General features: G+C 67.0%; 198 protein-coding genes, 4 tRNA genes and 1 pseudogene (1 of these 203 only partly in view). 101 read left to right on the top strand and 102 right to left on the bottom strand.

Features of this window, described 5'->3' with window-relative positions:
• Positions 1-17: 17 nt before the first annotated feature.
• From pstC to rnt, 10 genes are all read left to right on the top strand, one after another.
• Positions 18-986, top strand: a complete 969-nt coding sequence (pstC, locus tag C1932_RS06780) for a phosphate ABC transporter permease subunit PstC (RefSeq protein ID WP_108761638.1) — start codon at positions 18-20, stop codon at positions 984-986.
• The gene (gene pstA / locus C1932_RS06775) at positions 986-1,849 is read left to right on the top strand and encodes a phosphate ABC transporter permease PstA (RefSeq protein WP_108755802.1); all 864 of its coding nucleotides are present in this window, start codon (positions 986-988) and stop codon (positions 1,847-1,849) included. Before pstC ends, pstA begins: the two co-directional genes overlap by 1 nt.
• 19 nt (positions 1,850-1,868) lie before the next feature.
• Positions 1,869-2,699, top strand: coding sequence for a phosphate ABC transporter ATP-binding protein PstB (gene pstB / locus C1932_RS06770; RefSeq protein WP_108757682.1), 831 nt, complete (start codon positions 1,869-1,871; stop codon positions 2,697-2,699).
• Between the two features lie 64 nt (positions 2,700-2,763).
• Positions 2,764-3,471: a phosphate signaling complex protein PhoU gene (phoU, locus tag C1932_RS06765; protein WP_108752631.1), complete on the top strand. Its 708-nt coding sequence runs from the start codon at positions 2,764-2,766 to the stop codon at positions 3,469-3,471.
• Between the two features lie 276 nt (positions 3,472-3,747).
• Positions 3,748-4,104, top strand: a complete 357-nt coding sequence (locus C1932_RS06760) for a hypothetical protein (RefSeq protein ID WP_108761637.1) — start codon at positions 3,748-3,750, stop codon at positions 4,102-4,104.
• On the top strand, positions 4,091-4,966 hold the full coding sequence (locus C1932_RS06755) for a DUF692 domain-containing protein (protein WP_108761636.1): 876 nt from the start codon (positions 4,091-4,093) through the stop codon (positions 4,964-4,966). Before C1932_RS06760 ends, C1932_RS06755 begins: the two co-directional genes overlap by 14 nt.
• Complete coding sequence (locus C1932_RS06750; protein WP_108763371.1) at positions 4,959-5,714, top strand: putative DNA-binding domain-containing protein; 756 nt, start codon at positions 4,959-4,961, stop codon at positions 5,712-5,714. The genes C1932_RS06755 and C1932_RS06750 overlap by 8 nt, the downstream gene beginning before the upstream one ends.
• A gap of 20 nt (positions 5,715-5,734) precedes the next feature.
• Positions 5,735-6,235 carry a DoxX family protein gene (locus tag C1932_RS06745; protein ID WP_108761635.1) on the top strand — a complete coding sequence of 167 codons (501 nt, stop codon included), beginning with the start codon at positions 5,735-5,737 and terminating at the stop codon, positions 6,233-6,235.
• Positions 6,236-6,402: 167 nt separating this feature from the next.
• Positions 6,403-6,720 carry an RcnB family protein gene (locus C1932_RS06740; protein ID WP_108761634.1) on the top strand — a complete coding sequence of 106 codons (318 nt, stop codon included), beginning with the start codon at positions 6,403-6,405 and terminating at the stop codon, positions 6,718-6,720.
• A gap of 135 nt (positions 6,721-6,855) precedes the next feature.
• Positions 6,856-7,440 carry a ribonuclease T gene (gene rnt, locus C1932_RS06735; RefSeq protein ID WP_108761633.1) on the top strand — a complete coding sequence of 195 codons (585 nt, stop codon included), beginning with the start codon at positions 6,856-6,858 and terminating at the stop codon, positions 7,438-7,440.
• 119 nt (positions 7,441-7,559) lie between these two features.
• On the opposite strand, the gene C1932_RS06730 is transcribed toward rnt, so the two are convergent.
• From C1932_RS06730 to C1932_RS06720, 3 genes are all read right to left on the bottom strand, one after another.
• A complete protein-coding gene (locus tag C1932_RS06730; RefSeq protein WP_108761632.1) occupies positions 7,560-10,586 on the bottom strand; it encodes a ligand-binding sensor domain-containing diguanylate cyclase in 3,027 nt (1,008 codons plus the stop codon).
• Between the two features lie 212 nt (positions 10,587-10,798).
• Entirely contained in the window at positions 10,799-12,199 is a 1,401-nt protein-coding gene (locus C1932_RS06725; protein WP_108761631.1) for an ATP-binding protein, read from the bottom strand.
• A gap of 5 nt (positions 12,200-12,204) precedes the next feature.
• Positions 12,205-12,933, bottom strand: a complete 729-nt coding sequence (locus C1932_RS06720; protein ID WP_108752624.1) for a response regulator — start codon at positions 12,931-12,933, stop codon at positions 12,205-12,207.
• 204 nt (positions 12,934-13,137) lie between these two features.
• Here C1932_RS06720 and C1932_RS06715 point away from each other — a divergent pair, with 204 nt between their 5' ends.
• Genes C1932_RS06715 through C1932_RS06705 form a run of 3 tightly spaced genes read left to right on the top strand, consistent with a single transcriptional unit; the run spans position 13,138 to position 17,776 of the window.
• Positions 13,138-14,382 carry an efflux RND transporter periplasmic adaptor subunit gene (locus C1932_RS06715; protein WP_108761630.1) on the top strand — a complete coding sequence of 415 codons (1,245 nt, stop codon included), beginning with the start codon at positions 13,138-13,140 and terminating at the stop codon, positions 14,380-14,382.
• A complete protein-coding gene (locus C1932_RS06710; protein WP_108761629.1) occupies positions 14,379-16,337 on the top strand; it encodes a MacB family efflux pump subunit in 1,959 nt (652 codons plus the stop codon). The genes C1932_RS06715 and C1932_RS06710 overlap by 4 nt, the downstream gene beginning before the upstream one ends.
• Positions 16,334-17,776 (top strand): TolC family protein, encoded by a 1,443-nt coding sequence (locus C1932_RS06705; protein ID WP_108761628.1) that lies wholly within the window; start codon positions 16,334-16,336, stop codon positions 17,774-17,776. The genes C1932_RS06710 and C1932_RS06705 overlap by 4 nt, the downstream gene beginning before the upstream one ends.
• A gap of 117 nt (positions 17,777-17,893) precedes the next feature.
• Here the strand turns inward: C1932_RS06705 and rlmB are convergent, their stop codons facing one another.
• The 3 genes from rlmB to rnr all read right to left on the bottom strand — a co-directional run bounded on the left by rlmB (position 17,894) and on the right by rnr (position 21,850).
• Positions 17,894-18,637 (bottom strand): 23S rRNA (guanosine(2251)-2'-O)-methyltransferase RlmB, encoded by a 744-nt coding sequence (gene rlmB, locus C1932_RS06700; protein ID WP_107230358.1) that lies wholly within the window; start codon positions 18,635-18,637, stop codon positions 17,894-17,896.
• Positions 18,638-18,730: 93 nt separating this feature from the next.
• A complete protein-coding gene (locus C1932_RS06695) occupies positions 18,731-19,225 on the bottom strand; it encodes a GFA family protein (RefSeq protein WP_108752620.1) in 495 nt (164 codons plus the stop codon).
• Between the two features lie 159 nt (positions 19,226-19,384).
• Complete coding sequence (gene rnr, locus C1932_RS06690) at positions 19,385-21,850, bottom strand: ribonuclease R (protein WP_108761627.1); 2,466 nt, start codon at positions 21,848-21,850, stop codon at positions 19,385-19,387.
• Between the two features lie 128 nt (positions 21,851-21,978).
• Between rnr and C1932_RS06685 the strand changes: the two genes are divergently transcribed.
• Both C1932_RS06685 and C1932_RS06680 read left to right on the top strand, forming a co-directional pair.
• Positions 21,979-22,063, top strand: a tRNA-Leu gene (locus tag C1932_RS06685).
• A gap of 206 nt (positions 22,064-22,269) precedes the next feature.
• Positions 22,270-22,354, top strand: a tRNA-Leu gene (locus C1932_RS06680).
• A 172-nt stretch (positions 22,355-22,526) separates the two neighbouring features.
• Here C1932_RS06680 and C1932_RS06675 read toward each other — a convergent pair.
• Positions 22,527-23,273 (bottom strand): sulfite exporter TauE/SafE family protein, encoded by a 747-nt coding sequence (locus tag C1932_RS06675; RefSeq protein WP_108761626.1) that lies wholly within the window; start codon positions 23,271-23,273, stop codon positions 22,527-22,529.
• Between the two features lie 98 nt (positions 23,274-23,371).
• Here C1932_RS06675 and C1932_RS06670 point away from each other — a divergent pair, with 98 nt between their 5' ends.
• Both C1932_RS06670 and C1932_RS06665 read left to right on the top strand, forming a co-directional pair.
• On the top strand, positions 23,372-24,265 hold the full coding sequence (locus tag C1932_RS06670; protein ID WP_108761625.1) for a LysR family transcriptional regulator: 894 nt from the start codon (positions 23,372-23,374) through the stop codon (positions 24,263-24,265).
• Between the two features lie 56 nt (positions 24,266-24,321).
• Positions 24,322-24,406, top strand: a tRNA-Leu gene (locus C1932_RS06665).
• Positions 24,407-24,477: 71 nt separating this feature from the next.
• On the opposite strand, the gene C1932_RS06660 is transcribed toward C1932_RS06665, so the two are convergent.
• The 8 genes from C1932_RS06660 to C1932_RS20105 form a co-directional block, all read right to left on the bottom strand.
• Positions 24,478-25,983, bottom strand: a complete 1,506-nt coding sequence (locus tag C1932_RS06660) for a hypothetical protein (RefSeq protein WP_159094507.1) — start codon at positions 25,981-25,983, stop codon at positions 24,478-24,480.
• Positions 25,984-25,988: 5 nt separating this feature from the next.
• On the bottom strand, positions 25,989-26,639 hold the full coding sequence (locus C1932_RS06655) for an ABC transporter ATP-binding protein (protein ID WP_159094506.1): 651 nt from the start codon (positions 26,637-26,639) through the stop codon (positions 25,989-25,991).
• Positions 26,639-28,312, bottom strand: a complete 1,674-nt coding sequence (locus C1932_RS06650) for an ABC transporter ATP-binding protein (protein ID WP_108761622.1) — start codon at positions 28,310-28,312, stop codon at positions 26,639-26,641. The genes C1932_RS06655 and C1932_RS06650 overlap by 1 nt, the downstream gene beginning before the upstream one ends.
• A complete protein-coding gene (locus C1932_RS06645) occupies positions 28,309-29,145 on the bottom strand; it encodes a hypothetical protein (RefSeq protein ID WP_108761621.1) in 837 nt (278 codons plus the stop codon). The genes C1932_RS06650 and C1932_RS06645 overlap by 4 nt, the downstream gene beginning before the upstream one ends.
• Positions 29,142-29,993: a hypothetical protein gene (locus tag C1932_RS06640; protein ID WP_108761620.1), complete on the bottom strand. Its 852-nt coding sequence runs from the start codon at positions 29,991-29,993 to the stop codon at positions 29,142-29,144. The genes C1932_RS06645 and C1932_RS06640 overlap by 4 nt, the downstream gene beginning before the upstream one ends.
• A gap of 2 nt (positions 29,994-29,995) precedes the next feature.
• On the bottom strand, positions 29,996-30,922 hold the full coding sequence (locus C1932_RS06635; RefSeq protein ID WP_108752611.1) for a hypothetical protein: 927 nt from the start codon (positions 30,920-30,922) through the stop codon (positions 29,996-29,998).
• Between the two features lie 65 nt (positions 30,923-30,987).
• Positions 30,988-31,116, bottom strand: coding sequence for a hypothetical protein (locus C1932_RS20110; RefSeq protein ID WP_267895883.1), 129 nt, complete (start codon positions 31,114-31,116; stop codon positions 30,988-30,990).
• Positions 31,117-31,174: 58 nt separating this feature from the next.
• Complete coding sequence (locus C1932_RS20105; RefSeq protein ID WP_267895882.1) at positions 31,175-31,309, bottom strand: hypothetical protein; 135 nt, start codon at positions 31,307-31,309, stop codon at positions 31,175-31,177.
• A 512-nt stretch (positions 31,310-31,821) separates the two neighbouring features.
• On the opposite strand from C1932_RS20105, the gene C1932_RS06630 reads away from it, so the two are divergent.
• The gene (locus tag C1932_RS06630) at positions 31,822-32,193 is read left to right on the top strand and encodes a helix-turn-helix transcriptional regulator (protein ID WP_108761619.1); all 372 of its coding nucleotides are present in this window, start codon (positions 31,822-31,824) and stop codon (positions 32,191-32,193) included.
• 137 nt (positions 32,194-32,330) lie between these two features.
• Here C1932_RS06630 and emrB read toward each other — a convergent pair whose 3' ends face one another.
• From emrB to C1932_RS06610, 4 genes are read right to left on the bottom strand one after another with little or no spacing between them, the layout of a single operon-like run.
• Positions 32,331-33,917 (bottom strand): multidrug efflux MFS transporter permease subunit EmrB, encoded by a 1,587-nt coding sequence (emrB, locus tag C1932_RS06625; protein WP_108761618.1) that lies wholly within the window; start codon positions 33,915-33,917, stop codon positions 32,331-32,333.
• A gap of 8 nt (positions 33,918-33,925) precedes the next feature.
• Positions 33,926-35,104, bottom strand: a complete 1,179-nt coding sequence (emrA, locus tag C1932_RS06620; protein ID WP_108749086.1) for a multidrug efflux MFS transporter periplasmic adaptor subunit EmrA — start codon at positions 35,102-35,104, stop codon at positions 33,926-33,928.
• Positions 35,105-35,115: 11 nt separating this feature from the next.
• Positions 35,116-36,609, bottom strand: a complete 1,494-nt coding sequence (gene emrC, locus C1932_RS06615) for a multidrug efflux transporter outer membrane subunit EmrC (RefSeq protein ID WP_108761617.1) — start codon at positions 36,607-36,609, stop codon at positions 35,116-35,118.
• On the bottom strand, positions 36,606-37,064 hold the full coding sequence (locus C1932_RS06610; RefSeq protein WP_108752608.1) for a MarR family transcriptional regulator: 459 nt from the start codon (positions 37,062-37,064) through the stop codon (positions 36,606-36,608). The genes emrC and C1932_RS06610 overlap by 4 nt, the downstream gene beginning before the upstream one ends.
• A 146-nt stretch (positions 37,065-37,210) precedes the next feature.
• Here C1932_RS06610 and C1932_RS06605 point away from each other — a divergent pair, with 146 nt between their 5' ends.
• Together C1932_RS06605 and parC are read left to right on the top strand one after the other, a co-directional pair.
• On the top strand, positions 37,211-38,119 hold the full coding sequence (locus tag C1932_RS06605) for a helix-turn-helix transcriptional regulator (protein ID WP_108761616.1): 909 nt from the start codon (positions 37,211-37,213) through the stop codon (positions 38,117-38,119).
• Positions 38,120-38,178: 59 nt separating this feature from the next.
• A complete protein-coding gene (parC, locus tag C1932_RS06600) occupies positions 38,179-40,422 on the top strand; it encodes a DNA topoisomerase IV subunit A (protein WP_108761615.1) in 2,244 nt (747 codons plus the stop codon).
• Between the two features lie 428 nt (positions 40,423-40,850).
• Here the strand turns inward: parC and C1932_RS06595 are convergent, their stop codons facing one another.
• Positions 40,851-42,167 carry a hypothetical protein gene (locus C1932_RS06595; protein WP_159094505.1) on the bottom strand — a complete coding sequence of 439 codons (1,317 nt, stop codon included), beginning with the start codon at positions 42,165-42,167 and terminating at the stop codon, positions 40,851-40,853.
• A gap of 486 nt (positions 42,168-42,653) precedes the next feature.
• Positions 42,654-43,142 carry a bacterioferritin gene (bfr, locus tag C1932_RS06590; RefSeq protein ID WP_108749081.1) on the bottom strand — a complete coding sequence of 163 codons (489 nt, stop codon included), beginning with the start codon at positions 43,140-43,142 and terminating at the stop codon, positions 42,654-42,656.
• Between the two features lie 148 nt (positions 43,143-43,290).
• Between bfr and C1932_RS06585 the strand changes: the two genes are divergently transcribed.
• Positions 43,291-45,621: a penicillin acylase family protein gene (locus tag C1932_RS06585; RefSeq protein ID WP_108761613.1), complete on the top strand. Its 2,331-nt coding sequence runs from the start codon at positions 43,291-43,293 to the stop codon at positions 45,619-45,621.
• A 157-nt stretch (positions 45,622-45,778) separates the two neighbouring features.
• Here C1932_RS06585 and C1932_RS06580 read toward each other — a convergent pair whose 3' ends face one another.
• Positions 45,779-47,173: a cation:proton antiporter gene (locus C1932_RS06580; protein ID WP_108761612.1), complete on the bottom strand. Its 1,395-nt coding sequence runs from the start codon at positions 47,171-47,173 to the stop codon at positions 45,779-45,781.
• 105 nt (positions 47,174-47,278) lie between these two features.
• Positions 47,279-48,970 carry an asparagine synthase B gene (gene asnB, locus C1932_RS06575; RefSeq protein ID WP_108761611.1) on the bottom strand — a complete coding sequence of 564 codons (1,692 nt, stop codon included), beginning with the start codon at positions 48,968-48,970 and terminating at the stop codon, positions 47,279-47,281.
• Between the two features lie 354 nt (positions 48,971-49,324).
• On the opposite strand from asnB, the gene C1932_RS06570 reads away from it, so the two are divergent.
• Together C1932_RS06570 and C1932_RS06565 are read left to right on the top strand one after the other, a co-directional pair.
• Positions 49,325-50,203 carry a tetratricopeptide repeat protein gene (locus C1932_RS06570; protein WP_108761610.1) on the top strand — a complete coding sequence of 293 codons (879 nt, stop codon included), beginning with the start codon at positions 49,325-49,327 and terminating at the stop codon, positions 50,201-50,203.
• A 97-nt stretch (positions 50,204-50,300) separates the two neighbouring features.
• Positions 50,301-50,984 (top strand): pentapeptide repeat-containing protein, encoded by a 684-nt coding sequence (locus C1932_RS06565; protein ID WP_108761609.1) that lies wholly within the window; start codon positions 50,301-50,303, stop codon positions 50,982-50,984.
• A gap of 64 nt (positions 50,985-51,048) precedes the next feature.
• On the opposite strand, the gene dapE is transcribed toward C1932_RS06565, so the two are convergent.
• From dapE to map, 5 genes are read right to left on the bottom strand one after another with little or no spacing between them, the layout of a single operon-like run.
• Positions 51,049-52,176, bottom strand: coding sequence for a succinyl-diaminopimelate desuccinylase (gene dapE / locus C1932_RS06560; protein WP_108761608.1), 1,128 nt, complete (start codon positions 52,174-52,176; stop codon positions 51,049-51,051).
• Complete coding sequence (locus C1932_RS06555) at positions 52,173-52,538, bottom strand: arsenate reductase (RefSeq protein WP_108761607.1); 366 nt, start codon at positions 52,536-52,538, stop codon at positions 52,173-52,175. The genes dapE and C1932_RS06555 overlap by 4 nt, the downstream gene beginning before the upstream one ends.
• Before the next feature lie 13 nt (positions 52,539-52,551).
• The gene (gene dapD / locus C1932_RS06550) at positions 52,552-53,616 is read right to left on the bottom strand and encodes a 2,3,4,5-tetrahydropyridine-2,6-dicarboxylate N-succinyltransferase (protein WP_108761606.1); all 1,065 of its coding nucleotides are present in this window, start codon (positions 53,614-53,616) and stop codon (positions 52,552-52,554) included.
• Positions 53,616-56,243 (bottom strand): [protein-PII] uridylyltransferase, encoded by a 2,628-nt coding sequence (locus tag C1932_RS06545; RefSeq protein WP_108761605.1) that lies wholly within the window; start codon positions 56,241-56,243, stop codon positions 53,616-53,618. Before C1932_RS06545 ends, dapD begins: the two co-directional genes overlap by 1 nt.
• A 2-nt stretch (positions 56,244-56,245) precedes the next feature.
• A complete protein-coding gene (gene map / locus C1932_RS06540) occupies positions 56,246-57,031 on the bottom strand; it encodes a type I methionyl aminopeptidase (protein ID WP_159091882.1) in 786 nt (261 codons plus the stop codon).
• Positions 57,032-57,260: 229 nt separating this feature from the next.
• On the opposite strand from map, the gene C1932_RS06535 reads away from it, so the two are divergent.
• The 22 genes from C1932_RS06535 to C1932_RS06430 all read left to right on the top strand — a co-directional run bounded on the left by C1932_RS06535 (position 57,261) and on the right by C1932_RS06430 (position 84,441).
• The gene (locus C1932_RS06535; RefSeq protein ID WP_108761604.1) at positions 57,261-57,788 is read left to right on the top strand and encodes a spore coat U domain-containing protein; all 528 of its coding nucleotides are present in this window, start codon (positions 57,261-57,263) and stop codon (positions 57,786-57,788) included.
• A gap of 13 nt (positions 57,789-57,801) precedes the next feature.
• Positions 57,802-58,539 (top strand): molecular chaperone, encoded by a 738-nt coding sequence (locus C1932_RS06530; protein WP_108763370.1) that lies wholly within the window; start codon positions 57,802-57,804, stop codon positions 58,537-58,539.
• Between the two features lie 25 nt (positions 58,540-58,564).
• Complete coding sequence (locus C1932_RS06525) at positions 58,565-60,895, top strand: fimbria/pilus outer membrane usher protein (RefSeq protein WP_108763369.1); 2,331 nt, start codon at positions 58,565-58,567, stop codon at positions 60,893-60,895.
• Positions 60,892-61,929 (top strand): spore coat U domain-containing protein, encoded by a 1,038-nt coding sequence (locus C1932_RS06520; RefSeq protein WP_108761603.1) that lies wholly within the window; start codon positions 60,892-60,894, stop codon positions 61,927-61,929. Before C1932_RS06525 ends, C1932_RS06520 begins: the two co-directional genes overlap by 4 nt.
• Before the next feature lie 279 nt (positions 61,930-62,208).
• Positions 62,209-63,018 (top strand): 30S ribosomal protein S2, encoded by an 810-nt coding sequence (gene rpsB / locus C1932_RS06515; protein ID WP_108749069.1) that lies wholly within the window; start codon positions 62,209-62,211, stop codon positions 63,016-63,018.
• A gap of 126 nt (positions 63,019-63,144) precedes the next feature.
• Complete coding sequence (tsf, locus tag C1932_RS06510) at positions 63,145-64,020, top strand: translation elongation factor Ts (protein WP_108761602.1); 876 nt, start codon at positions 63,145-63,147, stop codon at positions 64,018-64,020.
• A 252-nt stretch (positions 64,021-64,272) separates the two neighbouring features.
• Positions 64,273-65,811 (top strand): GGDEF domain-containing protein, encoded by a 1,539-nt coding sequence (locus C1932_RS06505; RefSeq protein WP_108761601.1) that lies wholly within the window; start codon positions 64,273-64,275, stop codon positions 65,809-65,811.
• Between the two features lie 120 nt (positions 65,812-65,931).
• Positions 65,932-66,660, top strand: coding sequence for a UMP kinase (gene pyrH / locus C1932_RS06500; RefSeq protein ID WP_108749066.1), 729 nt, complete (start codon positions 65,932-65,934; stop codon positions 66,658-66,660).
• Between the two features lie 97 nt (positions 66,661-66,757).
• The gene (frr, locus tag C1932_RS06495; RefSeq protein WP_108749065.1) at positions 66,758-67,312 is read left to right on the top strand and encodes a ribosome recycling factor; all 555 of its coding nucleotides are present in this window, start codon (positions 66,758-66,760) and stop codon (positions 67,310-67,312) included.
• A 5-nt stretch (positions 67,313-67,317) separates the two neighbouring features.
• Complete coding sequence (gene uppS / locus C1932_RS06490) at positions 67,318-68,085, top strand: polyprenyl diphosphate synthase (protein ID WP_108752593.1); 768 nt, start codon at positions 67,318-67,320, stop codon at positions 68,083-68,085.
• Positions 68,082-68,927 (top strand): phosphatidate cytidylyltransferase, encoded by an 846-nt coding sequence (locus C1932_RS06485; protein WP_108761600.1) that lies wholly within the window; start codon positions 68,082-68,084, stop codon positions 68,925-68,927. The genes uppS and C1932_RS06485 overlap by 4 nt, the downstream gene beginning before the upstream one ends.
• Before the next feature lie 2 nt (positions 68,928-68,929).
• Positions 68,930-70,120 (top strand): 1-deoxy-D-xylulose-5-phosphate reductoisomerase, encoded by a 1,191-nt coding sequence (gene dxr, locus C1932_RS06480; RefSeq protein WP_108761599.1) that lies wholly within the window; start codon positions 68,930-68,932, stop codon positions 70,118-70,120.
• A gap of 54 nt (positions 70,121-70,174) precedes the next feature.
• A complete protein-coding gene (gene rseP, locus C1932_RS06475) occupies positions 70,175-71,533 on the top strand; it encodes an RIP metalloprotease RseP (RefSeq protein ID WP_108752590.1) in 1,359 nt (452 codons plus the stop codon).
• A gap of 74 nt (positions 71,534-71,607) precedes the next feature.
• Complete coding sequence (gene bamA / locus C1932_RS06470; protein WP_108761598.1) at positions 71,608-73,971, top strand: outer membrane protein assembly factor BamA; 2,364 nt, start codon at positions 71,608-71,610, stop codon at positions 73,969-73,971.
• 393 nt (positions 73,972-74,364) lie between these two features.
• Complete coding sequence (gene lpxD / locus C1932_RS06465) at positions 74,365-75,387, top strand: UDP-3-O-(3-hydroxymyristoyl)glucosamine N-acyltransferase (protein ID WP_108761597.1); 1,023 nt, start codon at positions 74,365-74,367, stop codon at positions 75,385-75,387.
• Complete coding sequence (fabZ, locus tag C1932_RS06460; RefSeq protein ID WP_108749058.1) at positions 75,384-75,839, top strand: 3-hydroxyacyl-ACP dehydratase FabZ; 456 nt, start codon at positions 75,384-75,386, stop codon at positions 75,837-75,839. Before lpxD ends, fabZ begins: the two co-directional genes overlap by 4 nt.
• A gap of 19 nt (positions 75,840-75,858) precedes the next feature.
• A complete protein-coding gene (gene lpxA, locus C1932_RS06455; RefSeq protein WP_108749057.1) occupies positions 75,859-76,650 on the top strand; it encodes an acyl-ACP--UDP-N-acetylglucosamine O-acyltransferase in 792 nt (263 codons plus the stop codon).
• Positions 76,647-77,906: a lipid-A-disaccharide synthase gene (gene lpxB / locus C1932_RS06450; protein WP_108761596.1), complete on the top strand. Its 1,260-nt coding sequence runs from the start codon at positions 76,647-76,649 to the stop codon at positions 77,904-77,906. The genes lpxA and lpxB overlap by 4 nt, the downstream gene beginning before the upstream one ends.
• Positions 77,903-78,568: a ribonuclease HII gene (locus C1932_RS06445; RefSeq protein ID WP_108761595.1), complete on the top strand. Its 666-nt coding sequence runs from the start codon at positions 77,903-77,905 to the stop codon at positions 78,566-78,568. The genes lpxB and C1932_RS06445 overlap by 4 nt, the downstream gene beginning before the upstream one ends.
• A 265-nt stretch (positions 78,569-78,833) precedes the next feature.
• The gene (gene dnaE / locus C1932_RS06440; RefSeq protein ID WP_108761594.1) at positions 78,834-82,427 is read left to right on the top strand and encodes a DNA polymerase III subunit alpha; all 3,594 of its coding nucleotides are present in this window, start codon (positions 78,834-78,836) and stop codon (positions 82,425-82,427) included.
• A 53-nt stretch (positions 82,428-82,480) separates the two neighbouring features.
• Entirely contained in the window at positions 82,481-83,347 is an 867-nt protein-coding gene (locus tag C1932_RS06435) for a hypothetical protein (RefSeq protein ID WP_108761593.1), read from the top strand.
• A gap of 134 nt (positions 83,348-83,481) precedes the next feature.
• On the top strand, positions 83,482-84,441 hold the full coding sequence (locus C1932_RS06430) for an acetyl-CoA carboxylase carboxyltransferase subunit alpha (protein WP_108761592.1): 960 nt from the start codon (positions 83,482-83,484) through the stop codon (positions 84,439-84,441).
• Positions 84,442-84,647: 206 nt separating this feature from the next.
• Here the strand turns inward: C1932_RS06430 and C1932_RS06425 are convergent, their stop codons facing one another.
• Entirely contained in the window at positions 84,648-85,103 is a 456-nt protein-coding gene (locus tag C1932_RS06425) for a CopD family protein (RefSeq protein ID WP_108755768.1), read from the bottom strand.
• A 140-nt stretch (positions 85,104-85,243) separates the two neighbouring features.
• Here C1932_RS06425 and C1932_RS06420 point away from each other — a divergent pair, with 140 nt between their 5' ends.
• Both C1932_RS06420 and phaZ read left to right on the top strand, forming a co-directional pair.
• Positions 85,244-85,834 (top strand): class I SAM-dependent methyltransferase, encoded by a 591-nt coding sequence (locus C1932_RS06420; protein WP_108761591.1) that lies wholly within the window; start codon positions 85,244-85,246, stop codon positions 85,832-85,834.
• A gap of 93 nt (positions 85,835-85,927) precedes the next feature.
• Entirely contained in the window at positions 85,928-87,235 is a 1,308-nt protein-coding gene (gene phaZ, locus C1932_RS06415) for a polyhydroxyalkanoate depolymerase (RefSeq protein ID WP_108755767.1), read from the top strand.
• Between the two features lie 176 nt (positions 87,236-87,411).
• Here the strand turns inward: phaZ and C1932_RS06410 are convergent, their stop codons facing one another.
• From C1932_RS06410 to C1932_RS06400, 3 genes are all read right to left on the bottom strand, one after another.
• Positions 87,412-88,389, bottom strand: coding sequence for a sensor domain-containing protein (locus C1932_RS06410; RefSeq protein ID WP_108761590.1), 978 nt, complete (start codon positions 88,387-88,389; stop codon positions 87,412-87,414).
• Complete coding sequence (locus C1932_RS06405) at positions 88,386-88,751, bottom strand: PadR family transcriptional regulator (RefSeq protein ID WP_108749047.1); 366 nt, start codon at positions 88,749-88,751, stop codon at positions 88,386-88,388. The genes C1932_RS06410 and C1932_RS06405 overlap by 4 nt, the downstream gene beginning before the upstream one ends.
• Before the next feature lie 92 nt (positions 88,752-88,843).
• A complete protein-coding gene (locus C1932_RS06400; RefSeq protein WP_159094504.1) occupies positions 88,844-90,292 on the bottom strand; it encodes a HEAT repeat domain-containing protein in 1,449 nt (482 codons plus the stop codon).
• Between the two features lie 158 nt (positions 90,293-90,450).
• Between C1932_RS06400 and C1932_RS06395 the strand changes: the two genes are divergently transcribed.
• The gene (locus C1932_RS06395; RefSeq protein WP_108761588.1) at positions 90,451-91,353 is read left to right on the top strand and encodes a peptidylprolyl isomerase; all 903 of its coding nucleotides are present in this window, start codon (positions 90,451-90,453) and stop codon (positions 91,351-91,353) included.
• 99 nt (positions 91,354-91,452) lie between these two features.
• Here C1932_RS06395 and C1932_RS06390 read toward each other — a convergent pair whose 3' ends face one another.
• Positions 91,453-92,325, bottom strand: a complete 873-nt coding sequence (locus tag C1932_RS06390) for a DMT family transporter (protein WP_108749044.1) — start codon at positions 92,323-92,325, stop codon at positions 91,453-91,455.
• A 115-nt stretch (positions 92,326-92,440) separates the two neighbouring features.
• Between C1932_RS06390 and C1932_RS06385 the strand changes: the two genes are divergently transcribed.
• Positions 92,441-93,385 (top strand): LysR substrate-binding domain-containing protein, encoded by a 945-nt coding sequence (locus C1932_RS06385; RefSeq protein ID WP_108761587.1) that lies wholly within the window; start codon positions 92,441-92,443, stop codon positions 93,383-93,385.
• A 69-nt stretch (positions 93,386-93,454) separates the two neighbouring features.
• A complete protein-coding gene (locus C1932_RS06380) occupies positions 93,455-93,748 on the top strand; it encodes a hypothetical protein (RefSeq protein WP_108749042.1) in 294 nt (97 codons plus the stop codon).
• A 45-nt stretch (positions 93,749-93,793) separates the two neighbouring features.
• Here the strand turns inward: C1932_RS06380 and C1932_RS06375 are convergent, their stop codons facing one another.
• Positions 93,794-94,567: a DUF4349 domain-containing protein gene (locus tag C1932_RS06375; RefSeq protein WP_108763368.1), complete on the bottom strand. Its 774-nt coding sequence runs from the start codon at positions 94,565-94,567 to the stop codon at positions 93,794-93,796.
• Between the two features lie 154 nt (positions 94,568-94,721).
• Here C1932_RS06375 and C1932_RS06370 point away from each other — a divergent pair, with 154 nt between their 5' ends.
• Complete coding sequence (locus C1932_RS06370) at positions 94,722-96,530, top strand: DUF885 domain-containing protein (protein ID WP_108761586.1); 1,809 nt, start codon at positions 94,722-94,724, stop codon at positions 96,528-96,530.
• Positions 96,531-96,641: 111 nt separating this feature from the next.
• On the opposite strand, the gene C1932_RS06365 is transcribed toward C1932_RS06370, so the two are convergent.
• The 3 genes from C1932_RS06365 to C1932_RS06355 all read right to left on the bottom strand — a co-directional run bounded on the left by C1932_RS06365 (position 96,642) and on the right by C1932_RS06355 (position 100,801).
• Positions 96,642-97,229, bottom strand: a complete 588-nt coding sequence (locus tag C1932_RS06365) for a hypothetical protein (protein ID WP_159094503.1) — start codon at positions 97,227-97,229, stop codon at positions 96,642-96,644.
• A gap of 88 nt (positions 97,230-97,317) precedes the next feature.
• On the bottom strand, positions 97,318-99,150 hold the full coding sequence (gene smrA / locus C1932_RS06360; RefSeq protein ID WP_108761584.1) for a multidrug efflux ABC transporter SmrA: 1,833 nt from the start codon (positions 99,148-99,150) through the stop codon (positions 97,318-97,320).
• An 88-nt stretch (positions 99,151-99,238) separates the two neighbouring features.
• Positions 99,239-100,801 carry a serine hydrolase gene (locus C1932_RS06355; protein WP_108761583.1) on the bottom strand — a complete coding sequence of 521 codons (1,563 nt, stop codon included), beginning with the start codon at positions 100,799-100,801 and terminating at the stop codon, positions 99,239-99,241.
• Positions 100,802-100,911: 110 nt separating this feature from the next.
• Here C1932_RS06355 and C1932_RS06350 point away from each other — a divergent pair, with 110 nt between their 5' ends.
• Positions 100,912-101,355 carry a VOC family protein gene (locus C1932_RS06350; RefSeq protein WP_108761582.1) on the top strand — a complete coding sequence of 148 codons (444 nt, stop codon included), beginning with the start codon at positions 100,912-100,914 and terminating at the stop codon, positions 101,353-101,355.
• 197 nt (positions 101,356-101,552) lie between these two features.
• Positions 101,553-102,500 carry a DMT family transporter gene (locus C1932_RS06345; protein WP_108763367.1) on the top strand — a complete coding sequence of 316 codons (948 nt, stop codon included), beginning with the start codon at positions 101,553-101,555 and terminating at the stop codon, positions 102,498-102,500.
• 80 nt (positions 102,501-102,580) lie between these two features.
• Here the strand turns inward: C1932_RS06345 and C1932_RS20140 are convergent.
• The 5 genes and pseudogenes from C1932_RS20140 to C1932_RS06325 form a co-directional block, all read right to left on the bottom strand.
• A pseudogene (locus tag C1932_RS20140) lies at positions 102,581-102,727 on the bottom strand (diguanylate cyclase); the annotation flags it as partial.
• 32 nt (positions 102,728-102,759) lie between these two features.
• The gene (locus C1932_RS06340; protein WP_108749033.1) at positions 102,760-103,482 is read right to left on the bottom strand and encodes a pseudouridine synthase; all 723 of its coding nucleotides are present in this window, start codon (positions 103,480-103,482) and stop codon (positions 102,760-102,762) included.
• A 34-nt stretch (positions 103,483-103,516) separates the two neighbouring features.
• Positions 103,517-105,181 (bottom strand): diguanylate cyclase, encoded by a 1,665-nt coding sequence (locus C1932_RS06335; RefSeq protein WP_108761581.1) that lies wholly within the window; start codon positions 105,179-105,181, stop codon positions 103,517-103,519.
• A 118-nt stretch (positions 105,182-105,299) separates the two neighbouring features.
• Positions 105,300-107,717 (bottom strand): EAL domain-containing protein, encoded by a 2,418-nt coding sequence (locus tag C1932_RS06330; protein WP_108761580.1) that lies wholly within the window; start codon positions 107,715-107,717, stop codon positions 105,300-105,302.
• Positions 107,718-107,882: 165 nt separating this feature from the next.
• Complete coding sequence (locus tag C1932_RS06325) at positions 107,883-109,799, bottom strand: DEAD/DEAH box helicase (protein WP_108763366.1); 1,917 nt, start codon at positions 109,797-109,799, stop codon at positions 107,883-107,885.
• A 258-nt stretch (positions 109,800-110,057) separates the two neighbouring features.
• On the opposite strand from C1932_RS06325, the gene C1932_RS06320 reads away from it, so the two are divergent.
• Positions 110,058-110,279: an RNA-binding S4 domain-containing protein gene (locus tag C1932_RS06320; protein ID WP_108752563.1), complete on the top strand. Its 222-nt coding sequence runs from the start codon at positions 110,058-110,060 to the stop codon at positions 110,277-110,279.
• A gap of 20 nt (positions 110,280-110,299) precedes the next feature.
• Here C1932_RS06320 and ubiM read toward each other — a convergent pair whose 3' ends face one another.
• From ubiM to C1932_RS06300, 4 genes are all read right to left on the bottom strand, one after another.
• Positions 110,300-111,478, bottom strand: a complete 1,179-nt coding sequence (ubiM, locus tag C1932_RS06315) for a 5-demethoxyubiquinol-8 5-hydroxylase UbiM (RefSeq protein ID WP_108761579.1) — start codon at positions 111,476-111,478, stop codon at positions 110,300-110,302.
• Between the two features lie 104 nt (positions 111,479-111,582).
• The gene (locus C1932_RS06310) at positions 111,583-111,972 is read right to left on the bottom strand and encodes an MAPEG family protein (RefSeq protein ID WP_108761578.1); all 390 of its coding nucleotides are present in this window, start codon (positions 111,970-111,972) and stop codon (positions 111,583-111,585) included.
• 12 nt (positions 111,973-111,984) lie between these two features.
• Complete coding sequence (locus C1932_RS06305) at positions 111,985-112,530, bottom strand: DUF4019 domain-containing protein (protein ID WP_108752561.1); 546 nt, start codon at positions 112,528-112,530, stop codon at positions 111,985-111,987.
• A 58-nt stretch (positions 112,531-112,588) separates the two neighbouring features.
• A complete protein-coding gene (locus tag C1932_RS06300; protein WP_108761577.1) occupies positions 112,589-113,752 on the bottom strand; it encodes a hypothetical protein in 1,164 nt (387 codons plus the stop codon).
• A gap of 456 nt (positions 113,753-114,208) precedes the next feature.
• Between C1932_RS06300 and C1932_RS06295 the strand changes: the two genes are divergently transcribed.
• The 3 genes from C1932_RS06295 to C1932_RS06285 all read left to right on the top strand — a co-directional run bounded on the left by C1932_RS06295 (position 114,209) and on the right by C1932_RS06285 (position 117,639).
• On the top strand, positions 114,209-115,687 hold the full coding sequence (locus C1932_RS06295) for an AlkA N-terminal domain-containing protein (RefSeq protein ID WP_108761576.1): 1,479 nt from the start codon (positions 114,209-114,211) through the stop codon (positions 115,685-115,687).
• Positions 115,684-116,175: a methylated-DNA--[protein]-cysteine S-methyltransferase gene (locus C1932_RS06290; RefSeq protein ID WP_108761575.1), complete on the top strand. Its 492-nt coding sequence runs from the start codon at positions 115,684-115,686 to the stop codon at positions 116,173-116,175. The genes C1932_RS06295 and C1932_RS06290 overlap by 4 nt, the downstream gene beginning before the upstream one ends.
• A 219-nt stretch (positions 116,176-116,394) precedes the next feature.
• Positions 116,395-117,639, top strand: a complete 1,245-nt coding sequence (locus tag C1932_RS06285) for an ectonucleotide pyrophosphatase/phosphodiesterase (protein ID WP_108761574.1) — start codon at positions 116,395-116,397, stop codon at positions 117,637-117,639.
• A gap of 108 nt (positions 117,640-117,747) precedes the next feature.
• Here the strand turns inward: C1932_RS06285 and C1932_RS06280 are convergent, their stop codons facing one another.
• Entirely contained in the window at positions 117,748-117,927 is a 180-nt protein-coding gene (locus C1932_RS06280) for a 30S ribosomal protein THX (RefSeq protein WP_108749022.1), read from the bottom strand.
• Positions 117,928-118,037: 110 nt separating this feature from the next.
• On the bottom strand, positions 118,038-118,451 hold the full coding sequence (locus tag C1932_RS06275) for a MerC domain-containing protein (RefSeq protein WP_108761573.1): 414 nt from the start codon (positions 118,449-118,451) through the stop codon (positions 118,038-118,040).
• A 134-nt stretch (positions 118,452-118,585) separates the two neighbouring features.
• On the opposite strand from C1932_RS06275, the gene C1932_RS06270 reads away from it, so the two are divergent.
• The 5 genes from C1932_RS06270 (at position 118,586) to C1932_RS06250 (ending at position 125,562) form a co-directional block, all read left to right on the top strand.
• Positions 118,586-120,790: a TonB-dependent receptor gene (locus C1932_RS06270; protein ID WP_108761572.1), complete on the top strand. Its 2,205-nt coding sequence runs from the start codon at positions 118,586-118,588 to the stop codon at positions 120,788-120,790.
• A gap of 232 nt (positions 120,791-121,022) precedes the next feature.
• Entirely contained in the window at positions 121,023-121,589 is a 567-nt protein-coding gene (locus C1932_RS06265) for a TetR/AcrR family transcriptional regulator (protein ID WP_108752554.1), read from the top strand.
• Positions 121,589-123,259, top strand: coding sequence for an MFS transporter (locus C1932_RS06260; RefSeq protein WP_108761571.1), 1,671 nt, complete (start codon positions 121,589-121,591; stop codon positions 123,257-123,259). The genes C1932_RS06265 and C1932_RS06260 overlap by 1 nt, the downstream gene beginning before the upstream one ends.
• 10 nt (positions 123,260-123,269) lie before the next feature.
• On the top strand, positions 123,270-124,454 hold the full coding sequence (locus C1932_RS06255) for an HlyD family secretion protein (RefSeq protein WP_108763365.1): 1,185 nt from the start codon (positions 123,270-123,272) through the stop codon (positions 124,452-124,454).
• 442 nt (positions 124,455-124,896) lie between these two features.
• Positions 124,897-125,562, top strand: coding sequence for a hypothetical protein (locus C1932_RS06250; RefSeq protein WP_108761570.1), 666 nt, complete (start codon positions 124,897-124,899; stop codon positions 125,560-125,562).
• A gap of 59 nt (positions 125,563-125,621) precedes the next feature.
• Here the strand turns inward: C1932_RS06250 and C1932_RS06245 are convergent, their stop codons facing one another.
• The 7 genes from C1932_RS06245 to creB form a co-directional block, all read right to left on the bottom strand.
• On the bottom strand, positions 125,622-126,113 hold the full coding sequence (locus tag C1932_RS06245) for a Fur family transcriptional regulator (RefSeq protein ID WP_108749015.1): 492 nt from the start codon (positions 126,111-126,113) through the stop codon (positions 125,622-125,624).
• Positions 126,114-126,147: 34 nt separating this feature from the next.
• Positions 126,148-127,551: a glutamate--tRNA ligase gene (gltX, locus tag C1932_RS06240; protein WP_108752550.1), complete on the bottom strand. Its 1,404-nt coding sequence runs from the start codon at positions 127,549-127,551 to the stop codon at positions 126,148-126,150.
• A gap of 93 nt (positions 127,552-127,644) precedes the next feature.
• Complete coding sequence (locus C1932_RS06235; RefSeq protein WP_108763364.1) at positions 127,645-129,201, bottom strand: M20/M25/M40 family metallo-hydrolase; 1,557 nt, start codon at positions 129,199-129,201, stop codon at positions 127,645-127,647.
• A gap of 261 nt (positions 129,202-129,462) precedes the next feature.
• The gene (locus C1932_RS06230) at positions 129,463-129,873 is read right to left on the bottom strand and encodes a hypothetical protein (RefSeq protein WP_108761569.1); all 411 of its coding nucleotides are present in this window, start codon (positions 129,871-129,873) and stop codon (positions 129,463-129,465) included.
• Positions 129,874-129,883: 10 nt separating this feature from the next.
• Positions 129,884-131,203, bottom strand: coding sequence for a cell envelope integrity protein CreD (creD, locus tag C1932_RS06225; protein WP_108761568.1), 1,320 nt, complete (start codon positions 131,201-131,203; stop codon positions 129,884-129,886).
• A gap of 81 nt (positions 131,204-131,284) precedes the next feature.
• Entirely contained in the window at positions 131,285-132,745 is a 1,461-nt protein-coding gene (creC, locus tag C1932_RS06220; RefSeq protein WP_108761567.1) for a two-component system sensor histidine kinase CreC, read from the bottom strand.
• A gap of 2 nt (positions 132,746-132,747) precedes the next feature.
• Positions 132,748-133,482, bottom strand: a complete 735-nt coding sequence (creB, locus tag C1932_RS06215; RefSeq protein ID WP_108761566.1) for a two-component system response regulator CreB — start codon at positions 133,480-133,482, stop codon at positions 132,748-132,750.
• A gap of 35 nt (positions 133,483-133,517) precedes the next feature.
• On the opposite strand from creB, the gene rlmJ reads away from it, so the two are divergent.
• The 5 genes from rlmJ (at position 133,518) to C1932_RS06190 (ending at position 139,941) form a co-directional block, all read left to right on the top strand.
• Complete coding sequence (gene rlmJ / locus C1932_RS06210) at positions 133,518-134,375, top strand: 23S rRNA (adenine(2030)-N(6))-methyltransferase RlmJ (protein WP_108761565.1); 858 nt, start codon at positions 133,518-133,520, stop codon at positions 134,373-134,375.
• Positions 134,376-134,481: 106 nt separating this feature from the next.
• Complete coding sequence (locus C1932_RS06205) at positions 134,482-135,027, top strand: GNAT family N-acetyltransferase (protein WP_019659177.1); 546 nt, start codon at positions 134,482-134,484, stop codon at positions 135,025-135,027.
• Between the two features lie 121 nt (positions 135,028-135,148).
• On the top strand, positions 135,149-138,613 hold the full coding sequence (gene mfd, locus C1932_RS06200; RefSeq protein WP_108761564.1) for a transcription-repair coupling factor: 3,465 nt from the start codon (positions 135,149-135,151) through the stop codon (positions 138,611-138,613).
• 82 nt (positions 138,614-138,695) lie between these two features.
• Positions 138,696-139,211: a hypothetical protein gene (locus tag C1932_RS06195; RefSeq protein ID WP_108761563.1), complete on the top strand. Its 516-nt coding sequence runs from the start codon at positions 138,696-138,698 to the stop codon at positions 139,209-139,211.
• 124 nt (positions 139,212-139,335) lie between these two features.
• The gene (locus tag C1932_RS06190; protein WP_108761562.1) at positions 139,336-139,941 is read left to right on the top strand and encodes an HD domain-containing phosphohydrolase; all 606 of its coding nucleotides are present in this window, start codon (positions 139,336-139,338) and stop codon (positions 139,939-139,941) included.
• Between the two features lie 345 nt (positions 139,942-140,286).
• On the opposite strand, the gene C1932_RS06185 is transcribed toward C1932_RS06190, so the two are convergent.
• Positions 140,287-142,380 (bottom strand): M13 family metallopeptidase, encoded by a 2,094-nt coding sequence (locus C1932_RS06185; RefSeq protein ID WP_108761561.1) that lies wholly within the window; start codon positions 142,378-142,380, stop codon positions 140,287-140,289.
• Positions 142,381-142,484: 104 nt separating this feature from the next.
• Here C1932_RS06185 and C1932_RS06180 point away from each other — a divergent pair, with 104 nt between their 5' ends.
• Positions 142,485-142,907, top strand: coding sequence for a hypothetical protein (locus C1932_RS06180; protein WP_108761560.1), 423 nt, complete (start codon positions 142,485-142,487; stop codon positions 142,905-142,907).
• A gap of 126 nt (positions 142,908-143,033) precedes the next feature.
• Here C1932_RS06180 and gpmA read toward each other — a convergent pair whose 3' ends face one another.
• Entirely contained in the window at positions 143,034-143,783 is a 750-nt protein-coding gene (gene gpmA, locus C1932_RS06175) for a 2,3-diphosphoglycerate-dependent phosphoglycerate mutase (protein ID WP_108749003.1), read from the bottom strand.
• Between the two features lie 207 nt (positions 143,784-143,990).
• Positions 143,991-144,944, bottom strand: a complete 954-nt coding sequence (locus C1932_RS06170) for a cation diffusion facilitator family transporter (protein WP_108761559.1) — start codon at positions 144,942-144,944, stop codon at positions 143,991-143,993.
• A gap of 201 nt (positions 144,945-145,145) precedes the next feature.
• Here C1932_RS06170 and C1932_RS06165 point away from each other — a divergent pair, with 201 nt between their 5' ends.
• On the top strand, positions 145,146-146,561 hold the full coding sequence (locus C1932_RS06165; RefSeq protein WP_108761558.1) for a diguanylate cyclase: 1,416 nt from the start codon (positions 145,146-145,148) through the stop codon (positions 146,559-146,561).
• 24 nt (positions 146,562-146,585) lie between these two features.
• Here the strand turns inward: C1932_RS06165 and C1932_RS06160 are convergent, their stop codons facing one another.
• Positions 146,586-147,773 carry an MFS transporter gene (locus C1932_RS06160; protein WP_108761557.1) on the bottom strand — a complete coding sequence of 396 codons (1,188 nt, stop codon included), beginning with the start codon at positions 147,771-147,773 and terminating at the stop codon, positions 146,586-146,588.
• A gap of 77 nt (positions 147,774-147,850) precedes the next feature.
• On the opposite strand from C1932_RS06160, the gene C1932_RS06155 reads away from it, so the two are divergent.
• The 6 genes from C1932_RS06155 to C1932_RS06130 all read left to right on the top strand — a co-directional run bounded on the left by C1932_RS06155 (position 147,851) and on the right by C1932_RS06130 (position 154,013).
• Entirely contained in the window at positions 147,851-148,279 is a 429-nt protein-coding gene (locus tag C1932_RS06155) for a helix-turn-helix domain-containing protein (RefSeq protein WP_108761556.1), read from the top strand.
• Positions 148,280-148,372: 93 nt separating this feature from the next.
• Positions 148,373-148,708 (top strand): DUF3649 domain-containing protein, encoded by a 336-nt coding sequence (locus C1932_RS06150; RefSeq protein WP_199912010.1) that lies wholly within the window; start codon positions 148,373-148,375, stop codon positions 148,706-148,708.
• Positions 148,705-150,294 carry a PepSY-associated TM helix domain-containing protein gene (locus C1932_RS06145; RefSeq protein WP_108761555.1) on the top strand — a complete coding sequence of 530 codons (1,590 nt, stop codon included), beginning with the start codon at positions 148,705-148,707 and terminating at the stop codon, positions 150,292-150,294. Before C1932_RS06150 ends, C1932_RS06145 begins: the two co-directional genes overlap by 4 nt.
• The gene (locus C1932_RS06140) at positions 150,291-150,590 is read left to right on the top strand and encodes a DUF3325 domain-containing protein (protein ID WP_108761554.1); all 300 of its coding nucleotides are present in this window, start codon (positions 150,291-150,293) and stop codon (positions 150,588-150,590) included. The genes C1932_RS06145 and C1932_RS06140 overlap by 4 nt, the downstream gene beginning before the upstream one ends.
• 17 nt (positions 150,591-150,607) lie before the next feature.
• Entirely contained in the window at positions 150,608-152,815 is a 2,208-nt protein-coding gene (locus C1932_RS06135; RefSeq protein ID WP_108761553.1) for a TonB-dependent siderophore receptor, read from the top strand.
• Between the two features lie 67 nt (positions 152,816-152,882).
• The gene (locus C1932_RS06130; protein WP_108761552.1) at positions 152,883-154,013 is read left to right on the top strand and encodes a metallophosphoesterase; all 1,131 of its coding nucleotides are present in this window, start codon (positions 152,883-152,885) and stop codon (positions 154,011-154,013) included.
• A gap of 122 nt (positions 154,014-154,135) precedes the next feature.
• Here the strand turns inward: C1932_RS06130 and C1932_RS06125 are convergent, their stop codons facing one another.
• Entirely contained in the window at positions 154,136-154,804 is a 669-nt protein-coding gene (locus C1932_RS06125; RefSeq protein WP_108761551.1) for a hypothetical protein, read from the bottom strand.
• Between the two features lie 177 nt (positions 154,805-154,981).
• Positions 154,982-155,533, bottom strand: coding sequence for a hypothetical protein (locus C1932_RS06120; RefSeq protein ID WP_108761550.1), 552 nt, complete (start codon positions 155,531-155,533; stop codon positions 154,982-154,984).
• A gap of 154 nt (positions 155,534-155,687) precedes the next feature.
• Here C1932_RS06120 and C1932_RS06115 point away from each other — a divergent pair, with 154 nt between their 5' ends.
• The 4 genes from C1932_RS06115 to C1932_RS06100 are packed head-to-tail and all read left to right on the top strand — an operon-like array spanning position 155,688 to position 160,333.
• Entirely contained in the window at positions 155,688-157,037 is a 1,350-nt protein-coding gene (locus C1932_RS06115) for a TolC family protein (RefSeq protein WP_234412369.1), read from the top strand.
• A complete protein-coding gene (locus C1932_RS06110) occupies positions 157,030-158,043 on the top strand; it encodes an efflux RND transporter periplasmic adaptor subunit (protein ID WP_108761549.1) in 1,014 nt (337 codons plus the stop codon). Before C1932_RS06115 ends, C1932_RS06110 begins: the two co-directional genes overlap by 8 nt.
• The gene (locus C1932_RS06105; protein WP_108761548.1) at positions 158,028-159,215 is read left to right on the top strand and encodes an ABC transporter permease; all 1,188 of its coding nucleotides are present in this window, start codon (positions 158,028-158,030) and stop codon (positions 159,213-159,215) included. Before C1932_RS06110 ends, C1932_RS06105 begins: the two co-directional genes overlap by 16 nt.
• Complete coding sequence (locus tag C1932_RS06100; protein ID WP_108761547.1) at positions 159,212-160,333, top strand: ABC transporter permease; 1,122 nt, start codon at positions 159,212-159,214, stop codon at positions 160,331-160,333. Before C1932_RS06105 ends, C1932_RS06100 begins: the two co-directional genes overlap by 4 nt.
• Here C1932_RS06100 and C1932_RS06095 read toward each other — a convergent pair.
• Positions 160,330-161,715, bottom strand: coding sequence for a hypothetical protein (locus tag C1932_RS06095; RefSeq protein WP_108761546.1), 1,386 nt, complete (start codon positions 161,713-161,715; stop codon positions 160,330-160,332). The two genes, C1932_RS06100 and C1932_RS06095, sit on opposite strands and share 4 nt — an antisense overlap.
• Positions 161,716-161,844: 129 nt before the next feature.
• The gene (locus tag C1932_RS06090; RefSeq protein WP_108752523.1) at positions 161,845-162,207 is read right to left on the bottom strand and encodes a glycine zipper 2TM domain-containing protein; all 363 of its coding nucleotides are present in this window, start codon (positions 162,205-162,207) and stop codon (positions 161,845-161,847) included.
• Positions 162,208-162,361: 154 nt separating this feature from the next.
• On the opposite strand from C1932_RS06090, the gene C1932_RS06085 reads away from it, so the two are divergent.
• From C1932_RS06085 to katG, 4 genes are all read left to right on the top strand, one after another.
• On the top strand, positions 162,362-162,766 hold the full coding sequence (locus tag C1932_RS06085) for a barstar family protein (RefSeq protein WP_108763362.1): 405 nt from the start codon (positions 162,362-162,364) through the stop codon (positions 162,764-162,766).
• A 112-nt stretch (positions 162,767-162,878) separates the two neighbouring features.
• On the top strand, positions 162,879-165,470 hold the full coding sequence (mutS, locus tag C1932_RS06080) for a DNA mismatch repair protein MutS (RefSeq protein ID WP_108761545.1): 2,592 nt from the start codon (positions 162,879-162,881) through the stop codon (positions 165,468-165,470).
• A 126-nt stretch (positions 165,471-165,596) separates the two neighbouring features.
• Positions 165,597-166,196 carry a DUF937 domain-containing protein gene (locus tag C1932_RS06075; RefSeq protein ID WP_108761544.1) on the top strand — a complete coding sequence of 200 codons (600 nt, stop codon included), beginning with the start codon at positions 165,597-165,599 and terminating at the stop codon, positions 166,194-166,196.
• A 143-nt stretch (positions 166,197-166,339) separates the two neighbouring features.
• Positions 166,340-168,580: a catalase/peroxidase HPI gene (katG, locus tag C1932_RS06070; RefSeq protein ID WP_108761543.1), complete on the top strand. Its 2,241-nt coding sequence runs from the start codon at positions 166,340-166,342 to the stop codon at positions 168,578-168,580.
• A gap of 135 nt (positions 168,581-168,715) precedes the next feature.
• Here the strand turns inward: katG and C1932_RS06065 are convergent, their stop codons facing one another.
• Both C1932_RS06065 and C1932_RS06060 read right to left on the bottom strand, forming a co-directional pair.
• Positions 168,716-169,123 (bottom strand): RNA-binding S4 domain-containing protein, encoded by a 408-nt coding sequence (locus C1932_RS06065; RefSeq protein WP_108752517.1) that lies wholly within the window; start codon positions 169,121-169,123, stop codon positions 168,716-168,718.
• Between the two features lie 9 nt (positions 169,124-169,132).
• The gene (locus C1932_RS06060; RefSeq protein WP_108761542.1) at positions 169,133-169,372 is read right to left on the bottom strand and encodes a hypothetical protein; all 240 of its coding nucleotides are present in this window, start codon (positions 169,370-169,372) and stop codon (positions 169,133-169,135) included.
• Positions 169,373-169,434: 62 nt separating this feature from the next.
• On the opposite strand from C1932_RS06060, the gene C1932_RS06055 reads away from it, so the two are divergent.
• The gene (locus tag C1932_RS06055) at positions 169,435-170,892 is read left to right on the top strand and encodes an MATE family efflux transporter (RefSeq protein ID WP_108761541.1); all 1,458 of its coding nucleotides are present in this window, start codon (positions 169,435-169,437) and stop codon (positions 170,890-170,892) included.
• 16 nt (positions 170,893-170,908) lie between these two features.
• On the opposite strand, the gene C1932_RS06050 is transcribed toward C1932_RS06055, so the two are convergent.
• The 10 genes from C1932_RS06050 to ffh form a co-directional block, all read right to left on the bottom strand.
• Positions 170,909-171,307, bottom strand: coding sequence for a DUF1801 domain-containing protein (locus C1932_RS06050; protein WP_108761540.1), 399 nt, complete (start codon positions 171,305-171,307; stop codon positions 170,909-170,911).
• 34 nt (positions 171,308-171,341) lie between these two features.
• Complete coding sequence (locus tag C1932_RS06045; RefSeq protein ID WP_108761539.1) at positions 171,342-171,773, bottom strand: DUF1801 domain-containing protein; 432 nt, start codon at positions 171,771-171,773, stop codon at positions 171,342-171,344.
• A gap of 24 nt (positions 171,774-171,797) precedes the next feature.
• Positions 171,798-172,169 (bottom strand): DUF6404 family protein, encoded by a 372-nt coding sequence (locus C1932_RS06040; protein ID WP_108761538.1) that lies wholly within the window; start codon positions 172,167-172,169, stop codon positions 171,798-171,800.
• 82 nt (positions 172,170-172,251) lie between these two features.
• The gene (gene rplS, locus C1932_RS06035) at positions 172,252-172,653 is read right to left on the bottom strand and encodes a 50S ribosomal protein L19 (protein ID WP_005408597.1); all 402 of its coding nucleotides are present in this window, start codon (positions 172,651-172,653) and stop codon (positions 172,252-172,254) included.
• Between the two features lie 154 nt (positions 172,654-172,807).
• On the bottom strand, positions 172,808-173,566 hold the full coding sequence (trmD, locus tag C1932_RS06030; protein WP_108754753.1) for a tRNA (guanosine(37)-N1)-methyltransferase TrmD: 759 nt from the start codon (positions 173,564-173,566) through the stop codon (positions 172,808-172,810).
• Positions 173,567-173,574: 8 nt separating this feature from the next.
• Positions 173,575-174,087 (bottom strand): ribosome maturation factor RimM, encoded by a 513-nt coding sequence (gene rimM / locus C1932_RS06025; protein WP_108748976.1) that lies wholly within the window; start codon positions 174,085-174,087, stop codon positions 173,575-173,577.
• A gap of 45 nt (positions 174,088-174,132) precedes the next feature.
• The gene (gene rpsP / locus C1932_RS06020; protein ID WP_108748975.1) at positions 174,133-174,393 is read right to left on the bottom strand and encodes a 30S ribosomal protein S16; all 261 of its coding nucleotides are present in this window, start codon (positions 174,391-174,393) and stop codon (positions 174,133-174,135) included.
• Positions 174,394-174,490: 97 nt separating this feature from the next.
• Complete coding sequence (locus tag C1932_RS06015; protein WP_108761537.1) at positions 174,491-175,303, bottom strand: aminotransferase class IV family protein; 813 nt, start codon at positions 175,301-175,303, stop codon at positions 174,491-174,493.
• Positions 175,300-176,370: a nitronate monooxygenase gene (locus C1932_RS06010; protein WP_108761536.1), complete on the bottom strand. Its 1,071-nt coding sequence runs from the start codon at positions 176,368-176,370 to the stop codon at positions 175,300-175,302. Before C1932_RS06010 ends, C1932_RS06015 begins: the two co-directional genes overlap by 4 nt.
• 171 nt (positions 176,371-176,541) lie before the next feature.
• Positions 176,542-177,918: a signal recognition particle protein gene (gene ffh, locus C1932_RS06005; protein ID WP_108761535.1), complete on the bottom strand. Its 1,377-nt coding sequence runs from the start codon at positions 177,916-177,918 to the stop codon at positions 176,542-176,544.
• A 122-nt stretch (positions 177,919-178,040) separates the two neighbouring features.
• Between ffh and ccsA the strand changes: the two genes are divergently transcribed.
• The gene (ccsA, locus tag C1932_RS06000; protein WP_108748971.1) at positions 178,041-178,835 is read left to right on the top strand and encodes a cytochrome c biogenesis protein CcsA; all 795 of its coding nucleotides are present in this window, start codon (positions 178,041-178,043) and stop codon (positions 178,833-178,835) included.
• 271 nt (positions 178,836-179,106) lie between these two features.
• Here ccsA and C1932_RS05995 read toward each other — a convergent pair whose 3' ends face one another.
• The 3 genes from C1932_RS05995 to radA all read right to left on the bottom strand — a co-directional run bounded on the left by C1932_RS05995 (position 179,107) and on the right by radA (position 185,074).
• Positions 179,107-181,413 carry a tetratricopeptide repeat protein gene (locus tag C1932_RS05995; RefSeq protein WP_108763361.1) on the bottom strand — a complete coding sequence of 769 codons (2,307 nt, stop codon included), beginning with the start codon at positions 181,411-181,413 and terminating at the stop codon, positions 179,107-179,109.
• Between the two features lie 51 nt (positions 181,414-181,464).
• The gene (locus C1932_RS05990) at positions 181,465-183,321 is read right to left on the bottom strand and encodes an ATP-binding protein (protein ID WP_108761534.1); all 1,857 of its coding nucleotides are present in this window, start codon (positions 183,319-183,321) and stop codon (positions 181,465-181,467) included.
• Between the two features lie 376 nt (positions 183,322-183,697).
• Positions 183,698-185,074 (bottom strand): DNA repair protein RadA, encoded by a 1,377-nt coding sequence (gene radA, locus C1932_RS05985; RefSeq protein ID WP_108761533.1) that lies wholly within the window; start codon positions 185,072-185,074, stop codon positions 183,698-183,700.
• A 205-nt stretch (positions 185,075-185,279) separates the two neighbouring features.
• On the opposite strand from radA, the gene C1932_RS05980 reads away from it, so the two are divergent.
• Entirely contained in the window at positions 185,280-187,337 is a 2,058-nt protein-coding gene (locus tag C1932_RS05980; protein ID WP_108761532.1) for an EAL domain-containing protein, read from the top strand.
• A 332-nt stretch (positions 187,338-187,669) separates the two neighbouring features.
• Here C1932_RS05980 and cyoD read toward each other — a convergent pair whose 3' ends face one another.
• Genes cyoD through cyoA form a run of 4 tightly spaced genes read right to left on the bottom strand, consistent with a single transcriptional unit; the run spans position 187,670 to position 191,686 of the window.
• On the bottom strand, positions 187,670-188,011 hold the full coding sequence (gene cyoD / locus C1932_RS05975; RefSeq protein ID WP_108748966.1) for a cytochrome o ubiquinol oxidase subunit IV: 342 nt from the start codon (positions 188,009-188,011) through the stop codon (positions 187,670-187,672).
• Positions 188,011-188,649: a cytochrome o ubiquinol oxidase subunit III gene (gene cyoC, locus C1932_RS05970; protein WP_108748965.1), complete on the bottom strand. Its 639-nt coding sequence runs from the start codon at positions 188,647-188,649 to the stop codon at positions 188,011-188,013. The genes cyoD and cyoC overlap by 1 nt, the downstream gene beginning before the upstream one ends.
• A complete protein-coding gene (cyoB, locus tag C1932_RS05965; protein ID WP_108761531.1) occupies positions 188,646-190,643 on the bottom strand; it encodes a cytochrome o ubiquinol oxidase subunit I in 1,998 nt (665 codons plus the stop codon). The genes cyoC and cyoB overlap by 4 nt, the downstream gene beginning before the upstream one ends.
• Positions 190,644-190,645: 2 nt before the next feature.
• On the bottom strand, positions 190,646-191,686 hold the full coding sequence (gene cyoA, locus C1932_RS05960) for a ubiquinol oxidase subunit II (RefSeq protein WP_108752504.1): 1,041 nt from the start codon (positions 191,684-191,686) through the stop codon (positions 190,646-190,648).
• Positions 191,687-192,024: 338 nt separating this feature from the next.
• Here cyoA and C1932_RS05955 point away from each other — a divergent pair, with 338 nt between their 5' ends.
• The 3 genes from C1932_RS05955 (at position 192,025) to C1932_RS05945 (ending at position 193,536) form a co-directional block, all read left to right on the top strand.
• Entirely contained in the window at positions 192,025-192,363 is a 339-nt protein-coding gene (locus C1932_RS05955) for a hypothetical protein (protein WP_108761530.1), read from the top strand.
• A 418-nt stretch (positions 192,364-192,781) separates the two neighbouring features.
• The gene (locus C1932_RS05950; protein ID WP_108761529.1) at positions 192,782-193,138 is read left to right on the top strand and encodes a hypothetical protein; all 357 of its coding nucleotides are present in this window, start codon (positions 192,782-192,784) and stop codon (positions 193,136-193,138) included.
• Between the two features lie 38 nt (positions 193,139-193,176).
• The gene (locus C1932_RS05945) at positions 193,177-193,536 is read left to right on the top strand and encodes a hypothetical protein (protein WP_108761528.1); all 360 of its coding nucleotides are present in this window, start codon (positions 193,177-193,179) and stop codon (positions 193,534-193,536) included.
• On the opposite strand, the gene C1932_RS05940 is transcribed toward C1932_RS05945, so the two are convergent.
• The 9 genes from C1932_RS05940 to C1932_RS05895 all read right to left on the bottom strand — a co-directional run bounded on the left by C1932_RS05940 (position 193,506) and on the right by C1932_RS05895 (position 201,422).
• Positions 193,506-193,973: a hypothetical protein gene (locus C1932_RS05940; RefSeq protein WP_108761527.1), complete on the bottom strand. Its 468-nt coding sequence runs from the start codon at positions 193,971-193,973 to the stop codon at positions 193,506-193,508. The genes C1932_RS05945 and C1932_RS05940 overlap by 31 nt on opposite strands.
• Positions 193,974-194,021: 48 nt before the next feature.
• Entirely contained in the window at positions 194,022-195,287 is a 1,266-nt protein-coding gene (locus C1932_RS05935) for a hypothetical protein (RefSeq protein WP_159094502.1), read from the bottom strand.
• A gap of 670 nt (positions 195,288-195,957) precedes the next feature.
• Entirely contained in the window at positions 195,958-196,386 is a 429-nt protein-coding gene (locus tag C1932_RS05930) for a hypothetical protein (protein WP_108761525.1), read from the bottom strand.
• Positions 196,387-196,548: 162 nt separating this feature from the next.
• Positions 196,549-197,004, bottom strand: coding sequence for a hypothetical protein (locus tag C1932_RS05925; protein WP_159094501.1), 456 nt, complete (start codon positions 197,002-197,004; stop codon positions 196,549-196,551).
• Between the two features lie 114 nt (positions 197,005-197,118).
• Complete coding sequence (locus C1932_RS05920) at positions 197,119-197,550, bottom strand: hypothetical protein (protein WP_108761523.1); 432 nt, start codon at positions 197,548-197,550, stop codon at positions 197,119-197,121.
• A gap of 1,691 nt (positions 197,551-199,241) precedes the next feature.
• Positions 199,242-199,475, bottom strand: coding sequence for an Imm8 family immunity protein (locus tag C1932_RS05910; RefSeq protein WP_108761521.1), 234 nt, complete (start codon positions 199,473-199,475; stop codon positions 199,242-199,244).
• A 513-nt stretch (positions 199,476-199,988) separates the two neighbouring features.
• Positions 199,989-200,064: transfer RNA gene (locus tag C1932_RS05905), tRNA-Thr, on the bottom strand.
• Positions 200,065-200,099: 35 nt separating this feature from the next.
• Complete coding sequence (locus C1932_RS05900) at positions 200,100-200,330, bottom strand: hypothetical protein (RefSeq protein WP_108761520.1); 231 nt, start codon at positions 200,328-200,330, stop codon at positions 200,100-200,102.
• A gap of 87 nt (positions 200,331-200,417) precedes the next feature.
• Complete coding sequence (locus tag C1932_RS05895; protein ID WP_108761519.1) at positions 200,418-201,422, bottom strand: 2-hydroxyacid dehydrogenase; 1,005 nt, start codon at positions 201,420-201,422, stop codon at positions 200,418-200,420.
• Positions 201,423-201,616: 194 nt separating this feature from the next.
• Between C1932_RS05895 and C1932_RS05890 the strand changes: the two genes are divergently transcribed.
• The 4 genes from C1932_RS05890 to C1932_RS05875 all read left to right on the top strand — a co-directional run bounded on the left by C1932_RS05890 (position 201,617) and on the right by C1932_RS05875 (position 207,103).
• A complete protein-coding gene (locus tag C1932_RS05890; RefSeq protein ID WP_234412310.1) occupies positions 201,617-202,438 on the top strand; it encodes a FecR domain-containing protein in 822 nt (273 codons plus the stop codon).
• An 11-nt stretch (positions 202,439-202,449) separates the two neighbouring features.
• On the top strand, positions 202,450-205,236 hold the full coding sequence (locus C1932_RS05885) for a TonB-dependent receptor (RefSeq protein WP_108761517.1): 2,787 nt from the start codon (positions 202,450-202,452) through the stop codon (positions 205,234-205,236).
• Between the two features lie 203 nt (positions 205,237-205,439).
• Positions 205,440-206,396 carry a hypothetical protein gene (locus C1932_RS05880; protein ID WP_108761516.1) on the top strand — a complete coding sequence of 319 codons (957 nt, stop codon included), beginning with the start codon at positions 205,440-205,442 and terminating at the stop codon, positions 206,394-206,396.
• On the top strand, positions 206,393-207,103 hold the full coding sequence (locus tag C1932_RS05875; protein WP_108761515.1) for a hypothetical protein: 711 nt from the start codon (positions 206,393-206,395) through the stop codon (positions 207,101-207,103). The genes C1932_RS05880 and C1932_RS05875 overlap by 4 nt, the downstream gene beginning before the upstream one ends.
• 54 nt (positions 207,104-207,157) lie before the next feature.
• On the opposite strand, the gene C1932_RS05870 is transcribed toward C1932_RS05875, so the two are convergent.
• From C1932_RS05870 to murJ, 7 genes are all read right to left on the bottom strand, one after another.
• Positions 207,158-207,829 carry a lysoplasmalogenase gene (locus tag C1932_RS05870; protein ID WP_108761514.1) on the bottom strand — a complete coding sequence of 224 codons (672 nt, stop codon included), beginning with the start codon at positions 207,827-207,829 and terminating at the stop codon, positions 207,158-207,160.
• Complete coding sequence (locus C1932_RS05865) at positions 207,826-209,709, bottom strand: M61 family metallopeptidase (RefSeq protein ID WP_108761513.1); 1,884 nt, start codon at positions 209,707-209,709, stop codon at positions 207,826-207,828. Before C1932_RS05865 ends, C1932_RS05870 begins: the two co-directional genes overlap by 4 nt.
• 260 nt (positions 209,710-209,969) lie before the next feature.
• Positions 209,970-210,920, bottom strand: a complete 951-nt coding sequence (ispH, locus tag C1932_RS05860) for a 4-hydroxy-3-methylbut-2-enyl diphosphate reductase (RefSeq protein ID WP_108761512.1) — start codon at positions 210,918-210,920, stop codon at positions 209,970-209,972.
• Positions 210,921-210,947: 27 nt separating this feature from the next.
• The gene (gene lspA, locus C1932_RS05855) at positions 210,948-211,472 is read right to left on the bottom strand and encodes a signal peptidase II (RefSeq protein ID WP_108761511.1); all 525 of its coding nucleotides are present in this window, start codon (positions 211,470-211,472) and stop codon (positions 210,948-210,950) included.
• Positions 211,472-214,303 (bottom strand): isoleucine--tRNA ligase, encoded by a 2,832-nt coding sequence (gene ileS / locus C1932_RS05850; RefSeq protein ID WP_108761510.1) that lies wholly within the window; start codon positions 214,301-214,303, stop codon positions 211,472-211,474. Before ileS ends, lspA begins: the two co-directional genes overlap by 1 nt.
• Entirely contained in the window at positions 214,300-215,247 is a 948-nt protein-coding gene (locus C1932_RS05845; protein WP_108752489.1) for a bifunctional riboflavin kinase/FAD synthetase, read from the bottom strand. Before C1932_RS05845 ends, ileS begins: the two co-directional genes overlap by 4 nt.
• Before the next feature lie 75 nt (positions 215,248-215,322).
• Positions 215,323-216,927, bottom strand: coding sequence for a murein biosynthesis integral membrane protein MurJ (gene murJ / locus C1932_RS05840; RefSeq protein ID WP_108752488.1), 1,605 nt, complete (start codon positions 216,925-216,927; stop codon positions 215,323-215,325).
• Between the two features lie 117 nt (positions 216,928-217,044).
• On the opposite strand from murJ, the gene rpsT reads away from it, so the two are divergent.
• On the top strand, positions 217,045-217,314 hold the full coding sequence (gene rpsT, locus C1932_RS05835) for a 30S ribosomal protein S20 (RefSeq protein ID WP_005408560.1): 270 nt from the start codon (positions 217,045-217,047) through the stop codon (positions 217,312-217,314).
• A 343-nt stretch (positions 217,315-217,657) separates the two neighbouring features.
• Here the strand turns inward: rpsT and cgtA are convergent, their stop codons facing one another.
• From cgtA to rplU, 3 genes are all read right to left on the bottom strand, one after another.
• Entirely contained in the window at positions 217,658-218,710 is a 1,053-nt protein-coding gene (gene cgtA / locus C1932_RS05830; protein WP_108751495.1) for an Obg family GTPase CgtA, read from the bottom strand.
• 194 nt (positions 218,711-218,904) lie between these two features.
• On the bottom strand, positions 218,905-219,168 hold the full coding sequence (gene rpmA / locus C1932_RS05825) for a 50S ribosomal protein L27 (RefSeq protein ID WP_049467623.1): 264 nt from the start codon (positions 219,166-219,168) through the stop codon (positions 218,905-218,907).
• Positions 219,169-219,186: 18 nt separating this feature from the next.
• Positions 219,187-219,495: a 50S ribosomal protein L21 gene (gene rplU, locus C1932_RS05820; protein WP_108748943.1), complete on the bottom strand. Its 309-nt coding sequence runs from the start codon at positions 219,493-219,495 to the stop codon at positions 219,187-219,189.
• A gap of 304 nt (positions 219,496-219,799) precedes the next feature.
• Here rplU and uvrA point away from each other — a divergent pair, with 304 nt between their 5' ends.
• The 3 genes from uvrA to C1932_RS05800 all read left to right on the top strand — a co-directional run bounded on the left by uvrA (position 219,800) and on the right by C1932_RS05800 (position 224,197).
• A complete protein-coding gene (gene uvrA / locus C1932_RS05815; RefSeq protein ID WP_108748942.1) occupies positions 219,800-222,793 on the top strand; it encodes an excinuclease ABC subunit UvrA in 2,994 nt (997 codons plus the stop codon).
• A complete protein-coding gene (locus tag C1932_RS05810; RefSeq protein WP_108748941.1) occupies positions 222,793-223,200 on the top strand; it encodes a thioesterase family protein in 408 nt (135 codons plus the stop codon). Before uvrA ends, C1932_RS05810 begins: the two co-directional genes overlap by 1 nt.
• A gap of 271 nt (positions 223,201-223,471) precedes the next feature.
• Positions 223,472-224,197, top strand: a complete 726-nt coding sequence (locus C1932_RS05800) for an enolase (RefSeq protein ID WP_108761508.1) — start codon at positions 223,472-223,474, stop codon at positions 224,195-224,197.
• Between the two features lie 281 nt (positions 224,198-224,478).
• Here the strand turns inward: C1932_RS05800 and C1932_RS05795 are convergent, their stop codons facing one another.
• On the bottom strand, positions 224,479-224,913 hold the full coding sequence (locus C1932_RS05795) for a copper chaperone PCu(A)C (RefSeq protein WP_108761507.1): 435 nt from the start codon (positions 224,911-224,913) through the stop codon (positions 224,479-224,481).
• Positions 224,914-224,947: 34 nt separating this feature from the next.
• On the opposite strand from C1932_RS05795, the gene C1932_RS05790 reads away from it, so the two are divergent.
• The 4 genes from C1932_RS05790 to C1932_RS05775 form a co-directional block, all read left to right on the top strand.
• A complete protein-coding gene (locus C1932_RS05790; protein ID WP_108748937.1) occupies positions 224,948-225,724 on the top strand; it encodes an enoyl-CoA hydratase/isomerase family protein in 777 nt (258 codons plus the stop codon).
• 113 nt (positions 225,725-225,837) lie between these two features.
• Complete coding sequence (tesB, locus tag C1932_RS05785; protein ID WP_108748936.1) at positions 225,838-226,746, top strand: acyl-CoA thioesterase II; 909 nt, start codon at positions 225,838-225,840, stop codon at positions 226,744-226,746.
• A gap of 4 nt (positions 226,747-226,750) precedes the next feature.
• The gene (locus C1932_RS05780) at positions 226,751-227,257 is read left to right on the top strand and encodes a pathogenicity-like protein (RefSeq protein ID WP_108761506.1); all 507 of its coding nucleotides are present in this window, start codon (positions 226,751-226,753) and stop codon (positions 227,255-227,257) included.
• 101 nt (positions 227,258-227,358) lie between these two features.
• A protein-coding gene (locus C1932_RS05775; protein WP_108761505.1) for a sigma-70 family RNA polymerase sigma factor crosses the window boundary here: on the top strand, positions 227,359-228,275 show its 5' portion. The gene runs 301 nt beyond the window's last position; the window shows 917 of its 1,218 coding nt (coding positions 1-917); its start codon is at positions 227,359-227,361; its stop codon lies off the right edge, out of view.

The following is a 228,275-nucleotide window of genomic DNA, read 5'->3' as shown; positions in this document are numbered from 1 at the left end:
CTGGCCCTGCCGTCCCCATGAATGCCATCGCCCAGCCTGTAGCCGCCCCGTCCACGCGTGACACGCGTGATGCCCGCAACGACAAACTGTTCCGATGGGTGCTGGTCGGCACCGTCATCTTCGTCCTGATCGCCCTGGCCTGCGCCGCGCTGTCGATGCTGTGGGGTGGTCGCCACGCCCTGCAGATGCAGGGCCTGAGCTTCTTCTTCTCTTCCGACTGGAACCCGGTCGAAAACAAGTTCGGTGCGCTGGCCCCGATCTACGGCACCCTGGTCACCGCGCTCATCGCGATGGTCATCGCCGTACCGGTCAGCTTCGGCATCGCCTTCTTCCTCACCGAGGTCGCCCCGCGCTGGCTGCGCGGCCCGGTCGGCACCGCCATCGAACTGCTGGCGGGCATTCCCTCGATCATCTACGGCATGTGGGGCCTGTTCGTGCTGGTGCCGATGATGACCGAGTACGTGACCCCGTTCCTCAATGAAACCCTGGGCGAGTGGCCGATCATCGGGCCGGTGTTCCAGGGCCCGCCGCTGGGCATCGGCATGCTCACCGCCGGGTTCGTGCTGGCGATCATGGTCATTCCCTTCATCTCGTCGGTGATGCGCGAAGTGTTCCTGACCGTGCCCACCCGCCTGAAGGAATCGGCCTATGCGCTGGGTTCTACCAAGTGGGAAGTGAGCTGGGACATCGTGCTGCCCTATACCCGCTCGGCGGTGATCGGCGGCATCTTCCTGGGCTTGGGCCGTGCGCTGGGGGAAACGATGGCCGTGGCCTTCGTGATCGGCAACAGCGTGCGCCTGTCGCCGTCGCTGCTGGAACCGGGCACCACCATCGCCGCGCTGATCGCCAATGACTTCGGCGAAGCCACTGAAACCTACCGCTCGGCGCTGCTGCTGCTCGGCTTCGTCCTGTTCATCGTCACCTTCGTGGTGCTGGCCATCGCCCGCCTGATGCTGATGCGCCTGTCCCGCAAGGAGGGCAACTGATGTCCACCACCGCTGATTCGCTGTACCTGCGCCGCCGCGTCGGCAACGTCGTTGCCATCGCGCTGTCCTGCGCCACTGCGCTGTTCGGCCTGTTCTTCCTGGGCTGGATCCTGTTCACCCTGGCCGCCAAGGGCCTGGCCGGCATCAACTGGGATCTGTTCACCAAGATGACCCCGCCGCCGATGCAGGAAGGCGGCCTGGCCAATGCCTTCTTCGGCAGCGCGGTGATGTGTGCGCTGGCGATCGGCATCGGCACCCCGCTGGGCGTGCTGGCCGGCACCTGGCTGGCCGAGTACGGCAACGCCCGCAAGGCCGGTACCGTGGTCCGCTTCGTCAATGACATCCTGTTGTCGGCACCGTCCATCGTGCTGGGCCTGTTCGTCTACACCCTGTACGTGATGCAGACCGGCGGCAGCTTCTCCGCCTTCGCCGGTGCGCTGTCGCTGGCCTTCATCGTGCTGCCGGTGGTAGTGCGCACCACCGACGAAATGCTGCGCCTGGTGCCTTCGCAGATGCGTGAAGCGGCGCTGTCGCTGGGCATCCCGCAGTGGAAGGTGATCGTGCAGGTGCTGTACCGCAGTGCATCGGCCGGCATCATCACCGGCATCCTGCTGGCCCTTGCCCGCATTTCCGGCGAAACCGCGCCGCTGCTGTTCACCGCCTTCGGCAACCAGTACTGGAACAGCAACGTGTTCCAGCCGATGGCCTCGGTGCCGGTGGTGATGAACCAGTTCGCCGGCAGCCCGTATGAATCCTGGCAGGTGCTGGCCTGGGCCGGCGCCCTGGTGCTGACTGTCTTCGTGTTGCTGGTCAGCCTTGCCGCCCGCGGCATCCTGCTGCGCAACCGTATCTCCCATGACTGACCTTTCCGTGGATACCGCCATGAACGACCTTTCCAACGCCGTGCCGATGCAGCGCATCGCCGTGCCGTCCTCGCACGAGAGCCTGCACACGCCGGCTCCGGTCAAGCTTGCCGCGCGCGGACTGGACTTCTACTACGACAAGTTCCATGCCCTGAAGGGCATCAACCTGGAAATTCCGGAAAAGCGCGTGACCGCGCTGATCGGTCCTTCCGGCTGCGGCAAGTCGACCCTGCTGCGCATCTTCAACCGCATCTACGCGCTGTACCCGAAGCTGGAAGCGCGCGGTGAAGTGCTGCTGGACGGCGAGAACATCCTGTCGCCGAAGTACCCGATGAACCGCCTGCGCAGCAAGGTCGGCATGGTGTTCCAGAAGCCGGTGCCGTTCCCGATGACCATCTTCGAGAACGTGGCCTACGGCATCCGCCACCACGAAAAGCTGAGCAAGGCCGACATGGCCGACCGCGTGGAACAGGCCCTGCGCCAGGGCGCACTGTGGGACGAAGTGAAGGACAAGCTGAACCAGAGCGCGCTGGGCCTGTCCGGCGGCCAGCAGCAGCGTCTGTGCATCGCCCGTGCCGTGGCCCTGCGCCCGTCGGTGCTGCTGCTGGACGAACCGACCTCGGCGCTGGACCCGATCTCCACCAGCCGCATCGAACAGCTGGTCGAAGAACTCAAGCACGAGTACACCATCGTCATCGTCACCCACAACATGCAGCAGGCTGCGCGCGTGTCCGACTACACCGCCTTCATGTACCTGGGCGACCTGATCGAACACGACCGCACCGAAGTGATCTTCTCGCAGCCGTCGCAGCGGCAGACCGAGGATTACATCACCGGTCGTTTTGGCTGAATCGTCGATCGAATCACAGACAACGTCAGTCGAGCATGGCTCGACTCTACCGAGCGGAACAACCATGAATCTTCCCAACGACCATATCGTCAAAAGCTACGACGAAGAGCAGCAGCGCCTGGTGGCCGAAATCGTGCGCATGGGCGAAATGGCCGTCGCCCAGCTCGAAGCGTCGATGGACGTGATCGAGAAGCGCGATGAGAACGCCGCCCATCGCATCATCGCCAACGATGAAGCCATCGATGCACTGGAACAGCAGATCAGCCACGACGTGATGCGCCTGGCCCTGCGTGGCCCGATGGCCCGCGACCTGCGCGAGATCCTGGCTGGCCTGCGCATTCCGGCCGACATCGAGCGCATTGGCGATTACGCCGCCAACGTGGCCAAGCGTTCCATCGCCCTGGGCAAGGTGCCGCCGCTGCCGCAGATCCAGGGCCTGCGTGCCCTGGGCCGACTGGCCGCGCAGCAGGTGCGCCGCGCCATCGCCGCCTACCGCGACAACGATGCCGACGCCGCGCTGGAGCTGCGCCAGGACGACGCCCGCCTGGACGCGCAGTACACCGCGCTGTTCCGCGAGCTGCTGACCTACATGATGGAAGACCCGCGCAACATCACCCCGTGCACCCACCTGCTGTTCATGGCCAAGAACCTGGAACGCGTGGGCGACCACGCCACCAACATCGCCGAGAACGTGTGGTTCCTGGTGCATGGCGAACAGCCGCTGCCGCCGCGTGAAAAGCGCGACGAGACCTCCAGCACCGACGCAATCTGATCCCGCACTGCAACACTGAAGTGGGGTCCAGGGGGCCGCTGTCGATGTGACAGCGGCTTTTTCTTTGGGGATTTCTCCGGGCGGCCATCCACACATGGCGTGGATCAGGGGTCAGAGCCCTTTCCTGCGGAAAGGGATCCGACCCCGGCCTCCCGCACGGGTGGACCGACGCCACTCCTCACGAAAATTTTAGCTTTCGGCGAAGATTCCTTGAGTAGGATCGCTGCACCATCGTTTCACCCCGGGCAGCCGCCCACCACCCAAGGAGTACGACCGATGAGCAGTTCCAACAAGACCCTGTCCCTGCTGACCGCCACCGCACTGGCCGCGGGCCTGGGCGTGACTGCCAGCGCTTCGGCCCTGAGCATGACCGACCTTGCCCAGGGCTATCTGGTGGCCGGCCAGGCGGCCAAGTCCGGCGATGCCAAGGCCACCGACGCCAAGGCCGCCGATGCCGCCAAGCACGCCGAGGGCAAGTGCGGCGCGGACGGCAAGAGCGCCGAAGGCAAGTGCGGCGGTGACAAGGGCAAGGCCGCTGCCGGTACCGCTGCCGACAGCAAGGCCAAGACCGAGGCCGGGAAGAAGGCAGCTGAAGGCAAGTGCGGCGAAGGCAAGTGCGGTGGCAAGCACTGACGCTGCGGCCAGCGTCGTCCACCCCCGGTTGCCGCTGCCCGCGGCAGCCGTCGGGTTGGGCCTGCGGCGGGCGCTGCTGCAGGACCTGCGCGATGCCCCGGCCGGCGATTTCGATTTCCTGGAGTGCGCACCGGAAAACTGGATCAACGTCGGTGGCCCTGCGGGCGAGGCGTTGGATGAACTGGTCCAGCGCCATCCACTGAGCTGCCACGGCCTGTCCTTGTCGCTGGGTGGCAGTGCTGCGCTGGACACCCAGCTGCTGCAGCAGGTCGGCCGTTTCCTCGAGCGCCACCGCGTGCCGCTGTACAGCGAGCACTTGAGCTACTGCAGCGACGAGGGCCAGTTGTACGACCTGCTGCCGATCCCCTTCACCGATGAAGCGGTACGCCATACCGCCGCCCGCATTGCCCGCGTGCAGGACATCCTGGGCCGCCGCATCGCGGTGGAAAACGTGTCCTATTACCTGGCTCCGCAGCCGGCGATGGATGAGCTGGCCTTCACCAACGCCGTGCTGGCCGAGGCCGACTGCGACCTGCTGCTGGACGTCAACAACGTGTACGTCAATGCCTGCAACCATGGCTACGATGCCGACGCGTTCATTGCAGGCCTGCCGGCGCAGCGCATCGTCTGCCTGCACGTGGCCGGTCATCTGGACGAGGCTCCGGACCTGAAGATCGATACCCACGGCAGCGCGGTGATCGACCCGGTGTGGGCGCTGCTGGAACGCAGCTACGCCCGCTTCGGCCCGCGCCCCACCCTGCTGGAGCGCGACTTCAACTTCCCGCCCTATACCGAACTGCAGGGCGAACTGCACACCATCCGCCGCCTGCAGGCCCGCCATGCGGGAGCTGCACATGGCTGACGCTGCAACCACTCTGCGCGCGCAGCAGCACGCGCTCACCGCGCACCTGCGCGACCCGCAGCACGTGCCCGCGCCCACCGATCTGGATCCGCGACGGGTAGCGGTATACCAGCGGTTGCTGTTCAACAACCTGCTGGGCCTGCTCGGCAATGGCTTCCCGGTCTGCGTGCGCCTGCTCGGCGAACCGGCCTGGGCCGATCTGGTGCGGCACTACTTCGCCCACCATCACGCGCGCACACCGCTGTTCACCGCGGTGGCGGCCGAGTTCGTGCAATGGCTGCAGGCGCAACCGCAGCTGCCCCACCCCGCGCTGGCCGAGCTGGCGCACTACGAATGGGTGGAAACCGAGCTTTACCAGCGCACGGCCGAGCCGCTGCCACCGGCCACCGGCATTGACCCGATGCAGGTGCCGCTGCGCTGCTCCGCGCTGGCCTGGCCGCTGCTGTACGCCTGGCCGGTACACCGGCTGGGTAGCGATGATGCCCCTGCCGAAGTGCCCGCCGAACCCACCGGGCTGCTGGTCCGCCGCGATGCCGACGGCGTGGTGCGCTTTGCCCAGCTCAGCCCGTTGGCCGCGCACCTGCTGATGCTGATCGCCGAGGCGCCAGGCGCCACCGGCCAGCAGCACCTGCAGCAGCTGGCCGGCGTGCACCAACTCGACGCCGATGCATTGATCGAATCTGGCACCCACCTGCTGCAGCAGTTCCTGCAGGCAGGCGTGATCGGCCCGCTGCCCACCGTGGCCTGACCCGCCCAAGGAGATTCCCGATGAAGACCTCGCCCCTGGCCGCCCTGCGTGGCCAGCTGGACCGCTGCGGCCCGTGGTTGGCCCCGCTGGGCCTGCGCCTGCTGCTGGCCTGGGAGTATTTCGAATCCGGCCGCGAGAAGCTGCAGGGCCAGAACTGGTTCGCCGAACTGCAGCACGCTTTTCCGTTTCCGTTCGACCAGCTGCCGGCCAGCGTGAACTGGCAGCTGGCGACCTGGTTCGAACTGGTCGGCGCGGCCTGCCTGCTGTTCGGCCTTGGCACCCGCTTCGCCGCGGCCAGCCTGCTGGTGCTGACCGCGGTCGCCACCTACGCCGTGCACTGGCCCATGCACTGGAATTCCCTGGCAGACCTGGCCATGGGCTATGCCATCAGCGATCAGGGCTTTGGCAACTTCAAACTGCCGGTGCTGTTCATGGCCATGCTGCTGCCGCTGCTGTTCAGCGGTGCAGGACGATTGAGCCTGGATGCGCGGATGGCGCGCTGGTGCGCCACGGACCGGTAGGTGCCAACCTTGGTTGGCACGCGTTGCGCGGGGCCACGAGCGCCGCCCCGTTACACGCCGATACGCGCCGAAACCGCAGAAACGGCCGATTTAATCGCCTATTCATGAAAAAAATCCGATGCTGGATCCGTGGCCTCGACGACCACGTCCTTCCCCCGGAGTTGCCCATGAAGCGCCTGATTGCCGCCACCCTTTCGCTGACCCTGCTGGCCACCGCCGTTTCGCCCGCCATGGCCGCCCCCTACGGCGCCGGTGGCCGCGACGACCACCATGGCCACAAGGATCACCACGACGAGCGTCGCGATCCGCCGCGTCGCGGCCACAAGCTCGCCCACGACCATCGTGGTGAGTACGTGCGCGATTACCGCCACCATGGCCTGCGTGCCCCGGCCCGCGGCCAGGAATGGCGCAAGGTGGACGGCCGCTACGTGCTGATTGCCGTGGCCACCGGCGTCATCGCCGACGTGGTGCTGGCACGCCGCTGACCTCTCTACAGCGTCCCGGTCACGCACTGCGTGGCCGGGCGCTCAGGGTCGCTCTGCTAGAATCCGCGCATGAATGACCCCACCCCCGCACCTGACGCCGCCCCCGTTTCCGTAGCACCGCCGGCGCAGCGCGCGATGTCGCAACGCTTCCGCGGCTTCCTGCCGGTGGTGGTGGACGTGGAAACCGGCGGCTTCGACAGCCAGCGCAATGCGCTGCTGGAAATCGCTGCCGTGCCGATCGAGATGGACGAGAACGGCCTGCTCTACCCCGGCCAGACCGCCAGCGCGCACGTGGTTCCGGCCGAAGGCCTGGAGATCGATCCGAAGTCGCTGGAAGTGACCGGCATCATCCTGGACCACCCGTTCCGCCTGGCCAAGGAAGAAAAGGCCGCGCTGGACCACATCTTCACCCCGGTGCGCGCAGCGATGAAGAAGTACGGTTGCCAGCGCGCGATCCTGGTGGGCCACAACGCGCATTTCGACCTCGGCTTCGTCAACGCCGCGGTGGCCCGCACCGGCCACAAGCGCAACCCGTTCCATACCTTCAGCGTGTTCGACACCGTTACCCTGGCCGGCATCGCCTACGGGCAGACCGTGCTGGCACGCGCGGCCAATGCCGCCGGGCTGGGCTGGGATGCCAACGAAGCGCACAGCGCGGTGTATGACACCGAACAGACCGCACGGCTGTTCTGCACCATCGCCAACGCTTGGCCGCGGTAAACAGCCAACGGCGCAACCGCATCATTACCCCACCGTAGATCCACGCCATGCGTGGATGAATGCATCGGTCGTGCGGACCAACGGTCCGCACCCACCGCCCACCGGGCTGTGGATGGGCATCAACCGATGCTGGTGCGGTCGCGACCGTCGCTCTTGGCGCGGTAGAGCGCGCGGTCGGCGCGCTGGTACAGCAGGGCCGGCGTGCGGTCGTCCGCCGCCAGTTCCACCAGGCCGGCACTGAAGGTCACCCGCAGCGCGGGCACGCCGGCCCAGTCGGCATGGTCGTGGAACAGGCCGCGCAGGCGCGCGCACAGCTGCGCGGCTTCTTCCAGGCGGGTGTCGTTGAGCAGCAGCGCAAACTCTTCACCACCGGTACGTGCCGGCAGGTCGGAATCGCGGCTGGCGGCGGCAATCAACTGCGCCACTTCCACCAGCACGGCATCGCCGATGCTGTGGCTGTAGGTGTCATTCACGTCCTTGAAGTGGTCGATGTCCAGCACCACCAGGCACATCGGGTGGCCGCTGCGTTGCGCACGGGCAAAGTCACGCGCGAGCGTTTCATCGAAACCACGACGGTTGGCCAGGCCGGTCAGCGCATCTTCGCGCGCCTGCCGTTCGAATGCTTCGGCCTGCCGCGCCAGGCGCTCGGCCAGCTCGGTCTTTTCCTGGTTCAGCGCCTGCAGGTGCACGGTCTGCGCCTGCAGGTCGAAGGTGGCCTCATCCACGCGCTGGGCCAGGCGCAGGTTGCTGGAGCGGTAGCGCTGCAGCAGGAACCGGTACAGGGCCACCAGCCCGGCAATCAACAGCAGCGCGATCAATGCCTGCACGCTGTGCCGCTGCCACCAGAACGGCTGCACGCTGAAACTCCAGACCGCTTCCTGCTGGCCCCAGGCGCCGCCGGGATGCGCGGCCGACACATGCAGGGTGTAATCCCCCGGCGGCAGGCCGATGAATTCGACGCTGCGCTGGGCGCCGCGTTCCACCCAGCCATGGTCCAGCCCTTCCAGCCGCGTGCGGTAGCGGATGCGGTCGGACATCAGGTAACTCAGGCCAACGAAGCTGACCGCCAGCCGGCGCCCGCCCGGAATGGAATTGTGGTCGGTGCCTTCCCAGTGCACCGGCACGCCATCCACCTGCACGCTCTCGATGGCGGCAGGCGGCGCCGGGCGCTCGCGGAAGCGCTGTAGGCGCTGCGGGTCGACCGTGCTCAGGCCGCCGGCAGTCACCACCCAGAAGGTGCCGTCCTGGCGCAGGATCGCCGACGGACCGGAACTACCATTGGCCTGCGCGTTGGCCATGCCATCGATCTCGTTGTAACGCTCCACCGACACCCGCGGCGCGCGACCATCGGCCACCGCGTTGAGCGTGGCCATGTCGGTCCGCAGCACGCCGCGGTTGCTGCTTACCCAGACATTGCCCAGGCGGTCGGGCACCAGCTGGAACACCGTATCCACCGGCATGCCCTGTTCCAGCCCCACGCGCGACAGGCGCCCGCCCTGCCAGCGGTACAGGCCACGGTCGCTGCTGATCCACATGGCTTCGCCGATCTGGCGGAAGCCGAACACACTGCGGCCGCCGCCCAGCGCGGTCAGGTCGATGCGCTGCACCTTGCCGCCGCGCAGTACATGGATGCCCTCGATCGTGCCGATCCACAGATTGCCCTGGTGGTCGTGCTCCAGCGCCGTGATCAGGCCGCTGGGCATGCCCGGCACGCGTGACACCTGCACACGGCTGCCCTCGATGGAGACCACGCCCTTCTGCGTGCCGGCCCACACCACGCCGTCGGCGCCTACGCTGATCGCGCGGATGTTGCCGCCGGGCATGCCGTCGGCCGCATCGTAGTTGTGCCGCAGCTGGCCCTGCGCATCCAGCCGGTACACGCCGTCGCCAAAGGTTCCCACCCACAGGTCGCCGTCCGGCCCCTGCGCCAGACTGAGCACCGACGGCGCCTTGCCGCCGCGGTTGTGCAGCGGCATGGCACGGAAGTGCCCATCATCGGTCTGCACGTCCAGGCCACTGGCACTGCCCACCCACAGGCGGCGGTCGCGGTCCTCGAACACCGTGCGCACGTAATCGCCGCTCAGGCCATCGCGTTCGGTGTAGCTGCTGAACAACGTTTCGCGCAGGCGGTACAGGCCGCCATTGGCGCCCACCCAGATGCTGCCTTCGGCATCCTCGCGCAGGCTGACCACGCGCCCGCCCGGCAGGTTCAGGCCGGCCGGCAGGCGCTCCATGCCGTGCGCGGAAATGCGCAGCAGCCCCTGGTTCTCGGTGCCCAGCCAGATATCGCCGTGGCGGTCCTGCAGCATGGCGGTCATGTGCAGCTGTCCGGGCAGGCGGTGCACCAGCACCAGGCGGTCATCTTCCACCCGGTACAGGCGCTCACCGGCCACGATCCACAGCGCACCATCGGGCGCCCGGTACGGCCAGGACAGGCCACTGCCCACGCCCCAGCCCGGCGGCGCGCGCTTCATGTCGCCGTCGGTGTCGCGCAGCAGCAGGCCGTCCAGGGTGCCGATCCACACCCGGTCCTGGGCGTCCACCACCAGCTTGGTGAAGCTCATCGCCACCGGCAGGCCCGGCGGCGGGGTCTCGAACACCATGCCGCCGTCGGGGGTCAGGTACCCCAGGCCCTTGCCTTCGTACAGCAGCCACAGGCGGCCCTGGCTGTCCATCTGCATGGCCTGGATCAGCACCTGCGGGCTGCTCGGCCCGTGCTCCCAGACCCGCCAGCGGCCATCGCCGGAGCGGTAGCTGACGTTGCCGCGCGAATCGCTGATCCACAGGCCGCCCTGCCGATCGACGTAGAGCGCGCCGATGCCATTGTCCGGCAGCCCCGGTCGAGTGCTGCGGTCGAAGACGGTGAAATCCAGTCCGTTGTAGCGCACCAGCCCTTCCCAGGTGGCGAACCACAGGTGCCCTTCCGGGGTCTGCGCGATGTCGCGCAGCGAGTTGTGCGGCAGCCCGTTGCGCGAGGTCCACACGTCGATGGCGTAATCGCGCAGCGGCGGCGCGCCCTCCTGGGCTGCGGCCAGTGGCGGCGCCAGGGCCAGCAACAGGCACAGCAGCGCCCACCGCAGCAGCGGTGCGATCCAGGTTCCCGGGTGGCGCCCCGCCAGGCGCCTGCCAGCCCCCTTTCCGCCCATTACCGCAGGGGCAAGGGCCAGGTGCGGTTACCCGGGCGGGCAACGGGCAGCAACGGGGTCAGCTGGGCGGCACGGGGCCGCACGCCGGCACGAACGGGCTGGGTCATCGGTCAAGCGCTGGGAAGTTGACGCGAATGATAGGGCAAACACCCCCTTCGGCGTCACCGCAGCCCCGGCGCCCGGCCGTAATGTCATCCACGCATGGCGTGGATCTACGGGCGCGCCTGGGTGCTGGCCGGCCAGTGCACCACGGCCTCCAGGCCGCCGGCCGGCCGGTTGCGCAGCCACAGCCGGCCGCCATCCTTTTCGGCCAGGGCCCGGGCGATGGTCAGGCCCAGCCCGGCGCCGCCGGTCTCGCGCGAACGCGACGTCTCCACCCGCACGAACGGGTCGAACACCGCTTCCAGCTGGTCGTCGGCCAGGCCGGGGCCATCGTCGGCCACCACCACGGTGATGCCCTCCTGATCGCGCTCCACCCGTACCCGCACCCGTTGCGCGTACATCACCGCGTTGTCCACCAGGTTGGAGAACAGCCGGTGCATGGCCAGCGGGCGCAGCATCAGCACCGCCCCGCTGCGGCCTTGGAAGGCCACGTCGGCACCGCCCTCGGCGGTATCCTCGACAATGCTTTCCAGCAGCGAATCCAGGTCCAGGGCGGCGCGCTGCTCGGAACTCTCGGCGCTGCGTGCCAGTTCCAGGCCTTCGCGCACCAGCGCCTGCATGGCGGCCAGGTCACCGATCAGGCGTTCGCGCAGGGCTTCGTCGCTCACGTTTTCCAGGCGCAGGCGCAGCCGGGTCAGCGGCGTCTGCAGGTCGTGGGTGATCGCCGCCAGCATCTGCGTGCGCTCGGCCAGGTGCCGCTGCAGGCGTTGCTGCATGGCGTTGAAGGCCTCGGCGGCGCGCTGCACCTCGCGCGGGCCGCGCAACGGCAGCGGTGCACGCTGCAGATCGTCGCCCAGTTCTTCGGCCGCCGACGCCAGTTCCTGCAGCGGCTTGCTGGACATGCGCGCCACGATATAGGCCAGCACGCCGATGGCCAGCACCAGCAGGGTCAGGAACAACGGATCGACCGCCAGGATGCCGTTGTGCGCCACCGCCGGCGAATCCAGCGCCAGTTTCAGCAGGGTGCCGTCGCTCAGCGTGACATCCACGGCCCGGCACTTGGGCGGAATGAAGGACGGATCGCGCTCGCGCGGCGGGCGTCGATGGCCATTCGGTGGCGGCGGCGGCGGCAGGAATTCCTGCAGGCGGGGAATGCAGGAACGGAACGAGGTGAAATGCACATGCGCGCGCGCCACCGGTCCGGCGCGGTCATCCAGCACCTGCATCAACGCGGTGTCCTGCCGGCCCAGGCGCGCATCCGGCGGCAACGAACGCACGCTGGGCCCGCCGGTTTCCAGCAGCCGCTCACGCAGCTCCGGGTTGCCGTCGAGCATGTTCACGTAGCCCTGCAGGCGATCGGCCACGCGGTTCAGGTTCTGCCGCTCGAATTCCTGCTGGCGCTTCGAAGAGGCCAGCATGGTCGCACCGATGGCGGCCACGGCCATGCCCACCAGCAGGATCACGAACAGCCGTCCCACCATCGAGGACAGGAAGTGGCGCAGGCGCTGCATCGGGGTTATTCCATCTGCACCGACGAGGCCAGCACGTAGCCTTCGTTGCGCACGGTCTTGATCAGGCCATCCGGGCCGCCATCATCGGCCAGCTTGTTGCGCAGGCGGCTGACCTGCAGGTCGATCGCACGGTCCTGCGCTTCATAGTTGCGGCCACTGCTCAGCGCCACCAGCTGCTCGCGCGACAGCACCTTGTTGGCATGGGCGATGAACACACGCAGCAGACGGAATTCGGCGCCGGACAGCACCACCACCCGGCCATCGGGGTCCACCAGGTGGCGGTGCTCCAGATCGAACACCCAGCGCGAGAAACGCGCGCGGCGCACCGCCAGCGGCTCCAGGTTGGCCGGCAATGCTTCGGTCCGGCGCAGCACGTTGCGGATGCGCGCCAGCAGCTCGCGCGGTTCGAAGGGCTTGGCCAGGTAATCGTCGGCGCCCATTTCCAAGCCGAGCACGCGGTCGATCGGCTCGGCACGCGCGGTCAACATGATCACCGGCGTGTTGGACCGTGCGCGCAGGTCGCGGCACAGGGTCAGCCCGTCTTCGCGCGGCAGGTTCAGGTCCAGCACGATCAGGTCCACGTGCTCGCGGTCCAGCAGCTGGCGCATGCTGGTGCCGTCGGCGGCCGTGCTGACCAGATAGCCGGCCTTGCCCAGCTGCTCGGCCAGCAGGGTGCGGATGTCGTTGTCGTCGTCGACGATCAGCAGTCGATGCATCGGGGTTTCGGTCTCCATGTGGCGATTTTCCCGTGTCGGGAGCTGAACCGCATCCTGGTCATTGCGTAGCACTGTATCCACGGCGGGGCCGGATACCTGTGGTTACGCACTTTGCCCGACAGTGTTACATACAGACACACCCCGAGGATTGAGCGCGGCCTCGTCGGCTCTTCACAATGCCTGCCAACGCCGCCCTGCGGCCCCCAGAGTGAAGCCCCCGACGTGATCTCCCGCCTGTTGCCCGCGACCCGGAAAGGTCGCCTGATGCTGATCGCCGTGCTTGTCCTGGTCGCTGCCGTGGCCGCCTGGTGGCTGCTGCGCAAGCCAGCCGCACCGGCCCTGGCCACCACCGCGGTCAGCCGTGGCGATATCGAACAGACCGTGGAAGCCACCGGGGTGATCGATGCCTACAAGCTGGTCAGCGTGGGTGCCCAGGCCTCGGGCCAGATCAAATCGCTGAAGGTGCAGCTGGGCGACACGGTGAAGGAAGGTGACCTGATTGCCGAGATCGATGCCACCACCCAGCAGAACCAGGTGCTCAATGCCCAGGCATCACTGGACCAGGTGATCGCCCAGCGCGCCGTGCAGCAGGCCACCCTGCGCCAGGCCGAGCTGGATTTCGCCCGGCAGAAGCAGATGCTGGCCGCCGAAGCCACCTCGCGCCAGGAATACGATGCCGCCGAAGCCACGCTTAAGACGGCCCGCGCGCAGCTGCAATCCTACGAGGCGCAGATCAAGGGCCGCGAAACCGAGCTGGGCACCGCCCGCGCCAACCTGGCCTACACCCGCATCACCGCGCCGATGGATGGCACCGTGGTGGCCGTGGTGGCCGAAGAAGGCCGCACGGTGAACGCCAACCAGACCGCGCCGACCATCGTGATGCTGGCGCGGCTGGACGTGGTGACCGTGAACGCCGAAGTGTCCGAGGCCGATGTGGTGAAGATCAAGGCCGGCATGCCGGTGTACTTCACCACCCTGGGCGACCCGGACCGCAAGTACCACGCCACGCTGCGGCAGATCAATCCGGCGCCGTCATCCATCGCCAATGAAAGCTCGTCCAGTTCCAGCAGTTCGTCCAGTTCCAGTTCCAGCAGCGCGGTGTACTACAACGCCCTGTTCGACGTGGAAAACCCCGACGGCACCTTGCGCATCGACATGACCGCGCAGGTCTCGGTGCTGTTGAACCAGGCCAAGGGCGCCCTGCTGGTTCCGGCCGTGGCGCTGGGCCCGAAGACCCGCGATGGCCAGCGCATGGTGCGCGTGGTGGGCGAAAACGGCCAGCCGCAACCGCGCAAGGTGAAGGTGGGCATCAGCAATGGCGCCAGCGCGCAGATCCTGTCCGGGCTGGAAGAAGGCGAACGTGTGGTGGTGGGTGAAGCCAGCGCCGCGGCGGCCAGCAGCGGCAACAGCAACCGCAGCGGCGGCATGCGCATGGGCCCGCCCGGTGGCATGGGGCCGCGCCGATGAGCCACGGCGCCCCCCTGCTGCGCCTGCGCGATCTGCGACGCGAGTTTCCCGCCGGCGACGATATGATCGCCGTGCTGCGCGATGTCAACGTGGATATCCATGCTGGTGAAATGGTGGCCATCGTTGGCCAGTCCGGCTCGGGCAAGTCCACCCTGATGAACATCCTGGGCTGCCTGGACCGTCCCACCCGCGGCAGCTACCAGGTGGCTGGCCGCGAGACCGGCAACATGGAACCGGACGCGCTGGCCGAACTGCGCCGCGAACATTTCGGCTTCATCTTCCAGCGCTACCACCTGCTGGGCGACCTGGACGCGCGCGGCAACGTGGAAGTGCCGGCCGTCTATGCCGGCAGCCCCGGCCCGGTGCGCAACGCCCGTGCGGAACAGCTGCTGCAGCGCCTGGGCCTGGGCGACCGCATGCACCACAAGCCCGGCCAGCTTTCCGGTGGCCAGCAGCAGCGCGTGTCGATCGCCCGCGCCCTGATGAACGGTGGCGAGGTGATCCTGGCCGACGAACCGACCGGCGCGCTGGACACGAAATCCGGCGAAGAAGTGATGGCCATCCTCGGCGAGCTGCACGCCGAAGGCCACACCATCATCATCGTCACCCACGACATGAGCGTGGCCGAGCACGCCCAGCGCATCATCGAGATCCGCGACGGTGAAATCATCGCCGACCTCGCCAACCCGAAGGCGCCCAGCCATCGGGCGCAGCGCGAAGCGAGCATCGGTGTGGCCCACGGCAGCAACTGGCGCGCCGCACGCGACCGCTTCACCGAAGCCTTCCGCATGGCCCTGCTGGCCATGAACGCGCACCGCCTGCGCACCTTCCTGACCATGCTCGGCATCATCATCGGCATTGCCTCGGTGGTCTCGGTGGTGGCCCTGGGCAACGGTTCGCAGCAGCAGATCCTGCAGAACATCAGCGCGCTGGGCACCAACACCATCGACGTCTACCCCGGTCGCGGGTTTGGTGACATGCGCTCGGCGCGGGTGCAGACCCTGAAGGCCACCGACGCCGACGCACTGGCCACCCAGAGCTACGTGGACAGCGCCACGCCCAGCGTGTCGACCTCGGTTACCGCGCGCTACCGCAACCAGTCGGCCACCGCGCAGATCAGTGGCGTGGGCGACCAGTACTTCCGGGTGAAGGGCATCACCCTGCTCAGCGGCAGCTTCTTCGACACCGATGCGGTGAAGGGCCTGGCGCAGGAAGCGGTGATCGACGAGAACACCAAGACCCAGTTCTTCCCCGACAGCGACCCGGTCGGCCAGGTGATCCTGCTCGGCAACGTGCCGGTTCGCGTGGTGGGCGTGGCCAAGAAGCAGAGTTTCGGCTTTGGCGGCAGCACCAGCCTGGGCGTGTTCGTGCCCTACACCACGGTGATGTCGCGCATGCTGGGGCAGAGCCACGTGTCCAGCATCACCGTGCGGGTGAATGACGAAACGCCGATGGATGCCGCGCAGGAGGCCATCACCCGCCTGCTGACGCTGCGCCATGGCACCGAGGATTTCTTCCTGAGCAACAGCGCGGAAATCCGCGAGACCATCGAGCAGACCACCCGCACCATGACCCTGCTGATCGGCGCCATCGCCGCCATCGCGCTGCTGGTGGGCGGCATCGGGGTGATGAACATCATGCTGGTGTCGGTGACCGAGCGCACCCGCGAGATCGGCGTGCGCATGGCCGTGGGCGCGCGGCAGAGCGACATCCGCCAGCAGTTCCTGATCGAAGCGGTACTGGTCTGCCTGCTCGGCGGCCTGCTCGGCGTGGGCCTGGCACTGTTGCTGGGTGCGCTGATCGGACGCTTCTCCAGTGATTTCCAGGTGCTGTTCTCCACCGCATCGATCGTGGCCGCGTTCGCCTGCTCCACCCTGATCGGCGTGGCCTTTGGATTCCTGCCGGCACGCAGTGCCGCCCAGCTCGACCCGGTGGAGGCACTGGCCCGCGAATGAAGATGATGATGACCCGACTGCCCTTCCCTGCCCCCACCCGCCTGCTGCTGGCTGGCGCCGTGCTGCTGGCCCTGTCCGGCTGCGCATCGGTGGGCCGCTACCCCACCCAGGATCCCGAAGTGGCTGCCACTTGGGGCCGCGGCGATGCCACCCTCAACGCACCCGCCGACGACCCGCGCAGCAGCCTGGATACGCCCAGCCGCGATATCCGCCAGGACACCTGGTGGCAGGGGTTCGGCGATGAACGCCTGGACCGGCTGGTGGCACGCGCACTGCAGGCCAACAGTGACCTGGGCGCCGCCGGGCTGGCCGTGCAGCGCGCGCGCCTGCAGGCCGGGCTGGCCAGCAATGCGCTGTGGCCGCAGCCGTCCTCGTCGGGCGTAAGTGGCAGCGGCAGCCGCGCCACCGACCAGGCCGACGACTGGAGCCGCAGCTATTCCACCGGCGTGTCGCTGGGCTGGGAAATCGACCTGTGGGGACGCCTGCGCACCCAGCGCGACATCGCCCGCTGGGAAGCCCAGGCCAGCGAGGAAGACCGGCAGAACACCGCACTGCTGGTGATCGGCGACACCATCACCCAGTACTGGACCCTGGCCTATCTGAACCAGTCCATCGGCAGCGGCCAGGCCAACCTGGAGCGCCTGCAGCGCACCCGCGACCTGGTGCAGGCGCGCTTCGACGCCGGTGCGGTATCGCGGCTGGAAGTGCGCCAGGCAGAGCAGAACCTGCAGTCGCAGCGCTCGGCGCAGAGCGCGCTGGAACAGCAGCGGGTGGAAGTACGCAATGCGCTGACCGTGCTGCTGGATGGCACGCCGTGGCCGCAGCAGGACGAACCGCAGAACCTGGACGATGCACGCAGCCCGGCCATTGCCGAGGGCCTGCCGGCCGATCTGCTGGGCCGTCGCCCCGACCTGCGCGCGGCCGAGCTGCGCCTGCGCAACAGCCTGAAGACCATCAAGGTCACGGCCACCCAGTACTACCCCGCGCTCAGCTTGACCGGCAGCGTGGGTTCCAGCGCCACGTCACTGGGTGATGTGCTGCGCAACCCGGTGGCCACGCTGGGCGCGGGCCTGTCGCTGCCGTTCCTGAACCTGCAGCGGGCGCAGCTGGATACCGACATTGCCGGCACCGCCTACCAGATCGACGCCACCAACTTCCGCAAGACGCTGTACACGGCACTGTCTGAAGTGGACAACGCGCTGTCGGCACGCGAACAGCTGGCACGCCAGGTCGAAGCCTCGCAGGCCTCGTACGACCAGGCGGTGGAAGTGGAACGCGCGCAGGAAGTGCGCTACCGGGTGGGTGCCACCGATCTGCGCACCTGGCTGGAAGCGCAGCAGAGCCGGCGCGATGCCGAACTGTCGCTGGCGCGCGTGCGGCAGAGCCAGTTGAACAACGATGTCACCCTGTTCAAGGCACTGGGCGGCAGCGCGGGGTGAGGCCGCGAGAGCGCCAACCACGGTTGGCGACTACCCGGTAGGTGTCGACCTTGGTCGACACAGCACATGAGAACGGGTCAGAGCCCTTGTCCAGGGAAAAGGGATCAGACCCCGCGCTCAACCGCGCTGGCGCACGGCCTCGAACAGGCTGACGCCGGCGGCCACCGACACGTTCAGGCTCTCGATCTCGCCCGGCATCGGAATCTTCACCAGGCCATCGCAGTTCTCGCGGGTCAGGCGGCGCAGGCCGTCGGCCTCACCGCCCAGCACCAGCGCGATGTTGCCCTTCAGGTCCAGGTCGTACAGCGAAGCGGTGGCTTCGCCGGCCAGGCCGTAGATCCACACGCCCTGCTTCTGCAGGTCCTTCAGGCAGCGCGACAGGTTGGTCACCGCCACCACCGGAATGCGGTCGGCGGCGCCGGCCGAGGTCTTGCGCACGGTGGCGTTCACCGTGGCCGACTTGTCCTTGGGAATGATGACCGCCGTGGCACCGGACGCTGCAGCCGAGCGCAGGCAGGCGCCCAGGTTGTGCGGGTCCTGCACCTCGTCCAGCACCAGCAGCAGGGCCTTGCCCTCGGCAGCGGTCACCAGGCCTTCCAGCTCGTTCTCACTGTAGGTGCGGGCAGCGGCGTAGCGCGCGGCCACGCCCTGGTGGCGCACCGAACCGCCCACGCCATCCAGCGCCTGGCTGTTGACCTTGCGCACGTCGATGCCCTTGCGGCGGGCGTTCTCTTCGATTTCGGTCAGGCGCGGGTTCTTCGCACCGGCCTCGACCAGCACTTCGCGGACGTTGTCGGCGTCGTTCTCGATGGAGGAGGCGACGGCGTTGACGCCGACAATCCACTGGCTGTTCTTGCTCATGCGGGCGGGGACGGGAAAGGGGGTGGCTATGGTAGAGCATCGGCGGCGGCCGCGCTGCGTGCCCGCCGGGCATGGCCCGGCGTTACCCGCCGTTCATCCTTCGGCTGAACGGCTGCGCGCGGGCCAGTGCGGGGTATCGTGGTCGGGGTGCTGGTGGGACACGATCGTGGCCAGGAACTCCAGCGCGGCCACGTCCTCCTCGGTGCGCCGCGCCGGCAACCGGGCCAGATCATCCACGAAGGGCAGCTTGCGCTCGGCCCCGTACTGGATGGTCGGTGGCAACCGCTCGGGCTGGTCGAACGCCCCGGCCGCCACCGCCATGCCATCGGGCGCTTCGTAGGTGAGCGGCGTGCCGCAGTCGGCGCAGAACCCGCGCTGCACCACGTTGGAGGACTGGAAATGGCGCGGCTGTCCGCGGGTCCAGGCGAACTGTGCGCCGCGTACCGAGACCAGCGGCGCGTAGTAGGCACCGAAGGCTTTCTGGCACATGCGGCAATGGCAGATCGAGCTGTCGGTCAGTTGGCCGCGCACCTGGAAGCGGATCGCGCCGCATTGGCAGCCGCCGCTGTATTCGGGATGGCCCTGCATGGTGGGTTCCTCGGAAACGTCGTGCCAACCAAGGTTGGCACCTACCGGGTGAGGGATGTGCCAACCAAGGTTGGCACCTACCGGGTGAGGGATGTGCCAACCAAGGTTGGCACCTACCGGGCGGGGTGGGTGCCGACCGTTGGTCGGCACACCTTGCCTTCAATATTTCTCTTTCTTGCGCTTGGCCGGCTTGCCACGCTCGGGCAACGGCGGCAGGCCGTCACCTTCGTCCTCGCCCTTGTGCTCGACCAGGCGGAAGTCGATCTTGCGCTCTTCCATGCTGGCCTTCAGCACCAGGATGCGCACGCGGTCACCCAGCCGGTAGCTGGCACCACGGCGCTCGCCGCTCAGCGTTTTCCGGGTCGCATCGAACTTGTAATAGTCCTGCGGCAGCTGGGTCACGTGGACCAGGCCCTGCACCTTGGAATCGTCCAGTTCCACGAACAGGCCGAAGCTGGTCACGCCGCTGATCACACCGTCGAACTGGCCGCCCACGTGCTTTTCCATCCACGCCGCGCGGTAACGCTCGTCCACTTCGCGCTCGGCTTCGTCGGCACGGCGCTCGCGTTCGGAGCACTGCAGGGCCAGCGCAGCCATCTCGCGGGCGTTGTAGGTGAAGGTGTCCAGCGGCTTGCCGGACAGCGCGTGCTTGATCGCACGGTGTACCAGCAGATCGGGGTAGCGGCGGATCGGCGAGGTGAAGTGCGCGTACGCCTCCAGCGCCAGGCCGAAGTGACCGTGGTTGTCCGGGCTGTAGATGGCCAGGCTCTGGCTGCGCAACAGCACCGATTCCAGCAGCGTGGCATCGGGACGGTCGCGGATCTTCTTCAGCAGCTTGGTGTAGTCGCCTGGGCGCACCTTCGACCACGGCGGCAGGCTCAGCTTGAACTCCTTGAGGAATTCCAGCAGGTCGGCGTACTTGGTTTCCGGCGGCTTTTCGTGGATGCGGTACGGCGCCGGCACGTGGCGCGACAACAGGTATTTGGCCGCCTCCACATTGGCGGCGATCATGCATTCTTCGATCAGCTTGTGCGCATCGTTGCGCACCAGCATGCCGGCCTGGGTCACTTCGCCGCGATTGTCCAGCACGAAGCGCACTTCGCTGCTTTCGAACTCGATGGCACCGCGCTTGGCACGCGCCTTGGCCAGCACCTTGTACAGCTGGTGCAGGCGCTGCACGTGCGGCAGCAGTTCGCCCATCCAGGCCTTGGTATCGGCATCATCCTCGCCCACCGCCTTCCACACCTGGGTGTAGGTCAGGCGCGCGTGCGAGTTCATCACTGCTTCGTAGAAGCGCGAGTGGCTGACCACGCCGTCACGGTCGATCTGCATGTCGCAGACGAAGCACATGCGGTCGACCTTGGGCATCAGCGAGCAGATGCCGTTGGACAACGTCTCCGGCAGCATCGGCACCACGAAGCCCGGGAAATACACCGAGGTGGCGCGCTTCTGCGCTTCCTCGTCCAGCGGCGTGCCGGGGCGCACGTAGTTGGACACATCGGCGATGGCCACCACCAGGCGGAATCCGTCGGCATTCGGTTCGCAGTACACCGCGTCGTCGAAGTCCTTGGCGTCCTCGCCGTCGATGGTGACCAGCGGCGTGCTGCGCAGATCGACGCGGTTGCCGATCATCGCCGGCTCGACCACCAGCGGCACCGAGGCGGCTTCGTCCAGCACTTCCTGCGGGAACTCGAACGGCAGTTCATGGCCGTGGATGGCCGTTTCCACCACCAGCGAGGCGGTCAGCTTGTCGCCCAGCACGGCAATGATGCGGCCGATCGGCGGGCGGCGGCTGTCCGGTGCCTGGGTCAGTTCGCAGACCACCAGTTGGCCATCGCGCGCGCCACCGGTCTGGTCCGGCGGCACCTGCACGTTGCGCTGGATGCGCTTGTCATCGGGCACCACGTAGTTGATGCCCATTTCAATGCTGAAGCGACCGATCAGGCGGGTCATGCCGCGCTCAAGCACGCGGGCGATGCTGCCTTCGCGGCGGCCGCGGTGGTCGATGCCGGTCACCCGCGCCAGCACCTTGTCACCGTGCATGACCTTGCGCATTTCATAGGGCGGCAGGAACAGATCGTCGCCACCCTCGACCGGGCGCAGGAAGCCGAACCCTTCCGGGTTGGCGATCACCACGCCGGTGACCAGGTTCAGCGTCTGGATCGGCGCGAAGCCACCGCGGCGGTTCTGCACCAGCTGGCCATCGCGCACCATCGCGCCCAGCCGGCGCGACAGCGCCTCGGCACGATCGGCGGCGGTCAGACCCAGGCGTGCGCCCAGTTCCTCGGCGGTCTGCGGCCCTTCGCAACGCTCCAGCAGTGCCAGGATGGCCTCGCGGCTGGCAATGGGTTGTTCGTATTTTTCTGCTTCGCGGGCCGCATAGGGATCGTCGATCACCTTGCCGGCCGGCGGCAGCTTGCGGCCTGGGGCCGGGCCCGGGGCGGCGGCATCGGCGCTGCGGCCCTTGCGGCCGCGCGGCGGTGCACCGCCTTCATTCAATTCCGGGAACCAGCCCGGCAACGGCTTGCCCGGCCTGGCGGTGCGGGCTGCGCCCGCCTTGGCACCCTTGGTCGAGGCCTGGCTGCGGGACTTGCTCCCGCCCTTGCTTGGTTTTTTGGTAGTCATCGCCCTACATGGTAGCCGTTGCAGGCGTGCACAGCGGGTCAGCGGCCACCTTTGCAGGCGGCCGTGAAATTTTTGCGCGAAAGCGTTGACAGCCTGCCGATTCATCTTCACAATTGCGCCTCTGGAACGCCCAGGTGGCGGAATTGGTAGACGCACTAGTTTCAGGTACTAGCGGGTAAAACCGTGGAGGTTCGAGTCCTCTCCTGGGCACCAACGAAAAAACTCCTCGCTTCGGCGGGGATTTTTTTTTGCCTGCGATCCGGCAATGGGGTCGGATCCCTTTCCAAAGGAAAGGGATCCGACCCCGACATCTGGCCCCAGGGTCAGAGCCCGCTTCGCAAGCGAAACGGGATCCGACCCCGGCGCTGCAAAAGGTGTTGACACCCCCGTAACAACACCCCATAATCTCGCTCCTCGACGCCCAGGTGGCGGAATTGGTAGACGCACTAGTTTCAGGTACTAGCGGGTAAAACCGTGGAGGTTCGAGTCCTCTCCTGGGCACCACGTCGAGAATGAAAAAGACCCGCGAAAGCGGGTTTTTTCATGTCCGCGATCCGGGCCACGCCGACCCGTAGAGTCGAGCTTGCTCGACTGCACCGACCTGTAGAGTCGAGCCATGCTCGACTGATTCCATGTAGGGCAGTCGAGCATGGCTCGACTCTACAAAAACGGACCGTCAGAACAACGGCCGCAGCACCAGCTCCAGCCCCAGCAGCAACAGGAACCCCAGGAAGCACGCGCGGAACACCCGTGCGCTGATGCGCTGCCGGATCACCTGCCCCAGCCACATGCCCGCCAGCGCCGGCAGCACCGCCAACGCACTCATGCCCAGCTGCTGTACGCCAAAGGCGCCATGCAGCACCAGGCCCGTGGTCAGCGAAATCGTCGATACGGTGAACGCCAGGCCCAGCGCCTGCACCAGCTCGTCGCGCTGCAGGCCCAGCGACTGCAGGTAAGGCACCGCCGGCATCACGAATACGCCGGTGGCACCGGTCACCACGCCGGAAATCGCCCCGACCAGCGGCCCCAGCCAGCGCTCGCGCCGCTGCGGCACATGGAACACCGGCGCGACCAGGGCGTACAGCGCATAGACCACCAGCGCCACGCCCAGCGCCATGCGCGAAAGATCGCGGTCCACCCGCACCAGCAGCGCCGCCGAGCCCAGCGTCATCACCACCACCGCCAGCATCATCGGCCACAGCCGCCGCACGGTATGGCCCAGCGATGGGCCGGACAACAACTGCCAGGCATTGGTCACGAAGGTGGGAATGAACAGCATCGATGCGGCCGCCACCGGCGACAGCGCGCCGCCCAACAAGCCCATCGCCACCGTCGGCAGCCCCATGCCGGTCACGCCCTTGACCACGCCGGCCAGCACGAACACCACCACCAGCAACCCATAGAAGTACATCGTCTCGTTCATGCCGCCATTGGAGCGGCCGCGGCAACGGCGCACAATGCGGCTTTGCGGCCCCACCCTTCGGACCAGCCGAAGGCAGCCGCCCTGCCGAGGTCATTGCCATGCGACTGGACATTGCCGATCTGCGCCTGTTCCTGGCCGTCGCCGACGCCGGCAGCATCACCGCCGGTGCGGCGCAGGCCAACCTGGCGCTGGCATCGGCCAGCGAACGCCTGCGCGCCATCGAAGCCGATGCCGGCAGCACGCTGCTGGACCGGCACCCGCGCGGGGTGAGCCTGACCGAAGCCGGTGCAGCCCTCGCCCACCATGCGCGACTGATCCTGCAGCAGCAGGCGCAGCTGCGCGGCGAGCTGCAGGCATTCGCACAGGGCGCGCGCGGCACCCTGCACCTGTATGCCAACACCGCTGCGCTGACCAACTACCTGCCCTCGCGCCTGGCACCGTGGCTGGCCCAGCGGCCACGGCTGCGGGTGGAACTGCACGAGCGCACCAGCAACGAAGTCGTGCGCGCACTGCGCGCCGGGCAGGCCGAGGCCGGCATCATCAGCGACGCCGTGCCGGCCGAGGGACTGCAGCGCCATGTGGTGGCCGAAGATCCGCTGGTGATGCTGTTGCCGGGCCACCACCGTTTCGCCCAGCGCCGCAGCGTGCCCTTCGCCGATGTGCTGGGTGAAACTTTCGTCGCGCTGGCCGACGGCAATGCCCTGCAGACCTACATCGAAGAACTGGCCGCTGCCGCCGGTCGCGTGCTGGATGTGCGCATCCGCATGAAAACCTTCGAGGGCCTGTGCACGATGGTCGGCCACGGCATCGGCGTGGGCATCATGCCGCGCACGCTGGCCCGGCAGCACCGGCGCAGCACCGGCACCGTTGCCGTTCCACTGGAAGATGGCTGGGCGCAGCGCCGTCTCTGCGTGTGCATTGCCGATGCGCAGGCATTGTCGGCACCGATGCGCAGCCTGCTGCAGCACCTGGGCGTTCGCACTGAAAAATAAGTGTGAAATTGTGTTGACACATCGGCGTGCTTACCGCACAATTTCTCTCCTGAGTTGCCCAGGTGGCGGAATTGGTAGACGCACTAGTTTCAGGTACTAGCGGGTAAAACCGTGGAGGTTCGAGTCCTCTCCTGGGCACCATGACTCAAGATGATCAAACCCGCGAAAGCGGGTTTTTTCGTTTCAGCAGCTTGAGGATGCCGACGTTGCCGTCAGCGCCGGCAAGCGCCTTGCTGCTGCATCCGCAGTCGGATCAGTTCTATCGCGCAGAGCCCCACTGACAGCCCGAGAGCGGTCGCCAGTGAAGGCAGCCCTGCGCCTCGGAACCCGATGAAGTCCAGCGCAGGAGAAATGGCCTCGGCGACGACGGCGTAGACCGCAAGCAGGCAACTCGCGAAGCCCAGCGCTGGCCTTTGCGCCCGGCGCCCGCACAGGACCAGGCACAAGGCAACACAGAGCAGACCCGCCTCCACGGTAAGCAAGCGCAATGCACCTGCCTGAATGACCGGAAGCACCGCCACCGCGGCGGGCAACATCAGTCCGAGCGCGGGAACGAACAGACCGCGCAAGCCATACAATGCGGGCTGACAGGCATCCAGCGCATCCAAGGCACGGATCTCACGCCCTCCATCCTTGGCAGCGCCTGCCAGCACCGATGCCAAGGCGAGCAGAACGGCCATGGGTGTACCTGCGCTGTCCACGCAGCTCAACAGCGCAGCCGCCGCCAACAGCCAACCCCAGGACGACCGGCGCCGGTACCAATGGGCAAACTGCCAGACAACCCGCCACAGACGAACGTTCCCAGCTGCCAGCACCGGCGCCACCGGCTGTTCGGGTGCGACGGTCTGATGGCGTGCATGCACATACCGGCGCGGGCGCCCCCTTGCCTGCACCTGCACCCGCATCCACCGCCAACACGACAGGAACAGTGCTCCGGCAAGACCCAGCATTGCGCCAAGCATGCTGAGCCGGGCACAGGCCAAGTCCGAGATGCCTGAGAGCTGATGCCATTGCAACGTGCCAACGCCAAGCCGCGTGGTGAACCCCAATGTCATCGGCCCCGTCGCGGACACGGCACCGTTGATCAATCCGATGCCGAAGGCGTCGAAAATGTGCAGCATCGTAAGCTGCAGGAGAAGCAACCACGCGCAGATCACAACCAGCACCCGCCCCAGCGAATTCATCGGCACCAGCGCGTCCAGCACGATCACCACCACCAGCGCCACCGACACAACCACGGCGCCGAGCAGCAGCGACATGCCCACTACCGGCCAAGCGGGAAACTGGTCGTACTTGAAGTACGCCAACACTCCCATGCACAGGCACGACAGGAGCAAGAAGCACACCGCAATGCCAGTGCCTCCAAGCAGATTGCCCGCCACACCCAGTACCGGCCTGAGGGGGGCACAGTAAAGAACCCGGTACGCACCTTGGGCACGCTCGATCGCGGGGGCTCCGCCGATCATGAATATCAGGAACGGAAACAGGAACACGCCCCACAGCACGGTGGCCAGCACCATCGCGGTGTCGGCTGTCATGACTACCGCTTGATTGCCGACGAGCAGCAGCGAATATCCCGCCCCGTGGCCGGGCACCAGTGCCGCACAGAACACCAGAACGAGGCCCGCACTCAGTAGACTGCGATGGTCCCTGTAACGCGCACGGAACGTGCCGCAACTCCATACCCAAAGCGAGACCCATTGAGATCGCAACGCCATAGCGCTCATATCCCCTGAATCACAAGCCGATCGCCTTCCAGACGCAACCGTGCCGAGAGCCTGGCGGCGCAACTGGAAGGGAAGTCATGATCGGTGAAGACAATGATGCGCTCAGCGGCCTCTGCAACGAGAATCGAGTACATGGTCTGACGTGAGACGGCATCCACACCCGCGGTCGGCTCATCCAGGATGCAGGCACGCGTTGGCGCCTGCAACGCATACGCGAACCCAAGCCGTTGCAGCATACCCACACTGTACTGCTCGCAGCGGCGGTAGGCGTCCCCCATCAGTCCAACCCGGGCCAGCCAGAACTGCGCACTCTGCTCCGCGTCGTGTCGGTCGATGCCGCGCAACCGCAGGAAATGCACCAGCAGCTCGGAACCCGTCATGTGCCCATAGCAGGGAAAACTCTGGGGCATATAGGATGCCATCGATAGAAACTGGCGTCGTTTGGAAATGGAGTTGATGCCATCAAGTGACACAGCCCCGGACATAGAGCGGCGCAAACCGAACATGCAGTCAAACAGCGTCGATTTGCCTGCACCGTTGGCCCCTTCCAGCAGATAGAGTCCGGCACCCAAGGCCAGGGTACCGGTGCGGACCACACGACCACCGGCGTCAAACGCCATCTCCTCGAAAATGAGTTCGCCCTTCATCACGCAACTGCCTCGACATCGAACGTCGGCGACAGGCCCCGGGATCGTTCCACGCGGGCAGCCCCCAACTCGATGACCACCACTTGATCGGCACATCTGGCCATCGCCTCGGAGTGGGTGACCGCCACGATGGTGACCCGTCCCTTCATCGCTTCCAGCAATGCCAGTACACCAGACTCCGACTCGGCATCAAGCGAAGCCGTTGCCTCGTCCAGCAACAATACCGACGGGTTGCGCGCCAAGGCCCTGGCAAGCGCGATCCGCTGCTGCTGGCCACGTGACAGGTTCCGTGCGCCTTCCGAAACTTCGTACTCAAGGGTGTTTGCGGGTGCGATGAACTCACTCAGGTGCGCTCGCGCTGCTGCATCCCGCACCTCGTCATCTGTGAGATCCAGCTGCCCGAAGCGTATGTTGTCAGCGATGGTTCCGGCAATGACGCAAGGATGCTGCGGCACGATCACCATCCCGCCGGCACCGGGGCGCGCACCGACAGACACGACCCCCATCGTCGGCTGGGTAACCCCGGCCAGCAACGAAGCCAGCGTGCTCTTGCCCACTCCACTCTTGCCGATGATCGCGGTAAAAGAGCCCGGAGCAACTGAAAACGAGAGGTTCCGCAACACCGGGATCGCACTTCCAGGGAACTGGAAACCGACCCCGACCACGTTGATCGCACCCTCCACCACATCATTTCGGGCGTCTGCACCAATTGCCGGGGCGATGCTTGTGTCCGACAGCAACGGATTGGCTTTGAGGACCGCTGCAGCCCGCCTCAGCTTTCCCGCATTCCCGTTGAGACGACCGGCTGCCGTGATGGCGATGTACATGAAGGCAAGAAGTGAGATCAGACTGGCACTGCTGATTGAGCCTGCAACGACCTTGCGCGCGCCCAGCCAGACAATCACACCCAACGACAGCGTAAACGCCACCTGCGCCACAGGTGTCGCCAACGCCATCAGACGCAGGTTTCGACCAACCGCCCGATTGGCCACCGCCAGCGATGCAGTGAAACGGCCAAGGAAGAAGTCCTGCGCCGCAAAGGCCTGAATGGCAAACAACCCCGAGGACGCCTCGGTGAAAACCGCGGTGTAGCGCGAACGCAACTCCTGAATCTGCAGCCCACCTGCGGTCACCCGCCCATAAAGCGCCCACATGATCCAGGCATTGATGCCCATGCACGCCACGCAGACCAGCGCCATGGTGATGTCAATCACCGCTATCGCACATAGAGCACCTGCAAAAAGCAGGCTGTTCCGCAGTGACACGGTCAGGTTGGTGGATAGCCCTGCCTGGATCACCGACACGTCTGAAATCAGGCGCGACACGCTTCGTTCGTGCGAACTCAACGAATCAATCGGGCGCCGCATCAGAGCCTCGAAGAAGCGGCGGCGTAGCGAAAAGGCGATCCGTTCAGAAGCTACCATCGAGGTATAGGTGAAGATGGATGCCACTACACCTTGTACTACCAACAGTACACCCAACATGGCGATAGATGGCCAGACCGCATCGATGGAAGCTCCGACATTGGAAGTGTCGATGCGCGCTGCCACGTCGCCGAGAAGCTTTGGTGCTACCAGGATCAGTGCGCTCGCCAACAGAATCAGCAGGATCGACAGGGCGTACAACCGCCATTGTTGGCTGGCCAGTCGCACCAGCGCGAGATGCGCGTTCATGCAGCACCCCGCAGGGGCAGCGGTCGCAGGCCCGCATCCTGGACGGCGAGTGCGTGCACCGTGAATGGGAGGTGGAACTGGAGATCCAGATCATCCGGGATGATGTTCTTCTTGTTCAGCATGTTCACATGGCCGTAGCTGCCATTGGACCGCCGCTGTAGCCGGATGAACTCCATGCCGATATCCAAATAGTCGGAGCGGCAACCGCAGTGAAGAAGCGCACACAGCAGTGTGCAGGCGGTATCGAATCGATACTTCCGCAGATCAGACAGGGCAATCAACGCCAGGCAGTTGGCAAGGTCCGGATCAAGCCGATGCGGTTGGGCCATCAGCTCGTACGCATAGGCAACAAGCTGAGGAGGGGCCCATTGCAGAACCTCAACCGTATCCGGAGACAGGGGTAGCTGCGCTGACACCTCGACGCGAGGCGCTGACAGCAGCGACTCGATATACCGCGCGCGCCCCGAGTGCGGCCCGGGCACTCGCGCGAACTGCGCCGCAATTTCGCCGCGCGCGCGCGCAATGCCCGCCCAATGTGACCGCACGGGAAGCGCAGCGGCTACACGCAGGACCATCGCCGGGTCCAGCGCATCCAGGATCGCGCCCTGGTCCGTGCACAGATAGTGATCGAGCGCTGCCAGCGCAGCACTGGAGAGCGCGCCCGCTCCGCCCCCAGTCGCAAGCGCCCTTCGTTCGAGATAGAGAAGCCCAAGCGTAGCCGAGAAGGACGATGCGACAAGCCGCGTATCCCGCGAAACTGCGGACGCGTGCTTGAGCAGATAGCGCACAGTGGCTTCTTCATCCGAAAGAGCGAAATCCTGAACCTGATTCATACCCGTTGCTCCGATTCCATGCACCTGATGCAGGCAATGCTTGCCTGTAGACGAAGACCAAGCTGTGCCATTGCGGCAAACTCTTCATCCTGCGGGCGCGCCTGCTGAAGGGGGACCAGCTCACCGGTCCTTGCCGAATGATTCACGCAGGCCACAACGGCAGCGTACGCTGCCGCGCGCAATGCTGGCGGCGCGCCCAGCATTCCGGCCAGCGATCGCAACGTAGCCACCCATGCGACAGCCCCTTCCCGCAGGGCCTCGTACAACATCACAGATCCCCACCGCACCGGGAAGCAGCCGGCATCAACCACCCGCTCCTGAACCAACGCGTCGAGCCTGACCAGCGTCAGGATGTCGCCCTCACCGTAGTAGCCGTGCAACAGACGGCTGTCCAGAACAGTGCTGGCCACCGCGCGCTTGCTCCATGGATCAGGTGGCTCGTCCAGCCCCAGTGGCGATGCCAGGTTCGCGTCCAATGACAGCCGCGCCAGCGGGCTCATTTCACATCGCGCAAGACAGCCGTGGAAGATGGCGTCCACGGCACGACGATCCAGCAGGCTGAAATCCGGCCGGGATGCAGCCAGCCGCACCATCGCCGAGAGTGACGATGAATGATCGCGCTTGGCTGATGCGTAGTCATGCAGCCGCCCATTACGCAACAGTATCAGTACGCGCGCGGCGAACAACTCGCGCAGCCGTACCAGCGCATCTGATCGCCCAGCCAGAATGAGATACTGAGCAACCACGCCGACGCTGGCCAAGACGGATTCACAGTGATGCTCCCCCAGGTCGTCAAGCAGCTCACGCGACTGCAGTTCGCAGAGGTCGACCAATGACAGGATGCCCATCCTTACTCCCCGCGCAAACCAAGCAGAATGGAGGCCACCAAAGTGGTGTGATAGACCTCAAGGAACTTGGCGCTACCACAGGCGGCGCGCTCGATCGATCGGGTGGAAGACGGAACACACCCGTCCGGCGCCATCCCCGCCAGGATCTTCGCCATTGCCGCAGTACACAGCCGCTGCTCGAAGCCGTTGAGTGAAAGGCGGCAGATTCGAACACAGATCAGAAGCTCACCCAGTACATCATTGTTGTCACCGCGCAGCAGCATGGCGACCAGGACCATCAAGGTCCGCCGCAGACGCCCATCGGCTACGCCTGACGTGAGCGGGTCCAGCTCGATCGCGCCCATGTCGGTAAGGTAGAAAAGCGCATGTGTCAGCGAGTAGATGTCATTGACCGTATAGCTGCATGGGTTCTTTCCCAGACCGAACGCGGTCAGCGCAAAACCTGCATCGAGCGCACCACGATCGCCATCCGACACGACCTTGGACATCATGTAGTGATAGTCCATGTCGCGAAAGGGAATGCGCAGAACGGAATGGAAATATCCGCTGGCGCGCGCGCGCAGGAACTGCGCGCGGAGACCGGGTATCGGCACCGCGTGCAGGTCAAGTAGATCCATGGCCATGGCAACGCAGACCGATGAGGACGGGTCTTCTGCCATCAGCGCCTCCCACTCGAACTCACGCGCCGCCCGCAGCGTACGCTGCTCCAACGCGATGAATTCAGGTGACGCGAGCCCCAGCCGGTGCAGGATCAGAACGAGGTATATCAGTTCACAGAGTGGCTTGGAACGCCACGCCAGCGTGTCCTTGTCCTCGCGGTAGTGGTGCGCGGGAAAGTACGGCTGATAGTTCTCTATGTGCTTCAGATGCCAGTCAAGTGTACGCGCCAGCCGGGTCGGCTCTACCTGCTCTACGATGATGCAGTTCACTTCACATCCCTGTTCAGCGTGTTGCGGATGCCGAGCGGGGGCGGCGCCCCCACTCGGCAGGGGTATTAATCGGGGTCGTGCACGATGAACGTGAAGTTCGAGTTGGTGATGATGGTGACGCTCGGGGTGGCGTCATCGATGTCCTCGATCTCCACGGCGGCCAGCGCATCGGATTCGTAGTTGAAATTGATCATGGTTCTTCCTTGTGATTTGAATGAAGAGACGGAAAGAAGGTCTTGCGACCTTGCCTTCTTACTCCGGGTCCCGGGTGATGAAGATGAGGTTCTCGCCTACGATGACGGCCTGGCTCGGCGCGGCGATGTCGGCTTCCATTGCTTCTGCGTCGGTGAAGGAAATGGCAGTACTGTCTTCCAGGAAATTCATCATTGAATGTATCTCTGTCCATGGTTCAATCCGGAACGGCTCCGGCAGCCAATCGTTGAATCAATGTGCTGATTCAAGCGAATTCTTCGCACCCCAGCCTGCATGCGGCCACGCATTGTCTGCTCCTGCGCTCAATGCGCGCTTGAAGGCGCGACCATCACTACAAACAGCCTTTGGCCAGTGATGGAATTCAGACTGTGCCCAGCTGCTTTTTGAAGCACGGCTTAACGTGTGTCAATACGATTTCAGATCGAGCGCATGGGCATTGGCTGCCCTTCAATAGGCTCAATCCATTGACTATCAGTAGCTTGCGTCAGCATGTGCGTAGTGCGAGACACAGATGGTCAGAGTTGCTCACCCAGCGGACGCCAAGGCGGGCGGGCGGATTGTTTGAACTGATCGCGGATTCTCGTCTCGGTGAGCTGGCTGAGGCACTCTTCCGCCTGCCGTCTTGACTAAGCTGCAGCGGAGCGATATTTCTGTTCACCTCGCTTTTCATGGATGGAAGGTAGGTCATGCATTTTTCAAGGAGGGTGCGGATAGCCCGCCTCAGCGCGGGAATGACGCAGCAGGCGCTGGCGCAGCGACTGTGCGTGACACGAACCGCGATCGCGAACTGGGAAGGCACTGCACGAGGGCGACCTGCAACGGACCGCATACTGCGTCTTGCAGTGGTTACCGGCGTGTCATTCGAATGGCTGGCCACTGGGCGTGGAGCCCCTGGAATGGTGGAGCCGGACGCAGCGCCTCCGGCCGAGGTCGAGATGATCCACGATCCACTGGAGATGCGCGTTCTGCATGCATTTCGATCGCTGCCTCAGCAGGAGCTGCTGCGAGCTGTCCATTGGATGGAACGTCGGTGCGGCCTGTCGAATGTGGGCACCTGAACAGCGCTCATGGCTGATGGCCGATGTGCGGCGAGTCCCGCACGCACGTGCCCGGCCCGTGCGCTACGCCACGCCCAAGAGAACGCCAAGAAAAAACCCGCCATGCGGCGGGTTCTTTCATGTTACGAATCGCACGATCAATGCCCGCCCGCCGACGCGGCACCGGCACCGGCGCCAAACGGCGGCTTGGCCAGCCACAGGAACGCGATGATCGCCAGGAACGTCCAGCCCAGCAGGTAGAAGATGTCGTTGAACGCCATCTGCGAGGCCTGGTGGTTGATCATGTTGTTGAGCACCGCGGCGCCATGCTGCAGGTCGCCCTGCCCCATCGCGGTCACCTGGTCCTGCATGCCCGGCTGGTAGGCCGAGATGTGTTCGGTCAGGTCGGCGTGGTGCACCTGGGTACGCCGCGCCCACAACCACGTGGTCAACGATGCGGCGAAGCTGCCACCCAAGGTACGCAGGAAGGTGGCCAGGCCAGAGCCCGCCGCGATCTCGCGACCGTCCAGGTCCGACAGCAGGATCTGCAGCACCGGCATGAAGAACAGCGCCACGCCAATACCCATGATCAGCTGCACGCCAGCCACATGCGTGTAGTCCACCTGCAGGTTGAAGTTGGACCGCATGAAGCTGGTGAAGGACAGGAACACGAACGCAAACGAAGCGATCATCCGCATGTCGAAGCGCGAGGCGTACTTGCCGACGAACGGGGTCATGATCACCGGCAGGATGCCGATCGGCGCCGTGGCCAGGCCCGCCCAGATGGCGGTGTAGCCCATGTCACGCTGCAGCCATTGCGGGATCAGCAGCGACACGCTGAAGAACGCCGCATAGGCCACCACCATCGCCAGCGTACCGGCGCGGAAGTTGCGGTGGCGGAACAGCTTCAGGTCGACGATCGGGTCCTTGTCGGTCAGTTCCCAGATCAGGAACACCGCCAGCGCCACCACCGCCACGCAGGCCAGCACCACGATCTTGGTCGACGCGAACCAGTCTTCGTCGTTGCCCAGATCCAGCACCAGCTGCAGCGCGCCCACACCGATCACCAGGGTGACCAGGCCGACGTAGTCCATCTTCGGCTTTTCAATATGCTCCGGGCGGCCCTTCAACTGATTGCCCACCACCAGCGCGGCGAAGATGCCCAGCGGAACGTTGATCAGGAAGATCCATTCCCAACTGTAGTTGTCGGTGATCCAGCCGCCCAGGATCGGGCCGCAGATCGGCGCCACCACGGTGATCATCGCCAGCAGGGCGAGCGCCTGCCCACGTTTCTCGCGTGGATAGATCGACACCAGCAGCGACTGGGTGATCGGGTACATCGGGCCGGCCACGAAACCCTGCAGGGCACGCGATACCACCAGCATGCCCATGCTCTGCGCCAGGCCACACAGCAGCGAGGTGATGACGAAGGCCAGCGTGGCCCAGATGAACAGCTTGCGCTCACCAAAGCGGCGGCTGAGCCAACCGGTCAGCGGCAGCGCGATGGCCGTGCTGACCGCGAACGAGGTGATGACCCAGGTGGCCTGCTGCGAACTGGCGCCCAGGTTACCGGCGATGGTGGGCAGCGAAACGTTGGCGATGGTGGTGTCGAGCACCTGCATGAACGAGGCCATCGCCAGGCCCACGGTGCACAGGGCCACGCTGGGCGGCAGGAATCCGGCGGCCGCACCCGGCGCCGCCGGTGCGCCCGGCGTTCCGGGCGCGGCTGGAGCTTGTGCGGACATGGCCGACCTCAGCTCGCCTTGGCCTGCTGCGGCAGGTTGCCCTGGATGATCGTGTGGATCACCTCGTCGGCATCGTGCAACTGCTTGGCATACACATCGGTGTCGAACACGGTGCCCTTGGCGGCAGCGGTCGGCAGCACTTCACCCTTCTGGTCGCGCAGGCTCACTTCGGCCTTCATCGACAGGCCAATGCGCAGCGGGTGTTCGGCCAGCTGCTTGGCATCGATGGCGATGCGCACCGGCACGCGCTGCACGATCTTGATCCAGTTGCCGCTGGCATTCTGCGCCGGCAGCAGCGAGAACGCCGAACCGGTGCCCAGGCCCAGGCTCTGGATGCGGCCGGTGTACTTCACATCACCGGCATACAGGTCCGACTTCAGCTCCACTTCCTGGCCCAGGCGCATGTGGCGCAGCTGGGTTTCCTTGAAGTTCGCTTCCACCCACATCTGTTCGGTCGGCACCACGGCCATCAGGGCATTGCCCGGCTGCACGCGCTGGCCCACCTGCACCGAACGACGGGCGACGTAGCCGGTCACCGGCGCAACGATGCCGGCGCGGGCGTTGTTGAGGAAGGCCTGGCGCAGCTGCGCGGCGGCGGCCTGCACGTCCGGCTGGGTGGCGATCACGGTGTCATCGACCAGCGCGCGGTTGCGCTCGACGGTCTCGCGCGAACCGGCCACGGCCGCTTCGGCGGCGGCCAGCTCGTCGCGGGCGTGGGCCAGTTCTTCGTTGGAGATGGCGCCGGTGGCGGCCAGGTCCTTGCGGCGGGCGAAGTCTTCGCGCACGCGCTTCAGGGTCACCTGGCGGGCGTTCAAGTCCGCCTGGGCACCTTCCACGCTGCGGTACAGGCCACGGGTCTGGCGCACGGTCTTGGCCAGGTTGGCTTCGGCCTGCTGCAGCGCCACCGAGGTGTCGGCCGGGTCCAGCTGCACCAGCAGCTGGCCGCGCTCCACGCGCATGCCGTCATCGGCATTGATGGCGACCACGGTGCCGGGCACCAGCGGGGTGATCTGCACCAGGTTGCCCTGCACGTAGGCGTCGTCGGTTTCTTCGAACCAGCGGCCGAACATGAAGTACCACAGCGCCAGTGCCGCAAGCAGCAGCACGACGATCACGAACAGGCCGCGCAGCAGGTTGCCGCGGCGGTTGGGGGCGGCGGGTGCCGCAGGAGTCTGGGTCTGGCTCATGGCAGGAATCTTCAGGAATGCGAGGAATCGGAATGGGAGGCGACCGGTGCGCGGTCGGCGTCGCTGGGCTGGAAACCACCACCCAGCGCCTTGCTCAGGCGCACCGAGGTCTGCACCTGCTGCGACTGCAGGCCGGCCAGCTGCTGCTGCGACTGCAGCAGGGTGGACTGCGCGCTCAGCACGTCCAGGTAGCTGCCGATGCCGGCGCGGTAGCGCTGCTGGGCGATATCAAAGGCGGCACGCGCGGTATCCACCGTCTGCTGCTGCGACTGCGCCTGCTGACCCAGCGAGCGCACCGCGTTGACCTGGTCGGCCACGTCGCGCAGCGCATCCAGCACGGCCTGGTTGTAGTTGGCCACGGCCAGGTCGTACTGCGCATCGGTGTTGGCCAGGTTCGCGCGCAGCTTGCCGCCTTCGAAGATCGGCATGCTCAGCGCCGGGCCGATGTAGGCGAAGGTGGAGCTGCTCTGCAGCAGGTCACCCACGTTCGGCGCCACCACGCCGGCCAGCGCGGTCAGGTTGAAGCTCGGGTAGAACTTGGTCTTGGCCACCTTGATCTGCTTGTCGGCCGCTTCCACGCGCCAGCGCGCGGCGACGATGTCCGGGCGACGGCCCAGCAGCTCGCTGGGCAGCACGCCCGGCAACTGCAGGGCGAGCGGGTTCAGCGGCTGCGGGCGTTCAATCGACAGGCCACGGTCCGGGCCCTTGCCGACCAGCGCGGCCAGTGCGGTGCGGCCGGCGTCGATACGCTGCTGGGCGGCCTGCAGCTGCTGCTGCGCGGCCGGCACGCGGGCCTCGGCCTGGCGCACCTGCAGGTCGCTGTCGATGCCGGCGCGGCGGCGCTGGCGGGTCAGCTCCAGCGACTTCTGCGAACGCGCCAGTTCTTCCTCGGCCACATCGTTGAGCTGCCACGCATAGGCCAGTTCGGCGTAGGCCTGGGCAATGCCGGTGGACAGGTTCAGGCGTGCCGCCTGCGCGTCGACGGTCGCGGCGTGTGCGCCATCCACCGCCGCTTCCCAGGCGGCGCGCTTGCCGCCCCACAGGTCGATGCCGTAGCTGAAATCGAAGGCGACCTGACCGCTGCCGCCGTAATGGCCGCCCACTTCATCGCCCACCATCGATTCGGGCAGGCGCACACCGGTGTAGCCACCGGACACCGACAGGCTGGGCAGGCGATCAGCACGTGCGGTGCCGACCTGCGACTGGGCCTGGCGCAGGCGCGCGTCGGCCGCGTCCAGACTGGGGTGGCTGGCCAGCCCTTCGGCAATCAGCGCATCCAGCTGCGCGTCACCGAAGGCCTTCCACCAGTCCTGGGCGGGGAAGCCGGCCGCGCTCAGGTCGCTGTCGGCCAGGGTGCGTTCGCTGTGCAGGCTGTCCACGTCCAGGACGTGGCCCTGCGGGGTCAGGCCGCGGCTGCTGGCGCAGGCGGCCAGGGCCAGGGCCAGCGCAGATACCAGCAGCGCACGCCCGGACCGGCGGAGAGTAAGGGACGGGATCGGGTTCATGGGGTCGTCAGGGAATCGCGGATACGGGTCAGGAGGGACAACAACAGCGCGCGTTCGTCAGCGGACAGATCGCGCAGGGCGAAATCCATCACCGCGTCGCCGCGCTTCTGCAGCCGTGCCCACAGGGCGCGGCCTTCATCGGTCAGCACGATCTGCAGCGCCCGGCGGTCCTGCGCATGCGGCTCGCGGCGCACGCAGCCCAGCGCTTCCAGCTTGTCCAGCAGGCGGGTCACCGCGCTGGGCACCTGGTCGATGGCCTGGGCCAGTTCGTTGGCCGTGCACGGGGCCATGCGCGCCAGCAGCTTCAGGCCGATGTAATGGGTGAAGCCGATGCCGAGGTCTTCTTCGGCCATGGACGCATCGAGCTGGCGAACCAGGCCGTCGCGCACCTGGCGCAGCAGCAGGCCAAAGCTGGGGGGGCCGAAGCCGGCCGGGGTCGTGGGAGGACAGATCATGGGAGAGCATTTTCTTCCAAAAAAAATATTTCTCAATGGAAATATTCGATCTGGCATCAAATGCTGTGTTGCAGCAATGGGCTGGATTCGATGAAGGCGCACACCTTAAGGGGCCTCTGGGCTGGCCCGGTAGTACAATCCAGCCAATGAATGTCACATTCCAGCCACCCCCGGCGCGCGTGAACGCCGGTGAACCGGGCCCATCCACCCTGCTGCGCGAGGTGGCGCTGGACTGGTTCGAGCGCAACGATGGCCCGCCGATCATCGCCTTCCGCTTCGACAGCCCACAGGGCCTGGCCCGTGAAGTGGACTGGCACCACCATGCGCGGGCGCAGCTGATCTGCGTGGAACGCGGCCTGCTGACCACCCGCACCTCGCACGGCACCTGGTCGCTGGCGCCGGGTTCGGCCGGCTGGATGCCGCCGCTGGAAGCCCACACGGTCAGCCTGGACGGGCCGATGCGCGGCTGGGGCATGGCCCTGGCCGCGCCCCTATGCAGCGACCTGCCCGCCGACCCCTGCGTGCTGGGCTTGTCACGGCTGGCCCAGGCGGTGGCCGAGCGCATCTGTGAGTGGCCGCTGGAATACGAAGGCAGCGAGGACCGCCGCCACATCATCCAGGTCATGCTGGATGAGATCCGCAACGCGCCCCGCCAGCGCATGCACCTGCCCATGCCGCGCGACCGGCGCCTGCTGAAGATCGCCTCGCAGCTGCTGGCCGAACCGTCCGACGAGCGCAGCCTGGCCGACTGGGCACACTGGGCCGGGCTGTCGCCGCGCAGCCTGACCCGGCACTTCCGCGACGAGACCACCCTCAGCTTCGCCCAGTGGCGGCAGCAGGCGCGGCTGGCCGAGGCCCTGCGCCGGCTGAGCGAGGGCCACAGCGTGGCCGACATCGCCCACGCACTGGGTTTCAGCAGCGCCAGCGCCTTCGTCACCGTGTTCCGCCGCCACTTCGGCCTGCCCCCCGGGCGCTACCTGGCCCGGGTCGGCAATGGCCTGGAATCGACCCTGGACCCCGCGCGCGGCTTGGCATCCCCCGCCGCATCCGGATAATCAGCGTATTGAGAGCGCCGACCGCCGTCTTCGCCTCCCGACATAGGTAACAACGCCGCATGACCGAACTTGCCCGCCCCGTGTTCCACGGTTTCGAACAACTGCCGCTGCGCGAGTACGCCGAACGCGCTTACCTCGACTACTCCATGTACGTGGTCCTGGACCGCGCCCTGCCGTTCATCGGCGATGGCCTGAAGCCGGTGCAGCGCCGCATCATCTATTCGATGAGCGAGCTGGGCCTGAACGCCGCGTCCAAGCCGAAGAAGTCCGCGCGTACCGTCGGTGACGTCATCGGTAAGTACCACCCGCACGGCGACAGCGCCTGCTACGAAGCACTGGTGCTGATGGCCCAGCCGTTCTCGTACCGCTACCCGCTGATCGAAGGCCAGGGCAACTTCGGTTCCAGCGACGACCCGAAGTCGTTCGCGGCCATGCGCTACACCGAATCCAAGCTGACCCCGATCGCCGAAGTGCTGCTGGGCGAGCTGGGCCAGGGCACCACCGACTGGGCGCCGAACTTCGACGGCACGCTGCAGGAACCGACCTGGATGCCGGCGCGGCTGCCGCACCTGCTGTTGAACGGCACCACCGGCATTGCCGTGGGCATGGCCACCGACGTGCCGCCGCACAACCTCAACGAGATCGTCAGCGCCCTGCTGCACCTGCTGGACGATCCCGACGCCAGCGTGCGCGACCTGTGCGAACACGTGAAGGGCCCGGACTATCCGTCCAACGCCGAGATCATCACCGCGGCCAACGACCTGCGCAACATGTACGAAACCGGCAACGGCAGCGTGCGTGCGCGTGCAACCTTCACCAAGGAAGCCAACAACATCGTGGTGACCGCGCTGCCGTTCCAGGTGTCGCCGTCGAAGGTGATCGAACAGATCGCCGCGCAGATGCGCGCCAAGAAGCTGCCGTGGCTGGAAGATATCCGCGATGAATCCGACCACGCCAACCCGGTGCGGGTGGTGCTGGTGCCGCGCTCGAACCGCGTGGACGCCGAACAGCTGATGGGCCACCTGTTCGCCACCACCGACATGGAGCGCAGCTACCGCGTCAACCTCAACGTGATCGGCCTGGACGGGCGTCCGCAGGTGAAGAACCTGAAGACCCTGCTGAGCGAGTGGCTGGCATTCCGCAGCAGCACCGTCACCCGCCGCCTGCAGCACCGCCTGCAGAAGGTCGACCGCCGCCTGCACCTGTTGGAAGGCCTGCTGGTGGCGTTCCTGAACCTGGACGAGGTGATCCACATCATCCGTACCGAGGACGAACCGAAGGCAGCGCTGATCGCGCGCTTCGGGCTGTCCGAAGACCAGGCCGAGTACATCCTGGAAACCAAGCTGAAGCAGCTGGCCCGCCTGGAAGAAATGAAGATCCGTGGCGAGCAGGACGAGCTGGCCAAGGAACGCGAGAAGATCCTCGGCATCCTGGACAGCAAGGCCAAGCTGAAGAAGCTGATCCGCGACGAGCTGCAGGCCGACGCCAAGAAGTTCGGCGATGCACGCCGTTCGCCGCTGGTGCAGCGTCAGGCCGCTCAGGCCATCGACGAAACCGAACTGGTGCCCAGCGAGCCGATGACCGTGGTGCTGTCGGAGAAGGGCTGGATCCGTGCCGCCAAGGGCCACGACGTCGATGCGTCCGCCCTGTCCTACCGCGATGGCGACGCCCTGCAGGGTGCCGTGCGCGCACGCAGCACCCAGCAGGTCGCGTTCCTGGACAGCGAAGGCCGCGCCTATTCCACGCCGGTGCATACCCTGCCCTCGGCGCGCGGCAATGGTGAACCGCTCACCGGCCGCTTCTCGCCGGCGCCGGGCACAAGCTTCGTCACGTTGGCCAGCGCCGAACCGGACACCCGCTTCGTGCTGGCGTCCACCCACGGCTATGGCTTTGTCACCCGCTTCGAGAACCTGATCGGCCGCAACAAGGCCGGCAAGGCCATGCTGAACCTGTCGGCCGGCTCGTCGGTGCTGACCCCGGCGGTGGTGGCCAACGTGGCCACCGACCGCATCGTGGCGGTCACCAGCTCGGGCAACCTGCTGGCGATCATCGCCAGCGACCTGCCGGAACTGGACAAGGGCAAGGGCAACAAGATCATCGAGATCCCCAAGGCCAAGCTCGCCACCGAGCGCGTGGTGGCCGTGGTGGCCATCAGCCCGGGGCAGACCCTGCAGGTGCGCAGTGGCCAGCGCACCATGGGCCTGAAGTTCAACGAACTGGAAGCCTACCTGGGCGCCCGCGCCACCCGCGGCCACCTGCTGCCGCGCGGCTGGCAGAAGGTCGAAGGCCTGTCGGTGGAGTGACGCGCATGGGGTCGGATCCCTTTCCCACGGAAAGGGCTCTGACCCCGGCCCCCGGCCACCGCCCCGCTTCGGTAGGTGTCAACCTTGGTTGACACGCCTTTGCTAGTTGATACCAGGCTTGGTCAGCGCCATCGACAAGGCGTAGGCAACAATTGCTGACCACTTGAACGCAAATAGCCGGGGAAACCCGGCTATTCGCATTTGGTGCGTAGGTTCCAGATAGTCCAAGCCACCACCAGCGAGCCGCCAAATGAGCTCAGCTTCGATCCGCGCCCCAGACCCGCGGAATTGAAAGTCACCAAGTCCCTTCGATGGGGCCCCAGCTCTCCCCTGGACGCCCATCTGATGGGGATGCCCTCTCTAATCGATCAAGGCATGAGGAACCGGGTTCCGCGCCCCATCCGGAGGAATTGAAGCCCACGGAACTGCTACTTCTGGGCCTTCTGCAAGTCCGTGAAAATCTTGAGCAATTTCTCAGCACTCTCGATCTCTCCTACACGATCGCTCGGCACCACTTTCTTCGCCTGCGCCCTCAGCGGATTGGTGTGAATTTCAGCCAACACCGTACGTATGTAATGCGAGTGATCGCTTTCACCATCATTTTCCTTAGACATTTGCCCAGAGAATCCGACGATCGATTTTGAGAGTACACTCTTGTAAGCGTACTCTTCGGCGATATTTGCAAGCTTGACGTACTGATGCGCACAGAACCAAGCACCACCGATAAGTATCGGAATCAAAGATACACGCCCCGCAACCACTGCAATGGTGACCTTGGTATCCCACGTTATCCAGATACCAAGCAGCACCGCCATGAACACGAGAACACCCGCGGCGATCAGCCAGAACTTTCGCTTGGAATCTTCACTCGTCTCTGTGTATCGCTCATTGAAAGCCGCGCTCAGGCCCTCTGCGGTTTTGTAAGAAAGAGCCGTCCTAGCAGATTCAATAATTCTCTCGGCTTCCCCTTCAATCTCGGACATCGCGGCTCGATGCTGTGCGAGCGCATCTGTGAACGCCACTGTCATTACCTGCTGGTCAACCAACTGAGTCTCTCGCATAGCAATCTTCTTAGAGAACTCATCGACTAGCTCCTTACTCGCGGCTGCACTCACCTGAGACTCTCCAGCACTCTGTGAAGCAGATGCTGCTGAGCTCTTGAGCTCATCAATCTCGTCCAATTTTTGCTGCGCTTCGGTGAGCGCATCACTCATCGTTGATCCGGAATCCTCTATCCCTTTGAGCAGGATCCCAGACTCTTCAAGCCTAGCTGATACTTCAGCAGAAAGCTCAAGCAGCTTTGCATGCTCTTCGGCAATCTTCTTTCGTTCATCTTTAATTGCAGCAACTTGTCGATGGAGCTCATCGACAGCAGTCTCCAACTGCTCTCTTGTCTCCGGCGACCCTCTCAACTGAAACGGCCGGAGCACTAATTTCAGCTCCTGCAATGTCTGCGCGACTGATTCGAACTGTTGTTGCTGCAAGGCAGTTCTTAGGACAGCAACTTTCGACGCAATTGATCGCCTTTCAGCAACTGTCGTAATTCTAAAAAACCTTTCCGGCTTCCGAAGCTGCCCGCGAATGTCTGCGACTATTGCACGGACACCGGCGACAAGAGACTTCGCACTGAACTCCTGTTCATCCCCAAAGGTCTGACCTTTGAATTTCGACGAATCCACTCCATCCACATCGTCATCAAGACCTTCAAGACTAGCCTTGATGTCCTCAATCGACTGCGCAACCATACCCCCTCCCTGAATATGAAGCCAGAAGCGTCTCAAAACCCTCATTACGGGTCAATCCTCACGAGCTCCGCTGCCAACCTGGATTTCAAGGGGATATCGGCATCCGACTCCAGATCTCCGCAAATCCGTCATCCGGTCGTCGTTTGGACCAGCACGCGCGGCAATTAAGGCTGTGGGAACTACCCACCCAGTTCAGATCACCGCTTTACATGCAGTCGGGTCAGAGCCGTTTTCGATGAAAACGGATCCGACCCAGTCCCTCTCCGCCGCCCCCGGCCCCCCGCTTCGGTAGGTGTCAACCTTGGTTGACACGCCCTGGCGGCCAGCCGACAAACGAAAAAGCCGGGGCATTCCCCGGCTTTTTCGTTTGTCGGCTGGCGGGCGGCGGAGCGGCTGGCTGGCGAAAGCGGGCGCGCGATGCTCCAGTGCTGGCGGGCGACGTTGCGTGGTCGGCGGTACCAGGCATGGCCCGGCGCCACCTGCGGATCAATGCGCCGGGGCGCCGCCGCTTTCGATCTTGCTCAGCTGGTACAGCTCCAGGCCGATGCGCTTGATCAGGCCCAGCTGCTGTTCCAGCCACCAGGCGTGGTCTTCTTCGGTGTCCTTCAGCTGTGCCAGCAGGATGTCGCGGCTGACGTAATCGCCGTTCTCCTCGCACAGCTTCATGCCGGCCGCCAGGTTGTTGCGCACGGCGTACTCGGTGTCCAGGTCCTTCTGCAGCATCTCTTCCACGGTCTTGCCCGGCTCGCTGGCGTGCGGGCGCATGTCCGGGTCGCCCCCCAGGAACAGGATGCGGCGCAGCAGGGCATCGGCGTGCTGGGTTTCCTCTTCCATCTCGTGGTTCAGGCGTTCGTACAGCGCGAACAGGCCCTGGTCCTCGTAGCGGCGGGAATGGATGAAGTACTGGTCGCGGGCAGCAAGTTCGCCGCGCAGCAGTTCCTTCAGGCAGGCGATGACGTCCGGATTGCCTTTCATGGGGGGAGCTCCTGTGAATCGATGGCGCCCATGGTGCCCCATCTGAAATCACGGTGATCTAATCAGAATCAGTCGCAGTTGCGCTCGCGATGCGGCCGGTCACCGGCTGTGGCTAGAATCGGGGTTCACCTGCTCACGGGCCCTGTCCATGCGTCGTTGGCTGCTGCGGTTGTTGTGGTGTGTGCTGGCCCTGGTGGTACTGGCCAGCCTGGCGATCTGGCTGCTGCTGCGCGGCAGCCTGGCCGAGCTGGACGGCGAACGCGCCCTGCCGGGCCTGTCCGCGGCCGTCAGCGTGGAGCGCGACGCGCTGGGCGTGGTCACCATCACCGCGGGCAACCAGGCCGACGCCATGCGCGCACTGGGCCGCGTGCACGCGCAGGAGCGTTACTTCGAAATGGACCTGATGCGGCGCAGTGCCGCCGGCGAGCTGTCCGCTTTGTTCGGGCCGGCGGCCATCGACGCCGACAAGCGCATGCGCGTGCATCGCCTGCGCGCGCGCACCGACGCCCATCTTGCGCAGGCGCTGGGCAGCCAGCCGGCCGTGGTGCAGGCCTACGTGGCCGGCGTGAACGAAGGGCTGGCCTCGCTGCCGGTGCGGCCGTGGGCCTACCTGCTGCTGCGCCAGGCGCCACAAGCCTGGCAGGCCAGCGACAGCGTGCTGGCCGGGCTGGCCATGTATGCCGACCTGCAGGACCCGGCCAACCAGAACGAACTGGCGCTGGCGCGCATCCGCGCGGTGGTGCCGCCGGCGCTGTACGCGCTGCTGGCCCACGATGGCAGCCAGTGGGACGCCCCGCTGCTGGGCGAACCGCGCGGCAACGCGACCCTGCCCGATGCCACCCAGCTGGACCTGCGCACGCTTGCCGCCGCGCCCGCCACCGGCGCGGCGGACGCCGATGCGGTGGGCAGCAACAACTTCGCCGTGGACGGCACGCTGACCCGCGACGGCCGCGCCATCGTGGCCGACGACATGCATCTGGGCCTGCGCGCGCCGGCACTCTGGTTCCGCGTGCGGCTGCGCTATCTCGATCCCGATGCACCGGGCGGCCGGGTCGACATCAGCGGTTTCTCGCTGCCGGGGGTGCCGGCGGTGATCGTAGGCAGCAACGGCCACGTGGCCTGGGGCTTCACCAACAGCTACATCGACACGGCCGACTTCCGCCGCGAACCGGCCGATGCGGCCGTGACCGTGCACGAGGAACGTATCGACGTGGCTGGGCAGGCGCCGGTCCGCTTCCCGGTGCGCGAAAGCGCCTGGGGGCCGATCGTGCACACCCATGCAGACGGCAGCGGCGACGCGCTGCGCTGGGTCGCGCAGCTGCCGGGTGCGGTGCGCATGGATTTCGCCGATATGGCCCGCGCCGGCACGCTGCAGCAGGCGCTGCAGGTGGCCGACCACGCCGGCATTCCGGCGCAGAACCTGGTCATTGCCGATCGCAGCGGGCGTATCGCCTGGCGGTTGGTGGGCGCGCGGCCCGACCGCGGCCTGGGCTGCCTGCCACAAGGATTCAACGACAACCTGGACACGCCCGACTGCGCCCCCTGGGGCATCCGCAGCGATGCCGCTCCGGCGCTGATCGACCCGCCTGCGCATCGGCTGTGGACCGCCAACAGCCGGGTGGTGGACGAACAACGACTGGCCACCGTCGGCAATGGCGGCTACGACCTGGGCGCACGCGGCCAGCAGATCCGCGACCTGCTGGTCGCGCGCGATCGCTTCGACGAACACGCGCTGCTGGCCATCCAGCTGGATGATCGCGCGGTGTTCCTGCAGCGCTGGTGGGCGCTGCTGCAGGAGGTGACCGCCGCCAGCAGCGACCCTGCGCTGCAGCGGCTGCATGCGGCCAACGCGCACTGGGACGGCCGCGCATCGGTGGATTCGGTCAGCTACCGCATCACCCGCGGCTTCCGCGGCAAGGTGCTCGATGCCGTGGAAGGCGCCCTGCTGGCACCGGCCAAGGCGCAGCTGGGCGATGACTTCCTGCCGCCACGGCTGGCGCAGCTGGAAGGCGTGGTCTGGCCGATGCTGGAACAGCGCCCGGCGAATCTGCTGCCGCCGGGCGTGGCCAGCTGGGATGACCTGCTGGCCACGGCCGCACGCGAACTGGAGGCCGACCTGTCGCAGCAAGGGCCGCTGCAGCAGCGCAACTGGGGCGAACGCAACACCGCCGCAATCTGCCAGCCGGTGGCACGTGCCCTGCCCGCCTTCGCCCAGCGCTGGCTGTGCATGCCCGCCGATCCGCTGCCCGGCGACCGTGACATGCCGCGTGTGCAGGGGCCGAACTTCGGCGCATCGCAGCGCATGGTGGTGTCGCCCGGCCACGAAGCCGACGGCATCGTGCACATGCCCGGCGGGCAGAGCGGGCACCCGCTGTCACCGTACTGGGGCGCCGGCCACGAAGACTGGGTACACGGTCGCCCGACCCCGTTCCTGCCAGGCCCCGCGCAGCACACCGTGACCCTGGTGCCAGCCAGGTAACCGTAGCGTCGAGCTTGCTCGACTGCTTTGAACGTAGAGTCGAGCTTGCTCGACTGCTTTTGTTGTAGAGCCGAGCCATGCTCGGCTGGTTCTGGTTCAGTCGAGCAAGCTCGACTCTACAAGAGCGGAAGTCGAGCATGGCTCGACTCTACAAAAGCTACCGCGCGGTGCGGCGGCGCTCGATCAGGTTCAGCAGCGGCCCGGTCATCGCGGTGGTCACCAGCGCCATGATCACCAGCACCGCGAACAGGCGATCGCCCAGCAGGCCTAGTTCGTAGCCCAGGTTCAGCACGATCAGCTCCATCAAGCCGCGGGTGTTCATCAGCGCGCCCAGGCGCCACGCCTCGCGGCTGGGCATGCCGGTACTGCGTGCGGCGCTGAAGGTGCCCAGCAGCTTGCCCGCCGTGGCCACCGCAATCACCACCACGCACAGCAGGATGTCCTGGGTCTGCAGCGCATCGGCGCGCATGCGCAGGCCGGTCATCGCGAAGAACAGCGGCAGCAGCAGGGTCACCGCGAACGGTTCCACCCGCGCCATCAGCAGGTGCCGCAGCTGCTCGTTGGACGACACCGCCACGCCGGCGGCGAACGCACCGAACAAGGCATGGATACCCAGCACTTCGGTCACCAGAGCGCTGGCCAGGGCCAGCAGCAGGATGCCCAGCAGCCAGCGCCCCTCGCGCCCGGCAACAATCTGCTGGCGCACGAACCAGGGCTTGACCACGCCCAGCATGATCGCCACGAACAGCACCACGCAGACCAGGTTCAGGCTGGCCGTCAGCCAGCCAGTGGCCTGCGCGGCGGCCACGATCAATGCCAGCAGGCACCACGCCGTGGCATCGCCTAGTGCAGCGCAGGCAATGGCGGTCTGCCCCAGCGGGCTGTGGGTGATGCCGCGGTCGGCCAGGATGCGCAGCAGCACCGGAAAGGCGGTGATGCTCATCGACACGCCCACGAACAGCGCGAACGCGGTGAAGCCCACGCCCTGCGGCCCATGCTGCGGATACAACCACACCGCCAGCAGCACGCCCAGCACGAATGGCACGGCAATGCCGGCGTGGCTGACGGTGAACGCGAACCGGCGGCGCCCGCGCAGTGCGCCCAGGTCCAGTTCGGCACCGGCCACCAGCAGGAACATCAACACGCCCAACTGGCTGAGCATGCCCAGCGGCCCCAGCGACGCGGCCGGGAACAGCAGGCCATGGACCTGCGGCAGCAGACTGCCCAGCAGCAGCGGTCCCATCATCAGGCCAGCTGCCATTTCGCCGATCACCGCCGGTTGCCCCAGGCGCTTGAGCAGCGCGCCGGCCGCCTTGGCCACCAGCAGCAGCACCAGCAGCTGCACCAGGAACAGCCCCAGCGGCGAGGTCAGGTGATGGGCCCAATCGGCGCCGACCACGGCTTCGGCCTTGGCCGCCGCCACAGGCACGCCCGGGCCGGCATAGCGGGCCAGCAACAGGCCGGCCAGCAGCGGAAGACCGGCCCAGGCCAGGTAGCGCCACCCCCATTTCATCGGCGGCGCGTGGCCTCCGTTCTGTACGTCCATGAACATTCCCCAATGCGCAGGGGGCCGATGATACTTGCTTGCGCCGGGCATGGCCCGGCATTACCCATCCGCTGCGCTCGCCGGGCATGGCCCGGCGCTACCGGTCATCGATCAGGCCAGGGCCTGTTCGTGCACGCCGGCGATGGCGCGGCCGGACGGATCGGCGGCCGCGGCGAAGCTGGCATCCCAGGCGATGGCCGCCGGCGACGAACAGGCAATCGACTTGCCGCCCGGCACGGTTTCCGCGGCTGCATGGCTGGGGAAGAACTGCTCGAACAGGTGGCGGTAGTAGTACGCCTCCTTGGTCTGCGGCGGGTTGTGCGGGAAGCGCTTGTCGGCGGCCGCCAGCACGCGGTCGCTCACCTGCGCTTCGGCATGTGCCTTCAGCCCGTCGATCCAGCCGTAACCCACGCCATCGCTGAACTGCTCCTTCTGCCGCCACAGGATGCTGTCGGGCAGGTAGCCATCGAAGGCCTCGCGCAGTACCGCCTTCTCGATGCGGCGGCCACCGAAACCGGCGCCGACCATCTTGTGGGCGGCATCGAAGCGCATCGCCACGTCCAGGAACTGGCGGTCCAGGAACGGCACGCGCGGCTCCACGCCCCAGGCCATCATCGACTTGTTGGCACGCAGGCAGTCGTAGTTGTGCAGGGCATCGAGCTTGCGCACCAGTTCCTGGTGGAATTCGCGCGCATCGGGTGCCTTGTGGAAGTACAGGTAGCCGCCGAAGATCTCGTCGCTGCCTTCGCCGGACAGCACCATCTTCACCCCCATCGCCTTGATCCGCCGTGCCAGCAGGAACATCGGGGTGGAGGCGCGGATGGTGGTCACATCGTAGGTTTCGATGTGGCGGATCACTTCCGGCAGTACGTCCAGGCCTTCTTCGAAGGTGTATTCGAAGCCGTGGTGGACGGTGCCCAGCGCTTCGGCGGCCACCGCGGCGGCGGCTAGGTCGGGCGATCCCTGCAGGCCGATGGCGAAGGAGTGCAGGCGCGGCCACCAGGCTTCGCTCTGGCCGCCATCTTCGATGCGGCGGCGGGCAAAGCGTGCGGCCACGGCCGCCACCAGCGACGAATCCAGGCCACCGGACAACAGCACGCCGTAGGGCACATCGCTCATCAGCTGGCGTTCCACCGCCTGTTCGAAGGCCTGGCGCAGCTCGGCCAGGTCGGCCTGGCGCCCTTCCACATCAGCGTAGTCGCGCCACGGTTGCTGGTAATAGCGGATCAGTTCCCCGCTGGCACTGTCGTAGTAATGGCCCGGCGGGAACTGCGCCACGTCGGCGCAGGTGTCCACCAGCGCCTTCATTTCCGAGGCCACGCGCAAGCGGCCCTGGGCATCGTGGCCCCAGTACAGCGGCACCACGCCGATCGGATCGCGGGCGACCAGCACGCGGCCGGCATCGCGGTCCCACAGGGCAAAGGCAAAGATGCCATTGACCTGTTCCAGCCACTGCGCCGGCGCGCCGCCCTGGCGGTACAGCGCGTTGATCACTTCGCAGTCCGAACCGGTCTGGAAGTCGTAGGGCTGGGTCAGGCCCGCCTTCAGCGCCTGGTGGTTGTAGATTTCGCCGTTCACCGCCAGCGCCAGCTGGCCGTCCGCCGACAGCAGCGGCTGCGAACCGCCGGCCGGATCGACGATGGCCAGGCGCTCGTGCACCAGCAGTGCGCCTTCGTCCAGGTACACCCCGCTCCAGTCCGGGCCACGGTGGCGCTGCCGCTGCGACAGTTCCAGCGCGTGGCGGCGCAGGGCGGGAAGATCGTCACCGGCCTGCAGGCCGAAGATGCCGAAGATCGAACACATGGGAGGGCTCCTGTTGTGGGGGATTACACGGGGGGAAGGTGTTCGACCGGCCAACCAGGCCCGGGCAGGCTGCGCCCGGGCACAAAAAAACCCGCATCGACCGATGCGGGTTTTCTGGTGTCCGGGCGTATGAAGCTGTCTATCTACCCAGGGCGCAGTCCCGCATCGGCCGCGCACGATTATTCGTGCGCAGATTATTGCGGTTGGTATTGACGGCGGTGGCCAGGCGGATCGACATGGGATTGAAGCTACCCCGCTTTCCGCGGCCGTGCAACAGTTGCGTCGGCAACCAGTGCAGGCCGCAGACAGCGCCGCAACGGCATACTGCGGCCCCGCCATTGATCGACCACTGGAATGCCACACCGCATTGGACGCCCCCTGCCCCACTTGTTCGCCCTGGCCTGCGCGCTGGCCCTGGGCGCCTGCAGCAGTCCAGCGCCGCGCACGCCGCCCGCACTGGCCGCGACCTGGGAACGTGAGGCCGCCGATGGCCGCTTCGAGAGCGCCTTCAGCGCCGCCGAGTACTTCGAGGTGCGCAATGACCGGCGTGCGCTGGATCTGTATGCCCGGGCGGCCGCCGCGCAGCCGTGGACGTTCCACAACACCCGGGCCGAAGCAGCGCTGGGGCGGATCTGGAGCGAGGGCACGCTGCGCCACGGCACGGCGCCCGACGTGGTCACCGCGCCGCCCATCCGCGCGTCGTGGCGACGTGGCGAGCGCTGGTATCTGGCCGCCGCCCAGCATGGCAATCCCTATGCATTCGCCGACCTGGCCCAGACCTACCGGCAGCGTGGCGACGCCGCGCAGGCGCTGCGCTGGGACCTGCGGCAGATGGTCTACAAGCGCCTGCCCTCACGCTCATCCGGACTGCCGGCCGCACTGGCAACGCAGGACGGCACGCAGCACCCGCAGCTGGTGAGGCTGCAGCGGCGCGCCGCCCGTGGCGATGCCGATGCCCAGGTGGACCTGGGTGCGGTGCTGGAACGCGGCGTGGGCCTGCCGCGTGATCCCGCGCGGGCGCTGCAGCTGTACCAGCAGGCCGGCGAGCATGGCCATGTCTTTGGCCAGTACTTCGCCGGCCTGCTGCTGGGCCGCGGCGCACCGGGCGTACCGCGCGACCGCGATGCCGCCGCGGCCTGGTTCGCGCGTGCCGAAGCACAGCGCTTCTACATGGCCGCACCGTCGCACTGGCAGCGCGCAGTGGAGCCGCCGATGTTCAACTTTTCGGAATAGAGACGGCGCTGTGCACGGCCAAGCCGGCATCACAAGACTGCCCCTGCGCCGCAGAGTTGGCGAGAATGCACCTTGGCTTGAAACAACGGCAGTACACATGGCCCAGGCTCGTTTCCACGGCGAAACCATCGACCGCGCGCGCATGCAGGCGATTGTCGCCGCTCATCCGCGCGCGGCACGCTTCGAGGAATGTTCGTTCGAGCACGGCGATTTTTCCCGCCTGGACATGGACGGGTTCCAGTTCGACCACTGTGCAGTGGCCGGGTCGCAGTGGCTGGCGGCCTCGCTGGAGGAAACGCAGTGGAGCCGCTGCCGTGGTGCAGGTGCGGATTACACCTCTGCCCAGCTGAGCGATTCGCGCTTTGAACACTGCGATCTGAACAACAGTCACTGGCGCCGCTCGACGCTGTCGTCGGTGCAGTTCCTGGGCTGCAAGCTGACCGGCGCGCAGCTGCAGGAAGCCGGTGGCTGGCTGCTGTCGTTCCGCGATTGCCTGCTGGTCAGCGCCGACCTGCGCGGGCTGTCATTCCGCAAGGCGCCGTTGTGCGGCAATGATTTTTCCGAAGCCGATGTCTCCGGCTGCGACTTCCGCGATGCAGTGTTCGAGGGCGGCAGCCTACGCAACGTGCAGGCGCGCTTGGCGCGCTTCGATGGCGCCGACCTGCGCGATACCGATATCAGCGGCCTGAACGTGATGGACGCCAAGCACTTCCGCAAGGCGCGCATCTCGCATGCGCAGGCGGCTACGGCGATGGCCGCGTTCGGCTTGATCGTGGGATGACTTGACCCATATGTGACACCGGGCCGGCGCCCACCGCCGGGCACCGGCCAGTGCAGGCGCTGGATCAGGCCAGCAGTCGTTCCAGCAGGCGCTGGTACAGCCCGGGCAACGCGTCCAGCTCGTCCACGCGCACGTTCTCGTCCACCTGGTGGATGCTGGCATTCACCGGCCCCACTTCGATGCACTGTGCGCCCAGCGGAGCGATGAAACGTGCATCCGACGTACCGCCACCGGTGCTTTCTTCCGGCGCCCGGCCGATATGCTCGGCCAGCACCGCGCGCGCGGTGGCGCGCAGGGTACCTTCGGGGGTGTAGAACGGCTCGCCGCTGCGGTGCCACTTCAGGCTGTACTGCAGGCCGTGGCGGCCCAGCAGCGCGCTGATCTCTGCTTCCAGCTTCGGCGCGTCCCAGTGCGGGTTGTAGCGGATGTTGAAATCCACCTCCAGCACGCCGGGAATCACGTTGTTGGCACCGGTACCGGCGTGGATGTTGGAGATCTGCAGGCTGGTTGGCGGGAAGCTCTCATAGCCCTCGTCCCAGCGCCGCGCACTCAGTTCGGCCAGCGCCGGCGCGGCCTGGTGGATCGGGTTGCGCGCCTTGTCCGGGTAGGCCACGTGGCCCTGCACGCCCTGCACCTGCAGCTTCGCCGACAGGCTGCCGCGCCGGCCGACACGCAGCAGGTCGCCCAGGGTGGCAGTGGACGACGGCTCGCCGGTGATGCACCAGTCGATGCGCTGCCCGCGTTCGGCGAACAGACGCGCAACGTGGCGCACGCCATCGATGGCATCGCCTTCCTCATCGCTGGTCAGCAGCACGGCCAGCGTGCCGGGATGGTCGAGGTGGGCGGCAACGAACTGCTCGGCAGCCACCACGAACGCGGCCACGCTGCCCTTCATGTCGGCCGCGCCGCGCCCGTACAGCACACCGTCGCGTATCTGCGGCACGAACGGATCGCTCTGCCAGGCCTCGCGCGGGCCCGGCGGCACCACGTCGGTGTGGCCCAGCAGCACCAGCACCGGCGCGCCGCTGCCGTGGGTGGCCCACAGATTGTCGACCTCGCCCAGGCGCAGGTGCTCGCAGTGGAAGCCGGCGGCGGCCAGGCGATCGCCCAGCAGCGCCTGGCAACCGGCATCGTCAGGGGTGACCGACGGCCGCGCGATCAGCTCGCAGGCCAGGTCCAGGACGGCGCTCACGCGCCGCCCACGCCGAAGCGCGCCTTGAAGCCGTTGTCACTGAAGCCCTGGCTGACCGTGCCGTCGGCGGTGACCACCAGCGGACGTTTGATCAGCTGTGGGTATTCGCGCAGCAGCAGCTTCCACTCGGCGTCGGATTCGGCCGCCTTGCGGTTGTCCGGCAACTGCCGCCAGGTGGTGGACGACTTGTTGACCATCGCGGCCAAGCAGCCCAGCTGCGCGGCCCATTCCAGCAGCGTTTCCGGGCTGGGCTTGTTGTCGCGGTAGTCAACGAAGGTGTACGCCACGCCGAAGCGGTCCAGCCACTTGGTGGCCTTCTTGCAGGTGTCGCAGTTCTTCAGACCGTAAACGGTGGTGGTCATGCAGGCGCCCCGCTCAGTCGGCCAGGCCGCGCAGCAGATCGTTCACGCTGGTCTTGCTGCGGGTCTTGGCGTCGACCTGCTTGACGATCACCGCGCAGTACAGCGAGTGGGTGCCGTCCTTGCTGGGCAGCGAACCGGACACCACCACGCTGTACGGCGGAATGTAGCCGTAGGTGATTTCGCCGGTGGCGCGGTTGTAGATGCGGGTGCTCTGGCTGAGGAACACGCCCATGCCGATCACGCTGTGGTGGCCGACCACCACGCCTTCCACCACTTCCGAACGCGCACCGATGAAGCAGTGGTCTTCGATGATGGTCGGGCTGGCCTGCAGCGGTTCCAGCACGCCGCCGATGCCGGCGCCGCCGGACAGGTGGCAGTGCTGGCCGATCTGCGCGCAGGAGCCTACGGTGGCCCAGGTATCGACCATGGTGCCTTCGCCCACGTAGGCGCCGATGTTGGTGAAGCTCGGCATCAGCACCACATCCTTGCCGAAGTAGGTGCCGCGGCGGGCAATCGCACCGGGCACCACGCGCACGCCGGCGCGGCGGAACTTCGCTTCGTCATAGCCGGCAAAGCGCGATTCCACCTTGTCCCAGAACGGCGCCGGGCGCGCATCGACCACGGCCATGTCGTTCACGCGGAAATACAGCAGCACGGCCTTCTTCAGCCATTCGTTGACCTTCCAGCCGCCCTGCCCGTCGGGCTCGGCCACGCGGAATTCGCCCGTTTCCAGGCCATCGATCACCCGGTTCACCAGCGGCCGGGTCGAGCCTTCCAGCTCGTGCAGGGTCAGCGTGGCGCGGCGCTCGAAGGCGCTCTCGATGCCGAACTTCAGTTCTTCCACGCCCGGCACCTGCGGCTTGCGCAGCGACTTGCGGGCGATGGTTTCGGCGCGTGCAACTTCGGCGCTCTTGGCCGGGGCCTTCTTCACCGCCGGCTTCTTTGCCGCCGGCGTTTTCACCGCCGCCTTCTTCGCCGGTGCAGCAGTTTTCCTGGCGGCCGTCGCGGCGGCAGCGGTTTTCTTCGGCGCTGCGCCCTTGGTGGTGGCGGCGGTCTTCTTGGCGGGCTTGGTGGCCATCAGGCGGTGTCTCCGGCGTTTCGATCAGGGTCCAGGCAGGCCAGCATTGCGTCATGCAGCTGCTGCCGGGCAGGTTCAGTCAGGGGGAGGTCGTGTTCGTCACTGATCACGAAGGTGTCTTCGGCGCGTTCGCCGAACGTGGCAATGCGTGCGTCATGCACACGCAGACCCTGGTTGCGCAGCACGAACGCCACGTCGGCCAGCAGGCCGGGGCGGTCGGGGGCAACCAGGGCGAAACGGGTGGCACCGGGTTCGTCGCGGAACTCGATGCGCGGGGCGAAACGGAAGTGGCGCAGCTGCCGCGGCACGGCCCGGCGCGAGGGCCGCAGGCGGGTCAGATCGCCGCCCAGCGCCTCGCGCAGTGCCACTTCCAGATTGGCGCTGCTGCCATCGGCAAAGCTGTCGGCCGGGCTGACTTCGAAGGTATCGAAGATGGTGTCGGACGGGCCGTCCAGCACGCGCGCGCGGTGGATGCCGTAGCCCTTGCGGTCCAGGGTCATCACGATGGCGGCGAACAGACCGTCGCGGTCGGGCGAGTGCACGAACACTTCCAGAGCGGGGTCATCGACGCTGATCCGGCGCACCTTCACCAGGGTGTGGCCCTGCTTGATCGGCACCAGTGCCGCCGCCTGCCAAGCCAGCTGTTCCGGGCGCAGGCGCATGAAGCCTTCATCCGGCATCACCGCGAACTGGCGGTCGATGGTGGCATCGTCGTAGCCGCGCTCGCGCACCAGCGCGCGCACGCTGTCGCGCGCTTCGGCCACGCGCTCGGCGGCCGGCATCGGGTGTTCCAGACCATCACGCAGCGCGCGCCGGGTGGCGAAGTAGAGATCGGCCAGCAGCCGGTCCTTCCACGCATTCCACAGCTTGGGGCTGGTGCCGGCAATGTCGGCGCAGGTCAGCAGGTACAGGTAATCCAGACGGTCGCGGCTGCCCACCAGGGTGGCGAAGCGATGGATCACCACCGGATCGGCGATGTCCTGCTTCTGCGCGGTCACCGACATGCGCAGGTGCTGTTCCACCAGCCAGGCCACCAGTTCGGTATCGCTGCCGCTCAGCGCATGGGCATGGCAGAACGCGCGCGCATCGACCGCGCCCAGTTCGGAATGGTCGCCGCCGCGGCCCTTGGCAATGTCGTGGAACAGGCCCGCCAGCAGCAGCAGTTCCGGCTTGCGCAGGCGCGGCCAGACTTCGTGGGCGATGGAAAAACGCTCGTCGGCGCGGCTGCTGGCAAACAGGCCGATGTTGCGCAGGACCATCAGCGTGTGCTGGTCGACGGTGTAGACATGGAACAGGTCGAACTGCATGCGCCCGCTGACCTGGGCGAAGGCCGGAATCCACTGCCCCAGCACGCCCAGCCGGGCCATGCGCGAAAGGGTTTCGACCGGCCGCTGGCCGCGCAGCAAGGCCATGAACTGCTCGCGCGCATCCGCGTCGGCCTGGTCGTAGGCCGGCAGCAGCGGCAGCGATTCGGCCAGCGCACGCGCGGTGAGCGAATGCAGGCCACGCACCTGCGGGTTGTTGGCCCACCCGGCAAACAGGGCGAACACCTGGCCGACATCACCGCACGGCCAGTCGGCGTCGTTCGCGGCCAGGTAGCCGCGGCGCAGGGAAAAACCAACGGTCAGCGGTTCCGGCTGCGCTTCGCCATCGAACTGTTCCTCGAAGCGCTGCAGCAGGCGGTCGCTGATACGCCGCACCACCGATGCGGCGCGGTAGAAGCCCTGCATCATCTTCTCGACGCCCAGGTTCTCGGCGTCGTCTTCGAAGCCCAGGCGCGCGGCCAGGGTCTTCTGGTAATCGAAGCGCAGGCGCTCTTCGGGGCGCCGTGCCACCAGGTGCAGGCCAAAGCGCAGGCGCGCCAGCACCGCACGTTCGCGCTTCAGCGCAGCGGCTTCATCGGCCCCCAGGTGCCCCAGGCCCACCAGCGCTTCCAGATCGCGCACGCCGAACGCGCGCAGCGCCATCCAGCCCAGCGTATTCAGATCGCGCAGGCCGCCGGGGCCATCCTTCAGGTCCGGCTCCAGGTTGTCGGCGGTATCGCCGAAGCGCTCGTGGCGGCCGCGCAGTTCGTCCAGCTTGGCCAGGAAGAAGGCCCGCGCCGGCCACAGCTCGCGGTCATCCACGGCTGCACGCAGCGCGCGGCGTGCACCGTCATCGGCCAGAATCGGGCGGGCCTCGATCAAGGCGGTCAGCACGGTCTGGTCGGCGGCGGCTTCGCGGCACTGGGCGGCCGAACGCACGGCGTGGCTGACCGCCAGGCCGCAATCCCACAACAGGGCGAACAGCCGCGACAGCGCCGCTTCGTGCGCCAGCTGCGCCGACGTTTCACCGAACACCAGCAGATCGATGTCCGAGCGCGGGAACAGTTCGCCGCGCCCGTAGCCGCCCACTGCAAAGAGGGACAGGCCGCTGTCGGCGGGCAGGCAGCGCTGCCAGGCCAGACGGATCAGGTGATCGGCCGCGCGCGCGCGCAGCGCGATCAGGCGCTCGATGTTGTCGCCCTGGTCGAAGCGCCGGTACAGCCGCGCATCGGGCTGCTGCAGCGCCTGCCGTGCGGCAGACGCCCATTCGGGATCGTCAAGCGAATCGGCCGGCGCGTCCAGCAGTGAACCCGCCGGCAGCATGGTCAGGAGACCTGCGATTCGCCGGGCGACAGGGTCAGCACGTCCACGCCGGTCTCGGTGACCGCGATCATGTGCTCCCACTGCGCCGACAGCTTGCGGTCCTTGGTCACCACGGTCCAGCCATCAGGCAGCACCTTGTTGTAGCGGGTGCCCTCGTTGATCATCGGCTCGATGGTGAAGGTCATGCCCGGCTGCAGCACCAGGCCCTGGCCCGGGCGGCCGTAATGCACCACCTGCGGTTCATCGTGGTAGACCTTGCCGATGCCATGGCCGCAGTACTCGCGCACCACGCTGAAACGCTCGCCTTCGGCATAGCTCTGGATGGCATGGCCGATATCGCCCAGGGTGGCACCCGGACGCACGGCGCGGATGCCGCGCCACATGGCTTCGTAGGTGGCTTCCACCAGGCGGCGGGCCATCACCGACGGCGTGCCGACGAAATACATGCGGCTGGTGTCGCCGTGCCAGCCATCCTTGATGACGGTCACGTCGATGTTGATGATGTCGCCGTCCTTTAGCACCTTCCCTTCGCTGGGGATGCCGTGGCAGATGACATTGTTGACCGAGGTGCACACGGTCTTGGGGAAGCCGCGGTAGCCGACGTTGGCCGGAGTGGCGCCCTGCACGTTCACGATGTGGTCGTGGCAGATGCGGTCCAGTTCCTCGGTGGTGACACCGGGCTTGACGTGGGGGGTGACGATGTCGAGCACTTCGCTGGCCAGGCGGCCGGCGATGCGCATCATCTCGATTTCCTGCGGGGTTTTCAGATTCACGCTCATGGCACCCATTATCGCCGATCCAGCCGCAATCTGAACGAACGCCACCCAACTGAGGGTCTGGCCAATGCACGGTTCCGGCAAGGAATGTGAAAGCGTGATGCGCTTGGCCTTTTTCCACGCATTTTTCTCACGAAATACAGACACTTAGTGCTTTACCTCTGGGGACACTGACGTCAGCGCGGTGCCCCCGCACCGCCCTCGCCCTGTTCAACAGACCTTCGGGTCAGGGAGGTTGTCCATGCGATCCGCAGCCCGTTCCACCCTGCCATGGCCCTTGGCTCTGCTTCTGGCCGGCCCCGCCGCCGCCGCCGATACCACCACCTTCAACGTGACCCTTATCGTCACCAAGGCCTGCACCATCACCGCCGCTGCCGCCACCAACGTGGACTTCGGCACCGCCGCCTCCACCACGGCCACGCCGACCAACGGCCAGGGCACGGTCACCGCCCAGTGTTCGGCCCTGACCCCGTACACCATCTCGCTCAATGCCGGTGCCAACGCAGGCACCGCCAACGACGTCACCACCCGGCGCATGAAGAACACCGACGCCACGGTGACGGCCAACAACTACGTGGGCTACCAGCTCTACCGCGATGCAGCGCACACCCTGGTCTGGGGTGCCACGTCCGGCACCAATACCCAGGCCGGCATCGGCACCGGCCTGGCCCAGCCGTACACGGTGTATGGCCAGATCGGCAACCTGAGCACCAACAACGCCTCCGCCGGTAACTACCTGGATACCGTCACCGCCACGATCACCTACTGACGGGGTGGTGCCGATGAACCCGATCCGCCCGTGGTGCGCCACCGGCGCGGCGCTGCTGCTCGCCCTTGCGCTGCTGGCGCCGGCCCGCGCCGCCACCAGCCTGCAGGTCGCCCCGACCACCCTGCAGCTGGATGCACGCCAACGCGCCGGCGAACTGTGGTTGACCAACAGTGGCACTGCGCCGGTGAAGCTGCAGGTGCGCGTGTTCCGCTGGGTACAGCAGGACGGCCAGGAACAGCTGCTGCCCACCGAGGACCTGCTGGCCACCCCGCCCATGCAGGAACTGGCCGCCGGCCAACAGCAGCTGGTGCGGGTGATGCGCCCGGACAACCTGCCGCCGGACGCGCCGCAGTACTTCCGCCTGATCGTGGACGAAGTGCCGGACCTGGCCCGTCGAGCCAGCGGCATGCAGTTCGTGCTGCGCTACTCCATTCCGGTGTTCATCCTGCCGCCTTCGCCCGGCCGCCTGAAGCCGCAGCTGCAGGCAAGGCTGGTGCGGCTGGACGACGGCCGCGACGGGGTGGAAGTGCGCAACAGCGGCACGGCCCATGCGCAGATCGCCGATCTTGCGCTGGGCAGCGCCGACCGTCCGCGCATCGTCCACCCGGGCCTGCTGGGCTATGTGCTGCCTGGCCAGGTGATGCGCTGGCCGCTGGAACGCACGGCGATCGACCGCGACAACGACCAGATTTCGGCCAAGCTCAATGGCGCGCCCAAGCAGACGCCCCTGCCCCCCACACCGGCTCGCTGAGGCGCTGGTGAGCGCGCTGCTGGGCATGGCACTGGTTCCCACGGCCGCCTCGGCGGCCGACGTCTCCGGTGTTGCCGCCGATGCCCTGCTGCCGCCGCCCACGCCGCTTACCGCGCAGCAGACCCTGTACCTGGCGGTGGTCCTGAACAGCACGCCGCGCGGCCTGCTGCCCTTCACCGAAACCGGCGGGCGCCTGCAGGCCAGCCCCGAGGTGCTGCGCCAGCTCGGCTTCAGTGCGCCCGGGCAGGCACCAGTCTTCCTGGACCAGATCAGCGGCGTGGTGGTGCGCTATGACGCCCAGCAGCAGACCCTGGCCCTGGACGTGCCGCTGGAACAGCTGACCCTGCCCACCACCGTGCTCAGCTGGCCGCAGGCGCGCCCCGAAGTCAGCGCGGCCGCGCCGGGCGTGCTGCTGAACTACGATCTGTATGGCAGCCACGTGGATGGGCGCGGCAACCTGACCTTGACCTCGGAATCCCGGGTCTTCGGCATTGGCCGCGGCACGTTCGAGAACACCGCGGTGACCCGCCGCTACCAGCGCAGCGAGGACCGCCGCTGGCACAGTGAAAGCGTGCGCCTGGACACCCGCTGGACCCTGGATTTCCCCGACCAGGCGCTCAGCCTGGAGGTAGGCGACTTCTACAGTGGCTTCGTTGACTGGTCCCGCCAGGTCCGCCTGGGCGGCCTGCAGATCGGCCGCAACTACGGCCTGCAACCCTACCGCGTGCTCACCCCCACGCCGTCGTTCCTGGGCCAGGCCGTGGTGCCGTCGAGCGTTGAGCTGTACGTGGATGGCCTGCGCCAGTACAGCGGGCAGGTGCCGGTAGGGCCGTTCCAGCTGGCGGCACAACCGGGCATCAGCGGCAACGGCAGCGCACAGGTGGTGCTGACCGATGCCTTCGGCCGCATGCAGACCCTGGATTTCAGCTTCTATGGCACCCAGCAGCTGCTGGCCAAGGGGCTGTCGGACTGGTCGCTGGGCGTGGGCCGGCTGCGCGAGAGCTTCGGCGAGGAATCCTTCGCCTATGACGACCGCACCGTGGCCAGTGCCAGCTGGCGCGGCGGCCTGAGCGACCGTTTCACCGGCGAGGCGCATGCCGAGGGCGGCGGCGGCCTGGCCCAGGCCGGCCTGGGCGGCTGGTGGCAGATCGGCAGCGTGGGCGTGGTCAATGCCGCCTATGCGCGCAGCCGCTACCAGGGCCTGCGCGGTGGCCAATGGGCGGTGGGCTACAGCTGGAACAACCGGCGCTTCAACCTGAACCTGCGCAGCGTGCGCAGCCACGGCGACTACCGCGACCTGGGCGCGCTGCAGGGCAGCCTGCCACCCAGCATCAGCGAGCAGGCCACCGCCGGCATCGACCTGGCCCGGCTGGGCACCCTGAGCGCCAGCTACCTGCGGCTGCGCTACCCCGACGGCGACGACAACCGCTACGCCAGCCTGTTCTGGTCGCGCAGCTGGAGCCCGCGCTGGTCGGCCTACCTGTCGCTGAACCAGAACCTGGACCGCAGCAACGACCGCAGCGTGTATCTGTCCCTGACCGCCACCCTGGGCAACAACCGCCAGGCCAGCCTGTCCACCCAGCGCAACGGGGGCGCACAGGCCTGGGTGGCCGACATCACCCAACCGGTGCCGGGCGACGGCAGCGCCGGCGGCATGGGCTGGCGCGCACAGCTGCGGCAGGGCGATGACGGCCTGGGCGGCCTGGCCGAAGTGGGCGTGCTCAACAACGTCGGCCGCTACGCGCTGGGCGCCTCGCGCCAGAGCGGGCTGAATTTCGCTTACGGCAGCGCCAGCGGCAGCGTGGTCTGGATGGATGGCCACAGCTTCGCCACCCGCGAGGTGGCCGACGCGTTTGCGGTGGTCAGCACCAATGGCGTGGGCGGGGTGCCGGTGCGGCTGGAAAACCGCCTGATCGGGGTGACCGACGACCGTGGCCTGCTGCTGGTCAGCCCGCTGCTGTCGTGGCAGCGCAACCGGGTGTCGATCGATACGCTGGATCTGCCGCAGGACATGCGCGCCGACCGCATAGAAGACTGGGTGACGCCGCCACAGGGTGCCGGCACCGGGGTCACCTTCAACCTGCGCGCGCGCCCCTCCCTGCGGCTGACCCTGCAGGACGCGGCCGGGCAGCCACTGGACGTGGGCAGCGAAGTGCAGCTGCCGGACGGGCGCCAGGCCACGGTCGGCTACGACGGCCTGCTGTACCTGGAAGACGTGGCCGCCGGCAGCGTGCTGCAGGTCACCACCAGCGAGGGCACGTGCAGCGTGCGGATACCCGATCCGCCCAACGTGCAGGCCGCCGGCGCCACGCCGCGCCCCACCCCGTTGCGCTGCCTGCCGGGCGCGACGCAATGAAGGGGCTGCTGGCGCTGCTGCTGATGGTCGCCAGCCTGGGCCTGGCCGGGCCGGCCTGGGCCACCGCCACCTGTACCGCCACGGCCAACCCCACCCTGCCCTTCAACAACGTCAACAGCGGCGCCGCCGCGCCCAGTACCGGCACCCTCAACATCACCGTGAACTGCACCACCGCCGCACTGAGCCTGCTCGCCACCACCGGGGTGCGGGTCTGCGTGGGCATCGGCGCCGGCAGTGGCGGCGGCACCCCGGCCAGCGGGCACACCATGACCACCAGCAGCGGCGACAGCCTGAACTTCCAGATCTACAACAACGCCAGCTACAGCCAGGCCACCGGCCTGCTGCCCCGTGGCACGCCGCCGGCGCAGGAACTGACCATGACCTACAACGTGCCCCTGCTGACCGGCGGCAGCGGCGCGCAGACCACCCAGCTGTTCGCACAGATTCCGGCCAACCAGACCCTGGCATCGGGCAACTACAGCAGCAGTTTCAGTGGCGCCAACGTGGTGCTGACCTGGGCCTGGAACGAAGTGCTGCTGGGCACCGCCACCGTGCCGGCCACCTGCAACGGCGGCGCCACCGGCACCAACAGTGCCAGCGCTGCGTTCAGCTTCACCGCTACCGCCACGGTGCTGCCGCAGTGCGGCAGCTATGTCACCACCGCCATGAACTTCGGCAACGTCAGCGGCAGCATCGCCGCCAACATCGACCAGACCGCGCGGCTGACCCTGACCTGCCTGAAGAACACCGCCTACCAGGTCAGCCTGGACAACGGCCAGAACAACCCCACCGGCACCAGTTCACGGCGCATGCGGACCACCGTGGCCGGCAGCAACTATTATCTGGGCTACGAGCTGTACCGCGATGTCGGCCGCAGCCAGCGCTGGGGCAACACCCTCACCGTGGATACCGTGGGCGGGGTCGGCACCGGCGCGGCCCAGCAGCTCACCATCTACGGGCGGGTGCCGCCGGTGGCGGGCCAGCCGCCGGCCGGTACCTACAGCGATGTGATCAACGTGACCATCACCTACTGATCGCCGCCCGATCCCCGCCCGGCCGGGCCATTTGCCCCGCGCCCCTGCATCTGGCTATAATCCTCCGGATGCCCTGCCGCCCCGTGCGCGGGACACCGTCCACACCGGACGTCACCGGTGAATCCACACCTGCTGCCCCCATCCGTGCCGGGGTGCTCCGCAAGGAGTTCGGCCACGGAGGCAACAGGGAAGCCCAACCCCGGAACCGATCGCGTTTCCACGCGTCCCGCACACTATTACCGCGGGCGGAAATGCAGGTTCCCCATCAGGAGTATTGCAATGCCCCAGGTCACCATGCGTCAGATGCTGGAAGCCGGCGTCCACTTCGGCCACCAGACCCGCTACTGGAACCCCAAGATGGCTCCGTACATCTTCGGCGCCCGCGGCAAGATCCACATCATCAACCTGGAAAAGACCGTCCCGCTGTTCAACGACGCGATGAACTTCATCTCGTCGGTGGCCCAGAAGCGCGGCACCGTCCTGTTCCTGGGCACCAAGCGCAGCGCCCGCGAAACCATCCGTGAAGAAGCCGAGCGTTGCGGCATGCCGTTCATGAACCAGCGTTGGCTGGGCGGCACCCTGACCAACTTCCGTACCGTCAAGCAGTCGGTTGCCCGCCTGAAGGAACTGGAAGCCGGTGAAACCGACGGCACCTTCGAGAAGCTGGTCAAGCACGAAGTGCTGGGCCTGCGTCGCGAGCGCGACAAGCTGGAAGCCTCGCTGGGCGGCATCAAGGACATGAACCGTCTGCCGGACGCCATCTTCGTGATCGACATCGGCCACGAAGACATCGCGATCAAGGAAGCCAAGAAGCTGGGCATCCCGGTCATCGCCGTGGTCGACACCAACTACAACCCGGAACTGGTGGACTACGCCATCCCGGGCAACGACGACGCCATCCGCGCTGTGCAGCTGTACGCCCGCGCCGCTGCTGACGCCGTGCTGGAAGGCAAGGCTGCTGCTCCGCACGCAGCTTCGGTGCGTGAAGAAGAGTTCGCCGACGCCGCTGCTGCCGAAGGCGAAGACAAGGCCGCCCGCCGCGCTCCGGCGAAGAAGGCTGCCAAGAAGGGCGACGACGCCCAGGCCTGATCCAGGCCCCGGGGTGGACGCCCGGCGTCCACCCTCCCTGCGCGCAGCCCTTGGCGCGTGACAGGACCGTGTCACACGGGCCGGCCACCATGCCGGCCCAACCCCTTTCTTTCGTGAGGAAATCCCGTGGAAATCACTGCTTCCCTGGTCAAGGAACTGCGCGAGCGCACCGGCGCCGGCATGATGGAATGCAAGAAGGCGCTGACCGAAGCCGGCGGCGACATCGACGCCGCTGCTGAAGCCCTGCGCAAGTCCGGTGCTGCCAAGGCCGACAAGAAGGCTGACCGCGTGGCTGCCGAAGGTCGTCTGGGCCTGGCCCAGGACGGCGGCAAGGCCGTGCTGGTCGAAGTCAACTCGGAAACCGACTTCGTCGCCAACGACATCAACTTCAAGAACTTCGTCGACTCCGTCGCCGCTGCCGCCCTGGCCGCTGGCGCCACCGACGTCGAAGCCGTGAAGGCTGCCAAGCTGGCCGACGGCCGCACCGTGGAAGAAGCCCGCGCCACCGCCGTGCAGACCCTGGGTGAAAACATCCAGATCCGCCGCATGGTGAAGGTCGACACCACCGGCAACATCGGTGCCTACGTGCACACCAACGGCAAGGTCGGCGTGCTGGTCGACCTGATCGGCGGCGACGTCGAGCTGGCCCGTGGCCTGGCCATGCACGTGGCTGCGCTGAAGCCGCCGCACAACAAGCCTGCCGACGTTCCGGCCGACTTCGTTGAGAAGGAAAAGGAAATCGAACTGGCGAAGATGTCCGAGAAGGACAAGTCCAAGCCGGCCGACATTCTGGAAAAGATCATCAGCGGCAAGATCAACAAGATCGTCAGCGAAGTGACCCTGTACGGCCAGACCTACGTGCTGGGCGAAACCACTGTCGAGCAGGTGGTCAAGGCCGCCGGCGCCGACGTGGCGGGCTTCCAGCTGCTGATCGTGGGCGAAGGCATCGAGAAGGTGGTGGAAGACTACGCCGCCGAAGTTGCCAAGGCCATGCAGGTCTGATTCCAGCCCACCGGCTGTGAGCTGACCAGAAGGAGCCGCGGGAAACCGCGGCTCTTTTTTTTGCCTGCGGCACCTGTGAAGCCGTGGCTGCACACCACGGGTGCGCACTCACGCGCCAGATACCTTTGCGTTGTTTGCGATTCAAGCCGATACTCGGCACAGGGGAATTCGCAGTCACATAGCAGGAACGAAAAACGCAAACTGTGATGCATTCCTAAGTATTCTTGTCCTAATGGAATTTGACGATCCGACATGCCTCCTGAGCTGACTGCTGCCCTGGCGCTGTGCCGCAACCTGCCCTCGCCCCCCGGTATTGCCCTGCGCATCATCGAACTGGCGCAGGACCCGGAAGCGGACATCGCCACCGCCGCCGACATCATCGCCATCGACATGGCGCTGAGTGCTCGCATGCTGCGCATTGCCAACTCGCCCTTGTACGCCAGCCGCCGCCGCATCGAGAACCTCGGACAGGCGCTGACCATGCTGGGGCTGAACGCCACCATCAGCCTTGCGCTGGGCTTCACCGTCACCCAGGGCCTGACCGCCGGCGGCGGCGCCGACCACGACCTGCGCCAGCGCGCGTGGAAGCGCAGCATCCTCAGCGCCCTGGCCGCCAGCCAGCTGGGCCAGGCCCGCGGCCTGCGCCGGCTGGAAGAGCTGATGCTGGCTGGGCTGCTGCAGGACATGGGCGTGCTGTGCCTGGCCCAGGCCGAATCCGAACGCTACCTGCCGCTGCTGCGCGAAGCGCAGGACAACCCCGACCTGGTCGCACGCGAGCGCCAGGCACTGGGCTGCAGCCATGCCGATGTGGGCGCGTGGGTGGCCGAGGAATGGGGCCTGCCGCGCTACCTGGTGGACAGCATCCGCCACAGCGAAGATGCCGAAGCGGCAAGCACCCCGTTCCAGGCCTGCGTGCAGCTGTCCGGTGCGGTAGCCGATATCTGGCTGGACAGCGATGCCGACGCCGCGCGCGAACGCGCCCTGCACCAGGTGCACGACCAGCTGCAGTTGGACAGCGCACGCTTCGACCAGGTACTGGCGCGCATCAGCGACGCCCTGCCCGACATCGCCAGCCTGTTTGAAACCGGCCTGAGCTCGCCGCAGCGCGTGCGTGAACTGATCGACCACGCACAGGAACTGACCACCCTGCGAAACCTGCGCGAAATGCAGGATGCCGAGCAGGCGCGCCGCCGCGCCGACGAATTCGAGGCCCGGGCCAAGCGCCTGGCCGACCAGGCCCACCGCGACGCGCTGACCGGCGTGCTCAACCGCCGCCAGCTGGAAGCCGTGCTCGAGCAGGAATTCCTGCGAGCCGGCCGCCACGGCTGGCCGCTGTCGGTGGCCTTCATCGACCTGGATGACTTCAAGAAGATCAACGACGCCCACGGCCACCTGACCGGCGACGAAGTGCTGCGCGCCTTCGCGGCCAAGCTGCAGGGCCAGCTGCGCAACAGCGACACGGTCGCCCGCTTCGGCGGCGAGGAGTTCGTGGCCCTGCTGCCCAACACCAGCGAAGCGATGGCCCTGGACGTGATCCGCCGGGTGCTGGCCAACATCGTGGCCACCCCGATGACCGAAGCCGAAAGCGGGCCCCTGTTCGTGACCTTCTCCGCCGGCGTGGCCACCCAGGGCGGCTACGAGCGCTTTGCCACCGTGCAGGACCTGCTGCGCGCGGCCGATGACGTGCTGTACCGCTCCAAGAACCTGGGCCGCAACCGGGTCATCGCCCGCTCGCCCGGCGAACTGGGGCATGATGAGCTGTCGGCGACTGCAGGCCTCGAGCTTGGCTGAATGGATCCCCTGGCCCGGGCCGGGGGATCACGCCAAATCGCGCCGCAGCGCACAAAACGCTTTGGCCGCGCGCTGCATGCGCGTAGAATCGCCCGCGATTTCCACGCACCCGAGGTCCTCATGTCCAAGCTCGCCTATCGCCGCATCCTTCTGAAACTGTCCGGGGAGGCGCTGATGGGAGATGAGGACTACGGCATCGACCCGAAGATCATCAACCGCCTGGCCCGTGAAGTGATCGAGGCCCAGCAGGCCGGTGCCGAAGTGGCCCTGGTGATCGGCGGCGGCAACATCTTCCGTGGCGCCGGCCTGGCCGCAGGCGGCATGGACCGGGTCACCGGTGACCAGATGGGCATGCTGGCCACGGTCATCAATGCCCTGGCCATGCAGGACGCGCTGGAAAAGCTGGGCGCCAAGGCCCGCGTGATGAGCGCCATCAAGATCAACGACGTGTGCGAGGACTACATCCGCCGCCGCGCCATCCGCCACCTGGAAAAGGGCCGTCTGGTGATCTTCGCCGCCGGCGTCGGCAGCCCGTTCTTCACCACCGATTCGGGTGCCGCCCTGCGCGCCATCGAGATCGGCGCCGACCTGCTGCTGAAGGCAACCAAGGTCGATGGCGTGTACGACAAGGACCCGAACAAGTACAGCGACGCGGTGCGCTTTGACAGCCTGAGCTACGACGAAGTGATCCGTCGCGGGCTGGAAGTGATGGATACCGCCGCCTTCGCCCTGGCCCGCGACAGCGACCTGCCGATGCGCGTGTTCGACATGGGCCAGCCGGGCGAACTGCTGAAGATCCTCAACGGCGCCAACATCGGCACCCTGGTGCAGGGCCGCGACCCGGCCTGAGCCTGAGCGGCAACCGGGCCCCGGGCCGATCCAGGCCCGGCAGCGTCCCGTATTCGCCTATAATCGCCCGATTCCAGTTACATCCAGGACCCGGGCGATGCTCAACGACATCAAGAACAACGCGCAGACGCGCATGGCCAAGAGCATCGACGCTCTGAAGCACACCCTCACCTCCATCCGCACCGGCCGCGCCACGCCGGCCCTGCTGGACCGCGTGACGGTCAACGCCTACGGCAATGCCAGCACCCCGCTGAACCAGGTCGCGTCCATTTCCAATGCCGACGCCCACTCCCTGCTGGTCACGCCCTTCGACAAGAGCATGATCAAGGAGATCGAGAAGGGCCTGTACAACGCCGAGTTCACCCCGAACACCCTGGGCACCGCGATCCGCATCAACATGCCGCCGCCGACCGAAGAGCGTCGCAAGGAACTGGCCAAGCAGGTGCAGAAGGAAGGCGAAGGCGCCAAGATCGCCATCCGCAACATCCGCCAGGATGCGAACAAGGAAATCGCCAAGCTGGTCAAGGACAAGGCGATCAGCGAAGACGAAAAGAAGCGCGGCGAAGACGACATCCAGAAGCTGACCGACAGCAACATCAAGGATGTCGACAAAGTCGTGGCCGACAAGGAAAAGGAACTGCTGTCGGTCTGAAGTCGATGCCTTCAGTCCCGCCACCTCTGCCGGCCGCCCTGCCCCGCCACGTTGCCATCATCATGGATGGCAACGGGCGCTGGGCACAGCAGCGCCGTCGTCCGCGCGTCATCGGCCACCGCGCCGGCGCCCGCGCGGTCAACCGCACCATTGAGCGTTGCCTTGAACTGGGCATTCCGGCGCTGACCCTGTTCGCGTTTTCCAGCGAGAACTGGGGCCGGCCGCAGGACGAAGTCGATGCCCTGATGAAGCTCTTCCTTGGCGCGCTCGATCGCGAAGTGGACGAGCTGCATCGGCGCGGCGTGCGCGTGCGCTTCATCGGCGAACGCGAGCGCTTCGGCGCCGGCCTGGTCAGCCGCATGCAGCTGGCCGAACAGCGCACCGCCGACAACACCACCCTGACCCTGTCCATCGCCGCCAGCTATGGCGGGCGCCAGGACATCGCCCGTGCCGCCCGCGCGCTGGCGGTTGAAGTGGCCGCCGGCCGCCTGTTGCCCGAGCAGATCGACGAATCGCTGCTGGGCCGCCAGGTCGCTCTGGCCGACCTGCCGCCGCCGGATCTGTTCATCCGTACCGGTGGCGATACCCGGATCAGCAATTTCCTGCTGTGGCAGCTGGCGTATACCGAGCTGTGGTTCACCGAAGCGCTGTGGCCGGATTTCGACGCCGCCCTGCTGCAACAGGCGCTGGACGCCTATGCCAGCCGTGAGCGCCGCTTCGGCCTGACCAGCGCCCAGATCGCCGCCATGGCCACCGAGACGTCGAACCCATGACCAAGACCCGAGTCCTCGCCGCGCTGATCATGGCGCCGGTCGCCATCGCCGCGATCCTGCTGCTGCCCACGCAGTGGCTGGCCGCCGCTGCGGCCGCTGTATTCCTTGTTGGCCTTTGGGAATGGCTGAAGCTGGCCGACGTGGAAGACACCCTGGCCCGTACCGTGCTGCTGGTGCTGAACCTGCTGCTGATGGTGCTGCTGGTCTGGGCCGATGCAGGCAGCCTGGTGCTGTACCAGATCGCCACCCTGGTGGGCGTGGGCTGGTGGCTGTGCGCCCTGCTGTGGCTGCGCTTCTACCAGTTCGGCGCGCAGCCGGGCAGCCCGGCCCGCATCCTGAAGCTGCTGGCCGGCACCCTGGCCATCGTGCCGTCGTGGGCGGCGCTGGTGCTCATCCACGCCGGCGGCGATGTCGAGGCCACGCGCAGCGGCAACGGCCACCTGTGGCTGTTCGCCGCGCTGGCCCTGGTCTGGGCCGCCGATTCCGGCGCGTACTTCGCCGGCCGCCGCTTCGGCAAGCACAAGCTGGCCCCGCGCATCAGCCCCAACAAGACCTGGGAAGGCCTGCTGGGCGGGCTGGTGGCCGGCGTGGCCGTGGCCGTCGGCCTGGGCCTGCTGGCCGGGGTCGACACCGCCCACCTGCCGGGCCTGCTGGTCACCGCCGTGGTGGCCGTGTTCGCCTCGGTGCTGGGCGATCTGTACGAAAGCCTGATCAAGCGCCACGCCGGTGCCAAGGATTCGGGCCACCTCATTCCGGGCCACGGCGGCGTGCTGGACCGCATCGACGGCGTGCTGGCCGCCCTGCCGGTGTTCGCGCTGGGCAAGGAAATCTTCGGGTTCTGACCATGGACGTTGCTGCACACCCCCGCCGGGTCGCCGTGTTCGGCGCCACCGGTTCCATCGGCGCCTCCACGCTGGACGTGATCGCCCGCCATCCGCAGCAGTACCAGGCCACCGTGCTGGCCGCCGGCCGCCAGGTAGAGGCGCTGCTGGCGCTGTGCCGGGTGCATCGCCCGGCGCACGCGGTCATTGCCGATGAGACCCTGTTCGCGCCGCTGCGCGACGGCCTGCGCGAGGCCGGCCTGGCCACCGAAGCGCACGCCGGTGCGGCTGCTCTGGACCAGCTGGCCGCCAGCGACGCCTGCGACACCGTGGTGGCCGCCATTGTCGGCGCCGCCGGGCTGTCCTCGACCCTAGCCGCTGCCGCGGCGGGCAAGCGCATCCTGCTGGCCAACAAGGAATCGCTGGTGCTGGCCGGCGAACTGCTGACCCGCACCGCCGACCGGGCCGGCGCCGAAATCATCCCCATCGACAGCGAACACAGCGCCATCTTCCAGTGCCTGCGCTCGCGCGATGCCAGCCTGGATGGCGCAGGTGTGCGCCGCATCCTGCTGACCGCCTCGGGCGGTCCGTTCCGCGGCCGCAGCCGCGCCGAGCTGGCCCAGGTCACCCCGGCCCAGGCCGTGGCGCACCCGAAGTGGTCGATGGGCCCGAAAATCTCGGTCGATTCGGCCACCTTGATGAACAAGGGCCTGGAAGTGATCGAGGCCCACCACCTGTTCGACGTACCCGGCGAGCGCATCGAGGTGCTGGTACACCCGCAGAGTCTGGTGCATTCGCTGGTCGAATTCGTCGACGGCTCCACCCTGGCCCAGCTGGGCCTGCCGGACATGCGCACCACCCTGGCGGTGGGCCTGGGCTGGCCGCAGCGCATCGAATCGGGCGTGGGCGGGCTGGATCTGCTGGCCCAGGGCCGTCTGGATTTCGAAGCCCCCGATACCGAGGCCTTCCCCTGCCTGGCCCTGGCCTGGCAGGCCATGCAGGCCGGCGGTACCGCCCCGGCGGTGCTGAACGCCGCCAACGAAGAGGCGGTTTCAGCGTTTCTTCAGGGCCGGATCGGTTTCCTGACCATTCCAGCGCTGGTTGCTAACGCTCTTTCAACACTGCCCAGCGAGCCAGCCGATACACTGGAGGGCCTGTTGTCCGCCGACCAGCGGGCACGCCACCTGACCCTGAACGCCATCGCCGCCGCCTGAACGCCTCGACGAACCGAATGACGCTTCCGAACCTGTCCGCCACTGTGAGCCTGCATGACTGACTTCATCGGATCGGTCTGGTGGATGATTGTCAGCCTGGGGCTGCTGGTCACCTTCCACGAGTTCGGCCACTACTGGGTGGGCCGGATGTGCGGGGTGAAGGTGCTGCGCTTCTCGGTCGGCTTCGGGCGGCCGCTGTGGTCGCGCCGCGACAAGCACGGCACCGAATTCGCCATCGCCGCCCTGCCGCTGGGCGGCTATGTGAAGTTCCTGGACGAGCGCGAGGTGGAAGTACATCCCCACGAGCGCGGCCAGGCCTTCAACCACAAGACCGTGTGGCAGCGCATCGCCATCGTCGCCGCCGGCCCCGCCGCCAACCTGCTGCTGTGCATCCTGCTGCTGTGGGCGATGTTCGTGATCGGCAAGCAGGACTATTCGGCCACCCTGGGCCGCGCCACCGGCATGGCCGCCACCGCCGGCCTGGTCAGCGGCGACCGCCTGCTGCGCGTGGATGACCGCAGCGTGGTCACCCTCGGCGAGGCCAGCATGGCGCTGACCGCCGCCGCGATGGACCGCCGCGACGTGACGCTGGAGGTGGTCGACCTGGCCGACCAGGTACAGACCCGCACCCTGCCGCTGTCGCAGCTGCCAGCCGGTTTCGACGAACGCCGCGTGCCGCTGCTGGCCGGCCTGCACTGGCAGGCGTGGATGCAGCCGGCGCTGGTGGACAGCCTGACCGCCGATTCGGCCGTGGCCGGGCAGCTGCAGGCTGGCGACCTGATCGTGGCCATCGACGGCCAGCGCATCGACAGCGCCGAACAGGTCAGTCCCGAAATCCAGGCACTGGGCCGCCATGGCGGGCCGGGCATGATTGAAGTCCTGCGCGGCGGCGAGCGCCTGGCGCTGGAAGTCACCCCGCGCCAGGGCAAGGACGGCAAGGGCCAGCCGCAGTGGCAGATCGGCGTGGGCTTCGCCAGCACCTACAGCCCGCCCTACGACACCCTGATGCGCTACGGCCCGCTGGATGCGGTCACTGCCGCAGTGCGCGAGACCGGCCGCCTGGGCGCCGATTCGCTGGCCATGATGGCCCGCATCGTCACCGGCAAGGCCTCGCTGCAGAACGTTTCCGGGCCGGTCACCATCGCCCGCGTGGCCAACATCTCGGCCAAGCGTGGCTTCGACTGGTTCCTGCAGTTCCTGGCGCTGCTGTCGCTCAGCCTGTGCATCATCAACCTGCTGCCCATTCCCATCTTGGACGGCGGGCACCTGCTGTATTACCTTATTGAGTTGGTCAAGGGCAGCCCGCTGAGCGAGCGTGCCATCGCCGCCGGACAGTACATCGGTCTGGCGCTGCTGGCCGGGCTGATGGGGTTGGCGTTCTACAACGACATCCTCGGCCTGGTCCCGCGATGAACTTTTCCACGTTGTTGCCGTCTACAGCGTCGGCATCCCGCACCAATGAAATCGACCTTCCTACCGGACGTGACATGACGCGACTCCCCAATCGCCGCCTGCTGGCCCTCGCCCTCGCCGCCGTCACCGGCGCCCCCGTGCTGGCCCAGGCTGCCGAGCCCTTCACTGTCAGCGACATCCGCGTCGACGGCCTGCAGCGCATCAGCTCGGGCACGGTGTTCACCTACCTGCCGGTGGAACGCGGCGAGACCGTGACCGACAGCAAGATCGGCGACACCATCCGCGCCCTGTACAAGACCGGCTTCTTCGAAGACGTGCAGCTGGACCGCCAGGGCAGCATCCTGGTGGTGACCGTGAAGGAACGTCCGGCGATCAACAAGCTGACCGTCACCGGCAACAAGGACATCAAGAGCGACCAGCTGTTGAAGGGCCTGTCCGACATCGGCCTGACCGAAGGCGGCACCTTCGACCGCCTGAGCCTGGACCGCGTGACCCAGGAACTTCGTCGCCAGTACAACGACCGCGGCAAGTACAACGTGGAAATCACCCCGACGGTGAGCCCGCTGGACCGCAACCGCGTGGACATCGCCATCGCCATCAAGGAAGGCAAGGCGGCCAAGATCCGCCACGTCAACCTGGTCGGCACCGAAAAGTACGATGCCCGCGACATCCTGGAAATCTGGGAGTCGAAGGAGCACAACTGGGCTTCGTGGTACCGCCGCGATGACCAGTACTCCAAGGAAAAGCTGTCCGGCGACCTGGAAAAGCTCAATTCCTGGTACCTGGACCGTGGCTACGTCGATTTCAGCATCGACTCCACCCAGGTCTCGATCAGCCCGGACAAGCGCGACATGTTCGTGACGGCCGGCGTGACCGAGGGCAACCAGTACAAGATCTCCGACATCAAGGTCAGCGGCGACACCATCCTGCCGCAGGAAGATGTCGAGCGCATGGTCGTGCAGAAGGCTGGCGATACGTTCTCGCGCGCCCTGCTGGAGTTCAGCTCCGACTCGATCACCAACTCGCTGTCCAACATCGGTTACGCGTTCGCCAAGGTGAACCCGATCCCGACCACCAACCGCGCCGAGCAGACCGTGGCGGTGAACATGCAGGTCGTGCCGGGCCCGCGCGTGTCGGTGCGCCGCATCATCTTCAAGGGCAACACGCGCACCTCCGACGAAGTGATGCGTCGCGAAATGCGCCAGTTCGAGAACACCTGGTATTCGCAGGCGGCCATCGACCGTTCCAAGATCCGCCTGCAGCGCCTGGGCTACTTTGAATCGGTGGACGTGGAAACCCCGGCGGTCAGCGGCAGCAACGACCAGGTGGATGTGGTCTACAACGTGAAGGAAACCACGTCGGGCAGCTTCGTCTTCGGCCTGGGCTATTCGCAGTCCTACGGCATGACCACCTCGGTGCAGCTGTCGCAGAACAACTTCCTGGGCGGCGGCAACCGCGTGTCGGTGGAAGCCTCGCGCAGCAGCTACCTGCAGCGTTACGGCTTCAGCTACACCAACCCGTACTTCACCGATGACGGCGTGTCGCTGGGCTACAACCTGTCGTGGCGTGAACTGGACTACTCCGACTTCAACACCGCGCAGTACAACAGCACCAACGGTGCCGCGCAGGTGGTGTTCGGCGTGCCGCTCACCGAGACCGACACCGTCTCGCTGATGTTCGGCATCGACAGCAACCAGATCACCACCTACACCGGCACCACCCCGCAGTCGATCGTCGACTACATCAACGTGATGGGCAGCAAGACCTTCCATGCCTGGCGCACGGAACTGGGCTGGGCCCGCGATTCGCGCAACGATTACTTCATGCCGACCCGCGGCACCTACCAGCGCGTGGGCCTGGAAACCACCCTGCCCGGCTCGACCGTCGAGTACTTCAAGCTGAACTACCAGATCAGCAAGTACTGGCCGATCATTCCGTCGCTGGTCATCAACACCCGCGCCGAAATCGGCTATGGCGACAGCTATGGCAAGGACAAGACCGCGCTGGTGCCGGATGCGAATGGCAATCTGCGCGAAGTGACCGCATCGGGCCTGCCGTTCTACGAGAACTTCTATGCCGGTGGTACCAACTCGGTGCGCGGTTTCGAAGACAACACCCTGGGCCCGCGCGAAGTGACCCTGAGCTACCCCAACGGCCAGCCGCTGGGTGGTTCGCTGAAGACCGTCGGTTCGATCGAAGCCTACTTCCCGCGCCTGTTCGACAGCCCGTCGGCACGCGTGTCGGCCTTCGTCGACTTCGGCAACGTCTACAACGGCGTGGACAACTTCAAGGCCAACGAGCTGCGCGTGTCCACCGGTGTGGCCCTGCTGTGGCGCGCCCCAGTCGGCCCGATCTCGATCAGCTACGCGTTCCCGCTGAAGAAGGAAGACGGCGACGAAGTTGAACGCCTGCAGTTCACCTTCGGCGGGCAGTTCTGACGAACCGCGGGGTGGTTCGCCAGAACTGCCCCCGCACTCCACCTATCCCCCGCGCCGTGGGCGCGCGCCCCTTAACAAAGGGGGGCTCTCCACCAGACGGGTTACGAAGCGCCGGGCCCTGCCCGGCGTTTTCGCTTGTGGAGACAGCGCGCACGCGGCGGGCGAGCTGCTTTTGGTTTTTTCTGTCTTTCCGTGGCTGGCACTCGCACCAGACTATCGGGCGTCGGACGGGTGGGGTCGGCGGGGGTGTGAGCCGCAGGGATGCGGCGACCAAGGCTACATGGACGGACTTGCGACGTCCCCCTCCATGTGCGACAGCCCACGAGGGGCCCTGCCGTTGGCCGCAGAACCGCCCCGCATGACCGGATTGGCGTCACACGGTAAACTCCCGCCGTGAATACTCCTACCTACACCGCCCAGCAACTCGCCGATCAGTTCGGCCTGCAGATCCATGGCGACCCCGCCACCGCCATCCATGGCGTGGCAACCCTCGCCCATGCCGGTGCCGGCCAGCTGACCTTCCTTGCCAACCCGCGCTACCGCGCCCAGCTGGCCGACAGCCAGGCCTCGCTGGTCGTGCTGCGCGCCGACGATGCCGAGGCCGCCCCCGGCGCGGCACTGATCGCCAAGGATCCCTACACCACCTTCGCCAAGATCGCCGCGCTGTTCGACAGCGCGCCGCTGCGCGAGCCCGGCATCCACCCCAGCGCGGTCATCGACCCGCAGGCGCAGGTGGCTGCCAGCGCCCACATCGGCCCGTTCGTCACCATCGGCGCGCGCAGCGTGGTGGGCGAGAACTGCATCGTCGGCGCCGGCAGCATCATCGGCGAAGACTGCAGCCTGGACAGCGGCTGTGAACTGATCGCCCGGGTTACCCTGGTCACCCGGGTGAAGCTGGGCAAGCGCGTGCGCATCCACCCCGGCGCCGTGCTGGGCGCCGATGGCTTCGGCCTGGCCATGGATGCCGGCAAGTGGATCAAGGTGCCGCAGCTGGGCGGCGTGCGTGTTGGCGATGACTGCGAGATCGGCGCCAATACCTGCGTTGACCGTGGTGCGCTGGAAGACACCGTGCTGGCCGAAGACGTGCGCCTGGACAACCTGGTGCAGATCGCCCACAACGTGCAGATCGGCGCGCACTCGGCCATCGCCGGCTGCACCGGCATTGCCGGCAGCGCCAAGATCGGCCGCTACTGCCTGCTCGGCGGCGCCGTCGGCGTGGTCGGCCACCTGGAAATCTGCGACAAGGTCGTGATCACCGGCAAATCGGTGGTCCGCAACTCCATTACCGAACCGGGCGAGTACTCGTCCGGCACCCCCCTCACCGACAACCGCACGTGGCGCAAGAACGCCGCGCGCTTCAAGCAGCTTGATGCACTGGCCCGCCGCATCCTGTCTGTAAGCAAGGAGAAAGAATGAGCCAGACCCAGACCCTGCCGGACATGACGCAGATCCAGGCCCTGCTGCCGCACCGCTACCCGTTCCTGCTGGTGGACAAGGTGCTGTCGATCGACTACGAAAAGCGCACCATCGTGGCGACCAAGAACGTCAGCATCAACGAGCCGTTCTTCCAGGGCCACTTCCCCAACCAGCCGATCATGCCGGGCGTGCTGATCATCGAAGCCATGGCCCAGGCCGGTGGCGTGCTGACCCAGCTCACCCTGGGCCGCGATTCGCAGTCCAAGCTGTTCTACATGGTGAAGGTGGACAAGGCCCGCTTCACCAAGCAGGTGGTGCCGGGCGACGTGCTGGAAATGCACGTGGAGATCAAGCGCGTGATCCGCAACATGGCCGTGTACGACTGCGTGGCCAAGGTCGACGGCGAAGTGGTCGCCTGCGCCGAGGTGCTGTGCGCCGGCACCCGCGAATAACCCAGGCCGGAGGAGCTAGATGAGCGACAACGCCCCCCTGATCCATCCCACCGCCGTGATCGATCCCTCGGCGCGCCTGGCCGACGATGTGCGCGTGGGTGCGTTCACCCTCATCGGCGCCGATGTCGAAATCGGCGCCGGCACCGAGATCGGTCCGCACTGCAGCGTGCACGGTCCGACCCGGATCGGCCGCGACAACCGTTTCATCGGCCACGTGGCCGTGGGCGGCGAACCGCAGGACAAGAAGTTCAGCGGCGAACGCACCGAACTGGTGATCGGCGACCGCAACGTGTTCCGCGAGTTCGTGACCCTGAACCGCGGCACCGGCGGCGGCGGTGGCATCACCACCATCGGCAACGACAACTGGATGCTGGCCTACACGCACGTGGCACATGACTGCCACGTCGGCAATTTCTGCGTGTTTTCCAACAACACCACCCTGGCCGGCCACGTGACCGTGGGCGACTACGTGATCATCAGCGGCTTCGCCGGTGCGCACCAGTTCTGCCGTATCGGCGCGCATGCGTTCCTGGGCATGGGTGCGCTGACCAATGGCGATGTACCGCCGTTCACCATGGTCGGCACCGATTCGCTGGGCCGCCCGCGCGGCATCAACAGCGAAGGCCTGAAGCGCCGCGGCTTCGATGCCGGTCGCATCACCGCCATCAAGCGTGCCTACCGTACGCTGTACGTGGCGGGCCTGCCGCTGGCCGAGGCCAAGCAGCAGCTGGCCGAACAGGCACAGGGCAGCGACGACGTGAAGGCCATGCTGGACTTCATCGAGCATGCCGAGAGGCCCCTGCTGCGATGAGCAGCACGACCGGCCAGGCGCCGGCCGGCGCCGACGTGATCCCGCTGGCCTCGATGGCCGGCAGCGTGCCTGCACAGCGGGTGCTCAGCGAGCGCCCGTTGCGCATCGCGCTGGTGGCCGGTGAGGCCTCCGGCGACCTGCTCGGTGCCGGTCTGGTGCGCGAGCTGAAGGCACGCTTCCCGCATGCCGAGTTCGCCGGCATCGGCGGCGATGCCATGCGCAACGCCGGCTGCCAGACCTGGCACGACGCCAGCGAACTGGCAGTGATGGGCCTGACCGAAGTGCTGCGCCACCTGCCGCGCCTGCTGAAGCTGCGTTCGGCGTTCCGCCAGCGTGCGCTGGAATGGCAGCCGGACGTGTTCATCGGCATCGACGCGCCTGACTTCAACCTGGGCATCGAGCGCTGGCTGAAGCAGCGTGGCGTGCCCACCGTGCATTACGTCAGCCCCTCGGTCTGGGCCTGGCGCGAGAAGCGTGCCGAAAAGATCGGCAGCAGCGCCGACCTGGTGCTGTGCCTGTTCCCGATGGAACCGCCCATCTATGCCCGGCATGGCATCGACGCGCGCTTCGTCGGCCACCCGATGGCCGACGATATTCCGCTGCACGGTGATCGCGATGCGGCACGTGCAGAGCTGGGCCTGCCGGCCTCGGCCAAGGTGCTGGCGGTTCTGCCGGGCAGCCGCCTGGGCGAGATCTCGCGCCTGGGCGAACCGTTCTTCGAGGCCGCCTGGCAGGTCTCCGAACGCATTCCTGGCCTGCACGTGGTGGTACCCGCCGCCAATGCCGCCTGCCGCCGCCTGATCGAAGAGCAGTTGTCCCGCTCGGCGCTGCCGGTGGCCTATTCGCATGTGCTGGATGGCCAGGCGCGTGCGGCGATGATCGCCGCCGACGTCGTGGTGCTGGCCTCGGGCACGGCCACCCTGGAAGCCATGCTGGTGAAGCGGCCGATGGTGGTCGGTTACCGGGTGAACGAACTGACCTATCGCCTGGTGAAGGCGCTGGGCCTGATCAAGGTGGATCGATTCGCCCTGCCCAACATCCTGGCCGGGCAGGACCTGGCACCGGAGCTGATGCAGCACGACTGCACGCCCGACGCGTTGGCGGCGGCCGTGCAGCAGTGGTTCGATCACCCGCAGCGGGTGGCCGACCTGCAGGGCACTTATGCCCTCCTGCATGAACGCCTGCGCCGCAATGCCTCAGCCCGTGCCGCCGACGCGGTGGGCGAGCTGCTGCTGCGAAAGATGGAAGCCGCATGAGCCGCCGCGCGGCCGCTGCGGCCAGCCTGGCGCTGTTCGACGGGGCGGCCGTAGTCGAGCCCGAACGCTTGATCGCCGGCGTGGACGAGGCCGGCCGCGGCCCGTTGGCCGGCCCGGTAGCGGTGGCGGCGGTGGTGTTCGATCCGTCGCGCCCGCGCATCAACGGCCTGGACGATTCCAAGCAGTTGACCGCCGCCCGCCGCGACCAGTTGTACGACCGCATCATGGAACGGGCACTGGCCTGGCACGTGGTGCTGGTGGATGTGCAGGCCATCGACCGGCTGAACATCTACCAGGCCACCCTGCAGGGCATGCGCGATGTGGTGGCCGCGGTGGCCCACGTGGCCGGCTTCGCCCGCATCGATGGCAACGTGGTGCCCAAGGGCCTGGTGCTGCCGGCGCAGGCGCTGGTGGGCGGCGATGGCATCGACCGCGCCATCATGGCCGCCTCGATCCTGGCCAAGGTCTCGCGCGACCGCTACATGCAGGATCTGCATGCGCGCCATCCTGAATATGGCTTCGACCAGCACAAGGGCTATGGCACCCCGGCGCACCTGGCCGCGCTGCGTGCCCACGGCCCCTGCGCTGAGCACCGGCGCAGTTTCGCCCCAGTGCGCGACTGCCTGGAATCCGCGCCGCCGGCCAGCGCCGCGATTGCCTGAACATCGCACGCAACCCGTCTGGAGCAGAGTCCCCTGAGTCAGGGGGACGCGCCAACGGCGCGGGGGGCTGGGAGCGTGGTAAGACGGGGCCCGCGGTTCGCGTGCGAACCGTGGGGGGCGATAGCGCGAATGCGCTATCCCCCTCGTCAAGTCCTTGTCGCCACCCCCTGCCCTCGGTACCCTGACCGGGCATTCCAGCGCTTTCCGACCCCGGCGACGATTCCCCGTCAGCTCCCGGGGCCCGCGCGCTCCAACCTGGTCCGGCATGTCCAACTCTCGCTTCGTACATCTCCACGTCCACACCGAGTTCTCGCTGGCGGACTCGACCATCCGCGTGCCGGCCAAGCCCGACCAGGCGGACCCGAAAAAAGCCAAGCAGGCCAACCTGCTGTCGCGCTCGGTGGAACTCGGCCTGCCCGCCCTGGCGGTCACCGATCTGAACAACCTGTTCGCCCTGGTGAAGTTCTACAAGGCCGCCGAAGGCGTGGGCATCAAGCCCATTGCCGGCGCCGACGTGATGATTGCCGAGGAAGGCCAGGACCCGTGGCGGATGACCCTGCTGTGCCGCGACCGCGAGGGCTACCTGAGCCTGTCGCGATTGCTGACCCGCGCCTGGATGGAAGGCCACCGCGCCGAAGGTGGCGTGGCCGTGCACCCGGACTGGCTGAAGGCCGGCAACGCCAGCCTGTTCGCCCTGGCCGGGCGCGAGAGCCTGGCCGGGCGCCTGGCGCTGGACGGCAAGCACGACCTGGCCGAGCAGCAGCTGGCCGACTGGCAGCGCGTGTTCGGCGATGGCCTGCACCTGGAACTGACCCGCACCGGCCGCGAAGGCGAGGAAACCTTCAACCGCTTCGCGCTGATGGCCGCCGGCCAGCGCGGCCTGCCGGTGATCGCCAGCAATGACGTGCGCTTCCTGGCGCCGACCGATTTCAGCGCGCACGAAGCGCGCGTGTGCATTTCCACCGGCCGCGTGCTGGATGACCCCAAGCGCCCGCGCGAGTACAGCGACCAGCAGTACCTGAAGTCGGCCGAGGAGATGTGCGCGCTGTTCGCCGACATTCCCGATGCGATCGACAACACGCTGGCGCTGGCCGAGCGCTGCAACATCGAGATGCGCCTGGGCACCTACTTCCTGCCCAACTACCCGGTGCCCGACGACGAAACGCTGGACACCTGGATCCAGAAGATGTCGCGCGACGGCCTGACCGAGCGCCTGGAAAAGAATCCGCTGGCGCCGGGCAAGACCCGCGAGGAGTACTTCGAACGCCTGGAGTTCGAGCTCAACACCATCATCAAGATGGGCTTCCCCGGCTACTTCCTGATCGTGGCCGACTTCATCCAGTGGGGCAAGAACCAGGGCATTCCGATCGGCCCGGGCCGTGGTTCCGGTGCCGGTTCGCTGGTGGCGTGGGCGCTGAAGATCACCGATCTGGACCCGCTGCCGTACAACCTGCTGTTCGAGCGCTTCCTGAACCCCGAACGCGTGTCGATGCCCGACTTCGACATCGACTTCTGCATGGACCGCCGCGACGAGGTGATCGACTACGTGGCGCGCAAGTACGGGCGCGAACGTGTCAGCCAGATCATCACCTACGGCACCATGGCGGCCAAGGCGGTGGTGCGCGACTCCGGTCGCGTGCTGGGCTTCCCGTATGGCCTGGTCGACGGCGTTTCCAAGCTGATTCCGAACATCCTGGGCATCCACCTGAAGGATGCGCTGGGCAAGGGCAAGGAAGGCCCCAGCTCGGAAATGGCCTCGCCGGAACTGATCCAGCGCTACGAGACCGAGGACGATGTCCGCGACCTGATCGACCTGGCGCTGCAGCTGGAAGACCTGACCCGCAACGCCGGCAAGCACGCCGGTGGCGTGGTGATCGGGCCCGAGCCGCTGAGCGAGTTCTGCCCGCTGTACGCCGAACACGACGAGAACGGCCTGGGCAAGAACCCGGTCACCCAGTTCGACAAGAACGACGTGGAAGAAGTGGGCCTGGTGAAGTTCGACTTCCTGGGCCTGCGCACGCTGACCATCATCGACTGGGCGGTGAAGGCGATCAACAAGCGCCACGAGCGCGCCGGCATTCCGCCGGTGGATATCGCCGCGATCCCGCTGGACGATGCGCCCACCTACAAGGATATCTTCGCCAACGGCAACACCGGCGCGGTGTTCCAGTTCGAATCCTCGGGCATGCGCCGCCTGCTGAAGGACGCGCGCCCCGACCGTTTCGAAGACCTGATCGCCCTGGTGTCGCTGTACCGACCGGGCCCGATGGATCTGATTCCATCGTTCAACGCGCGTAAGCACGGCCAGGAAGAAATCATCTATCCCGATCCGCGCACCGAAGCCATCCTGAAGGACACCTACGGCATCATGGTGTACCAGGAGCAGGTGATGCAGATGGCGCAGATCGTCGGCGGCTACTCGCTGGGCGGCGCCGACCTGCTGCGCCGCGCGATGGGCAAGAAGGTGCCGGCGGAAATGGCCAAGCACCGCGAGATCTTCCGCGAGGGCGCGGCCAAGGATGGCGTGGACGAAGCCAAGGCCGATGCGATCTTCGACCTGATGGAAAAGTTCGCCGGCTACGGTTTCAACAAATCGCACGCCGCCGCGTACGCGCTGGTCAGCTACCAGACCGCGTGGCTGAAGCGCCACTACCCGGCCGAGTTCATGGCCGCCACGCTGTCCTCGGACCTGGACAACACCGAGAAGGTGGTCGGCTTCCTGGATGAGGTGCGCAACCTGGGCCTGACCGTGCTGCCGCCGAAGGTGAACCACTCGGCCTTCATGTTCGAAGCGGTGACCCCGGACACCATCCAGTACGGCCTGGGCGCGATCAAGGGCGTGGGCCAGGGCGCCTGCGAAGCGGTGGTGGACGAACGCCTGAAGGGCGGCGACTACAAGGACCTGCTGGACTTCTGCACGCGCGTGGGTTCGGCCAAGCTCAACCGGCGCACGCTGGAAGCGATGATCAACTGCGGCGCGCTGGACGAACTGGGCCACAACCGCGCCACGCTGATGCTGCAGCTGCCGGAAGTGATCAAGGCCACCGACCAGATGGCGCGCGAGCGTGCCTCGGGCCAGAACTCGCTGTTCGGCGGCCCCGACCCGAGCACGGCCAGCATCCAGCTGGACCTGCCCGAAGCCGAGGAATGGCCGCTGCTGCAGCGCCTGAACGGCGAGCGCGACACCTTGGGCTTCTACCTGAGCGGCCACCCGTTCGACCCCTGGCGCGACGACGTGCGCGACCTGGTCGGCAACGATCTGGGCGCGGTGGAAAAGATCTGGAGCGCCAACAGCGGTGGCGGCGGTGGCGGCGGCGAAAAGCGCTGGCGCCCGGAAGTGCAGACCGTGCTGGCCGGCCAGGTGGTGGGCGTGCGCCGCAAGGGCGAAAGCCAGATTTTCATCCAGCTGGAAGACGGCCGCGGCCGGGTCGAATGCAGTGCGTTTTCCGATGCGATGGCCGAGTTCGGCCATCTGATGACCAAGGACCGCATCCTGGTGGTCAAGGGCGGCCTGCGCGAAGACGAATTCAACGGCGGTTACGCCCTGCGCATCCGCCAGTGCTGGGACTTCGATGAAGTCTGCGCCAACTACGCCACGCGCCTGTCGCTGCGCCTGGACCTGCGCCAGCAGCGGCCGGTCTGGGAACGCGTGAATGCCGTACTGGACCGCCATCGCCCGGGACGCACGCCGCTGCGCCTGGACCTGCTGCTGAAGAGCCCGCAGGGCGGCGTGGCCGGCATGCTCGACGTGTCCGGGCAGAGCGCGGTGCGCATCGATTCCAAGCTGATGGAGGCGCTGCGCGCCGACCCGGCGGTGCGCACGCTGAAGGTGCGCTACAGCCCGCCGTGGGCCAACTGAGGCCGCGCCTGATTATTTTTTCCCGTTGTCTGTATCAAGGACGATCTTCCGTCATGAAAACGCTGTTGTTCCCCCTCGTCGCTGCGCTGGCGCTGTCCGCATGCTCGTCCAAGGTCGATTTCGAGATCGACAACCCCACCGCCACGCCGCTGGCCATCCGCATCGACGGCAAGGACCTGCCGGTGGCCGCCAACGCATCGCGTGCGATCAGCCTGGCCCCGGGTGAGCACCACCTGCACACCGAACGCCTGGGCGATGTGCGTTTCATCGTGTATGCCGACGGCCGTGGCGGTCTGATCAACCCGACCCTGAGCGAGTACGTGACCGCGCGCGAGATCTACGTGACCGGCGAGGACAAGCTGAAGAACTTCGGCAGCAGCGGCCTGGGCATGGAACTGGGCGGGGTGCAGTTCAAGGGCCCGTACGAGAAGCACCACGGCCTGTTCATCGACAAGAACTGGAACTTCGGCGTGCGCCAGCCGTTCCCGGAAGAACAGATCGTGGCCCACGTGGATGCCAGCGGCGGCAAGATCAGCACCAAGGTGTTCACCGCCCCGGACTTCATCGACTACGTGGAACAGAGCATGGGCGAACCGGGTGCCTTCAAGCGTGAGCAGCCGGCCGGCTACGTGGCCCCGGTCTACACGCTGGAACCGGCCCCGGCCACCCTGCCCGCGCTGGACCCCGCCTTCGAGGCGCACGCCGGCCCGATGCGCGATCTGTATGCGCGCTGGCTGAAGGCCAGCACCGCTTCGGAGCAGAAGGCCCTGCGCAAGGAAGACTTCAAGGTCAGCATGGCCTTCACCCAGGCCACCATGACCCTGGGCTCGACCCTGCCGGTGGCCGCCAACGAGGCCTACAACGACTTCGTGACGATCCGCAGCACCGAGATGGCGCGCAGCGCGCTGGTCGTGCCCTGACGCCCCCTGTTTGCCTGCCGCTCTGACTGGCGCGTCCTGCCCGGCTGGGTTACCGTCGCCTTCCAGACGAAGGCGTACGGGGCGTTCCGGCGCATTCGGCTAGAATTCCCCTCTTCTTTACACGACGGCTTCCGATGAATCCGAACTACCTCGACTTCGAGCAACCCATCGCCGACCTGGAAGCCAAGATCCAGGAACTGCGCAACGCCAGTGCCGGTCCGGCGGTCAATGTCGAGGCCGAAGTGCACGCGCTGCAGGACAAGCTGCGCATGCGCACCGCGCAGATCTTCCGCAACCTGACCTCGTGGCAGGTGCTGCAGCTGGCCCGCCACCCGTCGCGCCCGTACACCGCCGACTACATCCGCATCATCTGCGATGAGTTCCAGGAACTGGCCGGCGACCGCGCGTTTGCCGATGACAAGGCCATCATGGGCGGCCTGGCCCGCATCAATGGCCGCTCGGTGATGGTGATCGGCCACCAGAAGGGTCGCGACACCAAGGAAAAGATCAAGCGCAACTTCGGCATGCCCAAGCCGGAGGGCTACCGCAAGGCCCTGCGCCTGATGAAGATGGCCGAGCGCTTCGGCCTGCCGGTGCTGACCCTGATCGACACCGCCGGCGCCTGGCCGGGCATCGATGCCGAATCGCGCGGCCAGTCCGAAGCCATCGCCCGCAACCTGATGGAGATGGCCGAGCTGAAGGTGCCGGTGATCTGCACGGTGATCGGCGAAGGCGGTTCCGGCGGCGCGCTGGCACTGGGCGTGGGCGACCGCACCGTCATGCTGGAATACGCGGTGTATTCGACCATCACCCCGGAAGGCTGCGCCTCGATCCTGTGGAAGGACGCCGGCAAGGCCAAGGATGCCGCTGAACAGCTGGGCCTGACCGCGCCGCGCCTGAAGAGCCTGGGCCTGGTGGACAAGGTGGTGCGTGAGCCCACCGGCGGTGCCCACCGCAACCCGACCCAGATGGCCAAGCGCCTGAAGGCCGTGCTGCTGAACGAGCTGGACGCGCTGGACACGCTGTCCACCGAACAGCTGATCGAGCAGCGCTACACGCGCCTGCGCAGCTACGGTACGTACGAAGCGGCCTGATCGGGCCGATGCCACGCGGCCTGATCGGCCGCGTTGCCTGTTCGGGATACTCACGGCGCGGCTGATCGGCCGCGTTGCCTTTTGTAGAGTCGAGCTTGCTCTACTGCTTTTGATCCAGGCAGTCGAGCAAGCTCGACTCTACAAACGCCCATCCACGCATGGCGTGGATAGATCAAGGATGTCCACGCATGGCGTGGATCTACCGGTCAGAACGGCTTGGCCAGCACCAGCCAGACGATCGGGATGAAGGCCAGCAGCGGGATCTCGTTGATCCAGCGCAGCGCACGCGACGATGGCAGTGCGCGGCCCTTGGCCACGCCCTTCAGCAGGCGGCCGGTCCAGATGAAGTACGCCAGCAGCAGCACCACCAGGCCCAGCTTGGCATGCAGCCAGCCGGCACCGCCCGGCGCGACCATGGTCGGGAAATCCGGAATGACCTTGTAGCCCAGCCACAGCACCAGGCCCAGCACGAAGGCCAGGCCGAACATGGAATGGCCGAAGCGGTACAGGCGCATGCCCATCAGCTGCAGGCGCGCCACCACCGCCGGTTGGCCCGCCGTCTCGGCCAGGTTCACCAGGATGCGCGGCAGGTAGAAGACCGTGGCCATCCAGGCCACCACGAAGACGATGTGGAAGGTCTTGACCCAGTAGTAGCTCTGCATGCGCTCGCTCCGGCGGCTGGCGGGAAGGAACTATTGTCGCAGTAGAGTCACCCCGTGGGTGGCTGCCGCGGCCAATTGCCGCAGCGGTGCCCGCAACGCCGTACGATAGGCGCCGTTTTCATCACCCCGTGCCCTGCCCCATGGACAAGACCTACGACGCCGCCTACTTCCAACGCTGGTACCGCCGCGCCGATATCGGCGGCAGTGCCCGCCTGGCCCGCAAGGTGGCCCTGGCCGTGGCCAGCGCCGAGTACTACCTGGAACGGCCGATCCGCAGCGTGCTGGATATCGGCTGCGGCGAAGGCGCCTGGCGCGCACCGCTGCTGAAACTGCGTCCGAAGGTCCAATACCTTGGCTTCGACAGCAGCGAGTACGCTGTGCGCCGCTACGGTCGTACCCGCAACCTGCACCTGGCCGCATTCGGCGATTTCGCCTGGCTGCGGCCGTGCGCTCCGGTCGACCTGCTGGTGTGCTCGGACGTGATGCATTACGTGCCCAACCGCGAGCTGCGCGCCGGCCTGGCCGGCCTGGCCGAGCTGACTGCTGGCGTGGCCTTCCTGGAAACCTTCGCCGCCGAGGATGAATTCGACGGCGACCACGAGGGCTTCCAGGCCCGCCCGGCGCGCTGGTACCGGCGCGAGCTGGCCCGCCAGGGCCTGCAGGCCGTGGGTTCGCACCTGTGGCTGGGCCCCGGATTGGCCGGCGAGGCGGCGGCGCTGGAACGGATGTGAATCCGGATTCACTTTTTTCAGCCAACTTAACCCGCGGGACACCGGGATGGGATATGCTGCGCGGCAACATATGACCATACATATTCGGTCGGCATGCTCTATCAACTGCACGAACTGACCCGCAACCTGCTCGCCCCCTGGGTGCACCAGGCCCAGGCCAACGCCCGCTTCTTCACCAACCAGGGTCACTGGTGGTCGCAGATGCCCGGCGCTGATCGCCTGGCGGCCGTCAATGAACTGTTCCATCGCATCGGCAAGGATTACGAGAAGCCCGAATGGGGCATCAACGAAATCGAGGTCGAAGGCGAACGCGTGCCGATCGTAGTGCACGAAGAGGTCAGCAAGCCGTTCTGCAAGCTGCTGCGCTTCAAGCGCCACAGCAACGAAGCCGAGCAGCTGCACACCATGCTCAACCAGCCGTTCGTGCTGGTGGTGGCGCCGCTGTCCGGGCACCACGCCACGCTGCTGCGCGACACCGTGCGTACCCTGCTGCGCGACCACCGCGTGTACGTCACCGACTGGGTGGATGCACGCATGGTGCCGGCCAGCGAAGGCGAATTCGGGCTGGACGATTACATCGCCTACATCCAGGAATTCATCCGCCACCTGGGCGTTGAACGCCTGCACGTGGTGAGCGTGTGCCAGCCGACCGTGCCGGTGCTGGCCGCGGTTTCGCTGATGGCCAGCCGTGGCGAGCCGACCCCGCGCACACTGGTGATGATGGGCGGGCCGATCGATGCGCGCTGCAGCCCGACTGCGGTGAACAACCTGGCCACGCAGAACCCGCTGTCGTGGTTCGAAAACAACGTGATCCACACCGTGCCGGCCAGCTACCCTGGCGCCGGCCGCCGCGTGTACCCGGGCTTCCTGCAGCACGCCGGCTTCCTGTCGATGAACCCCAGCCGCCACTTCAGTTCGCACTGGGATTTCTACGCCGATCTGGTCAAGGGCGATCTGGAAGACGCCGACGCGCATCGCCGCTTCTACGATGAGTACAACGCCGTGCTGGACATGCCGGCCAAGTACTACCTGGACACCATTTCGGTGGTGTTCCAGGACTTCCTGTTGCCGCGTGGCGAATGGGTGGTGAACGGCGAAAAGGTCGACCCGTCGGCGATCCGCGATACCGCGCTGCTGAGCATCGAAGGCGAGCTGGACGATATTGCCGGCCTGGGCCAGACCGAAGCAGCGCAGGCGCTGTGCACCGGCATCGCGGCCGACCGCCGCGAGCACTTCATCGTGGAAGGTGCCGGCCATTACGGCATCTTCAGCGGCCGCCGCTGGCGCGAAGTGGTGTACCCGAAGGTGCGCGATTTCTTCGCCGCCCATGCCGAAGCCCCGGCTGCGAAGGCGACGAAGAAGAAGAGCAACGTCACCCCGCTGCGGCGCAAGGCCGGGTAAATGCCCCATGGTGGGTGCCGACCTTGGTCGGTACGCTTTGGTAGATGCCAACCTTGGTTGGCGCTCTACCGTGAAGCCCGACGTCTGATGGTGCGTTCCAACCAAGGTTGGCACCTACCGGAGCGGTGTGCCAACCAAGGTTGGCACCTACCAGAGCGGGGCGCCCGCACCAACCGTTACAGCCGCACCAACAGGTGCTTGGCCAGCATGCCGTGCAGCTTGCCGATGCCGCGTGCCAGGTGCATCGTCAGCAGCAGCAGCAGTGCGCCCACCACGGCCAGCAGCGGCGTGAACTCCAGCGGCAGCACATTGGTGCCATCGATGTAGATGCTCGGCACGGTGGCATCGAACAGCGCCGCCACCGGCGACCAGATGAAGGCCAGCGACACCGACAGCAGGGTGACCGCGATGGTGAAGTACACGATGCCCAGCGGCAGCATCAGCAGGAAGTACAGCAGCGTCAGCCAGGTGCGGCCATCGGTGAACATGTCACCAATGCGCTGCAGCCAGCTGCGGCTGCGATCGGTGTACTGCGGCCGGCGCGGCATGCGCTCACCCAGCAGCGCTTCCACCAGCCGCCCTTCCAGCAGCGCCAGACCGCGCACCGAACCGAAGAACAGCACCGTCAACGGCACGCCGATGATCAGGATCATCAGGCCCAACGACAGCGACAGCCCGGTCACTACCCAGGTGAAGAAGAACGTGCCGGTGGCCAGCGACAGCAACATGTAAAACAGCGCGCCATAGGTGTGCGGATCCAGCACGACGCCGAAGAAGCGCGCCCACCAGGTACGCGGCTTCGCCGCCGGCAGCGCCGCCGCAGGTGCGGCCCCGCTGGCTTCGGCCGCCGCGCGCAGCACCGGCGCGGTGTCGGCGCGCGGCGTACGCAGCGCGCGGTTCACGGTCACCTCGGTTTCGCGGTAGATCTCGGCCACTTCCTGCGGCGCGCCATAGCTGCCGGCCACATCGGCAATCACCTCGGCCTCGCTGCGGCCGGACTGCGCGGCCAGTTCCGAGCGCAGGTATTCCTCGGCGTCGTACAGGGCATCCTGCACCATGGCCGGGTCGGCGCCTTCCAGCGCCGCCCGCAGCTGCGCCAGATACTGGGCAATGGTGGTGGGCAGGGCCGTGCCTGCCAGGTTCAGGTCGTTCATTGCGGTACCCCCTCCAACACGGAATCGACGGAATCGCGGGTGGCCTGCCAGGCCTGGCGCCACTGCGCCAGCACCTCGTGGCCACGTTCATTGATGCGGTAGTAGCGGCGCGGCGGGCCACTGCTGGACGGCTCGACGTGGCTTTCCAGCAGGCCGGCGCCTTCCAGGTTGCGCAGCACCGGGTACAGCGCGCTCTGCTTGCCACTCAGCACGCCCTCACCCACGCGCTCCAGCTCCTTGGCGATCAGGTAGCCATACAGCGGCTCCCCGGCCCGGGCCAGTACCGCCAGCAGGGCCAGCGACACCGTGCCGGCGCTGAGCTCCTTCTGGAACTTCTTCAGGTGGACATCGTCGTCGGACATGACCGGCCCTCCACTATGTTGGAGTCAACAGTAGTGCGAAGTCCGGTATAGCGAATGTGTCGTTAGTCACCCTGCCGTGAGGCAAGGGGGCGTCAGGCCTGGCGCACGGCCAGCAGCACCTGTGCCGCAACGGCCTCGGGCAAGCCATGTCTGCCCGCTTCAAGCCGGCTGACCAGTGCCTGCCGGCGGGCGGGGCCCAGCGGCGAGTACTGCTCGCTGCGGCGAAGCCAGTCGTGCGCGAGCTGCAGGTGCCACGCGCGCTCATCTTCGCGCTGCGGCACCGCATCCAGCAGCAGGTCAAGGTGCTGCCACAACGGCAACCGCGGCAGCAGCCGGAGCAGCCCAGCGCACGCCACAGGCGAAGGACCATCGTGGCAGAACGCCAGCAGCCTCGGTGGATCCAGCTCCGCAACCCACAGCGCGTTCGCGCTGTCCAGCATCGCATTCACCGTGCGACCCGGCATTTCCAGTGCCATCCGCAGCAACGCCAGGCCGGCGCCGCCCTCGGCCCGCACCCAACCGCGCAGGCAGTTGCGCTGATGACGCGCCGACACCTGCGGCAACCAGGCGCGCAATGCAGGCACATCCTCGGCCTCGGCGTGATCGGCGAGCGCCGCCAACGCCTCGCGCCAGCGTCCGCGCCCTGGCGGCTGCAACTCCTGGCGCCACAACGCGATGGCGGGACGGGCTTGCCGCTGTTGCAGCAGCCATGCCGCCAAGCGGCGCACACCGCGCGAACGGTCGAATGCCGCCGCTTCGATGTGCGCGTCCAGTCCAACCACTTCGCGTTCCACCAGCGCGCGCAGCGCGGCACCACGCACGCGGGCGGATGGCGCGGACAGGGCCAGCGGACACAGCCTGTCGATGTCCATGGGCGCGCCATGCCGCAGAAGGTCGGTCAGCGCCTGATAAGAAACGTGCGGATCACTGTCGCCAAGCGCATGCGCGCGCAGTGCTGCTCGGTCTGGATGGGTCTGCAGGGCGATGGCATAGGCCGCCAGCCGCGTACGTGCGTCGGGGTGCCCCAGCAATCCTTCAAGGACCTGCTGGCGGGAGGGCGATGCCAGCCACCCGAACAGCGTGTCCTGCAGCCACGCGCGGTCGATGCGCTGCGCATTGCGCAGGCGCACCACGATCGGCCAGGCCGCCAACACGTGATGTACCGCGCACTGCCCGAGCAGGGACAGCACCACCTCCTGCGCCACCGCACGCACCTCGGCCACCCAGTCATTGCAGCGCAGCAGGGCGCAGGACAACGTCAGGTGGCTGGGCACCGAGCGCATCGTCCGCAGCGCCGCCTCGCGGGTATGGCCATTGCCATCGCATCCGGCAAGGAACAATGCCGCCGCACGTACTTCAAGCGATGTGCCCTGGTAGATCTGCACGCTGGAAAGCAGTTCGTTCTGCCGTGGTGCCCACCAGCTGCGCAGACGCTCATCGACGTCGAACAACGTGCGAGGAGGCAGTGCCTGCAACCAGCGCACAGCGTCCACGTCATCATCAACGAAGCCTCTCAACGTCCATTTGACCAGCGCGTGCAACGCCGCTTCGGGCGTGGCGGAGTGTTGTTCGCTCATTGCATGCTTCCCTGCCGATGTGCACACAGTGCCGTACGCGCATCGGCAAAACCAGAGGGCATCGATGGCGCAGGCGCCGCCGGTGGCGCAGAATCGGCTGACACCTTCGATCCGGGGATCCCATGCCGCACCGCCGTCGCACTGCCCTGACCGCCCTCGCCCTCGCCTGCCTGCTGCCCGCCCTGGCCAGCGCTGCCACCCCCTACCGCAGCCCGCAGCAGATCCTTGATGCTTCCGCGGCCAGCGATTGGCGCACCCCGGACCCGGCCAACCTGCTGTACATGGATCTGCCGGCCGGACGGGTGATCATCGAACTGGCGCCGCAGTTTGCCCCGCGCCATGTGGCCAACATCCAGACCTTCGCCCACGAGCATTTCTGGGACGGCACCAGCATCTACCGTTCGCAGGACAACTTCGTGGTGCAGTTCGGCGACGCCGATGCCGACGACGCCAACAAGGCCAAGCCGTTCGGCAGTGCCGCGCGCAAGCTGCCGGCCGAATTCGAACGCGCCAGTACTGGCCTGAAGGTGAGCGTATTGCCCGACCGCGACGGCTGGGCGGCGCAGACCGGTTTCGTCGATGGCTTCCCGGTGGGCCAGGACCCGCAGGCCGGCAAGGCCTGGCTGGCACACTGCTACGGCATGCTCGGCGCGGGCCGCAGCAATGAGGAAGACAGCAGCATCGGCGCCGAGCTGTACGTGGTGACCGGGCAGTCACCGCGCCAGCTGGACCGCAACATCACCTTGGTTGGCCGCGTGCTGAAGGGCATGGAACTGCTGAGTGCGATTCCGCGCGGACCGGCGCCCATGGGCTTCTACGCAGACCCGAAGCTGCGCACGCCGATCGTATCGATCCGCCGCGCCAGCGACGTGCCCGCGGCCGAGCGCACCCCGATCCAGGTGCTGCGCACCGATTCCAAGACCTTCGCCGACACGGTCGAGGCGCGGCGCAACCGCGTGGATGATTTCTACAAGCGCCCAGCCGGGCATATCGACCTGTGCAACATCCCGGTGCCGGTGCGGTAGCGCCGGGCCATGCCCGGCGGGTGCGCACGAAGGTCAACATCGGCCGCTGCGCTCGCCGGGCACGGCCCGGCGCTACCGACGGGTGCACGCCAATGCGCCTCAGCTTTTCTGGCTGACCGCCACGCTGCCCAGGATCAATCCGCCGGCAACCAGCATCTGCAGCGTCACCGGTTCGCCCAGGAACAGCCAGGCAAACGCGGCGCCGAACAGCGGAATCAGGTAGGTCACTGTGGACGCACGTGACGGGCCGATGCGGCCGATCAGGCGGTAGAACATCAGGAACGCCAGGCCGGTGCAGGCCACGCCCAGCGCGATGGCGGCGCCCCAGGCCTTCAGCGGAATGGCACCCTGCGGCCAATGCGTTACCGCCATCGGCAGCATCCACAGCGAGGCACAGCCCAGCGTCGCGGCAGCGGCGGCCGCCGATGGCAGGCCGGTCATGTGCCGCTTCACCAGGTTCACCCCCAGCCCGTACAGCAGCGACGCCGCGGCACCGGCCAGCACGGCCATGCCGATGCTCAGGCCCGACACCTTGGCCGTGGCCAGTACCACCACGCCAGCAAAGCCGACCAGCAGCGCGCCGGCACGACGCACGCCGATCTTTTCGCCGAAGAACAGGAACGCGATCAGCGCGGCGAACAGCACCGTCATCGCATTGCAGATCGCGCCAATAGCTGCGGGCGCCTGCTCGGCCGAATAGGCAAACAGCACGAACGGCAGTGCCGAATTGATCAGCCCGATCGGCGCCAGCCACAGCCAGCGGCGCGGCGGGAACTGCGCACGGGCGCGCCACAGGAACGGCATCAGCACCAGTGCGCCCAGCACCAGGCGCACTTCCACCAGCGCGAACGGCCCGAACGAGGGCACGGCCACGCGCATGAACAGGAACGAGCAGCCCCAGATGGCGCCCAGCAGGGTCAGTTCCAGCGGCGTGCGCCAATCGCGCTCGGCCACCTGTGGTACCGCATTCATGTGCTGCCTCCGTCCATCGTCTGTCAAACCACCGGGCACACAGCATCGGCCGCAGACGCCTGCCGCACAAGCGCGTAGTATCGCTGTCAGCCACAAATATGGTTTGAGGCTGGACATGCTGCTACGCCCTTCCCTGCTGCCTGCACTGGCCGTCTTCGCGGTGGCCGCACGCCACCAGAACTTCGCCCAGGCCGCGCAGGAACTGCACCTGACCGCCAGCGCGGTCAGCCACCATGTGCGCCGCCTGGAAGAGGTGCTGGAAACCCGCCTGTTCCTGCGCCATGCGCGCGGGGTGCGCCTGACCGCCGAGGGCCGCCAGTTGGCCGACGCCGCCAGCGCCGCGTTCACCGATGTGGCCGCCGTGGCCCACCACCTGCAACCGGACGCCGACAGCGTGACCCTGCGGGTGACCACGCTGCGGTCGCTGTCGTACTGCTGGCTGCTGCCGCGCCTGCCGCGCTTCACCCAGGCCCACCCGCAGATCCGCATCGAACTGCACACCGGCAGCGGCCTGGACCGCTACGACGACAGCGGCCCGGAAGTCGGTATCCGCTACGGTCTGGGCCAATGGCCGGGACTGCACGCGCAGCACCTGATGGACGACCAGCTGTTCCCGGTGGCCTCACCGGCGCTGGCCGGGGTGGAAACGCTGGACGACCCGGCACGCATCGCCGACCTGCCGCTGCTGAGCGATCTGTCCCCGCAGGGCTGGCGCGACTGGTTCCGTCACGCCGGGGTGCGACCGCCCTCGCCGCTGCCGCCCATGCACACCTTCGCCGACAGCACCGATGCGATGCGCGCGGCGGTGTATGGCATGGGCGCGGTGCTGGCACGCACCCACATCGCGCAACCGTACCTGCAGCGCTACGAAGTGGTGCGCCTGCCCGGCCCCGCAATGAAGGCGCGCTACAGCTACTACGTGGTGCATGCCGAAGGGCAACCGCCCGGCCCGGCGGCGCGGGTGTTCATCGACTGGCTGCTGGGCCAGGCGCACGACGAGCGCACGCCCATTCCCGCCCTGCCCGACAGCCTGCTGGGCCGCACACCGACCGTCGGCTGACAGCGCCCTCACCCGGTCTTTGCCTGCCGCTGGCTAGGCTGCGCTGAACTCCCACCACGTGACACTGCCATGTCCATGCTGCGACTGCGAATCACCGGAACCGAAGACGATGCCCGCGCCATCAGCGATCTGCTGCTGGGGCTGGAAGGTATCGAGCACGTTGAAGAAACCGACGACCTGATGCCGCACATGGATGACGACGATTCCAGTTCGGCCGGCCTGTCGGACGATATCGGTCCGGGCATCCACGAGCTGGAAGTGGAAGTGGGCAACGAGAGCACCGCGCAGAAGGTGCGCGATGCGGTGCAGGAACTGGCGCTGGAGCTGGATGTGTTCGTCGAATACGAGACCGACGAGGGTTGAGGCGTCGCCGGGCATGGCCCGGCGCTACCCGCACTGCGGCGCCGGTCAGGCCTTGCGACGGCGGCGCCGCCACCAGGTACGGACGCCCCAGCCACACAGCAGTGCGATGACCGCCACCGGCAGCAACGCGGCGGCCGCGCGGATCAGGAAGGCCACGCTGGTGCTGAGGATGCTGCCCGATTCACTCAGCGCTTCACCGATCTCGCTGCGGCTGCGCTGGCCCGAGGTCGTGCCGAAGTGCACCGTCACCAGCTGCGTGTCGATACGGCGGCGCTGCTGTGCACTGTCCTTGTTGGCCTGCTCCACGCCCGCCTCGATTTCAGACAGCCGCGCGGTGACCGCCAGCAGCTCTTCCACCTTCAGGTCCTTGCGATCCTGGTAACTTAGCAGACGCGCGTGCTCCTTTTCCAGCCGCGCCTTGGTCAGCGCGGTATCGGCTACCTGCTGGGCCAGGTCTTCGGCACGGGTGTTGCGCGACTGCACGGTGCCACCTTCGCCGGCCAGCGCGATCAGCGGTTCGGTGCCCTTGGGCGCAATGCGCACGCGCACCTCGCCATCGGGGCGCTCGCCGCTGCGCTGGTTGACCTGCAGGACTGCGCAGTCGCCGAACTTCGCGCTCTGGCAGGCCTGCGCGATCTGCTGGATGCGCGGCGCGATCTGCTCGGCCGGCAGCTGCACCTGCACGTCGTGCTCGTAGGCCAGGAACGCGCCTTCCGGTGAAGCGACCGCGGCAGCGGCAACACCGCCGGCATCGGCGGCCATTTCACCGTTCTTGGCACAGCCGGTCAGTGCCAGCGCCAGCAGCGCCCCCTTGGCCATCACCGCCATCGTGCCGTAGCGGCCGCGTCCCTGTTCCTGCATGTCCTGCGCTCCAATGAAGATTCCCTGTGGCGCACATGGTAATCCTATGGCAGGGGGACAAAGCAGCCCCGGCGGCCTATGCTCGGGGTTTGACCCCGTACAGGAACGCCTGATGCGCCCGCATCTTCTTGCCCTTGCCCTGGTTGCCGCCCTGGCCGGTTGCCAGCCGGCCGACGCCCCGACCAACGCCTCCACCCCGGCCGCTGGCCAGCAGGCCGCTGACCAGGCCGCCGATGCGGCCTTCGCCGATCTGTCCAAGCGCGCCCTGGATACCTGGATGCAGCTGTCGCCGGTCAGCGCCACCCAGATCGGCGACCACCGCTACGACAGCGAGATCGACGACCTGAGCGCCGCCGGCCAGCAGAAGACCGTGGCCGCCTACAAGGCGCTGCTGGGCGAGCTGGACAAGATCGAGGTGGCCAAGCTGGGCCGCGAGAACCAGGTGGACGCGGCGATCCTGCGCAACCAGCTGCAGTCGGAAATCTGGAACGCCGAAGTGCTGCAGGCAGGCAAGTGGGACCCGCAGCTGTACAACGGCCTGGCCGGCAGTGCGATCTACGGCCTGATGGCCCGCGAATTCGCCCCGCTGCCCGAGCGTCTGAAGTCGGCCACCGCACGTATGGAAAAGCTGCCGGCGATCTTCGCCCAGGCACGCGAGAACCTGGACCCGGCACGCGTGCCGAAGATCCACGCCGAGACGGTGGCCAAGCAGAACAAGGGCATCCTCAGCATCGTCGATACCTTCATCACCCCGCATATCGGTGAACTGCCGCAGGCCGACCAGCGGCGCCTGCAGGCGGCCATCGATGGCCTGAAGAAGGCCGTGGACGAGCAGCAGACCTGGCTGGACAAGACCCTGGTGCCCAATGCCAAGGGCGACTTCCGCATCGGTGCGGAAAAGTACGACCAGAAGCTGAAGTTCGCGCTGAATTCCTCGCTGTCGCGCCAGGAGATCGGCGAGCGTGCGCGTGCCGAACTCAAGCGCGTGCGCGAGGACATGTACGGCATCGCGCAGACCGTGCTGAAGGACAAGCCGGGCGCACCGGACATGCCGGCCCAGCCGACCGACGAGCAGCAGCAGAAGGCGATCGAAGCGGCGCTGGAGCTGGCCTACGCCGACAAGCCGGCGCGCGACAAGGTGGTGGACGATGCCAAGGCCGCGCTGGAGCAGTCCACCGCGTTCGTGCGCGAACACGACCTGATGACCCTGCCCGATGCACCGGTGGACATCATCCTGATGCCCGAATTCCAGCGTGGCGTGGCCGTGGCCTACTGCGATTCGCCGGGCCCGCTGGACAAGAACCTGAAGACCTTCTACGCGGTCTCGCCCATTCCCGACGACTGGAATGACAAGCAGGTCGATTCGTTCCTGCGCGAATACAACTCGCGCATGATCCACCTGCTGAGCATCCACGAAGGCACGCCGGGCCATTACCTGGAAGGCTGGCATTCGGCCAAGTTCCCCTCCACCCTGCGCGCCGTGCTGCGTTCGGGCCTGTTCGCCGAAGGCTGGGCGGTCTACACCGAGCGCATGATGCAGGAGCAGGGTTACCTCAACAACGACCCGCTGTTCCACCTGGTGCAGCTGAAGTTCTACCTGCGCACCATCTCCAACGCGATCCTGGACCAGGGCGTGCACGTGGACAACTGGGATCGCGAAAAGGCGATGCACCTGATGACCCACGATGCGTTCCAGCAGGAAAGCGAAGCGAGCGGCAAGTGGGTGCGCGCGCAGCTGACCTCGGCGCAGCTGCCGACCTACTTCGTCGGTGCGCAGGAGCACTTCGACACCCGCAAGGCCATGCAGGACAAGCTGGGCGACAAGTTCAACCTGAAGGCCTACCACGACCAGATGCTGTCCTACGGCGCGCCGCCGGTGCGCTTCGCCCGCCAGCTGATGCTGGACCAGCCGATCGAGTAATCGAGCGGGTTTCCGCTTGAACCAGAACGGCCCGGGGAAACCCGGGCCGTTTTTCATCCACGCTTGGGGTCAGATCCCTTTCCTGCGGAAAGGGCTCTGACCCCGATGGGGCTAGCGCGCCGGACCGCGCACCTGGGGTGCTGAGAGTAGTTTCACAGGCGCTGCAGCCTTCTTCAGCTCGATCGGAACAGAGAACATACGCCTGACATCAAGCGCTTCGCTTTCGTAAGTGTTCTCGAAGTCCTTTGCAGGCAACTCGACCACGATGACGCCGCGCTCGCCGTCGACCATTATCCCCTGATGCTCCGGGAAAAGCGCCTGGATCTTTCCAGACCCCACTACGTTCTGAAGCTCAGCCAGCGAATGCGGCGCACCCACCGTGAAATGGTAGGTGACCCGCCCGTATCGCGTGTCAACAATCCTGGACGGCACTGGGTCGGCTCCGGTCAGCCTGACCGTCACGACCATCGGGTTCTCGGTAAACGTCTTGCCTGCAAACCTGTCCGGCATGACCTCTACGATCTTCTGAAGCGCTTCTCCAGCCGCCATTCGAAGGCGCAGACGCCTGTCGGCTTCTTCTGCTGTCAGCCCTTCTTTCTTTGCAACGATCTGGACGACAGGATCGGTGGCGGGAGTCACATTCTGGGCGTACGCAGAAGGCATTGCCGAAGCGCCAACACACATGGCGAGTGCGATCACGTGCCTGCAATTTCGTTTCATGGGACCTCCCTGGTCCAGCAGGGGGTCAGAGCCCTTTCCTGCGGAAAGGGATCCGACCCCGATGCGGTTATTGATCGGCGGCCATGAAGCCGCCGGTCTGCCGCGCCCACAGCCGCGCGTACAGGCCACCGGCATCGACCAGTTCGGCGTGCGTACCGGTTTCGACGATGCGGCCCTGGTCCATCACCACCAGCCTGTCCATGCGCGCGATGGTGGACAGGCGGTGCGCGATGGCGATCACCGTCTTGCCGCCCATCAGTTCGTCCAGGCTGTCCTGGATGGCCGCTTCCACTTCCGAATCCAGCGCCGAGGTGGCTTCGTCCAGCACCAGGATCGGTGCGTCCTTCAGCAGCACGCGGGCGATGGCAATGCGCTGGCGCTGGCCACCAGACAGCTTCACCCCGCGCTCGCCGACGTGGGCGTCATAGCCACGGCGCCCCTGCCCGTCCACCAGCGTGTCGATGAACGCTTCGGCACGTGCCTTGGCCACGGCGGCGCGCAGCTGCTCGTCGCTGGCGTCGGGACGGCCGTACAACAGGTTGTCGCGGATCGAACGGTGCAGCAGCGAGGTGTCCTGGGTGACCACGCCGATCTGCTGGCGCAGGCTTTCCTGGGTGACGTGGGCGATGTCCTGCCCGTCGATCAGGATGCGGCCGCTTTCCAGGTCGTACAGGCGCAGCAGGATGTTGACCAGGGTCGACTTGCCGGCGCCGGACGGACCGACCAGGCCGATCTTCTCGCCCGGCTTTACCACCAGGTCCAGGCCGGCGATCACCCCGCCCTTCTTGCCGTAATGGAAGTGGATGTCCTGGAAATGCACGCCACCATGGGCCACCTGCAGCGGCACCGCATCGTCGCGGTCCTGCACGGTCAGCGGCTGGGCGATGGTGGTGATGCCATCCTGCACGGTGCCGATGTCTTCGAAGATGCCGTTGATGGTCCACATGATCCAGCCGGACATGTTGTGGATGCGGATGACCAGGCCAGTGGCCAGGGTGATCGCGCCCACGGTGATGTGCCCGCCGTTCCACAGCCACAGCGCCAGGCCGCAGGTGCCGGCAATCAGGAAGCCGTTGACGATGGCGATGGTCAGGTCCATGCCGGTGGTGATGCGCGTCTGTGCGCGATGCTTCACCGCCAGCTCCTGGATCGATTCGGCCACGTAGGCCTGCTCGCGGCCGCCGTGGGCGAACAGCTTCAGGGTGGGAATATTGGTGTAGCCATCGACGATGCGGCCCATCGCCTTGGAACGCGCTTCCGAGGCGATCCATGCGCGTTGCTTCGCGCGTGGCACGAAGTACGCCAGGATCACCACATAGGCCAGCAGCCACAGGATCAGCGGCACCATCAGCCGCCAGTCGGCCTGCGCGAACAGATACAGCGCGGTGCCGGTGTAGACCACGATGTACCAGAGCGAATCGACCATCTGCACCGCCGATTCGCGCAGCGACGTACCGGTCTGCATCACTCGGTTGGCCACGCTGCCGGCGAAATCGTTCTGGAAGAAACTCAGGCTCTGCCGCACCACGTAGTTGTGCATCAGCCAGCGCGAGCGGTTGCTCAGGCCGGGCACGATGGCCTGGTTGACCAGCAGGTTGTGCAGGCCGACCAGGATCGGCCGGGCGATGACCGTGATGAACAGCATCCAGCCCAGTTCATTGGCGTGGCGCTGGAAGAAGCCGGCACCGGGCTGTTCGGCGACCATGTCGACGATGCGGCCCAGGTAATCAAACATCGCCACTTCCACCAGCGCCAGCAGCAGGCCGGCGATGAGGGTGGCCATCAGCACCGGCCACACCGGGCGCAGGTAGTGCAGGTAGAACGGCAGCACCTTCTGCGGCGGCATGCGGCCATCGACCGGCGGGAACACCGGAATCAGAGATTCAAACCAACGAAACATCACAGTCCCTCGCCATCAATCAGCGCAGGGATTATCCCATGCCGGGTGTTTATCCCGCGCGCTCGCCGGGCACGGCCCGGCGCTACCGTCACGGGGTGACCGGGGTGAACTGCAGATCCTGGAAGTCGAAGCTGAAATCGGTCAGGTCCGAGATGGACTGCATGCGCACTTCGCGCACCTTGCCGTCCGGGTCCAGGCTGAAGTTTACGAACGCATCGGCGTTGAGCGAGCGGTCGTCCCAGCGCACGATGAAGGTGTCGTGCTGCCAGTGCTCCAGGCGGCCGGTCAGCTGCGCGGTCTTGGCAAAGCTCAGGCGCAGGCCCTTGCCCTCGGCCACGATGGTCATGTTGCCGTACCAGCGATCGCGGTACTGGCCGGCATAGCCACGCAGCGGCAGCGACGGCGTAGTGCCCTTGGCACGCTCGGCCTGGTGCTTGGCCCAGGCTTCGTCGGCCTTGTCCTGGCCCTTGGCCACGCCCTTGGCGTAGGCGTCGACCCAATCATGCTTTTCGCCGCCCAGGTAGGCGTCGAGCACGCTCAGGGTGATCGCGTTGAAGGCCGCGCCCGATTCCTGGTTGGTCAGCACCACCACGCCCAGCTTCTGGCCCGGCACCAGGGTCAGCCGCGAAACCATGCCCGGCCAGCCGCCGGTGTGCCAGACCAGCTTCTGCCCACGGCAGTCGCTCAGGTTCCAGCCCTCGCCATAGCCGGCGAAGTTGGCCCGTGCCGGCTCCAGTTCGGGCACGCTCGGCGTGGCAATGGCCTGCGGCGTGATCATCTGCCACATGCTTTTCTGCGTCTTGGCACTGAACAGCGGCGTGCCGTCGGCCAGCGCGCCCTCGGCCAGCTGCACCTGCATCCAGCGCGCCATGTCGTGCGCGCTGGAATAGATGCCACCGGCCCCGGCGTTGTTCGACCAGGTCAGCGGGGCAACGGTGCGCAGGTCCTTGAAATCGTACTTGGCGTGGCCCACCGCCGCGTTGTCACCGGGCTGCAGGTGGTCGGCGTTGTAGCGGGTACCGGCCATGCCCACCTTGTCGAAGATGCGCGTCTGCAGGAACTGCTGGTAACTCATGCCCGACACTTTCTCGATCACCTGCTGGGCAACCGCATAGAGGATGTTGTCGTAGGCATAGCGCTCGCGGAAGCCGCCCTTCAGCGGCACCTGGCCCAGCCGCTGAACGACCTCGGCGTTGCTGTAGGAGGTGGTCGGCCAGAACAGCAGGTCACCGGCGCCCAGGCTCAGGCCGCTGCGGTGCGACAGCAGGTCGCGGATCGTCATCTGCCCGGTCACGAAGGGGTCGGACATGCGGAACGACGGCAGGTGGTCGATCACCTTGTCGTCCATCTTCAGCTTGCCGTCCTCGGCCAGCAGGTTCAGCGAGGTAGCAGTGAACGCCTTGGTGTTGGAGGCGATGGCGAACAGCGTATCGGCCTGCACCGGTGCCGGCTTGCCCAGTTCGCGCACGCCCCAGCCGCGTTCCATCACGATCTGACCATCCTTGACCACGGCCACGGCTACGCCGGGCACGTCGAACTGCGCGCGCACGCGCTCGACCGTTGCGTCCAGGTCCTGCAGTTGCGGCGGGGTGGCCGCACTCGCCATGGTGGTGCACGCCAGCAGCACGGCTCCTCCGATCCAGGTTTTCATCCAGCACCATCTCCGAACAGGGGTCGCGGCCATGTGCAGGCCGTCACCGGGGTTTCGCACGATGGTAACGGGCGGCGATCCACCCTGCCCTGTGCCATAGGAGGGGTGCCATGGTTGACGATCATGCAGTGGGCAGCGGCTCCACCATCATTCCCTGCCTGCGCTACCGCGATGCGCTGGCAGCAATCGACTGGCTGCAACGCGCCTTCGGGTTCCACGCGCAGGCGGTGTACGCCGAGGGCGAAACGGTCTTACATGCCCAGCTGGTGTTCGGCCAGGGCATGATCATGCTGGGTTCGGCCAGCAACGGCGGCGAGTGGTCGAAACTGGCGGTGATGCCCGACGAGGTGGGTGGGCGGCAGACCCAGAGTGCCTGTGTGATCGTGGCCGATGTGGATGCCCACTACGTCCGTGCCAAGGCCGCCGGTGCGCGCATCGTCATCGATATTGCCGACCAGGACTACGGTGGCCGCGGCTATGCCTGCGCCGACCCGGAAGGCTATCTGTGGTGGTTCGGCAGCTACGACCCGTGGCGCGCCGGGACGGGCCAGTAGGCACACACAGGCTCAACGGTCGCGCCGACGGTGGAGTTCCCACGCGCGATGCAGACCCAGCCCAGGCACACCGGCAGCGTACTGGGCACAGTGGGGTAACTGAAGAAACACAGGGGGGCCATGGCACCGGCAAGTGAGGTGCGGCGGGCATGCCGCAGCCATCGCCGGCCGCCACACGCATGCCGCACAATACGCACATGACCACCCCCGATACCCGCAAAGCGCTCTGGCAGATCCACTTCTGTGTCCTGCTGTGGGGCGTTACCGCCATCCTCGGCAAGCTGATCACCCTGCCGGCGCTGCCGCTGGTGTGGTGGCGCATGTTGCTGGTGGTGGCCATGCTGGCGCTGCTGCCGCGGGTCTGGCGTGGCCTGCGTACCCTGCCGCTGCGGCTGGTGGCCGGTTATGCCGGCATCGGTGCGTTGGTGGCGCTGCACTGGCTCACGTTCTACGGCGCGGTGAAGCTGGCCAACGCCTCGGTGGCGGCCACCTGCATTGCGCTGGCGCCGGTGTTCACCTCCATCATCGAGCCCTGGGTGGCCAAACGGCCATTCCAGTTGCGCGAACTGGCCTTCGGCCTGGCCGTGCTGCCGGGCGTGGCGCTGGTGGTGGGCGGCGTACCCGATGGCATGCGTCTGGGGGTGCTGGTGGGTGCGCTGTCGGCGCTGCTGGTGGCCGTGTTCGGCTCACTCAACAAGCGCATGGTCAGCCATGCCGATCCGCTGACGGTCACCGCGCTGGAGCTGGGTGCCGGCACCCTCACCCTGACCCTGCTGGCGCCGCTGATGCCGTACCTGCTGCCAGCCCTGGCCAGCCCGCTGTGGGTGGTGCCGGACCTGCATGACGGCATCCTGCTGCTGGTGCTGGCCGGCGCCTGCACCCTGTTGCCGTTTGCCTTGGCCCTGGTGGCGCTGCGCCACCTGAGCGCCTATACGGTGCAGCTGGTGACCAACCTGGAACCGGTGTACGCGGTGGTGCTGGCGGTGGTGCTGCTGAACGAACAGCACGAAGTGACCCCGTGGTTCTACCTGGGCGTGGCGATCATCGTCGGCGCCGTGTTCCTGCACCCGCTGTTGAACCGCCGCAAGCCGGTGCAGCACCCGGAAATCCTGGGCACCGCCGAGGCACGCAACATCGCCGAATAACACACCACCCGCGCGCGCATGGGCGTTGATCGCCGTCGCGCATGGCTCGACGTTACAGAATCAGTCGATCAAGCTCGACTCTACGGGGCCAGCTCCACGCGGTTGCGGCCGCTGGCCTTGGCCCGGTACAGCGCGGCGTCGGCGCGGGCCAAGGTCTAGTCGCTGTTTTCGCCCGGCTGGTACTGGGCCACGCCGATGCTGATGGTGACCGGGAAGCCCAGCGGCACGCATGCCCGGCGGCCATTGGCCCCAGCGGGGCTTACCAGTCCTGCTGCTGCGGCAGCAGCCCGTGCAGCTCCTGGTCGGTCAGGTTGCGCCATTGGCCCGGCTTCAGCGCGCCGATCTTGACGTTGTCGATGCGCACGCGGCGCAGCTGCGTCACGCGGAAGCCGAACTCCGCCGCCATCAGGCGGATCTGCCGGTTCAGGCCCTGCTGCAGGGTGATGCGGAAACCGAACTTGGCAATGCGCGAGGTGCGGCACGGCAGCGTCATCTGGTTGTGGATGCGCACGCCGCGCGCCATGCCGCGCAGGAACTCGTCGGTGACCGGCTTGTTCACCGCCACCAGGTACTCCTTCTGGTGGCCGTTCTCGGCACGCAGGATCTGGTTGACGATGTCGCCATTGCTGGTCATCAGGATCAGGCCTTCCGACTCCTTGTCCAGGCGGCCGATCGGGAAAATGCGCTGCTCGTGGCCGACGAACTCGACGATGTTGCCCTTCACCGAGGTTTCAGTAGTGCAGGTCACCCCGACCGGCTTGTTCAGCACGATGTAGACGTGGCGGCGCGCGCCCGGCTTGCGCGCGGTGCGGGCGCGCAGCGGCTGGCCGTCCACCAGCACGGTGTCATCCTCGCCGACCACCGCGCCGGTGCCGGCCGGGTGGCCGTTCACGGTCACGCGCCGTTCGGCAATCAGACGGTCGGCCTCGCGGCGGGAGCAGAAGCCGGTTTCGGCAATATGTTTGTTGAGTCGGGTGGTCATGCACCCATTATCCGGCATTGCCACCCTCCCCGCCTCATGCAACGGCAACGGAATCTGCGGTTTCGCCGTCGAAGACCCGGTTGCGGCCGCCGCGCTTGGCCACGTACATGGCGTGGTCGGCACGCCGCAGCAGGGCTGCCAGATCGTCCTGGCCCGGCCGCCACTGCGCCAGGCCGATGCTGGCGGTCACCTGCAAGCCCGGCACCTGCAGGCTCTGGCAGGCTTCGGTGATGCGCTGGCGCAGCACGTCCAGGCGCCGCCGCGCGTCCTCGCGCGACACCCCCGGCAGGACGACCAGAAACTCCTCGCCGCCCATCCGCGCAACCTCGTCCTGGCCGCGCACGCTGGCGCGCAGGGCGCGGGCCACCGCCACCAGCACCTGGTCGCCGACCTCATGCCCGTGGCGATCATTGATGTCCTTGAACAGGTCCACGTCGAGGAACCCGATGACCAGGCTACCGTCGTCGCGCGCACCGCGCTGCAGGTGTTCGCCCAGCTGCTGCAGGCCGGCGCGGCGGTTGGGCAGGCCAGTCAGCGAATCGGTCTCGGCCAGGTGGCGCATCTCGTCGCGCTGCTGGCGCAGGCGGCCCAGGCGCAGGTTCAGGGCGTAGGCGGCCATCATCAGCAGCCAGGTCACCGCCAGCTGCAGCGCTTCCACGCGGTATTCCAGCAACCAGCCGGCACTGGCGGCGTCGGCGGCGATCAGCACCAGCATCGGGGTCAGCGCGGCCAGCCCGGCCTGCGACCACACATCGCCACGCAGCCGCGCCCACAGGCCCACCGCCAGCGACAGCGCACAGCCCAGGATGAAGCTGACCTGCAGGCCCACCGCCACCACCTGCAGACCGTCGCGGCCGAGCCACGGCACCAGCGCGGCCACCGCCAGCAGGCCCCACAGCACGATCTGCTGCGGCAGGCGCGAGCGCGGCAACTGCCGGTCACCACCGTTCAGGCGCCACAGCGCCGGCAGTGCCATGGCCTGGGTGGCCGCGGTCAGCGCGATCAACCACCAGGCGGCGCGCTCGCCCACTGGCAGCCAGGGTTCGGGGTAACCAGAAAGGCCGCCCAGCACCGCCTGCCACAGCACCAGGATCAGCGTGGCGCCGATGTAGAACAGGAAGCTGCGGTCACGGGTGGTCAAGTAGCCCATCAGCGCCGACAGCGCCAGCGCGATGGCGACCGCGATGCAGGCCGCGCGCACCAGCAGGCGTGCGGTGTCGTTCTGCTGCACCGGGCTGGGCGCGCCCAGCCGCAGGGTCGGCACCCAGCGTGCCTTCAGTGGGGTCTGCCAGGAAACGAAGAAGGGTTCATGGCTGCCGGCGCGGGGCACGGCCACCATGCCAATGCCGGCGCGGAAGCGCGAATCTCGCGTGCGCGCATCGTCCATGTTGCCGCAGATCTCGCGCTCGCCATGCTGCAGGCGGACTTCGCCGGCGAACACGTTGAACACATCCAGCGCCTGCGGTTCGCCCGACCAGCCGCCCGGCGGGGCATCCACCCGCACTTCCTGGCGCGGCCCGCCCAGCATCTGCGGCGTACACGCGCGGTGCGGTGTGGGCACATCGGTAGCGGCGCCCACCAGCAGATAGTCGCGCCCGGCTTCGGCCGCGCGCGCGTGGCCCAGCCAGGGCAATGCCAGCCAGGCCAGCAGCACCACCAGCACTGCCCCTACTTCAAACCGCACGTGCCTGCCGACCACGCTGTGTCCCGCTGTTGCTTATGTCCGCGCCCAGTGCACGTCGCCCCTTGGTGACATTATCGCAGCCTGCGGCGGCGCCTGTGTGTAGACCAAAGGTGGGGCCGTGCAGCGCGCCGGATCAGTGGTCCGCTCCGGGCTGGCCCACCAGGCGCAGCGGTCGCTGGTCGGCCAGGGTCAGCCGTTCCAGCGGCTGCGGGCGCTCGATGGCGAACCCCTGCAGGCCCTGCACGCCCAGTGCCGCCAGTGCGTTGGCCACTTCCTCGGTCTCCACCCATTCGGCCACCACTTCCATCTGCAGTTCGCGGCCTAGTTCGCTGATCGCGCGCACCGTGGCATGGCTGACCGGGTCGCTGCCCATGTCGCGCACGAAGGCCCCGTCGATCTTCAGGATGTCGGCCGGCAACTGCCGCAGGTAGCCGAACGAGGACAGTCCCGAGCCGAAGTCGTCCAGCGCCATGCGGCAGCCGCGCGCCTTCACCGCATCGATGAACGCCCGCGCCTGGGTCAGGTTGCTGATCGCCGCTGTTTCGGTGATCTCGAAGCACAGCTTGGCCGCCAGCGCGCGGTTGCGTTCCAGCAGGTCGCAGACGAAGGCCAGGAACCCCGGTTCGGCGATCGACTGCGCCGATACGTTCACGTTGCACAGGCCAAGCTGGCGCACGTGCGCCGGGCAGACCTGCAGGTGGCGGAACAACAGGCCCAGCACATGCCGGTCCAGCGCCACGGCCATGCCGTAGCGTTCCACCGCCGGCATGAACTGGCCCGGCAGGTGCAGTGCGCCGGCCGCATCGCGCATGCGCACCAGCACCTCGTAATGCAGGTAGCCCGGATCGCCCACCTTGGCGATGCGCTGGGCGTAGAGCAGCATGCGGTTCTCGGCCATGGCCCGGCTGACCCGCTGCAGGCGCTCGGCCTCCTGCCGCCGCTCCTCCAAGGCCAGGCGGTCTTCGTTGAAACAGTGGATGCGGTTGCGCCCGGCCTGCTTGGCCGCATAGCAGGCGCTGTCGGCCGCGCTCATCAGCCAGTTCACGTCCTGCGCGTCGGCGGTCACTTCCACCACGCCGATGCTGCAGCTCAACTGCGGGCTGCCTTCGCTGATCGGGAACGTGGCCTGGCCCAGGTTGCGCAGCAGCCGCTGCAGCACACGCTTGGCCTCGTCCTGGCTGGCGCGGGCCAGGAACACCGCGAACTCGTCGGCACCCAGGCGGCCGACCCAGTCGCCGTCGCGCACCGCGCCGATCAGGTACTCGGCGAAGCCGCGCAGCATCTGGTCACCGGCGGCGTGGCCGAAGCTGTCGTTGACCAGCTTGAAGTGGTCCAGGTTGATGTAGCACAGCGAATGCACGCCACCTTCCGCGCGCACCTTCAGCAGGGCGTTCTCCAGCTGCCGCTCGATCTCGCGGCGGTTGATCAGGCCGGTCAGCGGGTCATGGCTGGCGTGGTGCTCGATCTCGCGGGCCAGGGCATGGTGCTGGCTGACATCTTCGACGATCGCAAACACTGACAGACCACGACCGTGGGTACGCACGCCGGTGCCACTCCAGCGGCCCCACACCAGGCTGCCGTCACGCCGGCGGAAGCGCAGCTCGCCCGGCCGCAGCTGCCGCTCCCAGTCGATCTGGCCGTGCTCGTCCAGCACCAGCTCGCCTTCCATCAACAGCTCGGCAAAGGTGGTCTGCAGCAGTTGGTCGCGGCGGTAGTCCAGGATATCGGCGATGGCCTGGTTGGCCTCGATGACCCGGCCCTGCGCGTCCAGCTTCAGCATGCCCACATTGGCCTGGTAGAACGCGGCGCGGAAGCGGCTTTCATGTTCGCCCATGTCCTTGCCCACGCGCCGGGCCAGGGCAATGGCCATCAGAGTGATGCCCAGCACCGACACGCCGCCGACCACCAGGGTGGCGATGCGTACCGCCCGCGCCATGTCCAGCAAAGCCTGGGAGAACGCCTTCGCCTGCGCTTGCAGGGTCTGGTCGATGTCGCGCAGGCGCTGCAGGTAGGCATCGCGTGCCTGTGCCGACAAGGGGCCTTCACGGTGGCGCTGGCGCAGTTCGCTGATCAGTGCCTGCATGGCCAGCACGCCCGGGTCGGTCTGCCGCCACAGGGTGGTGGCATCACGGAACGCGCCAAAATCGCGGGCATGGCGGAACGAGAACACCAACCGCGCCACATCCCCCTTGGCGTTGCCGCCGCGCAGGAAGCCGGCACGGGCGCTCGCCTCGTCCGGCTCGGGTTGTTCCAGGGCCAGGCGCGCGTGCAGGTCGCCCAGCGGCAGTTGCAGCGCACGCTCGGCATCATTCAGATCGATCAACTGGCCGCGCACCAGGTATCGGCTCAGCGCCGAGGTGGCCTCCTGCTGGCCGCGCGACCAGTGCCCCTGGCCGGCAATCCAGGCGGTGGACGCTGCCTGCAGCTCCTGGATCACAGCTGACAGCCCGACCAGGCCGATCGCCATCCCGGTCAGCAATGCAAACCGCAACCCCAACCCCCGGGTCATCGGCACCCGTCGGTCCTGCTGCTCGCTACCCCTCCTACCCATCCTGGATCCCCCCGGACGCGATTACGGTGGCAACCTCCTGCGCAACCCGTTCAGCCTAGAACCGAGGATGTGTGGACGGTGCGAAGCCCGCGAAAAAGGGCGGCGGTCGCCCGGGCCATCCGAAGATGAATGCCCAATCGACCACCGCCCCTTCAGGCGTGGTGCTTAGAAGCTGCGCGGACCGCGCGGCTTGAAGCCATCACGGCGCGGCGGGCGACCTTCACGGTCACCGCCGGGGCCACCGCGGCGCGGGCCACTCGGACCGCCCGGACCGCGCTTGTCGAAGCGCGGCTTGAACGGACGCGGTGCCGGGTTGATCTCTTCACCGGCCGCCAGCGGACGCATCTGCAGCTGCTGGCCCGACACCCAAACCTTCTGCAGGTGGCTGAGCACGTCCTGCGGCATCTGCGCCGGCAGGTCCAGCAGCGAGAAATCGTCGTGGATGTCGATACGGCCGATGTAACGGCTTTCCAGGCCCGCTTCGTTGGCGATGGCGCCGACGATGTTGGCCGGCTTCACGCCATGCTGGTGGCCCACCGAAATGCGGTAGGTCTCCATGCCCTGGTCCGGTGCACCACGCGGCGGCACTTCACGGCGCGGGCGCTGTTCGAAACCACCTTCGCCGTCTTCGCGGCGCGGGCCACGTTCGAAGCGCGGGCCCCGTTCGTTGCGGTCGAAGCGATCACCGCGTTCCGGGCGGTCGCCACGATCAAAACGCTCGCGCGGCGCGCGTTCTTCACGCGGCGCACGCACCGGCGGCTGCAGCAGGAACGGGGTATCGCCCTGCAGCATCTTGGCCAGTGCGGCAGCCACTTCGATGGCCGGCACGTTCTGCTCGGTCTCGAAACGCTCCAGCAGCTGGCGGTAGAAATCCAGACCGCCGGCGCTCAGGGTTTCGCTGATGCGCGAGGTGAACTTGTTGATGCGGGTATCGTTGACCGCTTCCACGCTCGGCAGCTGCATTTCTTCGATCGGCTGGCGGGTGGCGCGCTCGATCTGGCGCAGCATGCCCTTCTCGCGCGGCGTGGCGAACAGGATCGCCTCGCCGCTGCGGCCGGCACGGCCGGTACGGCCGATGCGGTGCACGTAGCTTTCAGTGTCGTACGGGATGTCGTAGTTCAGTACGTGGCTGATGCGTTCCACGTCCAGGCCACGGGCCGCCACGTCGGTGGCCACCAGGATGTCCAGCTTGCCTTCCTTCAGCATGGCGATGGTGCGCTCACGCTGGGCCTGCTGCATGTCACCGTTGATGGCGGCCGCGGCCAGGCCACGGGCCTGCAGCTTGCTGGCCAGTTCTTCGGTGCCGGCCTTGGTGCGCGCGAAGATGATCATCGCGTCAAACGGCTCGACTTCCAGGATGCGGGTCAGCGCATCCAGCTTGTGCATGCCGCTCACCCACCAGTAACGCTGGCGGATGTTGGCCGAGGTGGTGGTCTTGGCCGCGATGGTCACTTCCACCGGGTCCTGCAGGTAGGTCTGCGCGATGCGGCGGATCTGCGGCGGCATGGTGGCCGAGAACAGGGCCACCTGGCGCTGCTCCGGCAGCTTCTTCAGCACGGCTTCGACGTCGTCGATGAAGCCCATGCGCAGCATTTCATCGGCTTCGTCCAGTACCAGGGTCTTCAGCTCGGACAGGTCCAGGGTGCTGCGGTCCAGGTGGTCGATCACGCGGCCGGGGGTACCGACCACGATGTGCACGCCGCGGCGCAGGGCCGACAGCTGCTGGCCGTAGGGCTGGCCGCCGTACACCGGCAGCACGCGGAAACCGGGGATCTTCGAGGAATACGACTGGAACGCCTCGGCCACCTGGATAGCCAGCTCGCGGGTCGGCGCCAGGATCAGGGCCTGCGGCTTGGTCTGCTGCAGATCGATGTTGGACAGCACCGGCAGCGCGAAGGCCGCGGTCTTGCCGGTACCGGTCTGAGCCTGGCCCAGCACGTCGCGGCCTTCCAGCATGGCCGGAATGGTGGCGGCCTGGATCGGCGAGGGGGTTTCGTAGCCGATGGCGCTGACCGCCTGCATGACAGGCTCAGACAGGCCGAGCTGCGAGAACTGCAGCGGCGCTTGGGAATCTTGGGACATGGAAAACTCCAAAGGCACGGCCATCTGCATGGCAGTGCGATAAAAAAGGGATGGTCCGCGCTTTGGGCGCCCTTCTTATCGCGTGCCCTGGCGCTGCTCGTTCGGAGGGAGATTCACTCGCTCAGAGCGGAATGATACCGCACCGTGCCTGAACGGCGCGTACAGGAAACCATTCGCATCCATGGCCGCCCACACTGGCGCACAATACGCGACCCGCGCGGCCGGCCCCGGCCCGCCCCCACCAGGAAACCGCGTTCCATGCAGATTCTCGAATTCGACCTCGACGGCGAGTACGTCGAACTGAAGCAGTTGCTGAAGCTGGCCGACCTGGTCACCAGCGGCGGCGAGGCCAAGATGGTGATCGGCGACGGCCAGGTGCTGGTGGACGGCCAGGTCGAGCTGCGCAAGGCCTGCAAGATCCGCGCAGGCCAGGTGGTGGAATTCAACGACAGCCAGATCCGCGTGCTGGCGGCCGGCTGACCCGGCCGGGCAAGGCAGGATCAGGCCACGCGCTGGGTCAGATGCGAGGCAATCACCTTGCGGAACGGCGCCACGCCCTGCGCCAGCCGCAACCCGGCCGCGCGCAGCAGGCGGGCCGGCGCGCGGTCATCGGTATACAGGCTGGCGATGGCGTTGGTGGCCTCGTACAACGGCCGCGACGCCAGCCGGTGCCCGCGCTCGTAGCGGGCCAGCATGCCCTCGGCGCCGATGTCCGCCGCGCGTCGCTGCTGATCCAGGATGCCCTGCGCCAGCCGCTGCGCACTGGCCAGACCCAGGTTGAACCCATGGGCCGTGACCGGGTGCATGCCCACGGCAGCATCGCCGATCAGCGCACAGCGGCTGCCGACGAAACGGTGCGCGTAGACACCGACCAGCGGATAGGCCTGCGGCGTGGCCACCGGCTGCATCTGCCCCAGGCGGTGCTCGAAGAACCCGGTGATGGCCTGGCCGAAGGCCACCTCGTCCATCGCCAGCAGCTGCTCGATCTGCCGCGGCGGCAGGGTGACCACCGCTGACGCCTGCCCTTCGTTGAGCGGCAGCAGGGCCAGGGTGCGGCCGTAGCCGAACCATTCCCAGGCCGTGTGGTGATGGTCGCGCTCGACCTGCATGCGGCACACCAGCATCGATTTACCGAAGTCGCGCATCTGCGCGCCGATGCCCAGCATGCGGCGGGTGGCGGAAAAACGGCTGTCGGCGGCCACCAGCAGGCGTGCGTGCAGTTGGCTGCCGTCATCCAGGGTAACCACGTGGCCCTGCGCGTCGGCACGCAGCGATTGCAGCTTGCGCCCGTCGAACAGCTGCAGGCCCTCCTGGTCCTGCACGCCCAGCCAGGCCGCCCGCCGGATCAGGTGATTGGGCACCAGCCAGCCCAGCGGCTGATCGGCCGTGCGTTCGCTGGCGAAGGTAAGCGCGAACGGCGAGCCGCCGTTGAGCACCTTGGCATCGCGCAGTTCGGCAATTTCGCTGGCCGGCAGCTGTTGCCACAGGCCCAGCTGTTCCAGCGTCTGGCGCGAGGCATGGGTGAGTGCGATCTCGCGCCCGTCGAAGGCGGCCGCCGCCAGCGCCTGGCGCGGCTGCGCCTCCACCAGCCCGACCTGCAGGCCGCTTTCGGCCAGCGCGCGCGCAAAGCACAGGCCGGCCGGCCCGGCGCCCACCACCACCACGTCCATTCCACGCATGCCTGTCTCCTGACCCATGTCCGTTCGCTACCAGCTTAGCGCTGGGCGCGTTAAGGACCTTGATCTGGATCAGCGCAGCAGCCGGCCCCTGCCCTCTACCGGCCTTACAGCAGGGCCAGCACCAGCGACAGCACCGCCACGATCGACACCACCCAGACCAGGCTGCGCACATACGGCACACCGCTGGCGTACAGCGGCAGGTACACCACGCGGGCCCAGAAATAGACCTGCGCGGCCAGCACGGTGTGCTCGCTGCTGCGCCCGGACAGCACCACCGCAATAGCGGCGGCGGCGAAGAACGGGAAGGTTTCGAAGAAATTGGCCTGGGCCCGCGCCAGCCGTGCCGCCAGCGCACCCAGCGGCACGTTCTGGCCGTCGCGGGCCGAAGCGTTCCACTTCAGGCCACGCTCGCGGGTGGCCGCACCGGTGGCGGCAAAGATATGCACGAAGCCGAGCAGCATTGCCCAGGCCAGCATCGTCAGTTCGGTCGCCATGTTCGATCTCCGTCAGGGAGCGGAAGCGCGCAGGCTGTAGCCGGCCAGGCGCCAGGTCTGGTCTTCGTCGAAACGGAACGACACCAGTTCGCGCACCGGCTGGGCGCTGCTGGCAAAGCGGGTGGGGAAGCTGACGTTGATGTACAGCCCTTCCGGCACGGCCGCGCCGGGGCCGTACTTCACCCGGGTCACGCTGGGCTGGCCACGCCCGGCCAGGGCGCCCAGGCGGGTGCGGTCGGCGGTGAGCTGGCTGACGAAAGCAGCCTTGGGAACGGCGCGGCGCGCCACGACCGAAGCACCGTCCCACAGTTCACCGGCGCGATTGCCATCGACCAGCTGCGCGGCTTTCAGCGCAGCGGCGGTCATTTCTGCGTCCTGCTTCTGCACCTGGGCCTGCTGGGCCGGGGTCAGCGTCGGCGCGGCCGCGGTGGCGGGCTTGGCGGCGGCCGGCGTGGCCGGTGCCGGGCGCGCCGGTGCCGGTGCGGGCGTGGCCGGCGCAGGTGCCTGCGCCAGTGCAGCCAGGGGCAACAGGGACAGCAACAGGAACGCGCGCTTCATGGCCACCGCCGGTTCAATGAATGGAACCGCAGTCTACGCCAGCACGGTGATCGGCTCGTCAGCGCGTAGTACTGCTGGCTTCCACTGCAGCGGCCTCGGCCTCGGCGGGTGCGCCGCCGCTACCCGCGGCCGGCGGCTGCTCGGCCACCGGCGGCTCGGGAGGCGCCGGCGGCAGGGTGGCCACGTCGATCTCGGACAACGGACTTTCTTCCGGGCACACCGGATCGGGGAAGCCGAAGCGCTCTTTCAGCGCCTGCCCGCAGCTGTTGATCGATTCCATGTCCACGCCCTCGCGCTTGCACTGCTGGTCGAAGGCGACCAGGAAGGCATCCTTGCGCTGCACGAAATCATCGCCGCAGGTGCGCATCTGCTTGATCCGCTCCAGATCGTCCTGCACCGCGTTGGTGCCATCCAGGCCGAACTGGCGCAGCTCCTCGGGAGTGAGCAGGCGCAGGCTGCGGTTGGGCACGGTCATCATCAGATCGGCCACGCCCACGGCAACGCCGTTGCGCTGCAGGTAATCCTTCACGTTGTCATAGACCTCGTGCAGTTCGCGGTTGAGTTCCGCGCGCGAGGTCGCCTTGGAACTGATGCGCATCATGCGGTGGATGCCGACCTTGCCCGATAGCAGGCGGTTGTCGCCTGCGGCAAGCACGAACACGCAGGCGCTGTGGCAGATCGAGCCTTCGCGCACCCAGATCGTCCAGCCCGATTCGCCGATGCTGTCGCCGGCCACGATGGCCGATTCCACCTGGCCGCCGCTGGAATCCAGATCGAGGATGCGCTTGTGGATCTTCAGCGCGTCGGCCACCACGGCCAGGCGCCAGACCAGTTCGGCGAAACCGGGATTGATCTTGCCGGCGTAACGCACGCGCAGCAGCCCACGCTCGGCGCACGGCGCCAGCGCCTGCTGGATCTGATCGCGCCCCAGCCCTTCCAGCGCCACACCATCGCCACCCTCACCGGCGTAGTCGGTACTGCAGCTGATCCAGGCATTGCCGTTTTCCAGTTGCGCCGCCGCCCACGGCCGGTCCGCCCGACTGCGCGGCGGTGCCGGCGGCGGCGGCGCATCGGCGGCATTGATCGACACCATGTTCTCGCCATCGCTGGCCGGTGCCCGCGTCGCCTTGTCGGCCGCGGTCACGTTGCCGGGGTTTTCCAGTTGCTTGCAGCCGGCAAGGGCCAGGCATAACAGGGGCAACCAGCGGAATCGGAAAGACATCGGGCAACCGGTATTCGAGGGAAGCGAGAGCCACAGTCTACCCGCCAACGCCGCGCATTCAGCGTGCGCCACTGAACCCATGGTGACCCTGGGGAACGCATCCACGCATGGCGTGGATCTACTGACTGGCGGTCAGATCCGGGGTCAGAGCCCGTTGCTGCGCAACGGGATCCGACCGCGTGCCGTTCCGTCAGATCGCAGCCATCTGTCGAAGGCGGGGTGGTATGGGCAGGCGGGACCGCAGGCGCCATGGATGGCGCCTACGAGCCCCCATGGAAGGCTTTACGGCGTGTCCCGCCTGCCCATACCACCCCGCCATCCCACGGATAGCCCGCTTTTGAAGTTGACGTTGACGTTGATTCAGCGGGTGCAGGGCGCAGCCCTGCCGCCCCCCCCTTCAGCATCCATGTCCGAAAATGGCGAGTATCCACCCCCACCGCAGCCTAGACTGGCGGCATGGACAGCTCCCCCGCCCTCGACACCGCCGCCTGCGACCGCGCTCGCTTGGCCCGCGATGCGCGCTTCGACGGCGTGTTCTTCACCGCCGTGCGCAGCACCGGCATCTACTGCCGCCCGGTGTGTCCGGCGCCACCGCCGAAGCCGCGCAACATCAGCTACTACCGCACGGCCGCCGCGGCCGCCGCCGCCGGCTACCGGCCCTGCCTGCGCTGCCGCCCCGAACTGGCGCCGCAGGCGCAGCAGGCCCTGGCGGGGCAGACCGTGCAGCGCGCCCTGGCCCTGATCCACAACGGCTTCCTGCAGGATCAGTCCATGGCCGAACTGGGCCACCGCCTGGGCCTGAGCGCACGCCAGCTGCAACGCCTGTTCGTCGAACACCTGGGCGCCACGCCCGCGCAGATCCACGCAACCCATCGCCTGCTGCTGGCCAAGCAACTGCTGACCGAAACCGCGCTGCCGGTGACCGACGTCGCCTTGGCCGCTGGCTACAACAGCCTGCGTCGCTTCAACACCGCTTTCCTGCAGGGCTGCGGCATGCCGCCCACCGCGCTGCGCCGCCAGCATGCCCCGCTGGTTGGCGCCGACGATGGCCTGGTACTGCGCCTGGGCTACCGCCCGCCGCTGGATTTCCCGCGCATCCTGGCCTTCCTGCGCAAGCGCAGCCTGCCCGGCATCGAACTGATCGACGACGACAGCTACCAGCGCGTGCTGGGCACGCCCGAACGCCCCACCCTGCTGCGGGTAACCGCCGATCCCAAGCGCCCCGAACTGCGCCTGCAGATGGGCGCGGTCGACCCCCGCCTGATCCCCGACATCGTGCGCCGGGTGCGCCGGGTGTTCGATCTGGATGCCGACCTGCAGCAGGTGCATGCCGCGTTGCGCGAAGAACCCCTGCTGGCCCGTGGCATCGCCGAACGCCCCGGACTGCGCGTACCCGGCGGCTGGGATGGCTTCGAGGTGGCCGTGCGCGCGGTACTGGGCCAGCAGGTCAGCGTGGCCGCTGCGACCACCTTCGCGCGCCGCCTGGTCGATGCCTGGGGCGCCCACCTGCCGGGCATGCCGCCGGCATTCGACCGCCAGTTCCCGCTGCCACAGGTGCTGGCCGACGCGCCGCTGGAATCGATCGGCCTGCCACGCACGCGCGCAGCCACGGTGCGTGCGCTGGCCGCGGCCTGCGCCAGCGGTGCGCTGGATTTCGGGCCAGGCCAGGCCCTGGACGAATTCGTTGCACGCTGCGTCGCCCTGCCCGGCATCGGCCCATGGACGGCGCAGTACATCGCCCTGCGTGGGCTGGGCCAACCCGATGCGTTCCCCGCCGGCGACCTGGTGCTGCAGCAGGTGCTCGGCCATGCGCAGGGCCAGCGCCTGAGCGAACGCGCCACCGAGGCCCGCTCGCAGGCGTGGCGACCGTGGCGCGCCTATGCCGTGCTGCACCTGTGGCACCTGTCCGGCACCTTTGTTGGAGAACCGACATGACCCTGTTGTTCGATCGTTTCGACAGCCCGATCGGCGAGCTGACCATCGCCGGTAACGAGCATGGCCTGGCCCATGTGCTGTTTCCGGAAAACCGACACCCGGCACGCGGGCGCGGCGACTGGCAGTACGCGCCGGGTGCGCTGCCGCAGGCACGCGAACAGTTGCTGCAGTACCTGCACGGCGAACGCAGCCGCTTCGATCTACTGCTGGCGCCGCGCGGAACGCCGTTCCAGCTGCGTGTGTGGCAGGCGCTGGCGGTCATCCCGTTCGGCCAGACCTGGAGCTACCTGCAGCTGGCCCAGCACCTGGGCCAGCCCACGGCCACCCGTGCGGTGGGCGCGGCCAACGGCCGTAATCCCCTGCCGATCGTGCTGCCCTGCCACCGCGTGATCGGCAGCAATGGCACGCTCACCGGCTTCGGCGGCGGCCTGGAAACCAAGGCGGCACTGCTGCGACTGGAGCAGCGGCAGGCACCGTTGTTTGCGTGAGGGTTGGTTGGCTGTTGGTAGGTGTCGACCTTGGTCGACACGCTGTGGCCGCATCAGGCGTCCTCCGCTGGGGTCAGAGCCGTTTCCCTGTGGGAAACGGATCCGACCCCGCTGGCCGGTAGGTCCACGCCGTGCGTGGATCACTTTCATGCCGCGGACACGGCGTGCGACAGCACGCCGTGTCTTGGGCACGTCATTGCCGCCGCTTATCATGTCGCGATGACTTCCGTACGCCTGACCTGTTCGCTGGCGCTGCTGCTGCCCCTAGCCGCCTGCACGACCACGCCCTCTTCGTCCGCGCCAGTTGCGCGCGCCGACGCGCCGCCACCGAAGCTGCTGCTGATTTCCATCGACGGCCTGCGCGCCGATGCGTTGGATCGTGGGCTGACGCCGAACCTGCAGCGCATCATCGATGGCGGCGTGCGCGCACGCTGGATGACCCCGTCGTACCCGTCGCTGACCTTCCCCAACCACTACACCCTGGTCACCGGCCTGCGCCCGGACCACCACGGCATCGTCAACAACAGCATGGAAGACCCCGCGCTGGGGCGCTTCAGCCTGGGCGACCGCGAGGCGGTGACCAACAGCCACTGGTGGGGCGGTGAACCGATCTGGGTCGGCGCGGAAAAAGTGGGCGTGCGCACCGCCACCACCTCCTGGCCCGGCAGCGAGGCCGAGATCGACGGCACCCGGCCCAGCCGCTGGCAGGTGTACGACAGTAAAGAGCCGCTGCAGCAACGCGCGCAGACCGTGCTGGACTGGCTGGCACAGACCGATGCCGATGCGCCACGCCTGACCACGCTGTACATGGAAAACGTGGACAAGGCCGGGCACAACCATGGCCCGGATTCGCAGCAGTATGCCGATGCGATCGTGCTGGCCGACCAGGTGATCGGCCAGGTGCTCGACGGCCTGGACGCACAGGGGCTGGCGGCGTCGACCAACGTGGTGGTGGTCTCTGACCACGGCATGGCGTCGGTACCGGAAGGCCAGGTGATCGCCACCGAGTCGATGGTCGATCCGTCACTGGCGCGCAACGTCAGCCAGGGCCAGTCGGTGGGCTTCGAGCCGGTGACCGGCCGCGAAACGCAGGCCGAACAAGCGCTGCTGGGCCGCCACGCACACTACGAATGCTGGAAGAAGGAGGCGCTGCCGCCGCGCTGGCATTACGGCAGCCACCCTCGCGTTCCGGCCATCGTCTGCCAGATGGATGAAGGCTGGGATGCACTGCGCGCCGAGCGTATCGCCAAGCGCGACCACCAGGACCGCGGCTCGCATGGCTACGACAATGCCCTGCCCTCCATGCGCGCGGTGTTCGTTGCGCGCGGCCCTTCGTTCCAGCAGGGCCTGCTGATCGACGGGTTCGACAACGTGGATGTGTACCCGCTGCTGGCGCATCTGCTGCAGGTGCCGGCGGCGCCGAACGACGGCGATGCCGAGACGTTGAAGAAAGCGCTGCGCTGACGGCGCAGCATCCGCCGGGCATGGCCCGGCGAGCGCAGCGGCAGCAACACCGGGCAAAAAAAACGCGGCGCCAGGCGCCGCGTTTTCTTCAAGCAACCGCCGGCCGGATCAGGCCTTGGCAGCTGCCTTCTTCGCCACAGCCTTCTTGGCCGGAGCCTTGGCCACGGTCTTCTTGGCAACCGGGGCGGCGGCGCCTACAGCGACCTTGCTCGCAGTGTGCGAACGGGCGTTGCCGTAGCTGGCGTTGTAGCGCTTGCCCTTGGCGGTCTTGCGGTCACCCTTACCCATGTCTTCAACTCCTCAAGTGTGAAATCTGGTTACCCCGTACTGACACGGGTTCGGCGGGGCCGCCTTGCTGGGCGCCCCCGCGCACGATCAGAAAGCCTATCACGACGCGCCTAGTGCGCGCAGCTGGCGTCGTGGACGTGGCCGTGGTTCAGGCGCAGGTTCACCAGGTGCGCCACGCCCACCAGCAGGCCGCCGAGGGTCATCACCACTGCATGCGGCACCGCATTGTGGTGCAGCGGGTCGTAGAGCACGCCCGCCCACAGTGCCACCAGGCCGGGAATCAGGAAGCCCAGCGCGCGCAGCGCGCCGTGGCGGCGGTAGCCCATGACCAGGCTGAACAGCCCCAGCAGCGTCACGAACACCACCAGCGCCATCTCCACCCCGTCGCTCAGCCAGAACGACAGGCCCAGCGAAGGCGCCATCGCAAGCAGCACCGGAATGACCGCGCAGTGCGCGGCGCACAGCATCGAACCGGTGGCACCAAAGCGATCGAGCAGGCGGCGGAACGAGGAGGACAGGGACATGACTTCCAGCAGGGTCGGCGAATCGTTATGGAATAATATAACATTCACTCCTGCCCCGCACGGTTTCCCTCCCCCTGTCCTTCGACGGGATACGTGCGCCACCCGATTGATACAAAGTAACAAAGGACTTGCCGATGTCTGCCCATTTCCCGCGGTTGAAGCCGCATTCCCTGGCCTTGGCCCTCGCCGCCCTGCTGCCGTCGGCTGCGTTCGCCGCCGGCGACGATGCTGGCCAACGTGACCGCCACCTGACCGAGCTCTCTTCGGTGCAGGTCACCGCCTCGCCGCTGCAGGGCGATGCCGAGTCGCTGGCACGCCCGGTAGACGTGCTGACCGGCGAACGCCTGGACGAACAGAAGGCCGGCACCCTGGGCGACACCGTGGCGAAGCTGCCCGGCGTGCAGAGCACGTTCTTCGGCCCCGGCGTCGGCCGCCCGATCATCCGCGGCCAGGAAGGCCCGCGCGTGGCCGTGCTGTCCAACGGCATGGGCAACATGGATGCCTCCACCGTCAGCGCCGACCATGCCACCAGCATCGAACCGTTCCTGGCCGACCAGATCGAAGTACTGAAAGGCCCGGCCACCCTGCTGTTCGGCAGCGGCGCGATCGGCGGCGCGGTGAACGTGGTCGATGGCCGCATCGCGCGTGACCTGCCGGACCGCCCGCTGAGCGGCCGCGCCGAACTGCGTGGCAACTCGGTCAACGACGAACGCAGCGGCATGTTCCGCCTGGACGGCGTAAGCGGCAACGTGGTGCTGCATGTCGACGGCCTGGTGCGCAACGGCGACGACTACCGCATTCCCGGTTATGCGGTGATCGACAGCCTGGAAGACCACCACGACGACCACGACCATGACCACGCCGGCGAAGAAGGCGAAGAGCCGCGCCGCGGCCGTCTGGACAACAGCTCCATCCGTACCCGCGCCGGCGGCGTGGGCGCGACCTGGCTGGGCGAAGGCGGCTACTTCGGCGTGTCGGCCAGCACCTACCGCACCAACTACGGCATTCCCAACGGCGCCCACGTGCATGCCGAGGGCGATGAGCACGACCATGATCACGACCACGACCATGGCGAAGAGGAAGAAGGTGACGAGCACGACGTGCGCATCGACATGGTGCAGAACCGCTTTGAAACCAAGGCAGGCATCTACAACCCGGTGTCGTTCCTGAAGAACGTCAACGCGCGCGTGGCCTACACCGATTACGAACACGTGGAGCTGGAAGCCGGTACGCCGTCCACCCGTTTCACCAACCGTGGCATTGAAACCCGTCTGGAAGCGGTGCAGCAGCAGATCGGTGGCTGGGACGGCGCCTTCGGCCTGCAGTTCGGCAACAGCGATTTCGGCGCCCGCGGCGAAGAGGCGTTCGTGCCGGACACCAACACGAAGAACGTCGGCCTGTTCGTGCTGCAGGAAAAGCAGTTCGGCCCGTTCAAGCTGGAACTGGGGGGCCGCCATGACCAGGTGAAGCTGGACCCGACCGGTGACTACCGCCGCCGCTCGTTCGATGCCACCAACCTGTCCGCGGCCGGCATCTGGAAGCTCAACGATGCGGTGGACCTGCGCATCGGCGTGGACAGTTCCGAGCGTGCACCGACCAATGAAGAGCTGTATGCGGCTGGCGCGCACATCGCCACCCGTTCGCTGGAAATCGGCGATGCCAACCTGAAGACCGAGCGCGGCCAGCGCGTGGAGCTGGGCATCCACACCCACAGCGAGCGCCTGGACTTCTCTGCCGCGATCTACCAGACCAAGTTCAAGGACTTCATCTACCTGGCCGACACCGGCGTGACCGAAAGCCTGCCGGTGCGTGCCTGGACCCAGCAGGACGCGGTGTTCAAGGGCGCCGAGGCCGAAGCACTGGTGCACCTGTTCGAGGGCGGCGCCGGCGATTGGGACCTGCGCGTGTTCGGTGATTACGTGCAGGCCAAGCTGGACGGCAGCGGCAGCCGCAACCTGGCGCTGGCGGTGCCGCACGGCGACCACAACCACAACTACACCGTGGAACTGGCCAACACCGGTTACCTGCCGCGCATCGCCCCGGCACGCGTGGGCGCGGACCTGCGCTGGGCCAAGGATGGTTGGCGCGCGTCGGTGGGCGCGGTGCGCTACAGCCGGCAGAAGGACGTGGCGCAGAACGAGGAACCGAGCGACGGCTACACCCTGGTCGATGCGCACTTCGCCTACCGCTGGGACCGCAACGACAGCAACAGCTACGAGGTGTTCCTGGACGGCAGCAACCTGACCAACCGCGAAGTGCGTCCGCACACCTCGCTGCTGCGGGATTACTCGCCGCTGCCGGGCCGTGGTGTGGCGTTCGGTATTCGCGCGTACTTCTGACCGGCCATCCACGCATGGCGTGGATCTGCTGATCCCGGGGTCGGATCCCTTTCCGCAGGAAAGGGCTCTGACCCCGCTACAACGCGGCAAGCATCCAAGGGGCCTTCGGGCCCCTTTTCCATGGCGCGCAATCCTTCACGCCATCCTCACAAAGATGTGCGTAGAGCAACAAACGGACAATCCCGTCACTGAACGTCTCGCCAACCGGACAATCTTGTCCGAAAATGAAGCCATGACCGCACAACGCGCTGATGCTGCCGCCCGCCGGGCCCTGATCCTCGATGCCGCCGACCATGTGTTCGGCCAACACGGCGTAACCGCGCCGCTGGACCTGGTGGTCGAACGCGCCCAGGTGGGCCGCGCCACCCTGTACCGCAACTTCCCCGACCGCACCGCCCTGATCCAGGCCCTGTTGCAGCGCACGGTGGACCGCATCCGTCGCCAGGTGGAACAACTGGGCGACCGCGATGACGCCCTGTTCGAAGTGTTCGAAGGCATGGCCCAGCGCATCATCGATTCGCCGGCGCTGGCCGACTACTGGCGCGCGGTGGATTCGGACGTGGCGGCCATGCGCATCGCCCGCGAGACCGTGCGCGACCTGCTGGAAGCGCCGATCGCGCGCGCCAAGGCCGCCGGCCTGTGCCGGCCGGATCTGGAGAAGACGGATATTTCACTGATCTCGGGCATGCTGGGCGCAGCCCTGCGCGGCAAGACCCGCGAAGAACGCGCGCAGTTGGCCGGGCGCGCCCTGCAGCTGCTGCGCGGGGGCCTTCAGGGAGCAGCCAGCGGAGACCGCTGATGGTGCAGCCGTATCTCAAACCGATTCCGGATTGGGAGGAGCACGAAAAGCCGACCATGCCGGGCTCGGCCTCGATGCCCTGGCACCCGCCGCAGCGGCGGGCGGCCTACGCGCTGGTGTCGCTGCTGGTGGCGATCACCGGTGGTCTGGGGAATGCGCTGGTGACCGCCAACCTGCCGTTCCTGCAGGGCCAGCTGGCGCTTACGCCTACCCAGGGCGGTTGGCTGGTGGCCGCCTACGCCATGGTGAACGTGACCGCCAACCTGCTGGCCTTCAAGTTCCGCCAGCAGTACGGCATCCGCCTGTTCGCCGAAATCGGCCTTGGCCTGTATGCGGCGCTGGCCGTGCTGCATCTGTTCGTGGGCAGCTTTGAAACGACCCTGTTGACCCGCGCCGCCAGTGGTTTCGCCGGCGCCGCCTGTTCCACCCTGGGCACGCTGTACATGCTGCAGGCCCTGCCCCGCCGCTTCACCGGCAACCTGCTGGTGGTCGGCGTGGGTCTGTCACAGCTGGCGGTGCCGATCGCCTGGATCGTTTCGCCCACCCTGGTCGATACCGGCCAGTGGCACCAGCTGTACTCGTTCGAAGCCGGCCTGGCGCTGTGCGCATTCGCCGCGGTGGTGCTGCTGAAGCTGCCGCCGGGCGTGCAGATCAAGGCGTTCGAGCCGCTGGATTTCCTTACCTTCGCCCTGCTGGCGCCGGCTGTGGCGCTGCTGGTGGTGGTACTGGCGCAGGGCTATACGCGCTGGTGGCTGGACACCGCGTGGCTGGGCTGGGCGCTGGTGGCGTCGATCGCGCTGACCACCACCGCACTGGTGATCGAACACTACCGGCGCAACCCGCTGCTGCAGATCCGCTGGCTGTCCACCCTGCCGGTGCTGCACTTCATCGTCGGCGCGTTCCTGATCCGCTTCCTCACCACCGAACAGTCCTACGGTGTGGTGAGCCTGATGCGCACGCTGGGCATGGGCCCTGACCAGATGCGGCCGCTGTTCGGCGTGATCCTGGCCGGGGTGATCACCGGCATCGCCGGGGCCTCGCTGACCTTCGGGCCGAAGCGGCTGATCCCGCAGCTGCTGATGGCCATCCTGCTGCTGGGCACGGCCGCGGTGCTGGACCAGCACCGCACCAGCCTGGACCGCCCGCATGATTTCTACGTCAGCCAGTTCCTCGCTTCGGTGGGCGCAGGCATGTTCATGGGCCCGCTGATCATGCTCGGCATCTCCGCTGCGCTGAAGCAGGGCGTGGACCACATGATCACCTTCCTGGTCACCCTGTCGATCACCCAGACCCTGGGCGGGCTGGCCGGTTCGGCGGTGCTGGGCACTTTCCAGCTGCACCGCGAACAACTGTATTCCAGCGCGCTGACCAGCCAGCTCGATCCTGCCGACCCGGTGGTGGCGCAGCGCCTGCGCATCCAGCAGCAGGTGTATGCGGCGCAGATCACCGACCCGGTGCTGCGCAGCGCACAGGGCAGCGCACAGCTGGCGCAGACCACGCGGCGCGAAGCCAATGTGCGCGGCTTCAACGATGTGTTCACCCTCAGTGGCTGGCTGGCCATCGGCTTCTTGGCCTGGCTGCTGCTGTTGTCACTGCGCACCGCCGTGCTGAAGCAATGGCGCAAGCGCCACCCCGTTGCCACCGCTGCGAATGCCGCAGCGCCGCCCTGAGTACCCTGCCATGTCTCCCGTTCCGCCCCGCCCCGACGACGCTGACAGCGCCGACAACGTGACCCCGCCGCCACCCACCGATGCCGCGTCGGCACCGGAAGCACCGGCGGCACCTGCCGCGCCCGCCGCGCCGAAGTACCTGCGGCCCAGCGCGCGCAGCGTGGTGGTAATGATCGTGGTGGCGCTGCTGGGCATCGCGCTGATCCTGCGTGCGTGGCACCTGTGGCCGTTCACCAGCAGCGTGATGGTGACCGACAACGCCTATGTGCGTGGGCAGATCACGGTGCTGGCGCCGCAGGTGAACGGCTACGTGACCGAGGTGCTGGTGAAGGACTTCCAGCACGTGAAACAGGGCGAGCCGCTGCTGCGCATCGACGATCGCATCTACGCGCAGAAGGTGGCGCAGGCCGAGGCGACGCTGGACAGCGCGCGTGCCGCGCTGGCCAATTCGGACCAGTCGCAGGCGCAGAACCGTGCGCAGATCGGCTCGGCGCGTGCCACCCTGGCCGCCGGGCAATCGGAACTGCAGCGCTCGCGCAATGAGCTGAAGCGCTACGAGGAGCTGGCCGCGCAGCAGCTGGTGTCAATCAACGACCGCGACAAGTTCCGCACCACCCAGGCCTCGGCCCAGGCCAGCGTGCAGCAGTCGCAGGCACAGATCCGCATTGCCGAGGAAACCCTGGTATCCACCCAGGTGGCGCGCAAGGGTCTGGAAGCGCAGGTGGAAAGCGCGCAGGCGCAGCTGGAACTGGCGCGCATCGACCTGGCCAACACAGTCATCCATGCCCCGCGCGATGGCCAGATCAGCGAGGCCAGCGTGCGCGTGGGCCAGTACGTGGCGGCCGGTTCGCAGCTGCTGTTCCTGGTGCCCGACACGCTGTGGGTGGTGGCCAACTACAAGGAAGGCCAGACCTGGCAGATGCGCATCGGCCAGCCGGTCACGTTTACCGTGGATGCCTTCCAGGGCCAGGTGCTGCACGGCCATGTGGAACAGATCGCGCCGGCCACCGGTTCGGAATTCAGCGTGCTGCGCCCGGACAACGCCAGCGGCAACTTCACCAAGGTGGTGCAGCGGTTGCCGATCCGCATTTCGATCGACCCCGACCAGGAACTGGCCGCGCGACTGCGCCCGGGCATGTCGGTGATCGCGCGGGTGAATACCGCCGCGGAGCCGGCGCCCGTGGTAGACCCGTAACGCGCACGTGCGGCTGCGCCGAAGGCTGCGAACGGCGGCGCCCCTCGTGGCTGATCGTTGCGGTGGGATTGCGGGGTTTGGCCGGGGGGGGTGGGCTGCGCAGGGGACGCTGCAAGTACGTCCCTGTAAGCTCGGTCGCCGCATCCATGCGGCTCACGCCCCTGCGCAGCCCACCCACCCGGCCACGGACATTCTCCGTGCGCGTCAGCCACCTGAATCAAAGAAACAAGGTCAAAAGCAGGGCTTGCGGATCCGCTTTGTTTTTGTAGAGTCGAGCCGTGCTCGACTGCCTTGCCCAGGAACCATCGAAACCGGCACGGTAGAGTCGGCTGTCAGTCGACTGTTTCTGCTCCGGGATTGTTGCGCTAGTCGACTGAGAGTCGACTCTACCTGGTCGACTCCACCCTGCTCGACTGCCTTACCCCAGGAACAATCGGAAACAATGAAATTCAACGCACTGTCCAGGAAGGCAGCCAAGGGACCGGCGCCGCTGCAACATGGTGGCAGCGTGGAGGTCGAGGATCTGATCCGCTTCGTGCTCGAGCACGGTGCCGAGGGTGCGACCGAGATCGAGCGCCTGTGCGCGCTGCACGGCTGGCGCGAGGACGTGCAGCACAACCCCGATGGCACGCACTTCGCACCGATGGCGCCGTGGGCGCGGGCCTGTGCGGCGTTCGGCCATCGTGGCGTGGCGGGGCTTCTGCCACTGCTGGACAGCCCGTTCCTGGCGACCTATGCGATCGGGGTGCTGCAGGATGTGCGCAGCGAGGCGTCCGTGGCGGCGCTGTTGGCTTTCTGCGAACAGGCCGATTTCAGCCAGGACGATGCACTGTCGGCGCCGTCGCGCGCGCTGGCCGCGCTGAATGTCCTGCTGTCTTTCGACAAGGCCGTTGTGGTGTCAATCGCTACGCAGCAGGCGCTGCTGCACCTGGTCCAGCGTGTGTGGGAACAGGCGCCGACCACGCAGGGCCGCAGCATGGTGTTGTGTGCCGTGCGCGGTGCGGCCGCGCATGAGGCGCTGCAGTGGGTGCAAACGCTGGTAGTGGAGGATGCGGAATTGATTGCTGCGCGCAAGGTGGCGCTAAAGCGGTTGCGGCAGCGTTTGTGAGAAGGGGTCAGATCCCTTTTGCCTTGGCAAAAGGGCTCTGACCCCAGGATGCAGGCCTGTCAGCCTGCGCAGCGCGCGCAGAGGCCGTGCACTTCCAGTGTCTGCGCCTGCGGCTGGAAGCCCAGCTCCTTGGCGCGCTTTTCCAGCTGGGTGACGATTTCGCGGTCTTCCAGTTCCACCGCGCTGTGGCAGCTGTTGCAGATCAGGAAGGGCACCGAGTGCGCCGCGCTGCTGGGATGGTGGCAGGCCACGAAGGCATTCACCGATTCCAGCTTGTGCACGAAGCCATTGGCCATCAGGAAATCCAGTGCGCGGTACACGGTGGGCGGGGCGTCGGCGCCCACGCCCTTGCCGCTGCGCACCCATTCCAGCAGCTCGTAGGCTTTCACCGGCTTGCCAGCCTCGGCAATCAGCTTCAGCACGTTGGCGCGGATCGGGGTCAGGCGCAGCCCGCGCTCGCGCGAGACACGCTCGACCACCGCCACGAAATCCGATGCGTCGTGGACGTGGTGGTGCGGGGCGGTACAGGCAGAAGCAGGTTTGGCGGGCATGCGCGTTCTCCGGTTCGGGGCTGGGCCGCAGGGCTCAGGCCGTTGCTACCTTGGTAATGGCCACATCGATGCGTTTCAAGGCCTGCTCGCGGCCGGCCAGGTACACGGTATGGGAAATGTCAGGGCTGACCTGGGTGCCGGTGATGGCCACGCGCAGCGGCTGGGCGACCTTGCCCATGCCGATTTCCAGCGCGGCGGCGGCATCGTGCAGGGCCACGCCCACGGCCTCGGCGGTCCATTCCGGCAGCGCGGCCAGCAGCTCGCGGGCCTTGCCCAGCGGCAGTTCGGCGCCGGCCTTGAAGTGCTTGGCCACGGCCGCCTCGTCGTACTCGGTCAGCGGCTGGTACCAGACCACGGCCTTCTCGGCCATTTCCTTCAGGGTCTGCACGCGCTCGCGCAGGGCAATCACCACGTCCACCGGGGCCGGGCCGGCGGCCACGTCCAGGCCCAGCTTTTCCAGCTGGTAGACCAGGTGCGGCACGATGCTGGCCGCTTCTTCGGTCTTCAGGAAGTGCTGGTTGACCCAGCCCAGCTTGGCCATGTCCAGGCGCGAGGCCTTGGAATTGCAGTTGGTCACGTCGAACAGGTCGATCAGCTCCTGGCGGCTGAACAGTTCCTGGTCACCATGCGACCAGCCCAGGCGGGCCAGGTAGCTCAGCAGGGCGTCGGGCAGGTAGCCGGCGTCCTTGTACTGCATCACGTCGGCCGCACCGGTGCGCTTGGACAGCTTGGCGCCCTGCTCGTCCAGGATCATCGGCATGTGGCCGAACTTCGGCACCGGCGCGCCGATGCCTTCGTACAGATTGATCTGGCGCGGGGTGTTGTTGATGTGGTCGTCGCCGCGGATGACCTCGCTGATGCCCATGTCCCAGTCGTCCACCACCACCGCGAAGTTGTAGGTGGGGTAGCCGTCCGGGCGGAAGATGACCATGTCATCCAGCTCGCTGTTGGCGATCTCGATGCGGCCCTTGATCAGGTCGTCGAACACCACCGTGCCATCCAGCGGGTTCTTGAAGCGGATGACGCGGTTCGGGTCGTCCTTGCGCGGCAGGCCCAGGTCGCGCGCGGCGCCGTTGTAGCGCGGCTTTTCCTGCTTGGCCATGGCGGCCTCGCGCATCGCGTCCAGCTCTTCGCGGGTTTCGTAGGCGTAGTACGCCTTGCCGTCGGCCACCAGCTGTTCGGCCACTTCCAGGTAACGGGCCACGCGGTCGGTCTGGTAGATCGGGCCGACGTCGTAGTCCAGGCCCAGCCAGTCCATCGCCTCCAGGATCGCGTCGATCGCGCCCTGGGTGCTGCGTTCACGGTCGGTGTCTTCGATGCGCAGCACGAACTCGCCGCCACGGTGGCGGGCCTCCAGCCAGCAGTACAGCGCGGTGCGGGCACCGCCGATGTGCAGGTAACCGGTGGGGCTGGGGGCGAAGCGGGTGCGGCAGATCATGGGGCGCTCGGGGAACGGGAATCCGCCGATTTTACCACCAGCCCCGCAAGGGCAAGGAGAGGCGGACGCGTCCGGCCCCTCCTGCCCGCTTTCTCAGGGCTGCGGCTCAGCCTTGCGCGGGAACGAGGCCTCGCGCATCGCCGCGTTGTAGGCGAACGAGGCCACGATGGCCGCCGCCTGCTTCAGATCGTCCGGTTCGGCGTGGTCCCAGGTGTCCAGATGGCTGTGGTGGACGTTGGTGAAGTAGTCCAGCCGGTCCTGGATGAACTGGAAGCCGGGCAGGCCGATGCGGTCGAAGCTGATGTGGTCGGTGCTGCCGGTGTTGCGGGTGGCCACGGTGGTGGCGCCCACATCGTGGAACGGCGCCAGCCAGGCCTCGAAGATCGGCATGGCCGCCAGGTTTTCCTGGGCGTAGATGCCACGGAAGCGGCCCGAACCGTTGTCCATGTTGAAGTAGACCTGGAACTTGCTGTAATCGCGGGTCTTCTGCAGCGCGCCGGTGGGCTCGCGCAGCGAGGCCGGCAATGCCTTCTGCGCTGCGTCTGTGGGTTCGGGGAAGCGGCCGAAGTGCTTGGCCACATAGGCCTGCGAACCGATCAGGCCCTGTTCCTCGCCACTCCACAGCGCCACCCGGATGGTGCGCTTGGGCTTGGCGCCGGTGGCCTTGAGGATGCGCATGGCCTCCATCATCACCGCCACGCCGGCGGCGTTGTCGGCCGCGCCGGTGCCGCTGTGCCACGAATCCAGATGCGCACCGATCATCACCACTTCATCGGGCTTGCTGCTGCCACGGATCTCGGCCAGCGTGTTGTAGCCGGGCTGGTCGGCTTCGTCGGTGAAGCGAGCGGCCACATCCACGCGCAGGCGCACGCTCTGCTTGGCCGCCTGCGCGCGTACCAGCGGATTGAAGTGCTCGGCGATCATCGCCAGCTCGGGAATGCCCGCCGATTCGCCGGCCTTGCGCGAACCGCCACCGGCCACGCGGATGATGCCATTGTCCCAGCTGCTGATGCTGATCGAGGCCAGCGCGCCCTCTTCCACGAAGAACGCATTGACCTTGGCCGCCAGTTCCTGGCGCTCCTTGTATTCCTTCACCCGCTTGGCCCGCTCGGCGGCGGCATCCTTGGGCAGGGTGAATTCCTGCAGGCCTTCCAGCGAGGTGGCGTCGTGGCGGTGCGAATCGGCCTCGGTGCCGCGCTTGTACTCACGCGCTTCGCCCAGCAGCAGGATCTTCCCGCGCAGCTTGCCGCGGTACTTCTCGATGTCCTCCGGCTTCTTGATCTCAACCTGCAGCAGTTCGCCTTCCACCGGCCCGTTCGTGCCCGGCGTCCACGCCTTGGGCAGGGCATGCAGCGGTTGCACGCGGTCGCCCAGCATTTCCACGCTGGCCGAGGTGAACTCCCAGCCGCGGCCGAAGTCATCGAAGGCTTCGTCGTGCACGTTGTCCAGCTTCCACTCGCTGAACTTGCCGCGGGTCCAGGTGTTGGCGCGGCCCATCGCCGGCGAATTGGTCAGGCGCGGGCCGATGCGTTCGGTGAGATAGCTGAAGGTATCCATCACCTGCGAGCGGTGGAACGCCTCCTGGCGGATACGGCTGACCATGTCCAGGTCGACCGCTTCGCGCTGCTGCGCCCCTGCATTGCCGCCCATCACCAGGGCTGCGGCCAGCACACCCCACTTCAGCCCACTCCACTTCACCACGCCGTACCCCTGCCCTTAGGCTCGATCATCAAGCCTTCGAGTCTAGCCAGCGGCGGTGCGTGCCCCCCGTCCCATCGGTCATGGGCGGTGGCCCTGACGCACAGTAGATCCACGCCATGCGTGGATGACGCGTGCGAACCAAGGTTCGCACCCACCAGGGTGCTGGGTTTCTGCCAGTAGATCCACGCCATGCGTGGATGAACAGCCGGATCACCCGCGCCAGCCCAGCCACAGCTGCGCCCGGTCCGGCAGCAGCAGCAACCAGTGCTGCTGGTCGATGCTGCTGCAACCGTAGACCGATGCGTGCGCCGGCCAGTCCGCCGGCAGCCCGTCAATGCCGATGGCCTGCAGCGCGGCCGCGCCGGCCTGCCAGGGCCGGTAGCGCGGCACCCGCCCGGCCAGTGCGCCGCGGCCATGGCGGGCGCTGGCCAACCACTGCAGACCTTGCTGCTGCAGGCCCTGGCAGGTCACCGCGGCCAGCTGGAAGCGGACCAGGCCGGGGGCGATCCGTGCCCCCGGCAGGGCCGCCAGCACACCATGTGCCTGCAGCAGTGCATCCACTTCCAGCAGCGCGGGAATGCCCTGCTTTGCCCGTTGCCGCAATCCCTGGCGCCAGCCCATGGTGTGCTCCTTACTTCAGCTCGCTGCCCAGCGCGTACCAGTCCACGCGGCGGGTCACCCACATCGCCACGGCCAGGATCGCGAACAGCAGCAGCGAACCCATCAACAGCGCGTTGTTTTCCGAAACCAGCAGCCCGTACAGCGCGCCGTACAGCAGCGTCAGCATCGCCGCAAAGCCCAGCCCGCGCTTCCAGTGCCCCAGCACGTTGGCCAGGTACACCGCCTGCAGCCCGATGCAGGCCACGGCCGAGACCAGGTAGGCCAGCCAGAACGCGATGTGCTCGGACAGGCTGATCAGCAGCAGGAAGAAGATCGCCAGCGCCAGGCCCACCATCAGGTACTGCAGCGGGTGGATGCGCAGTGCCTTGATCAGCTCGAACAGAATGAAACCGACGAAGGTGAGCACGATGAACAGCACGCCGTACTTGGACGCACGATCGGCCTGGGTGTAGCTGTCCACCGGGTCCACCAGCGAAACCGCCACGGCTTGTGCGTCCAGATCGCCGCCCTTGCGCAATTGGTGCTGCGCATCGGACGCCAGCGACGATACCGCCCAGCGTGCATCGAAGCCCTGGCCATCGACGCGGCGCTCGTTGGGCAGGAAGGCACCGGTGAACGAGGGGTGCGGCCAGCTTGAGCGCAAGGCGATCTGGTTGTCGTCGCCCAGCGGCACCACCGACAGCGCACGGCTGCCGTCCAGGCGCAATTCCAGTTCCACGCTGCTGGCAGCCAAGGTGCCGCCACCGGCATCGGCAAAACCGGCCACCGGCGCATGCAGGCCACGGCCCAGCACGTCGGCCGCGCCCACGCCCGGCTGCAGGCGCACCTGCTGGCCATCCACGCGCAGGTTCGGCGTGCCTACCAGACCGCGCGCGTCGGACACGCCCAGCGCCACGTACGGCTGGCCGTAGCTGCGGCCGGCCTTCACCGGGTAATCGTCGGCGGCGAAGCTGGCCTTGACCTGGCCGTTCCAGCTGTACACCGGCACCTTGAACAGCCCCACCGAGCGCTGGCTGGGCAGCAGTTCGCCGTTCACTTCCAGCGTGGTCGGCACCTGCAGCCACTGCCCTTCGGTGGTCTGCATCTCGGTCTTCTTCACGCCCTGCGCGTCCACCACTTCCACCTGCTGGCGCTCCACCCACGGCACCACCCGCACCGGGCCGATCAGGCGCTGGGTGCCGGCGCGGCTTTCGGCCACGCGCGAATATGCTTCATCGCGGTACGCGCTGCGCTCGTTGATGACGCCGCGGATCATCATCAGGGGTATCAGCAGCAGCAGGATCAGGCCGCCCACAATGGCGAACCGCAGCAGCATCTTCAGGGATTTCATGGTCCATCCTCGTTGGAGAGGCCTGCAGGATGGACGCCGCCGGTGAGCGGGGTTTGTGGCGAATTTGAAGCGAGTGTGAAGTCAGCGCCGGGCGCGCGTGGCGGCGCTGCCAGCGGGCAACCACAGTTCGGCCAGGGTGCCGCCACCGTCGCGTGCCGCCAGGGCAGCGCGGCCGTCGTGCAGGCGGGCCACTTCCTGCACGAAGGGCAGGCCCAACCCGGAACTGCGGCGGCCACTGCCGGGCCGGGCCAGCGAGTAGAAGCGCTCGAACACGCGTTCGCGCGCGTAATCGGGAATACCGGCGCCGCGGTCGGCCACCTGCAGGCGCACGCCCTGCCCTTCGTTCTGTGCCGACAGTTCCACCACCGAACCGGGCGGCGAGAACGCCACCGCGTTGTCGATCAGGTTGTGCAGGGCCTGGCGCACCAGGTAGCCGTCGCCGTGTACGCGCAGACCTGCCGCAGCGTGGGCCACGACCTGTACGCCTGACGCCTGCGCGGCCACCTGTGCGGCGCCGGCGGCCTCATCCAGCAACGCAGACACCTCGATCGGCGCACGGGTCTGCAGCCAGCCGTGCTGTTCCACTTCGGCCAGCGCCAGCAGCTTGTCGATGGTTTCGGTCAACCGCTGCTGCTGGTCGACGATGCTGCGCGCGAAATGCGCGCGATCCGCATCGGGCATCGGTTCCTGCAGCAGCTCGGCCGCGCCACGGATCGCCGCCAGCGGGCTCTTCATTTCATGCGTGAGCGACTGCACGTACTGTTCAACGTAGGCCTTGCCTTCCAGCTTGCGGCGCATGGTTTCCAGCGCCTGGCCCAGTTCGCCGATCTCATCGCGGCGGCGTCGTGGCGGCGGCACCGGCTCGCCATTGGTCACCGCGCGCGCGTAGCGGCTGAGCTGGCCCAGGCCACGGGTCAGCCACACGGTTACCAGGATGCCCACCAGCGCCGACAGGCCGATCAGCCACGCACCGCGCTCGATGATGGCGCGCTGGCTGGCGGCGATGAACGGATCAATGCTGCGGTTGGGCTGGGCCAGGCTGAGCACGCCGATCAGGGTCTGGCCATCGGCCGGGTCGTACACCGGTGCGGCCACGTGCATCACCGTGTTGCCTTCTTCGCCCGGAATCTCCGGGCTGGACCGCGCGCCGTATTCGCCGCGCAGGGTGCGGTAGACATCGTTCCAGCGCGAATTGTCGCGCCCCACGTCGCGCCCCAGCGAATCGTAGATCACGATGCCGCGGGCGTCGGTGATGGTGACCCGGTAATCCAGCGCGCGCTTGGGAAAGCGCCAGACCATGGCCTTCAGGTCGCGCTGCCGCGCCTTGGCCAGGTTGCGGGTGAAGCTGCCGCTGCCGATGGTGCCGGCCTTGACGTCGGCGGCGGCCATCTCGGCCAGCACGTTGGCCGCATCCACCAGGGTCGATTCCATCGCCTGGCGCACGCCGGGCTTCACTTCGTTCACGAACACGCGCATCACGAAGAACGCGGCGATGCCCACGATCAGGAAGAAGCCCAGGAACAGTTTCAGCATCAGCCGCATGGCTACACCTGCAGGGCGTAACCCACGCCGCGGTGGGTGCGGATCGGGTCATCGCTGGCACCGGCCGCGCGCAGCTTGGCGCGCAGGGTCTTCACGTGGGTGTCGACGGTGCGGTCGGCGCTGTCGGCGCTGCTGTCCCAGCCACGGTCCATCAGCTGGGCGCGGCTGAGGATGGCCCCGGGGCGCTGCAGCAAGGCGTCCAGCAGGGCGTATTCGTAGCGGGTCAGCTCCAGCGGCTGGCCCTGGAAACGGATGCGCCGGCCCTCGCGATCGATCGCGAAGGCGCCGGTTTCGCGCCAGCCGCCGTCCTCGGCCGGGCCCGGGGCGGCGATGACGGGCGCTGGCACCCGGCGCAGGCGCGCCCGTACCCGTGCTACCAGCTCGCGCGGCGAGAACGGCTTGGTCATGTAATCGTCCGCGCCCAGTTCCAGGCCCAGCACCCGGTCCAGCTCGTCGTTGCGGGCGGTCAGGAAGATCACCGGCAGCTGCGCCACCGCGCCGGGCAGCGCACGCAGGCGCCGGCACACCTCGAAGCCGCCCAGGTCGGGCAGGCCCACATCCAGCACCAGCAGGTCGATGCCCCCGTCCTGCAGGCGCTGCAGCGCTTCCCCGCCCAACAGGCAGTGGCTGGCCGCATAGCCTTCGCTGCGCAGGGCGTAGAGCACGGTTTCGGCAATGGCGGCTTCGTCTTCGACCACCAGCACATGGGCAACGGGCGCTGTCATGGCGCGCAGCATAGCCGCTGCGGCAGCCGCCCCGTACACTGCCGCCCATGAACTATCGCCACGCCTTCCATGCCGGCAACCATGCCGATGTCCTCAAGCACATCGTGCAGTTGGCCCTGATCGACAGCTTCAAGCGCAAAGACAGCCCGTTCTTCGTGCTGGACACCCACGGCGGCGCCGGCCGTTACCTGCTGGCCAGCGAAGAAAGCCGCAAGACGCTGGAAGCCGAATCCGGGGTCATGCGCCTGATGGCCCAGCCCAAGCTGCCCGAGGTGGTCGAGCGCTACCTGAAGGCGGTGCAGGCCGACAACCCGGTGGGGGCGATGATCACCTACCCCGGCTCGCCGCTGCTGACCGCCCAGGCCATGCGCGCGCAGGACCGCATGGCGGTGTGCGAACTGCAGGAGGACGAGGCCGCTTCGCTCAAGGCCCTGTTCGCCCATGACAACCGGGTGGGCGTGCACCCTGGCGATGGCTACGGCCAGCTGCGTGCCCTGCTGCCGCCCAAGGTCAACGGCAGCAAGATCGGCCGCGGCCTGGTGCTGATCGACCCGCCTTACGAGGCGCAGGATGCCGAGTACCAGGCGATCCTGGCCGCGCTGGCCGAAACGCTGGCGCGCTGGCCGCAGGCCACCTGCGCGGTCTGGTTCCCGATCAAGCAGCGCCGCACCATCCTGCATTTCCTGCGCAAGGCCACCGCCCTGCCGGTGAAGTCGGCCCTGACCATCGAATTCCTGGTGCGCCCGGACGATTCCCCGCTGCGCCTCAACGGCAGCGGCATGCTGGTGCTCAACGCGCCTTGGCAGTTCGACCGGGTGGTCGGCCCGGCCCTGCCGGCGCTGCGCCAGCACCTGGGCGAACCGGGTGCCACGACCCGCCTGGACTGGCTGAAGACCGCCGAATAAGCGACGATCTGCCATCTTCACGAGGCTGTACGTGCGTGAGCCTTTTGTTCACGGAACACAGCCTCGGGGATGCCACAATCGATGGACCACCAAGGAACCACCCGGTATGGCCACTCGCAACCGCATGCCGCCCTGGCATGAGATCTTCAAGGCTCCCAGCGGCCACGAGCTGCTGATCCGCCCCATCCGCCCGGAAGACGGCGCGCCGCTGCAGGCCGCCTTCAGCCTGTTCGGGCCGGAAGAAATCCGCGACCGTTTCCTGCAGGCGGTCACCGAGCTTTCGCCGGAAACCACCCAGCGCCTGACCCACCCCAATCCGAAGACCGAGATCACCCTGGTCGCGGCCGAATCGCTGCCGGCCGGCGAAGCTGTGGTGGGCGCGGTGGCGCGCGCCTCGATCATCCCCGGTACCCGTGAAGCCGAGTACGCGATCCTGATCAGTCGCTTCCTGATCGGCCAGGGCCTGGGCCGTCAGCTGATGCGCAAGCTGGTGAAGTGGGGCCGCGGCAAGTACCTGGACCGCCTGTACGGCGATGTGGCCGCCGAGAACGAGCCGATGAAGCAGCTGGCCGCCTCGCTGGGCTTCAAGCCGGTGCCGCACCCCAACGGCGCCGAAGGCCTGGTGCGCATGGTGCTGGAACTGGACAATTGAGGTGACGCCGGGCCACGCCCGGCGTGCCTACCCAACCGCGACGTTCGCCGGGCATGGCCCGGCGCCACCGCGACCTTACGCACACGGTCACGACAAGGGCATCTGTTAAGATCGGCGGTCCATGTCGCGTACTCCATACCCCGCCCCGCCGCTGCCCCGTGCCGGCCAGCTTCGCGCCTGGTGGCGCGCCCCCGCCTCGCCCACTGCACTGGCCTGGTACCTGGTGCAGGCCGCACGTGCGCACACGGCACCGCTACTGGTCATCGCCCGTGACAACCACGGCGCCAGCCAGCTGGAAGCCGATCTGCACACCCTGCTGGGTGCCGATCCGTCGCTGCCGGTGGTCGCCTTCCCCGATTGGGAAACGCTGCCCTACGACCGCTTCAGTCCACATCCGGACATCATCTCGCAGCGCCTGGCCGCCCTGCACCGCCTGCCCACGCTGAAGCGTGGCGTGGTGATCGTGCCGGTGCAGACGCTGCTGCAGCAGCTGGCGCCGCAGAGCTATGTGATCGGCGGCAGCTTCGACCTGAAGGTCGGCCAGCGCCTGGATCTGGAGGCCGAGAAGCGCCGCCTGGAAAGCGCCGGCTACCGCAACGTGCCGCAGGTGATGGACCCGGGCGATTTCGCCGTGCGCGGTGGCCTGCTGGACGTGTTCCCGATGGGCGCCGACGAGCCGCTGCGGGTGGAACTGCTGGACGAGGACATCGATTCGATCCGCGCCTTCGACCCGGAAAGCCAGCGCTCGCTGGACAAGGTCGAGGCCGTGCATATGCTGCCCGGCCGCGAAGTGCCGATGGACGAGGCCAGCATCGCCCGCGTGCTGGCCACCCTGCGCGAACGCTTCGACGTGGATACCCGCCGCAGCGCGCTGTACCAGGATCTGAAATCCGGCCTGGCACCGGCCGGCATCGAGTACTACCTGCCGCTGTTCTTCGAACGCACCGCTACGCTGTTCGACTACCTGCCCGCAGGCAGCCTGCCGGTGCTCTGTGCCGGCGCCGGCGAGGCCGCCGAAACGTTCTGGACCCAGACCGCCGAGCGCTACGAACAGCGCCGCCACGATGTGGAACGGCCGCTGCTGCCGCCGTCGGCGCTGTACCTGTCGCCGGATCTGCTGCGCGAGCGCCTGAACGATACCTCGCGCATCGAAGTGTGGGCCGCCGACCATGCGCGCATCGCCGATGCGCATGCGCTGGGTGACCAGCCGCTGCCGCCGCTGCCGGTGGCCGCGCGCGAGGCACCGGCCGGCGATGCATTGAAATCCTTCCTGGCCCATTACCCGGGCCGGGTGCTGATCGCGGCCGATTCCCCGGGCCGCCGCGAAGCCCTGCTGGAAGTGCTGCAGGCGGCCGAACTGAAGCCGCCGGTGGTGGCCGATCTGCCGGCCTTCCTGGACAGCGCCGAGCGCTTTGCCATTACTGTGGCCGCACTGGAAGACGGTTTCGCGCTGGACGAACCGCGCATTGCGGTGCTTACCGAGCGTCAGCTGTTCCCCGAGCGCGCGGGCAGCACCCGTCGCACGCGCCGTGCCGGCCGCGAACCCGAAGCGATCATCCGCGACCTGGGTGAGCTGACCGAAGGCGCGCCCATCGTGCACGAAGACCATGGCGTGGGCCGCTACCGCGGCCTGATCGCGATGGACGTGGGCGGCATGCCCGGCGAGTTCCTGGAAATCGAGTACGCCAAGGGCGATCGCCTGTACGTGCCGGTGGCCCAGCTGCACCTGATCAGCCGCTATTCCGGCGCATCGGCGGAAACCGCGCCGCTGCACTCGCTGGGCGGCGAGCAATGGAGCAAGGCCAAGCGCAAGGCCGCCGAAAAGGTGCGCGACGTGGCCGCCGAACTGCTGGAAATCCAGGCGCGCCGCCAGGCCCGCGCCGGTCTGGCGCTGCACGTGGACCGCGCCATGTACGAACCGTTCGCCGCCGGCTTCCCGTTCGAAGAAACCCCCGACCAGCTGGCCGCCATCGACGCCACCCTGCGCGACCTGGCCAGCAGCCAGCCGATGGACCGCGTGGTCTGCGGCGACGTCGGCTTCGGCAAGACCGAAGTGGCCGTGCGCGCCGCCTTTGCGGCCGCCAGTGCCGGCAAGCAGGTGGCCGTGCTGGTGCCGACCACGCTGCTGGCCGAACAGCACTTCCGCAATTTCCGCGACCGCTTCGCCGATTACCCGATGAAGGTCGAAGTGCTGTCGCGCTTCAAGACCAGCAAGGAAATCAAGGCCGAGCTGGAAAAGGTCGCCGCCGGCACCATCGATGTGATCGTCGGCACCCATCGCCTGCTGCAGCCGGACGTGAAGTTCAAGGACCTGGGCATGGTCATCGTGGACGAGGAGCAGCGTTTCGGCGTGCGCCAGAAGGAAGCGCTGAAGGCGCTGCGCGCCAACGTGCACCTGCTGACCCTGACCGCAACCCCAATTCCGCGCACCTTGAACATGGCCATGGCCGGCCTGCGCGACCTGTCGATCATCGCCACCCCGCCGCCGAACCGGCTGGCGGTGCAGACCTTCATCACCCAGTGGGACAACGCGCTGCTGCGCGAGGCCTTCCAGCGCGAGCTGTCGCGCGGCGGCCAGCTGTACTTCCTGCACAACGACGTGGAAAGCATCGGCCGCATGCAGCGCGAGCTGTCCGAGCTGGTGCCCGAAGCGCGCATCGGCATCGCCCACGGGCAGATGCCCGAACGCGAGCTGGAAAAGGTGATGCTGGACTTCCAGAAGCAGCGCTTCAACGTGCTGCTGTCGACCACGATCATCGAATCGGGCATCGACATTCCCAACGCCAACACCATCATCATCAACCGCGCCGATCGCTTCGGCCTGGCCCAGCTGCACCAGCTGCGCGGCCGCGTGGGCCGTTCGCACCACCGCGCCTATGCCTACCTGGTGGTGCCCGACCGCCGCTCGATCACCCCGGATGCGGAAAAGCGCCTGGAAGCGATCGCCTCGATGGACGAACTGGGCGCCGGCTTCACCCTGGCCACGCACGATCTGGAGATCCGCGGCGCCGGCGAACTGCTGGGTGAGGACCAGAGCGGGCAGATGGCCGAGGTGGGCTTCAGCCTATACACCGAACTGCTGGAGCGCGCCGTACGCAGCATCCGCCAGGGCAAGCTGCCCGACCTGGATGCCGGCGAAGAAGTGCGCGGTGCCGAGGTCGAGCTGCATGTGCCGGCGCTGATTCCGGAAGACTACCTGCCGGACGTGCACACCCGCCTGACCCTGTACAAGCGCATTTCCAGCGCGCGCGACAGCGCCGAGCTGCGCGAACTGCAGGTGGAGATGATCGATCGCTTCGGCCTGCTGCCCGATCCGGCCAAGAACCTGTTCGCCATTGCCGAGCTGAAGCTGCAGGCCAACACGCTGGGCATCCGCAAGCTGGATCTTGGCGAGAACGGCGGCCGCATCGTGTTCGAATCCAAACCGAACATCGACCCGATGGCGGTGATCCAGCTGATCCAGAAGCAGCCCAACCTGTACGCAATGGAAGGGCCGGACAAGCTGCGCATCAAGCACCCGCTGCCGTTGCCGGAAGACCGTTTCAACGCCGCGCGCGCCCTGCTGCTGACCCTGGCCGTGCGCTGACTGCAATCCCCCGGTGCCTTTCCGCTGCGGGCGGTGGAAGGGCACGCTATTCGTTCCTGCGCCCGCGACAAGGAGTGTTGCTGTGAATCGTTTCGCCCCCCTTCTGCTGGCCACCAGTCTGGGCCTGATGGCCGCCTGCCACAGTGGCATGAGCAACCGCGATTACCTGTACGAGAACGTCGCCAGCTGGAACAGCATGGTGAACACGGTCCAGCTGTGGACCGAAGGCGCGCGTGGCGAAGCCTTCCATGCCGCGCTGCAGGACGGCAAGAGCCTGGAGCAGTTCCGCTTCGGCCTGGGCAACGCCCACAAGGAAGCCACCGACCGGCTGACCCATATCGAGCTGCTGACCCACGGCAAGGATGCCGATGCCCTGCACCAGGACCTGCGCGATTCGGTGCAGAGCACCGCCGACATGTTCGCGGTGATGCAGAAGATCGCCGCCCTGCCCGATGGCTACAGCGAAGAGCAGGTGACGCCGCTGCTGCAGGCACTGGATGAAGCCACCACGAAGATGGACACCGACATGCAGGCACTGAGCGATGCGCAGGACGCCTTCGCCAAGGCCAACCGCATCCAGCTGCAGACCACCGGCTGATCACCCGCGCGGCCAGCGCGCCACACGGTGCACAGGCCGCACGCGTTACCCTAGGTGCCACTCTTCCAGACCGGCCCGCTGCTGCGGGCCGGTCGCTTTCGCGCACTGCCTGCGCCTGCAACCGATGCCCCACTCCCAAGCCCCAGACCTGCTGCACGAACATGCCTGCCTGATCGATGCACTGTCGATGTCGCTGCAGATGCGCGATGCCTACACCCGCTACCACTGCGACCGGGTGGGCGTGCTGGCCCAGCGCCTGGCCGCGCACTGCGACCAGCAGGACGAGACCTGCGCGCTGATCGGCCTGGCCGCGCGTTTCCACGACATCGGCAAGATCGGCATTCCCGATGACGTGCTGCTCAGCCCGCGACGCCACACCAGCGAAGAGCGCGACATCATGCGCGAACATCCGGTGCGCGGCGAACACATCTTCCTGGCCACCGGGCGCAGCGATGCCACCGCCGTTGCGCGGGTGATCCGCGCCCACCATGAAGCCTTCGATGGCAGCGGCTATCCCGACGGCCTGCACGGCGAATCGATTCCGCTGGGCGCTCGCATCGTAGCCATCGCCGATGCCTACGACGCGATGACCAGCGCACGCCCCTACCGCGGCGCGATGGAACACGACGCCGTACTGCGCATCCTGGAAGAACAGTCCGGCGGACTGATCGATCCGTATGTACTCAAGCGCTTCCACGGCATGCTGAAGCGCGAACCAGCGCTGGCCTGATCGCCCGCCAATGCGCGGTAGAGTCGACTGGGTAGAGTCGACTGTCAGTCGACTGCTCTTCCCACCGACGGCGAAAAACCCCGCGCTGCGCGCGATAGCCGACTGGGTAGAGTCGACTGTCAGTCGACTGCTCTTCCCGCCGACGGCGAAAAACCCCGCGCTGCGCGCGATAGTCGACTGGGTAGAGTCGACTGTCAGTCGACTGCTCTTCCCACCGACGGCGAAAAACACCGCGCTGCGCGCGATAGTCGACTGACAGTCGACTCTACCCGGCTCTCCACCCCCACCACGCAAAAGGCCCGGCGTTCGCCGGGCCTTTCTGCAACTACGCCACTGCGGTGGTGATTACCAGATCACCACGCGCTTGTCGTCGGCGCGCACCATCGCATCGCCGGCCTTGCACTGGAACGCCGCAGCGAATGAAGGCATGTTCGACGGCGCGCCGTTGGCACGGAAGTTGGCCGGTGCGTGCGGATCGGTGTTCAGGCGCACACGCAGCTCGCCATCGGTGAAGTTGCGGCGCCACACCGTGGCCCAGTTCATGAAGAAGCGCTGGTCCTGGCTGTGGCCATCGACTTGGACATTCGCCTTCGGGTCTTCCTTCAGCGCCATCTGCAGCGCGTCGTAAGCCACGGTCAGGCCGCCCAGGTCGCCGATGTTCTCGCCCAGGGTCAGCTTGCCCTTCACGAACACGCCCGGCACCGACTCGTAGCCGTCGAACTGCGCCACCAGCTGGTCGGTGCGTTCGGTGAAGGCCTTGCGGTCAGCGTCGGTCCACCAGTTGTCGAAGTTGCCGTTGGCGGCGAACTGGCTGCCCGAATCGTCGTAGCCGTGCATCATTTCGTGGCCGATGACCGCACCGATACCGCCGTAGTTCAGCGCCGGATCGGCCTTGGCGTCGAAGAACGGCGCCTGCAGGATCGCCGCCGGGAACACGATCTCGTTCTTGGTGGCGTTGTAGTAGGCGTTCACCGTCTGCGGGGTCATGCCCCACTCGGTCTTGTCCACCGGCTTGCCGATCTTGTCCAGCATGTAGCGGTAGTTGAACGCGCGCGCCGCCTGCATGTTGCCCAGGTAGCTGTCACCGTTGGTCTGCAGGCCCGCCCAGTCACGCCACTTGTCCGGGTAACCGATCTTCGGGGTGAAGCTGGCCCACTTCTCCAGCGCCTTCTTCTTGGTTTCCTCGCCCATCCACGGCAGCTGCTCCAGGCGCGCCTTCAGCGCCTGCGACAGGTTTTCCACCAGGTGCTGCATGGCCACCTTCGATTCGGCCGGGAACACCGCATCGACGTACAACTGGCCCAGGGCTTCACCCATGCCACCGTTGACCGATTCCAGCACGCGCTTCCAGCGCGGCTGCATTTCCTTCTGGCCACGCAGGGTGGTGCCGTAGAAATCGAAGTTGGCCTTTTCGAAGGTGCTGCTCAGGTACGGCGAGGCATCGTCGATGGTGTGGAAGCGCAGGTAGGCCTGCCAGGTGCTGGCCGGCACGTCGGCCAGCATCTTGTCCATTTCACCGAAGAAGCCCGGCTGGGCCAGCGAGAACTTCTGCGCAGCCGGCACCTTCAGGGTGTCAAACAGCGCGGTCCAGCTGAAGTTCGGGGTCAGCTTGTCGGCGTCGGCGGCGCTGAGCGGGTTGTAGCGCTTGGCCGGGTCACGCATTTCGATGCGCGACATCGACGCCTTGGCCAGGCGGGTTTCGAAGGCCATCACGGCCTTGGCCTGCTCGGCGGCCTGTGCAGCGTCCACGCCGGACAGGGTCAGCACCTGGGCGATGTAGGCCACGTAGGCATCGCGGATCTTGGCCTGCGCTTCGTCGAAGTAGTAGCCCTTCTCCGGCAGGCCCAGACCGCCCTGGCCGACGTAGGCGATCACGTTGGCCGAATCCTTGTAGTCGGCGTTGGCAAACAGCGAGAACAGCACGCCCTTGCCCTCGGCCTGACTGTCGCGCAGGTACTGGGTGATGGCGGCGGTGTCGTTCAACGCGGCGATCTTGTCCAGCTGCGGCTGCAGCGGCGCCAGGCCGGCGGCTTCGATCTTGGCTTCGTCGTTGCCGGTCTTCCAGATATCACCGATCTTGGCTTCCACCGAACCGGCCTTGGCCTGGCTGGCGGCGGCCTGCTGCACCAGCGCGTGCTGCACTTCCAGCGAACGCTCGCGCAGGATCTCGAAGCTGCCCCAGGTGGTCTGGTCGCCCGGCACCGGGTTGGCGGTCAGCCACTTGCTGTTGACGAAGCCGTTGAGGTCGGTACAGGCGGCGATGGACGGGTCCAGGTCGGCGCTGTTGAGCGAGATCAGCGGGGTCTTGATCTGCGACAGATCGAAGGCCGGCTTGGCATCGGCGGTGGCCGCCGGCGCGGTTTCATTCTTGCCACAGGCGGCCAGCGAAGCAGCGATGGCGATGGTCAGGCCCAGCGGGACCAGGTTGCGGACGTTCATGGAGTCTCTCTCCGACGGCGAATCCTCAAGCCTAGCCGGGCCGCGGGTGCGGGGGACCGGCCAAAGGTCACAGGGCGTATGCCGGGCCGTTACCATCGTCGGCCATGAAGACCCTGACCCTGGCCACACGCTTGGAAGCGCCACTGCGACTCCACCCCAACAATCCCCAGCTGGTGGGCGTTGAACACCTGCCAGGCGCCATTGCCGCGCAGATGGCCGAAGCGCCAGGCGGGCACCTGTTGGCATGGTCCGCGGTGGAAGCCGGGATCGCAGGGTTCAGCCAGAACGGTCGCACGCTGTTGCTGCCGCTGCCGGTACTCAGCGCCGGCATTGGCAGCATGCGGCCGGCCAAGGGGCGCGGCTTCATCACCCTGTTCGTGCGCACGGACGACGGTCAGATGGTTGATGTGCTGGGTAGCGATACGTTCGATCAGGCGGTGCTGGATGGACTGCTTGGGCAGCGTGCGCCGTTGGGAGAATTGCTGGGGTGTGCGCTGGATGTGGAAGACTGGGGGCATGACTGCTGAAGGCGCAGCCATCGAGGAGCAGTCGAGCAAGCTCGACTCTACGGATCGCACGGTAGAGTCGAGCTTGCTCGACTGCTCTTTCCCAACCGCAAAGGGAAAGGCCGGCTTGCGCCGGCCTTCTGTTTCTTATTTCGCCTTGCCCTGGTTGGCCACGGCTTCGGCGGCCTTGCGCGCCGCTTCCGGGTCGCCCAGGTAACGGAACGACTTCACGGTCAGGTCGTCGTTCAGTTCGAACAGCAGCGGAATGCCGGTCGGGATGTTCAGCTCGAGGATTTCCTCGCGCGACACGTTGTTGAGGTACTTGTACAGCGCGCGCAGCGAGTTGCCGTGGGCGGTGACCAGCACAGTCTTGCCGTCCTTCAGCTGCGGCGCGATGGCGTCGTGCCAGTACGGCAGCACGCGGTCCAGGGTGGTGGCCAGCGATTCGGTGCCCGGCAGGGCGTTGCGGTCCAGGCCGGCGTAGCGGCGGTCGTGGATCGGGTGGCCCGGGTCGTCCAGCTCCATCGGCGGCGGCGGGATGTCGTACGAACGGCGCCACACCTTGACCTGGTCTTCGCCGTGCTTGGCGGCGGTCTCGGCCTTGTCCAGGCCCTGCAGGCCACCGTAGTGGCGCTCGTTCAGGCGCCAGGACTTGTTGACCGGCAGCCAGTCCTGGCCCAGTTCGGCCAGCGCGCCCTGCAGGGTGTGGATGGCGCGCTTCAGCACCGAGGTGTGGGCGACGTCGAACTGCAGGCCCTCTTCGCGCATCAGGCGGCCCGCGTTGGCGGCCTCGCTGCGGCCCTGGTCGGTCAGGTCGACATCGACCCAGCCGGTGAAGCGGTTGTCCAGGTTCCACTGGCTCTGGCCATGGCGCAACAGTACGAGTTTACGGGTCACTGCAGGGTCTCCAACGCGAGGAAAGGCAGGCGGGCATTGTAGCCCCGCCGGGCGCAACAGGGTCAGTTGGCCGGCTGGGTCGCGATGAAGGCAATGCCGACCGGTAGAGTCAACTGTCAGTCGACTGCTCTTCCCTCGGCCATCGAAAACCCCGCGCTGCGCGCGATAGTCGACTGACAGTCGACTCTACCGCCGGTATCCCGGTCGCTAGCGGTGCACGTGGCCATGATGGCCCTGAGCATCATGGTCATGGTCATGATCGTGCTTCGCCGGCTGCCCGCAGGCTTCCCCGCAATGGTCGGCCTCGATCTGCAGGGTCACGTGATCGATACCGAACTCCTCGTGCAAGCGCGTACTCAGCGTGCGGCGCAGGGCGTCGGCATCGCTGCCTTCGCGCATCACCACGTGCGCAGTCAGCGCCGGCGTGCTCGAGGCCAGCGCCCAGATGTGCAGGTCGTGCACATCCAGCACCGCCTCGTGGTCGCCCAGCCGTTCGCGTACCCGCGCCACATCGGTGCCCTTGGGCACGCCTTCCAGCAGCACGTTGATCGCCTCGCGCATCAGCACCCAGGTGCGCGGCAGCACCCACAGGCCGATCAGCACGGCCAGGATCGGGTCGATCGGCTTCCAGCCGGTCCAGCGGATCAGCAGCGCGCCCACGATCACCGCCACCGAACCGAGCATGTCGGCCCACACTTCCAGGTAGGCGCCCTTCACGTTCAGGCTTTCGCCGCTGCCGGCCTGCAGCAGGCGCATGGAAATCAGGTTGATCACCAACCCGATCGCGGCGATCACAAGCATGCCGGTCGAGGCGATCTCCTGCGGCTGGCGGAAGCGCTCGATCGCTTCCCACAGAATGTAGGCGGCCACCACGAACAGCATGGCGCCGTTGATCATCGCGCCCAACGCTTCCAGCCGCGCATAGCCATAGGTGCGGCGCGCATCGGGCGGCCGCCGGCTCAAGCGCACCGCCACCAACGCGATCATCAGCGCCAGCGTATCGGTGGCCATGTGCGCCGCATCGGACAGCAGCGCCAGGCTGTTGGTCCAGAACGCGCCCACCACTTCCACCAGCAGGAAGGTGGTGGTCAGCCCCAGCGCCCACCACAGCGGCTTTTCATGGCGGATTTCGGACGGCAGGTGATCGTGGTCGTGGCCCATGGCGAAGTTCCTGTGCAATGCGGTCAGGCTACGCCGCGCAGGCGCGGGAGACTATTACGCTGTTTATAACATTGCAGTGCAGGCCACCCCTCACGCGCGCCGCGCAGGCTGCACCGCACGTAAACTGGCGGCGCAACCGCGCTCAACCGCGCACGCCCGCAGCCGATACCGCTACGCCGCCTTACACCGCACGAGAACACCGTGGACACACCCCATCTGGACGATGCCAGCCAACCGCTGGCCGAGGCCTGGCAGCACAGCCTGCAGCAGGCCGGCCCGGCTGCCACCGCACTGCTGCATCGCGTGGCCAGCGACGCCCCGCCGCTGCTGGCGCAGCGCTTCTATGAAGTCTTGCTGGACGATGCGCGCGCCCGTCGCTTCCTGTCCCACGAACAGGTGAAGCATCGCCTGCAGCCGGCCATGCAGCGCTGGCTGGTGCAGCTGCTCACCACGGACACGGGCGCGGTCGCCAGCGGCGTTGCGGCGCAGCGGGTGATCGGCGATGTGCACGCGCGCGTGGGCATTCCGGTGGACCTGGTCACCCGCGGCGCACGGGTACTGAAACACGATCTGTTCGCACGACTGCAGGCGCAGGCCAGCGACAGTGCCACCGCATTTGCGGCCATCACCTGCCTGAGCACGGTGATGGACATTGCCATGGAAGGCATGACCCTGGCCTACACCCATGCCCGCGAGCGTTCATCGCGTACCGATGCGGCCTATCGCCTGTTCTCGCTGGTGCAGAACGTGAGCACCGAACGCGAGCGCCAGCGCGCCCTGCTGCTGGATTGGGAAAACACCCTGCTGTACACGCTGGCTGGCCACGCCAGCAGCAGCGACAGCGCCAGCCTGGCCACCTCCGAATTCGGCCTGTGGTTCACCCACAAGGGCATTCCCAGTTTTGGTGAAAGCAGCGAAACCCAGCAGGTGGGGCAACTGATCGCCCGCATCGACAGCGGGCTGCAGCACGCCATCGCAGACAACCCTGCACAGCGTCTGGCGCAGCTGCCTGCCATCCGCCAAGACCTGGCCAGCATCCGCACGCTGATGACCCTGTTGTTCGAGCGCGTCGGTGAACTGGACGCCGGCAGTGACACGCTGACCAACCTGCTCAACCGCCGCTTCCTGCCCACCGTGCTGCGCCGCGAGATCGAACTGGCCACCCGCCACCAGACCCCGTTCTCGCTGCTGCTGCTGGACCTGGACCATTTCAAGGCCATCAACGATGGCCACGGCCACGATGCCGGTGACCGCGCCCTGCAGCACGTGGCCACGCTGCTCAGCCAATCCACCCGGGGCAGCGACTACCTGTTCCGCTACGGCGGCGAAGAGTTCGTGGTGGTGCTGGTGGCCGCCAGCCAGTCGCAGGCGGCGGTCATTGCCGAGGGCCTGCGCCGACAGATTGCGCAATCGCCGGTCGCGTTGGCCGATGGCACGGTGCTGTCGTTGAGCGCCAGCATCGGCGTGGCCGGCCACGATGGGCACCCCGACTACGAACGCCTGATGGCACGTGCGGACGCGGCGATGTATGCGGCCAAGCGGGGCGGCCGCAACCGCGTGGTGGTGGCCGATGCCGCGCTGCCCGAACCACCGGGACGGCGCGCACAACCGCGCTGAATCAGGCGCGGCGCCGAACGCACGTCACTGCGCCGCGCTTCGACCTTCGGTGCGGCGCCAGAACGCCCACCAGCCCAGCGCCAGCAGGGCAATGGCCGCGCCCGCCGCACACACGGCGGCCCAGCCCCAGCGCATCTGCAACCAGGGGCCCAGCGCCCCGCCCACGCCACTGCCCATCGCATAGAACAGCATGTACAGCGCCACCAGGCGCCCATGCTGCTGCGGCGGCGCGCGCAGCAGCAGTGCCTGGTTGGACACGTGCAGGGCCTGCCCCCCCAGATCCAGCACCACCACGCCCAGCAGCAGTACTGCCACCGACTGCGGCAGGCTCAGCAGTAGCCACCACGCCAGCAGCATCAGCAGCAACGACGCCAGGCTCACGCGGTGGGCAAACCCGCGGTCCATCCACTGGCCCACGCGCGCGGCCAGCACGGCACCGAACGCACCGGCCAGACCCAGCGCGCCGATGGCGGCGGTGGACCAACCCAGCGCCGGGGCCGACAACGGCAGCGGCACCGCGGCCCAGAACACGTTCAGCCCAGCAAACAGCATCAGTGCCAACGGACCGCGTTCGCGCAGCGCCGGGTTGCCGCGCAGCATGGCGAGCATGCCGGCATACAACGCACGTACAGACGGCAGCACCGTCGGTGCTGGCATGGCCGGCAGCCGTCGCCACAGCAGCAGCCCCAGCGTCGCCACCAACACCGCCGACAGCAAATACACCGCGCGCCAGCCAGCCACCGTGGCCACGGCACCCGACACCACGCGCGCCAGCAACAGACCGATGAACACCCCGCCCTGTACCGTGCCGACCGCACGCCCCCGTTCGTGCTCGGCGGCCAGGCCGGCCGTGCAGGCAATCAGCCCCTGGGTCAGCGCGGTACCGAGCAGCCCCACCAGCACCATGCCCAGCAGCAGCCCTGCAGGGCTCTTCGCCGCTGCCACACCCAGCAGGGCCAGCACCAGCGCGCCCATCTGCAGGCGCAGCAATCGCCGGCGATCCAGCCGATCGGCCAGCGGCAGCAGCACCAGCAATGCCAGCACGCTGCCGGCCTGGGTGGCCGCCACCACCCACCCGGCCAGCGCAGGCGCCAGCGCGAACGCGTGGGCCAGCTCGGCCAGCAAGGGCTGCGCGTAATAGACATTGGCCACGCTGGCGCCCGCGGCGATGGCCAACAGACCCCGCAGCGAAGAAGAAAGAGACGAAGGCATGATTGTGGTTTCATTTTGCAACCAGGTGCACGGTAGCGATTCCGGTTTTAAACTGCAACCAGAATCCGGAGTCGCCCATGCACGCTGACAGCCCCTGCCCCGTTGCCCGCACCGTCGATCTGCTCGGCGACCGCTGGGCCCTGCTGATCCTGCGCGATGCCTTCGACGGCGTGGCCCGCTTCAGCGATTTCCAGCGCAGCCTGGGCGCGGCCCGCAACATCCTCAGCGACCGCCTGCGGCGCCTGCTCGACGCCGGCCTGCTGCACCAGCAGCCCGCCGCCGATGGCAGCGCCTATCACGAGTACGTGCTGACCGCCGCGGGCCAGGACCTGTTCCCGGTGCTGGTGGCCCTGCGCCAGTGGGGCGAACGCCACTGCTTCGCGGCCGGCGAAGCGCATTCGCTGCTGACCGAGCGCAGCAGCGGCCGCGCCCTGCCCTACATGCAGCCGCGGGATCACAACGGCCAGCCGTTGCCCGCGCACGCCACCCTGGTGCGCAAGCTGTAGGCGGTGGCATCCCCCGAATGGGGGACTCGACAGGGTCACCGGCGTCAAATAGCATTCAATTGCAATTGCATACGGTTCTCATTGACATCGGCGATGGCCGCTCCTACCTCTCCTTCTGCTGCCGGCACTTCGCCGGCCAAGCGCGTGGCGCGCGGTAACGGTCATGCCCTGCTGTGGGCACGTGGGCTGCTGGCGCTGCTGGGCGGTTACGCCGTGGCCGCCTGCTGGGCCGCCGCACTGGCGCGTCTGCTGCCCGGCGCGAAGGCCGATGCCACCCTGGTGGCCACCATGGCTGCGTTCGTGGTCTATGCACTGGCCGCCATCTGGGCCTACGCCGCGCGCAGCACCCTGCGTGCCGCCGTGGGTCTGCTGGGCGCGGGCACTCTGGCTGCGCTGATCGCCTGGCTGCTGCGCGGGAACATCGCATGAGCAGCGCCGACAACCTGGGCGGCATCCGCCAATCGCAATCGGTGCTGCACACCTGGTCGGGCCTGGTGGTCGGCTGGGTGCTGTTCCTGATCTTCATTGCCGGTACCTCCTCGTACTGGAAGGAAGAACTGACCCGCTGGATGCAGCCGGAAATCGGCCTGCCCGCCGATGCCAGCACCGCCGTGGACCAGGCCCAGCAGTTCCTGGCGCGCACCGCGCCGGACGCGCAGCGCTGGAGCATCGAACTGCCCGATTCGCGCAGCAGCGCCACCGCGGTCAGTTGGCAACCCAAGGGCGAGAAGGAACGCCGGCGCGGCCAGCGCAATCCCAACCAGGCCACCCTGGATGCCAACGGCACGCCCGTGCAGGTGCGCGAGACACGCGGCGGCAACTTCTTCTACCGCCTGCATTTCGATCTGCACTACGTGCCGGTGCTGTGGGCGCGGTGGTTCATCAGTGCCTGTTCCATGCTGATGCTGGTGGCGATCATCAGCGGTGTCATCACCCACAAGAAGATCTTCACCGACTTCTTCACCTTCCGCCGTGGCAAGGGCCAACGCACCTGGCTGGACGGCCACAACGCGCTGGCGGTGCTGTCGCTGCCGTTCCATCTGATGATCACCTACACCGGTCTGATCACCCTGATGACCCTGTACATGCCGTGGGCGGTGGATGCGAACTACCCCGGTGGCCGCGATGCGTTCTTCGCCGAACTGTTCCCGCGTGCGGAAAAGGTCGAGCCCAGTGGCGTGGCCGCTGTGCCGCCCGCGCTGGCCCAGGTGCTGCGCCGTGCGGAACTGCAGTGGGGTGGTGGCCACGCGGCGTCGTTGCAGATCGACCAGCCAGGCGATGCGTCCATGCGCATTGCCGTGCGCCGCCAGCAGGCCGACCAGATTGCCGGGGCCAACGACACGCTCACCTTTGACGCGCGCGGCGAACTGCTGGACGCTGCACCACCGCGCTCGGCCGCCGTTATCACCCGCGACGGTATGATCGGGCTGCACGCGGCACGTTTCGCGCCCACCACGATGCGCTGGCTGTTCTTCCTGTCCGGCGTGGCCGGCACGCTGATGGTCGCCACCGGGCTGGTGGTGTGGACGGTGAAGCGGCGCACCCAGCTGCCCGATCCTGCGCGTCCGCACCTGGGTTTCCGCATTGTGGAACGCCTGAACATCGGCTTCGTCAGTGGCCTGCCGGTGGCCATGCTGGCCTTCCTGTGGGGCAACCGCCTGCTGCCGGTGGAACTGGCCAACCGCAGCGATGCCGAAGTGAAAGTGTTCTTCTACGCATGGGCGGCCTGCCTGCTGCACGCGCTGCTGCGCCCGGCCCGTCGCGGCTGGGTGGAACAACTGGCCGTGGCCGGCGTCTTGGCGCTGGGCCTTCCGCTGTACAACCTGGTGGTCTGGCACGGTGGCGCGGTCAGTGCGCTGGCCAACGGTGATGGCGCCCGGGCCGGCATCGACATCGGCCTGCTGCTGATCGGTGCCAGCCTGTTGTGGGCCGCGCGCAAGGTGCATCGTTTCGTGCCGGCACAACGCAAGCCGCGTGCCGCACGCGCCGCCCCGGCGGCCGAGGCCAGCGCATGAGCGCGCTCGCCCTGCTGCTGGCGGCCTTCGGCTTCGTCTGCCTGGCGCTGGCAATGGAACGCCACCATCGCGACGTCACCGGTCATACACCGGCCGCGCCGCGCCGCCGCGTGCTGCGCCTGCTGGGCGCGGCCGCGCTGGCGGCCAGCCTGGCACCCAGCATCGCCGCCTGGGGCGTTGCCCAAGGGTTCGTGGGCTGGTGTGGCGTGCTCGCCGCCGGAGCCGGCGCCATGGTGCTCTGGCTCAGTTTCCGCAGCCCGGCCAAGCCGGCGCCACGCCCGTCTTCCCGTTCCTGAACTAGAAAGGTCATTGCATGAAGCACACCCACTCTGGCGCCCTGCGCCGGAACGCCCTCGCCTTGTCGCTCGCCTGCGCCGCCGCGCCGGCGTTCGCCCAGGACACCGCGCCGACCACCACCGAACTGGACCGGGTGATGGTGACCCAGCGCACCGAGGGCTACCAGGTCTATGGCACCAACACCGCCACCAAGCTGCCGCTGACCCTGCGCGAAACACCGCAGTCGCTGACCGTGTTCACCCGCCAGCGCATCGAGGATTTCAACCTCATCACGATTTCCGAAGTGCTGCAGCAGACGCCGGGCGTCACCATCCAGTCGTATGACAGCAACCGCACGCTGTTCAACGCGCGTGGCTTTGCCATCAACAACTTCATGTTCGATGGCATTCCCACCAACTACACCACCGGCGCCGGCGGCAACTCGATCCTCAGCGACACCTCCATCTACGAACGAATTGAAGTGGTGCGCGGCGCCAGCGGCCTGGTCACCGGCTCGGGCAACCCGTCGGCCACGGTGAACATGGTGCGCAAGCGCCCGACCGAAACCTTCCAGGCCAGCACCAGCCTCAGCGCCGGTTCGTGGGATTACAAGCGCGCCGAAGTGGATGTGTCCGGTCCTCTCAGCAAGAGTGGCCGCGTGCGCGGTCGTTTCGTCGGCGCCTACACCGACAAGGAAAGCTGGGTGCGCTTCCAGCATGACAAGTCGCCCAGCCTGTACGGGGTGATCGAAGCGGACCTGACCGACAGCACCCGCCTGCGCGCAGGCATCGATTACCTGAAGACCGGTTCCGACGGTGGCGCCTGGAGCGCCTCGCCCCTGTACTTCCGCGATGGCAGCCGTGCGCACATGTCGCGTTCCTACAGCGCCGCCGCGCGCTGGAACGAATGGAACCGCAAAAGCACCAACTACTTCGCCACCCTGGAACAGCAGTTCGGCGCCGGCTGGAGTGGCCGCCTGGCCTACAACCACCGCGCCACCGATACCGATTCGCTGCTGCTGGCCGGTTCCAACACCGGCAACTGGGCCGACCCGGTCACCGGCCTGAGCCTGCGCATTGCCGATACCTATTCGGTGTCCGAAACCCGCGAAGATGCCTTCGACCTGTACGCGTCCGGTCCGTTCCAGCTGTTCGCCCGTTCGCACGAACTGGTGGTGGGCATCAACCACTACGACCGTGACCTGGACACCATCCGCGCCGGCATCACCTCGCGCCCGTACAACGTAGCCGCCTTCCCCAGCATCTTCAGCTGGGATGGCAACATCGGCAAGCCGACCACCTACAACTACGGCATTCCGTCCAGCACGGTGAACACCACCGAGACCGGCTACTACGCCGCCGTGCGCCTGAACCCGATCGACCCGCTGAAGATCATCGCCGGCGCACGCTATTCCGATTACCGCACCACCACCGACAACTACAACACCGACGGTGTGTTCACCAGCCGCAGCGCGCGCACCACCGCCCATGAGCTGACCCCGTACGTGGGCGTGCTGTACGACCTGGGCAGCAACATCACCGCCTTTGCCAGCTATTCGGACGTGTTCCAGGCCACCGCCCGGCGCGACATCAACAACCAGCTGCTGGACCCCACCACCGGTGGCAACTACGAGTACGGCCTGAAGGCCGACTTCTTCGGCGGCCGCCTGTACGCCGCGTTGAACGGCTTCTACATGAAGCAGGACAACGTGGCCGAGCTGGACCCGAACGGCGGCGAGATCAAGCTGCCCGATGGCAGTTCGCCGTACATCGCCAGCCGAGGTATCACCACAAAGGGTGGCGAGTTCGAAGTCTCCGGTTCGATCAACGACCACTGGAGCATGACCGGCGGCTACACCTACAGCTACAGCAGCAACCCCGATGGCAGCCGCTTCGCCAGCACCAGCCCGATGCACCTGGCCCGATTCAATACCACCTGGACCCATGGCCAGTGGACGCTGGGCGGCGGTGTCAGTGTGCAGAGCGAGATCTACCAGATGCAGCCTATTCCCACCGGGCGCTTCAATGCCAACGGCACCCCGGTTACCGCCACCGGCAAGATGAGCCAGGGCGGCTACGTGCTGTTCGACCTGATGGGCCGCTACCGCATCAACGACAACCTGAGCGTAGGCGTGACCGTCACCAACCTGTTCGACAAGGTCTACTACCGCAACGTCGGCTTCTTCAACTCCGGCTACTGGGGTGAACCGCGCCGCGTGCTGTTCAATCTGCGCGCGAAGTTCTGAGCAACGGCGTAGCATCAGGGGCGGGCTTTCGGGTCCGCCTTTTTTTTGCCCGCCAAGGAAACACCCCATGCTGCACCGTGCCCTGTCCCGCCCTGCCCGCCTGCTGCTGCCACTGGCCCTGCTGCTGGGCGCGCCGCTGCTGCAGGCCCGCGAGGTGGCCACGCCCGCCGAGCACGTGGATGCCGATGGCCCCTATGTGTTCCGCGTGGGCGAGCAGCTGCGCGCGCAGTGGATCTGTGGTGACCAGGTACAGATGCGCACCCTGCCCGCCACTGCCAGCGGCACCGATTTCAGCCCGCAGTGCGGCTACGCCCACAGCGTGCACGTGGCGCCGCCGGCGGCACCCTCGGTTTCGGTACTGCCGGCCGCACCGCGCATCGTCGCCCTGTCCGATATCCATGGCCAGTACGGCCTGCTGGTGCGCCTGCTGCGCGCCAACAAGGTGATCGATACGCAGGACCGCTGGGCGCTGGGCACCGACACCCTGGTCATTGCCGGCGATGTGTTTGACCGCGGCCCGCAGGTGACCGAGGCGTTCTGGCTGCTGTACGGCCTGCAGCAACAGGCTGCTGCCGCCGGTGGCGCGGTGCACTTCGTGCTGGGCAACCATGAAACCATGGTGCTGTACGACGACCTGCGCTACGTCAACGCCAAGTACCTGCGCAGCGCACAACTGCTCGGCCGCAGCTACCCGCAGCTGTACGGCGCCGATTCGGTGATCGGGCAGTGGCTGCGCACGCGGCCGGTGCTGCTGAAGATCGGCGACACCCTGTTCCTGCACGGCGGCATTTCGCCCGACGCGGTGGAACTGGCGCTGGACGCGGCCGCCACCAACCGCGCCTACCAGGCCTCGCTGGGCACGCCCAAGGCGGAGGTAAAGGCCAACCCGGCCACCGCGCCGCTATACGACGGCAAGACCAGCCCGATCTGGTACCGCGGCTATTTCGACGGGCGCCTGGATGCGCAGGGCGTGCAGGCCGTGCTGGACCGCCTGCAGCTGAAGCGCATCGTGGTCGGCCACACCTCCATGCCGCACGTGAGCACTTTCCACGGCGGCCGGGTGATCGCCATCGACAGCAGCATCAAGAACGGCGAGCACGGCGAACTGCTGTTCATCGAAAACGGCACGCTGAGCCGCGGCCTGCTGGATGGAAGCCGCGTACCGCTGGCCGAAGGCGTCCCCGGCGCGGATGGCTGACCGTTGGTAGAGTCGAGCTTGCTCGACTGCCGTTGGCCGTTGGTAGAGTCGAGCTTGCTCGACTGCACGAAATGCCGGAACCAAAGCAGTCGAGCGAGCTCGACTCTACCGCACCGCGCGCCTTAGAGCGGGCGCTGCTGCATCGGCGCCGCGGTGCTTTCACTGCGCGCGCGAGTGGCCAGCGGCTCACGCACGCGCTGCGCCAGGTAGCCCAGGCTGGCGGCCAGGATGAAGGTGTAGCCCAGCAGTTCGGTGGTTTCTTCGATGGTGTTCTTGAACACGCGGATGTACTGGTCACCCAGCAGGCCCGTCCACAACGAGGTCATGCCGATCAGGCGCGAGTAGAACAGCAGCAACACCAGTCCGATGGTCATCACCGTGCCGGCGCGCGAGGTGAGGAAACGCACCAGACCGGCCACGGCACCGCGCCAGTCACGGCTGGCCCACGCCAGCGAACCGACGATCAGCAGGGTCACCGCATACTTCCAGAACCCGTGCGCGATCAGGTCCAGCGCCTCGTCCATCTCGCGCAGGAACATGCAGGCGAACAGGGCGGCGGCCAGCACCGCGAAACCCCGGTCCTCGGCGCGGCGCCACGCCAGCCGCGCGAACGCCAGCACGCTGGCCGCCAGGAAGCCTTCCTGGGTCAGTTCCACCAGCGACCACTCGCCTACCGCGTCGCCCAGCCAATGGATGTCCAGCCAGGCCAGCAAGGGCGGCAGGGTCACCATGAAGCCGAAAAGGAAGGTGCGTCCCAGGTGGGACAGCAGGAGGCGGAGATCATTCTTCATTACGTACTACCTGCGCCGGAAGCGGCGAAACTGCGGAAAACAAAGGCGACAGGGGGCAGGGCCACGAACGGGCCCGCGCGGCGTGTCGCGGCGATTCGTTATTGTCTCGTTAAAGACCGTGCCTGACGACCGCACCAATGGAATGGAGAGGTCCGCCCGCGCATGCAGCGCGCGATGTCAGCAGGCAATCCAGTAGTCGACCTGGAACAACCGCCCCTGCGCATCGAAGCGCAGGTCATAGCGCTCCTCGAAGCGTCCGCGCGGATCGGCGGTCACATGCACGGTGCCATCGCTGGCGTGCGCGCGCGGCAACCGCTGCATGACACTGGCCCCGGTACTGCGCAGATCGATCCGCTGCCCATTGGAAAGCACCAGCGCCCCCTCGCGCCCCGGTTCGAAGCGGCGCAGCACCGCGGTCTGGCCATTGCTTTCCCAGGCCTGCCCAGCCCAGCTCAACAGCTGTATATCGCCGTGGTCGTATGCACTGCCGCATTCGTATGGCGACGGCTCGCGCTGCACAGGCGCACCCAATGCCTGCAGCACGCGCGGCAACGGCACCTGCTCGCCGTGCGCGAACCGGCCCACGCCCCGCACCTGCACGCCCACGATGGCCGGCTGCGCGTCTTCAGCGGCGGGATCTGCCTGTGCCAGCGCGAAGGGCTGTGCGGCCAGCAGCAGGGCCGCGGCGATCAGGCAGGCACGTCGACAATGGCGGGGCCGTTGTCCCATGCCGGCGACTGTACTGCAGTTTCTGCACCTACAACGGCTTCACGGCATACCGACTAATTTTTGCCGGACACTTTACGGATGACGGACCCACGTGCATCGGCATCGCCCCACCCCGTGGCTGCAACGCGCAGGCGCGCCCCTGCTGATCTGTGCGCTGTGGCTGCCCACAGCCGGCGGCGCGCAGTCCCTGCCTGACAGCGCGGCACCACCGGCACTGGACTGGGAACAGGCGCGGCAAAGGCTGGAACAGGTGTCCGACGCGCTGGCCGCTGCTGATGCCGGTGTGCGCAACAAGCAGGAACTGCAGGAAGCCACCCGCCTGCTGCGCCTGCCCGAGATCACCGGCGAAGTACGCCGCCTGCAGTTCCAGAAGACCCTTACCCTGCCGCTGGGCTCGCTGGCACCGGTGGCCGAGGCCTACGGCATCGACTCGCCGTTGACCTTCACCGAACGCGACTGGCGCACCCGCCCGGTGGTGACCGCGGTACTGCCGCTGTACACCGGCGGGGTAATTCCCGCGGCGCAGCGCGCAGCCAGCGCCGCCAGCGAACAGGCCAGTGCCGAGCGCGAAGCGCAGCGCCAATCAATCACCGTGCAACTGGCGCAGGCCTACTTCGGCCAGCGCCTGGCCGAACAGGCGGTGGACGTGCGCCGCGATGTGCGCGACGGCCTGGAACGCCATCTGTCCGATGCGCAGAAACTGGAACGCGAAGGCTTCGCCACGCGGGCCCAGCGCCTGCAGGCCACCGTGGCCCGCGACAAGGCCGAGCGCGAGTACCAGAAGAGCGTGAACGATCTGGCCACGCTGCAGGCCGCACTGGCCACCCTGCTGCGCAGTGGCGGCCAGGTCCGCCCCACCTCGCCGTTGTTCGTGCAGCGCGCGCCGCTGGAACCGGTGGCCAGCTTCGAACGCACCGCGCAGGCGCGGCAACCGCAGATTGCGCGCCTGCGTGCGCTGGTGGCGCAGGCCGAACAGGGCGTGCGCGTGCAGCAGGCCAAGCTGAAACCGCAGATCTTTGCCTTCGGCCAGTACGACTTCCGCCGCCGCGATGAAATGCTGACCGACCCGGACTGGGCGTTCGGCATCGGGCTGAAGTACACCTTCCTGTCGCCCAACTCGCGGCCGGCGCAGATCGGTGCGGCACGTGCGCAGCAGGAGCAGGCCGAGGCCGGCCTGCGCGAAGCCGAGAACCAGGTCGCGCTGGGCGTGCGCAAGGCCTGGAACGAACTGGAAACCGCCCGCCAGCAGTTCGTGCTGCTGGACAGCAGCATTGCCCAGGCACAGGAAAACCTGCGCCTGCAGGAACTGGCGTTCCGCGAGGGCCAGGCCACATCGCTGGACGTGATTGATGCACGGCTGGGCCTGGGCGGCGCCCGCGTGGAGCGCTCGCAGGCGGCCTACCAGTACGACGTAGCCCTGGCGCAGTTGCTGGAGATCAGTGGCCAGATGGACCGTTTCGAAGACTACCGGCGGCGCGCGGACGAGGTGATCGACCATGAGTGATGTATTGCACGATGACGCAGCAACGCCGCCGGGCAAGCGCCGTACCGGCCTGATCCTGGTGGTGGTGTTGCTGCTGGTGGTGGTGTTGGGCCTGTGGCTGGCTTGGCGCAGCCCGGCCGACCAGATCCAGGGCATGGCCGACGCGGACACGCTGAACGTGGCTGCCAAGATCACCGCCCGCGTGGCCGAACTGAAGGTGCGCGAAGGCGACCGCGTGCAGGCCGGGCAGATCGTGTTCCTGCTGGACAGCCCGGAAGTGGCGGCCAAGGAACAGCAGGCCCACGGTGCGCTGGCCGCCGCCCAGGCGGTGGCCGACAAGGCCGACGAAGGCGCGCGCCGCGAAGACATCCGTGCCGCCGAAGCCAACTGGAAGCGCGCCGAGGCCGGTGCCACCCTGGCCGAGGCCACCGCCGGCCGCGTGCAGAACCTGTTCAACGAAGGCGTGATGACCCGGCAGAAACGCGACGAAGCCCACGCCCAGGCCACCAGCTCGCGCGAACTGGCCCGTGCCGCGCGCGCGCAGTACGACATGGCCCTGGCCGGCGCACGCGAACAGGACAAGCGTGCCGCACAGGGCCAGGTACAACAGGCGCAGGGCGCGGTGGCCGAGGTCAACGCCGCCCGCGCGGAAGTGGAAGGCCGCGCCCCCGTGGCCGGCGAGATCAACAAACGCATGGCCGACCCGGGCGAACTGGTGCCGGCCGGCTTCCCGGTGTTCACCCTGGTCGACATCGATCGCATGTGGGTGTCAATGAACCTGCGCGAATCGCAGATGCAGGGCCTGAAGGTCGGAAGCCGCCTGCAGGGCCGGATTCCCGCGCTGGAAAAGGATGCCGCCTTCGAGGTGTACTTCATCAATCCGGCCGGCGACTACGCCACCTGGCGCAGCACGCGCCAATCGTCGGGCTACGACGTGCGCAGCTTTGAAGTACGGGTTCGCCCGGTGCAGCGTGTCGAAGGCTTCCGGCCCGGCATGAGCGTGCTGTTCGCATGGCCGCAGAGCTGAACCCGGACAGCACCGGCATCGGCGCTGCATGGCGGCGCGAACTGCGTGCGCTGCGCAGCAACCGGGCCGACCTGGCCCTGGTCACCCTGTTGCCACTGCTGATGCTGGCGGTGACGGCCTGGATGTTTTCCGCATCGGTCATGCGCGATGTGCCCATTGCCGTGGTCGACCTGGACCACAGCAGCGACAGTCGCCTGCTGCTGCGCATGCTCGATGCCAGCCCCGGCGTACGCGTGGCCACGCAACCGGTCAGCCTGGACGAAGCACAGGCGCAGCTGCGCAGTCTGCAGGTGTTCGCGGTGGTGCTGGTGCCCCGCGATGTCACCCGCCAGGCCCTGCGCGGGCGCCAGGGCACGGTGTTCGCCTATTACAACGCCACCTACATGACCACCGGGCAGTCGGCCGCGCGCGATATCGGCGATGCGGTATCGGCATGGGGCGCGCGCCTGCTGCGCGAGCGCATCGGCCTGCAGGTCGGCCCCGGCAAGCTGCGCGCCGCGCCCATCGCCGTGCAGTCGGACATCCTGTACAACCCGGCGCGCAGCTACGAACTGTTCCTGCTGCCGCTGATCTTTCCGGCGGTGTTGTCGCTGGTGCTGGCCTTGGCCGTGGCCGGCAGCCTGGGCCGTGAGATCCGCGATGGCACGCTGCGCGCTTGGCTGGGGCGCACGCCATGGTCGGCGCTGCTGGGCAAGATCGCGCCCTACGTGCTGCTGTTTTCCATGTACGGCGCCGCAGGTGTCGCCTACCTGGCCTGGCTGCGCGGCGATGGCATTGCCGGCAGCGTGCTGTTGCTGCTGCTGGCACAGCCGCTGTTCTACCTGGCCACCGCCAGCTACGCGCTGTTCTTCGTCGGCGTTACCCGTGACATGGGCACCGCACTGTCGGCGGTGGGCCTGAGCATCGGCACCGCACTGGCGTTTTCCAGCGCCACGTTCCCAGTCATCGATGCACCGCTGTTCACCCGCATCTGGCACCTGCTGCTGCCGCTGAGCGCCTACATCAAGCTGCAGACCCAGCAGCAGTTCGTCGGCGCGCCGCTGGCGGTATCGCTGTGGCCTCTGGCCACCCTGCTGGTGATGATCGTGGTGGCCGGCGGCATCGGCGGCGCACGGCTGATCGCCTTCGCCCGCAGCGCACCGGCCGCGCAGGCGGCCAGGGCCAGCGCATGAACGCGGTGTGGCGCAGCCTGCGGCAGACCCTGATGGCCGTGCTGCTGGACCGCTACGCCATCGTGGTGATGGTCGGCGCGGTCATCCTGTACTCGTTCTTCTACCCGGCCGCCTATCGCCACCAGGTGGCCGGCGACCTGCCCGTGCTGGTGGTGGATGAAGACCACAGCGCCACCAGCCGCGAACTGCTGCGTACGCTGGATGCGCTGCGCGTGGCGCGCGTGGTCGGGCAACCGGCCGATATCGAAAGCGCACGCCAGCAACTGGAAGCCGGCCACGCCGAAGGCATCGTGCTGATTCCGGGGAACCTGGAGCGCGACATCCTGCGCGGCCACCCCGCCAAGCTGGTACTGCTCGGCAATGGCGCCTATCTGGGCCGCGCCAGCTGGGTGCTGGGCAGCGTGGCCGATGCGCTGGGCGCGTTCGGTCGCGATGCCGCCGTTACCCAGGCCGCCTTCATGGGCGCCCCGCAGGCACCACCGGTCACCCTGGTGCAGCGGCCGCTGTACAACACCCAGGAAGGCTACGGCAGCGCCATCGTGCCGGGCGTGGCCGAACTGATCGTGCACCAGACGCTGCTGATGGGCATCGGCGTGCTGCTAGGCGGCCGCCGCCTGGCGCTGGGCCGGCGCCTGCGCTTCGACCGCCCCACCCTGCTGGGCATGGCGCTGGGCTTTGGCCTCATCGGCCTGTTCGGGTTGTTCTACTACGCCGGTTTCACTGCCTGGGTGCAGGACTACCCGCGCGGCGGCAACCCGCTGGGGCAACTGCTGGGCGGCACGTTGTTCATCGCCGCCACCGTGGCCTTCGGCCTGTTCGTCGGCAGCTTCTTCCGCACCCGCGAACGCGCGTTCCAGTACGTCATCGCCACGTCCATTCCGCTGTTCTTCCTGGCCAACCTGTCATGGCCGGCGGTGATGACCCCAACGCCGCTGGTCTGGCTGTCGCAGCTGCTGCCCACCACCGCCGGCATCAACCTGATGGTGCGCCTGACCCAGATGGACGCCCGCCTGGCCGATGTCCGCCACGAACTGATCACCCTGGGTGGCTTGCTGCTGCTGTACGGCACGCTGGCCTACCGGCGCCTGCACGGCGCAGCGCCGCGCGGCTCCGACTAGTTCTTGCTGTCGTCCGGCGTATACCAGAACGGAATGCGGTACTCGCGGCGGCGGTCCGGTCCGGTGCTCTCGCCCTGCGCATGCCAGACCAGATGCAGGTCATGCCGGCCCGGCGCCAGGCCCTGCAGCGGCAGGTAGCCCACCAGCCCGCGCATTTCCAGATCGCGGCGCTCGAACGGCACAAAGTCGGCCAGCGCCACCGGTTTGCCGTCCAGAGTGACGGTCCATATCAACGCCAGGCAGTCCACTGCCGCACGTGCCGCCGGCGCACCTTCGGCGCTGTTCTCGCCCCCGGGCAAGGCCGTGCAGTAGCGCCGTGCCAGCGGGTTGTCGCGCTGCGGGCGATGCGGAATGAACAGCCGCAGGCGCGAACTGCTGATCGTATCGGCCGGAATCATTGGGTAGGCCAGCAGCTGGTCGTGCGTCGAGCGCAGCGACTCGTAGTGCGCGCTCAGCATGCCGTTGTCCACGGCTTCCTCGGTCAGCACCTGGTAGCGGTTGAACAGCGAGAACTTCACCGAACCGGCCACCTGCACCGCCGCCAGCACCATCGCCACGCCGATGGCCAGGAGGTAGCCGACCATGAACGAGCGCGAGCGCAGGTTGCTCTGGATGGTCAGCTGCATGGTCTGCATCAAGCGCAGCAGCGGCACCTGCTGCATGCCGGCCAGGAAGCGCTGCAGCGTGCGTTCCAGCCCCTCGCTGGGGCGGCCACGTGCGTGGCGCCGGGCAATGGCTTTTTCCAGCGCGTACGGCACGGACGCCAGCGCCAGCAGGCTCACCAGGCACGCGCCCACCACCGCCATCGCCACCTGGTCCGAACCACCGGCCAGGAAGGCGATGAACATGGCGATAGCCAGGGTCACCATTGCCAGCACCAGGGTGCCAGCCAGGGTCTGCACGCAGATCAGCGTGGTGGAAAACAGCAGCGTGGCCAACCGATCGGCACGCTGGATGCTGCTGTCCAGGCCGCCATCGCGCGCGCGCAGGAACGCACGCGACACCGGCCCCATCTGCTGCAGCGCGGCCCAGTCGATGCCCTCGGGGAAATGCGATTTCAGACCGACCAGGCCGATCCAGTAACCGCGCACGGTCAGGTGCGCGATCAGCGCCACCGCCAGCACGTAGCACATGCCCACCACCGTGCTGAAGGCAAACCACAGCAGCTGGAAGTACATGCCTTCGGTATGCAGGCTGCTGCGCGCCCAGGCATCGAACAGGTAACCGGGCACGGCCAGCAGGGCGAACGCCAGCAGACCGGAAATGAACAGCTCCAGCTCGTCCGCGCGCTCGCGCAGCCGGTTGAAGCGGCTGTTCGCTTCCGGCTCGGCCTGGGTCGGTGTGGACACGGTCTGGGGCGCAGCAACCGGCGATTCGTTCACAGCGCGTTCATCCTTGGAGGTTGGCGCAGTATAGGGCGCCGCCCGGCCCCGTGGTACGCCCGCGCAAACGAAGAACGCCGGCACGAGGCCGGCGTTCGGGTACTGCAGGTGGAAGGGACTACAAAGGGGTTATCGGTACACGCGTTCGCAGCGGCGCTCGACCACACGGTCGCCGGTCTTGCTCTGGTGGTTGCCCTGGATCTGGCGACCAGCGGCACCGCCGGCCACGGCACCGGCCACGGTGGCCAGCTTCTTGCCGTTGCCGCCGCCCACCTGGTTACCCAGCAGGCCACCCACCACCGCACCGGTGGCGGTACCGGTAATGCGGTTCGGGTCACGCGAATTGCGCTGCACTTCTACGTTCTTGCACACCACACGGCTGCCGTCGTTGAACTTGCGGCCTTCATCGCGCGGGCCATAGGTCTGTGCACCGGCCACCGACGACGCTGCCAGAAGGCTGCCCAGCAGCAGTACACGGATGGAAGTATTCATGGCGGTCTCCTGTGTTGCGGTATGGCGCAAGTGTCTCGTGGGCGGTGGCAACCACAGGTGAAATCCAGATCACTGCGCGCTGAACGGCCATGTGCGGTTCATCTACACCGCGCCGCATTGCTACAGTGATGAAACCGTGGATCGAGGCCCGTGCATGCACAACGATGCGCCGCTGGAACTGGTGCTGGAAGGCAGCGCCGTGCATGACATCGCCAGCTTCTACGCCGAGATCAACCGTGTCTTCATGGTGGGCGAAGAGTGGCAGCTGGGGCCAAGCCTGGATGCGCTGGACGACCTGCTGTACGGCGGCTACGGGGTGCTGGCCGGGCACGCCACGGCAACACTGGTCTGGAAGGACATCGCCCACACGCGCCACGCGCTGGGTGAAGCCACCACCCGGGCATGGCTGCAGGACAAGCTCGACAACACCGCCACGTTCAACACGGCGACCGTCGAGCGACAACTACGGGCGCTGCAGCGCGGCGAAGGCGAAACCTACTTCGAGATCGTGATGGAGATCTTTGCAGGGCATCCGAACATCAGCCTGCGGATGGAATGAGCGCGCCTGGCGGGGGCGCGCCGAGCCACCCCTAGCCGTTACCATGGGCAGCCCTGTACCCGTCTCCGCCCTGCGGCCTTCCCGCGGCGGACACCCCAGATCCACGAGCCCCATGTCCAAAGACAAGTCCGCCGAACACACCCCGCTGATGAAGCAGTTCTTCGCAGCCAAGTCCGACTACCCGGACCTGCTGCTGTTCTTCCGCATGGGCGACTTCTACGAACTGTTCTACGACGACGCCCGCAAGGCGGCGCGGCTGCTGGACATCACCCTGACCCAGCGCGGCAGCTCCGGCGGCGCGCCCATTCCGATGGCCGGTGTGCCGGTGCACGCCTACGAAGGCTACCTGGCGCGGCTGGTGGCGCTGGGCGAATCGGTGGCCATCTGCGAACAGATCGGCGACCCGGCGCTGGCCAAGGGCCTGGTGGAACGCAAGGTGGTGCGCATCGTCACCCCCGGCACGGTCACCGACGAGGCCCTGCTGGACGAGCGCCGCGACACCCTGCTGATGGCGCTGTCGCGCAGCAAGCAGGGCTATGGCCTGGCCTGGGCCGATCTGGCCGGTGGCCGCTTCCTGGTCAACGAAGTGGAAACCGACGACGCGCTGGAAGCCGAACTGGCCCGCCTGGAGCCGGCCGAACTGCTGGTGCCCGACGAAGAAAACTGGCCCGAGTTCCTGCGCCAGCGCACCGGTGTGCGCCGCCGCGCGCCGTGGCTGTTCGATGCCGACAGTGGCCGCCGCCAGCTGCTGGCCTTCTTCAAGCTGCACGACCTCAGCGGCTTCGGCATCGACGACAAGCCGCGTGCCACCGCTGCCGCCGGCGCCCTGCTCGGCTACGTGGAAGAAACCCAGAAGCAGCGCCTGCCGCACCTGACCTCCATTGCGATGGAAACCGCCGGTGAGGCGATCGCGATGAACGCCGCCACCCGCCGCCACCTGGAACTGGACACGCGGGTGGACGGCGATACCCGCAACACCCTGCTGGGCGTGCTCGACAGCACGGTCACGCCGATGGGCGGCCGCCTGCTGCGGCGCTGGCTGCACCGCCCGCTGCGCCTGCGTGAGGTGCTGGTACAGCGCCACCATGCGGTGGAAACGCTGATCGACCGCGGCAGCGATGCAGACATCCGCGAACAGTTCCGCCGCCTGGGCGATCTGGAACGCATCCTTACCCGCGTGGCGCTGCGTTCGGCGCGCCCGCGTGATTTTTCCACCCTGCGCGATGGCCTGGGCCTGCTGCCGGCCGTGCGCGAGGTGCTGGCACCGCTGGATTCGCCGCGCCTGCAGACCCTGCACGCCGCGCTGGGCGAGCACGACGAATGCGCGCACCTGCTGGCCAGCGCCATTGCCGAAATGCCGCCGCTGAAGCTGAGCGATGGCGGCGTGCTGGCCGATGGCTTCGATGCCGAACTGGACGAGCTGCGCCGCCTGTCCACCCACGCTGACCAGTTCCTGGTTGACCTGGAACTGCGCGAGCGCGAGAGCAGCGGCATTCCCACCCTGAAGGTGGGCTACAACCGCGTGCACGGCTACTACATCGAAATCAGCAAGGGGCAGTCCGACCGCGCGCCGGTGCACTACACCCGCCGGCAGACGCTCACCAATGCCGAGCGTTACATCACCGAAGAACTGAAGGCGTTCGAAGACAAGGTACTGTCCGCGCGCGATCGTTCGCTGTCGCGCGAAAAGTACCTCTACGAACAACTGCTGGACACCTTGGGCAGCCAGCTGGAACCGCTGAAGCAGTGCGCCGCCGCGCTGAGCGAGCTGGACGTACTGGCCGCCTTCGCCGAACGCGCACAGGCGCTGGACTGGGCGCGCCCGGAACTGCAGGCCGAGCCCTGCCTGAAGATCGAACGCGGTCGCCACCCGGTGGTGGAAGCGGTGCGCGAACAGCCCTTCGAACCCAACGATCTGGACCTGCACCCAGACCGCCGCATGCTGGTCATCACCGGCCCGAACATGGGTGGTAAATCCACCTACATGCGGCAGAACGCGCTGATCGTGCTGCTGGCCCATATCGGCAGCTTCGTGCCGGCCAGCCGCGCCCTGATCGGCCCGATCGACCGCATCCTCACCCGCATCGGCGCCGGCGACGACCTGGCCCGCGGGCAGTCCACCTTCATGGTGGAAATGGCCGAAACCAGCTACATCCTGCACCACGCCACCGCGCATTCGCTGGTGCTGATGGACGAGATCGGCCGCGGCACCTCCACCTACGATGGCCTGGCCCTGGCCGATGCAGTCGCGCGCCACCTGGCCTACCAGAACCGCTGCTACACGCTGTTTGCCACCCACTATTTCGAACTGACCGCGCTGGCCGACGAGCAGCACGAAGGCGGTGCCAGTGGCATCGCCAACGTACACCTGGATGCGGTCGAGCATGGCGAGGCACTGGTGTTCATGCATGCAGTGAAGGACGGTCCGGCCAACCGCAGCTTCGGCCTGCAGGTGGCCGCGCTGGCCGGCCTGCCGCGCGCTACCGTGGCGCAGGCACGGCGCCGCCTGGCCGAGCTGGAACAGCGCGGTGGCGAAAGCCATGCGGCCGCCGTGGCCCCGCAGGCGCTGGATGCACCGCAGCAGTTCGGCCTGTTCGCCGCGCCATCGAGCAAGGCACAGGAAGCGCTGGCGGCGATCGATCCGGACGAGCTGACCCCGAAGCAGGCGCTGGAAGCGCTGTACCGGTTGAAGGCGTTGTTGTAACGGCACCCGCCGGGCATGGCCCGGCGCTACCGGTGGGCATGGCGCCCGGCCCGGCACCCTTCGCATTTCCGTCGTGTACCCGGCGTTATGCTCGGGCGGTCCTTCCTTCACTGAACGGAGACCGCCATGAATACCCAATCCCTCGCCGCATCCCTGTTCCAGCAACTGCAGCAGGGCCAGGGCCTGCAGCAGGTATCGCAGCAGCTTGGCCTGGACAGCGCGCAGACCAGCCAGGCCGTGGGCAGCGCCCTGCCCCTGCTGCTGGGCGCCATGGGCCAGAACGCCAGCGAGCCGCAGGGCGCGCAGTCCCTGCTCAATGCCCTGCAGCGCGACCACAGCGGCGGCGGCGGCTTCGACCTGGGCGGCATCCTCGGCGCGGTGATGGGCGGCGGCGGCAGCGGTGCCACCGACGGCGCCGGCATCCTCGGCCACGTGTTCGGCGGCCAGCAGCCGCAGGCGGCCGCGGCCCTGGGCCAGAAGACCGGGCTGGACAGCGGCACCTCCGGCAAGCTGCTGGCGATCCTCGCCCCCATCGTCATGTCGTTTTTGGCCCAGCGGTTTGCCCAGCAGGGCAATGCCTCCGAACTCAGCAGCGCGCTGGGGCAGGAAACGCAGAGCGGCGGCGGTCTGGGCAGCCTGCTGGGCGGCGCCCTGGACCAGGACGGCGATGGCCAGTTCGGCGCCAGCGACCTGATGAAGCTGGGCGCCGGCCTGTTGAAGCGCTGATCGGCCACGATCGTCCTATGCAGACGGCCCCATAGGTCACCACTATCGCATTGGTTGAATCAATCGAATTTACCGATCGCCAAGCCCTGCCTATCGTGGGCTTGAACCCGATTCCCATTTCGCCAGCCCACAGGTAGATACCCATGAAAAGCGAAGCCAAGTGCCCCTTCAACCATGCCGTGGTCGGCGACGCCACGACCAACCGCGACTGGTGGCCGAACCAGTTGCGCGTGGACCTGCTGAACCAGCATTCCGCGCGCTCCAACCCACTCGATGCTGGCTTCGATTACGCCAAGGCGTTCCAGGGCCTGGACTATGCCGCCCTGAAGGCCGACCTGAAGGCGCTGATGACCGATTCGCAGGACTGGTGGCCGGCCGACTTCGGCCATTACGGCGGCCTGTTCATCCGCATGGCCTGGCACAGCGCCGGCACCTACCGCATCGGCGATGGCCGTGGCGGCGGCGGTCGCGGCCAGCAGCGCTTCGCTCCGCTCAACAGCTGGCCGGACAACGTCAGCCTGGACAAGGCCCGCCGCCTGCTGTGGCCGATCAAGCAGAAGTACGGCCAGGCCATTTCCTGGGCCGACCTGCTCATCCTTACCGGCAACGTCGCGCTGGAATCGATGGGCTTCAAGACGCTGGGCTTCGCCGGCGGCCGCCCCGATACCTGGGAACCGGACCAGGACGTGTACTGGGGCCGCGAAACCACTTGGCTGGGCGGCGACGTGCGCTACAAGCACGGCTCCGAAGGCGTGCAGGAAGACCACGGCGTACTGGTGTCAGACGATGATGCCGACGGCGATGTGCATTCGCGCAAGCTGGAAAACCCGCTGGCGGCGGTGCAGATGGGCCTGATCTACGTGAACCCGGAAGGCCCGGACGGCAACCCCGACCCGGTGCTGGCCGCACATGACATCCGCGATACCTTCGGCCGCATGGCCATGGACGATGAGGAAACCGTCGCCCTGATCGCCGGTGGCCACAGCTTCGGCAAGACCCACGGCGCCGGCCCGGCCGACAACGTGGGCAAGGAACCGGAAGCGGCCGATCTGGAAAACCAGGGCCTGGGCTGGGTCAGCAGCTTCCGCAGCGGCAAGGGCGGCGACACCATCACCAGCGGCCTGGAAGTCACCTGGACCCGCACCCCGGCGCAGTGGAGCCACGACTTCTTCGAAATCCTGTTCGGCAACGAATGGGAACTGACCAAGAGCCCGGCCGGTGCCCACCAGTGGGTGGCCAAGAACGCCGACGCGGTAATTCCCGACGCGCACGATCCGTCGAAGAAGCACCGCCCCACCATGCTCACCACCGATCTTTCGCTGCGCATGGACCCGGCCTACGAAAAGATCTCGCGCCGTTTCCTGGAAAACCCGCAGGCCTTCGCCGATGCCTTCGCCCGCGCCTGGTTCAAGCTGACCCACCGTGACATGGGCCCGCGCGCGCGTTACCTCGGCCCGGAAATTCCGGCCGAACAGTTCATCTGGCAGGACCCGCTGCCGGAAGCGCAGCACCCGCTGATCGACGCCAAGGACATCGCCGCGCTGAAGCAGCAGATCGCCGCCAGCGGCCTGAGCGTGGCCGAGCTGGTGTCCACTGCGTGGGCGTCGGCCTCCACCTTCCGCGGCTCGGACAAGCGCGGTGGTGCCAACGGTGCACGCGTGCGCCTGGCCCCGCAGAAGGACTGGGCGGTGAACCAGCCGCAGCAGCTGGCCAAGGTGCTGGCCGCGCTGGAAAAGGTGCAGGCCGCGTTCAATGCCGGCAGCAGCAAGCAGGTGTCGCTGGCCGACCTGATCGTGCTGGCCGGTGGCGTGGGCGTGGAACAGGCGGCCAAGGCCGGTGGCCATGAGGTCAGCGTGCCATTCACCCCGGGCCGCACCGATGCCAGCCAGGAACAGACCGATGTGGAATCGTTCTCGGTACTGGAACCGGCCGCCGATGGCTTCCGCAATTACCTGAAGGGCGCCTACGCGGTGCCGGGCGAAGCGCTGCTGATCGACAAGGCACAGCTGCTGACCCTGACCGCGCCGGAGATGACCGCGCTGGTCGGCGGCCTGCGCGTGCTCGGTGCCAACGCCGATGGCGGCAAGCACGGCGTGTTCACCGCGCGCCCGGGCACGCTCAGCAACGACTTCTTCGTGAACCTGCTGGACATGGGCACGCAGTGGAAGGCCACTGGTCGCGAAAGCTACGAAGGCCGTGGCCGCAACGACGGCGCCGCCCGCTGGACCGGCACCCGCACCGACCTGGTGTTCGGTTCCAACGCCGTGCTGCGCGCACTGGCCGAGGTGTATGCCAGTGCCGATGGCGAGAAGAAGTTCGTGCAGGATTTCATCGCCGCCTGGACCCGGGTGATGGAACTGGACCGCTACGACCTGCACGGCTGACGCGTTTGGTAGGTGCCAACCTTGGTTGGCACACAACCCGCCACGACCGCATCTGGTAGGTGACAACCTTGGTTGGCACACAACAAATCGCCCACCAAGGTGGGCGACTACCGTAAACGCGCCACCATCACGCCGTTACAACGCGTCCAGATCACCCAGCGCGCGGATCAACCGCCGCGCGCGCTTGTCCGGCTTGTGCTCCGGCGGCTGGAAACCATCACGGGCGGCGATGCGCAACGCACGCTGCTCGGCCCGCCGCGCCTTCGACGCTTCGCTTTCCACGTACAACTGCTGCGCCACCGGCGCCGGGCCGCGCTGGTCGCTGATGCCCAGCACCTGGATCTCGAAATGTTCCTCGCCACGGTCCACCTGCACCTGCTCGCCCACGCGCACCGCGCGTGAGGATTTAGGGCGCTGGCCGGCCACGCTCACCTTGCCGGTTTCAATGGCCTGCTTGGCCAGGCTGCGGGTCTTGAAGAAACGGGCCGCCCACAGCCAGATATCCAGGCGGACACTGGGCGGCAGCGGGGAAAGCGCATGCATCGGCGGAAACTACTCCGGGGGTCGATTCAAGGGACGCGGGTTGTCCGGGTCGACCCGGCAGCCGGTGCCGCCGATCAACGGCTTCACACCAGAGGCCAGGTCCTGGCGTGGGCTGCCCACCAGGCATTCGGGTCGGTCGGTCGGCCGTATCTGGGTATCGCCCAGGCGGTCGTCCATGGAACATGCGGGCAGCACGGCCACGATCAAGGCCAGCGCGATCCCGCACACCCCCTGCTGTTGCTGATGCATTGCCACACCCCGCAAACCGGCTTGGTGCTAGTGTGCGCCTCCCGGCATTCGATCTCCAGCCCATGGCCAAAGCGCCGCTTGACCTGACTTCCGGCCCGATCGGGCGCAACCTGCTGCTGTTCGCGCTGCCCATCCTGGCCGGCAACATCGCCCAGTCACTGAATGGTTCGGTGAACGCGGTGTGGGTCGGGCGCTTCCTGGGCGAGGCCGCGCTGACGGCCACGGCGAACGCCAACAACATCATGTTCTTCCTGATCGGTTCGGTGTTCGGCTTCGGCATGGCCGCCACCATCCTGATCGGCCAGGCCATCGGCGCGCGCGACATCGGCCAGGCGCGGCGCGTGGTCGGCACCAGTGCCACGTTCTTCATCGGCCTGTCGGTGGTCATTGCCATCGCCGGCTGGTTCCTGGCCCACCCGCTGCTGGCAGCGATGGGCACGCCGGCCGCCTCGCTGCCGCTGGCCGAGGCCTACCTGCGCGTCATCTTCCTGGCCATGCCCACGCTGTACGCGTTCGCCTTCCTCAGCGCCGCGCTGCGGGGTGCCGGCGATTCGCGCACGCCGTTCCGCTTCCTGCTGGTATCGGTGGTGCTGGATATCGCGCTGAATCCGGTGCTGATCTTCGGCCTGGGCCCGTTCCCGGAACTGGGCATTGCCGGCTCGGCCTGGGCCACGCTGGTGTCGCAGACGCTGTCGCTGGCCGGCCTGCTGCTGTACATGCGGCACAAGCGGCACACGCTGTGGCTGGGGCGTGCCGACATGCACCTGTTCAAGCTCGATTTCACCATCCTGCGCGCGCTTGTGGTCAAGGGCGTGCCGATGGGCCTGCAGATGGTGCTGATCTCGCTGTCGGTCATCATGCTGATGACCATGGTGAACCAGTACGGCACCGATACCGCGGCCGCGTATGGCGCATCGCTGCAGCTGTGGAACTACGTGCAGATGCCGGCCATGGCCATCGGTGCGGCGTGTTCGTCGATGGCCGCGCAGAACGTGGGCGCGCAGCGCTGGGACCGCGTGCGCGGCACCGCGCGGCAGGGCGTGCTGTTCAACTTCCTGCTGACCGGGGCGCTGATCCTGCCGCTGGTAGCGCTGGACCAGTATTCGCTGGCGCTGTTCCTGCCGCAGGGCAGCGAATCGCTGCAGATCGCCCGCCATTTGAATCACGTGGTGATCGGCTCGTTCCTGTTCTTCGGTGTCAGCTTCGTGATTTCCGGCGTGGTGCGCTCCACCGGTGCGGTCATTCCACCGCTGCTGATCCTGGCCGCCTCGCTATGGGGCGTGCGCGTGCCGTTCGCTGAATTCCTGCAGCCGTACTGGGGCGCCGATGCGATCTGGTGGAGTTTCCCGGCTGGTTCGCTGGTGTCCATGCTGCTGTCGCTGGCGTATTACCGCTGGGGTGGCTGGCGCAAGGCGCGGATGATCACCCCGCCGGCGCCGGCCGAAGTACTGGCCACGCCGTCGGAAGTGCCGGCCTGCCCGCCCTCGCCGGTAGCCGACCCGGATGCCGTGACCCGATAGCGCCGACACTACCGTTCTACTTCGCGGCGTTGTGCTTGGCCGCAGCGCGGATCAAGGCCTTCAGCGCGGTCGCGTTGGGCATCTTTCCTTCGTGGATGTCGATCGCGCGCCGTGTATTGCCTTCCAGGCTGGCATTGAACAGGCCCTTCGGGTCAGGCAGCGCGGCGCCGTGGGCGAAGGTCAGTTTCACTGCCTGCTTGTAGGTTTCGCCCGTGCACAGGATGCCGTTGTGTTCCCACACCGGCGTGCCGCGCCATTTCCAGGTTTCTTCCACGTCGGGCAGCGCCTGGTGGATCAGCGCACGCACGCGGGCCAGCGTCTCGCCGCGCCAGTCGCCCAGTTCGGCAATGCGCGCATCGATCAGTTCAGAGGCAGGGCGTGTTGCTTCGGTGGCTTCCACAGCTTTCCTGGGCATGTCTGCACTCGCACGGTACGGTGGGAAGGGAAAACTACATGCGCGCGCCGGGCAGCGCACGTGCCTGCTGCAGCCACTCCAGCAGTTGTGCGCGGTCCAGCACGCTGTCTTCATACAGGTGCAGATAGCGTGTGGTGGCCCGCTTCGAAGGCTCGGGTGGCTGCGGCTGCAGCAGCGCGCCGTGGAAGAACGCGACCTTGATGTAACGCGTGCAGCAGTGGAAGCTGAGGAACCAGCCCTGCCCTTCGGCAACGCCATACATCGGTGAATTCCAGCGCACGGCCATGTGCACGCCGGGCACGGCTTGGGTGATGAGGGCATCGAGCTGCTCGCCGAACGCACGCTTCCAGCCGGGCATGGCGGCGATATAGGCCTGGACCGGTGCATCACCATCGCCCTTGGCGATCTGCGGATTACCGCCAGACAACAGCTTCGGCGCAGCGGGGGCGGATGGCTTGGAAGGCATTGCACAGCGCTCCGTGGTCGCAGGTCAGCGGCTGGGCAGGTCACGCCATAACGGCAGGCCACGGCGCAGGCGCATCACGCGCATCACGACCGCCATCAGCAGACCGAACAGGACGCCGGCGAGGAGCGCGCTGAACACCGCCACTGCCACCGGCAGGCTGGTGTTGCGCCAGACCAGCAGCCACATCAGCACGCCCCAGCCCAGTGCGAACCAGATACCCATCAGCAGTGCATTGGACGCCACGCTGGCGATGATCGGCGGGGGCGCGTTGACGCCCATGCGCCACAGCAGGCGATGCAGTGGCGGCGCCGAGTGCCGGCGCTGCACACCCGCGGCGTCAAGATGGCGCAGGGCGGCCTGCACCCTGGGCGGGTAACGCTGTTCAACGGTCGTCATGCCGCGAACATAGCGCCGGCCAGCCCACAAACGCAAACGGCCACCCGAAGGTGGCCGTCGCGGCAACAACCGAAGTTGTTTATCAGGCCTTTTCGGCCAGACGGGCAGCCTTGGCGGCAGCAGCGGCAGCCAGGTCTTCCTTGATGCGGGCAGCCTTGCCTTCCAGGCCACGCAGGTAGTACAGCTTGCCGGCGCGGACCTTACCACGACGCTTCACTTCGACCGAGTCGATGATGGCGCTGTGGGTCTGGAAGACGCGCTCGACGCCGTAGCCGTGCGAGATCTTGCGCACGGTGAACGAGGAGTTCAGGCCGGCGTTCTTGGTGGCGATCACAACGCCTTCATAGGCCTGCACGCGCTCGCGGCTGCCTTCCTTCACCTTCACGTTGACGACAACGGTGTCGCCCTGGCTGAACTTCGGCAGTTCGCGGGTGATCTGGGCGGATTCGAATTCCGCGACGATGGACTTGTTCAGCTTGCTCATGGGTTACACCGATTCTTGTTCGGGTGGGCGTGTCGTTCTGACAACGTAGGCTCATGCAGTCACGGAACTGTGCTGCACGTTTGTTGTGGGTACTGCGCGCGCCGGCCGGGGCTGGCGGGAATTGGCCATGATAGCCGATAAAGCCAGCCCTGCGCTAGGGGCTGGCCTTGTGTTTCTGGGCCTGGCGGCCCTGTTCCAGCAGTTTGCGGTCGGCCTTGCCCAGCGCCTGTTCATCCAGCAGGTCCGGGCGCCGTTCGGCGGTACGGACCAGCGACTGCTGGCGGCGCCAGGCGGCAATGGCCGCGTGGTTGCCCGAACGCAGCACGTCCGGCACGTCGCCCAGCGGGTGCTGGGCCGGCTGGCTGTAATGCGGGCAGTCGAGCAGGCCCAGGTCGCCTTCGAAGCTGTCCTGGGCGGCCGATTCGGCGTCGTTCAGGGCACCGTCCTGCAGGCGGGCCACGGCATCGATGATGACTGCCGCACCCAGTTCGCCGCCGGACAGCACGTAGTCGCCAAGGGAAATCTCTTCATCGACGTTGGCTTCCAGGAAGCGTTCGTCGATGCCTTCATAGCGGCCACAGAGCAGGACCACGCGCGGCAGCGCCGCCAGTTCCCGCACCTTGGCCTGGGTGAGCGGCGCACCCTGCGGGCTGAGGTAGATCACCCGCGCCGGGGTCGGGTCGGCGTCGCGGATCGCCTGCAGGCAGGCCTGCAGCGGCTCGATCAGCATCACCATGCCCGGGCCACCGCCGAACGGACGGTCGTCCACCCGGCGGTAGTTGCCTTCGGCGTAATCACGGGGGTTCCAGCCGTGCAGGCTGAACAGCCCCTTCTCCTGCGCCCGGCCGACCACGCCCAGCCCAGCGGACTGGGCCAGGAAGTCGGGGAACAGGGTGATGACGTCGAAGCGCATGCTCACACTCAGAACTCGGGGTCCCAATCGACCACGACCAGATTGGCCTCGAAGTCGACCGATTTGACGAAGTCCGGCAGCACGAACGGGATCATCCGCTCGCGGTCGCCACGGACCACGACCACATCGTTGGCGCCGGTGCTGAACAGGTGCGAGACCTGGCCCAGGGCAACGCCCTCGACGGTCTTCACATCCAGGCCTTCCAGATCCACCCAGTAATACTCATCGGGTTTCGGTGGCGGCAGCGCGCTGCGGGCCACGTAGATCTCGGTGCCGTGCATGGCCTCGACCGTGTCGCGATCTTCGATGCCGGGGAACCGGGCCACCAGATGCTTGCCGCTGTCGCGGCCACGAGCGCCTTCAAGCGTCGATTCCTGCCCGTTGGGGCTGCGCAGGATCCACGGCTGGTAACGGAAAATAGCGGAACGCGGCTCGGTCCAGGACTCGAGCTTTATTTCGCCGCGCACACCAAAAGCGCCGACAATCCTGCCCAGCAGGATGCGGCGCTCGTTATCTTTCATCTGCGTTCAATCAGATGGGCCGCGCCAGAGCGCGGCCCGTCAGGATCAGGCCGCAGCGGCCTGGGTCTTGGCCGCTTCCTTGATCAGGTTGCGGACCTTTTCGGTCGGCTGGGCGCCGTTCTTGACCCAATGGTCAACGCGGGCCAGGTCCAGCTCGATGCGCTTCTCGCCGCCCTGGGCGACCGGGTTGTAGAAACCAACGCGCTCGATGTTGCGGCCGTCGCGCGCGCTGCGCACGTCGGTCACGATGATGTGGTAGAACGGACGCTTCTTGGCGCCGCCGCGGGTCAGTCGAATCTTGACCATGGTGTTTTTCCTATTGCCCAGTCGCCGGAATGGCGAGGTAAGCGGGCGATTATAGCGGCAGATGGCGGCCGGGCCAACCCCTGGGCCAGCCATCGGGTCAGATCCCTTTTGCCGCGCAAAAGGGCTCTGACCCCAGCACGTCCCACGGCACGCCCGCCAGCACCGCCCTGCCCTGTTCAGCCAGCGCCTGCGACCCCGGCAGGGCCTGCCCATCGATGGCCTCCAGCGCCCACACCCCACTGGCATTGCAGGCAAAGGCCGCCTTCACACCGGCCAGATCGGCCAGCCGCAAGGGCTGGATGGCCTGCGCGCCGGGCCAGTACCGCTGCAGCAGCGCCTCGGCGGTCCCGCGCAGTGCCGGCGCCTGCGGCCAGAGCAGGCGTTGACCATCGTGCGCGGCCAGGTTCCAGGTACTGCCCTCGCTGATCTGCCCGTCGGCCGCCACCAACAGCGCATCGTCAAACCCCGCCGCCAGCGCCGCACGGCGCTGGGCAAACAGACCAAACGTTCCCACGTGCTTGATCTGCGGCCAGTCGCGCTGCCAGACCACGCTGCGCACGCGCTTCGGCGCCACCAGGGCCACCGGCGCCGACACCGCCACGAGCACGTCCACCGGCACGGCGGCCAGCGGGTTGCGGAAATCGAAGCGGCGCGAAAACACCGTCACCCGCATGGAGGCATCGCCCTGCCCCGCCTGCTGCAGCGCCTGCGCCATCCACGCCTGCAGCCGGCGCAGGTCCAGTTCGCTGCCGAACAGCTCGCGCGTGGCCTGTGACAGCCGCGCCAGATGCAGCTCCAGCCCCTGCACGGCATGGCCACGCACCTGCAGCGAGGTGAAGTGGCCGTAGTTCACCAGCGCCGGCAGCAGATCGTCGGCCTGCGCGGGCTGGCCGTTGCAGGTCACGGTCACCGCAGCAGGGCCTGCGCGTCGCGCCACATGTCGGCCAGCACCTCGGCGGCCGGCCGCGCCGGTGCCATCCACGCCGACTGCCCGGCCCAGGCCTGCATCGCCGCCAGATCATTGCGCTGCGTCGCCTGCTTGCGCATCGGCGCGGTCAGCCCGCGCTGCACCGGGTACGGCCGCGGTGGTGGCGCAGCATCGGCCGCCGCCGCACGCACATACGGGGTGGCCAGGCCGCGGCCCAGGCGCCCACTGAAAGCGCGGGTCGGCCAGGTGTCTTCGGGTTCGGTCACCGCCAGTGCGTCGGCCCAGGCCCGGGCAATCGCCGCTTCGGGGGTACGCAGGAAAGCGGTGCCGATCTGCACGGCGCTGGCGCCCAGCGTGAGCGCCGCGGCGATGCCACGCCCATCGGCAATGCCGCCAGCGGCGATCACCGGAATCTGCAGGTGGTCGGCCAGGCGCGGCAACAGGGCGAACAGCCCGACCAGTTGCCGTTCGGCCAACTCCGGATCGAAGGCGCCGCGATGGCCACCGGCCTCCACGCCCTGCGCCACCACCGCATCGGCACCGGCGTCCTGCGCCGCGCGCGCTTCGGCCAGCGTGGTCGCGCAGGCAATCCACGCAATGCCGGCATCCTTCAATTGCTGCACATGGCGCGGCGACAGCACGCCCATGATGGTCGAAGCCACCGCAGGGCGCGCGGCCAGCAGCGCGGCGAACTGCTCATCAAAATCGGCCGGAGTGGCATCGGCGGCGCTGGCCGGCACCTCGGGCCCCCATTGGGCCAGGAAGGCGCGGCTGGCGGCTTCGGCGGCCACGTCGCGGGCCGGCGCCGGGTCGGGCAGCCACAGATTCACCTGCGCGGGGCCGGCAGAGGCCGCGCGGAAATCGTCCATCCACACGCCGATATCGGCCGCCGAAGACAGCACCGCGCCCATCGCGCCCATGCTGCCGGCGTTGGCCAGCGCAGCAGACAGCGGCACCGGACAGGCCCCGGCCATCGGCGCCAGCAGGATCGGAAGGGAAACCTGGAAGCGCCGGCAGAACGCCTCGACGCGGGAAGTGACAGCAGACATCAGCAGGGCGGCCCATCGTTGCAGACAGGCCCCCATGGTGCGCGCAGCAAGGGGGTAGAGTCGAGCTTGCTCGACTGAACCGCGCGCCACGTAGAGTCGAGCTTGCTCGACTGAACCACCAACAGCAGTCGAGCAAGCTCGACTCTACCAATGCGTGGCCTCAGCAGCGCATCAACGGAACGGCATGCCGCGGCCGCCCATGGCGCCCATCATGCCCTTCATGCTGCGCATCATGCCCTTCATGCCGCCGCCGGCCATCTTGCTCATCATCTTTTCCATCTGCATGTACTGCTTCATGAGCTTGTTGACGTCGGCCGGGGTCACGCCCGAACCCTTGGCGATGCGCGCGCGGCGCGAGCCGTTCAGCAGGTTCGGGTTGCGCCGTTCCTTCTTGGTCATCGAATTGATGATGGCGATCATGCGGGGCACTTCCTTGCCCAGGCTGACCTGCTGCTTCAGGTGGTCGGGAATGTTGCCCAGGCCCGGCAGCTTGTCCATCAGGCCGCCAATGCCGCCCATGTTCTGCATCTGCTCCAGCTGGTCGCGCATGTCGTTCAGGTCGAACTTCTTGCCCTTGGCGACCTTCTCGGCCAGCTTGGCGGCCTTGTCCTTGTCCACCTGCTGCTCGACCTGCTCCACCAGCGACAGCACGTCGCCCATGTCCAGGATGCGGCTGGCGATACGGTCGGGATGGAACACATCCAGACCTTCGGGCTTTTCGCTGACACCGACGAACTTGATCGGCTTGCCGGTGATGTAGCGCACGCTCAGCGCGGCACCGCCACGGGCGTCACCGTCGGTCTTGGTCAGCACCACGCCGGTCAGCGGCAGCGCATCGCCGAAGGCCTTGGCGGTGTTGGCCGCGTCCTGGCCGGTCATGGCATCGACCACGAACAGGGTTTCGGCCGGGTTCACCGCCGCGTGCAGGGCCTTGATCTCGGCCATCATCGCTTCGTCGATGGCCAGGCGGCCGGCGGTATCGACCAGCAGCACGTCCACGAACGACTTGCGCGCATCGTCGATGGCCGCGCGCACGATGGCTTCCGGCTTCTGGTCGGCGCTGGACGGGAAGAACAGCACGCCCACCTGCTCGGCCAGGGTCTTCAGCTGCTCGATCGCGGCCGGACGGTAGACGTCGGCCGACACCACCATCACCTTCTTCTTGCGCTTTTCCTTCAGGTGCTTGGCCAGCTTGCCCACGGTGGTGGTCTTGCCGGCGCCCTGCAGGCCCGCCATCAGGATGATGGCCGGGGCGGGAACGTTGAGGTTCAGGTCGCTGGCTTCGGCGCCCATCACCGCGGTCAGCTCGTCGCGCACCACCTTGATCAGGGCCTGGCCCGGGGTCAGCGACTTCAGCACTTCCTGGCCGACCGCGCGCACCTTGATGCGCTCGATCAGGGCCTGCACCACCGGCAGCGCCACGTCGGCTTCCAGCAGCGCGATGCGCACCTCGCGGGTCGCCTCGCGGATGTTCTCCTCGGTCAGGCGGCCACGGCCACGCAGGCGCTCGATGGTGCCGGAAAGGCGCTGGGTCAGGGACTCGAACATGCGGCGCAACCTGTCTGAAAGCGGAGGACAATAAGGCAGACAGTATAGCGGGTCCGCCCCGGTTCCCGGGCTGCGACGCTGCGGCCGTCGCCAGCTTCCCGGGGGTATGCGAAACTGCCACGATGACAATCGTTCTCATCGCGATCCTGCTGTACCTGGCCGCCAGCGTCCTGCTGGTGCGCGCGCTCGGCCGCGACGAGGCAATGGGCTCGCCCACCTGGCTGTGGCCGGCGCTGCCGGCCATGCTGCTGCACGGCGGCTACCACGTGCTGGTGGCGCTGCGCACCAGCGGCGGGCCGGACATGCATTTCTTCGCGGCGCTGTCGCTGGTCGGCCTGGGCATGGCCTGGCTGACTTCGCTGGTGGGCGCACGCGGGCGCATGTCGGCGCTGGGCGTGGTGGTGTTCCCGCTGGCCGCGCTGCTGCTGGCGGTGTACCACGGCTACGGCCACGCCCCCAGCAAGGTGCTGGGCTGGCGTCTGGCCAGCCACGCCTGGCTGGCCCTGCTGGCCTACGCCACGCTGAGCATCGCCGCGCTGCTGGCCATCATGCTGTGGCTGCAGGAACGCGCCCTGCGCCGCCGCGAGTTCCGCCCGTGGCTGCGCGCCCTGCCGCCGCTGGCCGATCTGGAATCGCTGCTGTTCCGGGTCATCACCGTGGGGTTCGCGCTGCTGACGCTGACCCTGGTGACCGGCGTGCTGTTCGTGGACGACCTGCTGGCGCAGAAGCTGGTGCACAAGACCGTGCTCAGCGTGCTGTCGTGGATCGTGTTCGGCGTGCTGCTGGTCGGCCGCCGCCGCTACGGCTGGCGCGGGGTGAAGGCCGTGCACTGGACGCTGAGCGCGATGCTGTTGCTGCTGCTGGCGTTCTTCGGCAGCCAGTTCGCCATTGAACTGGTGTTCGGGCATACGCGATAAAGCGTGCCGACCAACGGTCGGCACCTACCGGTACCGCAACCGCGATAAAGGCGTACCGACCAACGGTCGGCACCTACCGGTACCGCAACCGCGATAAAGCGTGCCGACCAACGGTCGGCGCCTACCGGTACCGCAACCGCGATAAAGGCGTGCCGACCAACGGTCGGCACCCACCGGGGACCGTTGGTCCGCACCCACCGGGGCCGCATCCACGCATGGCGTGGATCTACCTGCGGCGCCGCGCACCCAACCGGTACGCGGCGCGGCGGGCTTACAACCCGTACCGCTCGATCACGTCCAGGTGCGGCTGCCGGTCCTGGTCGCAGGCTTCGGCCAGGCGCAGCCAGCACTGCGGGTGCTGCCACTTGGTGGTGTGCTGCTGCAGGAACCGATGCAGCGCCAGCGGCGCGTGGTCCTGCGGCTGGGCCACGGTGAACAGCAGCCCCGGCAGCGTGCCCTCTTCCACATCGGGGTCGGTCACGGTGTAGTCGGCACGGCTGTGCCCCCAGATCTGCCAGCCCTGCGCCTGCGCCGCTTCCACCAGTGCATCCCATGCCGCTTCGCCGGGGTGTGCGCCATCAATCAGCCAGCTGCGCGCGAAGCCGCCGCGCTCCAGCACGTGCACCTGCGCATAGGTGGGAATGAAGTGCTGGCGCGCTTCTTCCTCTTCCGGCGCCGGGTGCACCAGCGCGGCATCGAACACCACCCAGTCGCCCACCTGCTGGGCACGGTTGGCCGGTGCGTTTTCCACGATACGCGCGGTTACCGGGCCGGTACGGCGCGCGTAGTACTCCATCGGCTCACCCTGCTCTTCGCTGCGGATGATCACCCAGCCCCACGGCTCTTCCACCACGCCGTCCTGGCTGGACAGTTCCATGCCGATGGCCGCGGCCGAACGGCGCACGGCATCCCAGTCGCGCGCGGCGCTGGCGGCGCTCATGTGGTCCCAATGCGCGGCGTTGGGGTCCTCCTGCAGCTCCACCAGCTGCGCGTAGCAGGCCTGCGCCTCGCTGAAGCGGCCGGTTTCCATGTACATGCGGGCCAACGTGCCACGCGCACCGTGCGAACCCGGTGACAGCGCCAGCAGCTGCGTGGCCGCCTGTTCCAGCGCCGGCCAGTCGGACACCCGGCGCGCCCGCTGCACATCGCACCAGTGCGCGAACACCGGCACGCTGCTGCGGTATACATCGGCCAGCTGGCGCAGGCCCTCGTCATCGCCCTGCTCGGCCAGCCAGCGCATCAGCGTGTAGGCGGCCGGGCCGTCTTCCTGCACATGCGCGCGCACGAACTGCCACAGCAGCGCGCGCGCTTCGTCCTGCGCACCGCAGGCGTACAGCGCCGAGGCGGCCACTTCGGCCAGCCCTTCATCGTCGGGGCACTGCGCATGGCCCTGCAGCAGCCACTGCGCCTCGCGCTCGGGGTCGCGCGACTGGTTCTGCTGGCCCTGCGCTTCCAGCCACGGCAGCAGTTCGGCGGCGGCCACCGGCAGCGGCGCGGCCTCGGGCAGTGCATCGATGCGCGCGGCCAGCGCGGCCACCTGTTCGGCGGCACCGCGGTCCTGGCGCAGCTGTGCCAGGTGCGTGCGGGCCAGCCGCAGCTGCCGCTGCGCGACCCAGCGCGCGCCACGCTGCAGCGCCAGCTCCAGGCTCAGCGCGGCCATTTCAATCACCAGCCGGTGCGCGCCCACGCGGGCGAAGTGTTCAATGATGGTGTTGAAGCGCGTACCCAGATCCCAGGTGTTGCGCGCCGGATCACGCTGGCACAGGATCGCCACCGTGTTGGCCCACATGCGCCAGGTATTGGGGGTCAGCTCGCTCCACGGCACCAGCTGCTGCAACGCTTCTTCGTCGCGGCCCAGCTGGGCCAGCGCCCAGGCACGCGACAGGCGGCGCGGCACGGTGCAGTTCGCCGGTTCGTACTCGCCGGCGGCGGCCACTTCGGCCTCGCGCTGTTCGATCAGCACCAGCGCTTCGTCGGCACGGCCGGTGGCCAGCAGCACCTTGATCTGCATTTCCGGGAAGCTGTCGAACACTTCCTTGCCGCGCGCCTTGATCGCATCGGCCTGCGCCTGCAGGTAATCCAGCGCGTCCTGGCCGCGGCCATCGTCCAGCAGCGCATCGGCCTTTTCGCAGCTCAGGCACTGGAAGCACGCCCAGCTGGGATCGATGCGGGCCAGGGTCTCATCGCACACTTCAATGCGCTCGGGCACCCAGCCCGGGCCGTCGATGTTGCCGTAGCAGGCGGCCAGATCCTGGGTCACGCAGATCGACTGCGGGCAGTCCAGGGTGTCGGCACGGTGGGCGCGTTCGAACAGCGCCACCGCTTCGCCCAGCGCGCTCTCGCCTTCCACGCGGTTGCCCACGCGGTTGCGCAGCGCCCAGTGGCCCACGTAGACATCCACCCACGGGTTGTCCAGCGCCTTGCCCAGTGCACGCGCCTCGGGCAGCAGCGCATCCACGCGGTCCACCTGCAGTTCGCTCACCTCGTCGGCCAGGCGGGTCAGCAGGTGCGCGTTCTGCGCCTGCCCGGCCTGGCGCAGGTCTTCCTGCAGTTTTTCAACCCAGTTCCAGATTTCCATGATGTGCAAGTCTCCTGTCTAGCGAAGGCTGGATGAGAAAGTGAGCGGTGCTCAGCGCAGCATCTGCTGCAGGGCACCGGCAATATCGGCGAAGGCGGCGTTCAGATCGGGCGTGGCTGCGCCGGCATCGCGCGCCAGCGGCCGCCCCTGCGCGGACACGATGATCTTCAGCGAACGCAGCAGGCGTGCTGCGGCAGGGGCCTGCGCATGGCCGGCGCGCTGCGCCTGCAGCAGCGCCTGCACCGCCGGGTTGTCCAGGTTCACGTACAACCGCGACGGCGCACGCGCTTCGATGCGCGCGGTGAACTGGCGCGCCAGGCGCAGCGCGGCCATCGACACACGCTTGTCGTTCTCATCGTCTTCCAGGCGCTGTTTCAGCTCCGCCTCGCGGTCGGGCACCACCACCACCGGCAGCGCTTCGGGGCTGAAGCGCGCCGGCAGCAGCTGTTCGCCATCGCCCAGGTGCTCGCGCAGCCAGGCCAACTGCGCCTCGTCCAGGCTGTCGTCGCTGCGGAACAACGCGCGGTTGCCCTGTTCGGTACCCAGCTCCACCAGGCGCAGGCCCTTGGCCTGGGTCCAGCGGCGCAGGAACGGCACCACCGCATAGCGGTGCCCATGCGCCACCGGCACGCCCATGGCACGGAACAGCATTTCCTCGAAGCCGCCGCCGTTGTCCAGGATCACGTGCACGGCGCCACGCGCCGGCAGCGCGCTGGCCGGCAGGTCGCCCTGCGAGGTTGGCACGCGCACGTGTTCCAGCAGCAGGTCAAACAGACGGTCGTCGCACAGTGCCGCGCCCAGCAGGGCCTCGTTGTGGCGGCTGAGCACGCGGCGCCAGGCTTCCGGCTGCTGCCGCGCCACGTCGGCCAGGCCATCAATCAGCGCTTCCAGCAGTGCGTGCTGCACGGCGCGGTACTGGTCGTCGCGCTGCAGGTCTTCGCGGCTGGCGGTGGGGGTCAACCGCGACGATTCGATCACCCCGCCGATGAAGCCGGCCCACGGCGGCAGCAGGTCGCGCGCATCGTCGTCCAGCAGCATACCGCGCACGAACACCGACAGGTTGCGGTTGTCGCTGGTGCCGTAGGTGGCGCCATCCTGCACCCACAGCAGGCCAGTGGCGTCACTTTCCGCATCGGCACGCAACGGCACGGTCACGATGGGCTCGAAGTCGTGCTCGAAGCGTGCGGCGAACTGCAGCGCCTGGCGCCGCGCCTGCACCGGGTGCAGCGCCACATCGCCCTGCGCGCGCCACGGCGGCGGCTCGGGGTTCAGCGCTTCGGTGGCCGCGCCAATGAAGATCGGTTCGGACAGCAGCGCGCAGTAGCGGCCCAGCACTTCGTACAGCCGCGCCTCGTTGGCCAGCGGCAGGAAGTCCGGGTGCAGTTCCAGCTCCACTTCGGTGCCGACCGCGCGCGCTGGCACTTCGCTCACGGTGTACTGCTCGGCGTTGCTGGACACATACAGGTGGCCCAGTTCCGGCGTCTGGTATGAGGTGGTGCGCACGCTCACCCGCCGCGCCAGCACGAAGGCCGACAGGAAGCCCAGGCCGAACATGCCGATCAGGCCGTCCTGGTCATCGCCGCCCTGGCGCAGGCCGCGGGTGTAGCCCACGCCCACCGTGGCCAGGTAATCGTGGATTTCCTGGCGGGTCAGGCCGGCGCCGGTATCGATGATGCGCAGCACGCCGGCGGCGGCATCGACCTGCACATCGATGCGCGAGGGCAGATCGCCACCGCTCTGTTCAATGCGGCGGCGGATGATGGAATCGTGCGCGTTCTGCACCAGCTCGCGCAGCGCCACCATCGGGGTGGAATACAGGTGCTTGCCCAGCACCGTCATCAATCCATTGAGATCGACCCCGGCCCGGCGGATTTCGGCGGCGGGGGTGGTCAGCGTCGGGTCCTGCATGTAATCGGTTACTCCTTGCCACACAAGGCGCCGCGGGGCGCCATCGTCGAGCCGGGGAAACTAGCACAGGCATGCTGACCGTTGCTGTGCCGGGCGTTGGATTCCGCACCCCGGCGGCGGGCCAGCCCCGGTAGAGTCGAGCTTGCTCGACTGCGCCCCAGCCCCGGTAGAGTCGAGCTTGCTCGACTGCGCCCCAGCCCCGGTAGAGTCGAGCTTGCTCGACTGCGCCCCAGCCCCGGTAGAGTCGAGCTTGCTCGACTGCTCTTGCCTCGACGCGGAAAGCAGTCGAGCATGGCTCGACTCTACAAAAAGCAGTCGAGCAAGCTAGACTCTACAAAAGGCAGCCGAGCATGGGCTCGGCTCTGCCGCACGGATGTCACGCGGTGTCAATCGCCTCGGACAGCCGCTCCACCGCGATCACTTCCATGCCCTTCACGCTGCCGCCCTTCGGCGCGTTGGCCTTGGGCACGATGGCGCGCTTGAAACCATGGGTGGCTGCTTCGCGCAGGCGGTCTTCGCCGTTGGGCACCGGGCGGATCTCACCGGACAGCCCCACTTCGCCGAAGGCAATGGTCTTTTCCGCCAGCGGCCGGTCCTGCAGCGACGACAGCACCGCCAGCAGCACCGGCAGGTCGGCGGCGGTCTCCTGCACACGAATGCCACCGACAACGTTCACGAACACGTCCTGGTCGCCCACCAGCACCCCGCCATGGCGGTGCAGCACCGCCAGCAACATGGCCAGGCGGTTCTGCTCCAGGCCCACGGCCACGCGGCGCGGGTTGGACAGCGGCGAGGCATCCACCAGCGCCTGCACTTCCACCAGCAGCGGGCGGGTGCCCTCGCGGGTGACCATCACGCAGCTGCCCGGCTGGTGCGCGCTGCTGCCAGACAGGAAGATGGCCGACGGGTTGGACACTTCCTTCAGGCCCTTGTCGCCCATGGCGAACACGCCCAGCTCGTTCACCGCGCCGAAGCGGTTCTTGAAGGCACGCAGCAGGCGGAAGCGACTGCCGCTCTCGCCTTCGAAGTACAGCACCGCATCGACCATGTGTTCCAGCACGCGCGGGCCGGCAATGCCACCTTCCTTGGTTACGTGGCCGACCAGGAACACGGCGGTGCCGGTTTCCTTGGCAAAGCGCACCAGCCGTGCCGCGCTTTCGCGCACCTGGCTGACCGACCCCGGTGCGGCGGTCAGGGTTTCGGTCCACAGGGTCTGCACCGAATCGGCCACGATCAGGCGCGGGCCGGCCTTGCTGGCGTGCTGCATGATCGACTCGACACCGGTCTCGGCCAAGGCATTCACGCCATCCAGCGGCAGCTCCAGCCGGTGCGCGCGGCCGGCCACCTGCGCCAGCGATTCTTCACCGGTCACGTACAGCACCGGCAGTTCGGCGGCCATCTTCGCCACCGCCTGCAGCAGCAGGGTCGACTTGCCGATGCCCGGGTCGCCACCGACCAGCACCACGGCGCCCTCCACCAGGCCACCGCCCAGCACGCGGTCGAATTCGCCAATGCCAGTGCTGACCCGGCGGTGCTCAGTCTGCTGCACGTCCTTCAGCGCGGTGATCTTCGGCGGATCGATCTTGCCCACCCAGCCATTGCGACGGGCTGCGGGGGCCTTCGCCGCTGCGGCGCTTTCCAGCACGATTTCCGACATCGAGTTCCACGCCCCGCATTCCGGGCACTGCCCCTGCCATTTGCTGGAATCGGCGCCGCATTCGTTGCAGACGTAAGCGGTGCGGGCCTTGGCCATCGGAAATCCTGCGTGGTGAACGGTGAAGGAGGATAGCCGAGCGCGGTCGCAGGCGCTGCGACAGCCGGCCCCGGGCACCCCGCCTACACATCTTCAAATACGAGATGAACATCACATTTTTCAACTGCTAAGGTTCAGCCCCCTGCCGCCGCTATAGTTCGCGGCTTCATGCCTGCCCTCCCCGCTTTCTCCTGAAGGACCCGCAATGACTGGCACTTACAGCCAGAGCCTGGTTGCTTTCTCGCTGTTGGTGGCCATTCTCGCTTCGTACACCGCCCTGGACATGGCCGGCCGCCTGGCCACCGCACAGGGCAGAGTCGCCCGCTGGTGGCTGATCGGCGGTGCGTCGGCCATGGGCCTGGGCATCTGGTCCATGCACTTCATCGGCATGCTGGCCTTCAAGCTGCCGATCCCGATCGGCTTCGACCTGGGCATTACCCTGTACTCGCTGGCAGTGTCCATTGCCGCGTCGGCCTATGCGCTGTGGCTGGTCTCGCGCCCGGAACTGCCGCGCCGGCGCCTGCTGGCCGGTGGCACGCTGATGGGCCTGGGCGTGGCCACCATGCATTACCTGGGCATGGGCGCCATGCGCATGCAGCCGGGCATCGACTACGACCCGCTGTGGTTCACGCTGTCCATCGCCGTGGCCATCGGCGCCTGCACCGCCGCGCTGTGGATCGCCTTCCGCCTGCGCCGCGAAGACCAGCGCACCCTGCCGCTGCGCATTGCCGCATCGGCGGTGATGGGCCTGGCCATCGTCGGCATGCACTACACCGGCATGGCCGCTGCCAGCTTCCCGGCCGGCAGCATCTGCGGCGCGGTGATCGACGGCGGCATTGAATCGCACTGGCTGGCAGTGCTGGTGATCGTCACCACCCTGGGCGTGATCGGCATTGCGCTGGTGGCCTCGCTGTTCGACCGGCAGATGCGCGTGCGCACCGGCCTGCTGGCCGAATCGCTGGAAAAGGCCAACGACAAGCTGCTGCAGGCCGCCCTGCATGACCCGCTTACCCAGCTGCCCAACCGCATGCTGCTGCAGGACCGCATCGAGCAGTCGATCGAAAAAGCGCGCCGCCGCGGCCATGCGCTGGCGGTCATCTTCTGCGATCTGGACGGCTTCAAGGCGGTGAACGATGCCTACGGGCATCAACTGGGCGACCGCCTGCTGGTGAAGATGAGCCAGCGCGTCAGCGCCCTGCTACGTCCGCAGGACACCTTCGCCCGCTTGGGCGGCGATGAGTTCGTGATCGTGCTGGCCATCGAAGAGCCCGACGACGCGGTGGTGGTGGCCGAGCGCATCATTGCCGCCGTGGCCGAACCGTTCCTGATCGATGCGGCCGAACTGCAGGTCAGCGCCAGCCTGGGCATTGCGCTGTACCCGGACGATGCCACCAGCGAACGCGAGCTGATGGCCCATGCCGACGCGGCGATGTACCACACCAAGGAAGGCGGCCGGAACGGATATACCTTCTTTACCCCGTCCATGCAGGTGAGCGCGAACCGCCAGCTGCGCCTGCTGCAGGACCTGCGCCGCGCCACCGAACGCGGCGAACTGCTGCTGCATTACCAGCCCAAGTTCGTGGCCGCCGGCACCCCGGCGGTGGGCGCCGAAGCGCTGCTGCGCTGGCAGCACCCGGAACTGGGCATGCTCAGCCCGGACGTGTTCATTCCCATTGCCGAGCGCAGTGGATTGATCCTGCCAATCGGCGACTGGGTGCTGGACCAGGCCTGCGCGCAGCTGCGCGCCTGGCACGATGCCGGCCAGCACGAATGGACCATGGCGGTGAATCTGTCGCCGCTGCAGTTCTCCTCGCCGGCGCTGCTGGACAGCGTCCGCGCTGCGCTGCGGCGGCATGGCATTGCGCCGGAGCGGCTGACGCTGGAAATCACCGAAACCACGGCGATGAAGGACGTGGAAGCCAGCCTGGTGATCCTGAACGACCTGACCGCGATGGGCGTGCATATCGCCATTGATGATTTCGGCACCGGCTATTCCAGCCTGTTGTACCTGAAGCGCATGCCGGCCACCGAGCTGAAGATTGATCGCGCGTTCGTACGCGAGCTGGAACAGAACGCCGAAGACGCGGCCATCGTGTCGTCGATCGTGGCGCTGGGCCGTTCGCTGCAGCTGCAGGTGGTGGCCGAGGGCGTGGAGACCAAGGAACAGCAGGATTACCTGAGCGGACTGGGCTGCGACCAGCTGCAGGGGTACCATCTGGGCAGGCCGATGGCCGCCGACGAGTTCCTGCGCAAGGTGGGTTGAACCGCGCATGGGGTCAGAGCCCTTGCCTGCGGCAAGGGATCTGACCCCAGACACAGGGCGGTGGGGCCGGCTGGGTCGGATCCCTTGCCGCAGGCAAGGGCTCTGACCCCAGACACATCGCGGCGCGGCCGGCGGGGTCGGATCCCTTGCCGCAGGCAAGGGCTCTGACCCCATCTGCATTGCGCGCGCCGCCATCCACGGATGGCGTGGATCTACTGGCCCGGAGTCGGATCCCTTGCCGCAGGCAAGGGCTCTGACCCCGCCCCAACCCACCAAAGAAAAAGGCCGCCCCGAAGGGCGGCCTTTTCGTCTGTGGCAACGTCGCGAAGACGTCAGTGCATCATGTGCACGTTCATGTTGTGCATGACCCACAGGGTACCGGCCACGATGATGCCGATCACCACCACGGTGAAAGCAGCAGCGTTGACGTTCCAGCGGCTTTCCGAAGAACGGTCCAGGTGCAGGAAGAACACCAGGTGCACCAGCATCTGCAGCACCGCGGAAACCGCGATCACCACACCGCTTACGGTGCGCGAGAAGTCGCCCGACATCACCACCCAGAACGGGATGACGGTCAGCACCACCGCCAGCACGAAGCCGATCAGGTACGACTTCACGCTGCCGTGGCTTTCGCCACCGGTGCCGTGGTCGTGTGCATGGTTGTCATGTGCCATTACAGCGCTCCATTGAGGTAGACGACGGAGAACACGCCGATCCAGATCAGGTCCAGGAAGTGCCAGAACAGGCTCAGGCACGCCATGCGGGTCTTGTTGGTCGGGGTCAGGCCGTACTTCTTCAGCTGCACGAACATCACCGCCAGCCACAGCAGGCCGGCGCTCACGTGCAGACCGTGGGTACCGACCAGGGCGAAGAACGCCGACAGGAAGGCACTGCGGTCAGGGCCGTAGCCCTGGTGGATCAGGTGGTTGAACTCCCACACTTCCATGCACATGAAGCCGAAGCCCAGCAGCCAGGTGATGGCCAGCCACAGGTACATCTGGCCCACCTGCTTGCGGTGCATGGCAATCATGCCCAGGCCGAAGGTCAGCGACGAGGTCAGCAGCAGCGCGGTTTCCCACGCCACGAACGGCAGCTCGAACAGATCCTTCGGGGTCGGGCCGCCGTCATTTCCGCCCACCAGCACCACGTAGGTGGCAAACAGCGAGGCGAAGATGAGGCAGTCGCTCATCAGGTACACCCAGAAACCGAAGACGGTATTGCCGCCGGTGTCGTGGTGCTCGTGGTCGTCATGGCCATGGGCCGCCGCGTGCGCGGCGTGCCCGTGGCTCAGGGTCGAGGTATTGGTGCTCATGCCTTCAGCTCCGACTTCACCAGGCCCTGGGCTTCCAGGTGCTTGCGGTGTTCGTTCTCGATGCGTTCCACCTCGGCGGCCGGGACCCAGTAGTCCACGTCCTGGTCGAAGGTGCGGTAGATGAACGTGGCGATCATGCCGACGAAGCCGACGATGGCCAGCCACCAGATGTGCCAGATCATCGCAAAGCCAAACACCAGGCTGAAGGCGCCGATCACCACACCGGTGCCGGTGTTGCGCGGCATGTGGATGTCGGTGTACTTGGCCGGCTTCGGCCAGGCTTCACCACGCTGCTTGCGCTCCCAGAAATCGTCCAGCTCGGTGACTTCCGGCAGGCTGCCGAAGTTGTAGAAGGCCGGCGGCGAAGAGGTTTCCCACTCCAGCGTACGGGCATCCCACGGGTCGCCGGTCAGGTCGGCGGTCTTCTTGCGGTCGCGGATCGACACGGCCACCTGGATGATCTGGCACAGGATGCCGGCACCCACGATGAAGGCACCTGCGGCAGCCACCAGCAGCAGCGGCTCGTAGGCTGGGTTCACGGTGCTCTGCAGGCGACGGGTCATGCCCATGAAGCCCAGCACGTACATCGGCATGAAGGTCACATAGAAGCCGATGAACCAGCACCAGAAGGCGCACTTGCCCCAGAACTCGTTCAGGCGGAAGCCGAACATCTTCGGCCACCAGTAGGTGATACCGGCGAACATGCCGAACACCACGCCGCCGATGATGACGTTGTGGAAGTGGGCGATCAGGAACAGGCTGTTGTGCAGCACGAAGTCGATGGCCGGGATCGCCAGCATCACGCCGGTCATGCCGCCGATGGTGAAGGTGACCATGAAGCCGATGGTCCACAGCACGGGCGTGGTGAACTGCACGCGACCGCGGAACATGGTGAACAGCCAGTTGAAGATCTTCACGCCGGTGGGGATGGAGATGATCATCGTCGTGATGCCGAAGAAGGCATTGACGTTGGCACCCGAACCCATGGTGAAGAAGTGGTGCAGCCACACGATGAACGACAGCACGCCGATGCAGGCGGTGGCGTAGACCATGCCCTTGTAGCCGAACAGCGCCTTGCGCGAGAAGGTCGCGATCACTTCGGAGAACACGCCGAAGGCCGGCAGCACCAGGATATAGACTTCCGGGTGGCCCCAGATCCAGATCAGGTTGATGTACAGCATGGCGTTGCCGCCACCATCATTGGTGAAGAAGTGCGTACCCAGGTAACGGTCCAGGGTCAGCAACACCAGGGTGATGGTCAGCACCGGGAAGGCGGCGACGATCAGCACGTTGGTGACCAGCGCCGTCCAGGTGAACACCGGCATCTGCATCAGCTTCATGCTGGGGGTACGCATCTTCAGGATGGTAATGAAGAAGTTGATACCGCTCAGCGTGGTACCCAGGCCTGCGACCTGTAGACCCCAGATGTAGTAGTCCATGCCGACGCTTGGACTGTATTCGATGCCCGACAATGGCGGGAACGCCAGCCAGCCGGTGGCGGCGAATTCACCGATCCACAGCGACAGCATGATCAGCACCGCACCGGCCACGAACAGCCAGAAGCTGAGCGAGTTCACGAACGGGAACGCGACGTCGCGCGCACCGATCTGCAGCGGCACGGCCAGGTTCATCAGGCCGGTGATCAGCGGCATGGCCACGAAGAAGATCATGATCACGCCGTGGGCGGTGAAGATCTGATCGTAGTGGTGCGGCGGCAGGTAGCCTTCCGAACCGCCCACTGCCAGCGCCTGCTGGGTACGCATCATGATGGCGTCGGAGAAGCCGCGCAGCAGCATGACGAAGGCGACGATCAGGTACATCACGCCGATCTTCTTGTGGTCCACCGAGGTGAACCACTCCTTCCACAGGTAACCCCACAGCTTGAACTTGGTGATCAGGGCCATCACGCCCAGACCACCCAGCACTGCACCGACCAACGTCGTCAGGACGATCGGATCGTGGGGGATCGACTCAAGAGAGAGTTTTCCCAACATGTTCATTCTCCCGAACCCGCGTGGCCGGCATGGCCTGCGTGTTCGTGTTCGGTGGCATCCAGGTTTTCACCCGATTCCTTGGAATCATGCGCGTCACTGGGGGTGTGCCCCTCGTGCGCTTCATGGCTGGCAGCATCGGCGGCGGCCGCACCGGCATGCGAATGCTTCATGCCGTAGTGCTGGTTGTCGCCCATGTGCTTGGCAATGACCCAGTCGAACAGGCCTTCTTCGGTCTTGCCGAAGTAGGTGACCGGGTACCACTCGGAATTCTTCGCATCACCCAGGGCCTTGAAGCTGGTCTTGTCCAGGGTCTGCGTGCCGGCACGCACCTGGTCCAGCCACTGGCGGTACTCGGCATCGGTCACCGAATAGGCGGTGAAGTGCATCTTGGCGAAGCCCGCGCCGCTGTAGTGCGAGGACATGCCCGGGAATTCACCGGTTTCGTTGGCGATCAGGTGCAGCTTGGTTTCCATCGCCGCCATCGAATAGATCATGCTGCCCAGGTGCGGAATGAAGAACGCATTCATCACCGTGTCCGACGTGATCTTGAAGTTCAGCGGGGTGTTCACCGGGAACTTGATCTCGTTGACGACCGCAACCTTCTCTTCCGGATAGATGAACAGCCACTTCCAGTCCAGCGAGATCGCCTCGATGGTGACCGGCTTGACGTCCGATTCCAGCGGCTTGTACGGGTCCAGTGCGTGCGACGAACGCCAGGTCAGGACCGCCAGCACCAGCACGATCATGCAGGGGATCGACCACACCACCACCTCGATCGCCGTGGAATGCGACCACTTCGGCTCGTAACGGGCCTTGGTGTTGGAAGCGCGGTACTTCCACGCGAAGGTCAGGGTCATGACGATGACCGGGACGACGACCAGCAGCATGAGCACGACAGCCGTGATCAGCAGGGTCTTCTCGTCCTGGCCAATCTGGCCCTTCGGACTGAGGATGGCCACGGCATCGCAGCCGGTGAGCATCACCAGCAGTGCGAGCAGCAGGCCCGGGCGCAACCAGCGCCCAAGGGTTTTCAACGGAATCATCGGTCGATCCAATTGCGAGGGAATGCCGTTCCCCGTCCTGCCCGCTCCGGCAAAAGCCGGTCCCGCCTGTGGTTGAGACAGGCAGTGAGGTGGGGTCGAGTCAGCCTTTCAATTTTAGGCCGTCACGCATCATTTAAGAAAGGCATTGACAATGATCCAGCGCAGGAATCGGCCGGATATCGCTGCGACACGTTGTCGCACCGCGCGCAGGGCACCCCGTTTGGGGGCGCCGGGGACCGGATTCGGCAAAGTAGGCTGAACCTGTTCAGCGTACTTGAAGTGGGCTGCTGCCGCACCAAGACTGCGTAACACACGCCCCCTCTCCGCAAGGATGCCTGATGACTGCCCTGCTCCGCTGGCTCAGCACACCCACCGTGCGCCGCACGCTTGCCCTGCTGGGCGCCGCCCTGGTGGTGCTGCTGGCCTGCAACCCGGAACTGGCGCCGCTGCTGGGGCTGATCGATGTGCTGGGGCTGGACGTGCTGGCGCTGCTGCTGGGCGCGCAACTGCTGGCCACCCTGCCCTGGCTTCGCCTGCACGCCGGGCGCGGGCTGCGGGTCGCGGGACGGTTGGCCTGCGGCGCACTGGCCGGGGCCGCGGGCGGGTATCTGCGGCAACTGGCACCGTTTTGTCGTGATCGCCTTGGGTTGGGGCTTTGGGTTCGCCGGGCGGGCTGACCTGTTCGATGCGGGCTGCGCTGGCCTTTTGAACCGGGCCTGATGGCCCCCGGCCTTGCCGGGCGGGCGTTTCGGGCTGCGGGCCGGCGTGCCAAAATGCCGCCGAAGCGTAAAGCACCCCTGCATTGACGGGATCTGCCCTTGGCAGCGGCTCGCGGGGTGTGCACACCATGGCATGCCACTGAAAACGAGTGGCCGGGTCGGCAAAGCCCGAATGTTACTGGGTTGTTTACGCTTGTCAGCCGGCGCCACCTCTGCGTGGCGCCGGCTGGCAATCCGTTCGCGTTCTTTGGCGGGCGGTGCGTGGGGGTGCGTGTTCGCATGCACCCACCGGGTTCCAGTAACTACCGGTTTTTGCCGCCACGCACCGTCCGCCACCCCTACGGTGGCGCTTTGTGTTTTGCACGGAGCATCTGCCATGAACGCATCGGAATTTCCTGATCTGAACGCCCGCCGCGCGGCGCCCGCTGGCGAACCCGGCATCGACCCCAGCAGCTTCATTCCCACGCTGCGGCGCATCCAGGCCGGTGCGGCCGCCAATGGCCAGCCCTGGCCCGAACGCACCCTGCCGCCCGGCCGGCGCCTGCAACTGGCCGACTGCGATTGCGCCCTGGCCGGCCTGGCCACCGTGCAGCAGATGCTGCTGGCCGCCGAGCGCACCCGCCAGGCCGCCCAGCCCGAGGACACCCTGGGCGACCGCAGCATGGAAGGGTTGATGCTGGCCTGCATTGCCTTGACCGCGCACGCGGCCAGCTGCCTGCAGGTGCAACCGTAGCCAGGGGCGCGGCGGCCTCCATTCCGACAGCCGTCGTGATGCTGCTAGGCCTGCTTGCCGGCCATCTGTATCTGCCGGAACCCGCACTCAGCGTAAACAGCTACAGCAAACAGACCGTGCCGAACTTCCTGCAGATGTGGCAGGAAGCCGCGCAGTTTGCGCAGGAACGCAGTGCCGACGGGCTGCGCGTCAGCCCGGCCTCGCGCGGCGCGAGGCATTTCGAACTCTATGCTGCGGATACACCGGTATTACTGGTCGATAACTCGCCCAAGCGCATGGTGATTATCGTGTTCGAAAATTCGCGCGAGCAGGTGCCGGATCTGTGGGAGCTGGAACATGAATGGTGGCGGGCCATGCGCCAGCGCGGTCAGTTCGTGCGGCATGGCGCCGGCGGGTGAGGATAGGTGGCGAGCAGGGAAAGCAGCAGCTGCTGCTCTTCGGCCTCGCGCCCTTCTTCGACGGCATGCAGCGCCAGCCATGCAATCTCCTGGCCCTGCTCATCAAGCGTGTGATGTGCCGGCTGCAGTGCCAGCAAGGGAATCGCCTGCTGCGGTTGCAGCCGACCTTCATCCAGCAACCGCTTCACCCACGCCAGATGCAGCGACGGAAACGAATCGGCCAGTGCATACCCCTGCACCAACCACTGTGCCGCGCACAGCAACGCCGCGGGGTCGGCACGGCCCAGCCACGCGTCGAGGTCGGCCTCGATGGGCTGCGGCACGCGCAGCTGGCCGCTGTAGTACTGCTGCAGGTGCCACGCGTGCTCGACAGGGGTGCTGCCGACTGCGCCGCTTGAAAGCAGATAGGCGAGGAAACGCTGGGTCTGTGAATCCATCGGAACATTCCTGATGCCTGTGGCCAGCTGCGCGCGTATCGCCTTGGCTTAGCGTGGCGGTGCGTACTCGAAGCGCATTTCCCGCTGCCCCTCGCCCACCACCGGCAGTACCGGGTCGGTGCCGGTGCAGCCCAGGCGCAGTCGATCACGTGCGGTAACGGGAACACTGCCACAGCCACCGGAATTACTGATATCCAGTTGCGGCAGCAAGGCCGCAGCGAAGGTTTCAACCTCACCGCGCGCCGCGTTGCGGCTGGCCGTGGCGGTCGGCACGCTGTAGCGCAGCTTGATGGCATACAAGCGGTCGATGGCGAGCAGCATTACCGAGCTGTACTCCTTGCCATCGCGGACGAAGCCGAAATCCAGCACGCTGGCCTCGATGCTGTTGGCCGCGTCCGGCTGCACCGGTGCGACCTTCAATGTCACCGTCTGCACGCGCGACATATCATCGCGCCCCGCCAGCGCTGCGCTGCGCGCCTCCAGCAAACCTTTGCGCTCACCTTCCAGCAGACCGGCCCGCTGTTCCTGATCCAGCACGCCCACCGGGTAGAAGTACACATCGATCCAGCCGTCCTCGTTGCCGGCCTGCTGGAAGCGCACCGACGCACCACCCGCGACATCGTCGTAGCGGCGCTCGCCCAACGCCTTCCACTGGCCCACCTGCAGGGGGTAAACCACGCTGGTCGCGCGCAGGAAACCGCCCAGGAACGGCGACGGCGCAGCCTGCCCTGCCGTTTCCGGGTTGAGCATGACCGTGTTGTCGCTGGCACCGCATTCCGCCTTCACCACAGGCGCTAGATGCGCGCGAAGCGTGCCGGCCTTCTGCTGCGCGGCCAACGTATCCATGGCCGCAATGCGCAGCGCAGGATCGGCTGCAATGAAGGCCGCGTAGGCGCGCAGCGCGCTCTCCACACCGGCCACCTGTCGGCTGAGTTGATCGCTGCTTTCGCGCTGGTCTATCTGGAAGGCCAGATTGCCGAAACTCTGCTGCATCAGCAGATCCAGACCGATATTTTTGGCTGCCTCATCCTGGTCAGGCAGGTTCATGACCTGGCAGAGGGTCACCATGTAATCCGGCGTTTCCGCCAGCCAACGCAGCATCGACACCCGCAGTTCCTGCGCGCCCGGCTGCTGGGGGGATGCTTCCAGCGACTGGGTGAGGCCTACGAAATTGGTGGCGTTAATGGGTTGCGCGGGGGTGGCCTGCGGCGCAGGGGAATCGGGTTGTGCGGCCGATGCGGGGACGGAAAGCGCCGTAGCGATGCCCATGATGGAAAAGGCGGTGAAACGGCGCAGTGTGCTTACTGATGCCATGGTTTACGGTCCCTGTACTCGCAACATATCGTTACCAGAAGCTTACCTACTCAGATAGAAGATTTCTTCCAAGATCGCAGCTGGATCGATTGACAAGATCAATGCGACTCACGGAATGCGTTGGCGCATCTATCATTCTCTGCTCCGCCCACAAAGAGATCATTTGGAGGGGCGCGCGCGACTTCGCCCAAAGCGGGAAAAACCTCAGGAAAGAGCTACCGACGCTTCTGCCTCATGTACTCAACCACAGAGAACATTCCAAATACGAGCGTGTATACAAACCACACCATCACATACCAACTCAACGCGTGGGATTTTTCCACCTTCACAGATATGTAGTAAAGCGCACCCAGTATTAGAGCCGCCCCAAGCTGTGCTCCGAGAAAAATTCGAATAGCTGGATTCACTTCTTTCCCTCAACTTTTGATTGAGCCACATCGACGGTAACACCCACCGCCCCTGTCCTATTTGTCAGACTGTAGCTTGCGATAACGAGCTAATCCTAGTCAGGCAGGTTCATGACCTGGCAGAGGGTCACGCTGTAATCGGGTGTTTCCGTCAGCCACCGCAGCATCGACACCCGTAGCTCCTGCGCGCCCGGCTGCGGGGCGGATGCCTCCAACGACTGGGTGAAGTGCACGAAATTGGCTTGTGACCTGACGCTTGACCCTCAACCGGCGATGTAACCAGGCACGACTTCGGCCAATGCCTCGGAGATCTCATCCAGCCCGATGCCAGCGTCGCAAGCTTCGAGGATCAAGTACTCCGCTGCATACCCGTCAAGTCCGCCCGGACGGGCCAGCGCACACCAGACCAACCGATCAATTGGATCCGAAAGCTGCCGCTCCCCTCTGCTGGACCAGAACACATGGAGCCATTTGTTGTACTCGGCGGCCCGCCCCATCAACCAGAAGTCTCGCGCCGCGTTTACCGCAGCCAATCGCTCGCCATCAAGACGACCGCCAAGCCGACCGCACAGTGCGATGGCAAGCTTCGCGCGAGCGCTATCACTGTTCTCCAATCCAGCGACTTCGAGCAGCACATCAAGCCTATCGATCAACTGGCGCACAGCCTCATCAGAGGTGCGTTCACTGCTCATAGCATCATTCCGGAAGGACTGCGTTGAGACCCGATCAATTAGTGGTTACTGCAGCGCTGTGTCCCACACGCAGCTCCAGTCATGCCGCTTCATCAACTGCCACGCAGGCGTACTGGTTCGCCGGGAACTGCCACGATTGCGGCTCTGTGTGCCCAGGAAGGGTCAAGCACATCGCCCCGGGATATCCACCGCGACAGCCGAAAGCATACGACCATCCGAAAAGTGCAGGCGGATTCCAGCATCAACGATCAGTCCAGCGCCCAGCCAGCGAACGATCTCGGTGCGTGCAACATAGAGCTTGTCAGGAAGCTCCAACATTACATGTTCGCAACTTGGCTCAGCGACACGACCTTCTATCACTTCGACGTTGACAGTCCCAAACTCCTCCCACGACTCGATGGACGTACTGGAGCATGTCAGTTCGATCCGCACGTCATGGTCGAACTTCAAGATCACAAGCCACGCTACACCCGCGGTCTGCGACACAGGAATCCAGCACGCGAGGAGCTGACGCCCGTGCAGCAGTCCACTGAGTTCCGCCGGCCCCGCCCCCACCAGTTGCATCGGAAGATAGCGCACACCCTCAGGGAGCACTTTGATCGTGGTGTAGGGTTTCATGGGTACTGACTTCATCCTCCGGAACGTTGACGCTCTCAATGGTCGATTCGCGTGCGGGATTCGGGACAACGACTCGACAACTGAACGGCTGCAGCAACGAGGCTGTGGCCAAGCTCAGCTTTTGTCGTCGGCAGGCGAGCAGGAGAAAAACAACGCTTGGCCGCACTGAGCAAACATCTCCGCGACAAGCAGTGGCTCACTCTTGGAAAGGTCGTACGGGCAGAACACTTCCGCACAATAGCCATTCTGGTGCTCCAAGAACACTTTGACTGCATCGAACCCGACATCACCATCCTGCGGTATCCATACGTTGGAAGCGACACCGCACGCAATCGCGCTTTCCGTCCGATCCAGCAACGCCAGATGAAGCAGCGTGATGCGATCTTCGGCGCCTCCACGATCCATCTCGACACCCATGCTGACCACATCGCCATTGGAAGCAAGGTAACAGCCAAATGGGTGAAACTCTCCGTGCTCGACCAGCATCCTACTCGCAAACTGCAGCAGTTCGCCGAGCATTCTCTCGACCTGTTCTTTGGCAGTCATCGTTCGGGTTCCAGGCTGTCCAGGGGCACGACCATCGAATACTGCCGCAAGGAGATGGGGATCGGCAGAGCGGAGTGATAGAAATGTGCCATGCGCCATGCCATATGAAGGTTGCTCAAGGAACTCGGGAGCTCGTAGACGAGCTGCTCGCGAACGGAACAGCGCAATTGCCTTGGGTTGCCAGCCATGGGCTGGCACTACTGGTTAGAAGTTGAACTCGAACGCGCCTGTTGGTGCGGCTCCACGAGCTTGGCGGTACAGATCCCCGCGGGCCACTTCTCCAGATGCCCCTGCAGTCGGGAATCGAATATCCCGGTGACGATCACCCGTCATCCCTTCGATGCATAGAACGGCGACGTCCCTCCCAGCCATAGCCCTGACTCCGGTCTGATCTCGCAATCAGGCGTTTTGTACAGAGCGCTCATCTCGAAGCCGGTGCAGTAGCATCCATCCAACGAAACGAGCCTTCCATCAAAGGCTGCGGGATTCGCTATGGCGTCCCGAATCTCTATTTTCAGCGGCGGTCCCGCAGGAAGCTGACAGGCCTCTGAATTCAGGGCATCTGCGGCGACAACGGGCTCGTCCAATTTGGACGAACAGTCCGACAGCATCATGAAGACCAGGCCAGCAACTCGAACATCCATTCCAATTCCCCATCCCAAACCTGTGCTCCGCATCTGAAGGGTGCAGTCGACAAGAAGAGGGCGGCTAGTCCTGCCCCTGCTCCCAAGGACCATCAATGATCCTTCCCCGCAGTATGCCTTCTACGCCCGGCGCGACAACGATGAATCGAGCGGAGAGATCACCGTCTGATCCTGTCAGGAGCATGCCCTGTTCGAGAACGCGATGATCTCTACCAAGGTCCTCAGTCGTTCCAACAAGATTGAGCCTCAGGAACCCATCAGGGTCCTTGTTGTTGAAATCGACGAATACTCTAGTCTCGGACATCTAATAGTCCCTGCGAACTCTGAACGACGGCAGCCGCCAATGCTGCCACTCCCCCACGCCAACAGATTCCTCGACACCGAGCGTCTGCACCTCTTTGGAAACCCTGCCAACCACGCCTTCGGCGGTGGAAGCATCTGTGGCGTAAGCCCCTCTTTCGCTGAAACCTACCGCAGTTGGCCCTGTAACGGGCCGTCGAGGCCTGCCACCCATATGGAACCTGGTGGACCGCCGGCAATAGTACGGATACACAGTGAATGATAGGGAGCGCGCTGGATCTTCTGCTATGTCGTCGGCATTGCCAAACGCCGCGTAAGCAATGTTGCCGCGCAGTGTCTGGCCTGGCTCCAGACGGACCTCACCGCATCCGTCCGGACAGAATGCTGTCAAGACAGCTTTTGGATGGATAGGGCCTACGCTCGTGGTCAGGATGGCCCCGTCGTACCCCGTCGGGAAGGTCCCATCCGGGCCAGGCCAGCCCTCCGTGGAAAGGCACAACGGCACGGCCGCTGCAGAGGTCAGGACAACGTCGTATCGCCTCTCTGCGACACTGTCAGTCACCGAGAGACTGAAGTCCAGAGGCTCCGCACGCCGAAACGAACCAGCACATGCCGTGATTGTCAGGCACAACACCGTGACATTAAGAATGTTCTTCATCGTCCTGAGGCCATGATGCGGGGTGTGCTCGAACCGCTGATTTATCCACCTTTCATTGCGTAATTTCGGCCCGCTGTCATTCGCCACCTCTACTCCTCACCAATCCAGGGCACATAGCCTTCAAACTCCCAGTCCATCATTCCAGCCAACGTGCTGGCCATTTCTGCCCAAGTTCCATCAGGCACAGCCGCACACACGAGCTGGACCGCGCGCTCAACCGCTTCAAAGCTGACGTCATCTACGATGACAGGCTTTGGAATGAACTTACCCTCATCCTCCATGCGTTCGAGCCACTCCCGGTTGCATGCGGTGAAGCCAAACAGGTCCGCCCGTGGCTATCATCCGGCCCAATGGAAGCTTGAAAGTAACAACCAAACAGGCCGGATTCCTGATGGGTCTTGAGCGCAGAATCCCAATCAGCCGTGTCCAGCCCCCGCAGTCTCGCTTTAGTCATTTTTCGCTCGATGCTGGCATGTGCAGTTTTTGTCCCGCTGCGTTCGCATTGAAGAATCGCCGGGTCAGATCAACTTGCCAGCCGCCATCTTGCCGCTTGGGAAAATGTTCGTTTGACGGGTTCTGGCTCAACCACCATAACCGCAGTTTGCGGTGGCGCCACTCTCCCGTCGAGATGACATGGCCTCCCCAAGTCTGCGCTTACCCGACGGAGGCGAGGACGACCTGATTGCGTGTCACGCCGGCCGCGGGCCGGTGGTGGGAATCCGGCGCTGCCAGCCGTGGGCTGGCACTACTGGTGAACCTGCATTCCGCCGGGCGTGGCCCGGCGGTGCCGGCCCAAACAAAAAGCCCCGGCCTGGGCCGGGGCTTTTCTTTACAACTGGTGCCGGAAACAGGAGTCGAACCTGCGACCTACGCATTACGAATGCGCCGCTCTACCAACTGAGCTATTCCGGCCTAGCAGATAATTGTAGAGGCTGGAGGTCAGCAGGTCAATCGAAGCCGCCCTGCTGGTGCTCCCCCCGCCCCCCTCTGCCACGACGGATCGACTGCACGGTCAGGAAAACAAAGAACAGGCAGAAGAACACGAATCCAGTCAGGGCAACGTCGTGCATGCCCCCCAGCTGGCCGCGGGTGGCCCGGTTCCACAGGTAGCGGACCGCGAGAATGATGATCAGCAGCACCACCACCAGATTGACCCACTTCATCTTGGCTCTGAACATGGATTACTCGCAGGTGCAGGAATCGTCGGCGGTCTGCTTGGCGCCCTTGATCGTACTCATTACATCGGAATCTGTCGCGCTTCTCCATCAGCCAGTCTCCACCGCATTGGCGCAGTCCCGCCCCGCCGCGAAATCGGCCAGGTTGCCCATCGTGATCGCCGAGATCTCCTGCAGCGCCTCTACGGTGAAGAAGCCCTGGTGGCCGGTCACCAGCACGTTGGGGAAGGTCATCAGGCGCTGGAAGGCTTCGTCGTCGATGATCTCGCCGGACAGGTCCTGGAAGAACAGCGCGCTTTCCTGTTCGTACACGTCGATGGCCAGTTGCCCCAGCCGCCGCGACTTCAGCGCGCGGATCACCGCGTGGGTGTCCACCAGGGCCCCGCGCGAGGTGTTCACCAGCATCGCGCCGGGCTTCATGCGCGCCAGCGAGGCATCGTTGATCAGGTGGTGGGTGTCCGGCGTCAGCGGGCAATGCAGCGACACGATATCGGCGCGCGCCAGCAGCTCATCCAGCGCCACGCTGTCGCCCACGTCGGCGAACGCTGCGGAAGGATACGGGTCGTGCCCCAGCACCGTGCAGCCCATGCCGCGGAAAATGCGGGCGGTGGCCAGGCCGATCTTGCCGGTGCCGACGATGCCCACGGTGCGGCCATGCAGGGTGCGGCCCAGCAGGCCGTCCAGCATGAAGTTGCCTTCGCGCACGCGGTTGTAGGCACGGTGGGTATGCCGGTTCAGGGTCATGACCAGTGCCAGCGCGTGCTCGGCCACCGCTTCGGGCGAATAGGCCGGCACCCGCGCCACGAACAGGCCCAGCCGCTGCGCTTCGGCCACGTCCACGTTGTTGAAGCCGGCGCAGCGCAGCAGTACCGCGCGCACGCCGCCGGCGTGCAGGGCCTGCAGCACCGGCGCATCCAGCCGGTCGTTCACGAACACGCAGACCGCCGCGCAGCCCTGCGCCAGCGGCGCGGTGTGAAGGTCCAGCGCGGCATCGAAGTAGACCAGTGCATGGCCCTGCCCCGCGCCCTTCTGCGCGCTGGCCTCGTCCAGGAAGCGGCGATCGTAGGGGCGGGCGCTGAATACGGCGATCTGCATGGGCGGGCCTGCGTGGGAATCCTGCCCCGACCATAGCGCGCCGGCGCTCACGCCGCAGCATCGCCCAGTACGGCATGACCCCAGGCACTTCAACCGCATCGCGCGCTCAGGCAGAATCCGCACTGTGCCCGTGCGTTGCGCGGGCTACGCAAGGAGCTGGGCCGCAATCCTCTCCACCACCATGGAGACTGCGAATGATTCGCAACGAGAACAAGGAAGGGACCGTGGTACTGCAACAGCCGCCACGCGGCGTACCGCGCGACAACGCTCCGGCCGGGGCCTACCCCGCTCGCCGCCGCTGGCTGCCGATGGCGGTGGCCGCCGGCATCGGCTTGGCCGCAACGGCCGGCTGGTTGCTGTACACGGACGGCAATCCGTCCACCCGTGTGTACGCCAACACCACCCATGCCGTGCAGCGGCAGATTCTGGCCGATGGCAGCGTGGCCACGCTCGATGCCGGCAGCGCACTCAGCGCCCGCTTCGGCTGGCGCACGCGTGAACTGCAGTTGGACCAGGGCCGCGTGCAGCTGGAAGTGGCACCGTCGTCGCGGGCCCTGCGCCTGCAGGCCGGCAACAGCAGCATCCGCGATATCGGCACCACCTTCCAGGTGGAACGCCTGAACGATGGCCGCGTGGAAGTGGCCCTGCTGGAAGGCGCGGTGGAAGTGACCAGCGGCAGTGCGCAGCACACGCTGGCGCCGGGCCAGCAGTTGCAGGTGCTGGCCTCTGGCCGCATCCAGCCGGGCCCGCAGTTGTCCACCACCGCCGCCGCCGAAGGCTGGCCGCAGGGCGATCTGGTGTTCGACGCGACGCCGCTGTCGGTGGTGGTGGAACGCATGAACCGTTACGGCAGCACGCCGCTGGTGATTGCCGACCCGGACATTGCCGATCTGGCCGTCAGCGGCAGCTTCCGCGCAGGGGATGCGCATGAACTGCTGTCCGCCCTGCAGCTGGGGTGGTCCATCGCTGGCCAGCCGCGCAAGGATGGCGCGCTGGAACTGCGCCGCGTGTACTGAGGCCGCGGCGCATGCCGGCCGCGCAGGCGCTGCGCGCGGGGCTGCTGCTGGCCCTGCTGTGCCTGGCCGTAGTGCCGGGCCAGGCAGGCATGGCGCACGCCGGCGAACCGGCCGCCAGCAACGAGTACCGCATTGGCGCCGGCCCGCTGGTGCCGGCACTGCAGGCCTGGGCACGGCACAGCGGCGTATCGCTGATCTTCGATGCGCGTGAACTGGCTGACCTGCGCACTACCGGCGTGCAGGGCCGGCAGAGCCCTGCCGCGGCGCTGAAGCAGCTGGTGGCCGGCATGCCGGTGAACATCCTGCAGACCCCTGCCGGTGGCTACGTGCTGCGCCGGCATGCGGCCGCGCCACCACCGCCACCGCTGAAAGCGCCCACGCCTGCGCCGCCCCCATCGCCCCCGGCTGCGCCGCAGGTGGAACTGGCGCCGGTGCAGGTAACCGGCAGCCGCCTGCCGCGCACCTCCGTGCAGACCACGCTGCCGGTGACCGTTGTCGACCGCGACGACATCCTGCGCAGCGGCTACGGCACGCTGTTCGATCTGCTGCGCCACCTGCCCGGCATGAACGGCCACACTCCGCTGAGCACCGCACGCGGCGGTGATTCGCTGTACCTGCCGGTAGGCGCGGCGGCCACCACCAGCCTGGACGGCATGGGCCCGCGCGCCACCCTGTTCCTGGTCAACGGCCGGCGCCTGCCGCGCTACCCGATGGTGTCGCTGGCCGACGGCGCGCTGACCGATCTGGGCGGCCTGCCACTGAGCTTCATCGAACGCATCGAACTGGTGCGCGGGGGTGCGTCGGCCATCTACGGCGCCGATGCCATGTCCGGCGTGGTCAACATCATCCTGCGCGACCAGGCCGAGGGCAGCGAGGCCATGCTGCAGACCGGCGCCAGTGGCCACGGCGATGGCCAGCAGTACCGCGTGCAGGGCGCCACCGGCGGTGTGCGCAGCAATGGCGACCGCTGGTTTGCTGGCCTCGATCTGCACCGCATGCAGCACGTGGCCGGCGATCGCCGCGACTGGCATGCCGATACCTCGCTGTATCCGATCGGGCTGTTGATGGCCAATGGCGATTACTACCCGGCCACCGAGTGCCACCCGCCGCTACAGAAAGACGACCAGGGCTGTTGGTTCGACAGCGTGCGCCCACGTTCGCTGCAGCCGGCGTCGGACACCGTGGCCGGCTACCTGCGTTACCGCCACGAGCGCGGCGAAGGCCGCTACGCGTATGTGGAAGCGCGCGGCAGCTACAACCGCCAGCGCTTCGAACTGGGCCCGACGGCGGTGGCGTTGAACTTCAACCGCACGGCCATTCTCAACGTGGTGCTGCAGGAAGGCGGCAACGTGCGCCCGCGCGTGCGCGCCAGCGAAGGTGATCTGACCGTGGGCGTGGGCCGCCAGCAGGCGGGCCGCAGCTGGGAAGCCGGCGTGAGCGCGCAGCGCAGCGAGGTGAGCTTGACCACCGATGGCGTGGTGCGCAGCGAGAAGCTGCTGGAAGCGGCGCGCGACTTCGATTTCCTGCCGGGCTTTTCCACGTTGCCGCCGGGTCTGGCCGACGACCTGTTCCCGACCATCCAAAGCCGTGGCCGTACCGAACAATGGCAGGGCTGGTGGGGCATACAGCGCAATCTGATGGCCCTGCCCGGCGGTGCGGCGCAGCTGGCCACCGGCATCGACCTGCGCCAGGAGCGCTGGACCTCGCAGCCGGACCCGCTGCTGGGCAAGGGCGAGCTGGCGCTGGGCCTGCCGATGGAACAACGCCGGTTGTCGCGCAACAGCAGTGCCGCCTATGCCGAACTGGGGCTGCCGCTGGCGCACAGCCTGCGCGTGGACCTGGCCGCGCGCGTGGACCGCGATGCCGGGCAGACTGCGTTTTCACCGCGCGCCGGCCTGCGCTGGAGCCCCAGCGAGCACTGGTCGTTCCTGCTGGCCAGCGGCCGCGGCTTCCGCGCGCCCAGCCTGTTCGAGCGGCGCCGGCCACCGGGTTATTTCGGCCTGGTCGCCCTGCCCGCTTCGGACACGCTGCCCCCCTGCGCGCGCACGCTGCGCGGCGGCGGCTGCGCGGTGCAGGTGGACGTGGTGGAAAACGATGCACTGAAGGCCGAGACCTCACGCAGCCATTCGCTGGCGGCCAGCTGGACGCCCAGCGACGCGTTCGCGCTTACGCTGACCCACAACATCGTGGAGCTGCACAACGAGATCCTGGCGCTGCAGCCCGGTGATGCGCTGTGGAACCGCGATACCTGGGTGCTGGACGACCAGGGCCGGCTGCGCGATCTGCGCTTGTCCTTCGACAACATCGGCCGCACCACCTCGCGCAACTGGGTGCTGCGCGGTGAGTACCGCATCGACAGCGGTGCCAACGGGCAATGGCAGTTCGCACTGGATGCGCTGAAGCAACAGGAATTGAAGCGCGAGCGCAGCCATGAAGCGGCAGTGGATCTACGCGGCCATGCCACCCCGGAACGCACCGCGATACTGACCGTGCAATGGCAGAACCCGAACTGGGACATCGCCCTGCGCGGCAACCGCGTAGGCCGCATGCGCGCCTGGCTGGCCGGCGAAACCTGCCCGGACGAACAGCGTGGCGAAGGGCATTGTATGAACCCGGCGCAGCTGCGTTGGAACCTGCACGTAGCGCGCCGGCTGAGCCCGCGCCTGGTGGCCGCGCTGGACGTGCACAACGTGCTGGACACCGAACCGGTGAACTACCTGCCCGGCAGCGGTGGCCAGGTGGCCGGGCTGGATGACCCGCTGGGCAGGTATTTCCTGTTCACCCTGCAGTTCCGCTGACACGCCGTTTGTAGAGCCGAGCTTGCTCGACTGGCTCTTGTAGAGTCGAGCTTGCTCGACTGGCTCTTGTAGAGTCGAGCTTGCTCGACTGCTGTTGGCGAACGCAGTCGAGCAAGCTCGACTCTACCCACTGCGAAGTCGAGCAAGCTCGACTCTACTGGGCGTAGTACCCTTGAGCCCCCTGCTCCATCATGCATACCCCCATGAAGTTCCAACTCTGGTTCTGGGGCGCGTTCCTGTTGTTCTTCGCGTTGCCCTTCCCCTGCATTCTCTACTTCAACACCGATTACCCCGTCGCGTTCTCCAATCGCAGCGCACCGTGGCTGGCACTGCTGCTGCTCGGCGTTTCCGTCTCGCTCTGGCTGGGCGTGCTCTACGCCTACCTGCACTATCTGCTGCTGGCGCCGCCGCGTGCTCTGTTCCGCGTGCGCAGCATCCTGACCGATGGCGAGCCGCGCGAAGTGCGCATCGAAGAGGCCGAACAGACCGGCGTGCATGTGCGTGGCTTCGCTCAATGGAAGCTGAAAGTTGCCCTGCAGAACCTGTCAGGCACCCCGATTACCGAACAGCTGGTCGTGGTCGACAGTCAGCCACAACGGCAGCGTTTCGTGGTGGGCAACGTGCTTCCGGCGCGCCTGAGCCGTGATCCCGGCGTATTTCCGAACATGGTGCTGGACGGCGCGCAGCCCGAGATCAACACAGCCAGTCTGTGGCGGCGTTGCGTTGCCGGCGCAATCGGTGTGGCGTTGGTGTTCGGCGCCTACGTGCTGGCCTACCGTGCACAGCATGAGGGCATGGGCTGGACATTCCTGTCCTTTGGCCACCCCCTGCTGGTCTGCCCGCTGGTGCTGTGCGGATATGTGGCAGTGGTGCGCGTGCTGGCACGCATGCTGCACGCCGATGCGCGCGGTGAAGCACTGAAGTTCCGTGGCATTGGCGTGCAGGCCAGCGTGCTGGATGTACGCCAGACCGGCACCTACATCAACGAACAACCGCAGGTGGAATTCAGCCTGCAGTACACCGATCGCGAGGGCGTGGTGCAGCACGCCAAGCTGCGCCGCATCGTGGCGCTCATCGATCTGGCCCAGCTGCCACGTGACAACGTGAAGCTGCTCTACGACCCGGATGACCGCGCCAATGTGCGCATGGAGGACGCATGAACCGCCCGCCGTCGACCCCGGGCATCTTCGCGTTGGTGGTGCTGGCCCTGGTTGCCGGCGCGGCAGCCTGTGGCGGACTGCAGACGCTGCGTGAGACCGTGGCCGGTTACGCGCTCATGCATGCGCCGGCGACGCCCCAGCGCTATGACGCCGCAGCGCTGGAGCCCCTGTCTGCGCTTGCGGCGCCCGCTGCGGAACCCGAGCCCATTGCACCGCCATCCAATCTGGTGCTGGACAGCGCGCGCCTGCAGGCGGCGCGCGACGCACTGCAGGCCATGCCAGGCCTGTCCGGCAAGCCACTGATCGTGTTCCGCAGCATCAATGTCTATGGCGATGGGCGCATCAATCTGGAACTGGTGGACCCGGACGTGCCCAGCCACGTGGACAGCTACCACTTCCAGCACGGCTACTGGCGCAAAGGCGACCCGGTCAATCCGCAGCGTATGGCACATACCTATACGCTGCGGGACAGCAGCGCACCGCTGCAGGATATCGACTTCACCGCCGTGACCCGCGTGGCCCAGGCGCTGCAGGAGCAGCGCAATGTGTTGATGCGCCAGCCCGGCGAGGTCGACTATGTGTATCTGATCATCCGCAAGGGCGCGCGCCTGTCGTGGCGGCCGGACGAAGTGGACGGCGACCGTGAAACGGTACGCCTGCACTTTGATGCCGGCGGGAATCTGCTGGACGTGGCGACCAAGCGTTGAAGTGCCGGCGCCCATTTCGGGCGCAGGTTTCATTGCAGTCGAGCAAGCTCGACTCTACGCCTGGGCTACCGAGCGGGCGATGGCGTACTGCGCGCCGTAATACGTTGCCAACACCAGTAAACCGGCCAACGGCAGGCCGCCACCAAAGCGATCCCACGCCAGCAGCGAATCGCTGGCCACGAACAGCACACCACCGACTGCCGCCCAGCGCGCGCTTCCGGCCTGCATCAGCGGCAGCCGCGGGCGCTGCCAATGCCGCGCCAACGCCAGCACCGCCATCGAAGCCAGCACCGCCACATACGCCAGCACCGGGATGCGCAACGGCACCGGCAGATGCGGCCACAGCGCCAGCACATTGCCGATGGCGAACGCACCCAGCAGCACGGCGGCGGCCACCAATCCGCGTCCTGCGTGCACGCCGTCGCGGAACGCTGCGATGTAGCACAGGTGCGCCAGCAGGAACGCGACCAGGCCCGGCACGAAGGCATCCACCGGCAGCATCAGCGCGATATCACCCACGCACGACAGCACCATGCCGGCCAGCACCGCACGCCGGTAGAACGGTGATGCCGCCGGCCGCGCCTGCCAGGCGATGCCGGCGATCAGCAGCGTGGTGGCCGGCTTGGCAAACCAATGCAGCCAGCGCCCCTCGCCCTGCAGGAACGCGCCGATGATGGCCAGCACGGCCACCACCAGGATCAAGCCATCGCGGCGGCCGAAGCTCATCGCGCCTTCCACAGATCCGCAAGGCGATCTGGCGTGCCGGCAACGCGTTCCAGCACCGGGTACTGCAGGCCACCGTGGTAATCGATGGTCATGCTGTCGATGCGGTCGAACTGCTTCACCAGCAGCACGATCGGCGCCTTGTCCTTGGCCGCGGCGGCCACCGCGTCCTTCAGGCGTTCGCTGCTGTATTCGCGCCCGCCCACGGCAATCACCCGCATGCCCGGTGCCAGCCCTGCATTGAACGCCGGGCTGTCCCAGATCACATCGCCCACCACGCCGGTGTCCATCACTGTGGCGCCCAGCGAATACGCCAGCAACGCGGCCTTGGCGCGCTTTTCCTGCGCCTTGTAGGCCTCGTTGGGGGTATCGCGGTAGACCAGCTTCCAACCGGCCAGAGCCAGGCCGCCAGTGAGCGAGCCCTGGCCATCCAGGCGCTGGCGCAGGAAGCTGGACCAGTCGTACGGCGCAATGCCGTTCAAGGTCGCCACCACGTCATCGAAGGTGTACGGGTTGACGTTCCAGTCGCCGTTGCCGACGCCGAAGAAGGCGCGCGCGAAATCGTCCAGGCTGCGGCGGTTGCCGCTGAGCGTGCGCAGCTTGCCGTCCACTTCCAGCCACAGCATCTGCCCACCGGAGTAATAGTCCTCGCTCATCTGGTAGTTGCGGTACGGCAGCGTGCGGCGCTGGGCGATGGTGGGATCGTTGGTGGTGTCCTGCAGCGGGCGCCAGGCCAGGCCGGGGCGGCCGCGATCATAGGTGGCGGCCACGTTGGCCAGCATGTCGCGGGCCTGCTCGACCGACCACAGGCCCGAGCGGGCGGCCAGCACCTGGCCCCAGAACTGGGTCTGGCCTTCGTACACCCACAACAGGCTGTCGCCCATGGGCGTGTTGAAGTTGGCGGTGGCCAGGTCTGCGCCGCGGCGGTACTTGCCGTTCCAGGAATGGGTGTACTCGTGCGGCAGCAGATCGCGCATCCACGCGTTGCTGTCCCATTCGGTGAAGTAGCCGGGGGCCGCGCTGTTTTCACTGGAACGGTGGTGTTCCAGGCCGATGCCGCCCAGGCGGTCGGTCAACGCCAGCAGGAATTCGTAGTGATCGTAATGGCGCGCGCCGTAGAGCTTGTCGGCCTGCTGCACCAGCGCGCGATGCAGCTTGATCTGCGCATCGGTGGGCTTGAGCGATTTGGCATCGTCGGCGAGGACATTGAGGTGCACCGGCACCTTGGCACCCGGGTCGAGGTCGATGCGCTGGTGGTGCTCGCCGGCGAACAGCGGCGAATCAACCAGGTGGTCGTAGGCAATCGGCTTGAACACCACGGTGTCGCCGTCGCGGCGCGCGGTTTCCAGTGCGGTGGCATAACCCCAACCCTTGGGCAGGGTCACGCTGGCCTGCGCCTGCAGGTTGCGCGCGTCCACGCCGGCCGGGTACAGCGAATTGGCGTTCCATTGCAGGTTCAGCATTTCCGGGGTCATCACCACCCGGCCCTGGCTGCCGCCCTGCGAGGACAGGAAATCGAAGTGGGCCACGATCTCGCTCACGCCTTCGGGCACATCCACCTTGAACGCGTAGACGTTGTACTGGTCGCGCTGCCAGGCCAGCGGCTTGCCGTTGGCTGTCACCCGCAGGCCGGCCAGCTTGTCGATGGGGCCGGTGGGCGAATGGTTGCCGGGAATCCACTGCGGGTACAGCAGGGTCATGGGGCCGGGCTTGGCCGGCACGGTGGCGGTCACCTTGAAGATGCGGCGGGCCAGGTCGCGCGCGTCCACATCGATGCGCAGCAGGCCGGGCGCGGCGGCATCGCCCGGCGGCGAGGTCTGCGCCAGCGCAGGCGTGGCGCCCAGCGCGAACAGCACGGACATCACCAGGGCACGGGTCTTCATCAGGCAGGTTCCAGCAACGGTAGAGGTACCGATGCTAGGCCTGTCGCGTGCGTGGCCCCATGGCCGAAGGTCATGGGTGGGTGGCGGTATCCACGCATGGCGTGGATCTACGGGTGAGGCGCGGCCGGCAGTAGATCCACGCCATGCGTGGATGGAATTCATGGCAGAAGCGTGCGAACCAAGGTTCGCACCCACCAGGTCAGTGTCGGTTCGCACCCACCAGGTCAGTGTCGGTTCGCACCCACCGCGGGGGTTACAGGTCAGTCAACCAACCGCAGCCGCAGTTCCTTCGGCAGCGCGAACACCATCGATTCCGGTTCGCCATTCAGTTCGCCCACACCGGTGGCGCCCAGCTCGGCCAGGCGGGCCAGCACGCCATCCACCAGCACCTGCGGTGCCGATGCGCCGGCGGTCACGCCGATGTGCTGCTTGCCTTCCACCCAGCGCGGGTCGATCTCGTGCGCACCGTCGATCAGGTACGACTCCACGCCTTCACGGCGCGCCAGTTCACTCAGGCGGTTGGAATTGGAGCTGTTCGGCGAACCGACCACCAGCACCAGGTCGCAGCGCTTGGCCAGATCGCGCACGGCGTCCTGGCGGTTCTGCGTGGCGTAGCAGATGTCGTCGTTCTTCGGGCCCTGCATTTCCGGGAAACGCTCACGCAGGGCCTCGATGATGCCGCGCGTGTCATCCACCGACAGCGTGGTCTGGGTGGTGTAGGCGAAGTTCTGCGGCTGGCTGATCTGCAGCGTCGCCACCTGCTCCACATCTTCCACCAGGTAGATCTGGCCGGTGCCCGCTTCGCGGTTCCACTGGCCCATCGTGCCTTCCACTTCCGGGTGGCCGGCATGGCCGATCAGCACCACGTCACGGCCGGCGCGGCAGTGGCGGGCCACTTCGAAATGCACCTTGGTGACCAGCGGGCAGGTGGCATCGAACACCTTCAGGCCACGGCGCTCGGCTTCCTGGCGCACGGCCTGGGATACGCCGTGCGCGCTGAAGATGACCGTGTTGTTGTCCGGCACTTCGTCCAGTTCCTCGACGAAGATCGCGCCGCGCTGCTTCAGGTCATCGACCACGAAGCGGTTGTGCACCACTTCATGGCGAACGTAGATGGGCGCGCCCAGCGTTTCGATCGCGCGCTTGACGATCTCGATCGCACGATCGACACCGGCACAGAAACCACGCGGGTTGGCGAGCAGCACATCCATCAGTTCAGTCTCCCGGCAGCGGCCGGCTTACGGTTTCGGGGTGGCATTATCCGCCTTTTTGGCGGACTTGCCGTCGAACAGGCCAAACAGGGCAATGCCGATGGCACCGACCACGATGGCCGAATCGGCGATGTTGAAGGCCGGCCAGGTGTAGCTGCCCACGTACCACTGGATGAAATCGACCACGTGGCCATGCACCTGGCGGTCGATCACGTTGCCGATGGCACCGCCGATGATCAGCGCGTACGGTACGGCGGCCTTCCAGTTGCCGCGGGCGGTGCCGCGCAGCCACCAGGCCATCAGCGCGCTGATGGCAATGGCCAGCAGGGTGAAGAAGTGCTTCTGCCAACCGCCGGCGTCGCTCAGGAAGCTGAAGGCCGCCCCGGTGTTGTAGGTGCGGTACCAGTTCCAGAAGCCGTCGATGACCACCACCGGCTGGAACTCGGGCAGGCTGGACAGCACCCAGGCCTTGGACCACTGGTCCAGGCCGATGATGGCGGCCGACAGCAGCAGCCAGACCAGGGCGTTGGGGTGCGGGCGTGCGGCGGCCATCAGAACCAGCTCCGCAGTTCACCGGCACCGGTGACGTTGCTCACGCAGCGGCCACACAGTTCCGGGTGGTCGGCGTTGCTGCCCACGTCGGCGCGGTGGTGCCAGCAGCGCACGCACTTGGCCTTCTGGGTGGGCTGGGCACTGACGAACACTTCGTCGGTGGTCGCCGGGCGCACCTGCACATCGCCACTGATGAACAGGAAGCGCAGTTCATCGGCCAGCGGCTGCCACTTCGCCGCCTGTTCTTCGTTGGCGGCAATGGTGATTTCCGCTTCCAGCGCGGCACCGATCGCGCCGTTGGCACGCATCGGCTCCAGCACCTTGGCCACCTGCTCGCGCACGGCCAGCAGCTGGTCGAAATCGGCGGCGTTGAGCTGGGCATCGGCCGGCAGCGGCGCCAGGCCGTCGTACCAGGTGGTGAACAGCACGTGGCCGGCACGGTCGCCCGGCAGGTAGCCCCACAGCTCGTCGGCGGTGAAGGTGAGGATGGGCGCGATCCAGCGGGTGAACGCTTCGGCGATGTGGTACATGGCGCTCTGCGCCGAACGACGGCCGTGCGAATCGGCCGGCATGGTGTACAGGCGGTCCTTGGTCACGTCCAGGTATAGCGAACCCAGGTCCACGCTGCAGAAGTTCAGCAGCAGCTGGACGATCTCGGCCATGTTGTAGTTGTCGAACGCGGCCTTGATCTTTTCCTGCAGTTCCCAGGCGCGGTGCACGATCCAGCGGTCCAGCGCCACCATCTCGTTCAGCGGACGCAGGTGCTGGGCCGGATCGAAACCGTCCAGGTTGCCCAGCAGGAAGCGCGCGGTGTTGCGCAGGCGACGGTAGGCATCGGCGTTGCGCTTGAGGATCTCCTGCGACAGCGACATTTCGTTGCTGTAGTCGGCCGAGGCGATCCACAGGCGCAGGATGTCCGCGCCCAGCTTGTTCATGATGTCCTGCGGCTCGATGCCGTTGCCCAGCGACTTGGACATCTTGCGGCCGTGCTCGTCCACGGTGAAACCGTGGGTGAGGCACTGCTTGTACGGCGCACGCTGGTCGATGGCCACGCCGGTCAGCAGCGAGGACTGGAACCAGCCGCGGTGCTGGTCGGAACCTTCCAGGTACAGGTCGGCCGGCTTGCCGAAGCCACGCGCGGCAAGCACGCCTTCATGGGTGACGCCCGAATCGAACCAGACATCGAGGATGTCGGTGACCTTCTCGTAGTCGGCCGCTTCGGCGCCCAGCAGTTCGCCGGCATCCAGCGAATACCACACGTCGATGCCTTCGGCTTCCACGCGGTCGGCCACCTGCTGCATCAGTTCCACCGTGCGCGGGTGGATCTCGCCGGTCTGGCGGTGGGTGAACAGCGCGATGGGCACGCCCCAGGTGCGCTGGCGCGAGATGGTCCAGTCCGGGCGACCGTCGACCATGCTCTGGATGCGCGCCTTGCCCCAACTCGGGAACCAGCCCACGGTGTCGATGGCGGCCAGCGCATCGTTACGCAGGTTGGCCTTGTCCATCGAAATGAACCACTGCGGGGTGGCGCGGAACACCACCGGCGTCTTGTGGCGCCAGCAGTGCGGGTAGCTGTGGCGGATCGGGTGGAAGGCCAGCAGCGCGCCGTTGTCGCGCAGCACGCCGACGATGGCCTCCTGCGCCTTCCAGAGATGCTGGCCGGCCAGCACCACGTCACCGGCCGGCGGGGTCGATTCCAGGTACACGCCACGGCCATCGACCGGGGTGATCTGGCCGGCGTTGTACTTGTCCAGCAGGCCGTACTTCTGGCTGACCACGTAGTCTTCCTGGCCGTGGCCGGGGGCGGTGTGCACCGCGCCAGTACCGTCTTCGTCGGACACGTGTTCGCCGTTCAGCACCAGGATTTCGCGCTGCGGGTAGAACGGGTGCACCAGCAGCTGGTTTTCCAGCGCGGCACCGGTGGTTTCACCGTGCAGCACCACGTTTTCCACGCCATAGCGCTGCAGTGCGCGCTCGGCCAGGGCGGCGGCCAGCACCAGCCAACGGCGCTTGCCGTTGTGCGCCGGGCCTTCGGCCAGCACGTAGCGGATCTCTGCGCCCAGCGAAACGGCCAGCGAGGCCGGCAGCGTCCACGGCGTGGTGGTCCAGATCGGCACCGCCACTTCCACGTCGGCCGGCACGCTCACGCCAAAGGCCTGGGCCACGGCCTGCGCATCGCGCGCGGCGTAGGCCACGTCGATCGCCGGCGATTCCTTTTCCTGGTATTCGATTTCCGCTTCGGCCAGCGCCGAACCGCAGTCGAAGCACCAGTAGACCGGCTTGGCGCCGCGCACCAGGTGGCCGTTGGCCACGACCTTGGCCAGCGCGCGGATCTCGTTGGCTTCGAAATCGAAGCTGAGGGTCTTGTACGGGTTGTCCCAGTCGCCGGTCACGCCCAGGCGCTTGAAATCGGCGCGCTGGATGTTGATCTGCTCTTCGGCGAATTCACGGCACTTCTGCCGGAAGGCAACGGCGTCGAGCTTGGTGCCGACCTTGCCCCACTTCTTTTCCACCGCGATTTCGATCGGCAGGCCGTGGCAATCCCAGCCCGGCACGTAGGGCGCATCGAAGCCGGCCAGGTAGCGCGACTTGACGATGATGTCCTTCAGGATCTTGTTGACCGCGTGGCCCAGGTGGATGCGGCCGTTGGCGTACGGCGGGCCGTCATGCAGCACGAACAGCGGGCGGCCGGCGGCGTTGTCGCGCAGCTGCTGGTAGAGCCCCTGCTCTTCCCACCGCGCCAGAATGCCCGGCTCGCGCTTGGGCAGGTCGCCGCGCATCGGGAATTCGGTGGCTGGCAGGTTCAGGGTGGTCTTGTAGTCCTGGCTCACGCAGTGGCTCGCAATCTATGTTCGGAAAGAAGGGCGCGCGCCTGTTCGGCGTCGCGGTGCATCTGGTCGGTCAGTGCCGCCAGATCGTTGAATTTCTCTTCGTCGCGCAGCTTGGCGACGAATTCCACGTCGATGTGACGACCGTACAGGTCGCCCTGGAAATCGAACAGATGGGCTTCCAGCAGCGGCTCCACGCCTTCCACAGTGGGGCGGGTGCCGAAGCTGGACACCGACGGCCACGGCTGGTCGAACACCCCGTGCACCCAGGTGGCGTAGATGCCCGACAGCGCCGGGGTCTTCGGGAAGCGCAGATTGGCGGTGGGGAAGCCCAGGGTGCGGCCGAGCTGGCGCCCACGCACCACTCGCCCGCTGATCGAATACGGGCGGCCCAGCAGATCGCCGGCACGGGTGAAATCGCCGGCCTGCAGCAACTGGCGGATGCGCGTGCTGGAAATGCGTTCGCCGTGCAGGTCCACCGCTTCGATCTCGCCGGCGCTGAAGCCCAGCTCGCTGCCCATGGCCTGCAGCAGGGCCAGATCGCCACGACGGCGGTTGCCGAAACAGAACTCCGGGCCGATCCACACTTCGCGCGCGCCCAGCCGGTGGGCCAGCAGCTGGCGCACGAAGGTTTCGGCCGGCATGGCCGCCATGGCCGCATCGAAGCGCAGCAGGCCCACGGCATCCACGCCCAGGTCCTGCAGCATCTCGACCTTGCTGCGGGCCAGGGTCAGCCGCGGCGGCGGCGTGCCCTGTGCGAAGAATTCACGCGGCAGCGGCTCGAAGGCCACGGCCACGGCGGGTACGCCCACGGCGCGCGCGCGGGCGACGGCGTGGCGGACCAGCGCACGATGGCCCAGATGGAGGCCGTCGAATGCGCCGATACAGACCACGCTTCCGTTGGGGAACAGCTCCCCGCCCTCGACGCTTCTGAACAGCCTGCTCATCAACTCTCGTTCCGGCCCACCCGGGGCCGTCGCTTCAATGGTGTAACCCTGAAGTATAGCCGCCATGGGCGGCGATCAATGGCCGCGCAGGTCGCGCGGGCGGAAGCCCATGGCCACCATGGCCACCGCGTAGGTAGCGCCACCGCCGCCGACCAGCAGGCCCAGCGCGCCGATCCGCTGCCAGACCCCCATGTTGCCGAAGGCCGGCAGCCAGTGCAGCAGGGCCAGCAGCACGGCCACCATGGCCACGCAGGCCAGCAGCAGGCGGGTCAGGTAGCCGCCCCAGCCCGGTCGGCGCTGGTAGACATCGGTCTTGCCTAGCCAGTACCAGAGCAGGCCCAGGTTCAGGTAGCTGGACAGCGCGCTGGCAATGCCCAGCGCCAGGTGCAGGCCCGGTTGCTTGCCGATGGCGGCCATCACCCCCTGCGCCTTCAGCTCGTCGGGCACCATCACCTGGTACAGCACGGCCAGCAGGGCGAAGTTGAACACCATGTTGGCCACCAGCGCGGCCACGCCGGCGCGCACCGGGGTCTTGGTGTCCTGGCGGGCGTAGAAGGCCGGCAACACCACCTTCAGCAGGGCGAACGCCGGCAGGCCGAAGCTCAGGCCGTACACCGACAGCGCGGTCATGCGGGTGTCGAACGCGCTGAACTGGCCGTGCTGGAAGATGGTGGCGATCAGCGGTTCGGCCAGGAACAGCAGGCCCAGCATGGCCGGCACCGAGATCAGCAGGGTCATGCGCAGGCCCCAGTCCAGCGAGCGCGAGAAGCCTTCGCGGTCGGTGCTGACGTGGTGGCGTGCCAGGGCGGGCAGGATGACCGTGCCCAGGGCCACGCCGAACACGCCCAGCGGCAGTTCCAGGAAGCGATCGGCCAGCGACAGCCAGGACTGCGAGCCATCGGTCAGCTTGGCCGCGATCACCGTGTCCAGCAGCAGGTTGATCTGCGCCACCGACGAACCGAACAGGGTCGGCACCATCAGGGTCATCACCTTGCGCACGCCCGGGTGGCTCCAGCCCCAGCGCGGCAGGGTCAGCAGGTTGATGCCCTTCAGCGACGGCAGCTGGAACAGCAGCTGCAGGATGCCGGCGGCCAGCACCGCCCAGCCCAGCGCCAGGATCTGCTTTTCCGGGGTGCCGCCCAGCCGCGGCGCCAGCCACAGCGCGCCGGCGATCATGCACAGGTTGAGGATGACCGGGGTCAGCGCCGGCATGGCGAAGCGCTGGAAGCTGTTCAGCGCGCCACCGGCCAAGGCGGTGAGCGAGACGAACAGCAGGAAGGGGAAGGTCAGGCGGAACAGGTCGACCAGCAGGCCCTGCTTGACCGGGTCGGTGTCCACGCCGCTGGAGAAGACCGAGGCCAGCTGCGGCGCGAAGATCAGCGCCAGCGCGGTGACCAGCATCAGCACCCCACCCAGGGTGCCGGCGGTGCGCGCCATCAGTTCACGCAGCTCGGCGTGGCTGCGGGTTTCCTTCACTTCCGTGAACACCGGCACGAAAGCGGTGGCGAAGGAGCCTTCGGCGAACAGCCGGCGCAGGAAATTGGGTATCCTGAAGGCGACCCAGAAAGCATCAGTGATGGCGTTGGTGCCGAACGTGGTGGTCACCACGAAGTCCCGGACAAGTCCGAGAACGCGCGAGACCATGGTCATGCTGCTGAATGACAGCAGGCCCCGCAACAACTTGGGTGAACTCACTCAGCGTCCCTCTTGACAATCGACTTGACGTGCATTTCTTACGCCATCATACTAGCTAGCTTGCTGTTCCCATAACACCGATTTTTTCAGGAAACCACCACCGTGGCCAATATCAAGTCCGCCAAGAAGCGCGCCAAGCAGACCGTCGTGCGCAACGCGCGCAACGTGGCTCAGCGCTCGATGCTGCGCACCGCTGTCAAGAAAGTGATCAAGGCGCTGGACGCCAACGATGCCGCCGGCGCCGAAGCCGCCTTCGCCGTTGCCCAGCCGATCCTGGATCGCTTCAGCGCGCGTGGCCTGATCCACAAGAACAAGGCTGCTCGTCATAAGAGCCGCCTGAACGACCGCATCAAGGCCCTCAAGGCCGCCTGATCCGGCGTTGCCGCCCTGCCCTTCGGGGTGGGGCAGCAGACAAAAGCCCGGCCCCGGCCGGGTTTTTTGTTGCCCGTGATTCGGCCGGGTCGAACCGGCTGGGTCGAACCGGCGGGATCGAACCGACTGGGTCGAACCGGCGGGGTAGAGTCGACTGTTAGTCGACTAACGCGCGCAGCGCGGGCTTTACAGATGCCGCGAACAGCAGTCGACTAACAGTCGACTCTACCCAGCCGGAGCCAGTTGACCCAGCTGGAACGCGTTGACCCAACCTCCCCGTCGCACAGGCCAACAAAAAACCCGGCCGTAGCCGGGTTTTTCGCGTAGAACCCCCACAGCGCTGTTACGCGTTGCGGGCGGCTTCCAGTTCGTCTTCCTTCTGCCGATCGAAGAACGCCATGATGCGGCTCATGATCGGGAAGGTGCCTTCGCGACCCAGCGCGGACACCAGGAACCACGGCTCCTTCCAGCCCAGCTCGGCCACGATCTGCTCGGCCGCGGCCTTCGCCTCGTCTTCGAACATCAGGTCGGCCTTGTTCAGCACCAGCCAGCGCGGCTTCTGCAGCAGCTCCGGGTCGTGCTTTTCCAGTTCGCGCTCGATGGCACGCACCTGCTCGACCGGGGAAATGCCTTCCACGCCACCTTCCATCGGCGAAATATCCACCAGGTGCAGCAGCAGGCGGGTGCGCTGCAGGTGTCGCAGGAACTGCGCGCCCAGGCCGGCACCGTCAGCCGCGCCCTCGATCAGGCCGGGAATGTCGGCGATCACGAAGCTGCGGTAGTTTTCCACCTTCACCACACCCAGGTTCGGGTACAGCGTGGTGAACGGGTAATCGGCCACCTTCGGCGTTGCCGCCGAAACGGCACGGATCAGGGTGCTCTTGCCAGCATTGGGGAAGCCCAGCAGGCCCACGTCGGCCAGCAGCTTCAGCTCCAGCTTCAGGGTGCGCTCTTCGCCCGGCTCGCCCGGCAGCGCCTGGCGCGGCGAGCGGTTGGTCGAGCTCTTGAAGTGCATGTTGCCCAGGCCGCCGCGGCCGCCCTTGGCCACCAGCAGGCGGTCGCCGTGCTGGGTCAGGTCGCCGATGATTTCATCGGTGGCCACGTTGATGATCACGGTGCCGACCGGCACGGTGATGGTCAGGTCTTCGCCGCCCTTGCCGTAGGCCTGGCGGCCCATGCCGTTCTCGCCACGCTGCGCCTTGAAGATGCGGTCATGGCGGAAGTCGACCAGGGTGTTCAGGTTTTCGTCGGCGCGGATGTACACGCTGCCGCCGGCACCGCCGTCGCCGCCGTCCGGGCCGCCGAGCGGAATGAACTTCTCGCGACGGAAGCCAATGCAGCCGTTGCCGCCGTTGCCGGCGAACACTTCGATTTCTGCTTCGTCTACCAGTTTCATTGTTTCGATGCCTGCGATGGGCGCGGCCTGCGTGCCGCCGCCTTGAATGTCGTGCCAGGTGCCACCTGGCAATCGGGCCGTGCCCGTTTTACCACTGAATCCAACGAAAAGCCCCGCCGAAGCGGGGCTCTTCATGCAGCGTGCTCTTCATCCGGCGCGGCCATGCCAGGGCATGGCCGGCGGATACAGCCTGATCAGGCTTCGACCGAGACGACGCTGACGGTGCGACGCTTCTTCGGGCCCTTCACCGAGAACTCCACCTTGCCGTCCGTCAGGGCGAACAGGGTGTGGTCACGGCCCAGGCCAACGCCGGTACCCGGATGGAACTGGGTGCCGCGCTGACGCACGATGATGTTGCCGGCTTCAATGGCCTGGCCGCCAAAGATCTTGACGCCGAGGTACTTCGGGTTGGAGTCGCGACCGTTGCGCGAGGAGCCTACGCCCTTTTTATGTGCCATGACTGCTTCTCCTGATGCTTAGCCGGCGATGCCGGTGATCTCGATTTCGGTGTAGTACTGACGGTGACCCTGGCGCTTCATGTGGTGCTTGCGGCGACGGAACTTGATGATCCGGACCTTGTCAGCACGACCCTGGGACACGACCTTGGCGGTGACCGAAGCGCCGCTCAGGGCGTCGCCGATCTTGATACCGTCGCTGTCGCCCAGCAGCAGGATGTTGTCAAACTTGATCTCGCTGCCGACTTCGACTTCGAGCTTTTCGACGCGGAGCTTTTCGCCCTGCGCCACGCGGTATTGCTTACCGCCGGTGACCAGTACTGCGTACATGACCAGACTTCCTCTGTAGTTATTGTGGTCTATGGACTGCCGCCATCGAGGGCGGACAGGAGCGGGATTGTACGCAGATCAATGGGCGCCGGTCAAGTCAACCCCTGGGCGGGGCCTGCGGGGGCGGCCGGAACGGGGTCAGATCCCTTTTCACATGGTGAAAAGGGATCTGACCCCTGCCTGTCAGGCGGTCTCACGGGGTGAGACGCGGGGGTGGCATTGTCGCCCATTGCCCCCATCTGGTCACCTCGGTAGGCTGATTGATTGCCGCCGCATTCGACCTGCCCCCACAACCGGATCCCCCATGGCGATGGATTTCATCCGCATCCGCGGTGCGCGGACGCACAACCTGAAGAACCTCGACCTCGACCTGCCCCGCGACAAGCTGATCGTGATCACCGGCCTGTCCGGCTCGGGCAAGTCCTCGCTGGCGTTCGATACGATCTATGCCGAAGGCCAGCGCCGCTACGTGGAATCGCTGTCGGCCTACGCCCGGCAGTTCCTGAGCGTGATGGAAAAGCCGGACCTGGACCATATCGAAGGTCTGTCCCCGGCCATTTCCATCGAGCAGAAGTCGACCTCGCACAACCCGCGTTCGACGGTCGGCACGATCACCGAAATCTACGACTACCTGCGCCTGCTGTACGCGCGGGTGGGCACCCCGCGCTGCCCCGACCACGGCTATCCGTTGGAAGCGCAGACGGTCAGCCAGATGGTGGACCAGGTGCTGACCCTGGACCCGGAACAGCGCTACATGCTGCTTGCCCCGGTCATCCGCGACCGCAAGGGCGAGCATGCGCAGGTGTTCGACCAGCTGCGCGCGCAGGGCTTCGTGCGCGTGCGGGTGGACGGCGAACTGTATGAAATCGACGCGGTACCGCCGCTGGCGCTGCGCCAGAAGCACACCATCGAAGCGGTGATCGACCGTTTCCGCCCGCGCGAGGACATCAAGCAGCGCCTGGCCGAAAGCTTCGAAACCGCGCTGAAGCTGGGCGATGGCATGGCCTCGGTGCAGTCGCTGGACGCCGCCGACGCCACCCCCACCCTGTTCTCGTCCAAGTATTCCTGCCCGGTCTGCGACTACTCGCTGCCCGAGCTGGAACCGCGCCTGTTCTCGTTCAACGCCCCGATGGGCGCCTGCCCCGGCTGCGATGGCCTGGGCATGGCCGAATTCTTCGACCCGGCGCGCGTGGTGGTGCACCCGGAACTGTCGCTGGCCGCCGGCGCCGTGCGCGGCTGGGACCGCCGCAATGCGTACTACTTCCAGCTGATCGCTTCGCTGGCCAAGCACTACAAGTTCGACGTGGATGCGGCCTGGAACTCGCTGCCGGCCAAGGTGCAGCAGGCCGTGCTGTTCGGCAGCGGCGATGAGGCCATCACCTTCACCTACTTCACCGAAGCCGGTGGCCGCACCCAGCGCAAGCACCGCTTCGAGGGCATCATTCCCAACCTGGAACGCCGCTACAAGGAAACCGAATCGGCGGCGGTGCAGGAAGAGCTGGGCAAGTACATCAGCGAACACGCCTGCCCCGAGTGCAACGGTGCGCGCCTGAACAAGGCCGCGCGCAACGTGTTCGTGGCCGACCGCCCGCTGCCGGAACTGGTGGTGCTGCCGATCGATGAGGCGCTGAAGTTCTTCAGCGAACTGAGCCTGCCGGGCTGGCGCGGCGAGATCGCGGCCAAGATCGTCAAGGAGATCGGCGAGCGCCTGGGCTTCCTGGTCGACGTGGGCCTGGATTACCTGACCCTGGAACGCAAGGCCGACACCCTGTCCGGCGGCGAAGCACAGCGCATCCGCCTGGCCAGCCAGATCGGCGCAGGGCTGGTGGGCGTGATGTACGTGCTGGATGAACCGTCCATCGGCCTGCACCAGCGCGATAACGAACGCCTGCTGGGCACCCTCACCCGCCTGCGCGACCTGGGCAATACGGTGATCGTGGTCGAGCACGATGAAGATGCCATCCGCCTGGCCGACTACGTGCTGGATATCGGCCCGGGTGCGGGCGTGCATGGCGGCGAGATCGTCGGCCAGGGCACCCTGCAGGACATCCTGGACGCACCGCGTTCGCTGACCGGCCAGTACCTGTCGGGCAAGCGCGCGATCGAGATTCCGACACGCCGCCACGCGCCCAACCCGAAGACCACCCTGCACCTGCGCGGTGCCAGCGGCAACAACCTGAAGGGCGTGGACCTGTCCATTCCGGCTGGCCTGCTGACCTGCGTGACCGGTGTGTCCGGCTCGGGCAAGTCGACCCTGATCAACGACACCCTGTTCTCGCTGGCCGCCAACGAGATCAACGGCGCCTCGCATGCCGTGGCACCGTACAAGGAAATCGAAGGCCTGGACCTGTTCGACAAGGTGGTGGACATCGACCAGTCGCCGATCGGCCGCACCCCGCGTTCGAACCCGGCCACCTACACCGGTCTGTTCACCCCCCTGCGCGAACTGTTCGCCCAGGTGCCCGAAGCACGCGCGCGCGGCTATTCGCCGGGCCGTTTCAGCTTCAACGTGCGCGGCGGTCGCTGCGAGGCGTGCCAGGGTGATGGCCTGATCAAGGTGGAAATGCACTTCCTCCCGGACGTGTACGTGCCCTGCGATGTCTGCCACGGCAAGCGCTACAACCGCGAAACGCTGGAGATCGTCTACAAGGGCTACAACATCAACGACGTGCTGGAAATGACCGTCGAAGATGCCTTGAAGCTGTTCGAGCCGGTGCCGTCGATCGCGCGCAAGCTGGAAACGCTGGTGGACGTGGGCCTGAGCTACATCAAGCTGGGCCAGAGCGCGACCACGCTGTCCGGCGGTGAAGCGCAGCGCGTGAAGCTGTCCAAGGAACTGTCGCGCCGCGATACCGGGCGCACCCTGTACATCCTGGACGAGCCGACCACCGGCCTGCACTTCCACGATATCGAAGCGCTGCTGGGCGTGCTGCACAAGTTGCGCGACGAGGGCAACACGGTGGTGGTGATCGAACACAACCTGGACGTGATCAAGACCGCCGACTGGATCGTGGATCTGGGCCCGGAAGGTGGCCACCGCGGCGGCACCATCCTGGTGACCGGCACGCCGGAAGACGTGGCGGCCTGCCCGCAGTCCTACACCGGCCACTTCCTGGAACGCATGCTGCCGTCCACCCGTGCGCGGCCGCAGCAACCGGCGGCCGTGGCCAACAAGCCCGATGCGCGCCCGCCGCGCAAGGTGAAGCCCGAACCGCCGGCGAAGAAGGCCGCCGCCGCCAAGAGCAGCGGCAAGGCCAGCAAGACCGCCACTGCCAGCAAGAAGAAGAAGGACGCCTGATGAGCAGCGAACACAAGATCCTGGCCCGTATTCCGATCAGCGTGCGCTGGCGTGACATGGACAGCATGGGCCATGTGAACAACGCCAAGTACATTTCCTACCTGGAAGAAGCGCGCGTGCGCTGGATGCTGGGCGTGGATGGCGTGTCGATGACCGACCGCATCGCACCGGTGGTGGCCGCCACCAACGTGAACTACCGCCTGCCGATCGTGTGGCCCAACGACATTCTGGTGGAACTGTTCGTGGAGCGCCTGGGCAACAGCAGCGTGACCATCGGCCACCGCATCGTGGACCAGCAGGACGAATCGAAGCTGTATTCGGACGGCAACGTGGTGGTGGTGTGGATGGACACCCAGACCGGCAAGAGCGCCCCGCTGCCGGACGCGATCCGCAGCGCATCGAGCTGATCCGCTTCTGGTAGATGCCGACCTTGGTCGGCATTTCGCCCGCCGGGCATGGCCCGGCGCTGCCGGATGCTGCACGTGACGCCGGGCATGGCCCGGCGCTACCGGATACTGCACATTATCCGGCGCGCTCGGATGCTGCTCTTCGTAGAGTCGAGCTTGCTCGACTGCTCTTCCCTGAAGCAGTCGAGCAAGCTCGACTCTACGGTTCACCGACGTCGCGCAATCTCGACGTTACGCGCCGCCCCCGTTTTCTCCCACTCAAAGGACTGAAATGATCCACCACACGGAACTGCGCGACCTGCTGCCCGGCATGGTCCCCTTCCCCACCGGCGTGTTCCCCGCCGACCAGGCCTGGCTCGGCCAGCACCTGCTGCCGCTGCTGAACATCAACCTGGGTGTGCTGCGCCCGGAACTGGCCGGCCAGGTGGCCACCATGCTGTGCCCGATCGAGCCGTATGACGGCTGTATCGGCGAGAGCACCGAAGAACACCACAACGCGTTCACCGGCACCAACTGGGTCGCCTTCGAACTGACCGCCGACAACCAGATGCGCTTCCTCGGCAACGAAGGCTATTTCATCGGTGACCAGGTGCAGGACACGCACGCCCAGGAACACATCGCGCAGATGCGCGAGAGCTACGCCAAGGCCCGCGATTACCACGCCGCCAACGGCCGCCTCGCCTGCTATTCGCGCTTTGGCAAGGGCGAAGCCAGCGAGCGGGACTACCTGGATTCGCTGGGCGGCCCGATCGGTTTCGGCAACTGGACCGAGACCGCAGAAATCCCCGCCGCCTTCGCGCTGGACTTCACCGAAGCGGCCGATGACCCCGATGCGCCGGAGGATGCGGAAACGGTGATCATCACCCGCGATGGCCACAAATTCTTCGCCGTGGCCGAGGTGGCCGGCTACAACTGGTGTGCCACCGGCGCCGATGCCATCGTGATGCTGTACGAGCCGGTGAGCCGCACGGTGTTGTTCTCGTACGACTGGTCGTAAGCCGACCGCTCAACGCGCGCCGGGCATGACCCGGCGCCGCATTTCGTAGCGTCGAGCTTGCTCGACTACTGCCCTTCGTAGAGTCGAGCTTGCTCGACTGCTGCCCTTCGTAGAGTCGAGCATGCTCGACTGCTGCCCTTTGTAGAGTCGAGCTTGCTCGACTGCTTCAAGCGAGAGCAGTCGAGCAAGCTCGACTCTACGACCGGGCGCACGCGTTCCAGCCACGTGGAATCAATACCGGCACCTCCGTAGTCCGGCGGCGCGGCATCAACGCCGGGCAGTTACCCGCCGGTCTTGCGCACGGTCAGCGTGGCGCTGGCTTCGCGCCCGCCGTCCAGCTGCAGCTGCAGCGGCACGGCCTGCCCTTCCTTCAGCGCGCCCTTGCCCTGCATCAGCATCAGGTGCAGGCCACCGGGCTTGAGTTCGGCGCGCGCACCGGGGGCCAATGGCAGGCGCTCGATCGCGCGCATGCGGCTGACGCCATCGACAAGGGTGGTTTCGTGCAGCGACACATCGGCAAACAGCGCGCTGCCAGCGCCGGTGATCACCACCGGCGTGGCACAGCCGTTGTGGATCACCCCATAGCCGGCGGTCATGGCCATGGCCGGCGTGGGCGGCAGCCGCGCCCAGCCCTGTTCGATCGTCACGCAGTCGGCCGCCGATGCTGCGCCCGCACACAGCCACAACAATACGCCAACGAATGGTTTGGTTATCATCGCCTCAGATTCCTGTCCGCAACGAGACCGCAGCATGACGACGCTCATCGAGGTGATCAACCATGGCCCCATCCGCGAACTGCGCCTGGCGCGGCCGCCGGTCAATGCGCTGGACACCGACCTGTGCCGGCAGTTGATCCACGCCATCGAGCAGGCCATGGCCGAAGACGCGCATGGCATCGTGCTGTCGGGCAGCGAGCGCATCTTCACCGGCGGCATGGACGTGCCGCACCTGCTGTCCCATGGCGATGACAAGCACAAGCTGCTGGACAGCTGGAATGCCTTCTTCGGCGCGGTGCGCACGCTGGCCGAAAGCCGCATTCCGGTGGTGGCGGCCATTACCGGGCATGCCCCGGCCGGTGGCTGCGTGCTGGCCCTGTGCTGCGACTACCGGGTGATGGCGCGCAGTACCGATCCGGCCCGCCCCTACGCCATTGGCCTGAACGAGGTACAGGTGGGCCTGGTGGCGCCGGAAGGCATCCAGCGCCTGCTGCGCCGCGCCGTGGGCCTGCACCGTTCGGCCATGCTGTTGAGCACCGGTGCGCTGGTGCCGGCCGAACAGGCGCTGCAGATCGGCCTGGTGGATGAGCTGGCCGACGGCGATCTGGTGGTGGCCCGCGCCATCGCCTGGCTGCAGCACCTGCTGAAGCAGCCGCGCCAGCCGATGCTGCTGACCCGCGCCATTGCCCGCGCCGAGCTGCACGAGGCCCTGCACCCGGACCTGATCCAGCTGGACCGCTTCGTGGAGGCCTGGTTTGCGGCGGATGCGCAGAACGCCCTGCAGGCGCTGGTGGCCCGGCTGGGTAAGTAGAGTCGAGCTTGCTCGACTGCGTGACCCGGGGTCAGAGCCCTTTCGCAAGGCGAAAGGGATCTGACCCCTGACCGGTATAATCGGTCCCTTCTTCACTGCTGTGGCCGCCCCCCTTGAACGACACGCCCGAACCCGTCGTCTCCGAGCTGATCGACCTGCTCACCCTGGAGCGGCTGGAGGACAACCTGTTCCGCGGCCAGAGCCGCGACATCGGCACCAAGTACGTGTTCGGTGGGCAGGTGCTGGGCCAGGCGCTGGCTGCGGCCCAGGCCACGGTGGACAACGGCCGCCACGTGCATTCGCTGCACGCCTACTTCCTGCGCGCCGGCAACATCGACCACCCCATCGTCTACGACGTGGACCGCACCCGCGACGGCGGCAGCTTCTCGGTACGCCGGGTCACGGCCATCCAGCATGGCAAGGTGATCTTCTTCTGCGCGGCCTCGTTCCAGCAGGCCGAACAGGGTGCCGAGCACCAGCACAAGATGCCCGAAGTGCCGCAGCCGGAAGACATCGAACCGAACCGCCCGCTGCCGCCGGAAGTGCTGGCGCGGCTGCCGATCAAGGTGCAGCGCTGGCTCTCGCGCGGCGGCCCGTTCGAGTTCCGCCATGTGTACCCGCGCGATGAACTGAACCCGCCCAAGCGCCCGCCCTACCACCAGGTGTGGCTGCGCCTGAGCGAACCGGTGGGCGATGCACCGGAACTGCACCAGGCCCTGCTGGCCTATGCCTCCGATTTCCACCTGCTGGGCACGGCCACCTTCCCGCACGGCATCAGCTACTACCACCCGCACGTGCAGATGGCTTCGCTGGACCATGCCATCTGGTTCCACCGCCCGTTCCGCGCCGACGACTGGCTGCTGTATTCGCTGGACAGCCCCAGTGCGCAGGATTCGCGCGGGCTGGCGCGCGGCCAGTTCTTCACCCGCGATGGCGTGCTGGTGGCCAGCACCGCACAGGAAGGCCTGATCCGCGTGGTGCCCGACCAGGCCGCAGTTGCTGCCGTGCCGGCCAAGGAGTAAGACGATGCGTCAGATTTTCAGCAGCCAGCGCGTGGAAACCGTGGAAGGCGTGGCCGAGCTGCTGCGCAGCCACGGCATTGAAGTGAAGGTGACCAACGGCCGGTCGTACAAGACCCGCCGCCGTGGCCAGTTCAGCTATACCGACCTGGGCAATGCCCAGGCCTACCCCGCCGTGTGGATCGTGCGCGCCGACGACCAGCCGCGTGCGCGCGACATCCTGCGCGAGGCACGCCTGCTCGACACCACCCGCCGCGACCACCCTACCGCCGAATTCGCCTTCCGCGACGCACCGCAGGAAGGCGGCAGCGGCCGCGGCTGGGCCTGGCGCATCCGCATCGGCCTGCTGGTGGTGATTGCCGCCGTGGCCCTGGTGATCGGCCTGCGCCACCGTGGCGCGCCCGCCCCGGCCACCCCGGCACCGGCTCCGGCCCCGCAGGCCCAGCCGCAGCCGGCACCGCAGGCCGCGCCGGAAGAGGAAGAAGTGCGGGTCCGCATCCAGCCCTCCAGCTAGGTTCGGTAGCGCCGGGCCATGCCCGGCGTGATCGGGCCCCGTGCGGTCACACTTCGCGCGCGGCGGCGTCTTGGGACACAATCCCTGCAGGAGCCGCCGCCATGACGACGTTCGCCGCATCGATCGACCAGACCCTGGAACGCGAGCTGCCCGCCGCTGCCGGCGGCTGCCAGCACGCCTATGGCCGCATCGTGTTGGCCTGCCAGAACACCATCACCGCCATCGCCCTGGCGATCACCCGCGACCGCCAGGCCAGCGAGGACATCGCCCAGGAAGCGTTCGTGAAGGGCTGGCAGCAGTTGCACCAGCTGCGCAGCAGCACCAGTTTCCTGCCCTGGCTGCGGCAGATCACCCGCAACCTGGCCCGCGATTGGCTGCGCTCGCAGCGTGGCCGGCCGCTCACCGGCGAAGCCGCCGAAGTGGCACTGGGCATGGCCGCCGACCCCACCCCGGGCGCGCCCGACCGGCTGCAGCGGCTGGAAGAAGAGATCGCTGCCGAAGACATCATTTCCGCCCTGCCCAGCGACAGCCGCGAAGTGCTGCTGCTGTACTACCGCGAAGGGCAACGCTCGCAGCAGGTGGCCGATCTGCTGGGGCTGAGCGATGCGGCCGTGCGCAAGCGCCTGTCGCGCGCGCGTGGGCAGGTGCGCGACGGCCTGCTGCAGCGCTTCGGCGAATTCGCCCGCAGCAGCGCGCCCAGTGCGGCGTTCGCCACGGCCGTGGTGTCGATGGTGCTGGTGGCGGCCCCCGGTACCGCCAGCGCGGCGATCCTGCTGAGCGCCGGCGTCGGCATGGGTGGCAGCAAGCTGGGCCTGGGCGGGGCCAGCGTGGCCGGCGGCACCGCCATGGGCTCGGTCACCGCTGCGCTGGGCTACCTGCACATGATTCCGGCCAGCACCTGGGGCGCCTTCGCCGGTGGCGTGGCCGGCGGCGTGATCGGCAGCTACCTGGGCGGTCGTTTCCTGCTTTCCTACGCCAAGACCGATGCCGAACGCGCGCAGGTCTGGCGCTTCGTGCG

It is taken from the genome of Stenotrophomonas sp. YAU14D1_LEIMI4_1, from assembly GCF_003086815.1.
Taxonomy (GTDB): domain Bacteria; phylum Pseudomonadota; class Gammaproteobacteria; order Xanthomonadales; family Xanthomonadaceae; genus Stenotrophomonas.
The sequence above is the reverse complement of the archived record's forward strand: the minus strand, read 5'-3'. Positions and strand labels throughout refer to the sequence as shown.

Excerpts from the sequence above, each read along its gene's own strand:
- pstC (WP_108761638.1), top strand. The coding sequence starts at position 18 with ATGAATGCCATCGCCCAGCCTGTAGCCGCCCCGTCCACGCGTGACACG.
- pstA (WP_108755802.1), top strand. The coding sequence starts at position 986 with ATGTCCACCACCGCTGATTCGCTGTACCTGCGCCGCCGCGTCGGCAAC.
- pstB (WP_108757682.1), top strand. The coding sequence starts at position 1,869 with ATGAACGACCTTTCCAACGCCGTGCCGATGCAGCGCATCGCCGTGCCG.
- phoU (WP_108752631.1), top strand. The coding sequence starts at position 2,764 with ATGAATCTTCCCAACGACCATATCGTCAAAAGCTACGACGAAGAGCAG.
- C1932_RS06760 (WP_108761637.1), top strand. The coding sequence starts at position 3,748 with ATGAGCAGTTCCAACAAGACCCTGTCCCTGCTGACCGCCACCGCACTG.
- C1932_RS06750 (WP_108763371.1), top strand. The coding sequence starts at position 4,959 with ATGGCTGACGCTGCAACCACTCTGCGCGCGCAGCAGCACGCGCTCACC.
- C1932_RS06745 (WP_108761635.1), top strand. The coding sequence starts at position 5,735 with ATGAAGACCTCGCCCCTGGCCGCCCTGCGTGGCCAGCTGGACCGCTGC.
- C1932_RS06740 (WP_108761634.1), top strand. The coding sequence starts at position 6,403 with ATGAAGCGCCTGATTGCCGCCACCCTTTCGCTGACCCTGCTGGCCACC.
- rnt (WP_108761633.1), top strand. The coding sequence starts at position 6,856 with ATGTCGCAACGCTTCCGCGGCTTCCTGCCGGTGGTGGTGGACGTGGAA.
- C1932_RS06730 (WP_108761632.1), bottom strand. The coding sequence starts at position 10,586 with ATGGGCGGAAAGGGGGCTGGCAGGCGCCTGGCGGGGCGCCACCCGGGA.
- C1932_RS06725 (WP_108761631.1), bottom strand. The coding sequence starts at position 12,199 with ATGCAGCGCCTGCGCCACTTCCTGTCCTCGATGGTGGGACGGCTGTTC.
- C1932_RS06720 (WP_108752624.1), bottom strand. The coding sequence starts at position 12,933 with ATGGAGACCGAAACCCCGATGCATCGACTGCTGATCGTCGACGACGAC.
- C1932_RS06710 (WP_108761629.1), top strand. The coding sequence starts at position 14,379 with ATGAGCCACGGCGCCCCCCTGCTGCGCCTGCGCGATCTGCGACGCGAG.
- C1932_RS06705 (WP_108761628.1), top strand. The coding sequence starts at position 16,334 with ATGAAGATGATGATGACCCGACTGCCCTTCCCTGCCCCCACCCGCCTG.
- rlmB (WP_107230358.1), bottom strand. The coding sequence starts at position 18,637 with ATGAGCAAGAACAGCCAGTGGATTGTCGGCGTCAACGCCGTCGCCTCC.
- C1932_RS06695 (WP_108752620.1), bottom strand. The coding sequence starts at position 19,225 with ATGCAGGGCCATCCCGAATACAGCGGCGGCTGCCAATGCGGCGCGATC.
- rnr (WP_108761627.1), bottom strand. The coding sequence starts at position 21,850 with ATGACTACCAAAAAACCAAGCAAGGGCGGGAGCAAGTCCCGCAGCCAG.
- C1932_RS06675 (WP_108761626.1), bottom strand. The coding sequence starts at position 23,273 with ATGAACGAGACGATGTACTTCTATGGGTTGCTGGTGGTGGTGTTCGTG.
- C1932_RS06670 (WP_108761625.1), top strand. The coding sequence starts at position 23,372 with ATGCGACTGGACATTGCCGATCTGCGCCTGTTCCTGGCCGTCGCCGAC.
- C1932_RS06660 (WP_159094507.1), bottom strand. The coding sequence starts at position 25,983 with ATGGCGTTGCGATCTCAATGGGTCTCGCTTTGGGTATGGAGTTGCGGC.
- C1932_RS06655 (WP_159094506.1), bottom strand. The coding sequence starts at position 26,639 with ATGAAGGGCGAACTCATTTTCGAGGAGATGGCGTTTGACGCCGGTGGT.
- C1932_RS06650 (WP_108761622.1), bottom strand. The coding sequence starts at position 28,312 with ATGAACGCGCATCTCGCGCTGGTGCGACTGGCCAGCCAACAATGGCGG.
- C1932_RS06645 (WP_108761621.1), bottom strand. The coding sequence starts at position 29,145 with ATGAATCAGGTTCAGGATTTCGCTCTTTCGGATGAAGAAGCCACTGTG.
- C1932_RS06640 (WP_108761620.1), bottom strand. The coding sequence starts at position 29,993 with ATGGGCATCCTGTCATTGGTCGACCTCTGCGAACTGCAGTCGCGTGAG.
- C1932_RS20110 (WP_267895883.1), bottom strand. The coding sequence starts at position 31,116 with ATGATCAATTTCAACTACGAATCCGATGCGCTGGCCGCCGTGGAGATC.
- C1932_RS20105 (WP_267895882.1), bottom strand. The coding sequence starts at position 31,309 with ATGATGAATTTCCTGGAAGACAGTACTGCCATTTCCTTCACCGACGCA.
- C1932_RS06630 (WP_108761619.1), top strand. The coding sequence starts at position 31,822 with ATGCATTTTTCAAGGAGGGTGCGGATAGCCCGCCTCAGCGCGGGAATG.
- emrB (WP_108761618.1), bottom strand. The coding sequence starts at position 33,917 with ATGTCCGCACAAGCTCCAGCCGCGCCCGGAACGCCGGGCGCACCGGCG.
- emrA (WP_108749086.1), bottom strand. The coding sequence starts at position 35,104 with ATGAGCCAGACCCAGACTCCTGCGGCACCCGCCGCCCCCAACCGCCGC.
- emrC (WP_108761617.1), bottom strand. The coding sequence starts at position 36,609 with ATGAACCCGATCCCGTCCCTTACTCTCCGCCGGTCCGGGCGTGCGCTG.
- C1932_RS06610 (WP_108752608.1), bottom strand. The coding sequence starts at position 37,064 with ATGATCTGTCCTCCCACGACCCCGGCCGGCTTCGGCCCCCCCAGCTTT.
- C1932_RS06605 (WP_108761616.1), top strand. The coding sequence starts at position 37,211 with ATGAATGTCACATTCCAGCCACCCCCGGCGCGCGTGAACGCCGGTGAA.
- parC (WP_108761615.1), top strand. The coding sequence starts at position 38,179 with ATGACCGAACTTGCCCGCCCCGTGTTCCACGGTTTCGAACAACTGCCG.
- C1932_RS06595 (WP_159094505.1), bottom strand. The coding sequence starts at position 42,167 with ATGGTTGCGCAGTCGATTGAGGACATCAAGGCTAGTCTTGAAGGTCTT.
- bfr (WP_108749081.1), bottom strand. The coding sequence starts at position 43,142 with ATGAAAGGCAATCCGGACGTCATCGCCTGCCTGAAGGAACTGCTGCGC.
- C1932_RS06585 (WP_108761613.1), top strand. The coding sequence starts at position 43,291 with ATGCGTCGTTGGCTGCTGCGGTTGTTGTGGTGTGTGCTGGCCCTGGTG.
- C1932_RS06580 (WP_108761612.1), bottom strand. The coding sequence starts at position 47,173 with ATGTTCATGGACGTACAGAACGGAGGCCACGCGCCGCCGATGAAATGG.
- asnB (WP_108761611.1), bottom strand. The coding sequence starts at position 48,970 with ATGTGTTCGATCTTCGGCATCTTCGGCCTGCAGGCCGGTGACGATCTT.
- C1932_RS06570 (WP_108761610.1), top strand. The coding sequence starts at position 49,325 with ATGCCACACCGCATTGGACGCCCCCTGCCCCACTTGTTCGCCCTGGCC.
- C1932_RS06565 (WP_108761609.1), top strand. The coding sequence starts at position 50,301 with ATGGCCCAGGCTCGTTTCCACGGCGAAACCATCGACCGCGCGCGCATG.
- C1932_RS06555 (WP_108761607.1), bottom strand. The coding sequence starts at position 52,538 with ATGACCACCACCGTTTACGGTCTGAAGAACTGCGACACCTGCAAGAAG.
- dapD (WP_108761606.1), bottom strand. The coding sequence starts at position 53,616 with ATGGCCACCAAGCCCGCCAAGAAGACCGCCGCCACCACCAAGGGCGCA.
- C1932_RS06545 (WP_108761605.1), bottom strand. The coding sequence starts at position 56,243 with ATGCTGCCGGCGGGTTCACTGCTGGACGCGCCGGCCGATTCGCTTGAC.
- map (WP_159091882.1), bottom strand. The coding sequence starts at position 57,031 with ATGGGTGCCATGAGCGTGAATCTGAAAACCCCGCAGGAAATCGAGATG.
- C1932_RS06535 (WP_108761604.1), top strand. The coding sequence starts at position 57,261 with ATGCGATCCGCAGCCCGTTCCACCCTGCCATGGCCCTTGGCTCTGCTT.
- C1932_RS06530 (WP_108763370.1), top strand. The coding sequence starts at position 57,802 with ATGAACCCGATCCGCCCGTGGTGCGCCACCGGCGCGGCGCTGCTGCTC.
- C1932_RS06525 (WP_108763369.1), top strand. The coding sequence starts at position 58,565 with ATGGCACTGGTTCCCACGGCCGCCTCGGCGGCCGACGTCTCCGGTGTT.
- C1932_RS06520 (WP_108761603.1), top strand. The coding sequence starts at position 60,892 with ATGAAGGGGCTGCTGGCGCTGCTGCTGATGGTCGCCAGCCTGGGCCTG.
- rpsB (WP_108749069.1), top strand. The coding sequence starts at position 62,209 with ATGCCCCAGGTCACCATGCGTCAGATGCTGGAAGCCGGCGTCCACTTC.
- C1932_RS06505 (WP_108761601.1), top strand. The coding sequence starts at position 64,273 with ATGCCTCCTGAGCTGACTGCTGCCCTGGCGCTGTGCCGCAACCTGCCC.
- pyrH (WP_108749066.1), top strand. The coding sequence starts at position 65,932 with ATGTCCAAGCTCGCCTATCGCCGCATCCTTCTGAAACTGTCCGGGGAG.
- frr (WP_108749065.1), top strand. The coding sequence starts at position 66,758 with ATGCTCAACGACATCAAGAACAACGCGCAGACGCGCATGGCCAAGAGC.
- uppS (WP_108752593.1), top strand. The coding sequence starts at position 67,318 with ATGCCTTCAGTCCCGCCACCTCTGCCGGCCGCCCTGCCCCGCCACGTT.
- C1932_RS06485 (WP_108761600.1), top strand. The coding sequence starts at position 68,082 with ATGACCAAGACCCGAGTCCTCGCCGCGCTGATCATGGCGCCGGTCGCC.
- dxr (WP_108761599.1), top strand. The coding sequence starts at position 68,930 with ATGGACGTTGCTGCACACCCCCGCCGGGTCGCCGTGTTCGGCGCCACC.
- rseP (WP_108752590.1), top strand. The coding sequence starts at position 70,175 with ATGACTGACTTCATCGGATCGGTCTGGTGGATGATTGTCAGCCTGGGG.
- bamA (WP_108761598.1), top strand. The coding sequence starts at position 71,608 with ATGACGCGACTCCCCAATCGCCGCCTGCTGGCCCTCGCCCTCGCCGCC.
- fabZ (WP_108749058.1), top strand. The coding sequence starts at position 75,384 with ATGAGCCAGACCCAGACCCTGCCGGACATGACGCAGATCCAGGCCCTG.
- lpxA (WP_108749057.1), top strand. The coding sequence starts at position 75,859 with ATGAGCGACAACGCCCCCCTGATCCATCCCACCGCCGTGATCGATCCC.
- lpxB (WP_108761596.1), top strand. The coding sequence starts at position 76,647 with ATGAGCAGCACGACCGGCCAGGCGCCGGCCGGCGCCGACGTGATCCCG.
- C1932_RS06445 (WP_108761595.1), top strand. The coding sequence starts at position 77,903 with ATGAGCCGCCGCGCGGCCGCTGCGGCCAGCCTGGCGCTGTTCGACGGG.
- dnaE (WP_108761594.1), top strand. The coding sequence starts at position 78,834 with ATGTCCAACTCTCGCTTCGTACATCTCCACGTCCACACCGAGTTCTCG.
- C1932_RS06435 (WP_108761593.1), top strand. The coding sequence starts at position 82,481 with ATGAAAACGCTGTTGTTCCCCCTCGTCGCTGCGCTGGCGCTGTCCGCA.
- C1932_RS06430 (WP_108761592.1), top strand. The coding sequence starts at position 83,482 with ATGAATCCGAACTACCTCGACTTCGAGCAACCCATCGCCGACCTGGAA.
- C1932_RS06425 (WP_108755768.1), bottom strand. The coding sequence starts at position 85,103 with ATGCAGAGCTACTACTGGGTCAAGACCTTCCACATCGTCTTCGTGGTG.
- C1932_RS06420 (WP_108761591.1), top strand. The coding sequence starts at position 85,244 with ATGGACAAGACCTACGACGCCGCCTACTTCCAACGCTGGTACCGCCGC.
- phaZ (WP_108755767.1), top strand. The coding sequence starts at position 85,928 with ATGCTCTATCAACTGCACGAACTGACCCGCAACCTGCTCGCCCCCTGG.
- C1932_RS06410 (WP_108761590.1), bottom strand. The coding sequence starts at position 88,389 with ATGAACGACCTGAACCTGGCAGGCACGGCCCTGCCCACCACCATTGCC.
- C1932_RS06405 (WP_108749047.1), bottom strand. The coding sequence starts at position 88,751 with ATGTCCGACGACGATGTCCACCTGAAGAAGTTCCAGAAGGAGCTCAGC.
- C1932_RS06395 (WP_108761588.1), top strand. The coding sequence starts at position 90,451 with ATGCCGCACCGCCGTCGCACTGCCCTGACCGCCCTCGCCCTCGCCTGC.
- C1932_RS06390 (WP_108749044.1), bottom strand. The coding sequence starts at position 92,325 with ATGAATGCGGTACCACAGGTGGCCGAGCGCGATTGGCGCACGCCGCTG.
- C1932_RS06385 (WP_108761587.1), top strand. The coding sequence starts at position 92,441 with ATGCTGCTACGCCCTTCCCTGCTGCCTGCACTGGCCGTCTTCGCGGTG.
- C1932_RS06380 (WP_108749042.1), top strand. The coding sequence starts at position 93,455 with ATGTCCATGCTGCGACTGCGAATCACCGGAACCGAAGACGATGCCCGC.
- C1932_RS06375 (WP_108763368.1), bottom strand. The coding sequence starts at position 94,567 with ATGGCCAAGGGGGCGCTGCTGGCGCTGGCACTGACCGGCTGTGCCAAG.
- C1932_RS06370 (WP_108761586.1), top strand. The coding sequence starts at position 94,722 with ATGCGCCCGCATCTTCTTGCCCTTGCCCTGGTTGCCGCCCTGGCCGGT.
- smrA (WP_108761584.1), bottom strand. The coding sequence starts at position 99,150 with ATGTTTCGTTGGTTTGAATCTCTGATTCCGGTGTTCCCGCCGGTCGAT.
- C1932_RS06355 (WP_108761583.1), bottom strand. The coding sequence starts at position 100,801 with ATGAAAACCTGGATCGGAGGAGCCGTGCTGCTGGCGTGCACCACCATG.
- C1932_RS06350 (WP_108761582.1), top strand. The coding sequence starts at position 100,912 with ATGGTTGACGATCATGCAGTGGGCAGCGGCTCCACCATCATTCCCTGC.
- C1932_RS06345 (WP_108763367.1), top strand. The coding sequence starts at position 101,553 with ATGACCACCCCCGATACCCGCAAAGCGCTCTGGCAGATCCACTTCTGT.
- C1932_RS06340 (WP_108749033.1), bottom strand. The coding sequence starts at position 103,482 with ATGACCACCCGACTCAACAAACATATTGCCGAAACCGGCTTCTGCTCC.
- C1932_RS06330 (WP_108761580.1), bottom strand. The coding sequence starts at position 107,717 with ATGGGTAGGAGGGGTAGCGAGCAGCAGGACCGACGGGTGCCGATGACC.
- C1932_RS06325 (WP_108763366.1), bottom strand. The coding sequence starts at position 109,799 with ATGTCCCAAGATTCCCAAGCGCCGCTGCAGTTCTCGCAGCTCGGCCTG.
- C1932_RS06320 (WP_108752563.1), top strand. The coding sequence starts at position 110,058 with ATGCAGATTCTCGAATTCGACCTCGACGGCGAGTACGTCGAACTGAAG.
- ubiM (WP_108761579.1), bottom strand. The coding sequence starts at position 111,478 with ATGCGTGGAATGGACGTGGTGGTGGTGGGCGCCGGGCCGGCCGGCCTG.
- C1932_RS06310 (WP_108761578.1), bottom strand. The coding sequence starts at position 111,972 with ATGGCGACCGAACTGACGATGCTGGCCTGGGCAATGCTGCTCGGCTTC.
- C1932_RS06305 (WP_108752561.1), bottom strand. The coding sequence starts at position 112,530 with ATGAAGCGCGCGTTCCTGTTGCTGTCCCTGTTGCCCCTGGCTGCACTG.
- C1932_RS06300 (WP_108761577.1), bottom strand. The coding sequence starts at position 113,752 with ATGTCTTTCCGATTCCGCTGGTTGCCCCTGTTATGCCTGGCCCTTGCC.
- C1932_RS06295 (WP_108761576.1), top strand. The coding sequence starts at position 114,209 with ATGGACAGCTCCCCCGCCCTCGACACCGCCGCCTGCGACCGCGCTCGC.
- C1932_RS06290 (WP_108761575.1), top strand. The coding sequence starts at position 115,684 with ATGACCCTGTTGTTCGATCGTTTCGACAGCCCGATCGGCGAGCTGACC.
- C1932_RS06285 (WP_108761574.1), top strand. The coding sequence starts at position 116,395 with ATGACTTCCGTACGCCTGACCTGTTCGCTGGCGCTGCTGCTGCCCCTA.
- C1932_RS06280 (WP_108749022.1), bottom strand. The coding sequence starts at position 117,927 with ATGGGTAAGGGTGACCGCAAGACCGCCAAGGGCAAGCGCTACAACGCC.
- C1932_RS06275 (WP_108761573.1), bottom strand. The coding sequence starts at position 118,451 with ATGTCCCTGTCCTCCTCGTTCCGCCGCCTGCTCGATCGCTTTGGTGCC.
- C1932_RS06270 (WP_108761572.1), top strand. The coding sequence starts at position 118,586 with ATGTCTGCCCATTTCCCGCGGTTGAAGCCGCATTCCCTGGCCTTGGCC.
- C1932_RS06265 (WP_108752554.1), top strand. The coding sequence starts at position 121,023 with ATGACCGCACAACGCGCTGATGCTGCCGCCCGCCGGGCCCTGATCCTC.
- C1932_RS06260 (WP_108761571.1), top strand. The coding sequence starts at position 121,589 with ATGGTGCAGCCGTATCTCAAACCGATTCCGGATTGGGAGGAGCACGAA.
- C1932_RS06255 (WP_108763365.1), top strand. The coding sequence starts at position 123,270 with ATGTCTCCCGTTCCGCCCCGCCCCGACGACGCTGACAGCGCCGACAAC.
- C1932_RS06250 (WP_108761570.1), top strand. The coding sequence starts at position 124,897 with ATGAAATTCAACGCACTGTCCAGGAAGGCAGCCAAGGGACCGGCGCCG.
- C1932_RS06245 (WP_108749015.1), bottom strand. The coding sequence starts at position 126,113 with ATGCCCGCCAAACCTGCTTCTGCCTGTACCGCCCCGCACCACCACGTC.
- gltX (WP_108752550.1), bottom strand. The coding sequence starts at position 127,551 with ATGATCTGCCGCACCCGCTTCGCCCCCAGCCCCACCGGTTACCTGCAC.
- C1932_RS06235 (WP_108763364.1), bottom strand. The coding sequence starts at position 129,201 with ATGGGCGGCAATGCAGGGGCGCAGCAGCGCGAAGCGGTCGACCTGGAC.
- C1932_RS06230 (WP_108761569.1), bottom strand. The coding sequence starts at position 129,873 with ATGGGCTGGCGCCAGGGATTGCGGCAACGGGCAAAGCAGGGCATTCCC.
- creD (WP_108761568.1), bottom strand. The coding sequence starts at position 131,203 with ATGAAATCCCTGAAGATGCTGCTGCGGTTCGCCATTGTGGGCGGCCTG.
- creC (WP_108761567.1), bottom strand. The coding sequence starts at position 132,745 with ATGCGGCTGATGCTGAAACTGTTCCTGGGCTTCTTCCTGATCGTGGGC.
- creB (WP_108761566.1), bottom strand. The coding sequence starts at position 133,482 with ATGCTGCGCGCCATGACAGCGCCCGTTGCCCATGTGCTGGTGGTCGAA.
- rlmJ (WP_108761565.1), top strand. The coding sequence starts at position 133,518 with ATGAACTATCGCCACGCCTTCCATGCCGGCAACCATGCCGATGTCCTC.
- C1932_RS06205 (WP_019659177.1), top strand. The coding sequence starts at position 134,482 with ATGGCCACTCGCAACCGCATGCCGCCCTGGCATGAGATCTTCAAGGCT.
- mfd (WP_108761564.1), top strand. The coding sequence starts at position 135,149 with ATGTCGCGTACTCCATACCCCGCCCCGCCGCTGCCCCGTGCCGGCCAG.
- C1932_RS06190 (WP_108761562.1), top strand. The coding sequence starts at position 139,336 with ATGCCCCACTCCCAAGCCCCAGACCTGCTGCACGAACATGCCTGCCTG.
- C1932_RS06185 (WP_108761561.1), bottom strand. The coding sequence starts at position 142,380 with ATGAACGTCCGCAACCTGGTCCCGCTGGGCCTGACCATCGCCATCGCT.
- C1932_RS06180 (WP_108761560.1), top strand. The coding sequence starts at position 142,485 with ATGAAGACCCTGACCCTGGCCACACGCTTGGAAGCGCCACTGCGACTC.
- C1932_RS06170 (WP_108761559.1), bottom strand. The coding sequence starts at position 144,944 with ATGGGCCACGACCACGATCACCTGCCGTCCGAAATCCGCCATGAAAAG.
- C1932_RS06160 (WP_108761557.1), bottom strand. The coding sequence starts at position 147,773 with ATGCCTTCGTCTCTTTCTTCTTCGCTGCGGGGTCTGTTGGCCATCGCC.
- C1932_RS06155 (WP_108761556.1), top strand. The coding sequence starts at position 147,851 with ATGCACGCTGACAGCCCCTGCCCCGTTGCCCGCACCGTCGATCTGCTC.
- C1932_RS06150 (WP_199912010.1), top strand. The coding sequence starts at position 148,373 with ATGGCCGCTCCTACCTCTCCTTCTGCTGCCGGCACTTCGCCGGCCAAG.
- C1932_RS06145 (WP_108761555.1), top strand. The coding sequence starts at position 148,705 with ATGAGCAGCGCCGACAACCTGGGCGGCATCCGCCAATCGCAATCGGTG.
- C1932_RS06140 (WP_108761554.1), top strand. The coding sequence starts at position 150,291 with ATGAGCGCGCTCGCCCTGCTGCTGGCGGCCTTCGGCTTCGTCTGCCTG.
- C1932_RS06135 (WP_108761553.1), top strand. The coding sequence starts at position 150,608 with ATGAAGCACACCCACTCTGGCGCCCTGCGCCGGAACGCCCTCGCCTTG.
- C1932_RS06130 (WP_108761552.1), top strand. The coding sequence starts at position 152,883 with ATGCTGCACCGTGCCCTGTCCCGCCCTGCCCGCCTGCTGCTGCCACTG.
- C1932_RS06125 (WP_108761551.1), bottom strand. The coding sequence starts at position 154,804 with ATGAAGAATGATCTCCGCCTCCTGCTGTCCCACCTGGGACGCACCTTC.
- C1932_RS06120 (WP_108761550.1), bottom strand. The coding sequence starts at position 155,533 with ATGGGACAACGGCCCCGCCATTGTCGACGTGCCTGCCTGATCGCCGCG.
- C1932_RS06110 (WP_108761549.1), top strand. The coding sequence starts at position 157,030 with ATGAGTGATGTATTGCACGATGACGCAGCAACGCCGCCGGGCAAGCGC.
- C1932_RS06105 (WP_108761548.1), top strand. The coding sequence starts at position 158,028 with ATGGCCGCAGAGCTGAACCCGGACAGCACCGGCATCGGCGCTGCATGG.
- C1932_RS06100 (WP_108761547.1), top strand. The coding sequence starts at position 159,212 with ATGAACGCGGTGTGGCGCAGCCTGCGGCAGACCCTGATGGCCGTGCTG.
- C1932_RS06090 (WP_108752523.1), bottom strand. The coding sequence starts at position 162,207 with ATGAATACTTCCATCCGTGTACTGCTGCTGGGCAGCCTTCTGGCAGCG.
- C1932_RS06085 (WP_108763362.1), top strand. The coding sequence starts at position 162,362 with ATGCACAACGATGCGCCGCTGGAACTGGTGCTGGAAGGCAGCGCCGTG.
- mutS (WP_108761545.1), top strand. The coding sequence starts at position 162,879 with ATGTCCAAAGACAAGTCCGCCGAACACACCCCGCTGATGAAGCAGTTC.
- C1932_RS06075 (WP_108761544.1), top strand. The coding sequence starts at position 165,597 with ATGAATACCCAATCCCTCGCCGCATCCCTGTTCCAGCAACTGCAGCAG.
- katG (WP_108761543.1), top strand. The coding sequence starts at position 166,340 with ATGAAAAGCGAAGCCAAGTGCCCCTTCAACCATGCCGTGGTCGGCGAC.
- C1932_RS06065 (WP_108752517.1), bottom strand. The coding sequence starts at position 169,123 with ATGCATGCGCTTTCCCCGCTGCCGCCCAGTGTCCGCCTGGATATCTGG.
- C1932_RS06060 (WP_108761542.1), bottom strand. The coding sequence starts at position 169,372 with ATGCATCAGCAACAGCAGGGGGTGTGCGGGATCGCGCTGGCCTTGATC.
- C1932_RS06055 (WP_108761541.1), top strand. The coding sequence starts at position 169,435 with ATGGCCAAAGCGCCGCTTGACCTGACTTCCGGCCCGATCGGGCGCAAC.
- C1932_RS06050 (WP_108761540.1), bottom strand. The coding sequence starts at position 171,307 with ATGCCCAGGAAAGCTGTGGAAGCCACCGAAGCAACACGCCCTGCCTCT.
- C1932_RS06045 (WP_108761539.1), bottom strand. The coding sequence starts at position 171,773 with ATGCCTTCCAAGCCATCCGCCCCCGCTGCGCCGAAGCTGTTGTCTGGC.
- C1932_RS06040 (WP_108761538.1), bottom strand. The coding sequence starts at position 172,169 with ATGACGACCGTTGAACAGCGTTACCCGCCCAGGGTGCAGGCCGCCCTG.
- rplS (WP_005408597.1), bottom strand. The coding sequence starts at position 172,653 with ATGAGCAAGCTGAACAAGTCCATCGTCGCGGAATTCGAATCCGCCCAG.
- trmD (WP_108754753.1), bottom strand. The coding sequence starts at position 173,566 with ATGCGCTTCGACGTCATCACCCTGTTCCCCGACTTCCTGGCCCAGTCC.
- rimM (WP_108748976.1), bottom strand. The coding sequence starts at position 174,087 with ATGAAAGATAACGAGCGCCGCATCCTGCTGGGCAGGATTGTCGGCGCT.
- rpsP (WP_108748975.1), bottom strand. The coding sequence starts at position 174,393 with ATGGTCAAGATTCGACTGACCCGCGGCGGCGCCAAGAAGCGTCCGTTC.
- C1932_RS06010 (WP_108761536.1), bottom strand. The coding sequence starts at position 176,370 with ATGTCTGCTGTCACTTCCCGCGTCGAGGCGTTCTGCCGGCGCTTCCAG.
- ffh (WP_108761535.1), bottom strand. The coding sequence starts at position 177,918 with ATGTTCGAGTCCCTGACCCAGCGCCTTTCCGGCACCATCGAGCGCCTG.
- ccsA (WP_108748971.1), top strand. The coding sequence starts at position 178,041 with ATGACAATCGTTCTCATCGCGATCCTGCTGTACCTGGCCGCCAGCGTC.
- C1932_RS05995 (WP_108763361.1), bottom strand. The coding sequence starts at position 181,413 with ATGGAAATCTGGAACTGGGTTGAAAAACTGCAGGAAGACCTGCGCCAG.
- C1932_RS05990 (WP_108761534.1), bottom strand. The coding sequence starts at position 183,321 with ATGCAGGACCCGACGCTGACCACCCCCGCCGCCGAAATCCGCCGGGCC.
- radA (WP_108761533.1), bottom strand. The coding sequence starts at position 185,074 with ATGGCCAAGGCCCGCACCGCTTACGTCTGCAACGAATGCGGCGCCGAT.
- C1932_RS05980 (WP_108761532.1), top strand. The coding sequence starts at position 185,280 with ATGACTGGCACTTACAGCCAGAGCCTGGTTGCTTTCTCGCTGTTGGTG.
- cyoD (WP_108748966.1), bottom strand. The coding sequence starts at position 188,011 with ATGGCACATGACAACCATGCACACGACCACGGCACCGGTGGCGAAAGC.
- cyoC (WP_108748965.1), bottom strand. The coding sequence starts at position 188,649 with ATGAGCACCAATACCTCGACCCTGAGCCACGGGCACGCCGCGCACGCG.
- cyoB (WP_108761531.1), bottom strand. The coding sequence starts at position 190,643 with ATGTTGGGAAAACTCTCTCTTGAGTCGATCCCCCACGATCCGATCGTC.
- cyoA (WP_108752504.1), bottom strand. The coding sequence starts at position 191,686 with ATGATTCCGTTGAAAACCCTTGGGCGCTGGTTGCGCCCGGGCCTGCTG.
- C1932_RS05955 (WP_108761530.1), top strand. The coding sequence starts at position 192,025 with ATGACTGCCCTGCTCCGCTGGCTCAGCACACCCACCGTGCGCCGCACG.
- C1932_RS05950 (WP_108761529.1), top strand. The coding sequence starts at position 192,782 with ATGAACGCATCGGAATTTCCTGATCTGAACGCCCGCCGCGCGGCGCCC.
- C1932_RS05945 (WP_108761528.1), top strand. The coding sequence starts at position 193,177 with ATGCTGCTAGGCCTGCTTGCCGGCCATCTGTATCTGCCGGAACCCGCA.
- C1932_RS05940 (WP_108761527.1), bottom strand. The coding sequence starts at position 193,973 with ATGGATTCACAGACCCAGCGTTTCCTCGCCTATCTGCTTTCAAGCGGC.
- C1932_RS05935 (WP_159094502.1), bottom strand. The coding sequence starts at position 195,287 with ATGGCATCAGTAAGCACACTGCGCCGTTTCACCGCCTTTTCCATCATG.
- C1932_RS05930 (WP_108761525.1), bottom strand. The coding sequence starts at position 196,386 with ATGAGCAGTGAACGCACCTCTGATGAGGCTGTGCGCCAGTTGATCGAT.
- C1932_RS05925 (WP_159094501.1), bottom strand. The coding sequence starts at position 197,004 with ATGAAACCCTACACCACGATCAAAGTGCTCCCTGAGGGTGTGCGCTAT.
- C1932_RS05920 (WP_108761523.1), bottom strand. The coding sequence starts at position 197,550 with ATGACTGCCAAAGAACAGGTCGAGAGAATGCTCGGCGAACTGCTGCAG.
- C1932_RS05900 (WP_108761520.1), bottom strand. The coding sequence starts at position 200,330 with ATGTTCAGAGCCAAGATGAAGTGGGTCAATCTGGTGGTGGTGCTGCTG.
- C1932_RS05895 (WP_108761519.1), bottom strand. The coding sequence starts at position 201,422 with ATGCAGATCGCCGTATTCAGCGCCCGCCCCTACGATCGCCGCTTCCTG.
- C1932_RS05890 (WP_234412310.1), top strand. The coding sequence starts at position 201,617 with ATGATTCGCAACGAGAACAAGGAAGGGACCGTGGTACTGCAACAGCCG.
- C1932_RS05885 (WP_108761517.1), top strand. The coding sequence starts at position 202,450 with ATGCCGGCCGCGCAGGCGCTGCGCGCGGGGCTGCTGCTGGCCCTGCTG.
- C1932_RS05880 (WP_108761516.1), top strand. The coding sequence starts at position 205,440 with ATGAAGTTCCAACTCTGGTTCTGGGGCGCGTTCCTGTTGTTCTTCGCG.
- C1932_RS05875 (WP_108761515.1), top strand. The coding sequence starts at position 206,393 with ATGAACCGCCCGCCGTCGACCCCGGGCATCTTCGCGTTGGTGGTGCTG.
- C1932_RS05870 (WP_108761514.1), bottom strand. The coding sequence starts at position 207,829 with ATGAGCTTCGGCCGCCGCGATGGCTTGATCCTGGTGGTGGCCGTGCTG.
- C1932_RS05865 (WP_108761513.1), bottom strand. The coding sequence starts at position 209,709 with ATGAAGACCCGTGCCCTGGTGATGTCCGTGCTGTTCGCGCTGGGCGCC.
- ispH (WP_108761512.1), bottom strand. The coding sequence starts at position 210,920 with ATGGATGTGCTGCTCGCCAACCCGCGTGGTTTCTGTGCCGGTGTCGAT.
- lspA (WP_108761511.1), bottom strand. The coding sequence starts at position 211,472 with ATGGCCGCCGCACGCCCGCACCCCAACGCCCTGGTCTGGCTGCTGCTG.
- C1932_RS05845 (WP_108752489.1), bottom strand. The coding sequence starts at position 215,247 with ATGAGCAGGCTGTTCAGAAGCGTCGAGGGCGGGGAGCTGTTCCCCAAC.
- cgtA (WP_108751495.1), bottom strand. The coding sequence starts at position 218,710 with ATGAAACTGGTAGACGAAGCAGAAATCGAAGTGTTCGCCGGCAACGGC.
- rpmA (WP_049467623.1), bottom strand. The coding sequence starts at position 219,168 with ATGGCACATAAAAAGGGCGTAGGCTCCTCGCGCAACGGTCGCGACTCC.
- rplU (WP_108748943.1), bottom strand. The coding sequence starts at position 219,495 with ATGTACGCAGTACTGGTCACCGGCGGTAAGCAATACCGCGTGGCGCAG.
- uvrA (WP_108748942.1), top strand. The coding sequence starts at position 219,800 with ATGGCGATGGATTTCATCCGCATCCGCGGTGCGCGGACGCACAACCTG.
- C1932_RS05810 (WP_108748941.1), top strand. The coding sequence starts at position 222,793 with ATGAGCAGCGAACACAAGATCCTGGCCCGTATTCCGATCAGCGTGCGC.
- C1932_RS05800 (WP_108761508.1), top strand. The coding sequence starts at position 223,472 with ATGATCCACCACACGGAACTGCGCGACCTGCTGCCCGGCATGGTCCCC.
- C1932_RS05795 (WP_108761507.1), bottom strand. The coding sequence starts at position 224,913 with ATGATAACCAAACCATTCGTTGGCGTATTGTTGTGGCTGTGTGCGGGC.
- C1932_RS05790 (WP_108748937.1), top strand. The coding sequence starts at position 224,948 with ATGACGACGCTCATCGAGGTGATCAACCATGGCCCCATCCGCGAACTG.
- C1932_RS05780 (WP_108761506.1), top strand. The coding sequence starts at position 226,751 with ATGCGTCAGATTTTCAGCAGCCAGCGCGTGGAAACCGTGGAAGGCGTG.